Genomic DNA, 230,686 nt, shown 5'->3' on the forward strand with positions numbered 1-230,686 from the left:
TACATTTAAAACTTCAAGTTCGGTAGGAGGAGAAACGTTTAATGAATTTCGTTTTGAAGATAAAAAAGACAACGAACAAGTCTATATTCACGCAGGTAGGGATTTAGATACACACATTAACAATGATCGAGTTGTTGAGGTATTTAATAATGAGCATAAGTTTGTTCATAACAATCAACTCCAAGAGATAAAGAAAAACAAAAACACCACAGTAAATGAAAGTCAGTTTGAAACCGTTAAAGGTGATGTCCATTATGAAGTTAATAGCAGTCTACATTCTAAGATTGGTGGTAAGCAGATGATGAAAATAGGGTCCGAATTGCACTTAAATTCGGGGCAAAAAATCATTCTAGAAGCAGGGGCTGAAGTCACTTTAAAAGCAGGGGGAAGCGTAGTGAAAATTGATCCTGCAGGTGTTCATTTAATGGGTTCTAAGATAAATCTTAATTCTGGTGGAAGTGCGGGCCGGGGTAGTGGTAATGAAGGCGCTACGGCGATGTTACCTTTAAATAAAACGTTAGAAAAAGTAGGATTATTACCTATGAAGGCATCGATAAACTCGCTAATTAATGGACAAAAACTGCATTTTATTGCAATAAAGCCATGCAATAAGGAACTGAACGATGCATGAACACCGCTATCTAATTGTTAATCCTCTTGAAGATAAAAGTGTCATTGAACGTTTTTATCATTTTGGAGGAAGTGATGCGTATTCACTTTACTCAAACAGTGACTTTTCTGCTCTGAAAGATGTTGGCCCATGGTTATTGCCTAATCCAACAACTGAATTCTTAGCTTACTTTAATGAGAATCCGTCCGGTTTTCTTATCCAGTATAATGATGATATTGAAACTCAAATTGAGCATTGGAAGAGCCTTACCCTTGCGGGTCTTGATGGCGAGATTACGTTGTTTCGCTATTACGATAGGGTTGTTTTAGAACCAATGCTAAAGACATTCAGTACAGAAGAACTATCAACATTTCTTGGTAGTGCTATCTCTCTTATTCTTATCTCTGTAGGCAATAATGAACTGATTTATAAAAATGAGGATACGAGTGTACTTGTTCAGGCAGAGCCGTGGTGGAAAATAGAAGATCATCATTTCTCTTATTGCATTAAAAAGCACGCTTGGGCGCTTGAACGTCAAGCATGGCAGCGATTACCTGAATTAATGAAAAAAATCCATTATTCATATTCTGACTTTCAAACGAGCATTATTAAGTATTTGGAGTTAGGAAGAGCTTATGATCTTCAGAATGAAGAGTTAGAAGCCTACGCGATTAACCAACTCGCTCATGATACTGACTGGAAAGATACATTTGTTTTTGATGCGTGGTATTTAGATGACAAACAAATAGATCTTATACAACAAATTGAAAATAAAATAATGAAAGATGAAGTGAGAAAAGGAATTCGAGCATGAGTGATCGTTGTGTTCCTTGTGAAAAAGAAAACCATTGGATTGAACTTGATTTTCGAGATGAGAATAATAAGTCTTATAAAGGCATTGAAATTACGATTGAAGATGCAGTTGGTGGGGTCCAAACCGTTAGATTAAAAGCCGGTATTAATGTGATTGAAAACATTGCGAGTGGTTTGGTTAAAATAAGTATGGAAGCTCAAGCGTTGATTGATCTTGTCGAAAACCGCGCAATGCGAAATAAATCAGAAGTGTCTTCTGTGATTGATTCTTCTAGAGGTGAGCTTGGTGGCCGAGAAAAAGACACTGTTAAAGAATATAAGCATGTCACCTTAGGCGATTTATGGGGTAAAGGACCTGAGTATCAATTGCCTAAAGAGCATGACAAAGGGTACTTAGGTAATGTTTCTTTTTTTCATAATGAAAGTTACGTCATTGAGATTCAAGATTTCACAAAACAAGAAATACGTTTTGGGGTATTTTTTGATGGAACAGGAAACAACTCTTTTAATGCTGATTTTGGCGCTCAATGTGCCGATCAAGGTTTTGTACCTGATGAAAACGAAGATATTTGTGCAGATCTAAATGAATATTCAAAGAAAGCGCGAGGAAGTTACGATAATTCGATTACGAATATAGGTCGTTTATTTAATGAGTATAAATTTGAATCAGGTAAAAGCTATCGTATATATATGGAAGGTGTAGGAACCAACGCACAAGAAGAGGATGATCGTTTTCCTGATATGGGGTTAGGGATTGGTGATTTAGGTGTGATCGCTATATCTAATCTTGCTAGTGACAAATTAGTAAAACTATTTATAGAAAAAGATTTAGACAGTAATTTAATACATATAGTTTTTGATCTTTTTGGTTTTAGTCGTGGTGCAGCTACCGCGAGACATTTTGCCAATGAGATACATAAAAAAAATAATGGTTTAATACATGAAAAATTACAATTAAATGAATCTTCTAAGGTTAGTATTAATTTTATTGGTTTATTTGATACGGTTGCAGCGATTGGTTGTATGCGAGATTTACTAGATACGACGGATGAATACAATCATGGCGTTAATTTATATCTGCCTAAAAATATAGCTAATAAAGTGATACAAATTACGGCGCATCATGAATGTAGAGATAACTTTGCTTTAAATTCTGTGGCGCCAGAGCATCAAGAATTTGCTTTGTTAGGCGTACATTCTGATATTGGCGGGGGTTATAGAGATCTGAATGATGATGTATTGATCATGAAGCCTTATATCCAAACTTACAGTCGAAACGATCAATTTTCAGTGGCGCATTTTCGACAAATAGCAGAACAACGTATTGACGATGCAAAAAAAGAGTTTTTATCTTACGTATTATCCTCAAATAATTTCTCAGAAAATAATATAACTAAAATAGTAATGACAAGTAACCATTATAAATATAAAGCTATATTATCAATGAAGCGTGAAATTTCACCTAATCTACAATTATTAGCTTTTAAATTCATGCATAAAATAGGACTTGAATATAATGTTCCGTTTTCAGTTGATACGTTAGTATTGGATGGTAACTTACAGAAATTATATTATTACTATGAGTCAATCTCTAATCAGTCAACAGAGTTATCAGGGCTTTCAGTAATTAACAATATACCGACATCATTATCTTCTTCTATCTTAAAACAGTATGTTCATTGTTCCGATCATTGGGCATTAGATACAGGACTTTACACGATGAAGCCTAGAATAAATAATAACGGTGAGCGAGAACGTAAAGTGTGGCCACATAAAAAGCAAGAAGGATATCCATTTTGATTAAGATTATATTCAGTGTTTTTTGTTTATTTTTATCTGGTTGTGGAAACTCTCTATTTGAGAGCTCAAAGCAATTAGATGAATGGACAATATCGACCATGTCACCAAAATATTATACGGTGAGAGGGGATACATTACTAATTGTTGGAGAGAAGAAGGCGGGTGGATGGAAAGGTATGATTGGCAAGGCGACGATGGAATCGTTAGATCCTCTTAATTGGGAGGGATTAGATCGTTTTCATTCAGGCTATTCAATTAAAAGTACTGAATTACCCGGTTTATTTTATATTCGATGGCACTCTTTATCTAATAAAAAAACGTACAATAAAAGCGTTCGAGTATCAGAAGAAATACGAAAGAAAATGAGCGAATACCATGATATGAGGTGTGGATTCAATAATGGTCTATATCCATATAAAGATAATATATTATTAGGCTTAGCCCCTGATGGCATGATCTCTGTCTTTCTAAATGGCACGTGCTTTAAAAATGAACTGCAATTTAAAGTGCAAGCGGTCGAAGAGGAAGTATCCGATGATTTTATATATCCAGAATTAAGTGAAGAAGCACAAGCGTATGTTGATGAGCATGGCGTCCCCGTTGGTATTTGGTAGGTATCTAAAATGGTTAAAATAATCCTAAGTATTTTTTGTTTATTGATCTCGGGTTGTTCTGCTAAATCATTATTTCAATCTGAGCAGTTAGATGAATGGCGAATTTCAACTCTAGCGCCCAAGTATTATACTGTAAGAGTTGATATATTATTGATTGCTGGAGAAAATAAGAAAGGGGGATGGACTGGTATGGTTGGCAATACAACAATGGAATCATCTAATCCTTCTGGTTGGGATGGAGGAGAGCGTTTTAATTCAGGTTATGCAATTGAAAGTACTGAATTACCCGGTTTATTTTATATTCGATGGCACTCTTTATCTAATAAAAAAACTTACAAAAAAAATGTTAGAATATCTGAGGGTATTAGACATAAAATGAGGGAATATCACAATGTCCGTTGTGGGAAGAGTAATAAACTCCGTCCATATAAAAACAATATTTTATTAGGCTTAGCTCCAGATGGAGTGATTTCGGTATTTCTTAATGGTGGTTGTTTTGATAATGAACTGCAGTTTAAAGTACAAGCAATAGAATATAAAGTATCCGATGATTTTATATATCCAGAATTAAGCGAAGAAGCACAAGCGTATGTTGATGAGCATGGTGTCCCCGTTGGTATTTGGTAGATATCTAAAATGATTAAGATAATCCTAAGTATTTTTTGTTTACTGTTATCTGGCTGTGGAAGCTCTCTATTTGAGAAACAAAAGCAATTAGATGAATGGACAATATCAACAATGGCACCCAAATATTATTCAGCATATGTAGATAATTTACTTATTGTGGGAGAAAAGAAAGAAGGCGGTTGGACTGGAATGGTTACTACATCGACTAAGTTTTCTAAAAATCCTCTTAGTTGGGAGGGGTTAGAACGCTTTCATTCAGGCTATTCAATTAAAAGTACTGAATTACCCAGTTTGTTTTATATTCGATGGCACTCTTTATCTAATAAAAAAACGTACAATAAAAGCGTTCGAGTATCAGAAGAAATACGAAAGAAAATGAGCGAATACCATGATATGAGGTGTGGATTCAATAATGGTCTATATCCATATAAAGATAATATATTATTAGGCTTAGCTCCTGATGGAATGATTTCTGTCTTTCTAAATGGCACGTGCTTTAAAAATGAACTGCAATTTAAAGTGCAAGCGGTCGAAGAGGAAGTATCCGATGATTTTATATATCCAGAATTAAGCGAAGAAGCACAAGCGTATGTTGATGAGCATGGCGTCCCCGTTGGTATTTGGTAGGTATAAACATAGATCTTCACATATAAAAATCCCCAAGGAGCAGTACTCTTTGGGGATTTTTATTTTGAATATGGGATTAATGCATTACTTGCAATTCATCGACTTCCATATTGATGTGTTGTGGGTTTTTCTGTAGCCAACGTAAACGTAAGCTTAATAGGATAGCAGCGGTACTTAAACCACCAATAAAGCCAATCCAGAAACCGTAAACACCCATAGGCTCAACGATCCAATCCGTCATGCCTAGAATGTATCCCGCAGGTAAACCGACAATCCAATAAGAGATAAACGTACGCTTAAAGATTGCTGTCATGTCTTTATAGCCACGCAATGCACCAGCAGCAACAACTTGCACTGCATCAGTACATTGGTAAACCGCAGCCAATAACATTAAGCTTACCGCGAGATGTACTACTTCGACGTTGTCTGTGTATAAATAAGCAATAGATTCGCGAAAAAGTACGGTTAAAATAGCGGTACAAAATGCCATTAATAGACCAAAAGCCAAACCGCAATAGCTTGCAATTCGTGCTCCTTCAAGATCATTTTCACCTAATTTTTGACCTACGCGAATACTTACCGCAATCGCAATGCTCATTGGCACCATAAAGATCAATGAAGAGAAGTTAATCGCCACCTGATGGGCAGCAACAACGGTAGAGCCTAATGGGGAAACCAATAGAGCAACCGCTGCAAATAAGGTTACTTCAAAGAAAATAGACAAGGCAACAGGAAGCCCCAGTTTAAATAAGCGATAGATTTCTTTTAGTTGTGGTTTGTTCCAGTTTTCATATAAGTTTACGCGGCGTAGCTTTGGCGCCACAAACGTATAAATGATCATCGCAACAAACATCAGCCAGTAGACAATAGCGGTTGCAACACCACAACCAACACCACCTAGGGCAGGGGCACCAAGCTTGCCATATACAAACATCCAGTTTAGAGGGATGTTAGCGGCAAGACCAATAAAACCAATGACCATTGCTGGTATCGTTAATGACAAACCTTCGCAGAAACTGCGTAATGCTTGGAATAATAAAAACGCAGGTGCAGCCCACAATACGGCGTGTAGGTAACCTTTAGTTTTTTCATATAACTCAGGCTCAACATTCATTAATGCAATGATATGTCCGGCGTTGTAAAGGATAACCATAATAGGAATAGAGATCAGTAGGGCTAAATAAATGCCTTGATGGATCTCAAAAGGAATTTTTTTCGATTTTCCTGAACCATTCAGTTGAGCAACAACAGGCACAAGTGCCATTAGTAAACCAACACCAAATAATATAGCAGGCAGCCAAACACTGGCTGCAATCGCAACGGCTGCCATGTCGGTAGCACTTACGCCACCTGCCATTACTGTATCGACAAACCCCATGCCTGTTTGAGCAACACTCGCAATTAGAACAGGGGTAGATAGCTTGATTAAGCGAACGATTTCTTTTTGGTATCTGTGCACTGATTCACCGTGGATATTAATGTGTAAAGGTTATAGCGATGACTTTTAGAGCCGATCATGAGATCGAATAAAAAGAGATATAAGGGTCTGATTGAGTGCTTTAAACAGGAGTCTGTCAAAGGTAAGCAGAATCCGACAGTATATAGAGTAAGTACAACTTCACAAAATGAAATATTCAACGTATTGTGATATTTTTAAAAATAGAGAGAGTTAAATAATGCTCTTGAATTTTTAGTATCAAATTGATTGGAGAGACTGATGTTTACTGGGATTGTAGCAACGACGGCAAAGGTTATTGATATCATTAAAAAAGAGAACTTTCAGACTCATATTGTTGAAATTCTTGAACCTTACAATCATGAATTAGAAATAGGGGCTTCTGTTGCTCATAACGGGTGCTGTTTGACGGTGACTAAAATTGATGGCAACAAAGTCTGGTTTGATTTGATTGAAGAAACGTTACGTTTAACGAACCTTGGTTTCTTAAGTATTGGGCAACGAGTCAATATTGAGCGTGCCGCTCGGTTTGGTGATGAGATTGGTGGTCATTCAATGTCAGGTCATATTGTTGATATTATGATCGTAAGGGAAGTGATTAAAACCTCCGCGAACTGTAAAATTTGGTTTGATGTTCCCCCTACATGGCTCAAATATGTGTTACATAAAGGGTATGTTGGCGTCGATGGAATTAGTCTTACGATTGGTGACGTTGATGCAAAGGGATTTAACGTGAATCTTATCCCTGAAACTCTAGAGAGAACGAATTTAAGTGAGCGTATTGTGGGTGATAAAATTAATTTAGAAATTGATCCGCAAACCCAAGCTATTGTCGATACGATTGAGCGAGTATTAGCGAACCAAAATAATTAATTTGATCATAATGAATTAAAACAGCCCATCTTCATTACTGTCTATCGATAAGTTTATCGTACTGTTATGCGGGTTAACGGTCATTTTCATTTCAATAGCACGATGGCAAGATGGGCAATCATCATACACCTGCTGACTACGTTGATTTTGACCGATTACCATATCAATAGAGTGCTGACAATTTGGGCATTCTATATTTTTCGTAATGTAATTATTCAAAATAAACTCCTTCTAATTGTACTGCAATTACCGCCGAGGTTCTTGGCGCATCATATTGTTAGAAAAGTCTGCAACAATGTGACTAGTCAATAATAGAAAAAAGAGTTGGTTTTTGCAGTGAATTAAGTGGAAAGGTTGACTTAGGGCTTATTTTTTAAAGGCTTGATAAATAAGATATAAAAAATGAGGTGATAAAGATCACCTCAAACTGTTTTTAATATTTAGCTGCTCAATGGGTTAGGTTTAGTTTATCGATCAATTGTTGAGCATGGTTTAAATATTCACCACCGAACATATTACAGTGGTTGAGTACGTGATAAAGATTATAAAGGTTTTGACGAGTTTCAAACCCTTCCTCAATGTCACGGATAGACAGGTAACCTTCAAAAAAACTGTCTTGAAAACCACCAAATAGTGTTGCCATTGCAAGATCGCATTCAGGATCTCCCCAGTAGCAAGCTGGATCATAAACTATCGGACCTTTAACACTGAGTGACACATTACCATGCCAGAAATCGCCATGCAGTAATGAGGGTTTAGGATTATGATTGTGCAGGATTTTCTTTGAATTATTAACAAGGGTGTCGATATCTCCTAAAAACATCCCTTTTTCATGCAATAGTTGAAGTTGCCAACCAATGCGTTGCTCCGCAAAGAAACAGTCCCATCTTCGATGCCATGTATTTACTTGTAATACACTACCAAGATAGTTATCGCCGTCAAAACCGTATTCTAATTGGTCGCCCCACAAATGGTGGTGGGCAAGACTAATGCCTAAGTCATAAGAGGCCTTTTTATCCATGACTTTGGTTGGAAGATAATTTAGAACAAGAAAAGAGTGAGTTTTAGTTACTCCGATATGAATAGGTTTTGGAACAAAAATATGATCTGATTTATCGAGTTGAGTCAAACTTTCCACTTCAGTTTCAAAGATAGGAAGCTCAGCCCGATCATTTACTTTTACAAAATAACGTTCAGATCCATTACTGATCATATAGCAGTCATTTATCTCGCCACCATTAATGGTTTCACGATCTGAGATGGTAAAAGGGCGTTTTGTCACGTCAGAGATTTGTTGAGCGATTGCTTGCCACATAATTGCCTCTCTTGTGTCTAAAAATATCTTCATTAATCATAGTGTATTTTTGATAAATATCTGTGAAGTACAGCTAAAAGCGTTAAATATTTAATCTAAATAAGTTATTGAAGTAATTGAAAAGTCAAGGTTGAAAGGTAAGGGTTGAGCATTATTCTCGAATTTGATAAATTAACCATCAGTGCCCAATTTAATGGGTATATTATGACAATGAACACTTACTATTATAAAAAATGGGCAGATTATGGTTATTAATTCAGATGGGTACCATGCGCTAATTGAATACTTGACCGAGCATCTAGCAATTTTTGCTAATCAGCAAGGGGATACAGGCGAAGAAACAGTAGAAGATATTGTGACTGATCTTGTTGCTTCTAATCTTATGGCGGTATTCCAACAGAATCCAGAGTTAGATCCTGATGTTCGTTTTACGTTAATGCGTGAAGCCGATGCAGTTGTGGCGGATTTAGGTGAAGTACTTGCAAGTGCTTGGGTTCAAAAAGCAACGAACGAACAAGTTATGTTTTTAGATGATTATATTGGCTTAATTAAAAATCTTTTTGATAGTGCTTTTAAATAATTAGACAATAAATTAATGAAGCTAAGAGAATTAAGGTAAATGCTTATCTATTTTTTCTTAGCTTTTTTATGAAAATTACAACACTCGCCTTACTTGCCAATACGCTTTTTTCCAATATGGATTATCAAGACTTGAGATAATGACGCCTTTTGATGTTGAAGCATGCATGAATTCACGGTTTCCAATATACACACCTACATGTCTTACTTTTATTCCCGTTTTAAAGAAAATAAGATCGCCTTTCTTTGCATTTGCTAGCGCAATTTTCTGCCCCGTTGATATTTGATACTCAGTCGTTCTAGGTAAAGATAATTGATGTAATGTTTGAAGTGCGTCTTGAGTAAAAGCTGAACAATCCACGCCATTTTTACTTATTCCACCATATTTATAAGGGACGCCTTGCCATTCTCGAAAATAATCTTGATAGCCATCGGATTGCTTCAACTGTGGGTATTTAACTTCAATATCTTGTTTCGATAATTGTTGGGGTGGTGGTGTAGAGCTACAGCCTGCGATGCTACTTAATAGGATAAAGCCAAAAATTAAAGAGATATTGCGAGTCATGATAAAAATCCTAATGCGTTTTCTCTATTATTGCATAGAAATAACGTTGAAGACATCAAGTGATTGTGAATAAGATGTTGTAATGGTTAATTGGTATAACTGCTTTTTGTTCGTTTAATAGTCATAACACCTGCATTTGAAATATCTTGTGACATTTTACACTTTTAATACATTTTACAATCGAGTAACCTTTGTTTGAATTTTGGATGTACTTACTTTTAACCAAACACTTACATTTTAGTCGTTTTGATAGAAATGAGGTGATTAAATTAAATCAGTAAGATTAAAACAAGGAGTTACAGATGAGTTCGTCTGCATCGCAACAACAAAACCAACAACAGCCAAAAAGGCCGTTGTTCACTCGTTTTCTTGATTCTGTTGAGTATTTAGGAAACCTTTTACCACACCCAATCACTCTTTTTGCAATCTTTTGTGTGGCAATTCTCGTTCTTTCTGGCATCGCTGGTTATTTTGAAGTCTCAGTTATCGATCCTCGTCCTGAAGGGGCAAAAGGGCGTGCAGCTGACGGCATGATCCATGTCATCAGTTTATTTAATGCAGAAGGCTTACAACTTATTGTGACTAACTTAGTGAAAAACTTTGTTGGTTTCGCTCCGTTAGGTACCGTTCTTGTCGCAATGCTTGGTGTTGCAATCGCTGAGCATTCAGGCATGTTATCTGCTGCTATGCGTGGCATGGTCATGGGTGCCTCTAAGCGAATGGTTACCGTAACCGTCGTATTTGCCGGTATTATCTCAAATACAGCCTCTGAGCTTGGTTATGTAGTACTTATCCCACTTGCGGCGATGCTGTTCCATTCACTCGGCCGTCATCCGTTGGCTGGTCTTGCTGCTGCATTCGCTGGTGTTTCTGGTGGTTACTCTGCAAACCTTCTTATCGGTACCGTTGACCCACTGCTTTCTGGTATTACAGAAACTGCAGCGCAAATGATTGATCCAACGTACACCGTAGGTCCTGAAGCAAACTGGTACTTTATGTTTGTATCTACTTTCTTCATTGCAATCACGGGTGCGTTTGTAACTGAGAAAATTGTTGAACCGAAATTAGGTAAATACAATGATGAAGAAGCAGCAGAAGATCTATCAAATGATAAGATGGGTAAACTGACCGCCGTTGAAAAGAAAGGGCTTAAGTTTGCTGGTGTGGCTGTTCTGATTGTCAGTGCGTTACTTGCATGGACGATAGTTCCTGAAGATGGCGTATTACGTTCAGCAACAGGTACGGTTTCAGGGTCTCCATTCCTTAAAAGTATTGTGGCATTCATCTTTGTATTCTTTGCTGTTCCCGGTTTTGTTTACGGTAAAATCGTAGGCACAATGAAGAACGACAGGGATGTGATCAATGCAATGGCGACATCAATGTCTTCAATGGGCATGTATATTGTTCTTGTGTTCTTTGCTGCACAGTTTGTTGCTTTCTTTAAGTGGACTAACTTTGGTCAAGTCATTGCGGTTGGTGGTGCTAGTTTCTTACAAGACGTTGGCCTAACTGGACCTATGTTGTTCTTCGCGTTCATCTTAATGTGTGGTTTCATTAACTTGATGATTGGTTCGGCTTCTGCTCAGTGGGCTGTAACTGCACCTATCTTCGTACCAATGTTAATGCTAGTGGGTTACGCACCTGAAACAATTCAAGCGGCGTATCGTATCGGCGATTCAACAACGAATATCATTACACCAATGATGAGTTACTTTGGTTTAATCCTTGCGGTAGCAACGCGTTACATGAAGAATCTAGGTATTGGTACATTGATTGCGACCATGCTTCCATACTCAATCTGCTTTATGTTTGGTTGGAGTATTCTGTTCTACCTATGGGTATTCGTCTTTGGTTTACCAGTAGGTCCTGGCGCTGCAACGTTCTACACACCATAATAGGCAATAGAATAAAAGCTAGGTTCTAATAAATAGCGAAAAAACTAAAAAGGCGATCTTCGGATCGCCTTTTTTGATCGTTGCTTATTTATAAAGAGAAAGGATAATAGGATGATAATAAGTCCTTATAGTGTGAGCCTTATGCGTCTTGATAAATTTGTTTGTAAAAGTACGACGTTAACAAAAAACGAAGGGCTTGAATGCATTGCTGAGGGAAGAGTAAAAGTGAATGCTGAGGTTGTTACCGTTGAATCGACTCAAGTGCATGAGAACAACCATGTGACACTCAATGGTGATTTATTGACTGCTCGTCCTTTTCGCTACTTACTCATGAATAAACCTGCTAATACGATTTGTTCAAACATCGATGAAGTCTATCCCTCCTTATTCAACTATATTAAAGAAGGTAATAATTCGGAATTGCACATTGCTGGACGTTTAGATTCAGATACCACTGGCCTTGTGCTTATTACCGATGACGGTCGATGGTCATACAATATTATTACGCCATCAAAGAAATGCGAGAAAGTATATCGAGTTGGTTTACGTCATATAATTACCAGTGAGGCAATAACCAAGATCGAGTTAGGTGTGCAACTGCAAGGGGAATTAGAGTTAACAAGGCCTGCTAAATTGAAGATTATTACAGAGAGAGAAGTATTACTGACCATTACTGAAGGTAAGTTCCATCAGGTAAAACGTATGTTTTCTGCTGTTGGAAATAAAGTAATTTTATTGCATAGAGAGCAGATTGGAGAGATCAGTTTGGATGTAAATGAAGGTGAATGGCGTTATTTAACTGATTATGAAGTTAACTCATTTGAGCATTAAGTAAGGTGCCAGTGAAGGCACCTCATCAATAAACGTTATTTTTTTCTAAATGGTTGAGTCAACATTTTGTCTAACCGTTGCTCTTTTTCGCTTCTAAATAAAGCGATCCCTATTTTCATGTCTTCGTGCCCATCTCTTGGTCTTACTAAATACGTTTTTCCAATACGATCCCAAATAGATAAAAAGAACCCATAGTTGTTATTCATCTCGGTGACATGGATTGAGTGGTGAACTCTGTGTACATCAGGAGTAATAAGTAAGGTTCTGATGTAACGGTCTAACCATCGTGGAATATAGAGATTACTGTGATTAAACATCGCACTTACATTCAAAATTATTTCAAAGACAATGACGGCTTCAACTGGAATCCCTAAGATCCCGATGGCCGCAATTTTTATCAACATGGATAAAATAATTTCTACCGGATGAAATCGAGTTCCTGTCGTTAAATCAATGTCTTGGTCAGAATGGTGCATTCGATGTAAGCGCCATAATGAAGGAACACGATGAAAAGCACGGTGCTGCCAATAGATCATCCAATCTAACAATAAAATAGAAAGGAGAAAGGTCAAAAAATAAGGGGTTCCAAGGTAATTAAAGATTCCAAAATTTTCTTGTTGTGCGATATAAGCGGCATCAATGGCTAATAGCGGTAGGGCTAGGCGTAGAACAATACTATTAAATACGATTAAACCAAGGTTATTTACCCAGCGTAATGATTTTTTTTGAGTCAACTTTTTACGTGGCCATTTATACTCAACCAAAGCAAAAAGGATGAAAGCAGCGACAAAGCAGCCAAGGCGGATAGTGTCACTTTGTTCAATCCAACTATTTTCCATGAGGAATTCTCTTATAGAACTTGTTATTACCGACACTGTAAGTAAAATGCGCTTTTTTTTCCATATAAATAGCTTGGTTATTGTAAATGCGTATTCACTCAGTTCATCAATTACACAAAGAAAGACTAGCTCGCTCCACAAAACCCTTTAATGCGCGTGGTGGAAATGTGGATCGTTGTGAATTTTGCCAAGTACGTAAAGATTATTGTATTTGTGAATATCAGCCGCAAGCAACATCAAAGGCGGCCTTTTTATTAATCATGTTTGATACCGAAGTGCTGAAACCAAGTAATACGGGGAAATTGATTGCTGATGTTATTCCTGATACTCACGCTTATCTTTGGTCCCGCACTGAACCAAACCCTGAATTATTAGCACTATTGAAAGACGAATCTTATCAACCTTTTGTTATTTTTCCTGAAGAGTTAATCGAAAATAAGAGCTTAGTGAGAAATGATATTGTGGTTGAAGAGGGGAAAACTCCGTTATTTATTCTTCTTGATGGTAGTTGGCGTGAAGCTGGGCGTATGTATCGTAAAAGTGCGTATTTACATCATTTGCCTGTCTTGTCGTTTAACCGTGAGCACCTTTCTAATTACATAATGCGTAAAGCAACGAAAGATCATCAATTAGCGACAGCTGAAGTGGCCAGTTTGGTATTGGATTTATTGGGTGAAAAAGAGAATGCAAAGCACCTCGAGTGTTGGTTTGATTTATTTCGAGAGCATTATCTTTACAGTAAGCGTCCAGTGAAAGGTGCAGAAAGAGGAATGGGCTTAAAACGTTTGATGAAATTTCGTACAGAACTGAAAGTTAATAACTGAATCTAATGATAATTTGAGGTTCATCTCACACTAAATTAGGCTTAATTCTGCGTAGGTCACAGTCTGTATTTATAAAAATTAGGTAAGATAACACCATAAAAAATTAAAATAAATTTAGGACAAGGATACCTTATGTACTACGGTTTTGATGTGGGTGGAACAAAGATTGAATTTGGTGCGTTTAATGAAAAATTAGAACGTATCGCGACAGAACGAATTCCAACTCAAACTGAAGATTACTCACTTTTAGTTAATGATATCGCCAGCTTAATCGCAAAATATGATGCGGAATTTGGTGTTGAAGGTAAGGTAGGTTTAGGCATCCCAGGAATGGAAGATGCCGAAACGGGCGCTTTACTTACCAGTAATGTCCCTGCGGCAAAAGGTCAATTTTTACGAAAAGATCTGGAAGCAAAAATTGGTCGCTCAGTTAAAATTGATAATGATGCGAACTGTTTTTCGTTATCAGAAGCATGGGATGAAGAATTAAAAGATTCACCCTCAGTGCTTGGGTTAATTCTCGGGACTGGTTTTGGTGGTGGTTTAGTCTTTGATGGCAAAGTATTCTCAGGGTATAGCCACGTTGCGGGAGAGTTAGGCCATTCTCGTTTACCGATTGATGCATGGTTTCATTTAGGTGAGAAAGCACCGTTACTTGAATGTGGTTGTGGTAACAAAGGTTGTATTGATAATTACCTTTCTGGTCGTGGTTTTGAGTTACTTTATGCTCATTATTATGGCCAAGAAAAGAAAGCGATAGATATTATCAAAGCAAATGAAGCGGGTGATGCCGATGCGGTTGAACACGTTGATCGCTTTATGGAATTATTGGCGATTTGTTTTGCTAATCTATTTACTTGCTTTGACCCACATGTCGTTGCGCTAGGTGGCGGCTTATCAAACTTTGCACTGATTTATGATGAATTACCAAAGCGTTTACCAAAGCACTTGTTGTCGGTTGCGCGTGTACCTCGCATTATTAAAGCGAAACATGGCGATTCAGGTGGTGTTCGTGGCGCCGCGTTCTTGAATATCAAATAACGTAATGGTTAGATGATGAGATAGATAGTTACAGGTAATAAGAAAATGCACATAAAAAAAGAGCCTCATGTTAGTGATAACAGAGGCTCTTTTTTGTGTTTAGCTTAGCTATTTAAAATAGTGATTAAGCACAGCATTTTTTGTATTTTTTACCGCTACCACAAGGACATGCTTCATTGCGGTTAGGTGTTTTTTCAAAGCGAGTTGTTTTTGGCTTGTTTAGTACGCCTTCAAGCTCAAGAATATTCTCTTCTTTTTCAGCATTCACTTCGATGTTTGCGAATAAATCGTGCTCAGTAATCTGCGCTTCAATTTCAACTTTACGCTCTTCTGTTTGAACAACTAAAGTCAGTGGTGCTTCTTCAGTACCTAACTTAACGTCACGCTTAGTGTTAAAACCAGATTTAACGTGGTTTTGACGAGTCTCGATACGACCTTTGAAGAACATTTTAGACATCTTGGAGCCTTATAATTTTTGAACACAGTATTTTAGCCACTTTATACCATCAACAAGAAGATGGATAAAGTGATAACGAAATATAAAAATGAGTTTGGAAAGGTAACTGGAGGTTTATGCCTTTGAATTCTGTTTTTATTGGCTATTTTATGATGAGTAAATCAACCGTTACTTTTCGATAATATATCAGCGTGAAATAAGTGAACAATGGAAGTGTTTTCAGAAAAAACATGATTGCGCTAGGCTCAGATGAATGGGCGTTTAGGAGGTAATTTTGATGACGGTAGTTATCGGGTCTAGACATGAGCTGATTCGGAATATGTAATTGTGATGTATCAATGGCTTTAATTACTTCATAGAATAAAGATAATTCAAGTTTGGTATTAAGTGAAATAAAAAGAGAGTGTAATGTAAATAGGAGGTAATCATTGATTATAGTGAGTCGATTTATAGAAAACTAAATCTATTTGTGTGTGTTTGTAGTTATATATATAAAATATAAAGATTTAACTTAACGTGGTTTTATTTAATAATGATAAGTTGCTTTAATTGAACGTTAACCCTATGTTCTGAGTATTTTTTGTTGATGGTTTAGTTAATAAAGAATTGAGTGTTGGATAATAAGGTTAATTACCACTAAATTATAGATAAATACGGTTATTGATTAATCTATTAATTGGTATGTTATTCTATATTTTGTAAATTACTTGATATATAGTCTATGAGTTGCATTTATAAAATCTTAATTTAATCAAGAATTATTGGTCTGAGTTATATGATTCGTATTTGTTATAGCTGCCATTTCTGGCTTATTTTATTGGAAGTAATAAACATGATAAATTTTAACAAAGAGAAAGCACTGTATCAGCCTCATATTACCGTTATTGGAGCTGGTATATCTGGTCTTACTATTGCGCATCAATGTATTAAACAAGGTTATCGAGTTTCCGTTTATGAAAAAGCATCTTTTGCTGGAGGTAAGTGTATTGGGCATATTATTGATGGAAAAGTACATGAACTTACGCACAGACAAATATTTGCTAAAAATAAAAATTTATTATCTCTTCTTAAAGAGATCCCAACAAAAACGGGGACATGCTTAGATTACATACACTCTCAAAAAAAAGTACAATTTCATTGGGGAACAAAAAATAAAACGATGCAATTTCAGCGTAGTTATTTTTCAATTATTGAAAAGCTGGTTGATGATGCAAAATCTGCTTATTCTATGATTTATTCAAAAGTACCACTGATTGATATTTATTGGTTCAAGAAACAAGCGTTATTAACAAAAATAGATGATTCATATACTCACATACCTATTAGTGAATATTTTCAATACAAGGAAAGGCCAAAATTAGCTAATTTTTTACGACCGATGTTGACTGCGTGGATTGGTGCAACGGATGATACCTCTGCTATTTCAGTACTTGATTTATTGAGAAATAAAGAAGGGCAATTACATCCTGATTCTCCTGATGGTTATAGTTTGGGTTTTAGTCTCCCTATATCACAAAGTGTGATTGAACCATGGTATGAGTACCTTAAGGCATCAGGTGTCACATTCCATTTTAATAATGACGTTGCTCATATTATTGGTCATAAAGATATTGTTAATCAGGCGAGTATTTGGCTCATTAATGGCCAAGAGCTAAAAGCCGACTATTTTGTATTGGCGATACCTGCACATATTATTCAACAAAAGATTTCAAATCAAGGTAGTGAAAATTTAGATCTACACCGTGTGTTTAGCCATGGTTTTCAACTGCATTTTGATAAGCTACCTCAAGCTCTTAATGATAAAACGGTGGGCATTGTTCTTGATTCGCCTTGGGGTCTTAGTTATTGCATCACTTATCCAGAATGTGAAAATAATAAAAACCAACTAGTTTGTCTTTCTATTACGGCAACAAATATGGATACAGCCCATGGCTGTGTTTATGATAAACCATTATTTCTTTGTTCGAAAACAGAAACTTTAATTGAACTGTTGACTCAGTTAATGGGTAATACACAACTTCTTGATGGATCAGGATTTGTTTCATTTCATATCGGACCTGGGGCCAGAATAGTGTCTTTACTTGATGCTGAGCATTTAGATTATGCTGATTGGCATAAAGGTAATATGTTTTTTGATGAAAATGGGATGATGTCTTGTTGGGTTATTCAACATTCTCTTGCTCATCCAACGTATAAAAATAAAATGGCCATTCGTTCTGATGAATTTGATAATTTATTTTTCACCGGTGAATATATTGTCGATACAGAACAAACTTGGCGTGTACCAGCGACACTAGAGCGTACTATTGAAACTGCAATTCTATGTAATGAACGACTTACTGCATGCATAGAGAAGACGGAGTCGTAAGTGATGGATCAAACTTCTCGTAGACACTTACTTACCAGTGGATTATTTTTATCGTTGTGTTTTATTTATGCGAGGGGGTTTTATCAACTAGCTCTTTCTTCTATAACGATGGCCGTACTAATTACTTTAGTTTTACCGGTTTTGTTTTCACCACTTATTAAAAGGGTTGAAAACCACCAAGAAATAAAACGTATATTAATACTAGAGTCTGGCTTTAATTTTATTTGCATATTGGCACTGACTGACTTTATCTATAAGGGAGCGATAGATACATTGTTTGTCGTATTCTTTATCATTCAAGCGGGCGGTTTTATTGCCGTTCAAATTAAAAAGAAAGCCTTTCTTTCATTACCAAGCTCATTGTGTCTGTCTGTTGCTATTACTATTTGGATAATCAACGGTAATCAAACTGAGCTTCTAGGTGATGGTAAGTTGTTAATCTTTGGTTTAGCGGTACCTTGGCAACTTAAAGGCATTTATTTTGCTTGGCTTGCTCAGGTTCTTTTGAATGAATATCGCCATATACTTCCTAAGTTAACTATTTTGTTAGTGCATATTGCTTCATTATCTGTCGCTTTAATGGCTGAGGATTTCTTTCATGCTCGTATCGTAACTGCCAGTCATTTATTATTTTTGAGCTTATGCTTTGATTTAAAATCACGAAGTTGGGGAGGGGAAGATTTTGCTATCTCTCAACGAATCAATGTCATGATGTTAAACATTAATATCGCAAATTTATTTTCTAGGGTCTGCTCACTACTATGCTTAATTTTAGTTATTCATCTTATTCTTATTACTTTAAATTAAAGGATTTACTCTTAATTCTTATCTAAGAAAGTTTACTTTTCGAGCTATGAATGGCCGTTAAATGTGTGTAGGGGACTGATAATTAGTCGGAGGGTAAATAATCTATGGGGGACTCATTTTTGAAATTTATAGTCTTTACTTTTTTCATTTTAACAAATAGAATTAACTGTATATTCATACAGTATCGAGTAAAAAATTATGCGTATTGAAATGATAATAACAGCGGCTCAACTTCCAAAAGATGGATTGACGCTTATTCAACAAGAAATGGAACGCCGTGTGTGGGAATCTTATCCTAATGCACGTATTAGAATTAGAAAAGGGGCGAATAACCACCTTGAGATTTACGCACCAAAAGACGATAAAAAAGCAGCGAATATCATAGTTGAACAAATGTTTAATGAGGCAGAGGAATGGTTGTATGCCTAATATTTTCTTTAATCAAAAACGAAGTAATTCTGCGGCAATGCCATTGAGGTATGGTGGAGAAAATAAAAAGTGGTCCGAGTATGTCTATAAGGATGTTAGGGGATTGAAAAAAATCAGCCTAACTTTTGAGATACCATTGTCTATTTTGATTGCTCGAATTAAAAAAGGGAAGACGTTGCATGAGGCTGTGACTCATTGCAATGAGGAGTGAGCTAATGAGTCTGAAATAGGATTTATACTAGGTGTTTTTTAATTTTCATATTAAACCCTCCTTTGGTGACGGCATAACAATGCTTAAAATGTCATTCTATGAATTTCTTTTTTAGTGGTGAATAAACTTAAATACCACAGACTTTTATACATTTTATATAAAATTGAAGTAACGCCTTTATTATCACCACAAAATTAGGTGTAAGTAAAAACCGAATAGGACTATTCGGCATTAACAAAAATATGCTATCAGTTTGACGTTGTACTAATGATAATTTGCACTTAGCTGCGCTTTAAGTGCATCAATTAGATTCGCGAGAGCAGAGGTATAACCGTTACTTTCTGACCAATATTGACAGATTCGACTTCAGGCTGCACTTCAATTAAGCAATTGGCTTCACTCATAGAGCGTAAAATCCCCGAACCTTGTTTGCCAGTTGTCACTACTTCCATTTGACCATTTTGGTTAATAGAATAAACACCACGGCTGTATTCTGTACGACCTGTGCGAGATCGAATGAACTCTTTTGCAATGGCGGTATAGGTTTCTGGCTGCCAATTATCTTCACCTTGTAGTTTACGCAATGCAGGTTCCACAAACTGTAAGAACGCGACCATTACGGCAACAGGGTTACCCGGTAAACCAAAGAAAGGGGTATCACAAATGTGACCAAATGCAAGAGGTCGCCCCGGACGCATATTAATACGCCAGAAATTAATGTCACCCAGCTTATCTAAAATGGTTTTAATGTAGTCGGCATCTCCTACAGAGACACCGCCTGAGGATAAAATCATATCCGCTTGCTGCGATGCTTGAGAAAGCGTGGACTCCAAAGCGGCTTCATTATCTTCAATAATACCAAAATCAATCACTTCACAACCTAGTTTTTGTAATAGGGCTGTAAGTGTGAAACGGTTTGAATCATAAATAGAGTTCGCTTTTTGAGCTTCTCCTGGCGCTTGAACTTCATCACCAGTAGAGAAAATTGCGACTTTAGTTTTTGTAACAACAGAAACTGAGGCTATTCCAAGAGAGGCCAACATACCTACTTCTGGTGCGGTAATGCGAGTGCCTTTTGCGACACAAACTTGGTTGATAGCGAGATCTTCACCGGCAAGACGAACGTTTTGACCTTTGCGAATACCTGACTTTCCAGTATCAAAACGTACTTGATTTCCTTCTTGGGTTGCTTGTTCGCGCATGATCACCGCATTGCCATTTTGTGGAACGGGTGCGCCGGTCATTATTTTTGCCGCTTCACCATGTTGAAGAGGATGATTGTAACTGTGTCCTGCCATTATCTCGGCAACGACAGTATAGCTATTACGTTCTAAATCATCACCACAAATAACATAACCATCCATCGCTGAATTTTTATGTTGTGGTACGTTAATTGGTGACAGGATATCTTGTGCAATTAATGCATTAATTGATGATGTTAAACACACGTTTTCGTTTGATTTTAATGGTTTGATGGCCTTTAGAATCTTAGCTCTGCCTTGACTAACGGATAAAAACGCAGGTGATAATTCATCACAATTTGCTGATAAGTCACTTTGTTGTTTATGTTGATGTTGTTTCACATATTCAACAATGAATGCAGTAATAGCATCAGTATCATTGATGTTCATTTGAGGGAGTTCTGACTCTGCTTTAGAGTCTGCCGCGATCGCAATGATGTTGTTGTCTTCAGGAAAAATCCATGGCTTACCGACATCATCACGATGCAATTCAATCTTAGTGTATGGAAGTTGTTTAAAACCTTCGATTAAGATCAAATCAAGTTGGGTTTGATCTAGTTTATTTATGAGTTGCTGACAGCTTGTTTCTTCATCAGGTGTTTCAGTAATTAAGGCATGACGAAAGCGAGAACTGATCAGCATTTGGCTTGCACCTGCTTTACGCAATCGGTAGCTGTCTTTGCCTTCTTGGTCAATATCAAAATTATGATGAGCATGTTTGATGACTGCGACTTTTAGTCCCATTTCATTCAGTTTTGGTAATAACTTTTCTAATAAGGTGGTTTTACCTGTACCGCTATAAGCAGCAAAACCCAATAATGGGATAGACGCAGTCGTTAAGCTCATAATAAAGTTCCAAATTGTTCAAGTTCTTGAGGGCTATTCAAATTGATAAAGGCATTTGGGTAATCTGAGAAATCAGCAAAAACAGTATTACACTCTTTATAGAGTAGGATGATTTTTCGATCGCCACGAGCTAAAAAGGCATCAATTTTAGGAATAATTCGTTTGTGCATTAACGTGACGACAGGTTGCATGTATTCGCCATCGTGAGCGACGACAATGTCTGTGTCATCTTTTACGGCATTACATAATAATGAAACAAGATTATTGGGTAGATTAGGAGAATCGCAAGGAATAAAACCAACCCAATCAGAGGCCATATTGACTAATCCTGCGTGCATACCCGCAAGAGGGCCTGGATAATCGGTAAATTCATCCTTAAAGGTGACGGCGTAACGTGAGTAGTTGTCGATACTACGGTTTGCATTAATCGCGATGTGATCGGTTTGAGAACGAAGAGTCTCTAAAGCATGTTCAATTAATGGTTTATTTTGAAAGGTGACAAACCCTTTATCTTGACCACCCATACGGCGAGCTTGTCCACCGGCTAAAATTACCCAATTAGTTTGCTTTGGCTGGAGCATAATTATCCTTGCTAACAATCACTTTCAATGGGGTCGATTCTATCAGCTTTGCGTCTGAAATAGTCCATTGGCGATGACAAATTTCAGTTAACGCATTGGTTTGATGGCTTGTTACAACAATACTAGAACCTCGTTCGAGCAGATCTTTTGCCATAATGACTAATAATTTAATCGATTCTTGATCAACACTGGCACTTGGCTCATCCATTAATAAAATAGAGGGGGTAAGCACCCAAGCTCGTGCCATCGCAACCCGTTGCTTTTCACCACCAGACAATACTGAAATGTGTTCGTCCGCTAACGTTTCTAGCCCAACCATGCGTAACGCATTAATCACCATGTGACGTTTTTCTAGTCGATTCATGGTTGTGTATTTCATGCCATAAATCACATTGTCGTACACCGTCCCATCAAATAGAAAGGGATTTTGATGCAAATAAACGATTTGATTATTACCTGAGCGGCCAAATAGTCGTGCGGTCCAATGTGGTTGGTTAAGATTAAGTTTTCCCGTCGTCGCAGTTTGTAAACCGGATAAGATCTTAAGTAGAGTCGTTTTACCAACGCCATTGGCACCACGTAAATAGACCGAATCTTTAGGACCTAACGATAAATGAGGAATGTGAAAAAGCACACGGTCATTAAATCGCATTGATAGATTGTCGGCAGTAATTCTTATTGTCATGCTATGCCTACTAAGTACGTAAGTACCCTTTACCACGAGTGAAAGAAAGGAAAAAGTTCAAAACCAGAGCCAAAATCAATAACACCATACCAAGAGCAACCCCTTGAGCAAATGCCCCTTTTTGGCTTTCCATTGCGATTGCGGTTGGAATATTACGCGTCGCGTTGAAGATATTGCCACCGACCATCATAGAGCAGCCGACTTCGGTAATAATACGTGAGAAACCAGCAATTACAGCCGCAAGAATAGGGAATCGAGTCTCCCAAATTAAGCTGCCAAAGGCGCGAGGAAGAGAAGCGCCGAGAGTAAACGCGGTTTCCCATACACGTCGATCACTGTGTTGAAATGCACCGTGCATCATGGCAACCATGATAGGAAAACAAATAAACATTTGACCAATGATCATCGCTTCTTGGGTAAAGAGCAGTTGCCAATCCCCGAGAGGACCCGCACGAGAAAGCACCATGTACAATAATAGACCGATCACGACTGTTGGTACAGATTGTAAGGTATTAATAAGAGAAAGCAGTAGCCACCGTCCAGGAAACGACCCATAAGCAAGCGCAAACGCCAACAATAATGCGGGGAGTAATACAACCGCCATCGCAAACAATGAGACAGAGAAAGAAACACCGACAATGCTCCATAATGCTGTATCACCGCTAAACAATAATTGAATCGCTTCGTGTGAGGTGGCTAATATAGTCATGGATTATTTAGCGTCCGCAGTAAACAATTTCTGTCCACTTAGTTCAAAACTATTAATTAACGCTTGGCCTTTATCGCTGACTAACCAATCACTAAATGCTCGTGCACCTTTTGTGTTTAAGTTGTTGTAACGCTCAGGGTTAATCAAAATAACTTGGTATGGGTTAAATAGACGCTTATCGCCTTCAACCATGATTTCTAGATCAAGTTTGTTTTGGTAAGCCAACCACGTACCACGGTCTGTAAGTGTGTAAGCTTGTAATTCTGAAGTCATGTTTAATGTTGGGCCCATGCCTTGACCAACGGCTTTATAACCACCGAAGTTAGGTTCGATATTGGCTTGGTTCCAAAGAATAATTTCTTTTTTGTTGGTGCCTGAGTCATCACCGCGAGAAACAAACGTCGCATCAGCTTCGGCCATTTTTGCAAAAGCAGCGGTTACGTCTTTCATGCCATAGATATGCGCAGGATCGTTTTTAGGGCCCACTAAAACAAAATCGTTATACATTAATGATTTTGGTTCAATGCCATATCCTTTTTCAACAAAATCAGCTTCGGCTTTTGGTGCGTGGGTCATTACCAAATCAACGTCACCGTTTTCGCCCATTTTCAATGCTTTGCCTGTGCCAGCAGCCAGTACTTGAACTTCATAGCCTGAATCTTTCTTAAATACAGGCAAGATGTAATCTAATAACCCTGAATGGTAAGTACTTGTTGTTGTCGCAAGACGTATAACGTTTGCATCTTCTGCGTACACATTTGTTGCAGTAAAAGAACTCAGAGCTACAACGGCCATTGCTGAAAACGTGCTGATTTTATTGTTCATGTTATATCCATGTTATGAAGTTAAATATCACTGCAAATGCAATGAGTGAATAGACTTATTGGCAATAAAGCAATCCCTATGCCAACGTTAATATTGATGCTTATATAGATAACTTAATGATAATTAACAGGTTCGCACTTATTCTTGCATAAAAACCTTACAAAAAATGTGACTAGGACAAAATGTCTCAATAGAAAGGATACAAAATGCAAATTTAACGTTAGAATGAATAGGACATTTTGACCCACTTCTCGGGGAAATTTAGCCCACTTAGGAAATATTATGGTAGCAAAATCAGATTGGCATGCATTCTCCGTTCTTGTTGTTGATGATGAAATAGGTATGCAAACCATACTTAGAAAAGCATTAAGCAAACAATTTGGTCAGGTTCACACGGCAGGAACAATTGAAGAAGCAGAAGAGATCCGTCAATCTCACCATCTTGATCTGATTATTTTAGATATTAACCTACCGGGTCAAACTGGGCTTGAATGGCAAGAGAGCATTGCGAGTGATTCACGTCATTATGATGTTATTTTTATGACGGGTTATGCCGAGTTAGATACCGCGATTCAAGCGCTTCGTTTAGGGGCGTCTGATTTTATTTTAAAGCCTTTTAATTTAGAGAATATGCTACGAGCGGTGAAGCGTTGTATGGATCGCCGCTTAGTTGAACGTACAAACTTTGCGTTAAAACGTGAAGTTGAAAAACACAATCCAATCGACATTATCGGCAACGCGGATAAAACCCTACAGCTTAAACAGTTAATTGCCCAACTTGCGCCTTCTAACGCCGCCGTATTAATTGAAGGTGAATCAGGCACTGGTAAAGAACTGGTTGCTCGTGGTTTGCATCAATTGAGTCACCGTACAGGACCTTTTGTTCCGCTAAACTGCGGTGCCATTGCTCCCGATCTTTTAGAAAGTGAGTTGTTTGGACATACTTCAGGGGCGTTTACTGGAGCAAAAAAAGGACGAGAAGGGTTGTTTCGTGTGGCGAATGGAGGCACTTTATTTCTTGATGAAATAGGTGAAATGCCAATCGGAATGCAGTCTTCGTTATTACGAGCACTCGAACAGAAAGCCATTCGACCCGTTGGTTCAGAGAAAGAGATTCTTGTTGATGTAAGAATTGTAGCAGCAACAAATCGTAATTTAATCGAAGAAGTTGAGAAAGGGAATTTTAGAAAGGATCTTTTTTATCGTTTAAATGTGTTGACGGTATCTTTGCCTGCTTTACGAGAGCGTAAATCGGATCTTGCTTGTTTAACAGAGCATTTCTCACAAATGATAGCGAAAGAAATGGGAATGAAACCGATTCATTGGGCGCATGAAGATATCGCCGCTATGGCAAATTATGATTGGCCAGGCAATATTCGCGAGCTTAAAAATATGATTGAACGTTGTATTTTATTAGGTAAACCACCGGTAGAACATTGGTCAGGATTACAAGGTGATAAACCTTTACATCAAAATATGGCTTTAGCTAATCAATCTACGGTATCACAACCGAATAACATGGAACCGAACAGTCAAAATGAGTGTAAGTGCATGCCATTGTTAGATAACTATCCTGAACAATGGACATTAAAAGAAGTAGAAAAAACACACATTATTACGGTTGTAGATATGCATGAAGGGAATAAGTCAGCGGCGGCAAGGCAACTCGGGGTTGCTCGTAAAACGTTAGAGCGTAAGTTTAAAGAATGGAGTGAAGAGAGCGCATGATGTTATCGCCATCACTTTGGAAGCGTCGTATAAAAACCATGGTGCGCTATCGTTTATTGTGGCTTAACTCTGTGCCGTTATTTTTGACAATGCTTGCTCTTATTATCATTACGGCCTTTTGGTCAATTCATTACACATGGCAGAATGCCTTAAATGATATAGGCAGTAAACTCTCTGTTGCGAATAACAGTATTGAACTTTTGCAGAGAGAACAAAGTGCAGAGTTAGGTGGTTTTGTTGATTCTTATGCCTTTCAAATTAAATTGAAAAATGGACAAGATTATATACAGCGCTGGTCAAGTAATCAGGCAGCTAAATATCATGCTGACTTTATTTCATTACATCCTGCCAATTACGCAAAAAAGTTACCTGAGACATTAGCAAGGCAAATGTACCTTGGTCGATCTCGAACGTTTTTCCAAGTGATGGATGAGACCGCTTTAGTTGAAATTGATGAAGATCTGCCTAAGCGTGTCAGTATTAGAAACAAAGATAACAACATTATTGAAACGAGAGGGCTGATCAGTCGAACACTGATCCCTATTTTCAATGAGCATGGCAGCTTAGAGTGGATAATAGACAGTGGGATTATCCTGAATAACAGCACATCCTTGGTTGATAGAATTAGAGATCTTATTTATCCAGAAGGTAAGGGAGCCACAGAGCAAGTTGGTACGGTGACCTTATTTTTAGATGATTTGAGGATCAGTACGAATGTGTTTACGGATGATATATCAGGACAAGAACGCGCGATTGGTACTGAAGTCTCACCAGAGGTAAAACATCAAGTCATTGAAAACGGTGAACGTTGGGTCAATAGAGCGTACGTCTATAATGATTGGTATATTTCGGCATACAAACCCATCACTGATCTTAATGGGGATGTTGTTGGGATGCTGTATACCGGGTATCTAGAATGGCCATTATTAAAACAATACATCTATAACCTGTTGCAAGCGGGCATCACGATTCTTATAACACTCTTATTATCGACTATTTTTGTTCATCGTGGGGCGAGAGATCTTTTCCAACCAATTGAAAGAATTCACTATGTAGTAAAATCCGTTCAACTTGGAAAGAATGACCGAATAGGCGATCTTGGTCTTGATAATGGGCATGAATTGGCCAGTTTGGCGCAGCAATTTGATAATATGCTCGATCAATTGCAATTACGAAACAGCCAAATTCAGCGAGCATCAAAAGAGCTTGAATCAAAGGTTGAATCAAGAACCGCCAGTTTGCATGAAAAAACCATTGAGCTTGAGCAATACATCAAGCTATTAAAGCAAGCTCAAGATAAATTGATCATGAGTGAAAAACTGGCCTCATTAGGGGAGTTAACCGCGGGCATTGCCCATGAGATTAATAACCCAACGGCTGTGATATTAGGAAATGCAGAGCTGATCAAGTATGAGCTCGGTGATAATGCAAGCGTTATATCGGAAGAGTTAGATGCCATCATGGAACAAATTGATCGCATTCGTAATATTACTCGAAGTCTACTTCAATATAGCCGTCAGGGAGGGATTCAAGATGAGGTTACTTGGCAATACATTAATCCTATTATTGAAGAAAGCGTCACTTTAGTACGAACTGGTGCACATAAGCGGGATATCGACGTTGAATTTGATTTTGAACAACCCCCAAGAGTTGAAGTAAACCGACATCACTTATTGCAAGTATTAGTCAACTTACAGATGAACGGTATTCATGCAATGAACGCAAAAGGTAAACTCATTATCCGAAGCAGAACGTGGCAAGAAGAAGAGATAAACTTGGGGGCGATAATTGAAGTTGAAGATTTTGGTACTGGTATGAGCCATGAACAATTGGGACGAATTTTCGATCCTTTTTATACGACTAAGCGTGATGGCACTGGGCTTGGATTATCTGTTTCTCAAAGTTTATTAAGCCAAACGGGAGGGGAGATTAAAGTACGATCTCAACTTGGTGAAGGGACTGTATTTACGATTTATCTACCAACCAAATCAGAACATTATCCATATGATAATTTGATCGGTTAACCATACTATGTTTAAAAGAGAGAATAATGAAAAAACCAATCCAACAAAAAATAGGCAGTGTTGCACTCGTTGTTGAAAACTACGATGATGCGATTGAATTTTATACCCATAAATTAAATTTTGAATTAATTGAAGACACTGATCTAGGCGATGGAAAACGTTGGGTATTAATTAGCCCGCCTAATGGCAATGGAACGAATTTATTATTAGCGCAAGCGAGTAATGAAGAGCAACAGAAATCGGTCGGTAACCAAACAGGTGGTCGTGTATTCTTATTCTTACACACGAATGACTTTTGGCGTGATTACGAAGAGATGAAGAAAAAAGGCGTCGTATTTAATGAAGAACCACGTAAAGAAGTCTATGGTACCGTTGTTGTTTTTCAAGATCTTTATGGCACAAAATGGGATTTATTAGAGCTAAAATAATCGATATTATTTGTCTTTATGCTTGGTTTTGAAAAGACCGTGGCTTATTGATTCAGTGAAGAATCAGTAAGCCAATGTCTTTATTGTACTAATTAACAATAACAATGCTGTCATTTTGATCGGTATGTAGTTGAGCTTTTCTTTGTTCGATAAGTTGAGCGGCATAAGACGGTGTTACTGCATGAAGCTGACCTTTAATACGTAGGCTTGATGCTTCCCAAGCATGATCTTTATATATTCCAGTTTCAGTATATTGAACGATAACTTTCATTTCTTTCTCCTTGAGTTAACAATTACCAAACGTGTTACTAACAGTAATCCTTGCGATAAATATGTGCTACAGCTAAAAACGTAATATTAGGTTTATAAAATGAGATGATGGATTTCACTGATGTATCTGAAATTTAGATGGATACTAACTTTTTATAACTGTTTTTATGTATAGAATTGAGGTTATAGATTTTTTTGATTACTTCTGGATATACATAATGAGAACAAGATTTGACCGTATTCGCCATGCTATTTTATTCGAGATTATTGGCCTAATTATTATTGTTGGCGTACTCAGTCAGCTTGGTTTCAATATGGGGCATGTTGGAGTGATGGGCATAATTTTCTCCATAATAGCAACAGGTTGGAATTATGTTTACAACATTGGCTTTGATAATTACCTTGTAAAGAAAACGGGATCAGCAGTAAAAACGGCATGGGTACGAATCGTTCATAGCTTAGGTTTTGAGGGCGGACTTCTTTTCTTAACCATTCCGTTTATGGCGTGGTTTTTAAACCTAACAATATGGGATGCTTTTGTGCTCGATATTGGAATGGTGATTTTCTATCTATTTTATGCCTATATTTATAATTTTATTTATGACACTATTTTTCCCGTGAATGCGGAGAAGGTAATATCTAAATCGTAGTGAATTTGTTCTTTTCTATGTGATACCTCGTTTAAAAATAACGATTAATAGAACAATAAGGGAATTAGTATGAAACATTTTTGGTGGAAATTTATTATAACCATTTTACTCTTTGTTGGTTTATTCGGATTGGTTTTTTATAAAGTACAAAGTGGCATTGAGTGAATATGAGTCAATGACAAAATAGAACGGTTCAGATGAAGAAATGACAGCATTGTCTAACTTGCTGTTATTTCTTTATTTTTCTTTCTTAACTGAATATGAATAACTTGCTCATTATTTATTAAGAGATGGTTTTGTATTCTTACTCCAAGTTAATTCATAACGTTTGAATATTAAATGGAGAAAGATTATGAGCTCAGTAAGTATTATCATCATCACATTAAATGAAGAGAAAAAAATTGGTCGTTTATTGAGTGATCTCACTAAGCAAACGCACCAAAAATTCGAAGTTATTGTGGTTGATTCAAACAGTGACGACTCAACGTGTGAGACCGCCCTTACTTTTCAAGATGACCTTCCTAAATTAACGGTTCATAAAATGGACACGACCGGTGTCAGTCTTGGCCGTAATACGGGAGCGGCATTGGCTAAATATGAACGAATTTTATTTTTAGATGCTGATGTATGTTTATCGCCCGATTTTTTAAGTAAATCGTTATCTTTACTCGATGAAAAAAAGCTCGAGGTAGCAGGAATATACATGGGCTCAAAAGGGTTACCAACAGTACATAAGCTAGGTTATGGGCTGTTTAATGTTGGTTTATTTGTCACTCAATTTATTTTCCCGACAACTGTCGGTGCTTGTCTTTTTTCAACACAACGCGCTCATCGTGATCTTCAAGGGTTTGATGAAAAAATCACGTTATGCGAAGATTGTGATTACGTAAAACGTGCCAGTCAAACATGGCGATTTCGATTCTTACCAATGACCTTTCAATTTGACCCTCGTCGATTAGATCAAGAAGGCTTATTTAAGATTGGGTTTACGTATCTTAAAGCGAATGTTCGCCGCTTTTTCTTTGGTGAAATGCGTAATAACGAAATGGAATATAAGTTTGGTCATTATTCAGAACAAAAATAGTGTGAATCGATAAAGGTATTGTATGTCCGGTTCAGTCGCATTATTTATGGGTGCATTGTTAGATGCACTCATTGGGCCAAATATATTTGTTCCTGGTGAACCTTTTTTAATCGCAGCAGGTTACCAATTTCATCAAGGGATGATTGGTGGGGTAATCGCGGTGTTATTAGGTGGTTTGCTTGGAGACCAATTAAGTTATTTTATTGGAAAACGTTATGGTCGTAAGGCTCAACACTCACTGATTAAATGGAAACCTACAACTCGTCGTTTATTGGCTCGTTGTCGATTTCTTTTACAGACAAGAGGTAATGTTGTGTTGATGTTTGCTCGACTGTTAGGGCCAATTGCATGGTTTGTCCCTTTTGTCGCTGGTGTAAATCAGATTCAATGGCGTCGTTTTTCTCTCTTTTCAAGTATCGGATTATGTTTAGGGGTAGGGCAGTTTATTTTTTTGGGTTACGCCCTGTCTTATGGTTTAGATAAATTCCCATGGTTAATCGAAAGTAAGATTCTCATCATAGAATATCGTTATTCTATTACGGCTGTTTTTATTTTTGGTGTTTTTTTATTGATGACGAAAAAATTAAGATGGAAAAAATAGGGAGGTAATTTTCATTTCACAATCAGTAAAGATATTCTGGAAATAATGGCTAAAAATAAGCAAATTCTTTAACGAAGTGCTCAATAAATACGCTTTTTTTGACGTTAAGTTCGGTTTATTCATTGACGTAGATAGAATTTGTAGTTGGTTGAAATTTAATCGTTATGATGTTTTTTTGGAAAAAAATGTAAATTAATTGCACTTATTTTAAAGATGAGACCTGAAACTCATAACTACTTAATTTAAATACAAAAATATTTTTTACTGTGATTGATATCATAATTTTTATGCTGTTTTTGGGTCTTTTTTAAAAAGTTTGCACTGGTTTTCATGAATTCAAGCTGCTAGAGTCCGATCCCTCACGAATCAAGTGGGATACCCATGTCTAAAAATAGTAATGAAACTAGCGACAAACTTGTTCCAACACTTACAATAGGATTTATCCTTTTATTTCTTCTTGCTGCGCTTGTTGATCTATCAACATTTACTGCAACTATTCAAACCATGTTCATGTCGGCATCGACAATGTTTGGCTTGTGGTGGCAGTGGTTGATGATAATCACTTTTGTTTTAGCCCTTATCATAGCGATGAGCAGTTATGGCAAAATTAAGATGGGCGGTGAGGAAAAACCAACCTTCGGCACCTTTAAATGGGTCGCCATGATAATGTGTACTTTGCTTGCAGGCGGCGGTGTTTTCTGGTCAGCTGCAGAGCCAATCTTCCACTTCATTACACCTTCTCCAAGTTTCTCTGATGTCACTGGCGGCACTCTTGCTGCTGTTACTCCTGCGTTAAGCCAAAGCTTTTTACATTGGGGTTTCTTAGCATGGGCGGTATTAGGTACCTTAAGTACAATTATACTCATGTACGCACATTATAACTGTGGCATTAAACTACGACCTCGTGCGTTGTTATACCCGATTCTAGGTACTAAACTTGAAAATCATTGGTTAGGTTCGTTGATCGATGCTTGTTCAATTATTGCGGTTGCTGCAGGTACGATTGGTCCGATTGGATTCTTAGCTACTCAACTTAGTTACAGTATTACTGTGCTCACAGGCCTTGAAAGCTCTCTGATGAGCCAAATCGGTATTTTATCTGTGATTGTTGCTATTTATTCAATCTCTGCCTTCTCTGGCATGGACAAAGGTTTACAGTGGTTAAGCCGAATGAATGTAATTGGTGCTGTGACGTTATTGGTTGCGATTTTAGTTCTAGGACCAACAAGCTTTATCTTTACCGAGTTTGGTATTGCTTTTGGTAACTATATTCAACATCTTCCTGAAATGAGCTTGAGCACTGCGGATCCAGCATGGAATTCATGGTGGACATGGTTCTTCTGGGGTTGGTTTATTGGTTTTGCTCCAATGATGGCTATCTTTATTGCTCGTATCTCTAAAGGTCGCAGCATTCGAGAGCTTGTTATTACGGTGGCAATCATCGCTCCAATCGCGACGAATTTCTGGTTCTCTGCTTTAGGTGGTACCGGTATTTTCCTTGAGTTACAAACTCCGGGCAGTATTTCTATACCATTACAAGAAGCGGGATTACCGGCCGTATTATTAGCGTCATTAGAACAATTGCCATTAAGCTGGTTATTGATTCCCGCGTTCTTAGTACTGACGACAACGTTTGTTGCTACAACCGGTGATTCAATGGCATATTCTATTGCTATGGCAGTCGAGGGGACAGATGAACCATCTCGATCTCAGCGTTTGTTCTGGGCAATTATGATGGGTGTGGTTGCTGGAGTATTATTGATTGCGGGTGATGGTGGTTTGAATGCACTTCAATCATTCATCGTGATTACCGCGGTACCAGTATCAGTATTACTTGGCTTTACTTTTATTTCAGCGCCTATCGCTGTACTCAGAATGAAAGCAGCCGAGCAAGAAAAGAACCAATCTCAAGCCGTTGGCCAAAAAACAGCGACTGCGTAAGATTAAAATAAAATGAATAAAAGGCTTATCGCAGAATCTGCGGTAAGCCTTTTTTATTGTCTGTTGATTATTAGGTGTTTCTTTTTATGCCGATCATGAGCGTGGTTTTTATTTATATAATTACGCTATGATGAATTTAGGACTTGAGGATCTTAGAGCTAAGATCATATTTTTAATGTCGATCTTTAAAGGAGATAAACAATGCCAAATAAAGACGCTATTTTTCAACAGTTGTTTCTCAGAGAAACGCAGGGAGTCCCCATTGTGGATCGTGAGTCAGTGTCTTTAAATCATACCCATGAGCAAGATTATGAAAAATGGCTTGCAGAAAAGCGAGACTTTACGATTGAAGAGATCGACGAATCGCATTGGATCAAATCATGTACTGCTGGTTACATTACGGAAGTGATTTTTAAAGAGAGTGGAAGCTTAACTGAGTTCACTCTATTTGAAAGGTTGAAAACGGTAGGGCATTGGCAATTAAAGGAAGGCTTAGTGTATGTTTCGATCTTTAAAGGTGAGAATCAATACGATTTTGTGATTGTAGGGAACGCTAACGTACATATTCATTCCGCAATAGAATATAAAAATGACGAGATCCACTCTTATTTGAAGTTAGCACAAACAAGAGTGCCGTATGGATTATCGCAATCTCATTGATGAACTAAGCAGATGTTTTTTGAAAGATGAAAAAATGATGTATATCATAGTGATTCTTTATTGATCCTGTAACAATGACTATTACGTTTTATACCATGGATTTTGATGACGGCACTGATATCGGATAGACAGAAAAACAGTAGGGCAAAGCTATTATTATGCTTTGTTCTTTTAAGTGTATTTATCTGTTTTAGTCAACTTATTGGTGTAACGTCAAGCTGTCAAGAGCACCTTATTGAAGCACAAGCCAGAGTTCACCAACTGGACTCCACTATCGACAATGGCTCTCAAACCATTGCTGAAAAATGCGATTTAGTTGAGCATTTACTGTCATTTGATAACAGCATACACGATCTTATTTTGTGTGTGTGGTTGCTGCTTGGCATCACATTACTTGTTATTCCTCTTTTATATACCTCTCTCATATTTGTCGAACCAATAGAACGGCAAGTGCAAAAAATTCGACGGCGGCATCTTACATTTTGTGTTTTTCTGGAATAACCACTAAGTAAAAATGAATTAACTACTTTTATTTTACTTAGGAAATTACGATGAAAAAATTAGAAAAAGCGATCGAAGTGATTAAATATCTGCCATTTTATATGTTATTTGCGCCATTTTGGTTCTCGAATGGTGTGGTAGATAAGTTTTATGGAATTTTGTTTGGAACTAGTCATGGTGACAGTTGGGAAGGTTGGAAAGAATACATCGCAGGAACATGGGCAAAAAAACCATTAACTGACGCGTTATTTGTTCCAATGTTTGATTATCTATTTCCTGTGTTGGTTATTTTACAAATTGTTCCTGTGATTTTGTTGATCGCATCATTTCTAAAACTAGAAATATTGCCAAACAAACCTAAAACATTGCTAAAAGCAGGGTTGTTGTCTTCTTTGTTTGTGACTTCGTCTATGGCGGTATCGCAAACATTAGCAGGGGCTTCTGATGTTCAATATCTGTTTCAATTTTGGGCGGTTTCGTTATTGGCGTTTTGGTATGTAGAAACACAAGCTAAATCGATGGATTTAGTGATAGCGTAAGATAAAGCAAAGCCCTTCAGATATATTGAAGGGCTTTTTTATTCGTCGATTATGTACGAATCAGAGAGCGATTATACTTTCTTCCAAACTCCCCAATCACCAGAGGTTTCAGGGTTATTACCTTGAGTCCACCACTGAGCTTGATATATCACACCGTTAACCGTGACTTGATCGCCTGTGTTGTAAGTGCCAACGGCAGTCCATGTTGAATTAGGATCTGTTGGTTCCGTTGGTGGCATTGGGTTCACTGGTGTTGGATCTATTGGTGCTGGAGGGGTTGGCTCTGCAGGTGGTGTTACTGCTGCATTAACTGCTAACCAAACACCTGTCGTACTTGTTGCTGGGTTATCACCTTGATTCCACCATTGTGCTTGATAGGTCACGCCATCTACAACCACTTGATCACCAGTGTTATATACTGCGTTTGTATCCCACGTATTATTTGGATCACCTGGTGTGCCAGGGTCAGTAGGATCTGTTGGTAGCGTTTCGACTACACGGGTAACAGGCCAGTTCGCATGCGACTCATAGAAGTTAGTGACACATTTTTCGTAATCCCCTGGAACGAGTGCTGAATATGCGGTCTGGAAACCCACAAGCTCACACTCAAAAGATGCACCTTCTGGACGATCTGGATAGTATTTCCAATTGCCATCCCAGTTAGTATAAAGCACATCTGTTGCGCCATTAAGATTTAAACTGCCGTAAGGCGTTTGTTGCCAGCAGGTATTTGTTTCATCCGCTTCTACAGGGATTTGATAGTGCTTTGCTAATCCCTCCCAATAGCGAATACGGTTAACTGGTTGTCCTTTGTCTTTGTTTTGCTCGCCACATTCGATACCGCCATTAATGACATTAATCGTAGTACCAAAACCATAACCAATACCAGCGTCAGTCTCGCGTTGAGAAGGGCTCCAAGTACGGTCAATGACATGCAGCATGGCAGGTTTTGGTGCTTGAGGGGTAAGGAAGAACCAGATAGCAGAAGCCAAGTTTAACCATGAATCAGCAACAATTCCTGGATTATCCAATAACACGGTGGCGTCACCGTCGTACATTACTTCAGAAAATGCACCGTAGTTAAAGTGGTAAGACAGCTGTTTTGCGCCACGGCCAAAATACCCTTGTCCAGCAGCACAAGGCCAACGTTTGTTTTGCCAATCATTCTGACCACAGCCTGTTGTATACCCTTCTTGACCTTCTGACCAACCCATTTCACGAACATGCACTAATGCTTGCTGCCATTCTTCAAGAGCGAGTGGATTGTCCGATATATTGTCAACAGCGATGTGTCCGCCTGTTTCTTGAGAGAAATGCGCAAAAGCGGTAACAATGGATTTTTTACAAATGGCATCAGAGTCTCGTCCATCGGTATATTCTCCACAAAATGCGGGGAATTTACCAATTGCACGCAAGAAGCGAGTATAAGTGTATTCTGGTGCCGCCATTTGGGTTAAGAAAAACCACTCAGAAGCAGGAAATACACGCTCGACACGCTTTACGTTTTCAGGGTTTGTTGCAGAACCAACGTCGATGAGGTCGACAACTGTATTTGGTCTGGTTTCTAATGCTTTAGCCCAAACATCGTACATTGGATCCAGTGTTTTTGCATCTTCAGCGGCTTTGATTTCTGCTTTTGATACAACATAGCCTGTCGGATTCAGTGGGTCTGTTTGTGGTGTCATTGTAATACTGTTTGCCGCAAAACTGCAGGCGAGCAGTGTCGGTAAAAGGGCAAGTTTAAACATGATTAACGCTCCTTGCGATATTTAATAAAATGAAACTTGACTGGAATAACTATAGGCGTTTTTATTCTATTGAGTTATCACAACGACTGAATCAGTTTTAACTATGCGAGTGGGCTCAAAGAGTATAGATTATTGGTTAACGTGATTATTTTTAAATAATATGAAGTAGGAAAAGGAATTAATGACAAGCATCACAGAAGCAAGAAAAGAAGATATAAAACGAATTCATGAGATAGAAACAGAGGCTTTTGGCTCGCATGGATACCCTTCTTTTTTTATTCGACAAGCTTTTGATTGTTGGTCTAATGGATTACTTGTAGCAAGAAAGAATGACGACGTTGTTGGTTATCTGCTTCAAGTGCCTTCAAGCAGTACCGTCGGAGACGCTTGGGTGTTGTCTTTGGCGGTATCAAAACAAGCACAAGGGAGTGGTTTAGGTAAAAAGCTATTAGAAACGGCGATTAAAAATGCAAAAGGGTATCAACGATTATTATTAACCGTATGCCCTAAGAATCAATCCGCGTACGCTTTATATCAATCGTATGGCTTTTATTTATTGAATGAAGAACAAGATTATTTTGATGAGGGTGAGCATCGTTTTGTACTTGCTATGGATATATCACAATAATTTGGTGTCGTAACAATAAGATAATTAAGAAGAGATATTCATGGAAATCGATTATAAAGTAAATGAACCAATGAGTGCTGAGCAGTTTATTGAATTATTGAAGAAAACGACTCTTGGTGCTCGAAGACCAATTGACGATGTAGCAAGAATACAAGCGATGTTAGATAACTCTAATTTGATTGTCACCGCGTGGGGCGATGGCGAATTGATTGGCGTTGCTCGTTCTGTCACGGATTTTAATTTTTGTTGTTATCTTTCTGATTTAGCTGTTGATGAAAGTGTGCAATCAATGGGGGTTGGGAAATATCTCATTCTGGTGACGAAGGAAGAGGTCTCTCCTGAGTGCAAATTAATATTACTTTCAGCGCCACAAGCTGAGGGGTATTACCCAAAAATTGGTTTCGAAGCACACAATAGTGCGTGGGTCTTATCTGATGAAAGTCAATTGAAGCTTTATTAAGGATAATTATGACATCAATTAGTATTTTAGGTTGTGGTTGGTTAGGGTTGCCATTAGCAAAACAGTTAGTCGAGTGCGGCTTTAGTGTTAAAGGCTCTGTCAGAAGTGAAGAAAAAGCACATAGCTTAAACGAATTCTCTGTGACTCCGTTTATTTTGAATATTGATGATGCAACAACAGATCAACAATGGGATGAGTTTTTGGGATCAGAGATATTGATTATAGCGATACCGTCAAAAAATACAGACGGGTTTATGTCGTTAATCTCAGCATTGGAAAAATCATTCGTTAAGCGGGTAATCTTTGTTAGTTCCACATCGGTATATAAAGACACTAACGATGTGGTTACAGAATCCGAAGCGGCGCAAGACTCTTCTACTTTATATCAAATTGAAACGCTATTTACTCAATCTGTTTTTTTCGCTACAACTGTAGTTCGATTCAGTGGATTAGTGGGGTATTCTCGTAATCCAGGTCGATTCTTTCAAAAAAGTGGGCGTTCGGTGAGTAACCCAGATGCGGCAGTGAATATGATTCATCAAGATGATTGCATTGGTTTGATTGAGCAGATCATAAAACAAAACCAATGGGGTAAAACGTTTAATGCTTGTGCAGATACGCATCCGACAAAGCGTGAATTTTATACTGAAATGACGCAGCGCATTGGTGTAGACGCTCCAACATTTATTGAATCAGAAAACCAAGCCTTTAAACTTATTAGCAATCAGAAGATTAAAGAAGCGCTGGGGTATGAATTTATTTACCCTGATGTAATGCAAATTACTTATGACGAATAAAATCATTAATTAAGGACAATATAATGAACAATCCTTTAGTTACAACAGATTGGTTAGCTGCTCATATCAATGATGAAAACATTGTTATTGTTGATGCGTACATGGCCAATGTGGTCGGTAAAGTACCTTTGGCTTATGATGTATTTTCGTGTCTACCAAATGCCATAAAATTAGATGTAGAAGCGGATTTTTGCGATCCTACGTCTTCTCAAACTCATGCATTACCGACTGAAAGTCAATTTACACAAGCAGTGCAAGCTCTGGGTATTAATACGGACAGTACAGTTATTATTTATGATAACCAAGGTATTTATTCATCCCCAAGAGCGTGGTGGACATTTAAAGTGATGGGGTTTGATAATGTGTATGTCCTTGATGGAGGATTACCACAATGGATAGAAGAAGGTCGAGACATTGCGTTTGAATATTCAATAAATCAAACGACGGGTAATGCGGTTGCGAAACTGCATGATCAACTTGCGTGTGACTCAGCCAGTGTTCTCAATGTCATTAATACTAATGCAGCGATTGTTGATGCACGAGCAGAAATGCGATTTTTAGGCAAAGCGCCAGAGCCTCGTGAAGGCGTTCGTAGTGGGCACATTCCTAGCTCGGTAAACCTTCCGTTTGCTATCTTGTTAGATGGTTTTACTTATCAAGATAAAGAAGTATTGCGTACTATTTTTCAAGAACGAATTCCTACGTTAGAAACTCAATCTTTCTTTAGTTGTGGTTCTGGTATTACTGCGTGTATTTTAATGCTAGCAGCGGTTTCTATTGGTTATAACGATGTGGTGTTGTATGACGGTTCATGGGCTGATTGGGGAAGCAATCACGCGTTACCTATTGAGTAAAATACAGAGTAATTAGAAGGAATAGGAATGCAAGACGGTTTGAGAAATAAAATTATTGCTGTGTGTAATAAGAAAATAGAGCAGAAAGGGGATAATGTTGGATTGTCTTTTTATGCTTTTTTTGCCAATAAGAATGATGATCCCGAACTATTAATGGAAGCGGCAACGTGGTGGATATCAACGCATAAACTGGATCATTTTGAAAAAGCCATCAAAATTAAAACGATGGTTGAAAATAAAGAATAAAAGGAAAGATTTACGTATCATTGAACAGAGAGAATGAAATGAACATCGAAATACGTCAGGGCACAATAGATGATGTGATCATTGTGGATCGACAAATTCCAGAGTTCGATGCTCGGAATAATAAAGCAAAGATCATTCAACGATTGAATGGTCTTGAATCTCTTATTCTTATTGCCTTTGATAATCATGAGCCAGTGGCTTATAAAATGGGATATCAATTGTCGAGTGTCGAATTTTACAGTTGGTTAGGTGGTGTCATTCCTCGCTATCGGAAGATAGGGATTGCGACTCAACTTCGATGCACACAAGAATCATGGGTGAAAGCTCTGGGTTATCACAAAGTCAGTGTGAAATCGATGAACCGTTATCCGGCTATGCTGCAATTATTAATTTCGAGTGGATATCATATTTCGGGTTATGAGGATGAAGGTTCAACACAAAACAGTAAAATTAAATTTGAAAAGAGTATTACTAAATAACTATTCGCTTGTATTCTCAAAGAATCGCCATGTTATGGTCTACAATTGAAGTATATTTAAACTAAACAGTAGTTGGTGGTTTCTTTAAACAATCAGACAAGATAGGGCATTCAATGGATAGAATTACTTTTCAAAAAGTCACTGCTTGTGAGTATCCTTCTTTGTTCTCTATTTATAAGAAATACTTCTATTCTGCGATTGAAGATACTTTTGGTTGGGATGAGGTTTTCCAAACTCAGCACTTTGCTGATTCGTATCGAAAAGAATGGTTTGAATGGATCATGTTTAATGGAGAGAGACTTGGATTTATTTGTGTTAAACAAGAACAAACCAGTGTGCATTTTCATTTGTTACTTATTTTTGAAAAATATCAAAATAAAGGGGTAGGGTCTGCGGTGATGAAATATTACCAACGATACTACAGTGACAGGGTCACTAAAGTCAGCTTGTCTGCGTTTAAATGTAACCAAAAGGTGGTCGATTTTTATTCAGCACTTGGCTACCAGATCACGGGTGAGAATGAACACTTTTTCGATATGGAACGTTCGCTTTGTTTTAATGGGTATTTAGGAACGGACAGCTATATATAGTACTGGTTATTCTATTTCAGTGTAACGTATTATTCCCCTATACATAGGAGGTTTATTTGTTATTGTAGTAATAGATATACTAAGTAATACGTCATAGTTCTTTTTCTTTTTCATGAATAGGAGTGTTCTCTAATAGAGAATACACTTTTTTTACTTTTATATTCGATCCTTTTTGTTTCGATAACGTATCGCTCCAAATAGCTAAGGTAAGTAAAGAGATATGACCATGTGTTTTTAAAGCGTGTTTAAAGGCATCGATACTCACTTTTCTGTGATCCCATTTCATTGTCATTATTTATTCCTCTATACTTCTGATTATTAAATAATGTTAAGTGCAACTATCTAGTTATAATTATTGTGAATGAATATTTTATTCATCAAATATAATAATCTGTATCTTTATTTATGTCGTTAATATGTCGATTTAATTGGTGACCATTTTTACGTGATCACTTCATGGTAATGAATGAAAAATACGGTTAATGGTTCTATTTATCCTGGAAAACAGCTTACAGGGTTTAAGTAACATTGGTATATGACTATGTCTCCAGAGCCATTGTTTTGGTTGCCTGCAAATGCAGTGGATGTAAATAACATTGCAATTACGATAACTGTCTTTCTCATAGAGTTCCATTTTTTATGACTAGAGTTAATTTAAGTGTTAGATAAAATAGAGTGTAAAGTGTTCTATTAAATTAGTTATTAATTATATTAGGAACGCTGTTAATCTATGTCTTTTATTTAGGTTAATTAAATACTATTTTTTATTTATTTAATACCTGATATTATTTACAGCTAGTCTTTACTTAATGTTATCGCTAGGCTTATATTCAAGTTATTCTATTTTTGTAAGTGTTTTTAATGTTTTATAAAAAAGGCACTGTCAGTATTGGAATTTTAGCGAATAACGCACCTTTAGTTTTTTATGGTAAAGCGGAATGTAGGTTATTAACGTTGTTTTTACGAGAGTGGACATCACCAAATAAAATGGAGTCATCATTATTTTTCCATTTTGGGTAGGTCATCATTACTTTAGAAAATAGGGGGTCATTATAATGGTTTACTAACCACGCACGTAAATAAGGCAAAGGCGCCTGAGCGTACCATTTTTTATCTACTCGTGAAAATTGGCGAATAAATGGCAAAATAGAGTAATCAACTAAACTTGGTTTTTCTCCCATAATGTAAGCATGCTGAGATAAACGTTGTTCAATTTCCATTAGCCATCCGCAACACATATTACGGCACTTTGTTTCATTATCATCATGGTAACGAGACGCGGCTCGGTACTTCTGTAAGGCATCCACAAATTCAGTGTCACTGCGGTTTATTAACTCAAGCATCACAGGCAATAGAGCTTTATCGTGTGAATACAATAGATTATTAGGATCTGATTGGTTGAGAGCCCATACCATCACATCAATGCTTTCATCAATGACAGAGCCATTTTCTAGCAGTAATACTGGCACTGTCCCCTTAGGTGAAATAGACAGCATTTCTTCGGGTTTATTATTCATATCGACGTCACGAAGCAAGACAATTTGATGTGCATGTATTATCCCAAGGCGAGCACGCATAGCGTAAGGACATTGTCGTAATGAGTAAAGAATGGGTGATGTCATGATTAAATGCCTAAAATAGAAAGCCTTATGGGTATATTATCGAATAGAACGAAGATATTCACGAAGAAAAAGTCATGATCTAGATCAATAAAAGCCTAAGTGAGTGGTAATGAAAGCGTGGGGCGAGTAGAATGCCCCCTCAAAAAAATTATTACATAAAAACCGAAGCGAGCAATTTCATAATGAGTAGAAAACTTGAATTATTGGCACCTGGTGGTGATGTTGAAGCGATTAAAGCGGCCATCGTTGCAGGAGCAAATGCTGTTTACTGTGGTCTAGATATGTTCAACGCCCGTAACCGAGCATCCAATCTTTCATTTGATGAACTAAATGGCGTGTTACGACTTGCTCATGAATACGGTTGTGAAGTATTCCTGACATTAAACGTTGTTATTCTTGAACATGAAATTAAATCATTAGCGAAGCTACTTAATCAATTAGTGAACACAACTATTGATGGCATCATCGTTCAAGATTTGGGTGTGTTTAACTTAGTTAAAAAATACTTCCCAACATTAGATGTTCACGCTTCTACTCAGTTAACGACGCACAATGAAGGTCAAATTCACTTCCTTTCAAAAGTCGGTGCATCACGTGTGAACTTATCCCGTGAACTGAATATCGACGAAATCAAAGAAATGACAGCCGTTGCCCATGAACACGATATCCTAACGGAAGTGTTTGTGCATGGTTCGTTGTGTATTGCTTTCTCTGGCCAATGTTATTCAAGCTCAGTGAGTGTGGGTAACTCTGGTAACCGTGGTCGTTGTAGTCAAGCGTGTCGTGATGAATATGAAATTACCGCAGCGGGTAACAAATTCCCATTAAATCTAAAAGATAATTCAGCGTACTTCGATTTACCGGAACTTGTAGACGCGAAAGTGGATTCACTGAAAATTGAAGGTCGTATTAAAGGCGCTCACTATGTCTATACTGTGGTGGAAAACTGGCGTAAAAACATTAATACGTTTATTGAAACGGGTGAGCTATATGAAGATGACTCGAATCTACATAAAGTCTTCAACCGTGGTTTAACCAACAAATTCTTAAAAGGGAATTTGACCAAAGACATGTTTATCGATAATCCTCGTGATAACAGCGTAAATTACGCGGTTGATCAGAGTAACGCGATTGATGTTGTTCAAATCCAAGAAGTGAAACAAGAGCTTTACACTGATAAAAATGCAATCGGTGCCACTCTTGAAGAAAAAGTGAAGTCTCTAAGTATCGACAAAATTGCGATTACGATTGCGTTTAAAGCGGTATTAGGTGAGCCACTAACGGTGATCATTACACCAAGTAAAGACGATCAAGAAACGTTTGAAGTGAAATCTACATCACTACTGAGCGAAGCCGGTCAAAAATCGATCACTTCAAAAGAGCTAGAGAAGCGCTTTAAAGGCGTGATTACGCCAGATTACCTTCTTGAAGGTTACGATTTCTCAGAGCTTGGAGACAACTTAGCCGTTCCATTCAGAGAGCTTTCTGAGCTTAAAGAGAAAGTCGCTTTCTTATTGAATGGTTCTAAAGAAGTGATTAAACACACAGATGTTGCGGCATTAGTACAGCAGCCAAAAGTCGAAGAGAAACCGACATTGTCGATGCTGATTTCTGATGTTGCCGATTTGAACATATGTGATGTGACTGACGCAGACATTTACTTCAAATTACCAGAAAGCTTTAAAAAGCGTGATAAAACATACATTAATATCTTCTTAGAAAACCCTCGTTTAATCCCATGGTTCCCTGCGGTTCTGATTGGTAAAGATTACGACGAAGCCGTGAAAGTATTAGAAGAAGCAAAACCAACTCGTATCGTAACGAATAATACGGGTATAGCATATAAAGCGTTTGAAATGGGGATAGAGTGGATCGCAGGTCCATTACTAAACACAACAAACTCACATGCGCTAATTACGATGAAAGAAGCGTTGAATTGTGCTGGTGCCTTTATCTCAAATGAGATCAATAAAGGTCAAATTAAACACATTCGTCGTCCTGAAAACTTTAAGTTGGTATACAGCATTTATCATCCGATTTTGATGATGACAAGCCGTCAATGTTTCTTCCAACAAACCGTAGGTTGTAACAAACCATCGATTGAAGCAGGTTGTATGTTGAAGTGTGAAAAAGCCACCACGATTACAAACGTGAAAGGTATTTCATTTGCAGTCGATAAGCAAAAAGGCGGCTACCCAAGTATTTACAACCACGAGCAATTCTTAAACATGGATATCGTGACTGATTTATCGGATCTGTTTGATGAGTTCTTCATTGATTTAACGAACATTGGTGGTGGTTCTAAAGAACAAGCCAATAAAGTCGAATTAGTGAAACACTTTGAGAAGTTATTGAATGGCGATACGAGTGTGCAAGAAGAGTTGTTTACAATGGTTCCAATCAACACTAACGATCAATATCAACAAGGTTTGTAAGATTTACGCTTTGTAGATTGAAAGATAAAAATAAAAAGCCGCGAGCCTATCTCGCGGCTTTTTTTTGTCTATAATCAGGTAAAGCAAGTCATAAAAATAAGAGGGATTGGCTATGGCGGTATTACATCTACTTACGATAGACGATGCATCAGCATTGCTGGCGTTTGAATTGGCGAATAAAGAATGGTTTGAATCTTTTATTGAAGCGAGAGATGACGATTTTTTTGATGAAGAAGGTATAAAAGCACACATTGTTTGTTGTCTTTCTGAATACGCGAAAGGGAAAACATACCCAATGCTACTTAAAGATGATCTTGGTGTTATTTGTGGTCGAGCCAATCTTTACAATATTAATAAAGAAAAGGAATCGGCGTCTATTGGGTATCGAATTGGTGAAGATTTTGTTTCAAAAGGACTTGCAACCTACGCGACCAAAATATTGATTGATATTGCTAAAGACACATTGGGGTTATCATCACTGACAGCGACCGCATCGACTGACAATTTTGCATCGCAACAGGTATTAAAGAAAAATGGCTTTAAACAAGTTGGATTTAAGCCTGAATTTACCATTGTGGATGGTGAGATTATAGATTGTTATGAATATCGCTGTGTAATTAAGCAGTTGTCTGTAGCGATATAAAGTGAATATAGAAGTAGGCTGAGGCTTACTATATAATTCCTTTTTTTTGAAAGGAGTTCCTATAATGGAAATGATCATAGTCTCTTCTGAAAGACAAAAACGTTTAATCATGATATTTGCTCGTATGAAAGCAAAAATGTCAGATAAAGCACTCTTGAAAAATTTAGATGCATACGACATTAACTCAACGGCTTATGCTGCTTTTAAAAAAGCATCAGATCTTCATATTGAGCGTATTCATTTACCGTTTGGTGATGACAGAACAGGCTCACTAGATGGTGGCGATTTCCTATTCCGTTACCTTTCTAAAGGTTATATTTGCCTTGGTGATTTCGAAGGCCAACCAAAACCAGATTTAGCACCATGGGGTGTTCGTTCTGTTCGCCGTCAACCTAAGATCGGTTTCGGACTGTAATAGATTAAAACTATCAATTACATAATAGTTATAGCTGCATCATAATCCCCGTGAGCTAATCAGAATTAAATTGCAATGGGAGTATTCTATAAAATTCATACTTATGAGTTTTGTAGAGGGCTTCCATGAATCATTCCAATGCAAGTATCATTACACTCCCTTTGTTATTCTATCCCTCTCATTACATTCAAGTGTGTAACTATCCATATTTTAGAATCCCACCCATGAAACAAATTGTTCAACACTATATAATGCAGTTTAAATAAGTCGTTGATTGTTCTTATGTACCAAAACCCGTAATTATCAGCTCAATGACTTATCCAAATTGCTATAAAAGGAAGTTAAAGTGAAAAACAGATCGTTTTCGTCAATATTTACTCTCAGTGTGTTATCTCTTTCAATGTTGAGTGCCAACAGCTTGGCCAATGTCAGTGCTATTCCTGTGATTGGTGGCGTAGTTAACTCAGCAGAAATACTAAAAAATCAGATAAACGCTTCGGTCATTTATACAACGAAAACGGTGCGTGATGCCGCTATTTTTACCATTGCTGGCATCACATTAGACGCTTACATTTTATCGCTACCATTGGAGAGTGATGTTAAGAAAAGCATCATTGCAAAGCTTTCAAATCCCTCATACGCGATCCCTTTAGGGCATTTTCTTTATACCTTTGTGGATAAATACGGAGATATGGACAATGAGGATGCTTTTAAAGTCTATTTGAAAACACACTATGATGAAGAAACACTCACCGGATTTAGTCATTCTTTATTTACTTTAAATGAGGCAGACAAAGAAAAGGAACCAGAGTTGGCGGATAGCCATCATCAAGGATTAACTATTGATCGTAAATTCATTGCGAACATGGTGATCGTTTATGATGAATTGGTACAGATTGGTGAGTGGAAGGATCTTGACGTACTGCCTGAGCGTTATACGTACCTGTCTGATACCCCTGAAGATAAAAAGATCATAGATAAAATTCAACCCATCATTATTGCGAGTATGACAAAAGCCGTCACGAGTATGAACGAAGGGGAGATGCGTGCTACGTTAGAGCAAATTATAGAAGATGGTCAGCCAGAGCATAAAGGCTCTGTAAATAATAAAGCGGAAGCATTGACGATTACTCTGATTGATTTTGTTCGTCTTAATGTATTGAAATCGTACCGCCAGTTTATCTATCAAGAACAACGACAAGAAGTATTGAATGAGTGGTTACAAGCGCGTTTTAAAGATAATCCAGATACGCTCATCGCTTATTTAGACTCTCGTCAGCAGCGTCGATTGGCGGTTCAAGTCACGGTTGATGGACTGCAACAAGGGCTACTTGAAGGTCTTGTTTCTCCGCTGAAAAAGCCATTCATCAAACAGATCTATCAAGATCACCTTAACCATGAACGCTACAAACCTCAGAATGAAATCACCACGCAGCCAGAACATGAGCAACAACTGTCATTCTTAAAAAGACTGACCGAGAAAGAGTATAAAGACCCATCGTACTTGCCATTTTTTACTGAGCTGTATAAAAATTACGATAACAGCATTGTCGATGTGGGCATTTCATCAACACCGACTATCAGTGTTCGCAATTTACCGATAATAAAAACCGGCGCAAAAGTGTCAGGTAAAGGCGGGACTGGGATACCAAATTTTCACTTTGTCGATAGAAAAGAAGATCGTGCCTATTACTTCTTTGGCAACGATGCGTTGCAACTTGATCGCTTGATGGAAGCGAACAAGGTTCAAACCATGTTTGATCGCTTGGATTATTTGGTGACTTTAAACTGTAATGCGCAATATGATTGGAATGCACACACCACCTATGATGGCTTGGTAAATTTAGGGGTAGGTGAGAGCTTACGAGATTTTGGTGAAAAGCGTTGTCTGCGAGAGTTGACACAACGTGCAGAAATAGAGAAAACAGTGTCGACCATGAGAGCCGATCTTATTGAAGACATTCGTGTTTATGACGGTATCTTTGCCTTGGATATTTACAGCAAGTTAACTCAAAAATGGAAGATCCAACAAAACCTAGAATCCTTCTCGAAACTTGAACAAAAAGGGATGCCAGATTACACACTAATTTATAATCCATGGCCGGATCACTTTGCTCATTTCACTGGTCCGTTTAGTGATGAAATATTGATGCCGACCGGGGAGTTAAACCGATTAGATTATTGGTTAACGCAATTTACCAACACATATAAAGACGCTGGCGTATACGATAGAACCTTATGGGGAATGGCTGGAGATCACGGTTTATCTCCAGTGTATTATTCACTTAATCCAGAAAAACAGGTGTTCGATTCTCTTCAAGAAGAACTAGATTATCCGTTAGTGATTAAGAAGATCTCTTCGGATGAGGGTGAAGGGCCTAAAATTACCAACGCGTTGAATTATGAAAGCAATAAAGAAGTTGATGTGGTGGTTGCCTCTACCGCAGGCGGTAATTTTATGATGGATTTCTTTAATTCTGCTCAAGGTTGGAAAGTGCAACCAACGTACGTAGAGCTAACAACATGGACGCCAGTGAATGCGCCAAAAGGTAAGTCTATCAACGTGATTAATGAGGTTGCTTCACGTTTAGAAGAATCGTTAGATTATCTCGTTGTTAGAGAAACAAACTGCACGTTAGATGAATGTACAGTTCGAATTATCGGTTTTAAAGACGATGTTAGAGTTGATGAATTAATCACTAAAAAAGGGGACCGATTACTGTATCAACCTGTTATTGGATCATCCCAGTTACTTGAACTCGATGTTCTGAATCCTTATAAATCACAGCCAAATAAAGCTGAATTAGCATCATACCAAGAGTTATATCAACGATGTATGGTCTCTGCTGTTAATGACAATGTGAATTCATGGTGTACAGAGCAAGAGTGGAGATACCTGACTGCTTACACGGCGCGACCAGATTCCGTGAATCAATTGGCTAAATTGTATGAAGAAGACAGAGCAGGGACGATAAACTTGTTCCCTAAATTTGGTGTTGGTTTTAATACCAAAGTACCGGGCAGACATGCTGGCGAGCACTATTTAGAAAAAGATGCTTTTTTAGGATTCTGGGGAACCCCTGTAGGCCCTAATGTTACGTCATTAACGAGTGAGCCTAATGGGTCATTGGCGCCAACATTGTATGAATATCTTACTCAAGAAACCGTTATCGAGAATAACAACGGCTGGGGTTATCCTTCTTTACTCGATGATCTCGATATACAACTGAGTAAATAGACAGAAGCTCGATTCCTCGATTAACTAAAGGCTTTATATTGTTCTTCGGCCTCGAAGGTAAGTTTCGCGGCTTCAATGGTCATTAAGTTAATCGGTGTGTCGAGATAAGCGACAGAAAATTGCAATGGATTTGGTGTCCAATCGGCGTCAATTATCTTCAATGTTTTGTTATTGAGGGCATAGGCAATTACCTCTTTAGGTAGCATTGCAATGCCGACACCACTTTCTGCCAAACGAATGCTAGCAGATAATGAACTGGCGGAATAGAACCGTGTGGGTTGATTGTTATGCTTTGTAAAGTAACGCTCAACCTCTTGGTACGGGGTAGTATTTCGTGCATACGTAATGATCGGCCAGCGAGAAAAGTGAGTGACGGTTTGTAATGATGACCTTGGTATCGTCGGGCTCGCGACCCAATGCAGCGAATAATCACAAATGTATTGGCTAATCACATTGGGTTCGACGACTTCCCCTAATAAAATCGCAATATCAATATTACGAGCTAACAGCTCTTTTCTAAGGTTAATGGTCGCATCTACGATGAGCTCAACCTCTAAGTGGGGCAGACTCTGATGGATCAACGAAAGGTAATGAGGTAACCACGTATGAACGATGGTCTCTGATACCCCAACGCGCAATATCCCCGAAATAGCCTCTGAATTATTCGCCAATGCCTGAAATTGATCGGCATTAGTTAACAGTTTTTCAGCAAAGGGAAGTAACTCTCGCCCTTTTGCGGTTAACGATATCGAACCTGTATCACGAAAAAATAGGGGTACACCTAACGTCTCTTCAAGATTAGCAATGCGTGTTGAGATTGCAGGTTGTGTCGTGCATAAATGCTTTGCAGCCTTTCTAAAGCTGCCTAAATGAGCTATCCACACAAAGGTTTCAAGTTGTTTTAGATTGAGCATTATATGCCTCTCTTTAATTAATTCTGTTACTGGGTGATAAAAAATATTTATCAAGAATAGCAGAAAAATACGAATAGACATTATTAAAATAAGCAGTAATGTAACTCCTGATTAACGATAACGTTACAATCATCAAAGGGAGAACATGATGGATAAGGATTTATCACTCGATAATCTACGTAAAAAAATCAGAAGTAATGAGTTCACAAAAGCGACTTCAGGCTATGCTCCGGGTTATTTACAAGCCAATCTCGTTATTTTACCGGCTCTTTGGGCGACTGATTTCTTACTTTTTTGTCAGAAAAACCCTGTGGCATGCCCATTGATCGACGTCACTCAACCAGGAGAGAGATACCTTCCTTCCATTGGTACTGATATTGATTTGTCGAGGGACGTTCCCGAATATCATGTGTTCTATGAAGGTAATTTTGAAACCTCAGTACCAGATCTTACCGAACTGTGGCAAGACGATTTAGTGACGTTTGTTCTTGGTTGTTCTTTCTCGTTTGAAGAGGCTCTAATCCAATCTGGTTTGTCTATTCGAAATATTGATGATGGCAAAAATGTCTCGATGTATGACACAAACATTGCTTGCCAACCTGCAGGGAAGTTTGACGGAAACTTTGTGGTTTCTATGCGTCCATTTACACCAAAGGATGCAATACGTGCGATTCAAATAACGACTCGATTCCCTAAATCCCATGGCGCACCAGTGCATTTCGGTGATCCTAGCGCGATTGGAATTTCAGACATCGCTAAACCAAATTATGGAGAGGCGGTTCATATCAATTCAGATGAAATTCCAGTGTTTTGGGCATGTGGTGTCACACCGCAAAATGTGATCCGCCAAAGTCGTCCTCCTTTCTGTATTACCCATGCTCCAGGAAAAATGTTGATCACCGACCGCTTAAGTTCTGAGTTTGCCGTGCTCTAGTTATTCAGGGTTGCCATCACTGTGTTGTTACCAAACAACGAGCCAATAATTAAGGAAATGGAATGAAGATTAATTGTGATATGGGTGAAAGTTTTGGATTATGGGCGCTAGGTGAAGATGCCGCCATTATGCCAGCGTTAGACATGGCGAATATTGCGTGTGGTATGCATGCTTCGGATCCAAGCGTAATGATGAAAACCGTTGCGCTAGCAAAAGACAATGGCGTGATGGTTGGTGCTCATCCCGGCTACAACGATCTACAAGGCTTTGGCCGACGCGATATTGCAATGAACGCTACAGATTTAGCCGCGTTATTTATCTATCAATTGGGTGCATTGCAGGGGATATGTCAAAGTAAAAATACAAGATTAAGGTACGTGAAACCTCATGGTGCGTTATACAACGCGATGATGAAAGACGATGCGATTCTTGAAACCTTATTGGGTGCATTACAGCGTTACGATGTCACTTTACCTTTCGTGGTAATGGCGGTGCCTGACCACGCTCGCTATCAAACGTTGGCCGATAAATTTGGCATTACATTATGGTTTGAAGCGTTTGTTGACCGAGTTTATGACGAAGAAGGTCGACTCGTGCCACGCAGTGTACCTAATTCAAGTCATCATACCGATGAAGCGATTCAACACCAAGCCGATCAATTGATTGATCAAGGCTGTGTCACCACACTTTCCGGAAAAACAATCGCGATTCGCGCAGATACCTTATGTATTCATGGTGATGGTCCTTTTGCGGTATCGACAGCGACGTATTTACGTAAAAAGTTGCAGAGAAAGGCGGAGTAATCATGAAAATATCAGCCGTTAATGAGTCCACTGTTTTAGTTGTATTTTCCGATACGGTTAGTCCTGAAACTGCCGATATTATTGCTCAATCCGTTGCTATGATTAATCAAGAATCGGATTTGTTCGTGATTGATATGGTGCCATCGTACACGTCGATTTTAATTACTTATGATTTAACGCGCATAGAGTTACGCTCATTTATGTCTCGTTTACATCACTGTCTTCACCAAGATAACAACAGTGGGCAATTACCGTTGTCTTCTGTTGTGATTGAATTACCTGTGTATTATGGACCAGAAGTGTCCCTTGATGCCGAAGACATCAGTCGTCATACCGGTTTATCGTTTGATGAGGTCGTGTCTATTCATTCCTCTCAAGAGTACCGCGTGTATGCAATTGGTTTTGCTCCGGGCTTTGCTTATTTAGGCAATACTGACTCTCGCATTCATATTCCTCGTAAAAGTACGCCACGGTTGAGTGTACCTGCAGGCAGCTTGGCCATCGCTGAACAACAAACGGCGATTTACCCAAAATCTTCACCGGGAGGATGGCAGGTGATTGGGCGCACCCCCGTTAATTTGATTGATTTTAATCGAGACAACCTTACGGTGTTTGAGATGGGGGCAAAAGTGACTTTCAAACCAATTTCACGTGAAGAATATTTAACGATGGGAGGGGAGCTTCCAGAGGCATTGTTAGTGAAAAAGGGAAGCAAAGTATGACACTACGAATTCACAGTACAGGGCCATTGGCGCTACTTCAAGACAAAGGTCGATATGGTCATCAATCGGTAGGGGTGACTCCCGGCGGACCAATGGATGAGCATGCGTTTGATTGGGCTAATAAATTAGTAGATAACGATTTAAATGCGACTCAAATTGAAATCACGTTAGGCCAATTTAGCTGTACGTTTTATGCGGCTACTACAATCGCACTGACCGGTGCGGATATGGGAGCGAAGCTCAATGGTGATGCGATCAGCCCTTGGCAAAGTTACGCGATAAATTCAGGTGATAAACTTGAAATGAGCATCGCAAAGTCGGGGCTACGTGCTTATTTAGCGGTGAGTGGTGGGTTTAAAGTTGAAACGATTTTAGGCAGTTCCGCCACGGTAAGTCGTGATGGATTAGGTGGCTATGATGGTAAAGGCAGTGCATTAACCCCAAATCGTTTAATTCGTTATTCGGTTGATGTTTCGCAATTATCTACGTCTTTTTCTGAGCCGAGATTGCGTAAGCAAGTGCCGAGTCGATTTATTCCGACGTACGATCGCCATATTAATATTGGAGTGATCCCGAGCTATCAATATAACGATTTTTCGATTGCCGATCGTCAGCGATTTTTTTCGTCAATTTATACAGTTTCGACCAACATTGATCGTATGGGGTATCGCTTATCAGGAGAGCCTATTCATTGTGAGCGTAATAATTTAATTTCTGAAGGCATAGCACTTGGGTCAATCCAAATCCCGAGTGATGGCCAACCTATTGTGCTAATGCGTGATCGCCAAACCATCGGGGGATACCCAAAAATAGGGTGCGTAGTGCATGCGGATATTAATCGCTTAGCGCAATGCTTACCGGGTTCAACTGTTCAGTTTTATGAGAAAGAACTCTACAGCGCAGAAGCTGAATTGATGATACAACGTCAATTCTTTACGTCTTATTGCTCTTAAATGAAGTTGCTATTGCATAGATAGCGAAGATGAAAATATTACTACAATAATCTCGATTAACGAGAAAGACGCTGCAACAATAAGAGTGCAGCACTGTGACCACAAAAGGAAATCGTATGTCATCAGAAAAAATAGAACCTCAACCGTCCAGTGTGACGCAAAATGAAGGACCAACAACGCGTTCTGGCTTTAGCTGGTCATTGATCATGGGTGCCGCCTTTTTAATGGCAACCTCAGCGGTCGGGCCGGGTTTTTTAACTCAAACAACCGTCTTTACTCAAACGTTAGGCGCAAGCTTTGCGTTTGTTATCCTTATTTCCATCATCTTAGATATAGGCGCACAGCTTAATATCTGGCGAATCATCGTTGTTTCTAAAAAACGAGCGCAAGACATTGCGAACGATATTTTACCCGGCCTCGGTTATGCGATTGCGGGGATGGTTGCCATTGGTGGTTTGGCTTTTAACATCGGTAATATCGGTGGTGCAGGGATGGGGATGAACGTTTTATTTCCAGACATCACGCCCATCGTCGGAGCTGCCATTAGTGCAGTGATTGCCGTTGGGATATTCATGTTAAAAGATGCCGCTAAAGTGATGGACCGTTTTACCATCGTAATGGGGGCTGCGTTAATCGTCATGACATTGTACGTGTTATTTTCAACCTCACCACCAGTGGGGGAAGCGTTATATCGTGCAGTATGGCCTGAAAAACTCAATGTACTTGCGATCATTACGTTAGTGGGTGGCACGGTGGGTGGCTACATTACCTTTGCGGGTGCTCACCGTTTAATTGATGCGGGTGTTACGGGTCAAGAAGCATTACCACAAGTAAACCGAGGCTCAATTTCAGCCATCAGTTTAGCGTCAGTGGTTCGTATTATTTTATTTTTAGCGGCGTTAGGCGTTATTAGTACCGGTGTTACGTTGGACCCAACAAATCCACCTGCTTCTATGTTTCAACATGCTGCAGGTAATGTGGGTTATAAGATTTTTGGTTTAGTGCTTTGGGCGGCGGCGATCACATCTGTTATTGGAGCCGCTTATACATCGGTCTCATTCTTGAAGACATTGCACCCTGTTATTGAATTGCATTCTCGTCGATTCATTATCGGTTTTATCATTGTATCTACGTTTATCTTTTGCTTTATTGGTAAGCCTGTCATGTTATTGATTGTTGCGGGTGCGTTGAATGGTTTTATCTTACCTGTAACGCTAAGTATCATGCTCATTGCTGCAACAAAATCGTCGATTGTTGGTGACTATAAACACCCTGTTTGGATGTCAGTCTTCGGTTGGTTAATCACTGGCATGATGGCTCTTATGAGTATATATACCTTGTATGTGATGATATTTTAATCAATCAGACTAATTATTCTAAGAATAGCGTTATATTTTAGAATTATAATGCAGATAAATACTTTTCATCTGCCTAATTTTCAATATACTCAATAGCTGACCCCAATACGTTTACCGACGTGTTGGGGTCTACTTAGTTTTAACATACTGTAAAATTTACAAGTATCCGTCCTTCATGATGTAGGGCTGAGATAAAGCAAATAAGGATATATGATGATTGATTTTTGGCCTTTAATCGGGGTAGTAATTATTACTCTTGGGCTGGCTTTACGTTTAAATACGTTATTGGTTATTTTAACCGCAGGGATCGTGACTGGTTTAGTTGCTGATATTGACTTTATAGAGATTTTATCCATTTTAGGTGTTTCATTTACTCAAAATCGCTATATGTCTTTATTCATACTTGTACTCCCTATGATTGGTGTACTAGAACGCTTTGGTTTAAGAGAGCGAGCAGAAACGCTGATTGGCTCAATCAAGCAAGCGTCTGCTGGTCGAGTTATGTTTACGTACCTATTACTGCGTAAAGTAACGAATGCGTTAGGTTTGAATTTAGGTGGACACCCATCGATGATCCGTCCTTTAGTGGCACCAATGGCAGAAGCCGCTGCAGAGAAGAACAGAAAACCGCTAACGCATAAAGAAAGACAACACCTTCGTGCGCTTGCCGCAATGAGTGAAAACTTTGCTAACTTTTTCAGTCAATTAATCTTTATTGGTGCGGGTGGTTTACTGCTTATTAAAGGCGTACTTGAAGAGCACGGTTACAGTGTTGCGTTAAATGACATGTTTATGTGGGCGATTCCTACGGCATTAGCCTCGTGCGTTGTGTTCTATGTTCGAGCATGGATAGAAGATTCACGTTTAGCGAAAGCTGGCAAAGAAGAGTAGGGATTAATCATGTTAGAGTATATTTATCAAGCGACAGGCTTACTTCTGATTGCGTTTTCATTTCAAAGTTTTACCGATAAAAAGAACCCAAAGGCCATTGGCACAGGACTTTTTTGGTTAGCTTATGGTCTTTCTTTTTGTTTAGGTGCGGTATTACCTGATTGGGTTGTCGGTGCATTAGTCTTAGTGATGACCTTACTCGCTTCGGCGGGATTAATGGGCATTGGTTCTTACAACTCAAGTGATAATGAGTTCAGAGAAACGAGCGCGAAGTCATTACAAAACATGTTGTTTCTTCCGGCCTTAATTGTACCAGTGGGTACGATTTTATGGAGTCAGGTAACCGGAACAAGTGCATTGATTGGCTTAGGATTAAGCTCATTATTGTCACTTCTTGTCGCGAACTGGCTAACAAAATGTAAACCGGTACAAAGTATTCATGAAGGTCGTCGCCTGATTGATACGATTGGTTGGGCGGCTATTTTATCTCAATTTCTAGCCGCATTAGGTTATCTATTTGGTCAGGCAGGGGTCGGTGATACCGTTTCTCAAATAGTAAAAGAAATTGTCCCTCACGGCAGCGTATTAGCTTATGTCATTGCGTATACGTTTGGTATGGCTCTTTTCACTATTGTTATGGGTAATGCGTTTGCGGCTTTTGCTGTCATTACCGCAGGTATTGGTATTCCATTGCTGATTGTTGAAATGGGCGGTGATCCAATTGTGGTTGGTGTATTAGGTATGATCTCAGGCTATTGTGGCACCTTAATGACACCAATGGCGGCTAACTTTAACGTTGTACCTGCGGCATTATTGGAATTAGATAATAAAAACCAAGTGATCATTACCCAGTTCATTCCCGGTTTTATCATGCTACTTATTAACACCACCTTTATGTACTTTTTTGCCTTTTAGGGATTAACGATGAAAAAGATTCTAATTACAGGTTTCGAACCTTTTGGTAATGACAAAATTAATCCAGCGCTAGAAGCGGTAAGATTAATTGCAGGCCGTAAATTGAACGGTGGCGAGATCAGCATTTGCCAAGTGCCCGTTGTGCGTTATAAATCGATCGACGTGGTTAAACAAGCCATTGAAGATCAACAACCGTATGCGGTGATCACAGTAGGTCAAGCTTCGGGTCGAACGGCTATAACGCCAGAGCGAATTGCAATTAATGTGGATGATTTTCGCATCCCAGATAATGATGGCATTCAAGTGATTGATGAACCCGTAGTCGAAGGAGGCCCTGACGCTTACTTTACTACTCTGCCAGTAAAAGCGATGGTAAGTGCGATGCAAAGTGAGGGGATCCCTGCAATGGTATCGAATACTGCTGGGACATTTGTATGTAATCATTTGTTTTACGGGATCCAACATTACCTAAAAGACACCAATATTCGTCATGGTTTTGTACATATTCCACTATTGCCAGAGCAATCTGTTGATGGTTCTCAACCAACAATGAAGTTAGAGCAAATAGCAGAAGGCTTAGCCATTGCTGCTCAAGCGATTATTGATAATGATGAAGACATCCAGCAAGGTGCAGGAACGATTTGTTAATGTAATAACCACCGAATAATATTCGTATATAAGCCTAACAATCATCATTATTGTTAGGCTTTTTTATTTGCCTGTGTGGAGGATAAATAGATTAATTTTTGTTATTAAACGTGTTGTTTGTGTGTGGTGCAGTTTTGATAACAAATTTATTACTACTTAGGTGGTGGTTTGTGAAAAAGAACACATTTTTAAATGGTAAGACTGTTAGTATGATTCAGAATGTAAGCATTTGTTTCATTTATGAGTCTTGCAATTATGATAACAGTGTTGGTTCCACTGTTTACTCTTAATTGCCTCCATCTTATTTCAAATCACAACCATTAGAAGTAGAAAGATTATGCATCTAACTTTAAAAATGAAACTTGTTTTAACAAGTGTGGCACTTATCGTATTAACGATTATATCGCTAGGTACTTTTTCATACCAAACAATGAAAACACAAGCATGGGATGCAATTCGAAGTGAGAGCGGAAATACCGCAAAAGCGTACAGTTTAGGCATTGGAGATTGGTTCAAAGGTCGTCAAGATGCAATAACCGCCATGAAAGAAGCAATTGAACGCAATCCTAATCTAGATATGGTCGCTCACTTAAAGCAAACTTTTACCTCTGGTGGTTTTGGGTTGAGTTACTACGGTGACGCCGAGGGCGTAATGCAACGTCAAGATCCATCATTGAATAAAGCGGGCTACGATCCTCGTACACGTGGGTGGTATAAAGAAACCATCGCCGCCAATAAGGGGATTACAACAAAGCCGTATGTAAGTCATACCATGCAAGCGTTAGTGGTGACGTTAACAGAACCCGTTCGTGAGAATGGGAGAATCGTAGGCGTTACGGCCTCAAACTTAGCATTGGGTGCATTAATTGATGATGTGCTTGATATTTCGGTTCCGGGCGATGGTTACGCAATGCTTCTTGATGTGAGCAATCGAATTGTGGTTGCACACCCAAATGAAAAAATGGCGTTAAAACCAATTTCAGAACTGGGGCAAGGGTTTGATGCCAATAATCTGAATAGCGAAATTTCATCGGATGGTTTCTTCTTTACTGAACAACAAGGTAAAGAGAAAGCCGTAATGGTGACAGCCGTGCCTAATACTAATTGGGCGATAGCCCTAGTCATGGATCAAGAAACATTAGAAGCCCCATTACATGCTATGCTAATTAAATTATTGCTTATTGGTGGTTTAATTCTATTGTTTGTTTCATTGTTTACGGGATGGTTAGTGACGCGTCAATTACGTGAACTAGGTACAGTATCAGAAGCATTAGCAGACATCGCCAATGGTGAAGGGGATTTAACGGTTCGCATCAATGTGAAATCGGATGATGAAGTGGGTAAACTGGCTGAGAATTTTAACCAATTTGTGTCTCGTTTACATACCATGGCATCGAATTTACGAGAGATCACATTAGACCTGAATCGTTCGGCAGCCGACTCAGCCGATTCTGCGATCAAAAGAAGTGAAAATATTCGCCAACAGCAAGATGAAATCACGATGGTTGCCACTGCAGTGACAGAAATGGCGAGTGCAACACAAGAAATTGCAGGTAATGCAGAGAATACCGCAAAATCAGCATCGCAAGCGGTAGAGCTTACGCAAGAAGGTCATCAACAAGTGAACCAAAGCCAATCTTCAATTGGTAACTTAGCGAGTGAAGTGAATAGTGCAGTAAGTATTATTGAAGATCTCAACGGTCACGCTCAAAAAATCAGTTCAATTTTAGCGACAATCCGTTCTATCGCAGAACAAACTAACTTACTGGCGTTGAATGCTGCCATTGAAGCGGCGCGAGCAGGTGACCAAGGCCGAGGCTTTGCCGTGGTTGCTGATGAGGTGCGTGTATTGTCACAACGAACACATACGTCAACCGAAGAAATTCAATCAATGATTGAGACATTGCAATCGACCACACAAGAAGCGGTGTCTGTTATGTCCGATAGCCATCATCTTGCAGAAACCAGTGTGAAAGACGTTGATGAAGCCGGTGTGAGTATTGATAAGATCGCTTCTCAAATTAATGTTATTAGTGACATGGCAACGCAAATAGCGTCAGCAGCCGAAGAACAATCAAGTGTAACGGCTGAGATCAGTCGTAACACGGAAGGTGTACAAGAAGTTGCTAACCAAATGGCGAGTGAAGCGGCAACCGCAGCTAAGCAAGCTGAGGCGCTAAAATCGTTAGCAGATTCATTGGAAGAAGAAATAAAACGCTATAAATTATAATGCTTAAATATTGACATAAACCGCCTTTATTGGCGGTTTTTTGCTTTTATGGAGTTGTGATGTATGTCACAAAAATTAAAGTGTCTATATTTTTCAAAATATTCAAAAAACTTCATCGTTTCCTATTCCCAAAAGCCAAACTCTGTGTAAAATACGCCTCCTTATCGGCTAACATGCTATACGTAATCTATCCCAGTATATTGATAAGTAAACTCAATATGCGACTTAGGACATAAATGAAAAACTACTGGCTTTCTCTTTTGGTTTGCTTATCTACTGTTTCTTGTACCCCTATTTTTTCTGGCTCAAACACTTCCCTAAGACCTGGGACAACTGTCTGTGATCAATGGAGTAGTACAAACACCTCTGCCAGTTCAAAACCGACAAGCGAACAGCTTGCAAACCTAGCGTCTCAAGTACACAGTAAATGGGGTGACAAAGAGTTTTTAGAAGCCGGTAAACACCGTTATGTTAAGTATCTTGATGGTTACCGCACTCGCGCGCACATCGATTTTGATAAAGGTAAGATTTACGTTTCAACTGTCTCACAATATGAGCCAAAAGAGACACTCAAAAAAGCGATTGTTAGCACCATTCTTATGCCTGCCGATCCGTCACACGTTGATTTATTCAGTGATAAGTCGATTCCATTGCGTGGGCGTCCATTTTTGCTTGGTCAAATTAAAGACCAAGACAATAAAAATATTGAGTGGCCATGGCGTGCGGATCGTTATGCAACCTATTTAATTGATAATCATTTAAAATCAAAACCGATTAAAAGAGGGAACGCGTATTACGTTGAGATCTCAATGGTCAAAGACCACCTTGAGCAACGCGAGTTTCAATACGCTGATTTGATTAAGAAAGCGTCAAAAGAATACGATATTTCCATTGATTTGATTTACGCCATTATTAAAACAGAAAGCAGCTTCAATCCTTATGCTGTCAGTCACGCAGGTGCATATGGGTTAATGCAAGTGATCCCAAAAACGGCTGGGGCAGATGTCTTTAGTTTAGTGAAAAAGAAATCAGGTATTCCAACCAAAGAATACTTGTTTAACCCAGCGAATAATATTGATACTGGAACCGCATACTTTTATATATTGAAGAACCGTTACTTACGAGATATTAGTCATGCAACAAATAAGCATTACAGCATGATCTCGGCATACAATGGTGGCTCAGGTGGTGTGTTTTCAACGTTTGATCCAAATCGCACGAAAGCGATCAGCGAAATAAACCGTTTACAGCCAAATCAATTGTATTGGGCGTTAACGAATAAACACCCTAAAGCTGAAGCACGTCGATATTTAGAAAAAGTATTGGCATTTCAAAAAGAATTTAATGAGAAAGCATAGCGCTCAATCTTCGTTACTATTGATAATTAATTGGTGTGTATAAATTGAAACATTTATTCGTCGTTCTCATGTGTTTTTATTCTTCTATGTCATTAGCGGTTGAGCTGACAGAGAAAGAACGCCAATGGCTTAAAAACAATCAAGAGTTCACGTTCTTTAACGATGATTATGACTCAAGACTGTTTTTTATCGAAAATAATGTTCAAAAAGGACTTTATTTCGATTTGATTCAGGACATCAATAAAAAACTGAATACGAACTTTAAAATACAAGTCGAGAAGATTGACGATCTAATTAAAAAATTTAATAACGTTGAAACGGGGGCTTATTTCGATTTTGCGAAAACAAAAGACAGAAGTGAACATTATAATTTCGTCCCCACATTATATCGTGTAAACATAAAGGTTTATTATAAAGATGCAGCTAAGATCCCCGATCTTGTTAGTTTAAATAACAAAAAGGTGGGGTTAATTGAAGAGTGGTATTCAACCACCAATTTTGTCCATCAGTATGTCGATGATATTAATTATATTCCGGTTCGATTTTCCAGTTTGAATGAGGCGGTTGCCGCACTTAATGCCGGGGAAATTGATGCCTTTATAGCGGATACGCAAGTCAGTGGACATAAATCATTTTTAACGCATAAACTACCAAGGTTAGATCACTTATATACGTCATTTGCAACGACAAAAGATCATCCTGAAATACACAATATACTCATTAAATATTTCAATAATTTAAGCGCGCTAGAAGTACAAGCATTAGTAAAAAAAGCACGTGAAGATTATTTTATTTATGCGTTTAGGAATAATAAAAGCTTGCAAGGTATTAATGCGACGGTGGGTTATGGTTTTGATGAATTCCCTGCCAGTTACGTTGTTGGTGATCAGTATCAAGGTATTGCTCCTGTGCTTTTTGACAGCATAAAAACCATCTTCAAAGATACCGTGACGTTTTCTGATCCTAAGGCGGGGGTATGTCTCGAATACGATGTGTTGTTATCGACGTTTGTGAATGAGTGCATTACGGATAATTATTACCTGACGAAGTCTTACTATAGTTTTGAGTTGTCAGTATTTAACAAGTTAGAAGGCAGTTTTATTTCAACGATTTCTGATGTGAATTATTCACGATTAGGGATACTGAAAAACGCGCATTATTATGAATACGTCAAAAATAATACGTCGAATGTCACCATGGTATTTTTCGACACATTTGAAGAGATTATTGAAGCAATTGATGATGGAAGAATAGATTACGCCTTTGGCGATCAGCGTTTATTATTAAACCATACCATTAATGATGATATGTATGATCTAAAAACAGCAGGCACATTACCTGAAACCATTTCAGTGTATATCGCGGTAAAAAAAGAGAAAAAAGCGTTATACGATGCCATCAATCTTATCTCAATCAGCTCGGATAATGATCGGTTGATTAAGAACGTTTACATTAATGAAAACAAGAAATATAAACACAATGACTTCTGGTTATTGGTGGGGATCCTAATCGTCAGTTTGTTGATGATAGTGGTGCTAATTACTCGTATCTTTATGGCGAAAAGAGCGGAACTCAAGCTACTTACCATGAATGAATCTTTGATCGGTTCATTAGAAATGGCGTCGCTATACAGTGATGAAGAAACGAGTGAACATAACAAACGTATTAATATATATTCTGGACATTTATCAAATTTATTAGGAATGCCAAAGCCATTTGTTAAAGATATTCAGATGATTGCGTCACTGCACGACATTGGGAAAATCGGTATTCCTCATTACATTTTGAAAAAGCCGGGGAAACTTGATCCTGCTGAATTTGATGTGATGAAACAACATGTCAATATTGGTTATGACATTATCAAAAATACAGAGTTGAGCGAACTGACTAAAAACATAGTGCTTTACCATCATGAAAAATGGAACGGAAAAGGGTACTTAAACTTAGTGGGTGAGGCGATACCGATTGAAGCCAGAATTGTAAGTATTGTGGATGTGTATGATGCACTGAGACAAAAGCGGGTTTACAAAGAAGGGTTTAGTCATGAAGTCTCTATTCAGATCATTGAAGATGAACTCGGTGTCTCTTTTGATCCGACCATCGCGGCGTTATTCTTAAAACATCATGAAGATTTCAGATCTATTTTTGAAAATAACCAAACACACGTACCAAGAATACATCTCAAATAGAGTGTAAGTCATTAGTTTTTAGGGGCGAGTAAGAGATTGTTATTCTTACTCGCCCCTGCATTTTCTAGAATCTGGTTCTCAAATTCTAATCGTTAACAACCGCTTCACCCTTGACATCAAAGTTAATTTTTTCATGTCCAGCAAACACTTGGAAACGCTTACCTTTTGCGCGAGCGATAATCGTAATGCCAAATTTCTGCGCTAAATCTAAGCCCATTTGTGTCACACCTGAACGAGAAAGTAAAACTGGGATCCCCATTTGAGCGACTTTAATCACCATTTCAGACGTTAAACGACCCGTGGTGTAAAACAGTTTATTGTCACCCGTACCACGGTTTAACCATAACTCACCCGCAAGGGTATCAACCGCATTATGACGACCTACATCTTCCACAAAAGACGAGACTTGGTTATTTTCACAAATGGCACAGCCATGCACAGCACCAGCAGCTTTGTACGTGTCATTGTGATAAGTTAGGGCTTCTAGAGACGCGTAAATATCCGATTGATTGATGGTTACTTGAGGCACTTGGTAATTCTCAAGTTGCTTCATCACGTTGCCATACATGGTGCCTTGACCACAGCCAGAGGTGACGGTCTTTTTCTTTAAATTCTCTTTGACATGTTCCGTGGTTTCTTTGGTATTTACCGCGGCTGTTTTGGTTTCCCAGTCGATCAATACGGATTCTAAAAGCGACACATCAGAGATGAAATGTTGGTTTTTTAAATACCCTAATACCAATTCGGCAGGGCGAGCGCCTAACGTCATTAATGTCACAACTTCTTGCCAGTTCAGCATTAGGGTTAATGGCTGTTCGCACGCCACTTCTTTGCTAAGCTTCTCACCGTATTCATCATAAACATCCACAGTAAGAGTTTGTTTAGGTACAGCGCCAGTAGTTATTATTTTTGGTGATTGGCTCAAAGTAGGCTCCAATTAAATGAATTTAAGGTAATTTACGATATACACGCAAATTTTATACCATAGAGATAAATCAAAAAGAAAGCGCTGTTGGTATAAGGATTGCTTTATATCATGGATAGCGATAAAAAAGCCTCATAAAAAGAAGGGTAACTTGTGGAACTAAAGACAGAAAGCGTTTGGCCACTGCAATTTGAAGTGATTGAAGAAATAAAGCAAGTAGGCCGTTGGAGTGCCCCTTCTTGGCATATTGGTGATGTACACCTGTATGAAAAAGTGGCCGTCGCAACACAAAGTAACAGGATGTTATTTGAGCGTGAGTTAGAGATTTTTTTAGATGAAAGAACCGATTATCGTTTCAATCTAAGTTCTCAAAGTCCTAAGTTATTCTTCGCGTTTGAAAATGATAACGACGTACTTACGCCAGTAATGATCACTGCGTCACAAAGCATGATAGGGCAATACATGGATGGCGACTATGTTGTGTTGTCTATCGATATGCCATTACCGATGCAAGCGTGGCTAGAAGCGTTCATTGGCAAGCATGGTGAACTTATCGAAATTCGTAGAAAAAAACGTAAAGGTGCGGGGCGCGCAAGTGAGCAACTTCCTAAGTAGATGGTCATTAAGAAAGAGAAAAGTTCAACAAGGTGAACAGGTTAGCGATGAGAAATCGGCTGAGATTATTGCCGATACAAATCTTGTTGAGAATGATGATGCGATTGAGAACCGAGCAGAAAATGCGTCGTCTGAGTCTTTAATAGAAACGGCGGATAGCGCAGAAGAGCAAGTCTCTCTGCCGACAAAAGACGATCTTGTTAGTATTAATGGCACAAGTAATGTTAGCCAATTTATGGCAACGGGTGTGGATAAAGATTTGAAAAAAGCCGCGTTGCGTAAGATGTTTTTGAATCCAGAATTTGCGATGGAAGATGAGCCAAATTATTCAACACCAGCCAAATTAAACTCTGATGTTGCAGCAACATTACGAGGATGGATGGTCGAACCGGTTGAAGAGGAAGAAGAGGACATTGAGCCAGAGATCAGTGCCGAAACAGAGCAAGATAATGATCTTGAATCGAACACCACTAACGAGAATGATAATGAATATCAATGCGTTATAGGCGATAAAGAGCAAGACAGTGAGACAAAAAAGACCACTTAATTAATCGGGACATTTTGAACCAAAGTGAGACAAAATGTCCCGACACACTTTTCATCTTTTCTAAATACCTTCAAAAATACCTCTATTTCAGTTATTTATTAAATTATTAATTACCCATTAAGTTGGTACGGTTATTGCGATGTAACACCTAATGAATCCAGTCATAGAACTGAGTAGGCCCAACGGGCTCAAGAATAGGTGAAGCAATGTTAACTCAATTTTTAGCACAATCTGAAACAACAAATGCCAAAGCTCGTCAGTTTGCTATTGCGCAAACTGTGGAACTGAACAACTTGATCCCACCGACAGTAAGTTACGAAAGTCGTGGCAATCTTGTCATCATTGGTCCAACTCGAATTATTGTTGATGTGGCTGAGCAATTCACTGACTTAAACAGCATTACGTTGGTGTCTACAGAATCAGAAATACAAGCGCACGAGTCAGATCGCACGGTGTATTTTGCGAAAGACTTATCGGTAAAAGGCTTTTTAGGCGCGTTTGATATTGAATGTGTCGTGAATGGCGAAAAAGTAAATCTAGCGAAAGTCACCACCGGCGCAATGGCCTTTGACTTAGTGTTAGACATGAAGCTAGACAGCGTTATGTCTGAGCAAGTGCCGGTTCCTGGTTATTATCCAGTAGGGCGCGGCTACCCAACATTGGCACAAGTGCTAGATGAACTGCCTGGCTTAGTGGGTACGTTTGATAAACCAAAATATTTCCGTTTAAACCCTGATTTATGTGCCCACAGTTCTCGTGGTGTAAAAGGGTGTGAGCGTTGTGTTGATGCTTGTCCTGCTGGTGCATTAACCAGTGAAGGCACTGCAGAAACGGGTCATAACATTCAAATTAACCCATACCTTTGTCAAGGTGTTGGTACGTGTTCAACAGCATGCCCAACCGAAGCTATTAGCTACGCGTTACCAGAAGCTGAAAAAACACAAAATTTCGCGGCTCGCTTATTAGCTAATTACAAAAAAGAAGGCGGAGAGACACCTATCATCGCTTTCTGTAGTGATCGCCATGAAAACTTCAATGTAATGGCATTAAAAACAATGCCAGATCACATCATCCCCGTTGTGCTTGATGAAATTTTATCTGTCGGTATTGATACGTGGTTCTCAGCGTTAGTGAATGGTGCCGCTCAAGTGCTGTTTATCGCAAGCCGTAGAATGCCAGAAACGATCCAACGAGTGCTAACGCAAGAAGTTGAAATTGCACAAGCATTCTTAACGCAACTTGGTCTTGAACCAGAACGTGTGCAAGTGGTGTACATGGAAGCGTTAAATGAAATGGTCTTAATTGACACGCCATTATCCGTTATTGATGGGCAGTTAACGGGCAACAAACGTGAACGCTTGATGGGGGCATTGGATCATTTAGCCTTAAACGCCGCAGCGAATGATATTGAAGTCATCGATGTTCAAGCGATGCCATTCCACGCGCCTTATGGAACCATCGATTGTGTAACCAAAGATTGTACGTTATGCATGGGTTGTGTGGCGGTTTGTCCAACACGCGCATTGCATGGTGATCAAGACAGCCCAACCTTAAAATTCATTGAGCAAGATTGTGTTCAATGTGGTTTGTGTGTGAATGCGTGCCCAGAAAAAGCATTAAGCATGAAAGTGCAAATGAACTGGAACAAAGAAGAACGCCAAGAAACACAAATAATGCACAGAGAAGATGCCGCTTGTTGCCTAACATGTAATAAGCCATTCGCGCCAGCATCCATGATTGAAATGCTAAGAGTTAAGTTACAAGGTAACCCGCACTTTAGTGATGAAGCTTCAATCAACCGTCTATACATGTGTGAAGACTGTCGAGTAAAAGACATCTTTATCGACTTATCAGCAAATCCAGAAAAACAATTAAAGGTCTAATACCATGAATGAACAACACCAGATCCGACAAGAAATTTATGGCTTATTAGCGCATTTATTCCGTTCAGCACCAGAGCAAGCATTGGTTGATTGGTTAGTCACCATCGAAACGGAGCAGAGCGAAACCCACGGCATGAGTCAAGCGTGGAGCCAATTGGTTAAAGCGGCAGAGCAAGCCAGCCTTAACGACACGCTAGAAAAACTAGAAGACGAATACCAAAACCTATTTATTGGTGTTGGCCGCGGTGAAGTGATGCAGTTTGGATCATGGCACATTGCGGGTGCATTAATGGAAAAACCATTAGTTGCACTTCGCCAAGACCTAATGCAGTTGGGTTTTGAACGCGCAGAAGACGTAAAAGAACCAGAAGACCATATTTCAGCATTATGCGAAGTGATGGCGATGTTGATAGAAGCGGGTGAGGCAGAAGTACTGCAACAACGTTTCTTTAATCGTCATATTCAACCTTGGTATGTTTCACTGTGTGATCAAATCAATAATGCTCAAAACGCTGATTTTTATAAATCAGTGGCGTGTTTAGCGGAAGCGTTCTTCACGGTAGAACAAACCCGTTTTGCAAAGAACCCAAATGAGATTGAAGTGACTGCGATTTAATTCGCGGTGACAAGAACAGAATTAAAACCATAAAAACAGACGCCCATTCCAAGTGAATTGGAAGCAAAGGAGCATAGCATGAGCAATAAAAAAACGGACCTAAACCGCCGAAATCTACTGAAGGGTATTGCAACTGCTGCTGCCGCAGGAACAGTAGCCGCTGCGGTTTCAGGAACAGCAAACGCAACATCAGTCACTGCTGAGACAAAAGTTGAGAAAAAAAGCGATGGATATCGTGAAACTCAACACATTCGTGATTATTACGACAGCTTATAACGGAGCACATAATGAAACTGACTAAACGTTCCGATTCGGTACAAAAACAAGAGAACCAACTGGGCATTACTCGTCGTATGTTCATGCGTACCTCAACGATTGCCGCTGGTGCAGTAGCAAGCGCAAGCATGTTTGTTCCAAGCATGATGAGAAAAGCACAAGCACAGGAAGTGCCAGTTGATGCACCAACAGAAGTGAAACGTACGATTTGTTCACACTGTTCTGTTGGTTGTGGTATCTATGCTGAAGTTCAAAATGGCGTGTGGACAGGTCAAGAACCTGCATTCGATCACCCATTTAATGCAGGCGGTCACTGTGCAAAAGGCGCAGCACTGCGTGAGCATGGTCATGGCGAACGTCGTCTAAAATACCCAATGAAGCTTGAAAATGGCAAGTGGAAAAAACTGTCATGGGATGAAGCGATCGAAGAGATTGGCAACAAAGCACTTGAGATCCGTAAAGAATCAGGTCCAGACTCAGTTTACTGGTTAGGTTCTGCGAAGCACAACAACGAACAAGCGTATTTGTACCGTAAAATGGCCTCATTATGGGGAACAAATAACGTCGATCACCAAGCGCGTATTTGTCACTCAACCACAGTAGCCGGTGTTGCAAACACATGGGGTTACGGGGCGATGACGAACTCGTTCAATGACATGCATAATTGTAAATCTATGCTATTCATTGGTTCAAACCCTGCAGAAGCTCACCCAGTAGCAATGCAACATATTCTGATCGCAAAAGAGAAGAATGGTTGTAAGATCGTTGTTGCCGACCCACGTCGCACACGTACGGCAGCAAAAGCCGATCACTATGTTTCATTGCGTCCGGGTTCAGATGTTGCCTTTATTTGGGGCGTTTTGTACCACGTTTTTGCCAACAAATGGGAAGATCAAGAATTCATTAACCAACGTGTGTTTGGCATGGATGAGATCCGCACAGAAGTTGCAAAATGGAACCCTGCTGAAGTGGAACGTGTTACTGGCGTGACAGAAGCAGAAGTATACGAAACCGCAAAACTGCTTTCAGAAAACCGTCCAGGTTGTGTTGTTTGGTGTATGGGTGGTACTCAACATACAACAGGTAACAACAACACACGTGCTTACTGTATTCTAGAACTTGCTCTTGGTAACATGGGTAAATCAGGCGGCGGTGCAAACATCTTCCGTGGTCACGATAACGTACAAGGTGCAACGGATTTAGGTGTTCTTTCAGATACGCTTCCTGGCTACTACGGTGTTGGTGAAGGCGCATGGAAACACTGGTCAAAAGTGTGGGATCTCGATTACGCATGGGTTCAAAACCGATTCGACCAAGGTAAATACAACGGCAAAACGCCAATGAACAACTTTGGTATTCCTGTATCTCGTTGGGTTGATGGTGTTTTAGAAGACAAAGCAAACATCGAGCAAAACGATAATATCCGTGCAATGTTCTACTGGGGTCACGCAGTAAACTCACAAACACGTGGTACTGAGATCAGAAAAGCAATGAGCAAGTTGGATATGATGGTAATCGTCGATCCATACCCAACCGTTGCCGCAGTAATGAATGATCGTACTGATGGCGTTTACCTTCTTCCTGCGACAACGCAGTTTGAAACGCACGGTTCAGTAACGGCATCAAACCGTTCATTCCAATGGCGTGAGCAAGTAATCCAACCGTTGTTTGAATCAAAACCCGATCACGAGATCATGTACCTACTGACTAAAAAATTAGGTTACTCAGATCAACTGTTCAAACACATCAAAATTGATGAGAACAACCAACCTGTAATCGAAGACATCACTCGCGAATTTAACCGTGGTATGTGGACAATTGGTTACACAGGTCAAAGCCCTGAGCGTATTAAAGCGCACACACAAAACTGGCACACGTTCCACAAAACAACGCTAGAAGCAGAAGGCGGCCCAGTTAATGGTGAAACCTACGGTCTTCCTTGGCCTTGTTGGGGCACGCCAGAAATGAAGCACCCAGGTACGCACATTCTTTATGATACGTCGAAACCTGTAGCGCAAGGCGGCGGTAACTTCCGTACTCGTTTTGGTGTGGAATACGAAGGTCAAAGTCTACTTGCTGAAGACAGCTACCCAGTAGGCTGTGAGATTGAAGATGGTCACCCAGAATTCACTGACAAACTGCTTAAGCAACTTGGTTGGTGGGACGATCTGACTGCCGCTGAGAAAGTCGCAGCAGAAGGCAAAAACTGGAAAACTGACTTATCTGGCGGTATTCAACGTGTTGCCATTAAACACGGTTGTATGCCATTTGGTAATGCAAAAGCACGTGCGATTGTATGGACGTTCCCTGACCGTGTTCCACAACACCGTGAGCCGTTATACACACCACGTCGTGATTTGGTTGCTGATTACCCAACATGGGATGATCGCGCGGCTAACTTCCGTATACCAACATTGTACAAAACAATTCAAGACCAAGATAAGTCAAAAGAATACCCAATTATTCTTACGACAGGTCGTCTTGTTGAGTACGAAGGTGGTGGTGAAGAAACACGTTCAAACCCTTGGCTTGCCGAGCTTCAACAAGAAATGTTTGTTGAAGTAAACCCGAAAGACGCGAATGACATTGGCTTTAAAGACGGTGACATGGTGTGGGTTGAAGGCGCTGAAAGAGGTCGTATTCACGTTAAAGCTATGGTGACACGTCGTGTGAAACCGGGCCTAGCGTTCTTACCATTCCACTTCGGCGGTAAATTCGAAGGAGAAGACTTACGTGATAAGTACCCAGAAGGTACGGTTCCATACGTTAGTGGCGAAGCTGCAAATACAGCAACCACCTATGGGTATGATCCTGTGACTCAAATGCAGGAAACGAAAGTAACACTCTGTAATATCACCAAAGCGTAAGGGGTTATAAAATGGCTAGAATGAAATTCCTATGTGACACCAAACGTTGTATTGAATGTAACGGCTGTGTCACTGCATGTAAAAACGAAAATGATGATGCACTTGAATGGGGCATCCAACGTCGTCGCGTAGTAACACTAAACGACGGTGAACCGGGTGAAACATCAATCTCTGTCGCTTGTATGCATTGTACAGACGCGCCTTGTATGGCTGTTTGTCCTGCTGATTGTTTTGAGCACACAGAAGATGGCATCGTTCGTCATAACAAAGATCTTTGTATCGGTTGTGGTTACTGCCTATTTGCTTGCCCATTTGGTGCGCCGCAGTTCCCTAAACAGGGTGCGTTTGCTGAGCGTGGCAAAATGGACAAATGTACGTTCTGTGCTGGTGGCCCAGGGGTAGAACCAGGTTCACAAGAAGAACGTGATAAATACGGCGCAAACCGTATTGCTGAAGGCAAATTACCAATGTGTGCTTCATTATGTTCAACAAAAGCACTGCTTGCTGGTGATGCAGAGAAAGTCTCTGATATCTTCCGCCAACGTGTTGTAGAACGTGGTGCGAAAGACGCAGGTTGGACAAATGGTGAAGACTTATCGTTTGATGCGACTAAGAGCTAATCCAGTGGAGAGAGTGATGTTGACACAATTAAAACGTCTTTCTCTTTCGTTATTGCTGCCATTATTGGCAGCATTAACGCTTTCATTTTCTGTGCCTAGCATGGCAAATGAAGGCACAACGAATAAGAGTGCAGAGAAAGAAATGACCCAACTTGGTGGCGCTGATTTTTGGCGTCAAGTAAGAGCGGGCGAAGAAGGCTATACAACCTCACAGTCACCAGAGCATGGTGTACTTATCAGTACGGCTGGCGAAACATGGTATGTATTGAAAGAGAAGTGGATGTCACCATTAGGTGCATTAGCTATCTTTGGTAGTTTAGCGATGGTGGCACTGGCGTATTTTACGATTGGTCCCCTAAAGTTAAGCAAACCAAAAACAGGACGTCGAATTCAGCGTTGGAGCAAAATGGACCGTGCATTGCACTGGAGCATGGCGTTCACGTTTTTAACACTGGCGTTCAGTGGATTATGTTTGGTTTATGGTAAGCACTTTTTAAAACCAGTATTACCGACCGATATTTGGGGCATGATCATTTATGCCGCGAAGCAGTACCATAACTACATGGGTCCAATTTTTGGCATCCTATTAATGACTGTTTTAGTGAAATGGTGGAGAAAATCCATTGTAAACAAGACAGACATTCAATGGTTCATGAAAATGGGCGGCATGGTTGGTAAGCATAAAGGCTCGCATCCATCAGCAGGTTTCTCAAACGGTGGTGAAAAAGCGATCTTCTGGCTTCTTATCTGGTTTGGTGCTATAGCAGCGATCAGTGGTTTTGTATTAGATTTTCCAATTTTCGGTCAATTACGCCGTGATATGGAATTGTCTAACTTGATCCATATGTTTGCAGCACTGATCTTGATTTGTGGTTTCATCTTCCACATCTACATTGGTCTGTTTGGTATGGAAGCGGGACTAGAAGGCATGGTGACAGGCGATGTTGACGAAACATGGGCTAAAGAGCATCACGATTTATGGTATGAAGAAGTAAAAGACTTACCAGAGAATCAGCCAAAAGACAAAAACAGCTAATAACGAGTTAATAATCGTATAGCGAAAATTGGTAAAACTAAAAGCCGAGCAGGGTAACTTGCTCGGCTTTTTTGTATCTAGTGATTGGGTAAAAGAGAAAGCTCACCATTTATAGTTAATATTATCAATAGATTGGGTTTTAATGAAAATGAGAAGTTAAAGGCAAAACAAAAAGAAATTACATGAAATTTACCCAGCAAATGGTATGGTGTACGCATGATGAATGATCACCTCAAAGGATGGCTTATGTTTACAGTAGAAGTTGACAGTGAATTGAAATTGGCACTTATTGAGCCCTCTTTTGCGAAAAAGTACTTTGAGATCGTCTCGAAGGAAGAAGCCTATTTATCTCAATGGCTAGCTTGGCCGTCACACGCAAAGTCTGAGGATTTCTTTCTACGCTTTGTGCGTAAATCGTTACTTGATCATGCCGAAGGTAAAGGAATGGTTTGCGCCATGATGTACCAAGGTGAGTTGGTTGGTAATGTCAGCTTCAATACAATTAATCATAATTTAAAAATGGCTGAGATTGGCTATTGGCTTAGTGAGTCTTATCAGGGTAACGGCATTATTACTCGCGCAGTCTCTAAGTTAATCGAGATTGCATTCACAGATTTACAGCTTGAAAAAATTCAAATAGCAGCAGGCGAGTACAACCTACCAAGCCGTAAGGTTTGTGAACGTTTAGGCATGACATTAGAAGGCATTATTTCTAATCGTGAAAACCTGAATGGTCGCATTATCAACCACGCTGTTTATGGTTTATCGAAGCAGCCTGTGAGCTAACCGCATAAAGCGACACGTTGTCGTATAGCATGAATGAAACGATGAATGTCGAATTGTTATGATGTTGATTTATTTCAGTTTAAGAAAAAGGCTAGTAAGCCTTAATAGAATAAGTAGCGACAAATCTGGTAGGGAACTATGAGGCATTTTGTCGTAGAAAGAGCGTTAGCAATATTAGAAGTATGGGGTCATTAGGTGAAAGAAGTAAAATTGAACAGTAGAAATATTCGTGACGCTATTTCTCGCATAGAAAAAATGGATCTCAGTAAGATCTCAAAAGAAGACCTGAGGAAAGTTCTTGGTAGCTTAATGTCTGGCTATAAAGTACAAGCACCACAGTTTGAAGCTGGATTAGATATATTTAGAGCTCGCGTATGTGAGAAGCCAGATACTGTTGGAAAGTGTAGTTATCCGCCTAAACAATATGTAAAAGAACGTGGGCGTGCCAATGATGTGAACCAATCGATATTTTACGGTTCCAACTATCGTGGTGTGCCATTGTTTGAGTTGAGGTGTGAGCCTGGAGATAAAATTGCTCTTTCTCATTGGAGAACAACGCAGCCTTTAGTTTTAAATCATATTGGCTTTACTGAAGAGACTGAAGAAAAACTAGGCTCTAAGCGAAGTTTGCCAGAAATATATAATTTTGTTAAAAGGACAAATAATTTTAACGATTTAAATGAAATGGTACATGAGTATTTAGGCTTTATGTTTTCTAAACCTCTAGATGGTGAAGAAGACCAAGCTTATTACAAACTCACTTCTACAATTTCGGACATGATGATGCAATCAGAGCACATCAACGGCTTAATGTTTCCGACAAATCAAATGTTTGGAAATGCTGAAAACATTATTCTGAAACCTGAATATGTAGAACAATCTATGGATTTTATCAGTGTGGAATACATAGAGGTCATCTCTAGAGAAGGGGCTACATACGAAATAAACTCTCTTGACTCTGCGACTCGAGAAGATGCTGGTATTTTGCAGTGGTCTGGGCGTCCACTTCAATGGACGATTGAACAACCGGGTGCTCTGTACAGGTTTGAATATCAAGCAAGCGGAATTTGGATTGCGAAAGACTTAGAAGGTAATATTCTCAACCCCTCATAGATATTGCTAACAAAGCGTTTAAGACGGATTCACAACGCTTGGCGATTTCAGTTCCAGTCAGGTTAAGTGTTTAAGGTACAATGGTTTAGGTTTTGTGGTATGCGTTGCTCACCACTTAACGCGGCGTTAGTTTACAAAAGTAGAAAAGGGATTTTATTCCGAGAGCTTGTCCGGTTATTGTGATTTGCACCTGTTGGTTTGCTAATCTCACGAACTTTCCGGTGGCACTATATGTGAAGCATTCGCGGTTGCGTAGTCACTTACTGGCTCTAACTTTTTCGTGATAGTTCTTTGGTGTGGTTTCTTTGTCTTGGTGGCTAATCTGTGAATATTGGTTTTAGTCGCACTTGGTTGTCAGGTTAGTCGAACGAATCCTTTGCCAGTAAAAATACTTCGAACTGTGGTTTTTAGCGTATGTCGCTTCTTAGCCAAGTTCGTTTTGTTAGTTGGATTTGAGTTTCCTAGTTTTCAGTTTTACATCTGCGTCCAAAGCCAGTAGTTTTGTAACCAATTCAGCACCTTGGTGCTAAACTTTGGCTGCATCATGTAGGTAACCTAACAAGGCATTTAAGACAGATTCGCAACACTCGGCGTTTTCAATTCAAGTTGAGATTTGTGATTACGGTGTAATGGTTTAGTAAGGTGGTAGCGTTGCTCACGACTTAATGCGGCGTTAGCTTAATATATGAGGTCATATGGAAGAAGTTGTAAATTTTGTGGGTTTTTTCTCTGGTGTTTCAGAGTCTCAAACGGTAAATGGTGAAGTAGTTAATTGCAATCGATTTGATGGCTTTATTCTTACTGAAGATGGTTCTCTAGTGCGCAGTGTAGAATTACCATTACATTTAGGCAATTTCTATGAAGAGGGGCTGAGCTATCATTTAACATTAGCCATAGAATCACGTGAATTTAACCCAACAGAAATTAGCAGCAAACCAGTTTTATTTTCGTTATATGAGTCGCTATGGGACTTCTTTTTTGTCGTCAAAGTTTTGAGTGTATATACGGCATCTATGGCTCATGTAAATGTGTACTCAAAGAAAAAGTTGATTTTAATTCGTGAGATTAAAAAGCGTATTAAAACAAGCTCTAATCGACTTTCCTACGCTGATCTTAAATCTGTTTTTGGTGGTGTGAGTAATAACTTTGGTGTGGTTGCCCTTCCTGTCGCTCAGGCTGACAGTATCGTTGCTAAATCAAATTCAAATGTTTTTTTCGATATTGGTATTGGGAGTCCATACAATAAAGCTACTATTGATGGTGGGGTTACGACACCGCAGCAATTAGAATTTTTCGATTGCCAGATAGATTCTACATATATTCTAACTAACCAGATTTGGCATAAGTCTTTTGAAAGAGACTGTTTTACTTTTATTACTCACTTCGATACAGACCATTACTCGTATTTGCATGGAAAAGGCAAGACCAATATTCGTGACTTTAATAGAAAACTAAATTCATTAAAATCTAATAAATTTAATAGATTAAACATAATCGAAAGGTATAATGTTTTAGCTAATTATTATGTCAAGAGTAAGATATTATCTGAATATTTTATTTTTCCTCTTAACATAGAGGCGTTTAATCAAGAATGCAAAAATACAATCTCTGATAAATATCTAACTATAGCTAATCTTCAGTTTATTTTGGAAGTAATGGATGCTTGTAAAGGATTCTACATCGTCCCTCACTCAAGTAAAAATTGTGGCTATATTAAGTTGAAGCTAGCCAATGGAGGGAGACTTCAAGGACATGCTAACTGGATTGACAATGATTCAAACAATAGTGGAATTTCATACTCTCTAAACTTGCCGAAGAAAAACTATCTTTTTACGGGAGATAAATGCTTTAAGTATTTACCTAAAATTCAAATGTCAGCAAATTATAATGCTTTAATGGCATGCCACCATGGCGCTGAGGTCATTGACAGTGCCATTCCGAAATCAGCAAGTAGGAAGGCAATAGCATGTTTCTCATTTGGTTTTAATAAAAGGTTCAAGCACCCTAGAAATAGCGCAATTCAACAAGCGTCAGAGTACAAGATTCAAGGTACTTGCAAATATCTTTATTGGTACCAAAGAGGAGTTAAGCCGACTACTGTAAAGGCGTACAAAAAAATAAGTGTTTACGTAAAATTAAGCTAACAATGCATTTAAGAGTGATTCGCAATGCTTGGCAGTTTCGCTTCGCTCAAGTATAGCCAAGCGTCGCTCACACCTTAATGCGGCGTTAGTTTACAAGAGTAGAAAAGGGGTTTTATTTCGAGAGCTTGTCTGGTTATTGTGATTTGCACCTGTCGGTTTACTAATCTCACGACCTTTCCGGTGGCACTATATGGGAAGCGTGTGCGGTTGGGTAGTCACTTACTGGCTCTAACTTTTTCGTGATAGTTCTTTGGTGTGGTTCCTTTTTCTTGGTGGCTAATCCGTGAATATTGGTTTTAGTCGCACTTGGTTGTCAGGTTAGTCGAACGAATCCTTTGTCAGTCTGAGGGCTTCAATTTTGGTTGTTTAGCGTATGTCGCTTCTTAGCCAAGTTCGTTTTGTTAGTTGGGTTTGAGTTTCGTAGTTTTCAGTTTTACTTCTGCGTCCAAAGCCAGTAGTTTTGTAACCAATTCAGCACCTTGGTGCTAAACTTTGGCTTCATCATGTAGGTAAACTAACAAGGCATTTAAGACAGATTCGCAACACTCGGCGTTTTCACTTCAAGTTGAGTTTTGTGTTTACGGTGTAATGGTTTAGTAAGGTGGTAGTGTTGCTCACTACTTAATGCGGCGTTAGTTTTTCAGTGTGTATCACGGTAGTGGAAGTGTTCAAGGGAAATAATGATGACAAATGAAGTTATTGCAAAAATTAAGCAGTTAAGAAAAGAGAAACATGAGAAGTTTGATTCTCTGCCTATCACTTTCACTGATGAAGAAGTGATCTTAGCTAAAGAGCTTGCAAAAATTGAAAATGATTTTTACCAAGGGCAAGTTGGTCTTCAAGGACCTACGAATGAATATTCGTCATTAGTTGGGATATTTGGTGAACTAGCAGCATTAAATTACCTTGAGTGCTGTGACGATTATACCGACGTAAAGTGGCTTTCTGGCGATGAGCGAGCAACTATGCTCAAAGGTTTTGTAGTATATGCCGATAGTGACATTAGCTGTCTTCACAATGGGCAACAGTGCAAAATTGAGGTTAAGAGTGCTAGAGATGGTTATGAGAATGGTATGATTTTAACTGCTCATGCACGTAAGTACGCAAACAATAACGTCAATTTTGTATTTTTTATGCTTGTCATGGAACTAGGCGGACAGTGGAAAGCTAGGATTTACAACCTTGAAAGCCCTACCAAAATATTGAAAACCCCGGTTGAGAACAACAGTTTTGGCGCTCCTTGCCATGTGGTGCCAGAAAAAAACTAACAAACAATTTAAGAGTGATTCAGCACGCTTGGTATTTTTTGTTTGGATTTAGTTCAGTGTTTATGGTGTTCAAATTAGGTTCTGTGGTCGCGTGCTTCACACCTTAATTGGGCGTTATGCAGCAGGAGGATATTTTAACTATGGCGCAACTTATTGCCTTGATTTTATTACCACTGGTCATTTCTTTTGGCCTGACTTTTGTTTTTGCATCGAAGGGAAGCAATTTTGTAGAGCGTACCCGATTTATTTTGACTCTTCATCCTGAGCTAGGGCTAATGAAACAAGGATTACTTTGGTTGGTAATTCTAGCTCCGATTCTATATTTTCTTGGAACAGGTTTTTTAGCATGGCAAGACTATGGCGTGCTTTTGAATGCTGAAGGCTTTCAAACGTTCTTACAGATTTCAGTATTGCCCTTGGCTTTACTTTCATTAGCTATTCCTTTATCCGTTCTTATTAGCCGACTACACTCAACTGAGCAATCTGCCAAGCAGATTGAAATTGTGTCGCACAAAAATAATCTAGATACTTATCGCTCACATCGGCAGGAATTGTTCTCGTACTTTGAGCAAATAGGCAAGACAGAATATCTTTCATGTATTGAAGTAAACTTTAAGGTTCATCCACGTCTGCATACAAACTTCTTCTTAGGCTCTCCAACGGAAGGGCTGCCATCCCCAAATGTAGACGCATTTAAGGATATTGAGTCTGAATTATCTACCGCTCAGTGGGGTATTGATGCAACCTTGAGAGACGTAAACAAGCAAATGACGCTTTCTTTTTACCTTAATGCTTGTAGTGCAATATTTAGGCTGTCTGAGAAACTTGGTATCCCGGAAATTTACATTGAATTAGCTGACAAGGGCGTCCTCGTACCAGAAAAAATTGAAAAACAACCTGAATTGGAATCAATCTTAACTGTCGGCACAACTACGGATGAATTGGTGGCGGCATATCGCATTGCAAGATCTTTTTATCTAAATCTGTGTGATTTTGCTTGTATCACGCCTAGTCTAGATACTCCTGAAGGCAGAAAGTATATCGATACTGGTGGTCGTTACTCCAAAGTGAATGACTATTTGTCCGTCGAGCGTTTACATGAAACTGTGATAAAAAGTGCTTTAGAAAAGTCGGGAAAAGCTGCATAACAAAGCGTTTAAGACAGATTCGCAACGCTTGGCGTTTTCGGTTTGCTTTGGGTTTTGTGTTTACGGCACAATGGTTTAAGTTAGGTGGTTAGCGTCGCTCACTACTTAACGCGGCGTTAGTTTACAAGAGTAGAACAGGGATTTTATTCCAAGAGCTTGTCTGGTTATTGTGCTTTGCACCTGTTGGTTTGTTAATCTCACGAACTTTCCGGTGGCACTATATGGGAAGCGTTCGCGGTTGGGTAGTTACTTACTGGCTAATCCGTGAATATTGGTTTTAGTCGTACTTGGTTGTCAGGTTTATCGAACGAATCCTTTGTCAGTTTGAGAGCTTCAATTTTGGTTGTTTAGCGCATGTGGCTTCTTAGCCAAGTTCGTTTTGTTAGTTGGGTTTGAGTTTCGTAGTTTTCAGTTTTACATCTGTGTCGAAAGCCAGTAGTTTTGTAACCAATTCAGCACTTTGGTGCTAAACTTTGGCTGCATCATGTAGGTAAACTAACAAGGCATTTAAGACAGATTCGCAACACTCGGCGTTTTCAATTCAAGTCGATTTTTGTGTTTACGGTGTAATGGTTTAGTAAGGTGGTAGTGTTGCTCACTACTTAATGCGGCGTTAGTTTACAAGAGTAGAACAGGGATTTTATTCCAAGAGCTTGTCTGGTTATTGTACTTTTCACCTATTGGTTTACTAATCTCACGCACTTTCCGGTGGCACTATATGTGAAGTGTTTGCGGTTGCGTAGTCACTTACGGGCTCTAACTTTTTCGTGATAGTTCTTTGGCGCGGCTTCTTTTTCTTGGTGGCTATATTGCTCATAAAATGGTTTGTCGCACTTGGTTGTCAGGTTAGTCGAACGAATCCTTTGTCAGTTTGAGAGCTTTAAATTTTGGTTGTTTAGCGTATGTTGCTTCTTAGCCAAGTTCATTTTGTAAGTTGGGTTCGAGTTTCATAGTTTTCAGTTTTACATCTACGTCCAAAGTCAGTAGTTTTATAACTAATTCAGCATCTTGGCGCTAAACTTTGGCTTCATCATGTAGGTAAACTAACAAGGCATTTAAGACAGATTCGCAACACTCGGCGTTTTCACTTCAAGTTGAGTTTTGTGTTTACGGCGTAATGCTTTAGTAAAGTGGTAGTGTTGCTCACTACTTAATGCGGCGTTAAGTGTCCGATATGCCCTAGCCATATTTATTGCAATAAAACGTCTTCTCAGTTACAGTTTTCTTTTCTCTTGGTTTTTTAAATGCTTGAAATATATACTGATTTTTGCGTAAATACATTGTTTTTTCTTTATTCGGATGTTGAGGCTGATGGTGGTCAGTCCAATCGACTTTCTGAAGATATTCAGTTGAAAGCAAGCGTAGCAGGTTTTGATTTTTGCTCATATGAGGTGAATGATAAAAATGACCTTACACATAAATTGGCTATCATCCATAAATTATGTGAGAAATATGACGTAAAACCTATTATTCACTTTAATTTTCATGGTGATCAGAATAAGGGGATATGTTTAAAGTCTGAAGAGTTTATGTCCTGGGAAGAACTTTCTATAAACCTAAAGATTATAAACAGAACTCTTGAAAACAACCTTGCCGTATTTTTACTACATGTCATGCCTCTACGGTTTTTAGTGAAAAAACCGTAGAAATTGATGATATTACGCCATTTAGCTATATGGTGGCTCCTGTTGGAAAAACTCTTTTTGAAGAAATATCAAGTGTGATGGAGCCTTTTTATAATAAGTTACTTTCTAATTTATGTTTAGAAGAAGCGTGCAGCCATTTGAATAGTAATTACTTTTTCTATCACTCTGAAAGAATTTTTGCCGAAATAATGGTGAACTACATTAAAGAAAACTGTGTTGGTCCTTCGAAGAAAGAGAACATAAGAAGATATGTTGAAAATGTATTCACAGGGCCATATGAGCGAAGTGAGGAGAACAAGAAAATTGTGAAAGATGAGGCAAATAAAACATTCACGCCAGATCAAGATTATTTTAAAAAGTATCAAGAACTATTTTTGGCTGGTAAAGGTTGCTCATTTAGTATTATAGACATCTGGGACGAGGTTAGGTCTTCCACTTAACAAACGACTATGGTGTCAATAACTAAGTTTTAGCGTGGTTTTTATCCCACATGACAGCACCTCGTATCATTGAATTATTTTTCTAACACAGGCAATAATAGCGAGTTTTTTGGGCTTCCCTTCAAGGCTGAGGCTTTTTATTACTAATACTTCCAAGCTCTGGGAGATTAGTTATTGGTGTGTTCAAGCTTCTATTATGATGAAATGTGGATAGGATCTTGGTTGAGAATGGGCGAGGGAGAAGTCCTACAGTCTCGTTAACTGCTTCTTGGTTTAAATTAATTCACCGATACTGGCTCTAATGTCTGCAATTGTAATAAATAGTTTGTTATCAGCGTCTTTGAATGCGGTAAAACCGTATTTTTCATAGAAATACTCAGCGCCATCTTTTGCATCAACAATGACAACAGGGAAGGCGACTGTTTCACTTGTCATTAATAGCTTTCTAAGTGCATCAATCAAAAGCCATTCACCGAAACCTTGACCTTTGTATCTATGGTCAACGGCTAAGCGAGCAATCAAACCACCAGAAGTTACACTGTGATGTTTCTTTTGTAATTTAGGAGGTAAATCCTGAATATCAATGGGTATCATTGTTAATGTGTAATAACCAATAATGTGCTCAGGACATTGTTTATCTTCAAGAACAAAGGTACGAGTATTGTCTTTCTTAGCTTGTTGGCTTGCCATAACTTTCAAGTAATTATTGAGTGCGGTAATGCCACAATCAAAACGGTTTCGGTCATGTTTAGCTTTTTCTAATTGGACAGTATTCATTATTGAGTTTTATCCATATAACGTGAAGCGGCTTTTTGTAACTTGCTATTTGGTTTGGCTGGTTGGTCTAACGCAGTCATTAAACTCATAGCATCTTGCTGGCTTAGTTGTAGGGCTCGTTCACGTTCCATAATAGTTTTTGCTTTTTCTACAGCCGCACTAAGCACAAATGAATTAATGCTAGACATACCGGCAATGGCCGCAGCTTGAGACAGTAGTTCTTGTGTATCAATATCTACACGTGCTGTAATACGGGGTAATGCAGTAGCCATAATAATCTCCATTCAGTGTCAAAGTGGCACAAGTGAATTGTAGTTTAATTATTATACGCTGACAAGTGCTGTGTCATTTTGGCACACGGTTAATAATCTAGTGTGTTCAATCTTCTATTATGATGAAATGTGGATAGGATCTTGGTTGAGAATGGGTGAGGGAGGAATCCTACAACCTCGTTAGTTTACTTAATCCAATTATGGAGGATTAAATTAAGTGTTATATCCAAAGGCTTTAATTGGTGGTGACAAAATCGGTTTTTTCTCACCGTCATCACCTGCAACGGTGTTTGCAGAAATTCGATTTGAACGAGCCAAAGCTTACCTAAAATCAAAAGGTTTTGAACTTGTTGCTGGCTCTTTAACTGGAAAAACAGATTCTTATCGTTCAGGGTCGATTCAAGAGCGTGCGAATGAGTTAAATGAACTTATTCGTGACCCAAGTGTTCGTTGTATTATGTCTACGATTGGTGGAAATAATAGCAATGCACTATTGCCATATATTGATTATGAAGCCCTACGTAATGACCCTAAAATAATTATAGGCTACTCAGATGTGACCGCATTACTAATGGGGATTTATGCCCAGACAGGGTTAATTACATTTTATGGCCCTGCTTTAGTTGCTTCCTTTGGAGAGTTTCCACCGCTAGTTGATGATACGTTTGATTCATTCATCGAGATACTGTCGTCAACTTCGAGTATGTATTCTTATGTTATGCCAAAAGAATGGACAGATGTTCGTATTAACTGGGATACGCAAGACACAAGCAAGCCTACCTACTCAAATGAATGGGAGTTTATCGGTAGGGGGATTGTTCAAGGTCGCATTGTAGGTGGTAACTTAAATACAATAGCTGGTATATGGGGAAGCCCGTATATGCCAACGATCCAGCAAGGTGATATTTTATTTATTGAAGATTCATTAAAAGGTATTGAAACGGTAGAGTGCTCTTTTTCTCATTTACTTGCTTGCGGTGTTTTTGACAAAGTAGGGGCTATTATATTGGGTAAGCATGAGCTATTTGATGACAAGGGGACAGACCGAACACCACTTGATGTACTTCTTGAGGTGTTGAATGGCAAGGACATCCCAATCTTTTATGGTTTCGATAGCTGCCATACTCATCCTATGCTCGTTACGCCATTAGGCATTCAAGGGAGAATCGACTTTGATAATGATAGGTTTACCCTTGAAGAGAGGTGGGCATCAGCAAACTAACAAGCGTTTAAGACAGATTCGTAACACTCGGTATTTTAGTTATCTTCTTAACATCCTTTTTAAATTGCGTTGAGTATTCTAGGTTATACATTTGTCACTTTGCCTTCAGTGAGATCAGAAAACATCTCATCTATAGAGCTGGCTTCTTCGGCGTTCTAGGGTTCTTTGAATTTACCGTATTAAATGGTAGATTTAGGCTTAATCTACATGGTAGCAAACGTGTTATGAAGGCGTTGTTCGGTTGCAGAAAAAATAGGAGTTTAAATGCTAGAAATCAAAACAGTAGGGCTTTTCTTTGTAACCGCTATTGCAGAAATATTGGGCTGCTACTTGCCTTACCTTTGGTTAAAAGAAGATAAATCTATCTGGTTATTAGTGCCTGCAGCTTTCTGTCTTGCTCTATTTGTATGGTTATTGTCTTTACATCCGACAGCTGCTGGTAGGGTTTATGCCGCTTACGGTGGTGTCTATATTTTTGTCGCAATTTTATGGTTGTGGGTCGTAGATGGCATTCGTCCTAGCTTATGGGATATTGTAGGTGCTTCAGTCGCGATACTAGGAATGGCAATCATAATGTTCGCCCCAAGAACCACATAACAATAATTCAAGAGGGTAATTATGATCCCATTAAATACATCAATTGTGTCAGGCGTGGCATTATCTAAAATTGATGGCGAAGAAAAAATTCTACTCATGAAAAGAGTAAAAGGTGGCTTTTGGTGTCATGTCGCAGGCTCAATTGAAGAAGAGGAAACCGGCATTGATGCCATCGTTCGTGAGTTCAAGGAAGAGACTCAAATTGAAGTGTCAAACCTATTCAATGCTCAGTTTCTAGAACAATTTTATGAAGCTAGCGTTAATGTCATTCAGCTTATCCCTGTTTTCGTTGTAATGTGCCCACCAGAGCAAGAGGTGGTTCTAAATGAAGAGCATACAGAATATAAGTGGTGTAGTTTAGAAGAAGCACTAGAGTTGGCCCCATTTCCAAATCAACACGCAGTGTTTAAGCATGTATGGTCGTATTTTGTAGAAAAGCCAGTCAATGCGCTTTATCGAGTAGATGTCGGCTAGCAAACAATTTAAGAGCGATTTTCAGTGGATGGTATTTTTCATTCCGTATGGCTCTTTCTCATTAAAAATGGAGTTCTTTATATGGAAGTGGTAAAAGTAAAACTTGGTGAGCTAGGAGTTGTTAGCCCGCTGTTTGATGCATATCGTGTGTTTTATGGACAAAAGAGTAACTCAGAATTAGCTTTTGATTTCTTATCTCAAAGAGTTAAAAATGAAGAGTCAGTCATATTTTTAGCATTAAATGAGAGTGGTGAAGGCATGGGTTTTACTCAACTTTATCACGGCTTCTCATCAGTATCAGCGGCTAGAGTATGGGTATTAAATGATTTGTATGTTGCACCTGAGTTTAGGAATAATGGCGTAGCAAAACAGTTAATGAATGCAGCAAAAGAGTTGGCTTTAGTGGATAACGTGAAAGGGTTATCGTTAGAGACAGCAGAAGATAATATAAACGCTCAGAAGCTTTATGAATCTCTAGGCTATGTTAGAGAATTAGGAACGTATCATTACTTCTTGAAGCTATAGGCATCAATGTAAGCATTGACTTTGATAATCAAATCTTTAAATTAAAAAATTCTTGGTTATCAGCAGTATAACTAAATGCAGCAATATTTTCATGACCTTTGCATGATACGCCCACTTAAAAGAACTCAATAATAAACCGTGGATAATTACGGCCTTAATCCGTTGGGGTATCGCCTTGTTTGAATACATACCTTACGATAAGTGAAGTATTAATTTAGCATATTCTTACGAGAACCCGTCTGGATATGCTATATCTTCGTTTTTGGTCGATAAGTACACTGCGGCTTCAATTTTTGTATGGAATAAAACAGTGTATAAAATACTCCCATTGCTTGTAACCGTATGTTCATTTTCAACATTTGCAGAAGAAACAAATACGCCATATCAAGATGTATATGTTGCGGCAGGTTATTCCTCACATGAAATATCAGATAAAACTGGTGATGCGTTTGATGGGTATTTTGGCGCTAGAAACATCTATGCGAACTCTTTTTTCGTTGGTGGCGAAGTTGAAGGGAAAATAATTAAAAATTCATCGCTTAAAGATTCAACTGGCTTTAAAGAGAAGTATGCATTTTCAGCAAATATTCCTTTAGGGAAGAGATTTGAGTTGTCTGATGCTATCGATCTTGATGCCTATGGGTTAATCGGCTATTCAATGTTAAAGACAGAACCATCAATGGATGACTCCTCGTACGGCTTCAAATACGGTGCAGGGGTGGATCTTAATATGACGGATTGGTTTATTGGTGTTCGTTACACTACTGTCGATTTACATTCTGATGTGGATCAAAAAGACATTTCATTACTCGTTGGCTATAAACTTCATTCACTGTTTAATTAATACAATTATTGAGTTGTGCTGAAAATGCAGTAGTGGCATCAAGAAAGCTCGTTATTTGTTTACCGAGCTTTTCTCGTTTTAATGCAATAAATTAAAATCAATTTTTACAATAATAAATGCATTGTATTGGTGTCTGTTTTCGTTCTAGCTGGGGGCTTCATTATGTGGAAATTATGGTTTTGGATTGAGTTGTTTTTTGTCGTATTTTCAATGGTATATTCAATTAAAAATGGCGACGACTTCAGTGCCTTACCCTCTTTTATGATTGGGGTACTGGCTGCTTCCTATGGTTATGCATATCAAAAAGCGATTTGGGAGCGTGGGGTATGGAAAGTACTATTTATTTTTCAGGTATGTATGACATTTCCTTTGTTGATGCTTACTTTTTACAGCATGAGTTTTGTTGATACTCATTTTATATCAAATTGGTTAATTGCTATTGGTTTTATGATGTTTTTAGTTTTGCTTATTCTTCCAACCTATAAATATGGATATTGTTCCAATGAGTTATGGAGAAATGCACAAATCAAAGAGGATGAAAATCAAGGTAGATGAATCGTTACCTGATGATTTATTATTACCAATGATCCGAATTGAATAATAATGCTGTTCGGATTTTTTGTATAAAGCATAAAATTATTTACTATACTTGGCATTCTCAGTTTGCCGAGTATTTCTCGTTTTAAATCGTCAATCTTAGGTATAGTAGTAAGTCTGTTATGTAGGGTTAAACATAAGGATAATTAATTTATGACTAACATTAATGACATCACCGTATTTTTTGGTTGGTGCTCCGTAATAAATATGGGGTTTTTAGTTTTTGCTGTGTTATTTCTTACTTTATTTAACGATTTTATTATTAACGTCCACAGTAAAATACTTGGCATCTCTTCATCAGAACTTCCTTCATTGTATTTTAAATATTTGGCTAACTATAAAATTGGAATTCTAATCTTTAATCTAGTGCCATACATCGCTTTAAAATTAATGGTTTAAAACGAAATTTAACCATAAATACATCAACATAATTTACAACCCTCGGTCGTGTTAACTTACCGAGTACTTCTGTTTTTTTAGTGTCAATGTTAGGCATGTTTGAATAGGTGTAAGTGCGTAATATACAGGTCAGTTGTCATTGGAGAAATAGTATTGAAAAAGTTTGTATGGCTTATTGCCTTTCTCATTGTAGGGTGCAGTGATGTTATGGATAATTATTATCCGACCTACCAAGATGCGTTGGAAAATAAGCTTTTCACTCGGGGTTGGCTACCCAAGATTTTGCCTGAATCAACGAGAAAAATTGAGGTAAGTAATGATCTTGACCTTAATACATCGGTTGGTCGCTTTGTTATCGATAAACAAGATCGCGATGCTTTTATATCGCAGCTTACTCTTGTGGACATCAAAAAAAATCGCTTTGAATATTATTCCGGCCAAAGTGTTTGGGCATTTAATATGGAAGACAATGGCGTTGTTCGTTATACGTTGTCAGTTAATAGATAATGTTCTCGCTAACATTACGTACATTCAGAATATAAGGACAGATTGATGAGTACTCCAAAAGTGGCGGTTATTACCGGTGGTGGTCGAGGCATTGGTGCAGCAACCTCACTACTTTTTTCAAGAGAAGGCTATGCGGTGTGTATCAACTATAAATCGAACGCAGTCGCCGCGAATAAATTAGCTAAAACAATAATCGCAGAAGGCGGGAAGTGCATTACGGTTCAAGCGGATGTGTCTTGCGAAGAAGAGGTCACTCGACTATTTTCTACGGTTGATAGTGAATTAGGTACGCTATCTGTTCTTGTTAATAATGCCGGTATTTTGAAAACGCAATCACGCTTAGAAGACATGACAGCTGATCGGATCAACGCCATACTTACAAATAATGTCACGAGCTATTTTTTATGTTGTAGAGAAGCGGTCAAGCGTATGTCTACTCGACATGGTGGTTTAGGGGGTGTGATTGTTAATGTGTCTTCTGGTGCCGCACGGTCGGGCTCTCCCAATGAGTATATCGATTATGCCGCGTCAAAAGGTGCGATTGATACTTTAACGAAAGGGTTGTCTTTGGAAGTTGCAGCAGAAGGCATTCGAGTTAATTGTGTTCGCCCGGGGTTAATTCATACCGATATGCATGCCGATGGCGGAGAGCCAGAGCGAATAGCAAGGTTGAAGAGTGTGATTCCGCTACAAAGAGGGGGGGAACCAGAAGAAGTTGCCGAAGCCATTTATTGGTTAGCCTCAGAGAAATCGTCATTTTCTACAGGGAATTACTTAGATTTAGCTGGCGGCTTGTAAAATACCCACATCAATCACTGCTATTTATTACGCTCGGTACCTTAGGGGCGAGCGTTTTTGTTTTAAAGATATTGATGATCGTTTTATATCATATCGACAAATTCATTGATTCGATTATTTTGAATTGTCCTCTAAACTTAGTAGAAGATACGATGATGATTTAAAGAGGCGCTATGGAGTTTTTACACGAAGAAACAATACTTTGCCCTTACTGTAATGAATCCATTGTGATTCTGGTTGATCAAGAAGATCTTGATCAAGAGTATATTGATGATTGCAGCGTTTGTTGTCGACCGATTCGAATTCAAGTGACCACTAACGACAATGACGAATTAGTGGTAACGGTATGCGATGAGAATGAAGCGTAAGTTAATTGAATAACAATCAGTTAACGGTGATTATTTTCATTGTCTATTCTATCTGATGTTCTCTACCAAATTGAAATAATTACTTTTCTAAATCAATGGTTTTACAACGTATAGAGAGTGTCGACATACTGGCACTTGGCGACAAGTTGCGTATAAAATCGATGGCTTTAGTTAAATCTTGAGTTTCGATTTTTAGGTTGTTCATAATACGGCCATCGTTGGTCATGTCAGTATCGACAACGCTTGGGCATAAACAACATACCTTTATATTAAAGGGAAGAAGTTCGTGATAAAGCGATTGGCTATAACTCACAATAGCGGCTTTTGTGGCAGAATACGCGGCGATCTTTGGTACGGGTTCTAAACCTGCGGTTGATCCAATATTATAAATCTCACCATAGCCTTGTTGTTTCATTTTTTCGATAACCAAATTACAGGCCGTAATCGTAGAAAGTATATTTACGTTTATTAATTCAGAAAGCTGCTTTAGCGTTAAGTTCGTGTGTCCTGCCATGAGAACACCTGCGCTGTTTACCATTACATCGATAGAGCTATGCTCAGCAATGATTGAAGAGATGGCAGATTCAACGTCTGCGGGGTTATTAAAATCGACGCTGATGGTTTCGATACAACTCGACGGGTAGTGGGCTTCTAACTCTAATTTTGTGGCATTGAGGTTGTCTTTATTTAATGAGACTAAAATAAGTGAATAACCTTGCTGAGCAAAGTAGTGAGAAATCGCTTTTCCTATACCTCGACTTGCTCCCGTAATTAGTGCAAATTTAGACATAACCATCTCCTTGTTGAATGCGTTTTTTGCACCATATCATTTTCTTCTATTTTATAAAAGAGACAATATCTCTCTGGTATTTATTGGTTTTCTCTTTACTTTTAGCACAAACATAACAAATGAATTAACTCGATATTATATATTTAGCCTTTCAGGTTTGAAGTACCATTGGTTTCGATTGTAAGCGTGCTATACGATTACGTCGAACAATATCCAGTAAGCAAGTGAGGCTAGTGAAATGAAAAAGAACTATCTTAATAGAATTTACCGTGGAAAAGTGGAACATCGTTATGGCTTTGATACCGCAATAAATAAATCTCCAATTGAGAAGAGCTTATATCTTTTTCTTGAAGGATTAGACGGTGATCAATGCGCAGATTCTCACCACCACGGTGGAGTAGAGCGTGCCTTGCATCAATATCCTTTAGAGCATTATGTTTACTGGAAAGAAAAATATGGGGGTGATATTCATTGGGGGGCTCCTGGAATGGGTGAGAACTTGAGCTCAGAAGGAATGACTGAAGAGACGGTTTGCTTGGGAGATCGCTACCAATGGGGCGACGCCATTATAGAAGTTAGCCAACCTCGTTCTCCGTGTTTTAAATTGAATAAACGTTGGGAAGTCGAGAATTTCTCTGTTGATATGCAAGAGATAAGTCGTTGTGGTTGGTTATATCGTGTCATTCAACCGGGAATGGTTAGCGCAGATGAACCTTTGGAATTGATTGAACGAGTTCCTAATGCAATGACATTACGTGAAGTCTGTGACGTATTTTTTGGTGATCCGCTTAACAATGAGGGTCTGCTTAAGTTAAAACAACAAAGCAAGCTGTCAGACAGTTGGATGATGAAAGTAATAGCGCGCATTGAGACAAATGAAGTAGAGAATTGGAACTTCAGGTTACTCGGTCATGCTGGTGTTAAAACGACAAAATAACAACACTTAAATACGTATCGAATAGAAACACATTAACTGAATGTGTTTCGTTCGGTATGTTTGACATTTATTCCAAGCAATTTAATTGGTTGGTTATTACTTTGGGTAGTATCTTTAGCCTATATCTCACTTTTTTATTTATCCATCGCTCCGTCTTTGCGTAATTTTCAGCAGAAATTAATATCGGTGACGGTGAAATCATACTTCCCCTGATTCTTTATTGTTTGAAGTGATAATATTTCGGTTTTATTGCCTATTAAAGGGTTATGGAATATATACGTTGTTGGGGAAGGTAGTGGTATGGAAGGTCAAGTTGTTCGTTGGATTGATAATAAAGGGTTTGGTTTTATTCGGGGGAATGATCCCGATAATGATAATGAAGTATTTGCTCATATTTCACAGTTTAAAAAAGGATACCGCAGGCCAAGGGTAGGTGATGAAGTTGTCTTTTTAATTGGTTATGAGGATGGTAAAAAAGTAGCCAACACCATTTCGTTGATAAACGTTAAACCCTTGAAGGTCACTAATGCGACAGCAGTAAGGCTAAGCAAAGTGATTACCTTATTTTTTATCTTCACTCTATTTTTTCTTTATCTCTTTTTTATTACTTGGGAAGTCACTCCATTTTATTCACCGCCTTCTTATGATGAATCGGAAGCGCCAATAAGAGTACGTCAAAACACGGGTTTTAGGTGTGAAGGAAAAACCCGTTGTACTCAAATGAATTCATGCGATGAAGCGAAGTTCTATCTTCGTTATTGTCCAAACGTTAAGATTGATGGAGATGATGATGGAACGCCTTGTGAGCGACAGTTTTGTGGGGCGTGGTAGAGTTACATACTGTTAATTTAAATATCCTCCTCAACTTCCAGTGAATTAGGTATGGCGTTATAATAAAGGTGGATTGAACAAAAGTTAGGTATGTATGAACAATAACCGAGAAATAATCGCGAGTTTGCGTGAGCGCATTCCAACGTTTGAATGTACGCCAGGATGTCACGATTGCTGTGGGCCTGTGACGACGTCTTCGGAAGAAATGTCGCGTTTGCCAGTGAAAAGTGATGCAGAGCATGAGGCGGCATTAAATGAATTTGATTGCGTTCATTTGGGGCCTAAGGGGTGTACTGTATACGAAGAAAGACCGTTAATATGCCGGCTTTTTGGTACAACACCAAACATGCCGTGTCCAAATAGCTGCCGACCTAAAGAGATGATTGACTCGAAAACCGAACGTCAGATCCATCATTACATCGCAAATACACGACAAGTGTTGGTGTAAAAGACGTCGTTGTTAACGTATGTTCTCGTCATAATCAGTAATACTCTAGAATCAATATTATTTATTACACTCGGTCGTCTTTGATTACCGAGTGTTTTTCGTTTTATCTGATTGGTTTTTAATAAATCTAGTTCACTTTTACTGAATGCTTAGGCAATTTAACTGAATTTTACAATATGATGGGTCTAACCTAGACGCTTGTTTTTAAACATTTTATATTAGTAAGTTAAACTATAATAAAGTGACAATAAGGATCATTAAAAATGAAGATGTCGACGTTAACATTGGGCTTTCTTAGTCTTGGTTTTTTGAATACGTTTAGCTATGCGAGTCAGCCAGTATTAATAAGTGATGTTGACTTTAATGATCCTCAGTTTTCTCTTTGTGTTGAGAAACAGAACCAACCAGTATTAGAGAAAATCAAAGCATTAAATTGTAATCGTATGGGGATTCATTCCGTCGATGAAATTCAATTCATGCCTGCTTTGAAAGTGATTTTATTGTCGAATAATCAAATTGAAACGATTGATACGTCTGCTGTTGTTAATTTAGAACGATTGGTCATTGAGGGTAATCAACTATCGTCGCTTGATCTCTCTTCAAATCAACATCTTAATTTCATTAATGTGCGTAATAATCAATTGAAAACGTTAGATCTCAGTCAACAATCGCAGTTAATTAAAATAAAAGCGGATTACAATCAACTGAGTGAGATTGATTTTGGTTCGAGTGAGGCGTTAGTTGCTGTTGAGGTGAATAATAATCAATTAACTCGTATTGATGTATCTCAATTAACGAAATTAAAAGAAGTGATTGCGTTTAATAATCCGCTGACTGACATAATATTGCCAAGTACGAATGAGCTTGAATTACTGTCTGTTGAAGGAACCCCTTACGCTAAAAATCAAACTGGTACGTTAGTCGGGAAAGGGATATCAAATATAGAATCACCACGAGTGAGTATTATTGAGGGAGGTCTGATTTCTAAAAATGATGATAAATATGACATGTTTGCCTCTCAGTTAGTGACTCCGTCGGTTGGGCAATATATTGGTATCCGTTACGCCGTAGAACCGCCAATACAAGATAATGATAAAGCAGCAGATCCACACTCAAAAATGCGAGTGAAATTCCCTATCACAGTGCGTATGACACACCCTGAAATTATCGATCCTAAAACGGGTAAACGTTCTACGGTGTCTAGTTGGACGGATACTATGTTTAAGCATAATAATAATTTGGCGATGTGGTATTTCGGTGATAAATCGGAGTTGGTGTCAGGCCGTTGGACGCTAGAAATTTTGTATGCTGGTTCTGTTCTTGCGAAACGCTCATTTGAAGTCGCGAATCTTGATGAGCTTGCGGCTGAGAAAAAACGAGAGTTGGAATCGCGTAAAGAGCTACTAAAGGTAGTCCTTACCATGAATAAAACGCTGTGTGGAGGAACGAAATTTCGTCGTTGTATGGAATTTTCCTCGACCGACCACTGTGAAGTAAATATCGAGCCTTATAAAAAACGTTGTATGTCTATTGCTTTTGATAAAGCGAAAAAACAGGCTGAAAAAGGAACATCTAAAGATATAATTAGAATGGTATTTAGTCATTATACTGCCTGTGTAGGATCCAGTTATATACAAGAATCAAAGCTAGATGCGAAAAAAGTAGGCTTATGTTTTCGCCAATGATTCGATATAAATAATAGTAAAGAAATGCTTTAAAATTCAAAGCGGAGTAGAGTGATCTACTCCGCTTTTTTTATTAAACTTTACCTTTACGAGGTTTTTTGTTGTTTAATTTGACCATAAGTCACCGCTAAGACTATGATTTTTTGTGTATTAGTATTGAGAGTTTAAATTGCAATTACTGTTTGTTTTGTAATAATGTTTTACGTTTATACTGGCTTGTTACGTCTCAGAATGTAGCTAGAATCAATGGCATACCAGCGAGGTATACCCACCGTGGTTTTAATTGATATAACGATGTGTTGTGTTGAAGGTGGACATTAAACAAATATAACGAGAATTATTTAATGACGACATTAACTGAGAAACCAGGCATTACTCTTATTAAATCAGGTAGCCTTAAATTAAACGACCTTAGCCAATTATTAAATGTATCGGGCTTAAAAAGCGATATGGCTGAAGTTGCAGTCACGAATAATACTAACTCACTAACGATGGGTCATTTCACAATGTCTCCAGGGGTTGAATTTGAATATGTTTATGACTCTGTAGAATATAAAGTGATCACGAAAGGGAAGATTGTTGTTCGTGACATCGAAGGGAATAAATACGTTGCTGAAGTTGGTGATGTAATTTTATTCTCGCCTGATGTAACGGTTATTTTTGATGCAGAAAGTGACGGTGAAGCTATTTATACAGCGCACCGTGCAGCCGCCGCTGATTTCGTTCCTGCTAAATAATAAAGAGACGAATTCAATCGTAAAGCCTGTATTTATGCAGGCTTTTTTTATTTACATCAAATTAGAATAATGAGATTTGAGCGGAATGATGTTCGTTGATTTCCAGTGGCGATCTCACATGCTGATAGTAGTCGACCCAAACGGTGTTACTTCTAGGGAATTCTCTCTTTAAAGACTTCTTAGCCTGTTTTTTTGTACTTTCAGTGTTACCGATAAACGAGGCGTTCTTAAATCCGTTTTCTAGTATTTGATAGTGTGTCGCATCGATACAGTAAATGATAAATCCACGATCTTTTTTGTAGGTGTTAAATTGAACGGCTTCTTGTGGTCGCAATTCTCGGAGTTGTTTGTCTATGAGTGGAATGATTTGAGAGATATGAACCATGGTGTGGAATCCGATAGAGTAGATAAAATGTGTGATTAATCGATTATTATTTGTTGTGGCTTATTTTTCTTTTCTATTGCTTATTTCGGCTATGTATTTTTTCGTAAATAAAAAATTTATTATCTAGAATCGAATTTTTTATCATTCGAGAACCTGTGATTATTAACATAACTTAGCACTCTGTTTTTCTTCAATACCCAAAGAGTATATTACTTATTTTTTAATTGGTAATTTAAAGTGTAGATTATCAATCATATTAATCTGAATATAAATTAATGAAACGATAGTGTAGGGTATTTTTTCTGTAAATATAACAATAAGCTCTAGGTAGGGTTTGTATTGTTAATATTATGAGCGGATAATAAACATAATGGTTACATGATCCATTTTAACGGTGACTCAACGTACTTTTATGCTTCTAACTAAGTAAGGTTGCGACAAAAAATCGCAACCTTAGTTATTTTATCTATTCGTATGTGACGTATACTTCCGTTAAGTTATCGGGTTGAGATGCGGTCATTGAGAAATAAACATAGCTTGCTTTTTCAACGTGCATTTCAATGAATTCATTATTTCCGAAATGAGTAGAAGACGCTTCATTTTGTTTCTTTGTTGGCCAATAATCTTTGGCGGCATAGAGATTAATATCGCCTTTATTTTCATTCGTTGTCGATGATTTATTGTTCACCCAAATACGAACGGTTTGATCGTCTTCTGGTACATACAGCACTAAATAACGTTGTTCATGAATGACAATCTCAGTGGCTATGCTTTTATTAAGTACCACAGGTTTTAAATCATCTGATGGTATGGCTGGCGTTGTTGTTGATGCTTCATTTTCAATATTAACGGTTAACTCAACATGTTCAAACGCTTCTCTTGCTGCAACACTAAAATAGTAACGACCTACGTTAAGAGGGGCGTTGGCATTGTTTGGTGTGAATCGAATCGTTTCCTCACTGCCTCTTTGGAAGTTGCTGATATCGTAATCGTAATAGTGAGCGATTTTATTGAAACTGGCATACACATCGGCATCACCATCACCCGAAATAGAAACGGATACCGCTGCTGCCTCTGACGTTACATCAAAATAGAACAATTGTTCGTTATAGATTTCTGACGATAAGGCGATGGTAGTATTGGCATTTAATGCCGTGATGTTGTCTGACGGTTGAGTGGGCTTATCTGGGTGTTCAATATTGCCTTTATCAGGGGATTCTTCATTGGCAACGGTGTCTAACCACGAATTAAACGCGTTATCATATTGCTTACCGATGTTTTTTACGGCTTTCGCCCATGCTTTGTAATCGCCTTCACGAGAGAGTGCCAGTAATGTATCAACCTCTTCTGGGTGATTGTCGATTAAGAATCGCACTGCTAAATAACCCCAACGGTAAATACGATCGGTATCGTGACTGTAGGTTGTTGCTAGAATGTCAGTCAAACGGTAGGTTTTGTTTTGTCCTATTTTAATCGCATCGCTATAACCGTTTTTATAAGACATGTATTCAGCAAAGCCTTCTAACCACCAAATTACATAGCCTTCACGTAAATTATCATTGAAGTTACCGTGTAGATTAAAGCGTCCATCAAGATAATGGACGTATTCATGCTCAAGATTTAAGACGGCAAATCCGTCATTATTATCTTGGCGGTAAGCGATAAAACGTGCTTTGTTGTCGACTTGACTTGGTCTTCCTTCCAGATACTGACCTCCATTGTTTGTTGTGTTTCCAAACAAGAAAGAGGAGTAAGTCGTGTAATCAGAATTACTGTCAAATACGACGATTTCAACGGTGTCGTTCAAATCATCATTTACTGGGCGGTAACCACTTTTCGTGACGATATGAAAATCTATTTCTTTTTCAGTCAACATCTCACAGCTCGTTTGCGCTTGTGACTGTGTCATGTTTTGAGCTCGAATGGTTGCTGGGCCATCGCAGTGGTAATCTAAAGTGATGACTCGTTGCTCTAGATCTTGTTTGGCGTTTTCAAGACCAAGCTCTTTTGCTTTGTCGGGGGCGAAGTAGCTCAACATTTCAACAATGCCGACCCACATTTTGTCGCTTTTTCCACCGAGAGGATAACGGGTTAAGAGATCTTGAAGAATAATTAAGACTTGTTTACGTGTACTCGCGTGCGGGCTAGCAAGTAAACGACCCATTTCACGAGCGGCATTGGTGACTAAGAAACTCGATTGAGTCTCTAGCGCCCATTCTTTGTTTAAAATAAATTGATGTAACTTTATGAGATAATCAGGACGGGCTTGAAGATGATCGTAATACGTTTGTATGCCTGAATGTCCACTCATGGCTTGAAATAGAACATTTAGGGTACGTTGATTTTCCCAATTGTCGGCGTTATCGACAGAAAGGGTATCCAACAAGGTAACTAAAGAATCCATGATAGAAGGCAATTGTCGAATGCTGTCGATCATATAGATCATGCTATACATGGCATTTGCTTGCTTTTGTCCTGTTGCCATGGCTTGTGGGTGGGCAATAAAAGATTGAATGCTCTCCGTAAGTTGAGCATCGAGTTGATCAGAGTAATCATTCAGTTCGGCTTTAAATCCGTAGCGAATATAATAGGCAGCGCGCACGTATTCGGATAGGTTTTCAATTTGGTTTGCTTGTGAATCTTCACCCGTATATTCAGTGATGCGTAGATTCAGACGATGCACCACTCTTTGTAATTGGGGTTCGCTGTATAACGATTCAAATAATGGGCGAGGAGCACTAAACCAAGATTTTCGACATTCATAATTGGCGTTTTCGATATTATCGAGAAACTGAGCTGATAATGAAATTTCGTGTGCCGAACAGGATTTAGGTTCGATTAATTCAGTTGCAAAGGTGGATGGAGCGATTAAGCTTCCAGATATAGCAAGTGCAAGCGGAGTAATTCGGTACCAACTGCTGATATAATTGTTAATTATCATAGTATCTCTAGTTATTATATTTATTTATGGGTTGGTGTTTTTATCAGCATTATATTCTTTATACCAATGTGATCGTTGTAAATAAGAGGTCGGTTCAAAAATAACACATATATATATTGTCTATTTAAGTTGTAATTAGACTAATTTATGAATGTATTTTGTTATTATCTTTGCAGTGTGAGATATTTTTATTTAATATTTTATTGTGATTTATAGTATCAACATTAAATATAGGGACAAAGTATGGGCGTAATAGTGAGAGGCGTTAGAAAAGAAGATTCTCAAGGCATCATTAATGTATTAAACCCTATTATCGAGGGCGGTCTTTTTTCTATTTTAGATACTCCATTTTCGGTTGAGGAAGAGGAGCAGTTTATTGAAGCGTTTCCAGAGAGAGGAGTTTTTAATGTCGCTCTTGATGTAGATGGAGCATGTGTTGTAGGTTTTCAAAATGTAGAACCTTTTGCGACCTACACTTGTGCTTTTGATCATGTTGGAATTATTGGTACCTTTGTCGATGAACAATACCGAAGACAAGGCATTGCAACGGCATTGTTTGACGCTACATTTACCGTTGCGAAATCGAAAGGGTATGAGAAGTTATTTGCGTACGTTAGAGGTGATAATGAAAATGCCTTGGCTACGTATTTAAAGCAAGGGTTTGAGATCGTCGGTACCGCAAAGAATCATGCTAAATTCGCGGGAAATACATTGATGAAATACTCATCGAAAAATTTCTATGGTAGATCGTCGTTACCATTCAATGTCTGTGCCATCAAAGCTACGAAATCTTCCTGAATCACTTGGTGTTGAGTGATGGATTAATGTTAACAGTGATTCTGAGGTGAATTCAGGCGATTGCAGTTGGTTTTTTGGTAAATTTTTCTGAAATGGTTTTGATAATTCGGTATCCGTGGTTCCTGGGTGAAATAACATCACGCAACAGTGTGGCAATTTAAGTCTCCACTCGATACTGATTGTTTTTATTGCCATATTTAACGCGGCTTTCGACATGCGATAACTTAGCCATCCACCAATGTTATTGTCTTTTATGCTACCGATTCTTGCCGAGAGAACGACATAGAAAGTATTATTTGTTGATGCTTTTAGGGCGGCTTCAAAATGCTTAGCTAACATGAGGCTAGGTAATGTATTTAAGCTCATGTTCTTATCAAATAAATCGTGACTAAACTGCGCTATCGATTTTTCAGGTTTATGTTGTTCAGAATGAAGAAATCCTACGGCATTAATGAGAATATCTACATCGTGAACCGTTTTGGAAAGCTGTTTTATCTCGTTTTCGTTAGTAACATCTAATTTAATCCAGTGCACATTTGAATGAGAAAACCCGATGTGGTGGTGATAGGTGGCTAAAATTGAGGCATTTGGGTAGTGTTTAATAGCGCTTTTCACAATGGAAAGTCCAATGCCTCCAGAAGCGCCAATAATCAATATATTCATTAAAGAGTCTCACTAAGTTATGTCTAGGGTACAGAGACGATGATTGACTGTAAAAGTCACATAATAAAATAAGTAAATCGTATGCTGATATTATCTCTACGTAATTTATGTCGCCTTTGGATCATCGTGAATGAGAATTAAGGGGAATAAACCGACGAATATCGTCTTTCATTATCAATATCAAGGAAGAGGAACGGCATTAATGAATCACATTTTGTCTGTCGGCAAACAGAGAGGGATCTCGCGCTTTTATTCAGAAGTGAGCATCACAGCGAAATCTTTTTATGAACATTTTGGATTTACTATTGTTAAGCAACAAACAGTTGATGTTCGAGGACAAAAGCTTGTAAATTATGTAATGGAAAAATGCAGTTAATATAGTGTATCTATGAAGGATGTAGAAATGAAAACAATTGGAATGTTAGGTGGAATGAGCTGGGAATCGACAGCCAGTTATTATAAGGCGATTAATGAAGGCGTAAAATTGGCGCTTGGTGGCCTTCATTCGGCAAAAATCTGCTTATATAGCGTCAACTTTGATGAAATTGAAAAATTACAGCATCAAGGTAAGTGGGATGAAACCGCGGTGATTTTATCTAACGCTGCAAAATCGGTTGAAGCCGGTGGGGCTGATTTCTTACTTATTTGTACTAATACGATGCATAAAGTCGCCGATGAAATTCAGGCGAATTTGTCTATTCCCATCGTTCATATTGCAGATGCCACAGCGTCTAAACTGGTTGCTGATGGAGTCACTAAAGTTGGTCTGCTTGGCACACGTTTTACGATGGAACAAGATTTCTATAAAAGCCGCTTGATCAATCAATTTGGTATTGATGTGATTGTGCCAACGGCAGATGACCAAACCATTGTCCATAATGTTATTTATGACGAATTGTGTCGTGGTGTCATTAAAGCTGAATCACGAGTTCAGTACGTAAATATTGTAAATGCATTATTTGCTCAAGGGGCAGAAGCCGTCATTCTCGGGTGTACTGAAATTGCGTTGTTGATTAAACAAGAAGATACGCACGTTCCTCTGTATGATACGACAGAGATTCACGCCGCTCATGCGGTGGCACTTGCAATTGCTAATGATGTTTAACGTTATTTAATAATTGCGGTTCAACAGACAGATTAAAATGGGTATTAAATGAGAAAACAGAGTTTTGGATTAATGCTAATTGCCTTGCTTGCTGGGTGTAGCTCTCATTTAAGCCCATTAGATTCGCCTATTTCTGCTTCAGATATTAAGGCACAGACGTTCACCTATACTGAACTGAGCGATAAACAGAAGGTATTATGGGAAAAGGCTCGACGTCATATCATATCAACTTACGGAAAAAGTCAGCCAATCTTACGGGTTGAAAATGAATCGAATGGAACGCTACTTGGCAAAGGGCTTGTTCAATGGAAAAAATCATCTTCGTCAGACAGTACACATTGTTATTCTGAATACGATATTCGATTTATGACCAGAGATCATAAAGCACGCTTGCAGTTAACATTACTGCCTGGTGTTCCCGCCAAATCTGAGTGTGATGATTGGGGTTTACCTTCTCAATATGGCTATGAGCAAATTCTTGATAAGTTCACAGTGATGTCTGATGATTTGGGCTCTGTTTTACGTCGAACTCAGTAGTGGTGGCGAGTTTCCGCTTACTGCTTAGATCTCAAGAATAACTGACTCACTATTTATTTTTCCATCATCGCTTTTTTGGGCCTCTTTCTTATCCTAAACTAAAAACAATGGATAGAATTAGAGAAGGGGTTCTCGATGGTCATCAAAAATAACATCACTCATGCAAGTGTCATTGGTTTTTCTCTCTTTTTTCTTACGACGTTTCCCGTCTCTTCTGATCCCAACGCTTCCTCATTGCCTGATGAACCTTCTCTGCCTTACTTCCAAGAATGGCCAAAAATAAAGAGTGCAATCCCAAAGCGAGATTATATTGAAGAAAGAGTCGCGGATATTGTGTCTCAAATGACCTTGGGTGAGAAAGTTGGGCAAATGATCATGCCTGAATATCGTCAAATTACTCCCAAAGAAGCGAAGCAATATAAAATTGGCTCAGTGCTTAATGGTGGCGGTGGTTGGCCGAATGAAAATAAGCACGCATCAGCATTAGAATGGGCTCTACAATCGGATAAATATTGGGTCGCGTTAGATGATGCCTACGCGGGTCGTGGTTTTCGTATCCCCTTTTTGTGGGCAACAGATGCGGTACATGGAAACAACAATGTTTATGGTGCGACTTTATTCCCTCACAATATTGGATTAGGCGCTGCGAATAACCCTGATCTGCTTTTTGAAATAGGACGAATTACAGCAAAAGAAGTCGCGGCGACAGGTCTTGATTTGACGTTTGCACCAACGGTAACGACACCTCGTGATTATCGCTGGGGAAGAGTGTACGAAGGGTATGCTGAGATTCCAGACATTACTTATCAATACGCAAGCGCCATCGTGCAAGGTTTGCAAGGTACTGAAAAAGAGCTTCGATCTGAGCAACGCGTATTATCTACGGTGAAGCATTGGATTGGTGATGGAGGCACGTTTAATGGGGTTGATCGTGGTGTTACTTTCTATAGCGAGAATGACTTACGTAATATTCATGCTATGGGGTATTACTCGGCTCTTGAAGCCGGTGCTCAAGTGGTTATGACGTCATTTAACTCTTGGCAGAAGAATGACGCAAAAGGCAAGTCGACAGATTCAATGAAAACAGAGAGTAATCGATTTGGAAAACTTCACGGCAGTCGTTATTTAGTAACGGATGTTTTAAAAGAAAAAATGGGGTTTGATGGCATCGTTGTTACCGATTGGAATGGTCACGGTGAGGTGGCCGGTTGTACTAATCAAAGTTGTCCAAAGGCGGTGAACGCAGGCAATGATTTGTTTATGGTGACAGATAATAAAGATTGGAAAGCGTTTTACCAAAATGTCATTAAACAAGTCCAAGATGGACAAATACCAATGGCTCGAATTGACGATGCGGTAACTCGTATTTTACGCGTTAAGATGCGTGCGGGCTTGTGGGAAAAACCAAAGCCGTCTTACCGTCTTCTTGCGGGTGAGCAGCAGATCCTTGGGGCGCTTGAGCATAGAAAAGTGGCTCGACAAGCGGTCAGTGAATCTCTGGTTCTATTAAAAAATGAGAATAAAACACTGCCTTTTGAACCCAAAAATCACAGTTACTTAGTGGTAGGAAGCGCCGCGAATGACATTCAAAAACAGAGTGGTGGTTGGACATTAACATGGCAAGGTAATGAGAATAAGCCGCAAGATTTTGTTCATGCGACGACGGTTTTAGAGGCGTTTAAGCAGGTAGTTGGTGATAAACATGTGTATACCGATCCTAACGAAGCATCAATGGATACCATTGCGGTGGTGGTGATGGGTGAAGATCCATACGCTGAAATGTATGGCGATATTAAAGCGCATCAAACATTAGCTTATTCAGAATTGAAACCCAGTTATGCAAAAGATTTGCAGTTAATACAAGCGTTGAAAAAGAAAGGGTTTACAGTGGTGACCATCTTATTCTCTGGTCGTCCGTTGTATGTAAACCCAGAGTTGGCTCTTTCTGATGCTTTTGTAGCAGCGTGGTTACCCGGTACTGAAGGACAAGGGATCACTGATGTGTTGTTTGCTCAAGAGGGATCTGATTTTACCGGTAAGCTTTCTTATTCTTGGCCAAACAGTAAATGTATGACGACCATTAATAAGAGCAGTCAGAATATTCCTAATTATCGAGCGCCTGACTTTGAGCAAACAGGGAAATATTTTACGCCCTTATTTCCTTATGGGTATGGGTTAAATTACACCACGGAACAGAAAGGCTCAGCAGCACCATCGTTGTTTATGGATAAACGTCAGTGGGGATGTGGAGAAACAAAAGCGAAAGAGCGACCAGCGACGAACCTTGAAATATTCAACCGTGAAGCGACAACGACGTTTGTGCCAAAAATGAGTGGAAAAGTGACGAAGTGGAAAGGCACCTTTATTTCTCGAGCGAAGAAGATGGAGATGGGAACCGCATCGATATTACCTCTTAATTATAAGCATCAACAAGATGCGTTAAAAATTGATTTTGGTCAGCAACTTCCGATGCAATTTTATATTCAAACGCCAGATAAAAAAGGGATCGACATGCGTCATTATTTGGCAGCAAACTCAACATTAGAGTTTGATATTGCGGTGAGAAGTGAGATCCCGAATACCTTAAAATTGGCTTCCCATTGTGTTTATCCTTGTGGTGCGATGGCTCCTATACAAAAGGAACTAAAAGCGATTGTAGAAGCTTCTGATTCTGAGTGGGTGACAGTGAAAGTTCCTTTACAATGTTTTGCTGATAACGGGGTGAATTTCTCTAGTGTTAATACGCCATTTCTTTTATATGCGGATGAACCGTTCCAGTTTGATATTGGTGAGATCCGATATGTCCCTAGAGATAAAAAGGCGACGGAGGGCGTGTTGAGTTGCGATATTTTCAAGTCGATTTAACGTGGATTCATGTTTTGGTTAACAATGACATCAATAAGAGTGATTACTTTCTTTAGTTTCAGTGCTTTAGGTGGTAAATTGAAACTCTCGCTAGCATCATTAGCGTGTTATGTTGACGATGTATTGGAATTATTCAAGCTCAGTAAGCACAAGGATTAAGTTATGAATGTGGATAAAGCAAAAAAGCGTATAGCAAAACAAGTTAAAAAAGGCTTCAAAGGATATCCTCAGCTTTCTCTGTCCTATTTTGGGAAAACATCAGACTTGGCAACCGAAGTGGTTGTGACGTTTATTTTAGAAGAAGGTGCTGAGCCTCAAGAGCAAAAGTTTGCCAGTGAAAATGATGTTCGAGAAGATGAAACCATTCAATCGGTGTTAGTTAAAATTATCGATCGTGCTGATGCAAATAGCGTGATGGAAGTGGAAGGTGTAGCCATTCTTTAGTTTGGCTTTACATTAAACAGCCCAATGACACGACTGCTTATAAGTAGGGTGTCATTGGGGTTTTACCCATAATAAGGTTAAGACAACGCATTAAAACCAACGCATTCAATCCCTTCTGTTTTAAGCCAGTGTGATAATTCTGGCGACGTCAGTAAATCTCTTTCTATTACACGCATAGCCATGTAACTGGTTAACTCAGTAAGATCAGAATTGTCTTCTGTACTTGGGTGACACATCAGTTCTAAAATGCCATCAGAAAGCGTGTCTTTATAGCTTAAAACTAGTGTTTTTAGTTGCTCAAGAGAGACGCCTGAATCAAAAAACTGAGCATCAAACGCATCAGGAGTTCGCACTGTTAGCCCATCTTGCCCATGAATGATGTTATCTATTCGGCGAACAGGGAGGTTAATCTCATTAGCAAAACGGATAAATGCTTTTTTTAGTGGTGGATAGACACCAGCGAAATGATGACTATCAATGTGGTTAATATTAAAGCCCAACTCAATAGCGGCATTGTACTGTGCGTGAAGCTCAATATAGACTTCTTCTTCACATACATTCTTAGTCATTAGGGTTTTTCTATCCAGAAAATAACCATGTTCGTCAACTAAGCTTGATACCATCAAAGGATCTGACAGTGGCTGTCCTGCGGTGACGGTAAAATGCAAACCAATCTCAGGGACTAAACCTTGTTTATACAGTTGTGCTGCGTGCTCAACGCCTTTTTGGTTCATCATTATGGTGGTTGAGGTAACGATACCTGATTTAAAGCATTCAACGATGCCATTATTCACACTTTCTGATAAGCCAAAATCATCGGCGTTCATGATCAATTTCATGGTTTTTCATCCTAATATCATTATTTTTTGGACTATTAAGTCTATTAATAAGCCATTTAATAGACACTGACAAGTGAGTATAATGCGGTGATGGATTACTGAGGTTAATGCGTGATAGAGACCACGTTTTTTGATTGATTACACAAGCATGATGAACAAGGAGTCAGCGTGATAATTAGAACCATTTTAGACAAAGACATGGAAACGATACTTGAGCTAAATGAGCAGTTTGTAAAGGTATTAAGCCCAATGGATAAAAGTAAATTAGTTCGATTAATTGAAATGTCGGCGATATCCGTTGTGATTGAAGAAGATGACCGCATTGCTGGCTTTTTATTGGCATTTACTCAAGGAGTGAAATACGAAAGCATTAACTATGAATGGTTTAATGAGAATTACGATTCATTTTTGTATATCGATAGAATCGTAGTTTCTGATCAGTTTCAAGGGAAAGGAGTGGCATCAACACTCTATAAACTGGCTCTAAATTGGGCAACAGAGCGAGCATTATCGCGTGTTGTTGCTGAAATCGATGTGATGCCACCGAACAAACCTTCGTTACTCTTCCACCAAAAAATGGGCTTTAAAGAGATTGAGTTATTAACGCATAATGAGAACAAAAAGGTGTCTTTGCAAGAATTAACGATAAGTTAGTTTTTTAACGAAACAGAGATAAACCTCGGATTTTACTTCCGAGGTTATTAATGATGAACTTATGAGCATGAACCACAACAAACATCTGGTTCTCCGTGTTTTTTCACTTCTTTTTCTTTAGCGTCAAAAGCTGTTTTTTCATTGGAGTTTGGTTGTTGTACTAATTTCTCTTCTGTTGCTTTTGTTTCGCTTTTTTTGAATATCTTTGTAAATGAAAGTGCCATTTGGATTCCTCGTTAACTTATTAAGGTGTATTTTAAATGCATCTTAATGTGCATGGTATAAATAGTCAATACTGGTCACATTCGTTGTTATTTAAATGAGTATAATCAAGCGCTAATTATTCCCGTGATTTACTTTTAATTTTGGACATGAAATGACAGAAAAAGAAAAAATGCTTGCCGGTCTTCCTTATGATGCTTGGGATGAAACGTTATTAAAAAACCGAATGAATGCGAAAGCGGTTTGTCACCAATTTAACTTAGCGGATCCAACCAAGTTAGATGAAAGAATGGCCATATTAAAAGGACTTTTGTGTATAAAAGACCAAGCACATATGGAACCTAATTTCTTTTGTGATTATGGTTATAACATTGACATTGGTAGCAATTTTTATTCTAACCATAACCTCACTATTGTTGATGTATGTAAGGTGACGATTGGTAATAACGTGTTGTTTGGCCCACACGTTATGATCTCAACAGGAACCCATCCATTAGATCCTATTGAACGTCAAAAAACAGAATATGGGTCGAGTATCTCTATTGGTAACGATGTTTGGATTGGTGGCAACGTGTCTATTTTACCGGGTGTTAAGGTTGGTAATAATTGTGTGATAGGTGCGGGCAGTGTGGTGAATCGTGATATTCCTGATAACAGTGTTGCCGTTGGTAACCCATGTAGGGTGATTAAATCGGTTAAATAGAAAATAAGGTGGAATCAAAGGGATGTTATTTCAAGCAATTGACTTAAATGTGTTGAATCGCGCTATAATTTTTATCACGTAACTATAATTAACATCATTCATTTTACAGGATAACTTTTATGAAAAAGAAAACATCGCGCCTATTTTTTATTTCTGCAATGAGTTGCAGTGGACTACTTTTTGGCCTTTCTACAGCACAAGCGGCGGCGACATTAGATTGCAGTACTCAAGTTGGCTGTGCACAGAAAAGTTGTGAGATTGAAAAGCAAATTAGCATTGCTGAAGAGAATGGCAATGACCACAAAGTGGCTGGATTGAATATCGCGCTTACAGAAGTCACAACCTATTGTACTAACGACGATATTAAAGGCGATTTGAGAGAAGAGATTGAAGAGCTGAATGAAGAGATCGCCGAAAATCATTCTGATCTGATTGAAGCGAAGCAAGATCAAAAAGAAGATAAAATTAAGAAGTACCAACAAAAAATAGCAGAAAAAGAGCAAAAGATAGACGATCTTAAAAAAGAGTTACTGAGAATAAAATAGACAGTATTACTAAGGGGTAAACAGTCAATGGATTTGAACATATATCAAGTGGACTCTTTCACAACGGAAGCATTTAAAGGAAACCCTGCGGGTGTTTGCATTAGTGAAAGCGGGCTAACAGAAGCATTAATGTTGTCTATTGCTGAAGAAATGGCGGTATCGGAAACTGCTTTTCTATCGCTTTCCAATATGAGATTAAGGTGGTTTACCCCTCAAGTTGAAGTGGCTTTGTGTGGTCACGGTACTTTGGCTGTTGCACATGTATTAAAAGAAATCGGCTTAGTTAATGTAGGTGAGAGCGTTGTTTTTAATACATTGTCAGGTGCGTTATCTGCGAAACTTCAAGATTCAACCATTGAATTAGATTTCCCATCAACCACCATTTCGTTTGATACGGTAAAGAATGAAGCGTTATTGGCGTGTTTAGGGATTAATGAAAAAGAAGTTATCTCACTCGGCCAGTTTGATTCCAAAGAGTTCATAGAAATAGAAAGTGAAGAGGCACTATTGGCATTGTCTCCTAATTTTGATGGGTTGAAACAACTTACCGGTCGTGGTGTGTTGGTTACAGCGAAGTCGTTATCGGATGAATTGGATTTTGTTTCTCGTTATTTTGCACCTTGGGTAGGGGTTAATGAAGATCCGGTAACTGGATCTGCGCATTGTGCATTAACGGTCTATTGGGCTGAAAAGCTAAATAAGGCCACATTTATGGGGTATCAGGCCTCTTCTCGTGGTGGTTACGTTGGTAGTGAACTTCTTTCTAATGGACGAATAAAATTGATTGGTTCTGCGGTAACAACGATAAAAGGTCAAATGTTCGTATAATACATTGAGAGTCTATAATGTATTGATTCATATGAGAGAGTATAAAAATGATTGTGTGTGAAAGTGAAAGAGTGACTGTTCGTCAATTTACGTTGGATGATGCGGAATTTGTTATTGAATTACTTAATGACGATTCCTTTATTCGTTATATTGCAGATAAGAAAGTACGCACAATAGTCGATGCTGAGAATTATCTTAAATCTGGTCCACTGGCAAGTTATGAAAAAATAGGGTTTGGATTAAGTTTGGTTATGCTGACAGAATCAAAAACACCGATTGGCATGTGTGGTTTACTTAAACGAGATGAGCTTGAGTTCCCTGATTTAGGTTATGCGTTTTTACCTCAATATTGTGGTAAAGGTTATGCACTAGAAGCGGTGAAAGCGGTATTAAAAGAAGGCATGAAACGTCATTCTTTATCTCGTGTTTTGGCTGTTACCTTACCTCATAATCAACATTCTAATCGATTGTTGCAACAAGCCGGTTTTACACAAACGGGGATGGTTGAGTTGTATGATTGTCAGAATAATTTGTATGACTTGACGTCATAGAGAAAAAAGATGTTGTCCTCTATGAAGAAACTCATATCGATAAGCGCTACTTTATCTTAATCAAGTAACGCTTATCTGAATATTATATTGGTTTTTGTGCGATAAGAAGCCCAACTCGTTGTTCATTAATGCATAAACATATCTTTTTAAGCGTAGATAAATTACCAAAATCATAGCAATGCTTTGATTTGATGTGATTAAAGCCGGCGGTGTTAAGTAAGTAAGTCACGCCAATATTGTTCTGAATGAAAACAAACCCCAACGCCTGCGGTATTGGCTCCCATTTTTGATGTAATGGCCGCTAGTGAGGTTGATGCTGTTAACTGATGAATGATGTTACTTGGTAGTTCTTTCATCGGCCACCCGTCATAAAAATTTTCAAAGATTAAAATTACGCCTCCAGGCTCAAGAAGTTCATAAGCATCTTTTAGACCAGAGAGTTGCAATGCACAACTTTCTTTATACCCGCTACTAACAAAATGATGTAAGACCCAATTAAATTGAATTACTTGCATTTTTGGGATGTCAGAAACATTTTGAAAAGGGGCATGGATTAAATTCTTCCTTTGATTCGATGTGTTTTTTTCTAATAAAGAATACTCGGAATCAAGCACCGTTACATGTGCATTAGGATAGCAACTTAGAAATTTGTCTGCGTATTTACCATTTCCTCCACCAACATCCATAAGAGTAAAGGGTTTGTTTATGATGCTATAAGACTCAAGCGCTTGTTGAACTAGCGTGAACATTTTCGCGTCTACATATTCGGTATCGAATGCTTTTGTTTGCTCTGTAGATAATAGTTTTATCGTTGCTGTCATAGTAATCACCTCAATTAGATATGAGCAAAAACTAGACCATAATTCACATAATAAATAATCATTACTTATCAATAGCTTAAGATTTAACTTGGAAACTTCTTTATTTGATAAGCATGAGTTTGCATATTGAGAATCAATTTGAAGGCCTTCCCTTTGGATAAATGATTTTCATAATGGTATAACGATAATCTGAATTATTTTAGGCACAGCAAGTCTATTGTTGGTGTTATTTTCAAAGAATCATGCATATAAATAGGTAGTTATGGACAGCTTTTTTAGTAGTGAGATTATTCTTTCTAATTCGACTTTCTTTTTCTTTATGACTCTGTTATTGACAGGGTTTCTTCATATACCGCTGTGGTGCGGTAAAAATTTATCAAAAATACAATGGAAGAAAGTCGATTACCTTTGGCCTTTAGTCGCAGGAATTGGTTTGATAGGGACGGTATCAGAGGTGAGATCAAGAGTCGCTAGTGATTGGGCAGAGACTGAACATACCCGTGCTGTTTTAAGTCTTGAATCTATTAATGACTACACAGTCAATCAACTAAAGAGCTTTCTTTGTGCGAGTGAACCGAGGGTCGATAGAGGTGTTGAATCACAACAATCTTGTTCATGGTTTTTAGATTCAGCAAATTACTTACAGTCGGTAAACTTTAACGAACTTCCTAATCTTACGTTTGATAGTTTACCTGAAATTACGTTTCGCTCAGAGCTGATAGAGTCAGATGTCATGTGGTTGCAGGGGATGTTTGATAATTACCAGAGTCAGAAGTACGCGTATGAAAGTACAGTGCTCGAGACGAAGAAGCACCCACTAGAGGAACTCTTTTGGTATTTAAGCCCTTACTTAATTTGTATTGCGATTTCTGTACGTGTTACAAAAGTATCAGCAGAATTAAAAATGGAGAGACAAGAAGGATGAGGTCGAAAGCTTCCGATTGGGGGCGAGTATCAATCAATATTGAACGCTATTATAAGATTATTCACTAGCGATTAGCGGGGTACCTGGTCTGTCCAGATGCTATCAAGCTCACATTGTGACTAAGGAATAATGGCTTTCCCTTATTTAAGGGGTATTTTTATTAATGTAAATAAGACGATTAATAAAATACTAAGGACATGTGATGCTCAATGAAAATTTATCTGGCTTAGAATTAATGCAAGCAATGGTGACGGGGGATTTTCCTCATCCATCGATGGCTGACGTAGTTCCGATGAAAATCATCTCAGCAGAATATGGCAAAGTAGTCTTTGAAGCGATGGCGGATGATCGGCACTTGAATCCATTGGGTGGGGTTCATGGTGGCTTCTTTGCCACCGTAATGGATTTGGTTACTGGGTGTTCGGTGCATACAACGCTCGAACCTAATATTGGTTATGGAACGATTGATCTTCATGTGAAAATGTTAAAAGCGATACCGAGAAATACGCTATTGATTGCGGAAAGTCGGGTGATACAGTCAGGTTATTCATTGGGAATATCAGAAGGCAGCTTGAAAGATAAGTTGGGTAATTTATATGCGCATGCAACCGCGACTTGTATGATTTATCGAGGAAAATGACGGTATTTAATGATAGCCTATTGTTAGTATCAATGATTTTTATTGTTTTAAAGAAGGAATGATATGACGTATCCAATTGTAGGCTCTTGTCAATGTGGGCAAGTAACTTATAAATTATGTGCAGCACCAAAAATGGTGATTGCTTGTCATTGTAAGGAATGCCAAAAATTATCGACAGCGCCATTCAGTGTCACCGCTATTATCGCAACTGAGGCGATTCAATTTGATGGTGAGTTAACTGAGTGGAGCCGATTAGCTGATAGTGGAAATCAAAATAGCGCGAAGTTTTGTTCAACGTGTGGAAATCGAGTCTATCAATATAATCCTGATGATTTAACAACCATAAAGCTGAAATTAAAACCTGTTGATGTGAAAGATGATCGTATTTTTGAGCCGAGTATGCATATTTGGGTTTCTGAAAAATTGAGTTGGGTCCAAATTCCTAAGGGAATGGTGACGTTTGATAAACAACGTTAATGATAAAGATTAGGAGCTCATGTGTTATTTAAGTTGATTTTTTTGTTTGCCGCATTAACGCTACATGGTGTAAAGAGATCCCCTTATCCGCCGACATTTCTCTATAGTATTCCTCTGATATTAATGGGGTTAATGTCGGGTGCGTCTTTTATTATGAGTTTGATTGGTGGCGCGATAACCCTTTGCGTTTCATTTGTGTATTTTTCATTACTTACTCATTTTTCAAGTGGTACACAGCATTACACGATTATTATACTTGGTGGTGGTTTATTGATTTTCTTTGTTTAAGCACGAGCACAACGATAAATTAAGAATGGTATTGGATTTTACAAGGATGAAAGAGTGACTGTAACGGAAGAGATAGAGAATACTTTACTGACCTTTATTAAGGCTGAAATGGCGCAAGATCTCGCTCATGATATTAATCATGTTATGCGAGTAGTGAATACAGCAAAAATACTTTGTGAAGAAGAAAAAGCGATAAAAGAAGTGGTGATCCCTGCCGCGTATTTACATGATTGTTTTTCGTTTGAGAAGAATCATCCAAACCGCGCACAAAGCTCATTGTTTGCCGCAGATAAAGCCATTGTGTTTTTGAACCGTCTAAATTACCCCACTGAGTATTTAGAAGGTATTCATCACGCGATTATTGCTCACAGTTTTAGTGCGAATATTGAAACACAGACAGTAGAAGCTCAGATAATTCAAGATGCTGATCGATTGGATGCATTAGGGGCCATTGGTATTGCAAGGTGTATTCAAGTGAGTGCTAAGTTAGGTCGCCCTTTGTATTCTTTTGATGACCCATTTTGTCATGAGAGAACACCAACCGATGGGCTTTATACTATCGATCATTTTTATACGAAGCTATTGACGTTATCAGGCTCGATGAAAACTAAGTCGGCAGTCAGAGAAGCGGATAAACGTACTTTAGTGATGCGCGCATTTTTAATGCAACTAGAATCAGAAATTTAATCGATAAAGATAGGCAAGTAAAACAGTGGAAGAGTGAGCTAAAAACAGTATATCTCTATACCATTTTTAGCTTGATCACATTATGCGTTTTTTAGCATATCAAGAGCAACCGCTTCTGCGATTTTAATCCCATCGATACCAGCAGATAAAATACCACCCGCATAACCTGCACCTTCACCACCTGGGTATAGACCTTTGGTGTTCATGCTTTGGAAATCAGCACCACGCTTGATTTGAACGGGAGATGAAGTTCGAGTTTCAACCCCGGTCAGCATTGCATCTTTACTGTCAAAACCACGAATTTTCTTAGCAAATGCAGGTAATGCTTCGCGAATCGCTTCAATCGCGAAATCAGGAAGTGCATCGCTTAGATCCGTCATTTTTACATTTGGCTTATAAGATGGTTCCACGTTTTCAAACGGTTTGCCTTTACCAGAAACTAAGAAGTCGCCAACCATTTGTGCTGGAGCATCGTAATTACTGCCACCCATAACATACGCATTGCGCTCTAACTGACGTTGTAGAGCAATACCTTGCAGTGGATCATTATTGAAATCTTCAGGAGAGATGCCCACAACGATTGCGCTGTTTGCATTACGCTCACTACGTGAATATTGGCTCATGCCATTCGTTACAACAGCATGTTCTTCTGAAGTCGCTGCAACAACAACCCCACCTGGGCACATACAGAAACTGTATACTGAGCGGCCATTTTTACAGTGATGAACCAATTTATAATCGGCAGCCCCTAATAATGGGTGTCCTGTATTTTTACCAAAGCGAGCTTGGTCGATCATTTCTTGTTTGTGCTCAATACGGAAACCAATCGAGAATGATTGTGCTTCCATATAAACGCCTTTATCAGACAGCATTTGGAACGTATCACGCGCACTGTGGCCGATTGCCGCAACAACGTGCTTACTGTTAATGATTTCGCCGCCGTTTAGTGTAACGCCAGTGACTTGTTCATTTTCAATATTGATTTCATCTACGCGAGTTTCGAAACGAATTTCACCACCGAGTTCAATGATTTTATTACGCATTTGAGAAACCATGGTCACCAACTTATAGGTACCAATATGAGGTTTACTTACGTAGATGATTTCAGCGGGTGCACCAGCGGCAACAAATTCGGTTTTTACTTTAAGGCCTAAGAAGCCTGGATCTTTCACTTGGCTGTATAGCTTGCCATCAGAGAATGTGCCTGCGCCGCCTTCACCAAATTGAACATTTGATTCTGTGTTTAATTCACTGGTACGCCAAAAACGGAAGGTATCTTTTGCGCGTTCGTGTACTGATTTACCACGCTCTAACACAATCGGTCTAAATCCCATTTGAGCAAGGATTAACGCCACAAATAAACCACAAGGGCCCATGCCGATAACAATAGGACGCTCAGTTAAATTAGCAGGAGCAGTCGCTACGTATTTGTATTCAGTGTCAGGTGAAACACGAATATTATGGTCGTCTTCAAAATTACTTAATAACTGCGCTTCATCAACATCTTGTAGCGTGATATCTAGGGTATAGATTAAGAAAATTTGATTTTTTTTACGTGCGTCATAGCCACGTTTAAATACATGGATATCAACCAGCTGTTCTTCAGTAATAGACAGTGTGCTTAAAACATAATTCTGCAGTGCATCTTCACTGTGATCCAGCGGTAATTTAACTTGGTTGATACGTATCATAATTCACCTGATAGTTGGCATGAAAATAAGCGCGTAGTCTACGTGATCTCTCTCTAAAATGTAATCAATATTGCAGAGTAAAAACGCCAAAAAGACGCATTTTATACCACACCATGCCAATGATGTTTTTTTGCTAATTTTTTCAATACGTTAATTTCGTTTTCAGAACCGAGTTTTAACCATTCAACAAGGTCATCAATCACGGCAGAATGAGTGCGCTGGTGCCCATAGTAAGTCCATGCACTGTGTTGGACTTTTGCGTTTTCTGGGCAATAAAAGAATCCTATTTCTAGCTCTTGAAGGATCAACAGTAGGTCAGTTACGGTTACCCCTTGTCCTGATAAGCAGGCGCTTAGTGCTAAATCTAATGAAAGAAAGCTGGTGTTTCTGACTTGTTGGTTCGGGGGGATTGTTACATCGGCTAACCACATTTTCCAATCATGGTGATCCAGTGTGGGATGCAACCTTGGCATGGTTAATATTGAGTCTACATTCGTACTTTCGGTTGCGATACTTGCGGCACAAACAGGAGCCATGAACTCTTCTCGTAGAAGAAACATATTGGCTTTGGTGTCGTAATGATCTTTTAAACGAGTATGAAAGATCAGTAAATCATAATCTGGCTTATCTAAACATTCATCTTCTTCTAAAGAAGGGATAATCACGATTTCATGATCAGGATAACGTTCATTGAGCTCTCTGACTTTAGGTATCAGCACGCGAGTAGCAAAACTTAATGTGGCTTTAATGACAATGCGTTTTTGTTTTGGCTCTTGCCAAGAGGATAGAACCGACTCAATTGCAGAGTAATTGTCTCGCAGCGCGTGATAAAGCTCGAGCCCTTGTAATGTTAGCTCTATGGAACGGTGCTTTCGAATAATAAGCGATGTGTTGAGATCATCCTCAAGTTGCTTCACTTGACGGCTGACGGCACTTTGGGTGACGTGAAGTTCATCCGCGGCTAGGGTGAAACTCATCAAGCGTGCCACGGATTCAAAGGCTTTTAGGCCATGATGTGAATAAGGTAAATTAGGGTAAGGCGTCATAATCTCTTCGCATGATTTTTTAGAATGCCAGTGTGCCGGATATATTAATTGAACACTAGCCTTTTAACCCTTAAGTTTGCCATTAATCACAGTGCCTATTTCTTAATTAGAATAAGAGGTTTGGCTTAGTTAATTTAGCGATAAAGAATCAACCTTATTTATGAAAAAGATCTTAGCTTTAGCATTCCCTCTTATCATCTCTCAATTGGTTTCGATGGCATTGGTGCTTACCGATGTGTGGATGATGTCGCGTTTAAGTGTTTCTGCCTTAGCGGGAGGTGGATTAGGTGCTTCTATTTATTTTTTCATTTTTATTATCGCAAGCAGTACTGTGGGCTGCGTTGCGAACTTAATTGCCATCGCTTATGGCCAACGTTTGGCAAGACCTGAATACGGAAACCAACAAATTCGCTTTGCGGTAAAAGGGGCGGTTTTATTGTCTGCGGTGCTCAGCGTTATCTTAATGTTCAGTTTTTCATACGCTCCCGTGATACTAAAAGCGGCAAATCAACCTGAAGATATGATCACGCTCGCGATGGAATACGTGCATGCGTTGAAATGGGTGATGTTTCCGTCGTTAATTTTACTCGTGTTGCGCGGCTTAACCAGTGCGTTGGGAAACGTAAGATCCATCATGGTGATGTCTGTTATTACCGTTATCCTAAATGTCCCTATTAGTTATGTTTTAACGTTTCAATTGGGAATGGGATTAACCGGTTTAGGTTTGGGTACCGCTGTAGCTGCTTTTGTTGTGATGATTGGTTATGGTATGTGGGTCTTTAAGAATCATGAATATCAAGAGTTTGCACCATGGCGTAATCGAGAGGAATATTCACTTAAATTGATGGCACCTTTATTGGTGATGGGATTACCTATTGCATTAGCCGCATTACTTGAGCATGGGTTAATTTATGGCGGTACACTGATGGCGGGCACTATCAGTATTGCGTCTTTAGCTTTGCACCAAATCTTACTGCAATGTTTAAGCTTTACATGGAATTTTAATTTTGGATTCTCGCAAGCCGCGGCCATATTAGTCGGGCGTGATTTTGGCTCAGAAAATTACGCAGGCATAAAACAAACGTCATTGCATAGTTTTTTACTTGTGACGGTACTCAGTGTCTTCCTCTCCACGGTATTTATTCTTTGGCCTGAGGTTATTGCTGATTTATTCCTGCTTGATGATGGCACGAATAACATGTCAGCGTTGTTGTCTTCTGTTATCTGGGTAGTGGCGTTGTGTTTTATTGTGGATGCATGGCAATTATTAGCGATTAACTTATTGCGAGGAATGAAGATAGTCTCAATGCCTACGGTGATGACAGCGATTGGTTATTGGGTATTTGGTTTGCCTGCGGCGTGGTTTTTGATGCCATTGTTCGGGCTTGCCGGAATTTGGGCAGGTATTGGCGTTGGATTAGGCGTTACTGGTGTGTTGTTACTGATTCATTTAACGGTCGCTATCCGTCGTTACGGAAATGTGAGTGTTTCATCTATTCATACTGCAAATGCTTCTGGTAAGATTTGATTGCCTTCATTTTTAAGGTAGATTCGAGTTCCTTTTATAAGACAGTGTTACGGATATCTAAAATGAGCAAAGATGCAGCGACAATTGCTGGACAAGCAGTGTATACAAAAAAAGTACTTTCCATCTATGATCTTTGGGTATTAGGCTTTTCAAATCGTTACTTATGGAAGTGTTCAACAGCATTGATTGGACAAAAATTTACTGAATTAGCATCGAAGAACCATTTAGATGTAGGGGTAGGTACAGGGTATTACTTAAAGAATCATCTCTCTAATGTTGAAAGAAGAGTGGCGCTGATCGATCTTAATGAGAACAGCCTTGAATCAACAGCGAATGCCATTCAACATTTTAGCCCTGAAGTGTATCGTCGAAATGTATTAGAGCCGTTGGATCTAAAATGTGAGAAGTTTGATTCTATTAGTATTAATTATCTGCTGCATTGTTTACCGGGTGATTTATCACAAAAAGGCGTGGTATTTTCAAACCTGAATGAACTGCTGAATACTAATGGCGTATTGTTCGGTAGTACAATTTTAGGACAAGGCGTTACTAAAAATGTATTTGCGAGTAAATTAATGAATTTCTATAACCAGAAAGGCATTTTTACTAATGAGAACGATGACGTTCAGAGCTTAGAAACAGCATTAAAAGCGCATTTTTCTGATGTGAAGATTGAAGTGGTTGGTTCTGTCGCTCTGTTTTCTGGTCGTAAAAAATAAAAAACATCCCTGCTTCAAGCATTCAGCATTAACTGTGCTGAATGTTTTTCTTTAAGCCTTTCGATTCCCCTTATGCTTACATGCGTTTAAATCCATCCAACACCACGTGAAATAGAGCCTCGCGAGTTTGTCTAAGCAAGGTTGAATTATTTACCCTTGCAGTCTCTTACCTTTCATATTTTTAAATCGCTTCACAAATTCAATACTAAAATTATGATAATTTTATCTGTGCGTTAACTGTTTTAAATCAAGAGGATGTCATGGGGACAGTAATAGGATTAGTACTGCTTGCATTTATTGCTTATAAGGTAAAAAAGCAAACGGGTTTGCATTTGCATAAGTGGATAGAAAAGAAATATCAAGAGCATGAAGACTCAAAAAAGTGAAGGTGGTGTTACCTTCATCGCTATGGATGGTATTGTTTAGGGAAACGACGAATGTCTTTTGAAGAGAAGTTAATAGCGGCACATAGTGAACTTGAGCTGAAAGGGGTTTGGTCCTCAAACTTTAATCCTCCGATTGTCAGATTACTCCGAAAAGCGGGCTTACGAGTTCGACCTCCTTATTATCAAGATTTTTTTACTAATTTACTGTTTACCTCGCTTTTATTTAGTCTTGGTTACGGGCTGATTAGTTGGTTTTTAACGGGGCAGTATGTAAACAAAACCAGCCAACAGTCAGTCATTGAAGCCATCGCAGGCGGATTGATTTTTGGCGTTATAATATCCGTATTTTATCTTATCCGTCGTAAGCAATTAAAGCTAACGGATTGGAATACATTGAGTTAATGCTATTACGTCGCAAGTTTGATGACATTGTTGTGTTTATAAAAGGAATTTATAATGATTCACACGATTAAAGAAACGGTATTTACCTATCCTCAACGATTGCAGGATGATTGGGCAAAAGGAAAGAAGGAATGGTTACCTTTGGACTTATTTGTACCTACTGAAACTGACGAGCACTCACATCCATATTTTGGTGAATATTTTGCGTTGTCCGAATATCGGAAGCAAGGTTGGTTAGGTACGGCATTTTATGCGTTAGGTAATTGGGAACCGAATAACCCAATGTATACGGAAGGCAGAGTATTAATTGCACAGTATATTGATCCGAATAAGCTTTCTCTGTTTAAAGGGCTTCGAACAGGGCTCACATCGGGAGAACCTGATTTGTTCTTATATAAACCGGATAGCTCTCTGTTATTTGTGGTGGTTAAAAAAGAGAACGAATATCTATCAGATGCAGAACTCATTTGTCTATCAAACATTAAATCAGTTTTAGAGTGCGATGTGGAAATTGCCTATTTAGCTGAAGAGAAGAATAACTACAAACCCAAAAGCTATGATATTAAGGTTGTTCAATTTCCTAATCCTTTGGGCGTTTAATGATCGTCAGTCACGCAATGCATAAGGTACAGTATGAATAAGGCATTCGATATTATTGGTGCACCATTTAATCGCGTTGGTTTTGTTACAACCGATGAAAGTACCGTTGACGGACTACGAAAGACAGATGAGAAAACATGGAATGGCTTAACCGAGTGGATAGACGTAAGAAATCAGCGTTGGTCATGTGATATTAAAGACTTAGGGGATGTGCCTTTAAGCCTTAAAGTTGAAGAGTATCTGTCTCATAATAAGAAAGAATTAGCACTACTCGAATACAGTACGGATTTAAAAAATAAGGTATTAGACTCGTATCGAAACAAGAGGATCCCTATTATTATTGGTGGGGATCACTCTGTATCTGTTGGCACTGTTCAAGCGACGCTTGAGTATTATCAAAAAGAAAGAAAAGAGAAGGTTGCCGTTGTATGGATAGACGCGCACGCTGATTGTAATGGCAGCTTGCAAAGTAACTTACACGGTAAACCGTTGGCATTATTAATGGATAAGTATGGCTACAATGGTTGGTTTGTAGAGCCTGAGTTGGTGTTGTCTCCGGACGATATTTATTATGTCGCCGTTCGAGACTTGATGCCTAATGAAGCAGAGTTGATTGATGAACTCGATATCAGTAATTATGATATGGAAGCGATTGATAACTTAGGATTTAACACGGTTTTAGACCAACTTATGACGGAACTAAACGGTAAATATGACCGTTTTTTTGTGTCGTTTGACTATGATTGTTTAGATGGCGCCTTATTTAGAGCGTGTGCAACGCCAAATGTCGGGGGCTTGTCAGCTCGCGAGGGATTAACTTTAGTTAAGAACTTAGCGTCTAATGCTAAGTTTGTCGGTATCGATTTTCTTGAATACATGCCAGAGCTTGATGAGAGTGGGGTTTCTAAAGAATTGATGATCAAACTTATCGATGCGGTATGGGGATTTCGTTCATAGTGTTAGGTATTTTTTAAATGTGTGGTTTTGTATAGGTAATAGAGTCAATGATAGTTAAACGTATAATAGTCAGCTTTTTATTTGTTCTTAGTTTATTTTCATCTTTTACATGGGCCAGTAACTCGGATGTAAAACGTGCTTTTGATTCACAGCGAAGTGATGTTCAAGTCGAAGGGGTCGGTGAGGTGGTTCGAGTATTGCCTGATGATAATAAAGACTCAAGGCATCAAAAGTTCATTCTGCGATTAGATAATAATTTAACGATCCTTATTGCTCATAATATAGATTTAGCGCCAAGGATTCCAAATCTAAGAAAAGGTGACAGTGTGACCTTTTATGGCGAGTATGAATATTCAAGAAAAGGAGGTGTTGTTCATTGGACTCATCTTGATCCAAGAAATCGTCATACTCATGGATGGTTAAAGCACAATGGGCGTACCTACGAATAGATAAGATGAGCCTCTTTTTGTTGGTTAAAAAGAGGCTTGGTTTTTTATTGTGTTGTTGTGCAAACGTCTATGATTTCCCAAGGGGAGTTTTCAGTTATTCCTGGTATTTCTAATTGTGTCCACCACTGAGCTTGCCAGATTTTTCCTTGATAGTTCACCGTATCGCCTTTTTGATATACCTCGTGTGTTTTCCATTCTGCAGTTGGGCACAGCGTTAAAGGCTGTGGGTCTCGCATCCAATCGATGATTTGTTTATGGTTAACAAATCTCACTTCTGGTTTTGTTAAGGCGTATGTTATGAATCGCGTTAATACATTTTGTCGGCTTTCAACGGTCGTTTCGGGCATACCGTAATGTTCTTGGCCATTTAAATAACCATAAAATGAAGAATGTAATCCAAGAACTAATGGCGCTCTGTTGCCTTCTAAGCGTAAATCGAGATTGTAACTGTAGATAGCAACAACGTCATTTTCATTTAATCCGGCTGCACCCCAATTTGGTGTCGTGTACAGGTTCCAATCAAAATTATCTCCCTTACCTGATATTGGGTCAAAATAACTGATACGGCTTGCGATTTTGTCTCTGAGTGAGTAGTCCAATCCATATTCTTCTAGTCGGTTATCTGGCGGAACAATTAACGTATGAAGGGGGATTTCCCATAAACCAGGGTAATTGGCTATTGCGGGCTTCCACCACCCATTAACGGCTTGATTATGTGATGGACTGCCATTATCAAGAGTAAACGGCCAATAGTTATTCAATCCGTTTTGTTCTGAAGTTATTCCTGCTGGGAAGCTAACATCATAAGTAATATCGTTTTTTATTATGGCTTGAAGCGTATTGTCATTATAGGTCATGAAAGGGGCTCTAAATCCTGAAATATTACTCACTCCAATGCCACCGTCATCTGAACTCTGCGTTAATAAAGTATTGCAGAGTTTAACCTCTTGCTGCCATTGTTCTACAGTCATCCAAGCTTGGAGAGGGTTATAATTCACTTTATCGTCGGGATGAGTGTCGGTGTGGTTTCCTATATCATGTTTCGCGATAACGAGTTGACGCCATAACGATTTTACGTCTTCATTTTCTCTTGCTGGCTCACAATGCATAAAGAAAGAAGCGGATAAGGGTTGCCCTGCGTATTGATCGTATCCTTTAGGGTTGTGGTGGCTTTCTAGTTGTTTTATTACCCATGTTAATCCATCAACTTCCACGTTATCGTCAAAACCTAAGCTCACAAACATAGGCACATGAATGACATTTATGGGGGGAGAAGAAGAGGGCGAGACGTTATCTATCTTTTGTGGTGTTGCTTCTGTTTGTAATGACGAGAGCACTAATGTACTGCTCAATGTGAGTGTAAATAGAGTTGATTTAGTCACTTTACCATTCCTTTTAAAATGAAAAATGAGTGTAGTAAAGTGGTATTAAAAAACAAAAAATAGGTCAGAGTTTTACTCGTACATCCGTCGTTCTGCGAGTGTATTCACGGTAGGATGTAAATAAAGGAAATACTGATTATTCGCTTAATTATGTTGGTGGAGATGAGCTTCCCATTATAAAATGCAGCTTATTTTCACTGTAGGTTTAAATTACATGAATAAAATAGATCGTATTGGCATGATTGGTGCTGTCGTTGGGTTTGCTAGTCTGGTTTATATTTTAGCTAATGGCTCGTCATTAAACATGATTCATTGGCCGATAGAGGCGTTATCTGGCTTGGCATTCAGTTTTGCATGGGGCTTTGGTGTACCGGTTTTAGTGGCGTATGTTTTTGCTGTTATCATTTTTATTGCCGTTATGTTTATTGGATCGTCATTAGGCAGAATAGTGGCCAAAAAGATCCTTAATGTTCAGTAAATGAGTATTAGATTCTAGGTATTTGCAAATATGGTACGTTTGAGTACTAGATAATTTGATATAACTAAACCAAACTCAATGTGTGCATTTATGAAAAAGGGATTTTCAATGCGGTCGAGTAAAGTTCATTGGTTATTAGCTTTTGTAAGTATATGCAACGTTTCTTATGCGTTCTCTGCCTCTGAATTACGGTTAAATCGTTACGCCTATGATGCGATACAACAAGGGTTTAATCAGAAGAACATCTCTATTTATGATAAGAAACGCGCCAGTATTGATAGCTATTCATTAGCCGCTTATACCGATTATCGTGCTTTCTTGTTTGATCTCCCCAATAAAACCCCTGAGCAAGTGAATCAATTCTCGCAAGACTATGCGGATTACCCTTTTTCGGTGTCTATACGTGCGGATTATCTTAATGCAATGATCGCGTCTAAGAACTGGGAAGCTTTGCTACGTTATCAAACCACGCCACCTAGAGATCAAGATTATCAATGTTACTATTACACCGCATTTTATCATCAAGGAAAACAAGAGGTTGCTTTTGAAGGCGCGAGATCTTTGTGGCTTAATGGCGAAAGTGTTTCGAATGCATGCAATGATCTTTTTAGTTATTGGGAAAAAGCAGGGTTAAGAACGGATGATGTAATTAAGCGACGGGCTTTACTGTCGATAGAAGAGAGAAACCCAAGATTAATTACTTATCTAATTAAATTGGTATCGAATAAACAAAGCCGTGTGGATTTAAATGAAATGTATGGCTTATATCAAACACCAACAAAGATAACGACAGTATTTGATAAGAAAGTTGAGACGCCTTTTAATCGTGAATACGCACAAGTGATGCTAAGACATTTAGCAAGGAAAGATACCGATAAAGCTTATTTAGCTTTCCGATTTATTAATGACCATTATTCATATACGAAAGACGAACTCCAAACTACCTCTGAATTTCTTGCCGTTAGGCTTTTTCAGACGACGGATAGTGAAACCATCGAATGGCGAGATGATGTGTTTAAGCGTTCAAATCGTGATGAGGTACTTGAACAACGAATTCGTTTATCGATACGTAAAACGCAATGGGAGAATATTAACTTTTGGATTTTGCGTTTGTCGGATAAAGCGCAATCAACATATCGTTGGCAGTACTGGATGGCTCGAAGTGAAATCGCATTAGAGAAAGTCAATGAGGGTGAAGAGCGATTAAAACGAATCTTGGGATATCGGCATATATACAGCTTTGCAGCGGCCATTGCGTTAAATCGAGAGATAACGTATCCAATTGCGAGTGTTGATACTAAGTTCGAAAAAATAGCACAATACCATCCTGATCTTGAAAGGGTTAAGGAGTTGCTTGCCTTAGGTAAAGGTGCTGCCGCTAAAAGTCAGTGGCGATATTTAATTGCAAGAGCCAGTTATGAGGATAGAGCTCGACTTGCCACTTATGCGAGAAATGAAGGATGGGATGAATTTTCACTTGAAAGTACATTTAGAGGAGGGCTATGGGATCACATTGAATTGCGTTTCCCTGTTCGTTATTACTCATTGTTTACGCGTTATGGGGGGAAGTACAAGGTAAATCCAATTACGTTAATGTCACTGACAAGGCAAGAGAGCGGGTTTAACCCTAATGCTCACTCTCCCGTTGGTGCGTTAGGACTAATGCAAGTATTACCAAGTACCGCTAGTTATATGGCGACGCTTTATACGTTACCTTACAAAAATCGTTCTGACTTATTTATAGCAGAAAAAAACATCGCTATTGGCAGTCGCTATTTAAGTCGTTTAATAAGGCACTATAACAATAATCGTATTTTAGCGTTTGCTGCTTATAATGCGGGACCAACAATGGTGGCTGAATGGCGAAGGCTCGCAAGTGAAGAGCTCGATACGATAGGGTTTATAGAATCGATTTCCTTTAAAGAAACTCGGACGTATGTGAAAAACATTTTAATGTTTGAAGAGTATTACCGTCGTATTCTTAATGTGGATGGTGTTTTTCTTCTTACTCCATTAGAGCGTACTGCGAATTATTAATGAGATATCGTCTCTGCTTTTATTGAGAAGCTTGATGATTTTTGTATATGTCATCAATTAATCGAGCTTGCTCAGAATCACTTATCCCATCTTTTGTTAATAGTAACTGTTGTTCTTTTAAAATATTGATAAGCGTTGTCGGTGTGAATACTTCATTACCGACAATTTTTACATGTCCGATTTCCACTGTAATTGGAATTACCTCAGAGAAGGCGTCAACCGCTGTATTTGATTGCTCTTCCAAACTAAATACATAATCATCTTCTAGGCAGCGTTGGTTTTCACTCATGCGGCGGCACTGGTTACGTTCATCGGTTTTAATAATTAAGTGTTGTGATACCGATGGCGATAATTCACCAGGTGTTGTCATAAAATCAACATTTGGGGGGATTTGTTGGTATTTCTCACCGGTAACGGCGTAGCAGATAAGATCGACAATACCGAGTGATAATATTCGTAATGAAGTAATCCCACAGTGTGATGAGGCATTAATGCCATTAAAGGGCGAAGATACTGTGGTTAATTTAATCTGTTCTGAATGGATGATTTGTTTGTCTTCTCTGTCTAACGTTAATGCTCTTCGTGCAACAAGGCCACCTTGGCTATGTCCAATAACATGTAACGGTTGATTAGGGTTGTATTTAGATAATTGATTAAGAGCGTATACGAGCTCTCCTGAGGATGTTTCGAGGCTATCTCTGTCATCGTATTCAAAGCAAATCGCTTGTTGATCATTCAAATCGTAGACTTCTGATAACGCTCTAAATTTTCCAGCGGAAGAAAAGCAACCATGAACAATAACCGTTAATGGGGTATTTGGATCAATATTAAGGGTGTTATCTTTCGTATTCGAGCAATGTTTCAGCCCTGGTATTTGCAATGATTGTTTGACGTTAGGAGTCGTTTTTACTGTGGTGGCTTGTTCAGTAGAAGCACAGCCAGAAAGCAGAAAGAGCAAGCTAACACTGACGAGAACAGGCGTCATTATACTTAATTTATTCATAGACATACCTATTTTCATGATTCCATTCATTAGGTTTTATCTTATACTACTGACTCTAGAATATGGTATTTAATTGCTCTACTTAATAGGTAATGTGACCTACCTCCGAATTTACCTTGTTTTCTTTTTCTTGAAACGGCTAAATTCTATTGCGTGATTTCTGTGAGGGTTTTATGAATAAAGTAATCGATAAACTGGCTTGGATTTACATTAAAGACGGTAAATTTTTAACGGTTCGTTCAAAAGGTAAAGTGCTGTTTTATCTTCCTGGTGGAAAGCGAGAACTTGGCGAGAGTGATGAGCAGGCTTTAGTAAGAGAAATCAAAGAAGAATTATCTGTCGATCTTTGTCTTAATACGATTCACTATGCGAATACGTTTGTTGCCCAAGCTGACGGAAAAGAAAGTGGCGTATCAGTTCAACTCACTTGTTATTTTGCTGAATTTACGGGCGAACTTGCCGCGGATGCTGAAATTGAAGAGTTAAAATTTGTCGATCAAACGGATTTAAGTGTGTGTTCATTAGCAACAGTGGTTACGATGGACTGGCTTATAGAAGAAAATAGACTCACTGTATAATACAAGGAAGACACAAGATGGTAGTTTGGCCTGCAATAGTAAAGTTCGATGGGGATCCTGAGTTGGATTACCTTTCAGATATAATGGAATGGGAACGTGAATCTGAATTGCATTATTTAGGGTATCAAGAGAATGATGTTCTTATCGATTCAATCGGGGCTATATTTACGCTTAATGATCCTAAAGATAATGCCGCGAAGATTATCCCTACAAATAAAATCAGTACTCTTGAAGAGGTCACTGAATTAGTTAAAGCACATGCATCAAGTTTAGGTTCATGTTGCGTCGCTAAAATTGGCTTTGATTCTATTTTAGGTGCTATCCACACGGTAAAGTCGTCATCTTAAAGCGGTTTATTTTTTAATGTATTTTTTGGGAACATAAACCCAATAGGCTTGTCCTATATAGGAATTAGCCCAAAAAGAAGCATTAAAATGAAAGAATTAAAAACCTTAGCTATCCAGTTGTTAGAATGGAATAAAGAAAACTTAAAGGCATCAACCACTCTTTTTGAATCCGATCTTGCCACTTGTTTTGCCGATGAGTTTGTAGTTAAAGCCAATGGTCTTGAATACAAAGCAAATCACCATTCATATTTAGAGTTTTTAAATGGGTTTAAAGCAAACATTGAGTCTATTTGCTATAAAGTACAAGAGTACCTTTGTGATGCAGATAAAGTGGTTACGGTGATGTCGGCTAAAGTGCGTCGAATAGATGGGAGCATTGAGGCGTTTGAAGCGATGCTACTGCTTAAATTTGATGAGAATGATTTAATTACTTTGTGGCAAGAAGTGTACGCAAAGAAAATTTAATCGCGACAATGTATGCGTTCGTGTCCTTTTTCTTGATAATTACGTCATTATATATTTGATGCCATCGTCATTTTTAGTCTGTTTTTTAACCTAATTTTTTAGAATTAGTGATCGTGATTGCAGTTATTTTTGATGATGTATTTAGACTTAGTAGTCGTGTTTTTTACATACTCAAGGATTGAATATGGATAACTTGTCAATTGCATTACATCAAGTAAATAGGGCAATAAAATTATATTTAAATGAGCGAGATTACTTAAGCACCATAACGCTAGGCGCTGCAGCTGAAGCTATTCTTGTTAAACTGCTTGTAGAGCAGCATCAAAAAATTGCTTGTGAAGAAGTTATATTTAAATGTAAAAGCGAGATTAGTGAATTGTCTCTATTAGATAAAGCCGGTGTCGTCAATTACTACAGTAAAAGAAGTACCAAAAGATACTATTACTCGATACTAGACAGCAATGAAAGCAGTGTAGATTGGGAGGCAAAGGCAACCGAGTTATTAGGTCATTGCTGTGACAATATACTAAAGCTGAACATTTCTCCTAGTACGGACGTTGTTCAATTTATTAAACAGAAAGACGTTCAACTTACTCGTTAGTCTACTAATTACGTATTTATGGTTAAATACAATAAGCTCCAAATGAGAGTTTGGAGCTTATTATTATTTACTTTTGAGCTTGGTAATCAAATTCAGGGATCGTAATTTCAACACGGCGATTCTGTTGACGACCAAAAACACATCACGATATGACGATGCTTAATTTAAGAAGGAAGTCTATATACCCTGAAATAAAATAAAGAGAGCGCTTTATAGTTAATTATTTATGTAGTGCTAAATCACACGAGGTTCGATGAAACTTTCTTTTTCAATGCCGCAGCCCTACCTTTGTTTTTTATGCTATATGGCGCTTATTTGGTGCCTTTAAATGCCCATTTATGTCGATTTTAAGTTGTTGTTTTTTAAGGCTTTATATTTATTGGTCTTTACTTCAGATACTGGTAGTCTTCTTTCATACGAATTGGAGAAGTAAAGCATGGCTAAATATAATGAAATATTTGATAACGTGGATTTTTCGAAACAAGATTTAAGAGAATCCTATTTTGAAGGGTGTAAGTTTTATCGATGTGATTTCAATCGAACCAATCTGAGAGACTCCCGATTTGTTGATTGTGTTTTTATCGAACAGGGGGCAATTGAAGGTTGTCATTTTGATTACAGTGACTTAAGGGACGCATCATTTAAACGCTGTCGCTTAACCATGTCTAATTTTAAAGGCGCAAATTGCTTTGGTGTCGAATTTAGAGAGTGTGATTTAAAAGGAGCTAATTTTGTTCAAGCCAGTTTTGTTAATCAAATAAGTCATCAAATGTATTTCTGCTCTGCTTATATTACGGGGTGTAATTTGTCTTATGCGAATTTTGAACGCCTATGTATCGAGAAATGTGACTTGTTTGAGAACAAATGGAACGGAGCTAATTTACAAGGGGCATCTTTTAAGGGATCGGACCTTTCTCGTGGCGCATTCTCTGAAGACTCGTGGGGTCAATTTAGAATGCAAGACGCAAACTTATGTCATTGTGAATTGGATGGTTTAGATCCCCGTAGAATTGATTTAACCGGTGTTAAGATCTGTGCATGGCAACAAGAGCAATTATTAGAGCCATTAGGATTAGTGGTACTGCCTGACTAAAAGGACTATTTGATGGATAATCTGTTTAACAATATACCGAGTGATTTAACGAATGAAGTGTTTACGGATCTCGTCAGTACTCATGCTGTCCGTATTGAAAGAATAGTATCTTCTGGACAGAGCTCACCTGTCTCTGGTTGGTATGACCAAGATGAAAATGAATGGATATTGGTATTAGAGGGGTCGGGCACCATTTTGTTTGATGATGGTATAGAGAAAACGTTATGCAAAGGAGATTATTTAACGATCCCTGCGCATCAAAAGCATAAAGTGAGCAAAACGGATCCCGATAATTTAACGATTTGGTTGGCTGTTTTTTATTGAATTAGAGGATGTTAGGTATATAAAAAGTAACCTGTTATCAAAATGGTGTGTACTTACATTATTAATTTTAATCGTATATTCTGACAGTATCTAAATTCAATAACGGAAAATAGTAACATGAATAATGTCCTGACTATCGTAGCAAAAATTGACGCTCATAATGATAAGGTAGAGTTCGTAAAAGCGGAGCTACTAAAGCTGATTGAACCGACGCTTAAAGAAGCGGGTTGTATTCAATATGATTTGCACCAAGATAATGAAGATCCAAGTGTGTTTGTATTCTATGAGCAGTGGGAAAGCCGCGAGTTGCTACAAGATCACTTAAATAGCCCTCATTTAATTGGTTATGTAAAAGCAACAGAAGGCATGGTGTCTTCATTCGTGCTGAATGAGATGACAAAGCTTTAATATCTCGTTATTTATATGTAGTAGATAAAAAAAGACACCGCGAATAGGGTGTCTTTTTTATGATTTACATAGAGGTGAGATTAGAAAGACAAGAAGATGCCTGCAACTGTGGCACTCATTAAGTTTGCTAATGTTGCTGCAAAAATAGCTTTCATGCCTAACCGTGCAATATCTGGGCGACGGCTTGGAACAATACCGCCTAATCCTCCCATTAACATCGCAATAGACGTTAAGTTCGCAAAACCACATAGAGCGAACGTTACGATAGCTTGCGAATGTTCACTTAATTGATCTTTGACTGTCATTAAATCCGCAAAGGCAACAAATTCATTAATGGCAATCTTTTTACCGATTAAACTTGCAGCCACCATGGATTCAGACCAAGGAACACCAATTAACCAAGCAACAGGGGCAAACAAATAGCCAAAGATAAGATCTAAGCTTAAATGGTCAAATCCAACCAGCATCCCAATCTTATGTAATCCACCGTTCAATAGAGCGATAAGGCTAATAATAGCCAATAGACTAGCACCAACCGCAAATACGATTTGTAATCCATTTAACGCGCCCTGAGAGGCGGCATCAATGATATTTACTGGTGCATCATCAGGGGTTTCTTCTTCGTACTGCGTAGACTCATCAATCTCTTCAGTTTGAGGAACAATTAATTTTGCCATCATTAAACCAGCGGGTGCTGACATAAAGCTCGCTGCAATTAAATAGCGCAACTCAACGCCTAAACCTGCGTAACCAACCATTGTGCCACCAGCGACAGAGGCGAGACCACCGACCATTACAGCAAATAATTCAGAACGCGACATTTTTGCAAGGAAAGGGCGTACAACTAAAGGCGCTTCAACAGAGCCAACAAAGATATTTGCGGTAGCTGACATTGATTCTGTACGTGTGGTTCCAAGAAAGCGATGTAACCCGCCACCGATGGTTTTAATTATCCATCCCATGATACCAAGGTAGTACAACACAGAAATTAACGCAGAGAAAAAAACAATCGTTGGTAAAACGTTAACCGCAAAAATAAAACCTAATTTATATTGTGCTAAGTCACCAAATAAGAATTCAGTTCCAACGCGGCCATAAGCAATGATATCTGAAACCGCAGTAGATATGCCGTTTAAAATGGTGCGACCGATAGGAACATAAAGAATGAAACCGGCAAACAAGATTTGAATAAAGAAAGCACCTAAGACTGTGCGCCACTTAATCGCTTGTCGATTTTCAGAAAAAAGAAATGCAACCGTAAAAAGGCTAATAATGCCTAAAATACTGACCAGAAAGTCCACAGCCAAACTCCAATAATAACTAGTGTAATGATTGCGAAGGTATTCTAGTCAAAAATAAAAGTGTGACAAGGATCAAGTTGTTATTGATCGTACATAAGAATAACAAAAAGAAGGCTAATTGATTGTCTATTCATCAAAAAGGTAATAATTGAGAGTTTTATCACATATATAAGAGTCAGTTGTTACTATATGGGATAATAAGGCTGAATATTATCCCTAATAATTGCATGTTTCGTCGTTTATATATTATCAATTTTCTCTGAATTAATATGCTGATGAACAAATTCCATAAAAACATGGACTTTTTTAGGTAAGAATTTACGACGAGGGTAAACGGCATATAACGGCATCGACTGATTTAATTCCCAATCGGGTAAGAGTTGGATCAGCTTACCGGTACGCAATTCATCAGACAGTAAATACGTTGCAACGTAACCAATTCCACTTCCTGCAATTGTTGCATTCCGAATCGCATCAGCTGAATCAATGCGATAATTCCCTGAGACTTTAATTTGTAGATTATCGTTATCTTTATGAAACCCCCATACATTGTCTTTACGTTCTCGACTCACATAAGTTAAACAATTATGCTTTTTTAAATCATAAGGATGATAAGGGATCCCTTGTATCGAAAGATAAGAAGGGCTAGCAACTAAAACAAAATGACAATCAATTAAGTGACGAGCAACAAATCCTTCAGGAGGAGAGTCCATGACTCCTATCCATAAGTCTAATTGCTCTGCGATGACATCAATTTTATGATCAAACAAGGTAATTTCAACATTCAATAAAGGGTAGCGCAGATGAAGCTCTGACAGATAAGGCAAAATATGATTGGTTGCGAATGACTGAGCAATACCGACTCGTAGTTTTCCTTGTAGATTGTCTACATTAGAAAGCAGTTCATTTTCTGCTTCATTGATTTCATCGGCAATATTCGCGCAATGGACGGCAAAAGATTGACCCGCTTCGGTAAGAGAAAAAGAACGAGTGGTTCGTTGCACTAATTGAACTCCTAAGCGTTCTTCAAGCAACTGGATCTGTTTACTTACCTGAGTTCTAGATATTTCGAGAAGTTGAGCAGCTTTAGTAAAGCTTTGTTGTTGATGTAGTGCGTTGAACACAATCATTTGTTTGGCTTGCTTTAACATGAGCGTCTCGATTAATGGTAATTGACCAACGTTTGACTAATTGTAAGTGTTCAATGCAATTGAATAAAGTGAGTTATGATTTTGTTTTTAGATGCCCTTACAAGTGATAGTGATATTTTTGTGTTATGTTATATTTAACTGATTGATCTTGTTGATAGTCTGTAGAAATAATACGTGTTTTAGAATAAATAAAGGATGATGACATGCTTTTTCCATATAAGAATATTGTGATTTTAACTGGCGCTGGTATTTCCGCTGAATCTGGGATTCAAACATTTCGCGCCAGTGATGGCTTATGGGAAAATCACCGAATTGAAGATGTAGCGACACCGGAAGGTTTTTTCAAGGATCCTGATTTGGTTCAAGATTTCTATAATAAACGTCGAGCGTTATTAAAGAGTGATGCTATTCAACCAAATGCGGCACATAAAGCATTAGCTCAATTAGAAAAAGAACTCGATGGGACCGTTACTATTGTGACTCAAAATATTGATGACTTACACGAGCGTGGTGGAAGTAAAAATGTGATTCATATGCATGGTGAACTCAATAAGATTCGCTGTGAAGAATCGAATCAAGTGATTGCTTGTACTGATGATATACAGACTGGTGATTTGTGTCATTGTTGTCAGATCCCTGCACAGTTACGTCCTCATGTTGTTTGGTTTGGTGAAATGCCTCTTGAAATGGGAAGAATTCACGATCTATTAAGTCAGGCAGATTTGTTTATTTCTATTGGTACATCAGGTTCTGTTTACCCTGCTGCTGGCTTTGTGCATGAAGCCACATTACATGGTGCACATACCATTGAAATTAATCTTGAAGCAAGTGCTGTTGAAGATGAGTTTGAAGAAAAGCGTTATGGGAAAGCGGGGGTGTTAGTGCCTGAACTTGTTTCTGAATTATTAGAAGTATAACGTTTACTTTGTCGGTTATTTTCTCTTATTAAATAAAAAAGCCAATGAATATAATCATTGGCTTTTTGTTTTAATGATACATGAACTATTACATATCAACTTTTAGGCGTTGGAAATACTCATCGTAAAGTGCGCTTGCTTTACCGACTTCATCTTGCCATTCACCTGAGTCCATCACTTCTTGTGGTGGAAAGATGTTTGGATCGTTTGCAAACGATTTAGGAAGAAGAGGATATGCTGATTTAACTGGCGTAGGGTAACCAATCTCTAAAGCAATTTTAGCTGCGTTCTCTGGACGAAGTAAGAAATCCATCATTTGGTGTGCCGCGTCGATGTTTTTAGCTCCTGATGGGATAGCTAAGCTGTCCATCCAGAAAATCGTGCCTTTATCTGGCCATACGATCTGAATGTTTGCGCCTTCTTCACGAGCCATATAAGCTGAGCCATTCCAAAGCATACCTACGCTTGTTTCACCAGCAAGGTATGGATTTGCTGGGAAATCAGAGTTAAAGACTAATACATTTGGCATTAGTTTTTTAAGCTCTTCATAAGCCGCTTTAATTTCATCGGGGTTTGTTGTATTTCCTGAATAACCAAGTTTAGTTAATGCGATATGGAACACTTCACGAGAGTCATCCATCATCATTAACTGACCTTCCCATTTCTCATCCCAGAAATCATTCCAAGAATGAAGATCTGCAGGGTTCATCATATCAGCGTTGACGCCAATACCCGTCGCTCCCCAAATGTATGGGATAGAATAGTTATTGTTTGGATCAAATGGTTTATTTAAGTAATTTGGGTCTAAATCTTTAAAATGCGGCAGTTTTGTTTTATCAATTTTTTGTAGCATGCCTTCTTTGCGCATTTTAGACACAAAGTAAGTAGAAGGAACGACTAGATCATATCCAGAACCCTGAGTTTTTAATTTAGCGTACATGCTTTCATTAGACTCATAAGTTGAATAATAGACTTTAATACCAGTTTCTTTTGTAAAGTCTTCTAAAATTTCGTTAGGAATGTATTCTGACCAGTTATAAAAATAGAGCTCTTTATCTGCAGCTTGTGCATTACCAGCGATTAAGGCTGCAGCGCACAGTCCTGTAGAGACGAGAGTTGTCCACTTTTTCATTTCCTTCTCCTAATAAGATGGGGAGTGTTACTAATAGCTAAGCAGTATAGCAATTTTTGCGATGAACATCATGGCTTTATAAGAAATGGAAATGTATTTACAAAAAAGAAAGGATATTTGAATGGTAAAAATAAAAATAGCAGCGATAAACGCTGCTATTGAGTTGGTCAGTAAAGGGTTAGGCTACTGTCCGGCTTTCAGTTTTAAAAAATACTCTTCGTATTTTACCGTCATGTTACCCACTGCTGATTGCCACTCGACGCGATCTAGATCTGCTTGAGATGGAAATAGAGGGGCAACATCTTTGAATTTGTCATTAGAAACTTGAACAGCTGTTAGGTAACCAGTATCCGTGGATATTCTGGCAGCAATGTCTGGACGAAGTAAGAAGTTTATCATTTTATGAGATGCTTCTACATTTTTTGCACCAGCAGGGATTGCAAAATTGTCTACCCAACCAATACCGCCTTCTTTAGGGAAGATCAGTTTAATTGGTAATCCTTCAGCTTGTGCTGCGGCGGCAGAACCATTCCAAAGCATACCAAGGCCAACTTCTCCTGCTAAATAGGGAGCGGCTGGGTTATCTGAATTAAAGACTAATACATTTGGCATTAGTTTTTGCAACTCAGCGTAGGCTTCATCAATTTCTTTAGGATTGGTAGAGTTACCTGAGTAACCTAACTTACGTAATGCAATATGGAATACTTCACGAGTATCATCCATTAACATTAATTGGCCTTCAAATTCTGGGTTCCATAAATCAGCCCAGCTATTAAAGTCAGCGGGATCATACATGTCAGTATTGACCGCTAAACCTGTAATGGCGACTACGTGTGGGATTGAGTATTCGTTTTGAGGGTCAAAAGGTTTATTTAAATAGTTAGTATCTAAACCATCAAAATTTGATATTTTTGATTTATCAATAGGTTGAAGCATTTTTTCATCACGCATCTTTGCGACAAAGTACGTTGATGGAACCACTAAATCATAACCTTTGTTATGCGCTTTCATTTTTGCATATAAGGTTTCGTTAGACTCGTAGGTAGAATAGATCACCTTAATTCCAGTCTCTTTAGTAAATTCTTCGATAATATTACTGTTGATGTATGGTCCCCAGTTCATGAATACCAATTCATCATTTTCTTTTGCGTGTGCAACATTCATTGTCATTGCTAAAGCGCAGGCGGTTCCAGTAAAAAACGCAGCCATTTTGTTCATTGATTGACTCTCCATTAAGAGTGATAAAAAAGAAGACATGTCGAACAAAAGGCATGTCTTCCAGATTTCATTGTTTATACGAAACAATGTATTTGAATTTATTAAACGTTACTTTATTTTCTCTCTTGCTAGCAGTTGTGATAGCACAACTAAAGCAAGTGATACGATTAACATGACGGTTGCTAGGGCATTTACTTCAGGTGAAATACCTACTTTTACCATTGAATAGATTTTCAGTGGTAAGATCTCATAGGTTGGTCCTGTTACAAACGAACTGATAATCACGTCATCCAGTGACAATGTGAAGCTTAATAGCCAGCCAGCAGCCACTGCAGGTTTAGCTAACGGTAAAATAATTTGTTTTAAGATAACCCATTCGCTAGCGCCTAGATCTCGTGCCGCTTCTAACATTTTCACATCAAACCCTTTCAAACGGCTGTATACCGTAACTACCACGAAGGGAAGACAGAAAGTAATGTGAGAAATTAATAGTGTAAAAAATCCAAGTTCAAATCCAATCACCAAGAAGATAGCCAAGAGTGAAATAGCCATCACAATATCTGGTGACATCATGACGATGAACAGTAAACCGTTAACAAATTTTTTGCCTTTAAACTGGTAACGAAATAAGGCTACGGCAGTTAAGCTACCAATAATGGTTGCAGCGGTGCCTGAAATTACGGCAATCGTAATTGAATGCCAAGCAGCTTGCATTAAGCTGTCATTGTTGACTAACGCTTCATACCATTTGGTGGTAAATCCACCCCATTTCATGCCAAATTTACTTGCGTTAAATGAGTTTACGATCAAAACGATGATTGGTAGGTATAGGAATATATACACCAAACTCATAAAGCTGATTTTTATTGCGCGTCCCATCAGTCTAGATCCGCCTTTTTATTTAATAACTTGCCAGCTCGATAATAGGCATACAGCATTAATGCCATTGCCAAGGTGAGGGCAATACTGGTCGCTGCACCAAATGGCCAATCTCGAGCGTTTAATACTTGGCTTTTAATAACATTACCGATTAATAGGTTTTTCGCGCCGCCTAATAAATCAGAAATGTAGAACATACCAAGAGCGGGGAGTAGAACTAATAAGCAACCACCAATGATCCCTGGCATGGTTAATGGCAGAACTATTTTTAACAGTGTTTGCAGCTTATTTGCGCCAAGATCTTTTGCTGCTTCTAAATAGGTATTATCTAGCTTTTCAATTGCAGAGTACAAAGGCAAAATCATAAATGGTAATAGGATATAGACTAAACCTATCATTACCGCTGTTTCTGAATACATAATGCGTAATGGTTTATCAATGATATCCATCGCAAGTAACCCTTTGTTCAAAATACCTTGAGTTCCTAACACAATTTTAAGTCCGTAAGTACGGATCAGTGAGTTAGTCCAAAAAGGAACAATGATTAAAAACAGCATAAATGGACGCCATTTTTCTGGCATTTTTGCAACAATGTAAGCAAATGGGTAACCCACAACTAAACACAGTAGTGTTGCAACAATGGCCATATAAAATGAATGCCACAGTACTTTTGCGTACAAAGGATCAAAAAGACGAAGGTAGTTATCTAGTGTAAACGTCATTTCGATTAAATTTGCTTCATCACGAGTAAGGAAACTTGTGCCTATGATCATTACATTAGGAATGAACACGAACAACAGTAACCACGTTACAATAACGGTGATGATGATATTTTGGAGATTAAACTTCTTGTTCATCTGCGAGCACCACTTCCCAACTTTCAACCCAAGTAATTGCTACTTTTTGACCTAAAGAGTGATCAACATCTGGATCATCTTCATTAAAGAATTCACTGATCATGACACGCATGCCTGAATCTAATTCAAGAACAGAGTCCAATGTCATCCCTTTGTAAGTACGTTCACGAACGTAACCGGTGATGCCTTTGGTGTCTGATTCTTTAATTTCTTCCAGTCGCAAATCTTCAGGGCGCAGTAGCACTTTTACTTTATCGCCTGGGTTGACATCCAGATCACAATAAACGACTGCTGACGTGTCTTCGATTTCGGCTCTGATTCGCTTGTCATCTAGGCGTTCTAGCACCGTAGCGGCGAACACATTGATTTCACCGATGAAGCGAGCAACGAATAAGTTCTTAGGTTCTTCGTAAATTTCACGAGGAGTACCGTCCTGTTCGATAACACCGTCACGCATAACAATGATGCGATCTGACATAGAAAGGGCTTCTTCTTGATCGTGAGTTACAAAAATAAAAGTAATACCCAACTGACGTTGTAGTTGTTTTAGCTCAATCTGCATTTGCTTACGCAATTTGTAATCAAGGGCAGATAAAGATTCATCTAACAATAGAACTTTTGGCTTATTTACAACAGCACGTGCAATCGCGATACGTTGTTGTTGACCACCTGATAACTGGTGCGGTTTACGATTTGCCATTTGTGCTAGACGCACCATTTGTAATGCTTCCATTACGCGTGATTCGATGTCTTTGTTTGGCACATTTTGCATACGTAAACCAAACGCAACGTTGTCAAATACCGTCATGTGTGGGAATAGGGCGTAGCTTTGGAATACAGTATTCACATGCCTCTGTTCTGCGGGGATAGACGTTACATCTTTCGAATCCAGTAAAATTGTTCCTGCATCTGCGGTTTCAAAACCTGCAATCATGCGTAACACTGTGGTTTTACCACAACCTGATGGGCCTAGAATCGTTAAAAATTCACCGTGATTTACGTCTAAATCAAATTTAGATATAACTTCTTTTCCATCAAAGCTTTTTGAAATGCCCGTTAATTTAATAACCGCATTTTTTTCGGATTGTAGTGTAACGTTCAATGTCTTTTTATCTCCGCCTTGGGTAGTGATACCGCTCTTAGTGTGGTGAATGTATGATGTGATTTCGGGCGCATAATAGACCCCAAGTAACGATATGCAAAGTGTTTTTTATTTCATTAGTCATATTTTTTTAAAAGACTCTGATTATCATAACTATTCTGTATATATTTCGTGCTTTATTATAGACAAAGATCAGCAACTTGGTTGGTTTTGTTACAATTGTTTTTGATGATATTCCGCTATTATCAAATAAATCGTTAATTTCTTTTTTATGACTACTGCACTCAGATGGTGAAAGCCGTATAATCGCGCCATGTTTTATTGTGGTGTGCAAAAATGAATGAACAACCGAAAGAAAAAACGTTTGTCCTTGGTGGTAGCATCGAAAAAGCCTTATCAGGCGAAGTTGAATTAAGCCCTGTTAGTGTTATCCAAGAAGCTTGGAAAAATACGATTAAACATTTTTTTACTTTTTCTCCAGCAATTCTTTTGCTGACGTTTTCTTACATGGCAATTTTCTTTTTAGCTTTGCAAATTCAGTTAGGTGATCCTGCTGTTTTGTTTAAGGCTATTTTAGGAGAAGTCGAATTAACATCTAAAATATCTTATGCCGCTTTTGTTGCAGGTTTAAGTGCTCAAGTTATTGTTTCTCCATTAACCGCTGGCGCCAGTTTGATGGGGATGAGTCATGCCGCGGGAATAAAGTGTCCTACGCAATATATATTTAAAGGTATTGCTTCTGCTGGAATGGTTGCACTTGTCACTATTTTATCTGAAGTATTCCAAGGAATGGTTAATCTTTACCTTCCGTTAGTGGCTTTGTACCTATCGATGGCATTTGGCTTTGCTATTTTACTTGTCTGTGAAAAGAAAGTGATGCCACTAAAAGCGTTGCTGCTTTCTTTTAGAGCAACAAATAAGAAACTCGGCTCAATGCTGCTTATTCATGTTGTTATTATGCTGGCTCTTGTTTTTGGTATTGCGTTGTATGGTGTTGGTTTAATTGTTGTGATGCCGTTTATCTTCAATATTAAAGGCATTCTTTATCGTAATATGTTTGGTATTACGTTAAAAGTGATGGTTAAAAAAGACGATGAGGGCAACGGCCCAGATCATCAAGTTCAAAATAATATTTTTAACGCGTGAGTTTCTAATGATTAAAAAAATTCTAATTTCGGCGATTACACTATTAACGGTTGTTGCCTGTACACCCAAAGAAGATGTGCCTGATTTTAAGGGATTCAAGGATGTGAAAGAAAAAAAAGCAGCCTTCTTTAATTTTATGTATCCCGCGGTAATGAATGAAAATATACGTGTTGCTGAAGAGCGTGTATTTTTAGAGCGAATTTCGGATAAAGTCGCTAAATCAGAATCGTTAACGTCGGCGGAAACGACGAGAGTTGGAGAGTTGGCTGAATCTTATAAAAGTGCTCTTTCTGATGAAGGAATTACTTCTGAATGGCTTTCTTCTCTATTGGTTAAGGTTGATTTGATCCCTGCGCCGTTAGTATTAAGCCAAGGTGCTAATGAATCAGCATGGGGAACCTCCCGTTTTGCTCGTGAAGCAAGCAATTACTTTGGTCAATGGTGTTACAGTAAAGGCTGTGGCTTAGTACCGAATCAACGTAATGAAGGTGCTGCACATGAAGTCGCTAAATTCGATTCATCTCAGGCTGCAGTACATGCTTATTTTATGAATGTAAATCGCAATAACGCGTATAAAGAATTACGTGTTATTCGTCTTGAATTGCATAAGTCAACCGAACCGCTCACTGATGAGCAACAAGCGACAGTATTAGCAAAAGGATTAATTCGTTATTCTGAGCGCGGTGAAGCGTATGTCGAAGAAATCCAAACGATGATTCGCCATAATAGTCAATATTGGAGATAAAATGAAAAAATGGATTGGTGTGACAACGACGTTATTGTCGCTGTTGTGTTTTACTCTGCCAGCTCAGGCTGAACAATATCGATTTACTTACAGTAAATTGTATTATCAGTTGAAAGTGAATCAAAAAGAAGGCCACGAAGATGTACGTATGGCTTTATTCTTTAATGATTCTCAAACAGGTAAAGCATGCCAGATCACAAAAGCATGGATGGCAAAAGAAGAGCATTATGAAGAATTCACTATTCCTGTAAATCAAGAATTACCTCTTCCGCTCGACACCAATCTTAAATCGGCGAATCCTTTGGTTTATATTCAAACTGAAGAAGGGAAGCAATGCGATATTTCAATGGAAGTATTAGCAAACAAAACGTTTGAAAAAAAGGTGAGCTCAAAAGAATTGTCTTTATTAACCATTCAAATGGATGCGATGCTTTCTGATATTGGTGGCATGTTTTCTAAATACTTTATGCCAAAGGTTGAAGGTGTTAGTTTTGTTTTTAATGACAAAGTAACGTTACCAATTAAGGCGTCGGACGGAACATCTATTGCGACTAAAGATGGGAAAGCAACAATAGAGTTAAGTGCTTTTTCTGATGATGTTACGTTCAGTTTGCCTGCGGTGCCTCTGAAAGTGATTCCTTGGCTTGTTAAGTAGTTTATTTAAATAAAAATGGCGCTACTTATTTAAAAGTAGCGCCATTTTTTTATTTTTGTATCAAAGGTTTAACGTTATTGTACGTTCACAACATCTAATTTTAATGATGGGTCGAACTCTGTAACTGCATCATCAATATCAACGGGCTGTACTGGCATTTCTTCTTTATCAAAACCAATGTCACCACCATTGATCACGCCTGAATCTCGATTAATACTCTTAAAGTCAAAAGTATTAAAATCAGCAAGGTGACTTGGTACAACGTTTTGCATTGCTGTAAACATTGATTCAATACGTCCTGGGAACTGTGTATCCCATGTATTTAGCATTTGCTTAATGTTTTGGCGTTGCATGTTAGGTTGAGAGCCACAAAGATTACATGGAATAATAGGGTAGTCAGCTAGATCAGCATATTTAATGATGTCTTTTTCACGACAATAAGCCAGTGGGCGAATCACGACGTGTTCGCCATTATCTGACACTAGTTTTGGCGGCATGCCTTTCAGTTTTCCGCCGTAGAACATGTTTAAGAACATCGTTTCTAATATGTCATCACGGTGGTGACCAAGTGCAATTTTCGTTGCCCCCAGTTCTTTTGCTGTACGATACAAAATACCACGACGTAAGCGTGAGCATAAAGAACAAGTCGTTTTACCTTCAATCAATTTATCTTGAACAATTGAGTAGGTATCTTCTTCAACAACTCGGTATTCAACCCCTAATGTATCTAAGTACTCAGGTAAAATATGAGTAGGGAAACCAGGTTGTTTTTGGTCTAGGTTTACAGCGATTAGATCAAATGAGATTGGCGCACTTTTCTTTAAGCCGATAAGAATATCAAGCATGGTAAAGCTGTCTTTACCACCAGATAGACAAACCATAATACGGTCGCCATCTTCAATCATGTTGTAATCGGCAATAGCTTTACCTGTATTACGACGGATTTTTTTCTGAAGCTTAGTGAAATTTTGTTGCTGCGCTTTGGTTAATTCGCTCATTACTTACTCTAATCGACTCATGGAACGGATAAGGCGGGTATTATACCCAAAGAAAACGAATAAGCGAGGTTTGGAGGGAATTAGTTTATTGGTTTACTGCGTATAAAATAAAGAAAAGGGCGATATATATCGCCCTAGTTATGCTTATTTTTAAGGTTAGTTATTTGGGTCAAGAGGGCTAATATAACCTTCTGGTTTCAGTGCCAAAATATCACTATTTAGTAACGCAAGTGTGTTCTCTGCGGTGTTACCAATAAAAATAGCGGACAAACCTGTTCGCCCTGTGGTTCCTAAAATAACAAGTTCAGCATGCAGCTCATCTTCGACTTCGGATATGACATCTTCAGTTGGCCCTTCATAAACATGGGTTTGCTCTTCTGGGATGCCGTATTTTTGTCTTAGTGCTTTCATTTCAGTTAGGTGATAACCACGTATCGCATCTTTGTAATGAACACTATCAAATTCAGGTAATTCAACATGAATTGATGGTGGTGTTGATGGATAGGCGTTAACTAAATGAGGCGTAGCATTTAAGACTTCAGCGAAATATTGTGCTTCTTCAACCATTTTATCATTAAGTTTTATATGTGTTGGATTTTCAGAACCGACATGTACTGACGCTAGAATATTGCCATTTTCAGGCCATGAGCGCTCTTTAACTAGTAGAACTGGAATTGGCGATTTTCGCAATAAATGCCAATCAGTCGGAGTAAAGAAAACGGTCTCTAACTTAGCGTGTTCTCTGGTCGCTTTTATTAATATATCGTATTTGTCGTCAAATATTTCATTAATGATGGCTTCATAGGGCCGATTATGCCAAAGGACTTTTACTTTTATTGTTATATGCTCTGCGAGTGTGTATGACGACACTAGAGAGTTAAGAAACGTCACTTTTTGAGATACGACACCATTACGCATGGCCGTGCGCTCTTCTGGAGAGAGCATGGATGTCATTTCATAAGAGAAATCATAGATAGTACAAAAAAGGGTAATATCTGTCGATTTCGTACTTCTATTTGCTAAATCTAATGCGCGTTCAAGAGCGGGTTGTTTCTCTTGATCAATGATCGCTGCAACGAGTATTTTACGATAGCGGTTCATAATAACCTCCTTGGTAAAAACCAAATTCATAAATAGAATTGTTAATTTAATTTTAGCAGGTAGGGAGAGTATTGGGGGGAATTAGATATAAAAAAGTGAGGTACTTCAAAGAGAAGTGCCTCACTATGAGATGTGTTTCAAAATAACAGAGGCTATTTTATTGCTTTAACTGAACCTGCAAGTTCGGCTAATGCATCATGATCATTGATGGTTATATACTTGCCTTTTACCGTTAACATTTCTGTTTTTTGAAAGCGGCCAAGTAGGCGACTGATTGTTTCTACGGTTAGACCAAGGTAGTTACCAATATCACCACGAGTCATAGTAAGACGGAATTCGCGAGGTGAAAAACCACGTTGGTGGAAACGAGTCGATAAGTTAAACAAGAAAGCCGCTAAGCGCTCTTCTGCGTTCTTTTTAGAAAGCAGAAGGATCATTTCTTGGTCACCTTTAATTTCATTACTCATTAAACGCATAATTTGTTGACGGAGCTTAGGCATTTTACCTGAAAGGTCATCTAAAATTTCATAAGGTATTTCACATACCATTGATGTTTCAAGCGCTTGAGCAAAGCTTGGGTGTTCTGCATCAGTAATCGCATCAAAACCAACCAAATCACCCGCTAAATGAAAAGCGGTAATTTGCTCATCACCTTGTTCAGTAATGGTGTAGCTCTTGATTGTACCTGAACGAATTGCATACAGTGATTTTAGTTCATCACCCGCTTTAAACAGTTCTTGGCCTTTTTGAATCGGCTTTTTGCGCTCGATGATTTCATCTAGCTGATCTAATTCCGATTCATTTAATGTGAACGGTATACATAATTGACTGATACTGCAATCTTGACAGTGAATAGCACACCCACCTGATTGAATTCGTTTGTTTGCTGAGTTATCTGACATCATCTCATTCAATGCTCTTATAATTGATATAAGTCAATTTTAGCATCAACCAGTCCTAAAGTGGTAGCATAAATACAAAACAATGCAAAAAAAATATAATTAGCGGAGTTGATCTAGCGCAACATATATCGTTTGAAGTCCATAAGCTAAAAGCAATAAACCCCCTACGTTTCGGGTTAGTTTATGATTTAGCCATGTTTTTAGGGTTTGAGCACCAATACCAACAAGAAACATGGCAGGTAAGGTACCTAAACCAAATGCCATCATAACCAATGCGCCATTGAGAGCACTTCCTGAAACCGCGGCCCAAGTGAGTGTTGAATAGACTAATCCACAAGGTAACCACCCCCATAAAAATCCAAATGGAATAGCATGGAAAGGGGATTTTAAAGGTAATAATGGTTTTGTTAAAGGGGAGATAAATTGCCATAATTGTTTCCCTATTACTTCAATGTAAACAATGCCTTTCCACCAATTAGCGATGTATAGCGCTAACAGACACATCATTATGCCAGCAAACACCCGTAAGTAAACTAGCGCACTATAACTTGAGCTTGTTTGTGCAATAGATACAAATATCCCGCCAACAATAAACCCGAAAATACCATAAGAACTTATTCTTCCAAGGTTATATAATAAGATAAAGCACCATCTAGGGTATTTATTACCATCTGAACCCATTGATATTACAGCCGATATTCCTCCGCACATACCAATGCAGTGTCCTGCGCCCATTAAACCAATAATAAACGCACCAATAAAATCACTGTTCATGGTCATCTTTCTTTATTTGAATATCTTCATCAAAGAGGATTTGAGATCCTTGACGGTCAAGATCTTCAAATTGATCACTTTTTACCGCCCAAATGAATATAGCAACAGCAACACAGACAAGCAGTATTGCGATAGGAATTAATAAATACAAACTAGCCATTTTTCAATAACCTTAAAGAGTTGGAAACAACGATAATAGAGCTTGCTGACATACCGACAACGGCAATATAAGGTGCAACAAGGCCCATAACGGCTAATGGCAAAATTATGGCATTATAACCTAATGCCCATGCTAAGTTTTCGCGAATAATCTTACGTGTTTTAATCGCTAATGTTCGTGCTTCGATTAAGCGAGTGAGGTTATCACCGATCAATATCATATCGGCGGATGCTTTTGCGACATCAGTGCCTGAACCCATAGCAATGGAAAGGTGGGCACCTGCGAGTGTAGGGGCATCATTTATACCATCGCCAACCATTAGAGAGACTTCATTTTTTGGTAGTGAGGTTAGATAATCTAATTTCCCTTTTGGTGATACACCAGAGATAACGGTATCAATATTTAATTCTTTAGCCACTTTCGCAACAGCCGAGCTATTATCACCTGTTAACATGGTAATTTTAATGTTTAAAGTATGAAGAGATTGAATGAATTCATAACTTTCTTTTCGAATCGGATCATTTAAAGAAAAAGCCGCAATAGGGCAATTATTTTTAGATAACCATACTTGGTAATTTTGCTTATTTTCTAATGTGGCTTTTGGACAAGTAAATTGGTGATGACCGATCTTCCATTCATCACTGCCTGAATAACCAATAAGACCAGAGCCTATGATATTTTCTACGCGGTCGAAATGACTTTTATTTGGATCTCTAAATTCAGAGAAAGCACGAGCAATAGGGTGATTTGCAAAAGACTCAAGCTCTGCGGCTAACGTTTTACTTTCTTTTTCTGTGACGTCGGTAAAGCAATGTATATGAGTTAATTGAACGTTCCCTTCGGTCAAGGTCCCTGTCTTATCAATCACTAAGCGATTTACTTTACAGAGGGTTTCTAATACGTGCCCTCGACGTAACATTAATCCAAGCTGCGCAAGACGAGAAGTAGAACAAGTGATTGCTGTTGGTGTTGCTAAAGAAAGTGCACACGGACAGGTTGCGACTAAAACTGACAACATGATCCAAAATGCATCATCAGGTTTTGTTTCATGCCAATAGAACCAAGTAAATGCAGAAATAATCAGAATACCCGCAACAAAATATCTAGCGATTAAATCTGCAATTTCTGCGACTTTTGGCTTCGACATTTGAGCTTCATCTTGTAATTTTACGATGGTAGAAATTAATGAATCTGCTTTGGTTTTGGTTACTCGAACCGTTAAATTGCCATCACCATTGATCGTGCCAGAAAAAACAGGGTCTGATTCATTCTTAGCTACAGGCATGGATTCACCAGTAAACATTGATTCATCAATTGCACTACATCCTGAGATTACTACGCCATCAGCGGGTAAATGCTCACCTGGAGGAACAATAACAATATCATCAATATCTAATGTTCTGGCAGGAACTCTTTTTCCTGATTGTAGGGTTGCCATGACTGGGACTAATTTTAATAGATTCCCTGTAATTGCAGCTGCTTTGCGTCGTGCCCGCATTTCAAGAAATCGACCAAGCAACAAGAAAAAAGTAAACATAGCGACAGATTCAAAAAATACTTCACCTTTTTCTGTTACCGTCGCGACAACACTGGCAAAGTAGGCAAATAACATCGCAATAGAAACCGGAACGTCCATCCCAAGTGTTCGGGCTTTAAGGCTACGCCATGCATTCATATAGAAAGGCAATGCAGAATAAAGCATAACTGGTGTTGCAAAAACTAAACTAACGTATCGTAAATAGTTTCTAAATTCAGGGTCTAAGTCCCCAAAAACCTCGAGATACAGCGCGACAGCGAGCATCATCACCTGCATGGTAGCTAATCCTGCAATACCTAAACGATACAGGTATTGTTTCATTGAGCGATGGTATTCTTCTTCTTGTTTATCGGCTTCAAATGGCGCCGCTTTATAACCCAATTGGTGGATTAACGTTAATAGTGTGCTTAATTCTGTTTCTTTCGGATCCCAACTTAATAATGCTCGATGAGTTGACGTATTAACGGTTATTTGATGAATTCCTTTTGCTTTCGCTAATTGTTTTTCAATCAACCAAGCACAAGCGGCGCAAGACACGCCATCAAGTGACAGTGTCACTTCTTTGTTGTTTTCAGTTGTTCTTACGAATTCTTTTTGAATTTCTTTGTGATCATAATGCTCAAGTGCTTTTAATTGATCTGGGACTAAATTGGCTTTATCTGCCGGTGCAGTACGATATTGATAATAAGAAGATAGGCCATTATCGATGATTGTTTGCGCTACTGATTCACAGCCTGGGCAACACATATCTCGCTTTTGACCTAATATATCAACTTGAAAAGAAGAGCCTGTAGGGACAGGCTCATTGCAATGGTAACAATCCTTTGACATATGGTTTTATTTACCTAAAGGAAAAAAGTCTACGGTAGGGAAATTGATGCGACCTTGGATCATCCACGAACTATCATGTGGTAATAGTTCAATAAACCATGGACCCGTTAATGGTTCATCTAATTGAATGCGATAAATGCTTTTTGCATCAGATGTGAGTATTTTTGAGAAATCTCGATCTGGTAATGTTCTATGAGTAAAAATAGCTTTAATAGCAGGGTTATGTTCCAATTTTCCTTTATCTAATTGAATTTCAATTGTATCACCAAGATCGCGTACTTTTGCGAAAATCGAGAGGTTTTGAGCGACTTTTATCTTAGAAAGATCAACGTTAATTGCTTTGCCTTTTTTATAATAATCTTCAGCAACTAAATCGACATCATTGTGAACAAAAAGGACGAAAGTAGTGATACAAGCAACGACAACGGTGCCTGGAAGAATGATGAGAAACCAAGGCCAAAACTGCTTATACCAAGGTTGAGGTTGAGTCATATAATGATTCCTATTAAAGCGTGTATTAAAAAATAAAAAGCCCCTGAATATATACATTCAGGGGCTGTCTTTTTATTTATTGTTGCTTAGGCTCCAGACGTATGCGGCAAGAAGTTGTACTTTCTCTTCACCTAATACATCTTTCCATGCTGGCATTACGCCTTGACGACCATTTGTTACTGTTTCTGTTACAGCAGCGCGTGAGTCACCAAACAGCCAATCATGGTCAGTTAGATCTGGAGCACCCAAAGCAGGGTTACCTTTACCATCTGTACCATGACATGCAGCACAAACGATAAATCGTTGTTTACCTGCAGCCGCTTCTTTTACATTCACTTTACGACCAGATAGGCTAAGTGTGTAGCTGACTACTTCTTTAACACCATCTTTACCTAAAGCATCACCCCAAGCAGGCATGTTACCAACACGACCATTCATAATCGTCGTTTTGATTGCTTGTGGTTCTCCACCATATAACCATGCAGTATCGGTTAAGTTAGGGAAACCACTCATGCCTCTTGCATCTGAACCATGACATTGAGAACAGTTCTGTAGGAACAAACGTTGACCTACTTTTCTGGCTTCATCATCATGAGCAATTTCTTCTATTGCTCGGAACTCTGAAGTTCCTGGCTTATAGGCAAGTTTTGAGAATGTTTCACCAAAATTAGTATTGGCTTCATCAAGTTCACGAGCAAATTGATCCAGCGTTTTGTCTTTATGAGCTCGAGCAATAGATACTCTTGACTCTTCAACATTACGAACCGTTTGGTCTGAGCTTGTCCAGCCTAATACGCCTTTAAAATTACCTAATCCTGGGTAAAGAATTAAATAGACCACTGCAAAAGCGATGGTGGCCCAAAACATGTAAGCCCACCATTTTGGTAACGGGTTGTTTAGCTCACGGATACCATCGTATTCGTGACCCATGTCGTCACCTTCTTTAATTCCTGTTGTATTTTTCAAACAGAAACGAAGAAGTAAACCACAACCAATTAACGTACCAATGGTAATTACACTTATCCAGAGGCTCCAAAAAGTACTCATTCTTTATCAACTCCTGTCTTATTTTGGCTTGAAGTATCTTCTTGCTCATCAGCAAAAACCAAATTTGCCGCTTCTTCAAAGCGAGTCGTTTGACGTTTACTGTATGCCCAGAAAATAATACCCATCATGCTGAAAAACAGAATGACAGTCCAAATTGCATGAATAGTTCCAGCGTCCATGTGGACCTCCTTACTTCATTGCGTGACCAAGAGATTGAAGATAAGCAATAAGCGCATCCATCTCTGTCTTGCCTTTGACTGCGTCAGATGCATTTTTTACATCTTCTTCAGTGTATGGCACACCAAAATTATTACGGAAAATAGCAATTTTCTTCGATGTTAATTCACCATCAAGCACGTTTTCGGCTAACCAAGGGAAGCCCGGCATGTTTGATTCTGGAACTACATCACGAGGGTTCATTAAATGAACTCGATGCCATTCATCAGAATAACGCTCACCGACACGAGCTAGATCGGGGCCTGTACGTTTTGAACCCCATAAGAATGGATGCTCCCAAACGCTTTCACCCGCAACAGAATAATGACCGTAACGTTCCGTTTCTGCACGGAATGGTCGGATCATCTGGCTGTGACATACGTTACAACCTTCACGAATATAAATATCACGACCTTCCATTTCTAGTGGCGTGTATACACGTAAGTTATCAACAGGCTCAGTGGTTTGCTTTTGGAAAATCAGTGGGGTGATTTCAACTAATGCACCAAAACTGATAGCAACAACAACCAAAACGGCTAGAAGGCCAACATTTTTTTCTATGATTTCATGACGATTAGAACTCATAATCTGGTCTCCTTATTGTGCCGGTTGAGGAATTGCTTTTAGGCTATTCTTCGGTGAAGAAATGGTCTTATATGCATTATATGCAAGTAGGAACATACCTGAAAGGAAGATTAAACCACCAACAAAACGAACGAAATAGAATGGGTAAGAGGCTTCTAATGATTCAACAAAGCTATACGTTAATGTGCCATCAGCATTAACTGCACGCCACATTAGACCTTGCATAACACCTGAAATCCACATTGCCACGATATAAAGAACAGTACCAATTGTCGCTAACCAAAAATGAACATTGATGAGTGATACAGAGTACATGCGCTCTTGACCAAATAGTTTAGGAATTAAGTGGTACAGTGAACCAATCGTTACCATAGCAACCCAACCTAACGCACCAGAATGAACATGACCGATAGTCCAGTCAGTATAATGAGAGAGTGCGTTAACTGATTTAATCGCCATCATCGGACCTTCAAAGGTAGACATACCATAGAACGATAAAGAAACGACTAAGAATCGAAGGATAGGGTCATAACGTAGCTTATGCCAAGCACCAGATAACGTCATTATACCATTGATCATTCCGCCCCAAGACGGTGCGAATAGAACCAATGACATCACCATACCTAAAGACTGAGTCCAGTCAGGTAGAGCGGTATAATGTAAGTGGTGAGGACCAGCCCAGATATAAAGTGATATTAATGCCCAGAAGTGAACAATAGATAAACGGTAAGAATAAACTGGACGTTCTGCTTGTTTTGGTACGAAATAGTACATCATTCCTAGGAAGCCAGCAGTCAATAGGAAACCTACTGCATTATGGCCATACCACCATTGAACCATCGCATCTACCGCACCAGAATAAATCGAATATGATTTAGTCAGTGATACTGGAACAGCAAGGCTATTCACAATATGAAGAACGGCAACGGTTAAAATGAAGGCCCCAAAGAACCAGTTTGCAACGTAAATATGAGAAGTATTACGTTTAAACAGAGTTCCAAAGAATACAATGGCATAAGCCACCCAAACTAGAGTGATAGCGATATCGATCGGCCACTCTAATTCTGCATATTCTTTTCCTGATGTCATTCCTAGAGGCAACGAAATTGCTGCTGCTAAGATAATTGCTTGCCATCCCCAGAAGGTGAACGCAACTAATGGACCACCAAACAAACGTGTTTGACAAGTACGCTGAACAACATAATAAGATGTTGCAAATAGGGCACTTGTACCGAATGCGAAAATCACTGCATTAGTATGCAGAGGACGCAAACGGCTATACGTAAGCCATGGTGTGTCAAAATTCAGTTGCGGCCAGACTAATTGAGCGGCAATTAATACACCTACACCCATGCCAACAATACCCCATAGAATGGTAACTAAGGTGAATTGACGAACAACGGTATAGTTGTAGTTTTGTTCATGCTGCTGTAATTGGCTCATAATTGCATGCTTCCACTTTTTTATTATAACTACACTTTACTTTCCTTAACGCGAACAAAGTTCGCAACACCATCCAAAATTCAACTTCTTAATAATTGGATTTGTGACCCTTTTATTTTGAAATATTCTTTTTTAATGCAAAAATAGTGTTTTCGGGGTCAATGATACTTCACTTCAAAAATGAATCATAGTTGATGCCCGTAGTAAGTTTACGGTTAAGCAACATTTTTTCTTTTTTTTTGAACTAGATAACACAGGTTTTTATACTAATGGCGATAGAAAAGTTAACAGGCCCACGTTTATTTCAACTTATATTCTTATTAGTTGTGTTAATTTCAGCATTTACATGGAGAACAATTACCTATGAAGAAAACAATCCGATTAAATCAACTATAAAAACAACCGCTTTATGCGATATATCAAAGCAAGCTTGTTCATTTAATGTGGACGGAAAACAGGTTAGTATTGATGTCGAAAAAAGACCAATTATGCAACATGCTGCGCTGAGATTGTTAACGGATGGTTTAGATTCAAACTGGATCGCAGAAGCGACGAGTGTAGGTATGCAAATGGGATCTCTAAAGTTTACAATACCAACCAAGCTTGAGCAGCAAATGTCATACTCAACTTTTGTGCCTCAATGCACACACAATAAAATGACATGGCAAGTAAATTTCTCAAATGGCGAACAAGTCATAAGTGTGATATTTATTTCAGAAAGATAAAATATATCAATAGGTTATAATTTAAATGCCTATTTAATAGGCATTCACAGGTAATTATCTTTGAATGGCATAATTAAGTAATGAAAATTGGACAATTTATGCAGATAATTACCAGTGTTTCTCAATTAAATGACTCAACAGAAGCAATAAAAGAGTGCGTTAGTCAACTCAATATATCGATCATACCACCAAGTATCATTCTTTGTTATTTCACAGAGAATTATAATAGTAAGAAGATTCTTGATTATTTAAAAGAGCAATTCCCTAACAGTAAAATACATGGGTGTACTTCATGTAAAGGAGTAATGACGGATGATGGTTTCTCTTCTCATTCATCTCTTGGATTATGGGTATTAACTGATGTAAAAGGAAGTTATGGTACTGGAATTCTGGAATTGCCAAGTGAATCACATGATATTAGTCAGTTAACTAAGCAGGTTTTAAATCAAGCAATTGCTGATAGCACGAGATATGGTGAGTTGCCATCATTAATATTATTACATGCAACACCAGGGTATGAAGAAAAAATAATTGAAACAATTGATGCATTTTTTGGTACACCAGTACCATTAATTGGCGGTTCTGCTGCGGATGATTATGCAAAGGGAAATTGGTCTATTTTTACTCAGCAGGGTGCAACAAACCAAGGTATTTCAATTTCTGTATTTTACCCAACGTGTAAAGTTTCTTATTCATTTCATTCGGGTTATGCCAACTCTGGGATATCAGGAATCGCGACAAAAACCAATGGCCGAACAATATATGAAATTGATAATAAACCGGTTATTGATGTTTATAAAGAATGGACAGAAATACCAATGCAAATTGGGGATACTAAGAATCTGTTAGAACGAGTGACCCAATACCCGTTGGGAAGAGTAGCAGGAACGATGTATTCTGTACCTTATTTTAAATTAGCTCATCCCGTGAAATTTACTCATGATGGAGGGATGGAGTGCTTCGCTAAAATAAATGAAGGGGAAGAATTATTCCTAATGATAGGTGATACAGAGCAAATTATTTCTCGACCTAAAAGAGTGATCGATTCCGCCATCTGCATGAAAAACGATAAATTTGAACCTGTTGGAGGGATAAATATTTTTTGCGCTGGCTCAATGATGCATATTAATATGTACATGTCAGATGTTTGCCAGTCACTAAATGATGCTATGCACAATACCTCTTATATTTGTCCATTTACTTTTGGCGAACAAGGTCGATTTACTGGTGGTGAAAATGCCCACGGTAATTTGATGGTTTCAGCTGTTTTATTCCATTATTAGGTGCATAAATAAAGTGAAGGACTACACGGAAAAAGAACAGCTTCAGGAAGCATTATTAGAATTAAAACGGAGTAAAGAAAGAGAGGCGCATTTATACAAAGAAAATGAAGCTATTTTAAGTGGGTTATCTGCTATCTCTGATGCTCAAACCAAACAGGATATTTTTAATGAATTACTTGATGTCGTTAAAAAATTTGTTCCCTTCGACAACGCCATCGTTTTATCTTCTTCTTCTGAAATTGAACAATTTACAGTTTTAGCCTCGACTAATGAGCGCTTTAATTTATTAGCATGGGCATATAACGATTTATTTTATCGTGCTTGTCATAATGAAAGTATCGTCCTTTTTAGTCCTTGTGATAATCCACACTTTTCATTTATCCCAAAACATATCCAATCTGATTTTGAATCTATATCTTTAACTGGTATTAAATCCCATTCTGGTTATGCCATTATTATGCTAATGAGTTCTACGTTTGGTATGTATTCATCTTCGACTAAAGAAAAAATGCAGCGATTTATTCCTTTAGTTGAGCGTGCGATTATAGATATTGATTACAAAGACAGATTGCATTCATTAGTTAATATTAAAACCAAAGAATTGCATTTAAGTAATGATCGTTTTAAGGATTTTGCAGAATCTGCGGGGGATTGGTTCTGGGAGACTGATTTAGATTTTAATTTTACTTATATTTCAGACTCTACCATTAAAACCATTGTTATCACAGATCGTAATTTATTAACTCTAATCAATGATAACCCAACAACATCTCAAATTTTATCTTCAAAATCAATGATTAAGTCATTTGATGAACTCGAATGGTGGCCATCTATATTTAAACAACAGGTTTGCATGAGCATTAGTGGTACTCCTTATTTTGATGACGTTGGACAACCTATTGGTTACAGAGGAACAGCTAAAGATATATCAATAAGAAAAAAACGGCTTCAACAAATACAAAAAGCGAAACAAGAAGCTGAAACTGCCAACAAAGCTAAATCTCAATTTTTAGCTATGATGAGCCATGAAATAAGAACACCATTGAATGCAATCCTTGGTATGGTTGATGTGTTTAACGAAAGTCTTTTATCGAAAGAACAATACGAATGGCTTGATCAGATGGAGGTTTCAGCACAACTTCTGCTGGCTATTATTAGTGACGTTCTTGATATATCTAGGATAGAAGCTGGGACTTTTGTTTTAGATGAACAACCAATAGATTTATTAGAAACTATTATTAATTCAACGAATTACTTCAAGGAAAAGAGTAAAGATAAAGGAATAAATTTAACTGTTACGGTGTCACATAGTGTGCCTAACTACGTAATAGCAGATGCAGCAAGAATCATGCAGATCATATTTAACTTAGTTGGTAACGCTGTTAAATTCACCAAAAAAGGATCTATATGGATAAATATTACACAAACAGAGTATAATTCAACCAAGATAGCCATCACGGATACAGGAATTGGTATATCTAAAGATGTATTAAATAACTTGTTCCAGCCATTCGTACAAGCAGACAGCTCAATTACTCGTCAATTCGGTGGTTCTGGACTTGGTTTATCTATAATAAAACGACTTACTGAACTAATGAATGGTGTTATTTCGGTTAAAAGTGTCATTAATGAAGGCAGTACTTTTACCGTAACATTACCATTTAAAGAAACGAAAGAATGTCCAAAACGTATTACTTTAAATAATAATGACGTGACTGATAAATCAACTCGAACACTCAATATTCTTATTGCTGAAGACAGCAAAGCAAATCAAGCGGTCATTCAATTACTTCTTGAAGGTCAAGGACATCAGATAACGTTAGTCGATAATGGATGCATGGCAGTTGAAGCGATAGAAAACAAACATCAGAATTTCGACCTAATTTTAATGGATGTATCTATGCCAATAAAAGATGGCATCAGTGCGACAAAAGAAATTAGAGCGAAAGGTTATAATTTACCAATCTTAGCATTAACAGCACATGCTATGAATGAAGAAAAGAAAACATGTATAGATGCTGGTATGAATGATTTCATTTCGAAACCAGTACGAGCACAAGAATTAAAATTGATCTTAGATTCATTAAAGCTTGGCTAATCATCACTAGATAAATACGAAGTATTATTTAATGATGATTAGCTATTTTATGGTAAATACGATTATCGTTAAATAGCTTCGTTATGAACATTGGGATGGTATAGGGTAGAGAAAACAGGTAGATGATGATCCATTACATTAACCCCAAACCATATTTAACATAAGATATATAATACGCACTGTTATTGTGATTAAAATAAATGCCTATTTCATTATGTATTCTTAAATTAGCATCTATTATTAGTTTATAACCTTATCGGCTATAGAATTCGATGGTCTTAAGTTACACTACGCGCATCCAGTTAACTGTTACATTGTCACGATTATATATGAAATCTATTAAGGCATTTATCCCTATGAAAAATTTAAAGTTATTATTTTCTTTCTTGTTTGTGCTCTCTTTATCTGGCTGCACTAGTTATTCGATTACAGAACAAGAAATGACAGATTATCTAACTGATGAAATTAATGTCGATAAGTCTGTAGGTATTCCAGGCTTATTATACGCACAAGTGAATGTTGATAATGTCGATGTTAAGATTGGACGTATTGATAAGGATCGAATCAGTGTTTATGCAAATACGACGGCTGACATTCAAATGATGAGCGAACCAAACCAAACTCTCGACTTGGTTTTAGAGTTCAGTGCGATTCCTGAATACCGTAAAGAATCAGGTGAGATTTATTTAAAATCATTACGATTGGAAAAGTTTGAGGATAAAACTAATCAATTATCTCCGGAGTTAAGTTCACTCTTAAAACCGGCGATTTCAATTATTGGCTATGGATTATCAAATCAACCAGCCTATAAGCTTAATGCTAATAAACTTAAAGAATCACTTATCAAATCAGCAGAGCCTAATTTGGTTATAAAAAATAACCAGCTCGTGATCGAGCTTTTTGATTGATATAAATGATTAAGTTATAGTGCCTTAGAGCTATTGTGGATTTACATCTTATTTTAATAATTCATGTAAATCCGCTTTTAATGATGACACTGTTTGGCTTGCTTTTTCTGTTCTAGAAGCCTCACTTAGCAAATACTCAATAGTATCAGAGAGTGTTGAATCAAGGTCTTGAGCTCTAAGAGACAACTTTTCCCATACTCTATAATCTAAATCTATAGACTTCTTACGTGTATGTTCTTGTTCAGCGTTAAAGTGACGCTTTCTTTTTGCTCTAATCGCTTGTTTTAACTTATTTTGTAAATCCGGATTCATGTGTTTTTGAATCCATTCCAGAACATGAACCGGTTCATGTTCTAATTTTAAAAAGACATTAACCATCTGTTGTTCTTCACTTGAATCGATATAACAAGTAATAGATTCCCCCATACGATGTTTATTAAATAAATACATCCATTTCCAACCAGCTTCCAAGTTTTCAAGTTGTTGATATTTCATAGACAAGTACTCAATGTTAGGGGGATTATTTGGGTGACAGTGTAACTCGACTTTGTCTATTCTTCAATAAAATCACTCTATAATTAGACCTTCATCTAATTGATAATGTAAGTACTGAAAAATCAGACGTATGCAATTATGTAATGTATAATCAGTTTTATTTTTTATATATAAGTAAGCATGCAGTTAGACACGCCATTTTTACTCGAGCCTCAGTACGATAACATTCTTGATACATTGAATTTATCCCATGTCAGTGACGCACAATCACCCTATTCTCTTCAGCCTAGGTTAACCCAAGCTTTAGCGGATTTTTCTCGTATAAATGGTGTTAACATTCTGCAAATCAATGCGTTAGATAATCACGTTTATCGTGAATATGTAGCGAGTTGGCTAATATTGAATGCTGAAAATCGCGTATTAAATTCAGAAGCACCTCCTGTCATTATAGTTGAAAGCGCTTCTGACTCAGAGCTCTTTGGTGTTTACCATAATAAAAGTGATGTGTTAGAAACGGGCTTATTACAAAAAGCCGACGGCGGTTTTTTGGTAATGTCCCCAAGTGTTTTACTTGCAAATCCTCACTTATGGCCACGCCTAAAAAGTTTGCTGCAAGGCCATTCCGTTGCTATCCCCGCGAGTGATTCAAAATCACCGATGACTAACATCCATTATTTAACAGCGAATGTTAAACTAATTATTGTTAGTGACCGTGCACTTTTAGGGGAAATTGAGCTATTAGAACCCGATCTACTCGCTGGTATGTCGATGTTTTCTGAATATGAGTTGGATACACAGTTATCTAGTGACACTGTCACTGATTATGTGCTGCTAATTCAATCACTTTCAAATAAGCATAATCATTTACCACTAGCAAACGGCTCTGCGTTGCTTCCCCTACTCAAACTAGGTGCTCGTGAATGTGAAGATCAGACTCGGCTTAATTTGTGTTTATTATGGTTAAATTCTATTTTAGCGCATGCTTCTTTAGCTTCTGAATCAAAAACACATATTAGCGCTGATGATTTTACACAATCATTTGAAGCAAAATATTACGTAGAATCTTATTTACCATCCCGAGCTTTAGACGATATTTTAGAACAAAATATTCATATTGAAACTCAAGGTCAAAAAATTGGGCAGATTAACGGCTTGACTGTCGTATCAGTACCTGGTCATCCAATTTCTTATGGTGAGCCATCGCGAATCTCTTGTGTTGTTCACCCTGGTGATGGCGAGTTATCGGATGTTGAACGAAAGGTAGAGTTAGGTGGTGATTTACATGCGAAAGGCATGTTAATTATGCAAGCTTATATACTAAGCCAATTAGATACACATGAACCATTGCCTTTTACCGCTTCAATGGTTTTCGAACAATCTTATTGTGAAGTCGATGGGGATAGCGCAAGTCTTGCTGAATTATGTGCATTACTTAGTGCCCTTGCTATTACGCCGATTAATCAAAGTTTGGCGATAACAGGATCGGTTGATCAATTCGGTATGGTGCAACCCATTGGCGGTGTAAATGAAAAAATTGAAGCCTTCTTTCAGCTGTGTGATAAACGCGGGTTAACTGGAGAGCAAGGTGTTATTATCCCACAAACAAATGGAATTAATCTTGTACTTTCAGATGATGTAATTCGAGCTGTTGAGCAAAAACAGTTTACAATTCATCCTATTAGTCATGTTGAGCAAGCTGTTGAATTATTAACGGGCTTACCATTACAATCTGAAGAACATGAATCGATGTTCTCTTTAATTGCCCAACACATTGAAGATGTTGAGCATAATCCGAGTCAATGTTCTGCTCTATTTTGTCGTATTAAGAACTGGTTTAACCAGAGCTGATCAGACTTGATAAGCGTACAAGTGTTCGCTAGAATATCTACAACTTATTTAGGAGTAATACTTTAATGCAAAACAAACCTAGTTCATATGATCGCGAAGATTTACTAGCATCAAGCCGTGGCGAACTATTTGGTCCAAATGGCCCACAATTACCAGCTCCAAACATGTTGATGATGGATCGTATTCCACTAATGTCTGAAACTGAAGGTTTATTTGGTAAAGGCAAAGTTATCGCTGAACTAGATATTACTCCAGACTTATGGTTCTTTGATTGTCACTTCCCTGGTGATCCAGTAATGCCTGGTTGTCTTGGTTTAGATGCGATGTGGCAACTTGTTGGCTTCTTCCTTGGTTGGGTTGGTGGTCAAGGTAAAGGTCGAGCTCTTGGTGTTGGTGAAGTTAAATTCACAGGACAAGTACTCCCTACTGCTAAAAAAGTAACGTATGAAATCGACTTTAAACGTGTTATCAATCGTAAATTGGTAATGGGTTTAGCTGATGGCCGCGTTCTTGTTGATGGCAAAGAAATCTATGTTGCAAAAGATTTAAAAGTTGGCCTTTTCCAAGATACGTCTGCATTCTAATTAAATCGTTATTGATTGCATTACTTAAAGCTAGCACTATGCTAGCTTTATTTTTGGTACACACAATTAAGTTATAGTGCGTTAGTGTGACTGATTTAATACCTTAAATATAACTAAAGCCTCAAATAGAGGCTTTAGTCTTAAATTCTACCGTGTTATTTAAACAAACCGGACTGTTTGTCATCTCTAGCGTCTCGCCAGCCGCCAAGCCAGCATGAGCGAGCATCCATTGTTTGATATGGGCAGTTTTCTGATGAGCGGCCATTAATACCCGCTTTATACCCTTGTGATTGTGCTCGCTCTAAACGATCACGCTTTTGTCTCTTCATAGTTCAGTCCTCATAGATGTAAGTCTGTATACTTCAAAAATGTACTACTTTACTACTCATACCCTATTATTTTCCATTAGGGTTCATCACGAACATTTCATGATGACACTTTAAGAATCGGACAACTTTTCACTTTATTCAAGTATAAAAAAACCCGAAGTCTAAGATTGTGACTTCGGGCTAATTATCATTAATGGATGTTATTTACTACGTTTACGCATGAAACCAAACAAACCAAGTAATGTCAGAGCCCCAAAGCCTAATGAACCGCCTTGACGTTCTGTTGTATTATTCTCATAACCACGAGTTTCAATGTTTCGGTTCGAAGGATCCGAGATCGGAACCAATTTAACAGCTACAATTTTTTCAGTACCATTCCCGTCACCACAATATGCATCATGAGCCGTTGAATCATACTCTTGAACTGTAGATCCATTTTCATCATAACATTTAGTCGCAGTCGCCGAGATAACGCCAGCATCATTAATATCCGTCGCATCATAAATACGATATTGGTTATTATTTCCAGAGTATGTACCACCGTTCGTTAAATTATCGATGATCCATGCTTTATTTTGGAAAATATCAGCACGCGCAGATTCTGTTGGTTTGTATGGATAAATAAACGCGCGCTGGCGGCGTTGTTTACCATCATATTCACGGAATGTATCAACATCGATACGACCAACAATCTCATTGAAATTATTGATGCCACCCATCTCCCCACCAACACCATTAAAGAAGATATCGCCATCTGATGAATCCAAGAAGTGAGCCGTTGGCGAAGTCACCGAAGTAACGAATAAACGATTTCCCGCCGCCCCATTTTGGGGGTAACTACCAGAACGCTTAGCTTGACCGACAACCACTAAATTGTCATTAATGTTCGTAGCAACAGAATTAGTGTTTACGTTATCACCACTAATTTCAACCTGAGCACCACTAATTTGTGTTGATTTAATACTAGTTAAATTGCGACTTCCATCAAGAACAGCACTAAAAATAGTTGCATTCATGTGTTGGTCATCATAGTTATTGTAACCTACACCATAAAATTCAGTACCATCAACATGGAGATCACGCATACTGCCTTGAGCATAATAATCGCCATCTTTCTCGCGGTTATCATCCCAATCAATAGCAGTTAAAGTCGTTCCATTCCATACAGCAGCTTTTGAAGAGTAATAATACCTATCAGTATCAATGCCTGTTTTCGAAGTGACACTTCCGACCGTAAATTCGTTATCAGAACTCCATTGATGTGCTTGCGGCCATTTTTTTCCAGCAATATCTACTAACGTATTACCAGAAATAGGAAGGTTACGCGAAGACGCAGTGCTATAGTTACCAATAGAGCTAACGGCACCACTAACAGTGATTAATGAATTAATTACTGTATTAATCGATCCTGAAGGAGCTTCTGCTGCAGTTTCAATAAATGCTAAAGAGTTTTTATCATTACTGCCATAAATCTCGTTAGACCAACCAGTCCACTGATTATTAGCCCAGTATTCACAGGTAGAGTAGCCTAGTTGGTAAAAACAATAGTCTTCAAAGCCATCATAATCATCTTCGATATAGCCAAAGGAATTATCCATCGCAAAAGGAACTTCTTCAGTATATGAAACCCCTTCAGCACGGTCACGAGTTTCACCGGCTAATTTATACGCTGAACCTGTACCACAATCACTGCCAAAACACCCTAATGGATTAGCTGCGTTTAACGTAGGATCAGATGGCTCAATCGCAGTACCATAGTACTCAGAACCTGAAACACTTGGGGTTACTTCCACCACTTTATAAAGCGCCGCTTGCGCAGGAAGCGCAGCGGACACCAAAACAGCTAATGTGGTTAATTGTAATTTATTACTCATTTAACTTCCTATTGTAGAGCTTCAAGTTCTTCCCAACGCTCGAATGCCACTTCCAACTCTTGCTCTGTTTGAGCTAAACGTTCTAAAACAGCTTCTGTTGTTTTAGGATCTTGTTGGAAGAAAGTTGCATCGTTCACTTTCTCTTGAAGTTCTGTAATTTCGTTTTCTAATCTTTCTAATGTTTCAGGCAGCAATTCAAGCTCACGCTGTAACTTATAAGACAGTTTCTTTGGTTTCGCTTGCTCGACTACCGGGCTTTTAGCAGCAACAGATTCAGTTTTCACTTTTACTGTTGGTGCCATTGCATCACGGCTTATTTGTACATTAGCACGTTGTCGTTGAGCATCGTGATAGCCACCGACGAATTCTTCGATCTGGCCCTCACCTTCAAAGATCCAACTGGTCATTACTGTATTATCTACGAACTGACGATCGTGACTTACTAATAATAATGTACCTTCATAGTTGGCAAGTAATTCTTCTAAAAGTTCCAATGTTTCGATATCTAAATCATTGGTTGGTTCATCAAGAATCAATAAATTGTTTGGACGAAGGAATAAACGCGCAAGTAATAAACGGTTTTTCTCACCACCAGACAATGCTTTCACTGGTTGACGAGCACGTTTTGGAGAGAATAAGAAATCTTGCAAGTAGCTCAAAGCATGACGCTCACGGCCATTCACTGTCACTTCTTGCTTACCGTCAGCCAAGTTATCGATAACCGTTTTTTCAGGGTCTAACGCTTCACGATATTGGTCAAAATACGCCACTTCAAGTTTTGTACCGCAATACAATTTACCTGCATCTGGCTGTAATTGGTCAAGCATCAGTTTAAGCAAGGTACTCTTACCACAACCATTCGCACCAATTAAGGCAATGCGATCACCACGCATAACATTGAAGCTGAAGTTCTTAACAATGTTTTTACCATCAATTGAGTAATGAAGGTTCTCGGCTTCAAATACAATTTTACCTGAACGATTTCCACCATCCACTTGAATATTCGCTTTACCCACCACTTCACGGCGATCTGAACGCTCACGACGTAATTGTTTTAAGGCACGAACACGTCCTTCATTTCGAGTACGACGCGCTTTAACGCCTTCACGAATCCAAGCTTCTTCCTGAGCAAGTACTTTATCAAATTGTGCATTTTGATCAGCTTCTACGCGTAACGCTTCTTCTTTAGCCAGTAAGTACTCTTCATAATTACCAGGATAAGAAGATAAGTTGCCACGGTCTAAATCAACAATACGTGTTGCCATTGATTGAATAAATGCACGGTCATGCGAAATAAAAATGATTGAACCTTTAAAGTCTTTTAAGAAACTTTCAAGCCAAACAATCGTTGTAACATCCAAATGGTTCGTTGGTTCATCAAGAAGCAATACATCTGGGTCAGATACCAATGCACGAGCCAGTGCGGCTTTACGTTGCCAACCACCCGATAAATCGGTTAATAACATTGCACCATCAAGTTTTAGAGATTCTAAAACAGATTGAATACGTGTATCAAAATGCCATGCATTAAGGTTATCAATTTGCTCTTGTGCTCTCGCTAATTTATTAATGTTTGATTCGCTTGGATCAGTCGCTAATAAATCTAAGATATGATGATATTCTTTTAAGTATTTACCGGCTTCTGCTAGGCCTTCAGATACATAATCAAAAACACTGCCCGTTTCATTACGCGGTGGATCTTGCTCTAAACGAGAAACCACCACATCTTGATTAATTTGTAATTTGCCATCATCCATAAGGATATCACCAGCAATTACTTTCATTAGCGTTGATTTACCCGCACCATTACGGCCAACCAAACATACGCGTTCATTTTCTTGTAGAGCAAAATCTGATTTGTCTAATAACGGATGATCACCAAACGCTAATTGACCATTATTAATTGTAAGTAATGCCATTGTCTTCTAACCAATTCTTTAGTTGTGATATATCGAAGGGCCAATTAAGCTCGGATAAGCCATTAGCCACAACAGGTATTGTGACACCGTAACGAGAAAATAATACATTATCAAATGCAATGTCTACGGTATCCACTTGTTCCATATTTACACCCACCTCAACGAGCAAATCAAATGCTTGCTCGCATAGGTGGCAGCCTTCCGTGCTGTAGAGAGTTATCATTATCTCTAGTCTTCCTTGTGAGTAATAATCCAGCAGTTATGAATATGCTTATTACGAGCAAAATCTAACGGCAATGTTTGTTTTGAAATATTCTTAGCTTGAAGACCCGCTTTATCTAGCGCTTCTTCATCCATTTTAAAGTTACGTTTATTGTTAGAAAATACAACAGTACCGTCTTGACGTAACATACGTTTTAGGTTCTCAAGCAACATGATGTGGTCACGTTGAACATCAAACGTTTGGTCCATACGCTTAGAGTTAGAGAATGTTGGTGGGTCAATAAAGATTAAATCAAACTCACCTTCTGCTTGTTGTAGCCATTGTAGACAATCGGCTTGTAGGAATTGATGTTGCGTTCCTGTTTGATCATTGGTGTTCATGTTCTTCTGAGCCCACTCTAGGTAGGTACGAGACATATCAATGGTCATTGTCGATTTAGCACCACCACAAGCAGCATGAACAGTCGCTGAGCCGGTATAAGCAAATAGGTTTAGGAAATCTTTTCCTGCGGCCATATCACCAATCATTTTACGAGTTAATTTATGATCCAAGAATAACCCCGTATCTAGGTAATCTTGTAAATTAACAATCAATTTTACGCCGTACTCTTCAACATCAAAGTAACGAGATTTTTCTGCTAACTTTTGATATTGGTTTTTGCCTGACTGCTTTTGACGTACTTTCAAAATAACGTTATTGGTTTCAACACCAGTCACTAACACTGTTGCGCGGATCATGTCAGTTAAACGACGGCGTGCTTTATCTTCTGAAATTTCTTTTGGTGCCGCATATTCTTGAATGATGATGTAATCTTTGTATACATCAATTGCCGCATTGTAATCTGGTAAATCGGCATCATAAAGACGATAACAATCTAACTTCTCTTTACGTGCCCATTTGCCAAGTTTAGACAAATTCTTTTTAAGACGGTTCATAAACTCAGGAGCAACTTCAATGTTTGCCGCTTCTTTACGTTCAGCCGATTCGCTAATTGAATAGTTTTTCTGAACACAAGGTAACGCACCATTGTTCAGTTTGAATTGCTTGTCTGCACGCATACGAATACACGCAAGCAAATCATCATTACTTGAATAGATTGATGCAGTACAGCCACCAAATTGTTCTTTTAGTTGGCGACCAAATTCACTGTATAGTGCAATCAGTGCAGGTTCAGTACTTAAACGTTCACCATAAGGAGGGTTACAAATTACAACCCCATTCTCAAAGCCCTCTGGACGTTCAATCTTAGTAGCATCACCAACATCAAATGTAATTAAATCTTCAACACCAGCACGACGAGCATTATCACGAGCCGTTTGAATTACACGATAATCACGATCAAAACCGTAAAAATGCGTATCGACTTTCTTAACGCCACGGCGACTCTTAACTCGAGCTTCTGAACGAATTTCAGTCCACACTTCTGGATCAAAATCAGACAACGCTTCAAAACACCATTTTTCACGTTTCACACCAGGTGCCATTTCACACGCCATAAGTGCAGCTTCAATCAGTAACGTACCTGAACCACACATTGGATCCAATAGCGGTTTGCTTTCATCCCATGTACTGCGAAGTACAAGTGCTGCTGCTAATGTTTCACGAAGTGGTGCACGACCTGCTTCAGTACGGTAACCACGCTGATGTAAGCCTGAACCGATTAAATCAAAACCAAGAATCCCTTTCTCGCCAGATAAACGCATATGTACACGTAAATCAGGTTCCGCTTTATCAATATTCGGACGTTCTAAATCAGCCTTTGTAAAACGGTCAACAATTGCATCTTTTACTTTCAATGCACCGTATTGGCTATTTCGAATCTCACGGTTCGTACCGTTAAAATCCACCACTAACGTTTTATCTGCTGTGAAATAATTAGGCCAATTAATTGCAGAAGCGCCTAGATACAAATCCATATCATCACGAACATCAAACTCAGACAGAATTTGAATGAAACGTGAAGCAATACGGCTCCACAAACAACAACGATAAACAACCTCGATTGGGGCTTCAAACGTAACCCCTGCATAAACTAATTTTGGGTCAGTAACACCAAGTGCAACTAGTTCGTCTGCAAGTAAGTTTTCAAGGCCTTTAGAAGTGATGGCTAAGTATTTTTTCATGGGATTCTTTTGGTTATTAAATTGCCTCGCATTATACATGAATCCTAAGGAAATAGGATAAATAGATCACAGATAAACCATCCGCAAACTCTTCAAATAAAGACTATAAAAACAATAAGTTAATCCTACTGATGATGGATTAAAAAAACCACTGTTTCCCAACGGACACACTTAAGCATGAGCAGATACTCGAAAAATCTGGCCTACTCCAGAAGGTTATTTGTTGTGAAAGTTAATTACAGAACACAAGAAATAGGGAAGATAAGTGGTTTAAGTGGACGTTACTATAGTATTCTATCAATAATGATTTGTTGTTTTTTTTATGCTTCTTAGCAGTAGATCTCAGTTTTAAGAGTGCATTCCTCCCTATTTTTCTGATTCTTTTTCAACCAAAAAACGTAAAATAGTGAGAGGTGTGTCTATAACTGAAAATTAGATTAAAACGAACACGCTCTAATTACATTAATTCTGAGACGAATTTTGTAAAAAGAGTCAATATAAGAAGGATGAAATAGTGGAATTAGAAGTATTAAAGGGAGCTTTATCTGGGGATAAAATAACGGAGAGTAACTACCCTACTAGGGCGTAATATGAAGAGTTAACGACTTGCATTTTGGCCATGCGATCATTCATGACTTTAATCGGTTCACAAAAGGCCATGTACTTGGTTGGATTTAATGCAAATGCATCCATATCGACCAACATACACATACTTGCACACTCATAATTTTCTACAATAATGAAATGCCCTTCTCCTAAATCATTTTTCAGAGAAACGATTTCACCTTCTTCTGGGTAATACCCTGCCCCTTGGGTTTCAAAGAACCAACTCTTAGGTAGCATGGGCTTATGGAAGCGTCTGGCGGCAACACAATTGAGTGCTAGCTCAACTTTGCGAGGTTCAGAAAGAGGAAGATAAGAAATGTGTTCAACAAACATCTGATAAGCGGATGCATCATCCACAGAAAATTTACAATCATCAAATGCACTATTGATTAAGACTTTGGGAGATAAATTCACACAAAAAACCATATCCATGCCTAAATCAAGCATAAGAGATTGTGCTTTATTATCGTAATACCAACTCCATGTATCACTGGGTTTAAGCATGTTAGTTCTCTCTTGAAAATATGGGAGTGTTTCCCTACGCCAGCCAATCATCAATGAGTGCTATTTTATGAGTAAAAATAAATCCGTTTTTAAATCATAAAATACGTTGATGCAATTAACTGTTAATTTTACAAGAGGTTAGGAATAAAAAAAGGGGAAATCTTCATCTCCCCTTTAGTGTTAATCATATGTAAGCAACTTTCGAAGCCCTATATTTTAGATATTATTTACAATATCACGGATCAGATTAGGACCTTTATAGATAAAACCTGAATATACCTGTACAAGATCGGCACCCGCAACCATCTTCTCTTTTGCTGCAACATAAGAGTCAACACCACCAACACCAATAATAGGTAAACTGTCACCTAATAATTCTTTTAATTGACGAACGACTTCAGTACTGCGAGTTTGTATAGGACGACCACTTAGTCCCCCCATCTCCTCTGCGTGCTTCATTCCTTCAACCATAGAACGATCTAATGTCGTGTTTGTTGCAATGACACCATCAATCTTATATTTCATTAAAGAATCGGCAATCTGAGATAATTCATTATCATCAAGGTCTGGGGCAATTTTTAATGCGATTGGAACATACTTACCGTATTTTTCAGCTAACTCTTTCTGCTTCTCTTTCAGTTGAGAAAGAAGATCATCAAGTGCTTCACCATATTGAAGCGTTCGAAGTCCTGGAGTATTTGGTGATGAGATATTAATCGCAATATAACCTGCGTATTGATATACCTTCTCCATACAGATTAAGTAATCTTCAGTGCCCTTCTCGATTGGCGTATCTTTATTTTTACCAATATTAATGCCAATCACGCCATCGTATTTTGCTTTCTTTACGTTCTCGACGAGATTATCAACACCTAGGTTATTAAAACCCATGCGATTGATTATACCCTCAGCTTCAATAAGACGGAAAAGACGTGGTTTATCATTGCCCGCTTGAGGACGAGGAGTTACTGTACCCACTTCAATGAATCCAAAACCCATTGCGCCAAATGCTTCAATGCACTCACCGTTTTTATCAAGACCGGCCGCAAGACCGATAGGGTTTTTAAATTGAATGCCCATTACCTCTACAGGTTTAGACGCTAATTTTTGACGATAGAAGATATCAAGAGGTGTGCCATTAAAGCGCTTGAAGTTTTGAATTGCTAAGTCATGTGCTTTTTCAGCATCAAGTTTGAAAATGCCAGCTCTGGCGATGCGATATAACATTGTAACTCCAAAAATAAGTCCCGTGTAAACGGGGAGTCATTATTCACTGATTTAATTAACAATTCAAACTTAATCGCACTTAATTTGTCATTATTTATTGCAAACGTAAAGCCAATAAATCGGTATATAAATAAGTAATCACTTAATTTGATTAAATAGATAGATATATAGGAAAAATTACGGGGTAATAAAAAGCGAAAGTGAATATATACTCACTTTCGCTTAAGTTATGCAAACGTTTGTCTACTGATTATTTAGAGCAATAACCCGGCTAAGAAGCGTTAGACGTACAGCTTAAATTCAATAACATTAACTCTCGTAATGCTACAGAGAATTTAGCAAATTCATGAACTGAACCTACTTTAAATTCATTTAAAATACTGTCCCAACGATCAACTGAAGTACTGTTTTTCTCATACCATTCTTCAATCGCCTGCTCTACTGATTTTCCATCGGTATATTCAGCTAAAACTAACCCAGCCAATTGACGTTGTTGCCAATCTAAATCTTCGCGGAATGACGCTCTTGCAAGGGCTTGCCAATGATTATCAACACCTTGATTATTAATTTGTTTTAAGAACCAATGCAAAGATAATTTATCACCTAATACATAATACAAACGAGCCGCTACAGAAACGGATTGTTTTGCCGCTTCTGCCGATGCAGAAATATCCATTGCTGAGTATAAACTGCTTAAGCGTGCTAATAAATTACCTAGCTCACACGGTACACCCATTTCAAGGTAATGATTGGCTTGTTCAATATGTTCAATAACTTCATCTTTAACTAAATAATTATCTAAGTTGACTTTAATATCATCAACCGCAGGTTTGTACTTAGCTATCAACTCTTGAATTGACATGTTTTGTGAACCATTACGCAGTAACCAACGAGCCACTCGACGAATCGTTCGACGCATAACAAAGAAAGCATCGTATTGTGCCACTGTCGTTGCTGTATTATCTAACTCACGAATTTGTTTGAATAAGTCTCCAAACTCAAAAATAGCGCGGGTTGCAGAATACGCATTAACAATATCAGTGACCGCGTAACCTGTTTCTTCTTGCATTCGAGTAATGAAGTTACACCCCATTTCATTAACCATTTGATTTGCTAAGCAAGTTGCAATGATTTCTGAACGCAGAGGGTGATTGTCCATTTCCGCTCTATAGTTACGTTGTAACTCAGTAGGGAAATAGGTTTTAAGCAAATCAGCATGATAAGGATTATTTGCAATCTCATCACAAGCAAGTTGCTCTTTTAATACCATCTTTCCATAAGCGACCAAAACAGAGAGTTCAGGACGAGTAAGTCCCTGCCCTAATTTCTCTCTTTCTATTAGAGTTTCATCATCTGGGATAAACTCTAATCCACGATCCAATTGACCTTTCTTCTCTAAGTGATGAATAAATCGGATCTGCTCTTTAACTAACGCGGTACCTTGCTGCTCTGTTACTGAGATCGATTCAGATTGGCAATAAGCATCATCAAGAACAATGTCACCAACTTCATCTTCCATTTTTTCAAGTAAGACATTACGTTGCTTATAAGTAAGATCCCCATTCGCAACAAGACCATTCAGCAAGATCTTAATGTTAACTTCGTTATCAGAACAATCAACGCCACCTACATTATCAACAAAATCGGTATTAACACGGCCACCTTTTAGGCCATATTCAATACGACCCAATTGTGTCATTCCTAAGTTACCGCCTTCACCAATCACTTTCGCATTTAGCTCTGCACCATTGATTCTTAACGCATCATTAGCACGGTCACCCACATCGACACTGGTTTCTTTTGTTGCTTTAACATAAGTACCAATACCACCATTCCATAAGAGATCCACATTCATTTTTAAGATCATTTGAATGAGATCGTTTGGTGCTAGAGACTGCTTACGTGTACCTAACATTTTCTGAATTTCAGGAGAGAGATCTATCGACTTTGCACGGCGAGAGAAAAGTCCACCACCTTGAGAAATAAGATCTTTATTGTAATCTTCCCAACTTGAACGTGGCAGTTCAAATAATCGATTACGTTCAGGCCAAGTCATTTCAGCATTCGGGTTTGGATCAATGAAGATATGCATGTGGTTAAATGCGGCTTGTAAACGAATATGTTTAGATAACAACATCCCATTACCAAACACATCCCCCGCCATATCACCGACACCTGCGACAGTAAAATCCGTGGTTTGACAATCAATTCCCATTTCTCGGAAATGACGTTTCACTGATTCCCACGCCCCTTTAGCCGTGATACCCATCGCTTTATGGTCATAACCATTAGAACCACCAGAGGCAAAAGCATCACCCAACCAGAAGTTGTATTCTTCAGAAACTGAGTTTGCTAGATCAGAGAACGTTGCTGTTCCCTTATCAGCAGCAACAACCAAATATGGATCATCATCATCATGGCGAACGACATTTTTCGGAGGAATCACTTCCCCTTCAATGATGTTGTCAGACACATCTAATAATGCGCGAATAAATTGTTTATAACAGCGTTGACCTTCAGCAAAGATATCATCACGAGTCGTGAAATTATGCTGCTTCTTACAAACAAAGCCACCTTTGGCCCCAACAGGAACAATGACCGTATTTTTAACTTGTTGTGCTTTAACCAAACCTAAGACTTCTGTTCGGAAATCTTCTTGGCGATCTGACCAACGTAAACCACCACGAGCGACTTTACCACCACGTAAATGGACACCTTCAATATCAGGCGCATAAACAAAGATCTCAAATGCAGGTACAGGCGCTGGAATTTCAGGAATATTTGATGGTTTTAGTTTTAGAGATAGCCATGGTTTTGATTGGTTGTTCTCACAGACTTGATAATAGTTAGTACGAACAGTAGCAACTATCATGTCTACGTAGCGTCGGATAATACGATCATCATCCAAACTTTCTACTTTATCTAAACTCGCAAAAATCGCATCTAATTGTTTTTGTTGTTTTTTCTCACTCCAACCCATTGTTGGATTAAAACGAAGATCAAACAATGCAACAATTGATACCGCTAAATGAGTATGAGTTGATAATGTGTCTTCAATGTATTGTTGACTGAATGGGAAACCAACTTGACGCATATAACGAGCGTAAGAACGTAAAATAGTCACTTCACGGCCAGATAAACCAGCACCAAGTACTAATCGGTTAAAACCATCACTCTCTAATTCACCACTCCAAATTTTCGCAAATGCGTCTTGGAAACGATCACGAGCCTGACGAAGATCGACTTCGGCAGAACCGTTATGAATCATAGAAAAATCTAAAATCCAATCTACAGAGCCATCACTTTTCTTAACGGTATAAGGTGATTCACCAATCACTCTTAACCCTAAGTTTTCAAGCATAGGCATTACATCGGATAAGTGAATAGGTTCATCACGATGGAACAGTTTAAGTTTAACGTTCGCTGAACCTTTCTTTTCTTCTTGAGGACGATAAAACAACATCCCCAACTTATTTTCATCGCTTAAATTTTCTAAACGTTCAATATCCGCAACCGCAGAACCAGGTAACGTCGCTTCTTTGTATGAACGAGGAAAAGCACGTTGATACTGTTTCGCAATCGCCGTTCCTTTACTTTCGCCAAGGTTTGCTACAATCACATCGCATAAACGATCATCCCACGTTGATGCTGCTTCCATTAGGTTATTCTCAATATCTTTCACATTAATATCGCCGTTATTGTTATCTACACGAACAATGTAATGAGTTCTTGCTAATGCACTTTCCGAAAAGAACGTTGTAAATTCAACTTCTTGATCAGAACCAAAGTAACTCTTTAAGATACGTTGAGTTTGACGGCGTAATTCTGTGTTATAGCGCTCTTTTGTTACATACACCATGCATGAGAAGAAACGACCAAACGGGTCACGACGAACAAATAGACGCAACAAATCACGATCTTGCATCTTAACTACGCCGGTTCCTACTTCAAGCATCTCTTCTTCCGTTGCTTGAAAAAGTTCATCACGAGGATAAGTCTCAAGGATATTGTTTAATGCTTTGTAAGAATGAGAGCCTTTGATGTAATGGCTTGCTTCAAGAATACGTTCGACTTTATTACTAAGTAGAGGAATATTAGAAACACTTTGGTTGTATGCCGTTGAAGTATATAAGCCGGTGAAACGATGCTCACCAATCACTTTGCCTTCTTTGTTCAACCGTTTAATACCAATGTAATCAGTATAAGCGGGACGGTGAATTCGAGACTTAGTATTTGATTTAGTTAAGATGAGTAAATCTGATTTTTTAGCCGCGGCTCGAGCAGACGATGGCATATCCGATAGTTTTGTCGCATGAATACGAGAATCTAAAGAAAATAGTCCTAAGCCAGTCTCTGCTGTTGGTGTTAGTTCGTAATCCCCTTCGATAGCAACTAAATCAAAATTCTTATACCCCATTAAGGTAAAGTTATGATCCTGTAACCACGCTAGAAATTGAATGGATTCATTAACCTGATCTTTTCCAATCGGGGAATGATTAGACTCAAGCTCAACAATAACCTCAGTCAACTTTTCAGACATTGGCTTCCACTCATTCACTACACGGCGAATATCTTCTAATACTAAAAATAACTCCGTCTGAAGTGTTTTTATTTCTGCGGGATCACTAAGATGATCTACCTCAAAATGAAAGAGAGTTTGCTGCATTGTAGAATCATTACTGCAGATCGAAATAATCTCACCATTTTCACGAGTAAAACAGTGTGGACCATGCAGCATAAAGTGACTTGTCATATCAAGACGGGTAAGGGCCATCTTAACTGAGTCAACTAAAAATGGGTTATCTGGTGTGACAATCTCAACGACGGTGTGTGTTGACTGCCAGCCATCTTGACTTAATGTTGGATTAAAAATACGAACCGAAATATCAGATAGATTTACATCCGACAAATGGTTCCAAAGGCTAAGAGTTGCCCCATACATATCTGATTCATTACGTTGTAGTAAATCATCATCATCAATATTGGCAAATAAACGCTGAGCAAGTTGCGTTATTAGTGATTGTTGAGGCATTTCAAGCTTTTCAGCAATTAAAGCGTACACTTTCTCGAGTAGTACGGGAACGATAGGATCACGCGTCGTCATAAAGCGAATGCTCCGTTTCTTATGATTAGAATTATGTATAATAAGTGTAGCAGTTGATACTGCTTATGCGCCTCATATTGTAAGGATAATATGACGGAAACGTTATGACTTTTTTACGTGCTAGAGGGTTTATAGTTAGAAGTGTGATTAAGGTAGAGGTTTATCCTACTTGTTCAAGATTTACAAACCGATTATTTTGGTCCACAGTTAAACGAAAGCGCCCTTTCACTCCTAATTGAGTTAAAAATGCGCGAAAACGCGACGCTGGTAACTGTAACTTTAAACCTTGTTCAGTCATGACTAAAACCGTACTCGCCGTGCCAGAGTAATGACTTAAAAAGGCTTGGTAGCTAACGTTAACTCTAAAATAATAAAACGTATTCATGATCGACGATGTTATCTACTTTGAATTATCAAAAACAAAGTATAAAGAAAAAACAAAAAATGGTCAGCATAAAATACTGACCATTTATCACTTTTATTGAAGTAAGATCTTATTTTACGCTAACGCTTTCATTACCTTCTCAAACAGATCTTTTGCTAAGTTATCAAGATCAGCCAAGCGCTGCAATTGCGCTTTCATCAACGTTTGACGATCACTATCATACTTCTTAAATTTCAATAATGGATCAATCAAACGTGAAGCTACTTGTGGATTACTCACGTTCAGATCAAGTAAAATATCGCCTAAGAATGCATAGCCTTCACCTGATTTAGCATGGAAATTAACAACGTTATTCGCAGCAAAAGAACCAATTAAACTACGAATACGATTCGGGTTTTTCAGACTAAATGCGGAATGATCCATCGTTGCTTTAATTGCTTTCAAGACATCAACACTTGGGTTTGATCCTTGTAGAATAAACCACTTATCCATAACCAAACCATCATGCGACCACTTATCACTAAAGTCATTCATTAAGCTTTGACGAATAGAAAGTTGTGCCGAGTTAGCCGATACCATTGCGGCCATCGTATCAGTCATGTTATCTGCCGACTCATATTGTGCTTTAACTAACGCTTCACCCTGCTCTGTTTTTGCAAGATAGCTTAATGCACAATTGCGTAAAGCACGTTTCCCAATAGCATCATGTGCAACCGAATAACTAACTTGCTTTAAACTATGATAAGTGGCTGAAAATTCATCTTTCAATTCTGTAGCTAATGTTTGTTTAATAAAACTAAGTGCTTTATCAATGGCATCTACATCAACAATATCAAACCAGCCGGTGATTTCATTGTGATTTGGCAAGACGAACATTTCTGCTATAAATGCATGATCTAATTCTGTATTTAATAATACGCCGCGGAAAGCATCAACTACAGCTTCTGGCAGAACAAGTGCCTCATTATTTTGAACAGAAGTAATGTTCGCACGAATGTAGTTTGCAAGTAACATCTGTCCAGCATCCCAACGAGCAAAATCGTTCTTCGCATGAACCATTAAGAAAATTAGTTCTTCATCACTATAAGCGTAATTTAACTTAACGGGTGCAGAAAACTCACGAAGTAACGAAACTACTGGTTTTTCAGATACTTGTTGGAAGGTAAACGTTTGTTCGTCTTCAGTCACATTCAGTATATGACTGACTTCATCATTGTTACAGCGTAACTCAATTACTGAACCATCTTGTGCATACAACTCAATATCTAACGGAATATGTAACGCAAATTTTTCAGTCTGGTCTTCTGTTACTGGCGTATGTTGTTTCACTGTTAACGCATATTCTTGTTTTGTTTCATCGTATTCAGAAGCAACAGACAAAACAGGTGTACCTGATTGACGGTACCAAAGACGGAATTGTGTTAAATCAATTCCTGATGCATTTTCCATCGCTAATACAAAATCTTCGCAGGTTGCAGCCGTACCATCATGACGTTCAAAATAAAGCTTCATTCCTTTTTGGAAATTCAATTCACCTAATAAGGTGTGCATCATACGAATCACTTCACTGCCCTTTTCGTACACCGTTAACGTATAGAAATTATTCATTTCTATCACTTTTTCTGGACGAATTGGGTGAGCCATCGGACTTGCATCTTCAGAGAACTGAGGGCCGCGCATGATACGAACGTTATTAATTCGGTTTACTGATCGAGAACCAAGATCAGAAGAAAATTCTTGATCTCGGAAAACCGTTAAGCCTTCTTTTAAACTCAATTGAAACCAATCTCGGCAAGTAACACGGTTACCTGTCCAGTTATGAAAATATTCATGACCAATTACCGCTTCAATTCCAAGGTAATCGGTATCGGTTGCTGTTTCTTGTTTTGCTAATACAAACTTCGAGTTAAAAACATTTAACCCTTTGTTTTCCATCGCACCCATGTTGAAAAAATCAACGGCTACGATCATATAAATATCGAGATCATACTCAAGATCAAAACGATCTTCGTCCCACTTCATTGAATTAATTAATGATGCCATCGCATGAGGTGTTCGATCTAAATTACCTTGATCAACATAAATTTCTAGAGCAACGTCACGACCCGATTTAGTCTGGTAAGTATCTGTTAATACATCAAAATTACCGGCAACTAACGCAAATAAATACGCTGGTTTTGGAAATGGATCTTGCCAATGCACAAAGTGTTTACCACTATCAAGATCACCATGATTAATTCGATTACCATTACTTAATAAATGTGGGTATGCTTTTTTATCCGCAATAACTTTTGTAGTAAAACGAGCCAAAACATCAGGACGATCTAAATAATAAGTAATACGGCGGAAGCCTTCGGCTTCACATTGAGTACAGAAACCATCGCCTGATTTGTACAAACCTTCAAGTGCTGTATTTTCTTGAGGATTTACTTCAGTGGTGATTTTAAGGTTAAATTCACCACTGACATTATGAATCGTTAATTGAAAATCAGTTAAGGTATAATCCGAATACTCAACACCATTAACTGCTAATGATGTAAGTACCATGCCCTCGCCTTCAAGAAGAAGATCCGTTGATTTTTTTAATTGCTTAACTTGAGACGTTGCTGAAATATGTGTTTTAGTATCATCAAGGTCAAATACTAAATCGATGTCTGAAATTGTGAATTCTGGAGATTGATAGTCGTTGCGAAACTTAGCCTGTAGTTGCTGGCTCATAATATATCCTTATGATTTCTATCACTAATAAATAAAAAGCGAGTGATAGTTACTAATTAACTCAGCTATTTTCTCACAAGATATGGCCAGGTTGTAAATTAAAAGTGGCCTCAGCTCATATTTCTATCCTTATAGGCTCATTATTCTCTTTGCAATAATGCGTACATTCCAAACTGTTCATTTTTCAATTCTAATACATCGTCTTTAATTGTAAATGTTGACTCTTGCTCCCCTTCCTCATAAAGCAAAACTAAATCATCATCTTCAAAATAATAATAACCAACCTGCTGATTTTTTTTACCTGTCGTAGAAACAACATCTAATGAAAAAATAAAATCTGAACGTAACTTCAAATTTAATGCTTTAACATTACTTGCCATAATATCTTCACCAGAAACTAATTTTGAACTCCAAGAACCAATAAAGTTTTCAGGAACAACTTTGAAAAATTCAACACCATTTAAGTAAAGACGGTTATGGCTAACTTGATAATGATAAACTTGTGGTTCTTCTTCATCGCCTTCAAAGCGAATACGTTCTTGAGACAAAGAAAACTCGCCTCTCCACACATCTGCTGAATTTGATTCCATTTCAATCATCTCTATAAAAAAATCATGATTCGAACTCAACGAAATATGAAGAACATCATAATCACTCTCTGCATCTTTTGGTTTAAAGAAATACCAATCACCAAGAAGAAAAGGATTTTCAAAATAGGTAATATTATTATTTTTTAGCTCCACCGTTGCACTTGATGTGAAGGGACTAATAAAAAACAACAGAATTAACAATATTATCGGCTTCATAACTTTCTCCCATTAAATCTACTTTTTATCTTTTATTATTCTCTCTATTAATCCTAGATGAAAAAATGGGTATCTGCTTGAATCTTACGTATAAAAAAACAGAAGCCATAAATAACTTCTGTTTTTAAATAACGATAATGAAAGCGTTCACTTCAAGAATAGCAATATTCTTAAGTATTAACGTTCCATTGTTGCCAAATCAATGGTAATTGATACTGCTTCGTCTAAATAAGCATCTGGTACTTCGTAATCTTTTGGTATGTCATCAATAGATTTAAACGCTTCTTTTTCAAGATGTTTTTGTCTTTGATTTACACGCTCTAAACGACGAACATCAGCATCATCACTTTCTTTCTCACGCACTTTCTTATTTAGTGAAATCGAAGTAATGGCTTTTTCTGCTTTATAACGAGCAATATCTTCTTGAATGAAACCAAACTCTTCATCTGATTTAATTCGTTCAACATGCTTTTGTGCCAATGGAGCAATCGTGTTCGCAATCTGATTTGTTTGCTTATACTCGGCTGCTTTAATGCTATCCCAAGGAAGTGCATTATCCTCAACACTTTCGCCAGTATCTTTAGCATCAATCGCGGTTGGGAATGCAATATCAGGAACAACGCCTAGATTTTGCGTACTACCACCATTGATTCGATAGAATTTTTGAATTGTGTATTGAACATGACCTAGCGGCTTATCAAATAAATCATAAATATGATTCAATGAACGATGCTGTTGTACTGTTCCTTTACCAAATGAATTTTCACCTAAAATTACAGCACGGCCATAATCTTGCATTGCTGCAGCAAAAATTTCAGAAGCAGAAGCACTATAGCGATTTACTAATACAGTCATCGGACCGGTATAAGCAATTTCACCATCAGTATCAGCATTTACATTAACACGTCCATAACTATCACGAACTTGAACTACAGGACCTGATGTAATAAATAAGCCAGATAATGCAGTTGCTTCCGTTAATGCACCACCACCATTGTTACGTAAATCGACAACAATACCGGTAATGTTTTTTTCTTTTAATTCAGCAATTTGTTTTTTAGTGTCTTCAGCTAAGCCAACATAGAAACTTGGTACTTCTAATACACCAATTTTCTTGCCGTCTTGCTCAATCACCTCAGACTTAACTGCTCTATCTTCTAAACGAATCTTATCTCGAACAATTGTGACAACGTGACTTTTTGAATCTTTACCTTCTGGCAAGATATCAAGATACACTTTTGTTCCTTTAGGGCCTTTTATTAATTGAACAACGTCATCTAAACGCCAACCAATCACATCAACAGATTTTTCACCTTCTTGAGCAACACCAATAATTCGGTCACCTTCTGAAAGTTGTTTACTGTTTTGTGCAGGACCACCAGCCACGAGAGATCGAATAACAGTATAGTCATCGGTCGCTTGCAATACTGCACCAATACCTTCTAATGAAAGATTCATTTCAGATTGGAATTGTTCAGCATTTCGTGGGGATAAATAGCTAGTATGAGGATCAACTTCACGAGCAAATGCATTAATGTAAAGTTGGAACGCATCTTCGTTGTGACTTTGAGTCAAACGCTTTAACGCATTATTATAACGCTTGCCCAACATCTTTTGGATTTCAGGCCAATCTTTTCCTGTCATAGACAAGTTAAGCGCATCATATTTAACACGTTTACGCCAAAGTTCATTTAACTCAGCGTCATCTTTTGGCCATGCCGCGTCAGAGCGATCTAACTCAAAAGATTCATCAACAGTATAATCAAACTCTTTATCTAATAAAGACAATGCATAAACGTAACGCTCAAAACGACGTTTGAGTGATAAGTTATAAATATCAAAGGCGGCCTGAGTATCACCCACTTTTAATTGATCATCAAATTTGGTTGATAATGGAGCGAAAGAGGTAAGATCCGCTTGAGTAAACACGTTTCGATTATAATCGAGCATGTCTAAATATCGCTCATAAATGGCAACTGAGAAGTCATCATTCAATGAGAAATGCTTATAATGAGAACGTGTAAAACGAGAAGTAACGCGCTTACTTGCTGTCGCGTGCTGAGTTTCAGCCGCTAATACAGGTAAGTCCGTTTCTGAATACTTGGCTTCAAGAACCTTAGCTTCAAGTGCGTGTGCAGACGCTGCTAGCATTACGCCAGCAGCAATCAGCGAGACTCTAAATCGACAATTCATGCGTCGGGAGTACTCCTTTATGAACGAAGGTTCTCCGCTTTAACAACCATTTGTAGGCCGTTTGATAAGCGAATTCGAACATCATCCTTGTTAATTTCTACGATTGTCGCTGGCATGTTGCCTTTACCCATGTTCACACTTACGTTATTACCTACGGTAATTTCGTCAGAGTTTAGAGCACGAGTTTCAACTGGCTTCTCTTGCTTTTTCGCAACAGCAGCAGGTTGAGGACGACGCTTTGGTGGAGTAGTAGCACGAGCTGGTTTTTTAGCTTTCGCTTCTTCTCTTGCTTTTTTCGCTTGCTCTTTACGACGAGCAGCTACTTTAGCTTTGCTCTCTTCAAGAGATGCTTTAGCGTGTTCAACGTGCTCTTCTTCTAGTTCACCACAAGGGTTACCATCTAAATCAACACGAGATGCGCCCGGCTTAACACCGTGTAGGTAACGCCAAGAAGATGTGTACTGACGTAAGCCAGCACGTAGCTGAGTTTTACTTACTTTAGAATCATCGCTTAAACGCTCAGCTAGATCTTGGAAGATACCAATTTTAAGAGGTTTAGCTTCGCCTTCTAAAATAAAGCATTTCGGGAAACGCTCAGCAATGTATGCAATAACTTCTTTGCTGTTCGCTAGTTTTTCAGAGTTTTCCATGTAGTTTCCTGATAGATACGGTTTAGTCCGTATATAGGTTTATTTCTAGTAAAGATATTGCGCTATTATAGATACTTAAGCGTGAAAAACCACTACTGAAGGAAAATTAAAGTCTCTTTTCTGCTTCTTTCATGAAATCAACCAGTCCTTTTTCGTCAATTTCACTAAATCGACCAATATTTGGGCTATCTATATCTAGGACACCAGCCAACTTTCCATTTCTATAAAATGGAATTACAATTTCTGAATTACTTTCCGCGTCACATGCGATATGTCCATCAAATTCATGAACATCTTCAATACGTTGAACTGTTTCAGTCAAAAATGCAGTTCCGCATACGCCCTTACCTATCGTAATCCTAATACAAGCGGGTTTCCCTTGGAACGGTCCTAATACTAATTCATCGTCTTTAAGTAGATAAAAGCCAACCCAATTAATGTCATCAAGCTCCATATTCAGTAATGCGCTTATATTTGCAAGATTAGCAATAAAATCAGGTTCATCTTCAATAAGGCCGATTGCTTGTTGCGTTAGTCGTTGATAATTTTTTAAATTCATCTCTACTTCTTTCCTTTGTTAGATCTATTCTAAGTATTAACTATACCAATCACTTGCGACTCTAATTATACTGAGTACAATGCCTCCGAAAATACAATAATAGGAATCATTCTCATTGTGAATAACATTACTTCTCCTACAATTAACTGGAATTGGCTACTAAGGCAAGCTCGAAGCTATAAAAAGCGCCTATTTAGTGCTAATTTAATCGCCATCGTCGCGACACTCATTAGCGTACCGATTCCATTGTTCATGCCATTAATGGTCGATGAAGTCCTACTTCACAAACCGGCTACTGGTGTTGAATTACTAAACACCCTGCTTCCTTCTGCATGGCAAAGCCCTGTCGGCTATATTCTCTTAGTTCTTGTTCTTGTGATCTTAATGCGGATCATCAGCCAAATATTAAATATTATTCAAGGCCGTCAATTCAGTCTTGTTTCTAAAACGATTACTTATCAGATCCGCTTACAACTGCTTGATAAACTCAGTCGCATTAGCATGAAAGAATACGAGTCTCGTGGAAGCGGTGGAATCAATTCACATATCATTACAGACATCGATACCATCGATAAGTTCTTAGGCCCGACACTAAGTCGCTTTATTGTTTCTTTTTTAACGGTACTAGGCACTGCTGGTGTTCTACTTTGGATCAACTGGCAACTTGGTTTATTCATTCTTCTTGTTAACCCTATCGTGATCTATTTTTCTCGAAAATTAGGCAATCGAGTAAAAGACTTAAAAAAGAAAGAAAACCAAGCCTATGAAAAATTTCAAACTCGATTAATTGAAACCTTAGATGGGATTTATCAACTTCGAGCATCTAACCGTGAACGTACCTTTTTAAAGCAGCTACAAGTACAAGCAGATGATATAAGAAACAGTGCCGATCAATTTACCTGGCAATCAGAAGCTGCTGGTCGTCTTTCTTTTCTGCTTTTCTTATTAGGCTTTGAACTTTTCCGCGCTGCTGCAATGATAATGGTATTAATGAGCGACTTAAGTATTGGTCAAATGTTCGCTATTTTTAGTTACTTATGGGTAATGTTGTCACCAATTCAAGAATTATTAAGTATTCAATTTTCTTGGTATGGCGCTTCTGCCGCACTAAAACGAATAAATACGTTGCTGCATATTGATGAAGAACCTAAAGTTAATAGTACTGTTAACCCATTTGATTCTCATGTAACCGCCAGTATTTCTATTTCTGATCTAAACTTTAGTTATAACGAAGAAGTGCATGTCTTAAAAGATTTGTCATTAACTATCCATCCAGGAGAGAAAGTGGCTCTGGTTGGTGCAAGTGGTGGTGGTAAATCGACACTGATCCAACTGTTACTGGGATTATATCAACCCAATAGTGGTCAAATATTATTTAATGGTCATGACACTCGAGACGTTGGATTTGAAAAGATTCGTAACCAAATCTCGGTTGTATTACAGCAACCTATACTATTTAATGACACACTAAGGCATAATCTGACATTAGGCAGTGAATATTCTGATGATTTATTATGGAATGCGCTTGATGTAGCTCAACTGCAAGATGTCGTCATTCAACTAACGGATGGGTTAGAGACGCAAATTGGTCGCCAAGGTGTAAAGTTATCTGGTGGACAACGTCAACGATTGGCTATTGCGAGGATGGTGTTAACCGATCCTAAATTTGTTATTTTAGATGAAGCAACCTCTGCACTGGATACGGCAACAGAAGCGGCATTACATAAGGCATTAAGTGATTTCTTGGTAGGACGCACAACACTCATTGTTGCTCATCGACTAAGTGCCGTAAAACAAGCCGATACGATTTATGTTTTAGATGATGGAAAAGTAACTCAATCAGGAACTCATCATGAACTCGTTACACAACAAGGACTCTATCAGACACTTTATGGATCAATACAAAGTTAATCTCTTGGATAACCATCGTGGAAGACGCTAAGTTTCGTCGCTGTCACGGTTGTGACCTTGTTGTAGAAGTAGCGAAGGTAGACAAAAAGCAAAATGCTCACTGCCCTCGCTGCAATACGCAGCTTTATCGTGGTAATCGTATTTCACTAAACAGTGATTTGGCGATTGCCATTGCTGCGTTGTTACTATTTATACCTTCGCATTTTTTCCCACTCGTCACCATTAAACTATTTGGTGTCATGATCCCAGCTACATTGCCATCAGGTTCAATCACTCTGATGTCTGAAGGGTTTCCAATGCTTGGGTTATTGATTCTATTTTGCAGCTCTATTGCGCCTCTGCTTGTGTGTTCTTCCGTTGTCGCAGCACACCTTGCCCTTAGAAAAAAATGGTTTAATTTATTTCGTATAAGCGTTACTACAGTACAACACTTAAAAAATTGGATGATGTTAGATGTCCTTCTCGTCAGTTTAGCGATTGCTTGTTTTAAAATACAAGACCATGCCGATATTTTTGTCGGTTCTGGATTATACGGATTAATCCTTTTGCAGTTTGTCACTTCTTTATTGCTCACTCATGTAAGTGCGCGACGCTACTGGCGAGCATGGCAAAGAAAAAATCAAACGAAGATTGAAGCTCCAATTACGGACCCTCTCAATTCGATACATTGTGAGCACTGCCATTTTACCCAACAAGATGGAACTCATTGTGTTCGATGTAAACGTGCGATTCACAAAAGAAAACCAAAATCCATACAAAAAACATGGGCTTATTTAATTGCTGCTAGTATTTTCATTATTCCTGCGAATATTATTTCCATTTCAATTTTATTAACAAATGGGAAACGCCTTGAAGACACTATTTTTTCTGGGGTTGCAGGGCTTATTCAATCAGACATGTACGGTATTGCCATCATAATCTTTGTTGCCAGTATCATCGTACCTGTAGCGAAAATTCTGGGGTTAGGTTACTTACTCCTTTGCATTCAATTTAAACGTACTATTTTTCATCGCCAGCGTATGTCTATCTATGTCGCGGTAAAATTGATAGGGAAATGGTCAGTCATGGATTTATTCGTAATTTCAATTATGATGACCTTGATTGACCGTGGACAAATTTTAGATTTTACACCCGGAATGGGTGCAGTAGCCTTTGGCTTAGTTGTAGTTTTTACTATGCTAGCCGTAGAAAGTTTTGATTCTCGTCTAATTTGGGATAATTATGAACGCGCCAAAAAACGTTGATTCTTCAATCGAACAAGTAAATATCAAAACCGAACGCGGTATATCCCCGCTTTGGATCTTGCCCTTACTTGCCCTTTGCTTAGGCGGCTGGCTTGTATATTCTGCTTTTGTCGAGGCAGGGCAACGTATTCAAATTTATTTTGATGATGCTCAAGGCTTAACCGCGGGTAGAACAACGATTCGCTACCAAGGCTTAGAAGTCGGTATGGTCAAAAACATCACCTTATCGAAAGACTTATCGAATATCTATGTAGATGCTGACATTTATCCTGAAGCGTCCGAGCTATTAAAAGACAACACTCAGTTTTGGTTAGTAAAACCACAAGCTTCGTTAACTGGGATTTCAGGGCTAGACGCTCTTGTTTCTGGTAACTACATTGCAATTTTACCGGGTTCAGGCGAAGCAAAAACACAATTTAATGCATTGGCTAACTCCCCTGTCATTCAACCAAATTCGACGGGATTAAACATTACATTGAGATCCAGTGATCTTGGTTCGATCTCGGTTGGTTCAAAAATCTATTATAAAAAAATTCCGATTGGTGAAGTGTATAACTTCAAATTAGATGAAAAGACCGACAAGATAAAAATCAAAGCCTTAATTGATGAAGAATATGCTCATTTAATTACGTCTAAAAGTCGCTTTTGGAATGCCAGTGGCATTGGTGCCAGTATTGGATTTGATGGCGTTGATGTGCAATTTGAAAGTTTATCGGCCTTAATTGGTGGGGCTATTGCTGTGGATTCACCCGATGATGGTAAAGCGATTGATAATGGTGAAGAATTCCGTCTTTACTCAAATATCAAAACCGCTGGCCGTGGTATTTCCATTAAAATAACACTACCGGACAATAATCAAATTAGTCCTAATGGCTCATCGATTATGTACCGAGGATTAGAAATCGGTCAGATCAACAGCTTAAAATTATCAGACGATAAAAAAGATATCATTGCATCAGCAACCGTTGAACCCGCGTTTGCTGATTACTTAAATGATGGCTCTCGCTTCGTACTAGAAGAAGCGAAGGTCGGCCTTTCTGGTGTCGAAAATATCGGTAATTTAGTCCGTGGTAACTTCTTAACACTGGTTCCTGGTGAAGGAGATAAATCACGAACGTTCTCGGCTATTCGTAAACCAGAGTTAATAAAACAAGACGCTAAAGCAATAACGTTCTCTTTATACGCAGATCGCTCATTTGGTTTAACTGCCGATACTAAAATCTTATATAAAGGCATTAAAGTAGGTTCGATCACTCATGTCGCTTTAGTTGGTGACCGAGTCAAATTTGAAGCAATGATTTTTGAACAATACAAACGCCTTATTAAATCACATAACAAATTCTTTGTTTCTGGTAGTGTCTCTGCCGAGTTAACCGATTCAGGACTAAGTATTGATGTTCCTCCCGCTCAAGAATTGATCTCAGGCTCGATAAGTTTCACGAGTGAAGGTAAAGGGTACAAGCAAAAGAATTACACGTTATTTAAAAACAGTTCATTAGCCGAACTCGCTCAATTTAAAACAGAAAAAAGTACAGAGCTCACTTTATTCAGTGCAGAACTTCCTCCTATTACCAAGAACAGCCCTATTCTTTATCGTAACCTTGTTGTTGGTAAAGTGACGGATTTCAGCCTTGGTAACGATGGCGTAAACATTAAAGTAAATATTGAAAAGCAATATGCTCACCTTATTCACAGTGACACTGTATTTTGGAATTACTCTGGCGTTAATGTTGAGGCCAGCTTAAGTGGTGTAAATATTCAAGCGGCCCCTCTACTATCCATGATCCGTGGTGGTATTGGTTTTGATAACATTCAAGGCGTAGAAAATAAATTAGGTCAAAAGTGGAAGCTCTACTCAACTCTTTCTGAAGCACAAGCATTCGGAAAGATCATTGCTTTCACTGCGAAAGACAGTTCATCAATATCAAAAGGAACACTGATTAAATATCAGGGCGTTACTGTTGGTGAGATAAGTAAGGTAACACCAAACTTCAAACAAAGTAATGTGTATATACAGGCTCGGATCTTTCCAGAATACGTAAATCAAATTGCCATTCCAGGCAGTCATTTTTGGGTAGTAAAACCAACAATTAGCCTGACTAAAACAGAAAATCTAGACACACTGCTTGGCAGTTATATTCAAGTCACACCAGGAAAAGGAAAAGGAAAAGTACAAACTCAATTTTCTTTAACTGACCAACCACAAGCCGCTGCACTTATAAATTACACCTTAGAGTCATCCACTCGCGGGTCAGTTAAAGTAGGCACCCCACTTTTATTTAGAGAAATTGAAGTCGGTGAAGTCGTTGATGTTAGGTTAGGTGATCTATCTGACCGTATTATTATCACTATTGGTGTTCAACCAAACTATGCTTATTTAATTCGAGAAAACAGTGTTTTCTGGAATGTGTCTGGTGTAAATATGTCGATTGGTATCAGCGGTGCAAAAGTTCGAGCCGGTACTGTTGATAGCATCTTACGTGGCGGGATTGCTTTCTCTACCCCAGATGATGAATCTTTAGCTCCACAGGCAAAAGAAAACAAATCATACTTACTGTATAAAACATCAGAAGACGATTGGCCGTTGTGGAACGCAGCAATACCAAACCCAAATAAATAAGACAAATAACCACACGTCTTAATGTATAAAAAAGCAGCTATTACTTTATAGCTGCTTTTTTATTATCAATTCTTTCAATAATTAAGTCTTTCAATTAATTCCATTTAGACAATAAGCTCAATAGGTATTACACTCCCTCCCATAGTCATCATCCAATGAGATCTCTTCGTGCACGATAATATTTTTCTACCCGATGCTTTTTTAGCACAAGTTCAAGAAACTATGCCTTCTCACCTTTCTATGGACGAATTTGTTGCCGCTTGTAAACGCCCTTTACGTCGCAGCATTCGTGTGAATACACTAAAAAACAGTGTTGAAGAATTCAAAAAAAGAGCCGAAGAAAAACAATGGCAATTGGACCCAGTGCCTTGGTGTGATACCGGATTTTGGATCACAAGACAAGAAAGCGATACTGTAAAGTTAGGCAGTACCGCTGAGCACATGGCTGGTCTATTTTACATTCAAGAAGCCAGTTCAATGATGCCCGTCACTGCATTATTAAAAGACAATGACAATATTGAAATGGCATTAGACATGGCATCTGCTCCGGGGTCAAAAACAACCCAACTTGCCGCGGGAATGAAAAACAAAGGCGCTTTAGTTGCGAATGAATATTCGTCAAGTCGTGTAAAAATATTGTGTTCAAACGTCCAGCGTTGTGGTGTGAGTAACGTAGCTCTTACCCATTTTGATGGTCGTGTATTTGGTGGTTGGTTACCTGAAACATTTGATTCAATTCTACTGGATGCGCCTTGTTCTGGTGAAGGGACAATCCGTAAAGATCCTGACGCTATGCATAACTGGAGCCCAGAATCGGTTATTGAAATTGGCGATACTCAACGTGATCTAATAGAAAGTGCGTTCCACGCTCTTAAGCCCGGTGGTGTTATGGTGTATTCAACTTGCACCCTAAACCATGAAGAAAACCAAAACATTTGTCATCATTTAGTGACCGAGTTCGGTGACGCCGTCACGTTTGAGCCATTAGGTGATCTTTTTGAGAATGCAGAAAAAGCATTAACAAAAGAAGGCTTTCTACATATCTACCCTCAAATCTTTGACAGTGAAGGCTTCTTCGTTGCAAAGATTCGTAAAAACTCGGCAACGATTGCGCCAGAAGTTAAAAAACGATTAGGTAAGTTCCCTTTTGCTTTAGCAAATCAAAAAGAAATAAAAGCAATTGAAGATGAACTACATAACACGCTGCAATTATCTATTCCTGAAACCAATGAACTTTGGATCCGAGATAAAGAAGTATGGGCGTTTCCAAAAAGAATGAGCTCATTAATCGGTGAAATGCGTTATCACCGTATTGGATTCAAACTCGCAGAAACTCACAAGAAAGGCTATCGCTGGCAGCATGAAGCAATTATGGCTATTGCAAAAGCAGATAATCCAACAAGTTCTGAATTAACCATAGAACAAGCTCGTGAATGGTATATGGGTCGTGATGTTCGTCCTGATAATGTAGGTAAAGGCGAAACCATTGTCACCTTTAACGGTGCCGTGATTGGATTAGGTAAATGGGTTGGTAACCGCATAAAGAATGGGCTTCCTCGTGAACTGGTTAGAGACGGTAACTTATTTTAATCAACGCTAATTAAAAAGTAGTAGGAAACGGATATGCCTTCACAATATAGAATCAAACGGATTGTTGAGATTGGAGACACCCTACACCGATGTGGGTGTGCTCCCTATAAAGTAGAACGTTATACCACTTTTTATGCAAATAAATATGGCATAGAGTGCATGATCCAAGCAACACCTACCTCTATAAACTATCAGTTTCCTGATGATGATAATGCGGTCATCATGAAGCGACACAAGCCAGCAGGCATTGATTTAGGCTTGCTGGCAAATACCATTATCCGCTTACAACAACCATTAAATGAAAGCTCTCCTCCTGCTGAAAGCATCTTCTTTCCTACATGGATGGTTGCATTAGCAAACATTTGTATTCCCCCTGCTTTTTTGATGCTCGTAGGCTCGACCTATGAAGCATTATGGGTCAGCTTTCTGCTTGGTTTTATTGTTTGGGGTTGTCAAACGATCTGCACTAAACGTCGCAGTATCGCTGTTGAATTTTTTAGTGCTTTAGTCATAACTCTCATCGTTACTTTTATCGCAAGTTTAGGTTTTCCGATCCCCATATTAGGGTTATGCATTGCTGCAATAGTTCTCTTTGTTCCCGGTTTATCTATCGCGAATGCCTTAGAATGCTTAGCATTTAACGACTTAGTCTCTGGCACCAGTTTACTTGGCCAATGCTTTCTTACCTTAATCAAACTTTTTATCGGTATTATCATTGGCTTTCACATTGGTGACGCTTTATGGACTATCCCTGAATCCGTAAAATATCAAAACGAATTTCCTCTATGGTTACAGATCGCAGGTTTACCTTTAATTTCTTTTTGCCTTGGCGTCATGTTTAAAGCTAGATTCCAAGATATGATCTACAGCTTACCTGTCGCCGTTTTAGGTATGTGGGGGCCTTTCTATTTAGGCTTTGATGGAGGATGGGTGGTCGGTACTTGGGTAACAACCGTATTGATCACACTTTATGGCACATGGATAGCTAAACGCTTAAATCTGACGGGTATTATCTTTATTATTCAAGGTATTATTATTCTTGTTCCAGGAAGTCGGGTCTTAGTAAGTGCAAGTCAAAGTGTGTTTCAAGAATCAATACTTCCGATTCCGAGTATTGGGTTATCCGCCCTCTTTATGTTCTCAGCCATTGTTGCAGGGCAAATCACCGCTTACTCTATTTACTCACCTAAAATAGACCAAGATTAAATTTTATTGATTTGTAAAAATAGAAAAAGGCCAGTAACTCATCGAATTACTGGCCTTCATTTTATTTATATAATAGTAAAAATTAAGCGCGACTCATGAACTTATGTTCAGCCGTGTTAATTTTAACTTTTTCACCGTTAGCAATATACTCAGGAACTTGTACTGTTAAGCCTGTCGTCATTGTTGCAGGTTTAGTACGAGCACTTGCAGAAGCGCCTTTAATTGAAGGTGCTGTATCTACGATTTCTAAATCTACAGCAGAAGGCAATTCAATCGCAACGGGTACGCCATCAACGATAAGAATTTGAAGACCTTGTGTATCTTCAGAGATGAAAAGCAACTCTTCTTCAATCGCTTCTTTGTTGAAAGTGTATGGCGTGTAGTCTTCAGAATCCATGAATACGTACTCATTACCATCAACATAAGAGAAAGTCGCACTACGACGGCTGAAATCAGCTAAAGTGATAATCTCATCAGTTTTAAAACTTTCATCTGCTTTTGAACCCGTTGCAACATCGTACATACGCATACGGAATAACGTTGCACCAGCACGGCCACTAGGTGTTAGCTTAGTGATTTCTTTAACAAAATAAACTTTACCGTTGTGTTCAATTGCTGAACCTTTCTTAATATCACTTGCCTTTGGCATGATAAAACATCCATAAAAAATTGGTGTACGAAAAATACCATGAACTTTTTATAACTCCAATAATTATGTGATAGAAAATGATGCTTTATCGACTATTTATTGATCGGTTGATTCAATCATCACCTCATTTCGGCCTGCACGCCAAGAACGTAGCATCATAATGGCGGTATATAGAACAACAATTGCCACTAGCCAAGCAAGCATATCAACATCAAGAGACTTCACGATAAAAGCAGCAATCAATACCCCAATCGGCCCTGTAATGGCCACAACCAATGAGGCCCTAGAATTCACGGCTTTTTGTTTAATAAAGCCACCGGCAGAGAAAAAACATAAGAAAGCACATGAACACATCATAATAGGAAAAGCCGCCAGTGGGTTCATCCCTAATAAATAAATCATCGTCATACAAGGCGCGTACAACCCAATACCAACCGTCATCAAGGCACCAAAAATAAAATTACCAATAACAGCAATAACTAATTTTTCACCCGAGAGACCGAGCGCATCCCCCCCCAATGGGAATAATTCAAAACGACCAGCAAACATCAACATCGCAACAATAAATAACGCACCCGCCATAATTAAACGAATCAATTGACGATCAAAATTGGATACCAAGCGAGCCCCTACCGTTGCCCCGACACAAGCCGCAATAATTAGGCTCAATAACGTGGTTAAATCAACATTAACTGCAGTTAAGAAAATCAATGCTTGAAATACCGTCGCCATCGTCGCTTGAGCGTTTAATGTCCCGGGTAATACTCGGTCATCAACCAAATTAAATTGTTTATAGCCCGCCGTTTTTATTGCAAAACTGCCTACACCTAACGTGTCGCAAAAGTTAGCAAAACCACCAATCAGACCAATCGCCCATACGTTCGTTTTTTTCTCTGATTCTTTTTTTCTGAGCCATAATGAAATCAACATATAAAGAAAAATTAACCCACCAATAATAAGGCTAATTTGTAACAGCAAAAGAATAGTCATGATAATTTACACAGCAACAGGAAAGCCGCAAATCATAATCCAGTTTACGGGTAAAAACCAGAGAGACGCCTTATAACAAAAGGGACGAGAGATAATGCCACTAACAACTAATCTATATTATTAACACTTAATGATATTATTATAACTAACCTAAATGTATTTAATGAAATAAAGAGAATGCAGACAATAAAATATGTTTTTTTATGGTTACTGACTGAATGGTTTGATGTGTTACTTTAACAAAAGGTGATAGATTTGTTATCTAACTTAATCAATAAAAATATCTTATGAAAAAGAAACTATTATGCCTTTCAGTATTGCTTGCTGCTTCATGTTCAGCACAAGCAGATAGATTAGATGAGATTCAAGAATCTGGCGTCATTCGTATCGGCACAACGGGCGACTACAAACCCTTCTCTTCCTTTGATGGAAAAAACTATACAGGGTATGACATTGACGTTGCTAAACACATCGCAGCCCAATTAGGTGTAAAGCTTGAATTAGTTAAAACGTCTTGGAAAAACCTTATTCCAGATCTAAATGCAGATAAATATGACATTGCAATGGGTGGAATAACACGAAAAATACAACGCCAATTACACGCAGAACAAACTCAAGGTTATATGACGTTTGGGAAGTGCTTTCTTGTTGCTAAAGGAAAAGCCGACGCATTCAATACCATCGATAAAGTGAACATGAAAGAAGTGCGTGTTGGCATCAATATTGGTGGTACCAATGAAATATTTGCAGACGCTCATCTACAAAATGCGACCTTTACACGTTATGAGAATAATCTTGATGTCCCACAAGCAGTCGCCACTGGTAAAGTTGATGTCATGGTAACCGAAACACCTGAAGCATTATTTTATCAAGCAACCGATAAACGATTGGAAGCCGCGCGTTGTGAGACCCCATTTACTAAAAGCCAATTCGGCTATCTTGTCCCTAAAGGAGAGCAAGAACTCTTAAATACGGTTAATTTCATTATGGATGAAATGAAATTAAAAAATATTGATGAACAGTTTATGAAAAACAACTCATTAAGATAACGTCACGCTATAAATATTTGCCTTAATTCTCTTAAGGTACATATTTATTATGATTAGCAGATTTACTGGAGGTGAGTGTTTTACCTCCTTTTGACCTCAATTCAATTTCCATCCATAGAAAATCGCTTTCTATTATCAGAAACGTACAATGAATATTGCATAACGTAACTAATTTATTATCACAAAGATCAAAAAATGACTGCATAGAACGACATATCAACGTTTGGTTACTCATAACACCTCTTTATAAGAAATTTAAATATAATAGATAATTCAAATCACTTTGTGCTGTCACTTCGGAAATAGGAAAACCTGTTATTTAATAAAAACAACATAGCAAAGCTCATGATGTTCTTATCTTCGTAATGCCTCCTTAAAACTAAGGCAGTAAAAGTACCCTCCGGAAAATTAGCTATAATCTTCAGAGTTTATAAGCACCAAAAAAGCGTGATTCTATTTTACAAATGTAAGGGAATGTTAATTAAATAGAATGGACTAATAGATAGGATGATTTGAGGAGAGTATAAAAATAGAGTAGAATTTTATTAAATGAAAGACGCAAATATAAGTAACTGTTATCTAAGTATAAATTTAACTATAAACCGTTCCTTACTTCTGTAAAATAAAAGGAGGTATTAACAACGAGAGAATTAAAATAACGAATGTTAAATATAACGACAATAATGAAAACTAATCATTAAGGTTCATTTACGTGATCAAACTCACCACTTTGAAAATTCATCGAAAAATATCTAATCAATCCCTTTTGTGCGACTTCTGTCTCATCTTCTGACAGTCCAATGTACTTTAAACTTATCCTCTCTGATTGATGTCCAATCGTCGTCATTAACATACTAATGTCCTTACCTGTAGAAAAATACAAATGCCGCGCAAAACTCTTTCTTAAACTGTGGCACCCTACTTTCACATTTACGCCTATTTCTTTTAATACTAACGTTAATTTAGAAAAAACATGCCAGCACGCTTGTCTTGTCAGTCGTCCCTCCTTGTTTTTGGCCCTATTACTTAATAACGTGCGGCGATTAAAAATATCGTCACAATGTAAATATTGATACTTATTCTCGCGTTTTTTTAAAATAGTGACCGTTTCTTTACTCAAATAAACCCGTCTTATCACAGGAGAGACTGAATCTTGAGCTTGTTTAATTCGGGCATCGATCATCGGTTGCCATGTTAACGGCGCTAAATTATTAACGTATTGATATGGCGTAATATACAATGCCGTCATTTTTTTAGGCTTACCTTGATAATGTAAAAACAATTCATCTTTAATTTTCTTTAACACTTTGTGTTTCGCTTTCGTTTTTCGAGCTAATGTGCCTTTACTCTCAATAATCTCACAACGTCCCATTGAATAATTAATATCACTGTATTTCATTGATAATATATCGCTTATCCTTAACCCTGTTTCTAGCCCTATTTTCCATATAAGAGTAAAGGTAGGATCATGGTTCATCTTTAAGTACTCTTCTGCGTAACGAAGATGTTTCCTACTTTTAATTGGTTCTACGTAAGCCATTGTTTTCTCCTTGATACCATTACACCCGTTGATCATTAGAACGAGCATAATAATTATAGTCTATCAAATTACTACACACGTAATTATTGCATTTATCAATAACATTAAACACCTTTAACAATATGAAATTTAAGTATTTTAGACATAAAAAAGCCCACAATACTGCGGGCTATATTAATAATAAAATAAGGATTACATTGACTAATCCATTAAGCTTTTCGATTTAATTGCTTTTTTAGATAACTCTTTTGCAAATACGGCAATATCATTTTCAAACTGTTCAATACTGTCTCGAATATCATCCAATTTCACAGTCAACATTTCTCTGTTTTCCATAATTATCTTGCCATTAACAATCGTGGTATCAACATTACTCGGGTTTGCTTGATAAACCAGCGTAGCATACGGATCATAACTTGGCATCATGTTCGCTGATTGTGTTTCTACAATCACAATATCCGCTTTTTTCCCAACTTCTAACGAACCAATCTCATCTTCCATATGAAGTGCTTTTGCTCCGCCAAGTGTTGCCATTTCGATGACTTGTTCAGGGATCATGATTGTTCTATCAGAGTGTTTCAAACGCTGCATATTTGCGGCGTAGCTTAATGTTCGCCATAAATCGACTTGATTTGAGCTCATAGGTCCATCAGTACCTAAGCCGATTCTCATGTCAGCTCGATACATGTCCCAGGCTGGGGCAATCCCTGTAGCTCCTTTGGCATTCGCCATTGGATTGTAAGAGACACCAACGTCGGATTTTTTCAACAATGCTTGATCACGTTGAGATAGGTGAATACCGTGAGCAATAACAACACGTTCATCAAGTACCCCTATTTCATCTAAATATTCAACGGGGGATGTTGCTTTTGTCGTGTCTTTGATTCTTTGTTCTTCGTTTGGAAACTCAGCAACGTGAATTAACACGGGCACATCGTATTTCTCTGATAATCCATTAATCTCTTGAAGCTTATCTTTACTTACGGTGTAAACAGCATGAGGCGCATACGCCGGCGTAATTAGAGGATCATTTTTATATTCATTAATAAATGATTCCGCGTATTCTATTCCCCCATAAGGTTGCTTAGCATCTACCACCGGAAATTTAATCACCGTTTCACCAAGAACGGCTCTTAAGCCTACCTCTTTGGTGGCTTTTGCCATTTCATCCATGTGGTAATACATATCAGCGTAAGTTGTTACTCCACTTTGAGCTAAATCAATCGCCCCTAATTTAGTTGCGCTATAAATTAGTTCTCTGCTTAATTTCTCAGATTCTAATGGGAAAAAATACGCAAATAATCGATTTGAAATACCCTCCTCTCCTAAACCTCGAAAAGCGATCATCGGTAAATGGTTATGGCTATTTATCATACCTGGCATAACGATACCATCTTCTGCATCAATCACTTTAGGTGCTTGGTATTGTTCTAATAATTCAGCGCTACCAACGGCAATGATCTTATTGTTTTTAACCACAACAACACCATTATCGATAACTTGCATTGAAGAATTAATCGTTAATATTTGTCCATTATTAATAATCAAATCAGCGTTATAATCTTGTTTTTCAATAGTCGTTCCACAACCGCCCAATAATATTGCACTAATACTCAATACCAAGCTTTTAAGCTTCATTCCTAAACCTTAATAATTTTTCCCCATAATGAATATAAAGATAAATATCTGGGGGAAATATTTATCTTTATTTGTAATATACATTACAATCTACATGCTAAATAAGTCATTAGATATAGTAAAAAATAGCGTTATGAATAGTTTAATTACCTATCTGATGACTCAATCTAAATACCGTTAATTTAAACGATGCTCTTATTTATCATTAAAGTTGTAACCAAAAAAAAGAACGTAAGCGTTTATAGCTATACGTTCTTCTCTTTTGCACTTAGCTATATAAAGCAAGCTTATAACTCAAACATTTTATCAAATTCTCTTTGTGCTAAAATGTCTTCGATCTTTATACGAGGATCTTGCTTAGCCGCAGTATCCGTATTGGCTTGCTTCGTTTTCTTCCCTGTTTTAACTTCGCGCGTTGCTTTTGTTTTACTTGTCATGTAACTCTCCATTTGAGAGTGCATCTTAACAGTTTAAGAGCAACAATGTATCATGGCAGCGTCAATTTTATACTAAAAACGCTTAATTAGATAATAATAATGATCTTGATCCAATTATTATTATCCCTCTTGTGTACGGTTTTTTTGTAGTTTTCCCATTAAGAACTTAATTACTATAGGAAATAAACCAAGCAAAGCCAATGAACCTAAAATTTGAGGAGAAATTAAACCTGACAGCGAGTTTATCTCTGATAATTGAGTCCCTGCATTCAAATAAACCATGGTTCCGGGTAACATACCTATTTGGCTAAAGAGGTAAAATCGTCCTGCGCTTAGCTTTGTTAGGCCCATAAGTAGATTAATTAAAAAGAACGGAAAGATAGGAATTAACCGTAAAGTTAGTAAGTAAAAAGCACCGTCTTTTTCTACGCCTTGATTAATTGGTATAAGCTTATCTTTAAATTTATTATCTACCCATTCTCTCAGTAAATAACGGCTGCTTAAAAAAGCAATTGTTGCGCCTATCGAACTTGAAAACGACACAAGCAATAAACTCCACCAGAAGCCAAATAATGCAGCTCCTAATAATGTAACAACCGCCGCACCAGGAATAGATAAAGCAGTAATAACTATGTACGCAATAAAGTACATGCCGCTGTATAAAAACAAGTTTTCTTTCACATCATTTTGCAGATTGAGATGAAATTCTTTCACTTGATCTAATGTTAAAAGATCACCAAATTTAAAATAAACAAAGGCGAAAGAGGCAAGAAGAACAAGTAATAAGAGTCTTTTTTTATTCATAATGAGTACCTCTCTTTAATTAGTCATTGTCATCGATTTTTCAAGATTATCAAATCCACCAATGTATTTACCATCCAACCAAATTTGTGGCACAGTAACGGGGGTTTTCTCTCCAATGATCGCTTTCACTTCAGGGATCATTCGATAAAGAGCTGCGCTGTCTTTAACCACGTCATGATAAGTGTATTCAATACCCGCTTCATCTAAAGCGGCTTTTGCCTTGATACAAAAAGGACAGGTTGCTTTACCAAAAACGACATTACCTTTTATCTCATCACGTTGAGCGACTTTCGCTATCACGGCTTGAACAAGTACCCCACGATTCAATGCCTCACCTTGGCTAATGACCTTATCTTCAACAATAATGATCGGAGCATGCCATGCTTTAAGCTTTAATGGTTCCCACCAATGTGATAACCAATCTTTAACTTCTAATTCAATCGGAATACCGGCAAGCTCGGTATTAAAAGTATCTTGAAGAATATCTTTCGTTAATGTGCATTCACCACAAGGAACGTTAACCTTGAAAGGTCCCCAACTTCCTGCCCAGCGATATAATGTAATTTTTATTGGCTTCATCGATACTACCCCTATCAGCGTTTGTCATTCTCAAACGCCTTAAATTAAACTGAACCGTTTAGTTTAATTTAGTCTAAATTTGGATTAAGTCAACTATTTTAAATTAACCGTGCTGAAAATCAGTTTGAACATAAATAGGAATTGAGGGCATTAATCAACGCTATTGGAAGCCAATGCTATAAATAATTGGAGACTTCAATCAGGTTACCATCAAGATCTCTAAAATAAACAGAGATGATATTGCCTATTGCCCCTGTTCGCTGTACTGGCCCTTCAAAAACAGTAACACCTTGTTGTTCTATGTGCGTTTTTACATCAATGATAGGGGTGTCCGTAATGAAACATAAATCAGCACTTCCACTCTGCACATGCTGTGCTTTTGGTTCAAATTCGTTACCTGACTGGTGTAAATTTATTTTCTGATGACCAAAAGACAGAGCGACTCTGTCTTTTGCAAAATACACCGCTTCCATGTCTAATATTTTAGAATAAAACTCAACGGTTGCTGTAATGTCTTTAACCGTTAACACCAAATGGTCTAAATGACTGATCTTCATTCTACCCGCCCTTATTATGATGTAAGGTAACTTACTTAAAATCGATAATATCTAAAAACATTTCATGAGCAAGTTCAATTAATGAAGCATCTTTAGTGAGTTGTAACGACGCTAACAACCCGTTATATACCATCCCTGCCTTTCTCGCTTTTAGTTCTGCATCTTCAATATTATGACGCTTAAGAAGCTCAATGAGTAACTCTTGAGTTCTCTGCTTATATTTAGCACTCACTTCCGTTATCGTTTTATCTTCATGGCTATACTCACTATAAGCTAATTGAAAATAGCAGCCATTAAATGATGGGATATCAATACAACCAGAGAGTCCCTTAAAGCGCAAAGATATTTTTTGGTCTAAGGTAAGTTCTGGATTCTCAAAAAGCACCTTCACATTCGAAAGTGATTGCTCGCTAAACAATTCCAACGCTTTAGCGATTAAATTCTCTTTTGATTGAAAATATTTATAAATAGTCGCCTTGGATAAACCAGTCGCAGCCGTTATTTTATCCATACTTGTACCGTGAAAACCATGTAACGCGCACAGCTCTATCGTTTTTTGAAGTGCGTTAACTCTCTTTTCTTCTTTCATGACATCATTCTCCTTCTTTAGTTCAATAATAGCAAAATAAACGGTTTAGTTCAAAAACCAGTTGACTTAGCTAAAATAAACGATAAATTAAACTAAACCGTTTAGTTTAATTAAAGGAAATAACAAATGAACAGTAAAACAATAGAAAGGACAAACACAACCACCTCATTAGGCTATAAACTCGGGGTCTTTGGTGTGGTTCTTACCCTTTTGTGGATTGGGATATTTAAATTCACACCAACAGAAGCTGCCGCTATCGAACCACTTGTTGCTAATCACCCTTTGATCGGTTGGATATATAATTTTCTATCAGTACAAATGGTCTCAAATATAATTGGCTTGACTGAAATAATCATTGCAATAGGACTTATCGCTGGATTTTTTAACCCTAAAATTGGTTATCTATCAGGTCTCTTAGCCCTATTCACTTTTATTACAACACTCAGTTTCATGATCACTACACCAAACACATGGAAGGTTGTAGATGGTGTCTTAATTACTAATTTCTTTTTACTTAAAGATATTGTATTTGTTGCTGTTGCTTTACTGGTGATAGAACGTAATAAATAGCAGTATGAGGTTAATCTAATATAACGGATTAACCTCAACTTTAATTTCTGTTTTTACTCCCACTTCGTTTTTATCATTTCTCCCTAGCGCATAAAGTTGGTTTACTTTCACACAAACAGTTACTGGTATGTTAATTATACGTAACAATATAATCTGTAATCTTACTAAGAGCTCACTCCGCTTAATTACATTCATCAATTGGATGCTTTTTATAATTGGCATTCGCATTAATTATAAAATATGATAATAAAAAGGCATGAATTTAATAATAGCCTTCGTATAGCATGTCGAGAGAACCGCTGTTTATTTTCATTAAGAATAAACAGTAATTATATTTATATAAATACAAATAAGAATTCACATCATGAAGTACTTTTTAGTTTTTTTACTTACTTTATCTTTATTCGGCTGCGGTGGGGAAAAAAGTAATCCAGAACATAATCCAAATACCACTCAAACAGATAAAACAGATAAAACAGATAATCTCATCAAGCCAGAGAAAACCGTCAAACTTGATGGCATAAGTTTGAAATCAATGCTTTATACACAACAACCAGTAAACGACTATGCTAGTCTCGATTCTTTAAAGGTTGTTTTTTCAACCGATAGTATTACGGATCATTCTGAAACTATATCTTGTCAGTGGCGTGTTGGTGAAACAGAGGTTTCAAATAATTGCGAATATGACTTAAAAGAAAACGAACACCTTTTGCCTATTACGGTATCAGCACAACTTAATTATAAAGAACAAGTGACTAAACCATTCGTAAAAACATTTTACAAAGCTTTTCCTCTTCAACAAGTAGATAATAAGTACAGTAAAGTCACCTTATTTAATGATGGCCATGTTCTTGAATGGAATCATATTCTTGATGGTAGCTTTGCTTATCAAGCTGAGAATCATTTTCAAAAAATACCCTCTTCTGATAATAATGAATTTACCTCTATTTATGCTAATTCCAGTGCATTTTCTGGTGTTAAAACGAATGGTGATTTTTATTTATGGGGACCAAAGAATATACAGAGTGAAGTATTAATTAACGCAATCAATCTTGAAAGCGTTAAAAAAGTTAATTCTGCGAATACCTATTTCTCAATATTAACCAATATTGGTAATGTTTATGTCATTAGTAGTACTAATCACATGAACAAAAAGCTGGATATTGATAATGTCATTGATATTTTAACCAGCGAAAGCAGCACAGTGCTCCAAACAGAAGAAGGCAAAGCTTGTTTACTTGAAGACACCGGAAAAATATCATGTACAGATATACAAGGAGATATCACTCACCTTGTCGAATTAAAATATGATTATAAAGGTAACTATGCCCTTCTAACGGATCAAGGTTACCTGTATCAATGGGGTAAATTATCAAAAACACAAGGTGAGTTAGTTAGCCAAAACGTAACTAACATCATCGCAAATGATAGTGCTTTTGCCTTTCTAAAATCAGATGGAACCGTTAATGCATGGGGAAGCAGAACCAAAGGGGGGGCATTTATTTATGACTATTATAGTTTTGAGCAAGTTTACTTTAAAGCAAGTAAGAAATGTGTCCCTGAATTACTTGATGATTATGCTCCATATGGTGATGATCCAGACTATGAGTTTGATCCTGATTATGAACCAGCCTATGATCCTATCTGTGGTAAAGGCTACAAACAGATTTCTATTCCTGCCGCTTATGCGCCAGAAAAAAAACACTCCGAGCATAAATTAGAGGCTAAGCTAACGAATGTAAAAAAAATCGTCGGAGCTTCTGGATCTTTTGCTGCACTCACATTTGATGGTGACGTTATCACATGGGGTACTATTTTTAGTGGCGGTAATATCTATTCTGAACAAGTAAAGCAAGTCGACAAATTAATCAATATTATCGATATAACAACTAACACAAATGGTTATACCGCAATACGTAAAGATGGACATATCATCTCATGGCAAGGTATATGGGATATCAATGCAGAAGTTACGTTTGGCGAATACATTAAATATTATTATTATGATGAAAACAGACCAAACCACATTAAGTTTTCTGATGCAAATTTCCTTGTATCAAAAGAGGATATATCCGCATTTAACGCGAACAGTGGCGCTTACTTGCTTACCAGAGTCTTTCTACGAGAACCATCACCCCACTTCCTCCTTGATACATGGGGATTCCAACAGTCTGGTGGTGGTTTAAGAAGTAAAAAATTACCAGGTAAGGTTGAAAAAGTATTTTCTCGTGATGCCGGTTTTACTATTTATACCGATCAAGGCAATATTTATGACATCAATTCCGATTACGATATAACTAAAATTAAACAAATAAATCACGTTAATTAATGGTAATAAAGCCAGTAAGATCACGACTCTTACTGGCTTTATTTATTGTTACAAACCTGAATGACCCTTCTTCTATTCTTCTATTCTTCTATTTAAACGTCATAAAGAAACGATTGGTATAACCGTCCTAGCTCAATTCTATTTCTTTTGAATTGCTATCGTTGGAGGCATAATGTCTTCTTTTCTAAATTCTTGCATTACACGTAAAGTAATATCGGTTTCGAATAATTTTTCTAATTTAATATCAACAACATAAGCTTTACATGTAAGTTGGATCACCAGATAATTTTCTGTAATCGTTTGTTTAACTAAAACAACGACTGGTTTTGGTAAATGAATATACCGACTTGAAGATGCAGCCTCTTGTATAATATCCCGTGCCTTATTAATATCCTGATCCATTCCAATATAAAAAGGGATCACAACCTGCATATCAATCCCACCATAATTTCCACTCACGGTTACGTCATTTAAAAATTTATTATTCGGTATCGTTACAATGTCATCATTAAGTGTTTGCATTCGTACTGACCGTAGACCTATCGCAATAATGTCTCCATAATGCCCCTCAAAAGTGACGCGGTCACCTACTTGGAATGGACGATCTATCATAACCGTTAACCCTGCAATGAACGATGCGGTTAAATCTTTTAATGCAAAACCTACGGATACTGCAATCGTTCCTCCAATGAGTGCAAGTACGCGATCATCAACTCTAAAACTCAACATAAAGATAGCAACCGCCGTCGACATATAAATAAAGAATTGAAAGAAAGATTGCAGTTTTTGCATTAACATTCGGCGTTGTGCAAATTGGCTACTTACTCCATCAACAATCGACTGAATAAATCGAAGAAATAACCAAGCCCCAATAATGATAAACAAAGAAAAAGCGACACCACTCCAACGAATTAAACTCGCAAATTGTTGTAGATTATCGATAGATTGAAGGTCTTCGGCGAAGACGGTTTGCCCTAAAAAAAGGGAGAATAAAAGTGCATATAAACGAATCATGTTATTTTACCAATAAATGCTGACGATGAAGTATGTTAGTAATATGTCGATACCAATGATCTGATATCCGCGCCTTGTTCTCGTTCCATTCAATATAACCACGGCTTTGGAAGTAACGTAATGTGCTAATTACTTCAGCAATACTCAGTAAACTACAATCACAAAGATCCGCAGGTGAAGCCACTTCCAATTGCACAATTGAACGCAAAACCGCCAACATAGGTTTAGGCATGGCTTCTAAATCATCTGATTGAGGCGATGTAAATAAACGAACCAAAACAATGTCAGTCTCTTTGTCCTTAAATAACGATAATCGAAAAAAACGTAACGCTACCGTAGGATTACCATCGGAATAGTCCCACAAAATACGATAAAACCCATTTTTAGCTCGTTCTTCATCCGTCAAATTATCTTCATCCCATTGTTTTGGTAGAACTAACCCATCAAATGAAACCCCCTCAATATCATTATCCTTAACAATCCGGGAATCCAGTAATTGCCCTATCTGTCTTTCCGTCCATTTCGGCATAAACGTCACAAGATCAAACAATAAGCGCTCGCCACGAGCACGATCGATAAAGCGCCAGCTTGATTTATCTATAGATAATACGACACGATGGCTTTTTCTTGCTCGTCTTAACAGATTGGTTAATTTCATTAAATCAGCCAAACCATTTACTTTTGGTTTGACTAATCGCTGTGCGTTATCAAAGGCAATAAGGTAGCAGTCATCACTGTTTCTTAGGTGTTGTAAAATATCTCTTTCCGTTGATTCTTCGCTTAAACCCACTAATTTTGCAAGTTCAGGCAGTAGCGCAGAATATCCATCATAAGGACAATTTATATACAATGGTTTGGCATTTTTTGTTTTACTTAATATCCGGTTAAGCACCGTTGTCGTTCCAACGCCCCGCTCTCCAGACAATACACACACTGCCGGACTGTCGGTTAATAAATAACGAGAAAGAGACACTATCTCATCCAGAGCGTACTCTTCTAACAACTCTGATTCTTTAGACCCCGGAATAATATAATCAAAAGCTAACGCGCTTTTAATTCGAACTAAATTAGATTGCTCTTTAGCTACTTCCGTTTGTTTTGCCACCTCTATTCTAAATAGATAAGCTAAAACATGACTAAACGCTGCGTTCTGTGACAAAACAGAAAACACTTGATGCTGAATACTTCGTCCAATTAACCACATAGAACCGCAAGCCGTTGCAACGATAGACATAAAAGAGGTGTTTTTGTTTCTAAGTGCCCACTGAATAGATAATGGATACGTCTCTAATTGCTCGATACGATTGAAAATCGTACTGTTCCATTGTTTTAATGTCATGATCGTCAGAAAAATAAAGAACAAATAAACAACAGAGTTAATCCAAGCGTAGATAGTACCTTGTCCTAATGTTCTTGCCGATATCTGTAAAATCACACCAGCAACAATAAATCCCCAAATATATCGACGAATAGTAGAAAGACGAAGTGCAATCGCCTCTTTTTTATTATGCTTACTGTTTCGATAAGCGAATTCTAAAATAAAGCTCACGGCGATAGATCCACCGAGTATCCACCACGTAAATATTTCCAAAAATATCAAATGTTGTAAACTTGGCAATGTTGAAATGATGCGTAATGTCGCTGTAATTAACAACAGATAAGCAATCGCTTTATGTGCACGACTGCAATACCAAATAGCACGTATCCATAAGCTTGGATTTCTCGTACTTTTTAACTTAGATATTTTAAAATCATGAATTAAGCGGTCACTATTTCTCATCCACCAATTAAAAATAAAGACGATACCTACGACTTTTAGTATCACACTAATCACCGGAACTGGAGATATCTCAAGATCATTTAATAGCTTACTAAAACTACGAATTTGATAATGAATGTAGTATCTAATGTTGAGTTCAGTAATCGTTAGTTCAGAATAAAATTGAGTTACCCCATTAGGCCCAAAGCCCGTTAATTGATCTTCTGTTTTACGATCCGCCAACTGCAATAGTGACTCTTTACTAACATTAAAAGAAGCCAGAGTTCGATGATTAACATCGACAGAAAACCAGTTAATATCTGTTTTATCAGCCAAATAGGTCGTTAAAGAGTCCTCTAATACCTTTAATTGTTTGTTTTGTTCAAACAAGGTTTGAGCCAATAATGCTTTAACTTGTGAATACTCATTTTTAGAAAAGAAATGCTGTTCGGGAAGATGTTTTATTTCTTCTCCAATATCTGAGGCTGACTTAGAAATAGAAACAGGAGTATAAGTATTTACGCCCCAGTTCGTAGCATGACTAAGGGCAGATAAAAATAGAGAACACATTAAAACAATGAAGCAAATAATTTTATTCATAGTATAACTAATTAATATGGAGATACTGCTCAGTATATATTTCTTATCTAGAATACTATAATAAAAAAACATCATGACTCATCATTACAAACTTATACAAAATTACAATTAACAATTACATAATGTAATTAAACAGATAATTATTTCAAATGATACCAAGCGCCTATATCTTAATCATAAAACAATGCATTATTTCAAAAAATTTAAATTTAATAAAAATAAAGGCATTAAAGGATGCATATAAAATTATAATCTCAAACATTCGTCTTCTTACCTTACCTTTTAACTAAAATTAGCAGCCATCGATTATTTTCCTATCCATTCAACCCTATGTCTCTTATTTACAATCTTAGAAAAATCATCCTCCCCTAATCTAACGCCTTCAATTACATATAATCCCTCCATCAAAAAAATACGCTAACCTTATTCAAAAATAATTACACAATAAGTAATAGACAAGGTAATTAGTTTAGACTACATTATTATGAACTAAACGGTTTAGTTCATAATTTAAATAAGAGAACCACATTATGTACAATAAAATAAAATCATTAACATATAGCCTTTTACTTATGCTTTCTTATAGTGCTACCGCAGCAGATGGGGATTTCACGGGCAACATTAAATTCATGGCGAAAGACTCTAATTCTATTCAAATCCAACGATTTGATGCACCAAACACGGCTAAAAACTACAACTCTGGAATTAAGGTGATAACAGAAATAAAACACCTAACGTTTGTAGAGAAACTTGAATCAGCACGAGATAAGTAACCACCAAACAATAGGTTAATCGCGTGATATTCATATCACACACTCAATGTATTCGTACATCATGTAAAGGATAATATTATGAAAAAAAATATTTTAACCCTGTTAATCTCAGCATCTATTTTTGTTGGTTTACCCGCTCAAGCACATTACGCAACGAAACTTGAACATGCGAAAGTTCAGGGTACCTCGTATGAATCAAAGGATGATGCTTATAAATATGGCCTTACTAAGATACAAGAGCTTCAGACGCTGTCTTCATATCAATTAAATAAAAAACTAAGTAATAATATATTTGATAAGGCCGATTCTAGTTCATTAAAGCTAACTAACTCTTATGTAACCGTAAAAGAATTTACTAACGCTGAAGGTGATTTACTTTATAAACCCACGGTAAATATTAGTTATACATTTAAATACAGGAATAATTAGGATGATAAATAGATTACCGTTAGCCCTTGGCGCTGGTTACCTTGGTTCTATTGCAAATATACTCGTCATTTCGTTAATCAACATTACCACTAATGATGATTTTAGCCTTGATAAAAACTTTGTTTACAAACAGGTTTTTTGGGGAGGTTTGTGGGCTATTCTTTATTGCCTTCCTGTTTTGAAAAACCAATGGATAGTAAAAGGGATCGTGGTTTCTGCATTAGCTAGTTTTTGCACCTTTTTCATATTCCAAAGTATCCCGTTGAATGCTTTGAATATTCTTCGAGCATTTATTGTTAATATTATATTTTGGGGTGGCATTTCATCTTTTATTTACCACAAAGCCATTATGTCACAAGACAACAACAAAACACCGTCATCTAAAAAATCATAGTTTTTATTAATACAGTAACTCAATGATATAAAGCACCAATATTTTTGGTGCTTTAATTTTTCAAATACTAGATTACTGTTATCTCTATTTTTAACATAAAGACTGTAGCAATATTAAAACGTCAGTGAATCCCCTTGCTCTGGAAAGATAAAATTCACGCCAAGATCGTTCGCATCGGCTAATTGCTTCTGAATAATAACTTTTGGATCTTCACTGTTTTTTAAGCTGTACTTAATGTGGCTTATCACGACATCTAGCCCTGTTAACGAGCCTTTGCCATTCATGTTTTCTAACACCGTCAGTTCTTTGATTAACCAATTTGGTGTTAAATGCCCGAATAAGGACTTGTCAGGCGTTTCATTGGTAAAAGAAACTTCAATAATAATACCTTTCAATTTCCCTTGTTCTACAAAAGGAGCCAATGTTGTCCACACGGTTTTTAATGCTGAGCTTTTTTCAACGTCATCGGGGCCAGTATCACCAAAATAGGCAAATACATCCCCTTTTTGATCTTTTAAAATAAATGCCGTCGATTCTCCACCAGAATGAGAAAGTGGTAATGCCATTACGCTCATTGTTGTATCTGAAACCGCATTCCATGTCGTTGGTACCAGATCGACGTAATTGTATTTGTTAATCTTAAAACCACTGCCTTTATTGCCAAAGTTTGGCCATGCAGACCAATTAAAGTAGTTATTCATCAGATCACGATTGGTCGCTTCTAATCCATAAATAGGTTTTTTACTGTCATCAGGAGAAGATATAATTAACCCCGCAACATGGTCTAAATGCCCATGACTGATCAAGTATCCCTTAATCTTATCATTTAAAAGGTAACCTACTTTGCTGTAAGGCGAATCATCAGGTAAATCAATATCTTTAAACGCGCCTTTTTGCTCTGCTACAATCAATCCATTCACTACAGAGCCGGCATCAAGCATAACAAAATTAGAATCTTGATCGCTCTTAATTAAAAAAGCCGTTAAATTGCCATCTTGAATCCCTCCTTTACTGCCTAGAGTAACGGTATCAAAGCTGCTTGACTGAACCGTAAAAGACAGCACAGACAAACACGTAAAGAACACGGCTAATTTACTTTTAAACATATCCAACCTTATTTATTTGGCACACCCTTGTGCATAAGCCAAATAATACAATGAGATACGTAAATATTGTATTAAATATTTGTGCCAAAAATAAAACAACAGAAATAAATCACTCAAGAACCTCCCATCGTCTTACTCGCCATTTTGTTTATTAACAATATTATTAATTGTTAATAGGTTTGATAGCCCTAACATCTTTCTTGAATAAATCACGCTACACTCTGTCCAATGTTAATCACCCTATATTGTAATCATGGCAACCATTAATGACGTAGCAAAACTAGCAGGTGTATCAACTGCTACTGTATCTCGTGTCATCAACAACTCGGCTTATGTTGAGCCTGTCACTCTTGAACGAGTACAAACCGCTGTCCGAGAACTGAACTATCAACGAGACGCAAGTGCATTAGCAAGAAAAACAAATAATACCCTCGGTTTATTAACGGGTAATCTCGCCGATCCTTTTTTTGCTCTTATCGCTAAACATGTAGAGGAGGTAGCACGTAAAAACAAGTGCCAGCTAGTCGTGGTTAGTGGCGGTCATGATGCTCAAAGAGAAAAGGAAGGCCTCGATTTCTTGATCAGTCAAGGATGTGAGGCTATGGTAATTCACGCCAAAATGTTAGATGACGCCACCCTACTTAGATACAGTGCCCAATTGCCTTCCATGGTATTGCTTAATCGCACCATTCCGCAAATATCAAACCGCTCTGTCTATATTGATAATAGAGCCGGTGCTAAAAAATCCGTCATTCATTTAATTGAACAAGGTCACCGTAAGATCGCCTGTGTCACCAGTGATCTCCCTATTGAAGACAGAACAGAGCGACTTAACGGTTATCGTGATGCGATGAAAGAAGCCAATATCATCATCGAGCCTAACTGGATAATAAATCAGAACTTTAGTGAACAAGGCGGGGAGCTTGCGGGCGAACAATTACTATCTCAATGCCCAGAAGTATCAGCCGTTGTCACCTTTAACGATGTGATGGCCGCAGGGTTAATGGCAAACCTGCATGAAAACAATATCAACGTCCCTAACGATATTTCTATTGTCGGGTTTGACGATGTATTACTTGCTCGATACCTCTATCCGCGCTTAACCACCATGCACAATCCAATAGATGAAATGTCGAGCTATGCTGCTGATTTAGCATTAAAAATCAAAAACACAGGATACATCCCCCCATCAAATCATCGCTTTCATGCGACCTTGGTTGAGCGACAAACAGTCATACCTTATTCAGATAAACAAGCAGTAAAAGTGTGATGAACCTCTTAGGTAATAATCCCATGTAAGCGCTTACATGGGTGTGTTACTTATCTCTCATATTCTAATTAATAGAACTCTTACTATGGCCTCATAAAAACAAAACAACCCTACATCTGTTTACGAGGAATACACAATGACACATTCAAAGCCTCTACCATCATTTGCTTTAGCCTTAGCCCCTATCGCTGTAATGTTTGGTCTGCTTGCAATAGGATATGGCCTACTCGGTCTACAAATTGAAGCCTTATTACTTACCTCTGCCACCTTTACTGGTTTCATCGCTTATAAAATGGGATACAACTGGGATGAAATAATGAATTCCATTGTAGAGAAACTAGCGAAAGCGATGCCTGTTATTTTAATTCTCGTTTCTGTTGGTGGTCTAATCGCAAGTTGGATGATCAGTGGCACCATTCCCTACATGGTCTATTGGGGCCTTAAAGTCATTAGCCCTCAATACATTTTAATCGCCGCTTTCTTTGTTACCAGTGTGGTTTCTGTATGTACTGGTACATCATGGGGATCAGCAGGAACCGTTGGTGTTGCGCTAATGGGCGTTGCCGCAGGTCTTGATGTATCAATGGCAGCAGCGGCTGGTGCCGTCGTTTCTGGTGCGTATTTTGGCGATAAAATATCCCCACTTTCTGATTCAACTAACTTTGCACCTATCGTTTCTGGCACTACGTTATACGAACACATCCAACATATGCTCTACACGACCTTACCGGGATTTGTTATTGCTTCTGTTGTCTTCTTCTTCGCTGGTCAATATGGTGATGTCGCGAATGTAAGCGAGCCTCAAAAAGTACTCGATATCCTTGCGGGATTAGAAAGCCTATATAACCTTAATATTCTATTAATTGTGCCACCAGTCATGATCTTATGGGGGGCATTTAGTAAAAAACCAGTACTTCCATTGATGCTTGCCGCTTCAGCTTTAGCGATTGTTATTGGCATTTTCTTACAAGGATTTAGTTTACAGCAAGCACTACAAGCGTTTGTGAATGGTTTTAATATCGATATGCTAAGTGCCAATGGTCACGCGACTGACGGTTTAGTTCCTGACATTGCAAAGCTGCTTAATCGTGGTGGTCTATTCTCGATGATGAGTACTATCCTTCTGGTTTTTTGTGCCTTCGCCTTTGCAGGTATCCTAAGCTTAACGGGTTCTTTAAATGTGGTTCTAGGTCGATTCTTACACCTTATTACAGCACAGGTCAATTAATTTTATCGACCGTTATTGCAACGATTACTGTGGTATTCACAACTTCTGATGGCAAACTAGCCCTATTAATCCCGGGTGAATTATTCCAAGACGCTTACCGTAAAATGGGACTAGATACCAAAAATCTCTCTCGAACTATTGAAGATGCCGGCACGATTATCGAACCATTGGTTCCTTGGACAGCGGCAGGCATTTACATGGCAAGCACATTAGGCGTAGCAACGCTTGATTACCTACCATGGGCAATTCAATGTTACACCGGCGTGATCTTCGCCATCATCTATGGGTTTACAGGCTTTGGTATTGCAAAAGCACCCGTAACTCAAGACAACGATTCATTATCTCCTGTTGAAGTAAAATAAGGCTATCCCATGACAACTTCTTTTGACTGCATTCATAACCGTTGTAATACCGGCTCATTAAAATGGGACTTCATGAAAGAAAAACTCGGATTAGACGGCACAGACCGATTACCAATGTGGGTGTCTGATTACGACTTTCAAGCACCACCACTGGTATTAGAAGCACTTCATAACCGCATTGACCATGGTATTTTTGGTTATGCAGAACGTAATGATGATTACTACCAAGCGATCATCACTTGGTATCAAGAGCAACATCACATTCAAATTGAAAAAGAGTGGATAACCACAGTACACGGCGTATTACCAGGACTTTCAATGGCAATTCAATTGCTAACTGAAACCAATGATAAAGTGGTCATGCAAACACCGGGCTATGGCTCGTTTCGTAAAATCGTTGAATTTAATGACCGCGTATTGGTTGAGAACCCATTACTTGAACAGCAAGGAACTTACTCACTCGATCTTACTCACTTAGAATCTTGTTTTAAGCAAGGCGCTAAAGTGATGATCTTCTGTAACCCTCACAACCCTGTTGGTAAAGCATGGTCAAAAGAAGAGATAACCGCTGTAGCAGAGCTATGTCATCAATACGATGTATGGCTGCTAAGTGATGAGATCTGGGGCGATTTAGCGATGGGAGATAACACTTACCATTCAGCGTTATCATTACCAGAAGAGTTACAACAAAAACTGATTGTAGCAACGGCGGCGAGTAAAACATTTGGCTTGTCTTCTGTACGTATTTCGAATTTCATGATCCCTAATCAAGAATTAAAAGCACGCTTAGTTCGCCGTTTAGATGCTCATGGTATGGATGTTTATAATAGCTTGGCTATGTGTGCTGCCACTGCTGCTTACCAAACGTCTGCCCCGTGGTTAAACGAGCTAAAAACTTATCTACAAGAGAACATTACTACCCTAGCAACTTTTATTGAAAGCGAGCTACCAGAGCTAAGCTTTACACCTCCAGAAGCTGGATATTTAGCGTGGGTAGATTGCCGCTCTCTTGGATTAACGGACAAAGAGCTAGAATTGAAATTAGTCGAGGCTGGCATTGTTCCAAGCATGGGGATTGCGTTTGGCAATGAAGGCTCTGGGTTTATTCGTTTAAACCTAGGTTGCCCTCATGAAGTGCTCGTTCAAGCGATGCAGCGAATTCGGTTTGCTCTAAGCTAGGTAGACTAATAAACAATTTTCTACCAGTACTCATTATGCTATGTACAAAGCTTATGATTCTTTAGGCTAAAGAGATAAAAAAAACAGTCACTAACAAGCCGCTCCTTCGTATAATAAAAAAGAACATGTTGATAATTATCAACATGTTCTTTTTTTAATAAGTTCAAAGAACGTTACATTGTCACTGATTATGTAAATCAATGAACTCTTAAAAATATGACTATTTAATATTAATTACATCACCAATAAGAAGACGCTTAGGATTTTTGATTTGAGGATTTAATTGAAGTAAATCGTCTAATGCAATCCCTTGGTCTTTCGCGATGCTATATAACGTATCATCTTGCTTAAGTGTGTAATACATAACGGCTTCATCAGCTTGCTGTTGAGCTTGTGCATTTAGCTCATCTTGTTTCACACTTAACTGACGAACAGTTTGAGATATTTCCTTTCCTTCACTTTGTTGCTTTTGTAATTCACTTTCTAATGTACTTACTTTTGATTCTAAGGCGCTAATCTGGTCGGTCTGATTTTTTTGCTGAGCAATAAGTTCATCATTTGATGCACAGCCCGTAAGAACTAATGCAGACATTAGCGACGCTGCTAGAATGATATTTTTTTTATGTTTCATACTTTTCTCACCACTTCATCTATTTAATAAAAGAACTACGAGTATTGTCATAAAAATAAGGCCATGCCACAAGTAAAAGTTCGTTTTATCACTCAATTCTGGTTGTTTAGTATCATTTAAAGATAGGTTTTAATGACAACATCATTAATTTTAGTAGTAGAAAACCATTTCGATGTCCCGTTTTTGCGATTAAAAATGATGCGAGAAGATTCAGAACGATAAGTCCAATTCATTCAATCTAGTTTTCTAACTTTTAACTGGTTATATATTGAAAATGAAATCTTGAATATTTTTTTATCTGTGATCATATCGTATTTTTAAAGACCATTTAGTATACACACGGATAATTTCAGATAACACTAAACACGACTATTGTCCAATACACACACTTAAAAGCAGTACGTTTCTCTCGACATCAACAAATAGGTAATCACCATGATAAAAATGCTCGTTTGCGACTTCGATGGGACGATTAATGGCGGATCATCACTAGGTGTAGACCAATTTTCAGCGTATCTAGATACACAATCCGAACTGCATTTTATTATTGCTACAGGGAGAACCCTGCCCTCGATTAAAGAAGGATTAACTACACATAACTATCCAAAACCTCGGTGTATTATTAGTGATATTGGCACGCGTATTAATTATGACTATGATTTAATTGCAGATGAACACTGGCAACACCAATTACAAGAAAAATGGAATAAATCTGCCGTACAAACTGCTTTGCAAGACATCAACTTTTTAGGAGAGTGTAATCCATCACATCAAGGCGATTATAAGATCACTTTTGAGGGACAGCTTAACCACAAGCAATATTCAGCAATTGTAACGGCACTTGCACAACAATCGATTGATGTCGATATCACCTATTCCCATGACTGGTTTCTTGACATCACCCCAAAGGGGATAAACAAAGCCAGTGCCATTCACTACATCATGCAAAAATACAATCTGTCTGCAGAAGAAATTTGTGTCGCAGGAGATTCAGCCAATGACACCAGCATGCTGACTATGCCAGGTATTAACGCCATTTTAGTCGCAAATCATTATAACGAAGTTGCTCATTTGTCTGCGCTCAATCACGTGTATACAAGCAATGCCTCCCATGCGGAAGGCGTATTAGAAGGGTTAATATACTGGCAAAATATTGCGGTGCAGAATAAGACAAGTTCAGGAACCACAATTTAGAGTGATGTCCTAACCTAGTTAGCACAACGCCAATCATGAGTGATGATTGGCGTTGGTTGGTTTAAAGCGCTTTGTCTATGATGCCGTCAGTGAGGTGTAGTTGAGTGGTTTGAGACTCTTTTAAGCGAGCTTTGAGTTGGTTGCAAACAGCCATAAGTTCTTTAACTTTAGCAACTATACGATGCTGTTGAGCTACAGGAGGCAACAACAATGGCATTTTATTCAAAATACCATGATTTAAATTTGTCATCGTTGTTCCGATTGAATTTCCACCTAGATATTCTCGAACATAGCCCGTTTTGAACATCAAAAGTATATATTCTCTTAATAAAATTTGATTAAACCTCAATGCAAAACTACCAGTACCACACAACCAACCATTCTCTCGTTTACTTACAAGAGCACAACGCCCCATTTCGCCTCGTCTCGCCATTACAATATCACTTTCAAACAATCTATATGATCTTAACTCGCTTGCTTTAGCCTCATTAACCGTAATTAACTGATCTTCTACAATTTTTGAATCAATCATATGCGATGGGTTAATTAGCGGAACTCCACCTTCAACATAATCTCGTTTGTGAATCATTGAACCAAATGGACCTGTTGCTATCTCATTTGATATAGACGAAAACCTACACCACTCCCACCCATTCGGCAATTCAAACGGTTTCTCATCCTCAGTGATCTCTGGCAGTACTTTTTGCTTCTTAATTTTCTTATCTTTGATTAACTGTGCTTTCTCTTCTGCAATTCGCTCTAACAACTTCACCGCAGGTTCATCATTTGGATCTTGTGGTACTAATTTACCCATTACTGCCAATTGCAGAATAGTTTGTTTTAGCGTATCAATACTTTTTTCTGTGGTAAATAAGGCATCAAAATGCTCACTGATACGCTGCCAGTTTTGCATTAACTCTTCAGTATCTGCACTTGATGTTAATGTGTTTAATAGCACTTCAACTAAGGTTTGATGTGCTTCAATACTGGTTTCTGTTTGCTGCTCAAGTTGATCGCAGAGTGACATGAGTTCATCGACTTTGGCAACGATGCAAACCTGCTCTTTCATAGTTGGAATTGCCACTAATGTCTGCTTGATTGAACTTAAAGACAATTTAGGTTGAGCCATTTGATTTACGGCTTCATTAAACTGAAATTGAACAAACTTTGATTGAAGCATAATAGTCAAATATTCTTTTGAAATACCTCGGAATACAAGTTTTGCTGCATTCTCAGTAAGGCTGACTCCATCAAGATGCAACGGAATTGTTCCCACAGCACCAATAGTACCAGCAATAGTCACATATACGTCTTCCTTATTTATGACATATCGTGAAATCTGCTCAAATACTTCTTCAGATATATAGCGTAGTTCAGATTCATCAACAGATTGATTCTTCATATCTGTAACACGAAGATATATAAACCCCGTATGCTCATCTGAAAGTTTACAACCCTTCGGCACTCGCTTTCCTCCCAAAACATTTGCAACCTGACCGATATGAACAACTTGCCAATTCGGTGGAAATATGTCTAGTGAGACCGCTGAATATACTTCCTTATCTGCTCTGATTTTCCTTGTCTTAACTAATGATGCTTTTTCCTCAATTGAGTTCTTCAGCTCTTGTATAGAACTATCAATAAATTCAAGTTCAGAAGTTAACTTACCACGCACCGCTAACTCTAAAATCAGCTCACGCAGTTTCTTAATGCCATACAGCTCTATCTTCTTACTTGAACCACGACCAGAGGCTGATTTGGTTTTTACCGTTGACGTCCATACATCAATATTGTCAGTAATTAAACATTCAACAGACATTACTTACCCTCGCCTGTTGTGTTTGATGCCAATGCTGCGCCTAAAATGCCTTTAAGCTGATTGCGAAGCTGTGAGATCTCTTGTTGCTGCTGTTGGTAAGTTGCCAATAGTTCTTCTGGATCATGACTTACTACTTCACCTTGATATGGGTTTTTAATATCTAGGTTAAAGTTGCGCTCAATGATGGTATCAATTGATACTTTCCACGCTTGGTTGTTTTCAACACGACTTGCAAACCCATCCGCTTCGTTGCCCCACCAATCTAGCTCGGTTTGGAACTCTTCAAACTTCATTGGTTTAGTTTTACTGTAGTTTTTCACGCCTGCTGGGTACGGATGCTCGTAGAACCACACATCCTTAGTTGGTGTGCCTTTAGTGAAAAACAGAATATTGGTTTTAATGCCTGTGTATGGGTTAAATACCCCATTAGGTAAACGCACAATGGTATGAAGATTACACTCTTCGGTTAGCATTTTTTTGATTTTGGTTTTTACGCCTTCACCAAATAATGTGCCATCAGGCAGAACTACCGCAGCTCGACCACCTTGTTTGCCATTTACAGGCGCAGCAAGCACTTCAATAATAAGTTGTAAGAACAGATCCGCCGTTTCACGAGTTTGCATTTCAGATGGGAAGTTCTTTTCTATTCCATCTTCTTCTGTACCACCGAACGGCGGGTTAGTGACGATAACGTCAATCTCGTCATCCCAACTTGAAAGCGGTTTGTTTAGGGTATTACCGTGTTTAATTTGCACTGGTACTTCAATGCCATGCAGCATCATGTTGGTGGTACACAGTAAGTGCGGCAGTTGTTTTTTCTCTACCCCATGAATTTGCTTTTGCAGCGTTTCGTGATCGGTTGAGGTGTTTACGTAGTTCTCTTTTACATGATCAAACGAGCACGCTAAGAAACCACCAGTACCACAAGCTGGGTCCATAATAGATTCACCCAATTTAGGGTCAGCTACTTTTACAATAAACTTAGTAATAGCACGAGGTGTATAAAACTCGCCCGAGTTACCTGCGCTTTGTAGATCTTTTAGGATTTGCTCGTAGATATCACCAAAAAGATGGCGCTCGTTTGAGTCTGTAATGCTGATTTCACCACATAACCACGAGGGTTAAGTCCAATAGGTGCAGTTAGGTTTTTAAGTTGCGGGAAAAGTTTATCGTTAACAAATTCAAGCAGTTCATCACCCGTGATGCCTTCGGCATTTTGCGCCCAATTACGCCATAAAAAAGCTTCTGGGATCGGCTCACGGTAGTCATCCATTTCTAGCTCTAACTCTTCTTCTTGTGCATCAAACACTTTTAAGAAAAGTAACCATGACATTTGACCAAGGCGCTGTGCATCGCCATCGATACCTGCATCTTTACGCATAATGTCTTGAATGGATTTAATAACTGAACTGATTGACATGGTGTTCTACTTATATACAACTGAAAGTGCGGCGATTATAGCAGAAATAATTTCAAATTCATGATGTAAACCAATTTATGCAAGTAAAAATCATGCTTTAATCAAAACGATAGTTCTACAAAAAAACCTTATAAATAAACTAATTAGGTAGTTGGCTTAAGAATGAAAATTGAATGTCCTCATTGTCAAACAGACAATAAAATTGAGTTTGCAGAAAACATAGTCTGCAAAGAATGTGAAAAAAGTTTTAAAGGCTTTAAGTTCAGTAAAAGAAAACTGATTTCTTCAGGTGCAGTTCTTGCAGTAGGCTTAATTGGTGGTTACAAAGTTAATACTGCTTTAGATGAGGTTAGATATCCATTAGAAACGGAATATGCCATTGTAGATAGCTGCATTAATGGTTCTAAAAATATGGTATCAACCAGTTGGTATGAAAGTAAAAGAGAGTTATGTTTATGTACTCTTGGAAAAACAACAGAAGACATTTCTTACTCTACTTACCAATCAGACCAAAATGCTTTTGTTTCTGCATTCAAGCAAAACACCAAAGGCTGCAGCTAAATACGGCGACCGAATGGCCGCCATATAAGTACTCTTATTTTTTAGGCGGATTACCTCGCCCTTTACCAGAAGGATTACCTGTTTTACTTGGGTAATTTGGATTTTGGTTTGTCATGGTAATCTCCTTATTTATTTTGTTGTTTGTTGTTTTCAGCTGCACGTTGTGCACGCGCGGCAAATGAATCTTTCGATACTTGTCCTGAGTTTTGTTTTGCTTCATGCCCTTGAATACGAGCAGCGGCTTCTGGTGTCATTTGTGCTTTTTGCTTAGTCATGATTTTTTCCTTTTAATTTAAAATAAGATGTCTTCGCTAAGACCAGATAATATTAACTACTAGGTATGGGACAAATGGGGACAATGAAAAAACAAAAACAAATTCAACAAGCTTTAGATGCATTAGGATGGAGTCACGCCACTTTTGCAGACATTGTATTTGAAGAATTGTATGCTGATGAATTAGGTTGCTCAAATAACACGGATAAAGACGCAATAAGAAAGCTTGCGGCAAGTATCAAAAAACAGCTCCAACGAGAATCAACAGCCGATGAACTATTGAATAAATATCTAAGAATTCTTTCTGAACATCCTGATTATCAAGCGTTAAACTTAGGTACTATTTTAATGAAGTATGTGGATCACTCATGCTTAAATACAGATTTAACGACACAACTAGCTAATTTATCGAAGGAATTAGACTTACAAATTTAAAATAAAGAAGCCGCTAAATTAGCGGCTTCTTTTCATTATCATTCATAAATCCATTTATGCAGACTGATAAATTGCCGCTTCTAATTCAGAGACCGCTTCTAAATACTGAGATTTCCCCCCGAATCCTTTCTTGATTATTTCAAGAGGCCTTCCCATCTCATCAAATGGTTTTACTTTCAGCACTTGAATATCCTCAATTTCTTGTACGCCTTCATCTGCATATTTAACTAACAAATTGCCTAAGACTTGTTGTGCAGTCTCTGAGTATTTAGTGAAGTAATTGCGCTTCTTTACATTCTCAACACGTTCTTTACGTGTCAGTGGCGGTTGGTCGTAAACTACATGACAAATGAGATCAAACGGGTCCATCTCTTTGCCTATTTCATCTTCTAGCGCAGACCATATAATGCCCGCTAATTCTAGCTCTTTAATCACCGCATCTTTACGGTCGGCCTCATTCCAACGTTTTACAAACGCATCTAATGAACTAAATTGCTTATGCATGGTTTTACGAGTGTAATCTTTGAATGATTCTGTCACTAATTTGCCATCAGTATCATAATACTGAACACGCTCAGCAATTTTATTTACACTCACACCTGATACGTGGTATTTCACCATTTTGGGTGTTTCGTCTTCCCACTCACCATCGCCTTTTGGCTCATAAATACCTGTAGGATCATTTATTTCACCCGTTTGTTCTTCTGATTCAGAACTAGTGCCCTCACCTGATTCTTCGATAGTATTTTCAGTTTCTTCTAAATCAATCGTCTCATCTTCAATGATTTCAGGCGTGGTTTTAATGATTTTTTCTGGGGTTCCATCAAAACGCTCATCTGCAAATAACTCAGTCGCTTTTTTAAAATCAAGAATGGTAAACCAAAGCTTTCCATAGCGTTCATCAATACGAGTACCACGGCCAATAATTTGTTTAAACTTGGTCATAGATTTAATGTTTTGATCAAGCACGACCAATTTACAGGTTTTAGCGTCAACCCCTGTCGTCATTAACTCTGATGTTGTCGCAATTACTGGATACGCTTTTTTAGGATTAATAAAGTTATCTAACTGCCCTTTCCCTAACTCATCATCCCCTGTGATCTTCATTACGTATTTGTCGTTCTTCGCCATTTGTTCTGGGTTAAGGTTGGCAATTGCTCTACGCATACGCTCAGCATGGTCAATATCGTTACAAAATACGATGGTTTTCGCCATTGGATCTGTACGCTTTAAATAATCTGTAATGGTTTTAGCGACAAGCTCAGTGCGCTCATCAATCACCATTGTGCGATCAAAGTCTTTTTGGTTATAAATACGGTCTTGGATTAACTCACCATTATTGTCAGTTTGATCTTTGGTTGGTCGCCAACCCTGTAAATCAACATCAAGATCCACTCTTATCACTTTGTATGGGGCAAGAAATCCATCTTCTATCCCTTCTTTTAAAGAATAGGTATAAACAGGCTCATCAAAGTAATCGGTATTCGACACTTCATCCGTTTCTTTCGGTGTCGCGGTTAAACCTACTTGGGTTGCCGATTCAAAATATTCTAAGATTTCACGCCATGCACTGTTTTCTGCTGCACTACCACGGTGACATTCGTCAATGATGATTAAATCAAAGAAGTTAGGATCGACTTGTTTATAAGCTTTTTGACTTTCTTCTGGCCCTGCTAATGCTTGATAAAGCGCCAAATGAATTTCAAAAGAGGGGTCAACCGCTCGACCTGTAATCTTAGTCATCGCCGTATCAAAAGGTTGAAAATCATTAAGGCGAGTTTGGTCTACTAATATGTTTCGGTCTGCCAAGAAAAGAATGCGTTTTTTCGCTTTTGCTTTCCATAAACGCCAAATAATTTGAAAGGCGGTATAGGTTTTACCCGTACCTGTCGCCATCACCAATAGCGCACGATTTTTGCCAGCAGAAATAGCTTCTACTGTTTTATTAATCGCTTGTAATTGATAGTAACGAGGGGATTTTCCACTGCCATCATCATAATAATCTTGCGTAATAATTGGCAATTGAGCTTCGGTATACCCTTTCCAGATACAGAATTTTATCCATAACTCATCTGGACTTGGGAAATCTTCTAATCGAATTTGGCTTTCTAACTGATTTTCTTCAGAAGTGCCAAGTTTGGTTTTATCATGAAAAATATAACCGTCACCATTTGATGAGAAAATAAACGGTATATCCAATAAACGAGCGTAATCTAACCCTTGCTGGATACCTTTACCCACTTCGTGTTTATTTGCTTTTGCCTCTACGACGGCTAACGGCATGCTTGGTTTATGATAAAGCACGATATCTGCTTTTTTCACAGTTTGACGCATACCAACTTGACCACGAACGATAACTTTACCATCTCGTAGCGCAACTTCTTGACGTATCTGACTCATGTCATCCCACCCAGCACTTTTGATGGATGGCATAATGAATTTTGTAATAATGTCTGTTTCGGTTAGATTTTTTTTATTTATTGAACCCGATGACATGGTTTCCCTCAACCTAGCTATAAACTGAACGACGTGGCGATTTTATCATAGTAATTATTTTTAAAATGCCGAAAGCCCGGTGTTTTTTCCTAGATTATCGCCCAATTAGTTTCATTGTTGACGTACAAGTAGCGAATAAAACATTGGTTTCATTCGCTAACTGATTCATTTCCTTATCTGTTATCAAGATTTAAAACGTTGCATCTCTGCATACTCACGTAAATGCTTAAATGGATAAGGCGTTATGGTTGGTAAACGGTGCCTTAAGTGATAAACGTCAAACAAGTTTTCTACCTCTTCTGGTAGCACATCAAACGAATGTTTTATCACGTATAAGTGGCTAAAGTTTTCGATTTTGCTCTGTGGGCTGCCTTTGCCACCTGCAAAGTACATTCCCTGCTCTCGGTTATAGAAAAAACCTAATGAAGCATTAAAATATCCCTCTTTTTGCCCTCTCATTGACGTTTTTAAAAAGAACCCTTGATCACGCAGCCAATCGTAAAATTGTTTTTCATCATTACTTTTGTACGAAATCGTCGAAAAATAATCAAACGGTAAAGGGGCAGTATCGTCCCACTCCGACAGTATTGCTCTGAGTTTATTGACTACTTTACTATCTGGGTTTTCTTCAATGAACTGAGTCAATAATGCGATAGGAACATCTTGTGAACGCCCTGCTTTCAACTCTCGCAACCGCTCTGCAATAGCTTCAAACTCCGGCAGCATTTGAATATCAGTATCAATAAAAATGGCATAGTCACCAGATTCAGGCCAATAGATAACAGGGGAACGTTGATAGCCTTGAAAAACTTGCCATTTATCATCACCTAAATCAAGCTCAAGATCTTCAAGCTCCTCTTGAGTTGCTTTTGTATATTGCCATTCATCACCCACTAACTTAGATGCATAAACCGGCCAAGCTCCATCTCTGATATCTGAAGACTCATCTTGAGGTCGTTTAGGCATATAATATACGCCCCCTTCTGGCCCACTTGGATACTCAATCAAATGTTTTCTTGTATGAACTTCTAGCTTAATAAGTAATTCTTTTAACAGTACTTCCACCACATGGCGGTTTGGCTGGCCTTTACGATCCCACAATCGCTCTGGGTAACACGATTGGAAAACCGTATCTTGGTATTTTTTGCGATAAACTTGATATGGGTCTTCTTCGGCAGACTGATAGGATTCTTTATTACCAACAATTAAGATATTCAATGCACCACGAATTGGAGCTTCTGCAACTTCAGCGTTTATGCCTAGGTGATCGATACCATGAAGCAAGGTCAATGCAGCATCGGTGTCTTGGTTTTCTGTTAAGTCACAGATCACAAAACGATGTTCTTTCAACGCATCAAATAGTCCTACATAGTGATTTTTGACAACGGTATCGGAAACAAATCTGTGCTTTTCTCCGGGAATTCGCTGTAAGTTCAGAGATACTGAATCGCCATAAGCTTGCTTAAGATCTTGCATAAACTGCTCAAGAATACCGACCTTAGATAGCTGAAAACCACTATAATATTCTTTAGTAATATCAATAGCCTGAATTCGATTTTTCGCATTAGAGTAAAGAGGCTTCTTAATGTAATCGCCCTTTATGGATTTGCTAACCAACATCCCCACATCGTCAAGTTGATAACGAGTAGCAAACTTTGCCTTTTTTTGTATATCTCCGCTCTCTAACGTAAACCAAGACAAAGGAGAAAACGTTTTAGTGCTCATTGACAACATTTGTTGATAACCAAGTGCTCCACATGGCGCTAAGTCGATTTCCATGGCCGTTAATTCATAGCCAGAGTGTCCTTTCGGTAACTTTTTACTTTTAACTAGATAATACAAGCCTTCACTTTCAAAACGTTTTATATCTGGCGTAGTGCCACTCAATACTTTGGGGATCGCTTTGATCAATAAACGAGCCAGTTTCCAGATTGGTAGCTCTGCAGCGCTAACTGGTTTAATTGCCAAAGATGTGTCTTTGAGCTCTAATTTTGCTTCCTTTGGTAACAATACCCAATAACAGGCTTCTTTCTTAGTACCTTTCACTAAGCAATAAACACTTCCTGATTTATAGATTTCAGATGCCAATGTCACCAAACGCTTAGATCGTTCTGAATTGTCGTCAATACCTTTATAACTGACACAATAAATCGCGAAACTTTGATCAACCCACTCGTTATTAATTGATATTTTTTCAATTAGGGTAGATAAAGGACCAATTGACGTACTTTCTAGCTGTTGTGTAACCATTTTATCAACTCCTGTATTGATGTTAGGTTTGTTTCTGCATTACTACCGTCAATTAATGCCGGAATTTCAATGATCTTGGCTAACTGTGGCGACGTTTCGATAAAGTATGAATTCAAATACCTAATTGGTTTTGACACATCCCCTAACGCATTAACATAAATAAACTTCGACGGTCCAAACTCTTCTTCTACTAGAGCAATTTTCGAACTGTAGTCTTCAATGCTTTCACTACCTTCATGCTTCCAGTACTTGCTGTCTAGCCAGATCGGTTGTTCAATTCCAGCAAACATGACTCTATTGTCAAATCGCTCATAAATAGAATTTGGAACGTCTTCAAAAGTAAAATCGAATGCTGTTAACACGGCTTCTACCGCTTGCTCGCCCAACGCTCCCTTATAAATGTTGGTAAACATAACAGGAGTCATCACGTAATTTTCTTCCTTCCAAGAACAAGCAAAATCTCTTAACTCAAACCACGGCTTTACGTACTGGTTTTGAACTAATTTTGCCAAATTACAGGACTCCTCTGAAACCATATAGCCAGCAGGAACCCTATCAAAAAACTCGAAAGCATTCGGATCACCATCTAAATTACCTTGGTAACGGTAATACCCTTTGGTCATCGACTGTAAGTACAATCGATTGAATTTCTCTGGCTGAAAGCCCACCGTCGGATAACGAAGTAACTGAGTTCTAATGTCTTGCCACTCTTGAATATCACTGTCGGATGCGGGTTGGTTATGTAAACGGTTTACTAGTGCTTTGATTGACTGTATGCCATCTTTATTGTTTCTTTGGGCAAGGTTGAACAAACGGCGAACAGCTCGATCCTCAACGATAGCTTTGTTCGCTGATTGTGCTTTATCAACCAAAGCAACATATTCATGTGAAAACAAACTTGAGTCTCTGCTCTCTTCGGCCAGAATTTCTTTCAAACCAGAATCAGCAAACAAGAGTATTTGATTTCGTTTCAAAGACGTTCTCCCAGCTCTACCAACCGCTTGCTCAACATATTTCCTTACAGCACTTTGGTAGTCACTTGTTTGGTAATATTGCTGTAAAGAGCGCTCTCTACTCATGCCCATAAGTTGCTGGCGACACCAGCTTTCAGCGCTTTTCGGTGACAACTCTCCATTCTCTTGCAAAGATAAAATTTGGTGGAATTGACAAAGTTGGTTAGCTGTATGTGAGTAATCGTCTGACAACAATAACTGAGTTGGTTTTTCAAGATAAATACTGTCTATATCACTACGTTGCTGCTTGCCATAAGTGACATTTGCAACGGATACTAAACTTTCGCCTTCCAACGCTAAATTGACTGCATAATCAGGGTTTTTACCTGCTCCCATTGAAGCATATGTACTGAATACTACAACTTTTCCTGCAACCGTATTTAGATGATTGGAAATTTCATCATACCCAATATGTCTCATCCAATCAGCATTCACACCAAAAAATGTTTTGGTTTGGACATTAAATTCTTTTGCCCATTTATCACAGCAGAACTGGGTAAAGTCATTAATATCCTGCCGTGTTGTATCTAAAGTGCGATTTAACAACGACAACATATAACGATTATCAGGTGCTGATATAAACGCTTTAATACTGGCTAAGAGCTTAGACAACCAACTACGAACAAATGCCTGCTCTGATTCCGCAATACCAAGATAATGATTTAGAATAAAGTGACTTGAACGAGCTTCAGGTTTATATTCTTCCAATAAAGCATCAAGAAACGCATCGCGACTATTGAGATATTTAACCGTTAAAACCACGCCGTTATCTTTATAGTTGCGTCTATTATGGTAATAATCATTTACTCGCTGTTTTTGCTCTCTCGACAAAGATAAAAGCTTTTTACCCAAACGCTCATTCAAGTATTTAAAATCAAAGTTATGTATTACGGTTTCTGCTCTTGCTGTTGCACTAATACCGAGAATAACAGCACCAGCATCGACCATATCCGCTAAAACACCTGATGGTGAAATGTTTAGGAATGACGCTTTACAATTTACGGTATCGCGAGTCCCCTGGTTATGAGCGACTTCTACAAGTTTTAGTCCAGTATGATGATAGCTCTTGCTAGAGCTTAACTTGTTCGCTTTACCACCTGCAGATTTCCGTAGCCCCCTAGTATCGAATGACTCATAAACTGCAGACTCAAATTCCTGTAAATTAAAATGAGTAAGCAGGGATTGAACCGCTTCTTGAAACGTTCCCTCTAAACTTCTGTTTTCACGTGTTTCAATTTCTAAGCCTCGTACGTTCTCCCAGTACTGAAAGACAGCTTTGCGCATAGTGCCAAGGAACCACTGATATATAACATCCGCTTCATTAACAAAGCGGGTTAAAAGGCCATTTTTTTCAATAAGAGTACCTTCTACTTTCTCATCACTGAATATGAGATTTTTCTGTCTCAATAAATCTGATTTTAACGACAGCTTGTGAGTTGCACTACTTACATGCGTGAAACTTCTATCTGAAAACAACCGAACAGGTCGCTCGTTCAAGTTAGGCCCTTCCGTATTAAATGCGAACGCTAGATTCCACTTGGTACCAAATTCTTCAAGCCGCTCACGGAGTGGTTCAAACAATTCTTCAATTTTGTTGTAGCGAGGCGAGCTCTCAAGTTGATGCTCCCTAAAGTTTGCTCTCAGGGTTCTTATCGCCCAAATTAAGTCTTGCGCTTGCTGCTTACACAATTCGGAAAGAATGACTTGATTCTGTTTGTCGATTTCATCAATTATCAGCAAGGCACCACTTAAGTCACGTAAAGGGCTATAACGCGCACGAGTATTATGGAAACCTTTTAAAAATTTGCTAGTCGTTAAAAAAATAACATGAGCGCTTCCATTACGAATTTTCTCTCCGGGTAACAGTGCTTCTACAGAGGCCAGTAACGAGCCTTTCAGCAAGACTCTATCGGCCCCTTTTTGTTTCTTTTGTAGACGAGCAATTAAATTGCGATAAAAGTAACCGGCCTGCCTGTTCAAAGAAGCTTTAATTTCCGGCTTGCTCGCATGGTGCCTTAGGCCAGATATGGCACTCCACTCTGCTTTAACATCACGCTCAATGTTCAAGTTAAATCCGGTTAACACTTCATTCAATACCGCATCAGAACATTGCAATAGCTGCTCTGACTGGTTGGGTAAATGAACTATTTGTGATTTTAAATAATCTTTCTGCTCTGCGCTAAAACGTGGCTCTCCATTAATTGTTTGCTTCTCAATCAATTCCAATAAATCGGCTTTTGCATTTACTACATTTTCTACGGAATCTGTAATGTAATAGAGTAAGCGTTTGGATTTATTACTGCTTTGTGCATCCTTCAACTCATTTTGTACTTCATCTAACATCTGCTGGAGTAAAAAATTTAATGCCGTGTATGTCTTACCTATTCCTGTCTGAAATGGTAATGGGAGTAAAGCCCCCGATTTAGACCCATTGATTTCAATGTGATTTTCAAGAGATTCGGTGATCAACTGATCAAGCGGCGAAAGATCGGGAATAAGCTTAAAATTAAAACTAGCAAATGCTTTTATCGATATGTTCATACAATTCTACCCCAACAGCTATTGATGTTTAATTAACCAGATAATAATATGACGTTATCAGCGACAGGTAAATACTGACTGCATATACATGTAACATAACTAGACAGGAATCAAACTATGAGTAAATGGCCAATTCGGTGGGATCTTCTTTTTCGATACCGAATGATTGAGATTATTGCATTATGGGAAGGAAGGCTGACCACTAATCACCTAATCCAAAGCTTTGGCATTGGTCGCCAACAAGCATCAAAAGATATAAACAGTTATTTAGCAAATATCGCACCAGATAACCTAATCTACGACAAACATTTAAAAGGCTATAAGCCCAGTGAGAGCTTTACTCCTAAGCTTACAATAGGTCATGCAGACGAGTACTTACATGTTTTATCTCGCACTGAAGACATGACGGTAACTTTTGATGAGCTTGATATGGGCTTTGAAAATACAACAATGGTCCGTCCCGTAACACGCAATATCTCACCTGACATTTTACGTCCACTAGTTCAAGCTATTCGAGAGAAAAAACGTGTCGATATAAGCTACACATCTTTGAAAGATGGCGAGGAAGCTGAACGGATTATTTCTCCACATACGCTCGTTTGTACACCTTTGCGTTGGCATGTTCGTGCTTATTGTGAACATTCCAAAGGCTACAGGGATTTTGTACTTAGTCGTATTCGAGGTATTCCTGATATCAACGATAAAATAGTAATGGGAAAAGATGAAGATAAAGCTTGGAACACTCCGCTTTGTATCGAATTAATGCCAGACCCTAGATTAACTGAAGCTCAAGCAGCGATCATTGCTAATGATTATGGTATGGAAAATGGAAATCTGCACATAGCAACTAACGCAGCTTTAGTACGCTATGTTTTAGACGCATATAATATTGATATCAATGTATTGGACTCGAACCCCAAAGGACAGCAGATTATCTTAGGGAACCTTGAGGAATTGAGACCATATTTAACCTTTTAAACCGGCGATAAAGACCGAAAACACTTAATTATCAACACGATAATATTACAATCTATTAAATATAAAAAAACCGCTCAAGTGAGCGGTTTCTGATAGTTAAACTCAAACCTCACTATCGTTTAAAGTACAAATTTTTCCAGTAACTTCAAATCTGATGGTTCAATATCGTCAAAAAAAACTTTGTTATTAAAATTATTTTCTAAAACATCAAGATCTTCACTAGATAGATCCCGCGCAAGGACACCCAAAACGATAAGCTTCGAATTTATGAAAACAATTTTTTTACGATTTTCGCGATCATTGATCACTTGTAATTTGAATAATTTGTCATTCAAATTTTTAACATTTAAGTTAGCACATTCATCAAACATATATTTCGTTGATGTTTTCTCTTCTGTAACAATTTTAAGCTCGCAAACAGGCTCTCCATGATCATTGTTATTATCTAAGGAAAGTAAAACAGACGCATACTTCCCTATACTAATTTGTTGCTCTAATGGATTCGCATTAACTGAATAGTGAAAAAAGACAGCGAGCAATAATAGTATTTTTAAATATTTCATTTATTCGTTTTCATCTCCGTATTTTTAACTATTTTTGCTTAATACAGATATACTCATGAAATTGAGTAAATAGATGATTTACCCACAATACCTAACTCTAAACACTTTTATTCATAACACATTGATCTAGCATTTGACTAAACGTTTTCTCATCAATCTCTTTTTTGTCATTATGAATAAGTGAATACCCTTTATTTGACACATAATTAAAATTAAATACGTCGGACTTACTTTCTGAATACTTATAAACTAATTGAGTATTTTCTCTGCTTAACTGATTGATTCCACAAATATACCTCTTATCTGAATTAACCCTTAAGCCTGTTATTTCAAAATAAATGTGTTCATTAACCTGCGCTAAATGCTGATTATATGTATAAACCATAGATAAACTATTACGTCCATTTTGTTCCGTAACAATCAGATCTTCTATACCATCAAAATTCACATCTAATAAAGTGTATTTGTAATCAAGAAAATCAGGCTCAACCTCTGACTCTAATTGCTGAGTTTTACCATCAGAAAAAGAAAGTAAGATCATTCCTTGTTCAAACTTTACATTATCAATATTCGTCTCATAAGAAAAAGCCGAGCACGATACCAAGAGTGCTGTGAGTAAAGAACTTATGGATAATTTTTTCATATTCCTAAAACCTTTTTTGCATTCTTTAATTTATTAATTCGGTCTTGCATATGATTCGGTTCACGCTTTCTATCAGGATAAACAGGATTTGATTGTACAGCCCAACCGTTAATATACACAGAAACCCAAAATACATCATCACGATCTGCTGATTGATTTAATTTAGGTTTAATATACCCCCAGTAATACCCAGACACTAAACAAGCCAACTCTATATTCTCTGATACTTGACTAGCTAATGCCGTACTGCTTGTAATATCTAATGATTTATAGTCATCTAATTGAGTTAAATAAGACTGACATTTTGTATAATTATCTCGTCCGGTCAGTTGTAATAACCCTCTCCCCTTAAATCGTACACCATCCCCTTTTTGTATATTACCAAGATCTGCACGATTTTCATAAATTTCACCACTTCCAATCTCTTCCATATACCTCAAGCTTCCGGTTTCATGAGCAATTTGAGATAAAAAATGAACAATCCTTAAAGGTGTATTTATACTAAACATTCTTAATGTTGTATTAATAGGAGCAAGAAAAAGATTTACGCGTTCATCTTCTAATCCTCCCATTATTGACTTAAGTTGTTCGAATGTAACCAACTGTACATTATGAGAATAAACCCACAGCCCAACAACCGCTTCATCTAACGCTAGCAGGGTATTCTTTCCTACAATTCCATCAGCGCTGCCGATTTTGTAATCTGCATGAATTTTATTTGTTGATGTATAGGTACTTTGAAAGGTTTTTATCACGCTTTCGGTTCCAGATCCAAACTTACCATCTGCTCCTGCGCTTCCCAAGTCAAAGTTGAGTTTTAATAGTGCTTTTTGAATTGCTTTAACACTTTCGCTCTCTGTTTTTATTTTAACTAACTCACCCTTACCGTTGGCAAGTAACTCTAAGTCATTAGAGGCGGATAACTCGGTTGATCTTAATGTTTTCTTCCCTACATTCACAATGGGTGTATTGGCTGGAATATTTTTATCACTTAATGCTGCCACCACAAAGGCGTTTAATAGTCTTTTACTCATAGAACTAAAGCTGTTCACAAAGCTTGATACTTGTCCTATATGCGTTAACACAATGGGCGGTAAGGTTATTCTTTGCGCTTTATCTTGAGCTTGTTGAGGGGCATTTATACATAATTCATCACCCACTTTTAACGCTGATGGATTATCTTCAAACATCGAGTTTAAAGTAAGTAGCTCTTTGGGTGCCATGCAATGTTGCTTGGCTATTTCATCCCACGTTTCTCTATTACCATCTCCATTTAAGACAACGATATGCGCGGGAGTGTGGGTTGATTCATCTTTATTCGATTCAATAATAAGCGTATCGCCTATTTGTATTTGCCCTTCTTTTCCTTTGTATTGAGGGTTTAATTCAACAAGGTTTTCAAGCGTTATTCCTTGCTGATGAGCTATTTTTGATAATGAATCATTAGGTTGAATTACATAGGTTACTTCGTCGCCCTCTGTTTTTTCACGAGCTAATGCATTTTCATTTGTTGATTTAACAATGGTTTCTACATCTAATAGACAGGCGTTTTCGTCTAACCAAGTTGCGTTTAGCTCTGCAAACTCTTGTCGCGTCATTTTCTGTGGTAAATACAACAAATGCTGCCTTGTCACTGACGCGTTATTTACCTTCCAAGGAAGAAGGATGAAATTGTATTGATGATCAGATAAAAGCGATGAACTTAATTGCTCTGCACTTGATTGAGTGGCGAAAAAAGTAGATGCGTCGTTACCTACAATTTGATATTCATGTGTTAATTTATCATCAATAAAATGGTAATAAAATCCGATAGTTGGCCAACCAAGCTGTTCTCCCACTTGAACAGCGGTTTTAATAGGAACAAAAGATTCGGTATGCGTCCCCGAGCCTTTTTTAACTGGATTAACGTCTTGGAATGCAAGTGCACTACCACTTGATTGAAAAAACTCTCGATAAAGCGCTTTAGGCTCATTAACCATGACTGAAGCCGTTAATAAGGTAAATCCAGTTTGAGATGCGGATTTTTGCCACGCACTGATTACTGGTTCATCGTTCGTTTTCCCAAGAGAAAAGGCACCTATCTGATAAGTCACAATATCTTCTTGCGCACACGCTATTTCAATATTGTATTCATAGGCTGCAACGGGTGTGCTTTTTTCTGCTACAGGTTCATTATGAGGCAGCTCTTGTTGAGTCTTTTGCTCTGGCGTAAGAAAGCCATCTTCAACAGGTTTATAATAAGCTTGTACATATTTTGGTTGCGGCTTTGCTTCTAGTTTATCAAGATCTACAAAGTCTCCTGCTTTTTCATCCCACGCTTTCATCTTAATCTCATCATTTCAAAAAACTTTTAAAATAATAACGTAGAATTCAAGTGCATTTTTACTGAATGCATAGGTGAATTAACCAAAGAAAAGTTAGTATGATTTTTATCTCACAGCAGACGTCATGTTGATTTAAACTTAACAAGGAATTACAGGCACAAAAAAGCTCACACTAGGTGGGCTCTTTCGTATAATGTGGTGCCGCTACTGGACTCGATTATACAACCCATCCATTTGATTAAAAACAAATTATTTAAAGTAGACTTTAAAAGTGTTACTTCTGGTGTTACTTCTGGTGTTACTTAGATAAGATTGTAGTTAATATTAGAAACATTAGTAACATTAGTAACGCTACACTGTAACTAATTCTAAGATTATAATAGAAATTTATATCAGATCTTCATGATAATCAGCTTTCGGATATCACTTTTTCAATTAACTTTGAAATCCCTTTCTGTACTTCAAGCATATTTTTTGCTGTCATATAAGCTGGTGTTGTTCCTACTTTATTTATATCATCCCAAATAATATCTTGAGCCATACAATTTACATGTTTACCTCCTTGTGATTCTATAAAATCGGCGACTTTAGTATCATTACCAATTGTACATTTAACCCCCTTTCCATAAATTGCAGGTAGCATTACAGGAGAGATACACATGAACCCAGTTGGTTTTGTAGCCTTCTTAAATGATTTACAGGCTTTTAATACATGAGGATTAATTTCAAACATTGCTGAGTCTAAAGCAAAATTGGAAAGATTTTTGGCCGCCCCAAAACCACCAGGGACAATAAGTGCATCGAAATCATTCGCATCAAGTGTAGCAACATCTGAGATTTCTCCTCGAGATAAACGTGAAGATTCTTCCATAACATGTCGAGAGTCTATATGCTCAGTACCCGTTGAATGCTCCAATGCATGATGTTGATAAATATTCGGCGCAAAACAGACCCACTCAGCACCATTATGCTCTATGGCCAACAACGATAGTACTACCTCATGAATCTCCGACCCATCAAACACTCCACAACCAGATAAAATTACCGCAATTTTTTTCATTTCCATTTCCAATTAAGTATAAATATAACAATTATTTTAACTATACCCCTACACAATAGTGAACATTAAGTATCAAGTATTGAGTTAATTTCGTTATTTTGATACTTAATGACACAATAAAATATTAATAGTAAATCTAACTCGATCAAGCATTCATTATCAACTTGCAAACATAAACTAAACGGTTTAGTTTATGTTTAATGTAAATCCATTTTTAATAAATGAGATTATAATTTTACTCATATAAAAAATAAGGATATTTAATGAAAGGATTAACGAGTGGGATCCACCATGTTGGTTTGTCAGTATCAAAGCTAGAAGAAAGTGCACAATTTTTTACTGAACTATTAGGATGGCAAGAAGTAAAAAGAGATATGAATTACCCTGCAATATTTATCAGCGATGGTTCTATTATGCTGACACTCTGGTCAGTAAAGTCTGATAGTTCAATCAAGTTTGATAGAAAAAATAATGTTGGACTCCATCATTTAGCACTATCAGTCGAAAGTGAAGATATACTCATTACAATTTATAAACGATTATTAAATGCGGGGACATTAATTGAATTCTCACCTGAACCTCTTCAAATAGGTCCTAGTACACATATGATGTGTTATGACCCAAGTGGAATTCGAATTGAATTTATCTGGACATGTCATCAGTCATAACAACACATGTTAATCAGTTACCCATTATTTATATTGGTTTAATAAAAGAATATGAATCAAAAAATATTATTTATTTTTTCTATTATATACACATCATTCACTTCAACCCAAGCTCAAGCTCAATACAATAATTTTGGTTTTCTTGGATTTAGTAGTGTGCACGGACAATCGGTTTTTTCTGCTCCTAATGATCAAAATTTAAGCGTTGAACCAAGTCTATTTTACAATAGTAAAAACGGTTTTATTGATGGCAGCTTAGCTAATATCGCCTTACTTCCCTACCTTGGTTTAACTGGCCAATGGCGATTTTCAGAACATTCAGATGTCATGCCATTAGGTATAAATAACCGTAATGAAAATGGCGAGTTAGGGCTCTCTATTGGTACAGTTGGTGCCCGCTTAACCTATTTACATGATGTGACTAATATACATAGAGGTTACGAAATACAGCTTCATTTAGGCCGTACATTCGATATACCAATTGAAAATTTCACTTTAACACCATACTTAGAAATTGATTATCGAGATAAAAATTTATCTCGACATCTCTACTCTATAACTTACCAAGAAGCACTAAATTCAACTTTAACTGAATTTAGCGCCAACAGCACCTGGGTATATCAAACCGGTATTATTGGTATCTACTCGTTCACACCAGACTGGCTAGGCTTAACGAAATTGGAACTAGAGCACCATGATTCTGATAGCCCCTTAATTCAACGTGATTTAGGTTGGTCATTTAGCTTAGGTATTGTCTATAAATTTACTGATTAACTATCGTTAAATCATAGAACACTAAATCTATTTCTTTTAATTATATGAGTTAAGGTTAAAAACCTTGACTAAACCTAAATAAGATATAAATTAAACTAAACAGTTTAGTTTATATCTGGAATTTTAAGCAAAAAATTCTGAAAAAAACCAATAAGGACATTC

At 38.1% G+C, this 230,686-nt stretch carries 221 protein-coding genes and 5 pseudogenes (1 of these 226 only partly in view); 141 read left to right on the forward strand and 85 right to left on the reverse strand.

The annotated features are described in order from the left end of the window. The 6 genes in view from tssI to A6E04_RS04950 are tightly spaced (at most 9 nt apart) and all read left to right on the forward strand, a layout consistent with a single transcriptional unit that may run on beyond the window. A protein-coding gene (tssI, locus tag A6E04_RS04925; protein WP_065610265.1) for a type VI secretion system tip protein TssI/VgrG crosses the window boundary here: on the forward strand, positions 1 to 631 show its 3' end. It extends 1,424 nt beyond the left edge of the window; the window shows 631 of its 2,055 coding nt (coding positions 1,425-2,055); its start codon lies beyond the left edge, outside the window; its stop codon occupies positions 629 to 631. Then, positions 624 to 1,424 (forward strand): DUF4123 domain-containing protein, encoded by an 801-nt coding sequence (locus A6E04_RS04930; RefSeq protein ID WP_065610268.1) that lies wholly within the window; start codon positions 624 to 626, stop codon positions 1,422 to 1,424. Before tssI ends, A6E04_RS04930 begins: the two co-directional genes overlap by 8 nt. Then, on the forward strand, positions 1,421 to 3,223 hold the full coding sequence (locus A6E04_RS04935; RefSeq protein WP_065610270.1) for a phospholipase effector Tle1 domain-containing protein: 1,803 nt from the start codon (positions 1,421 to 1,423) through the stop codon (positions 3,221 to 3,223). Before A6E04_RS04930 ends, A6E04_RS04935 begins: the two co-directional genes overlap by 4 nt. Then, the gene (locus tag A6E04_RS04940; RefSeq protein ID WP_065610272.1) at positions 3,220 to 3,837 is read left to right on the forward strand and encodes a DUF2931 family protein; all 618 of its coding nucleotides are present in this window, start codon (positions 3,220 to 3,222) and stop codon (positions 3,835 to 3,837) included. Before A6E04_RS04935 ends, A6E04_RS04940 begins: the two co-directional genes overlap by 4 nt. 9 nt (positions 3,838 to 3,846) lie before the next feature. Then, positions 3,847 to 4,464: a DUF2931 family protein gene (locus tag A6E04_RS04945; protein WP_065610274.1), complete on the forward strand. Its 618-nt coding sequence runs from the start codon at positions 3,847 to 3,849 to the stop codon at positions 4,462 to 4,464. 9 nt (positions 4,465 to 4,473) lie between these two features. Then, complete coding sequence (locus tag A6E04_RS04950; protein WP_065610275.1) at positions 4,474 to 5,091, forward strand: DUF2931 family protein; 618 nt, start codon at positions 4,474 to 4,476, stop codon at positions 5,089 to 5,091. Between the two features lie 76 nt (positions 5,092 to 5,167). Here A6E04_RS04950 and A6E04_RS04955 read toward each other — a convergent pair whose 3' ends face one another. Then, entirely contained in the window at positions 5,168 to 6,550 is a 1,383-nt protein-coding gene (locus tag A6E04_RS04955) for an MATE family efflux transporter (protein WP_065610277.1), read from the reverse strand. Between the two features lie 258 nt (positions 6,551 to 6,808). Between A6E04_RS04955 and A6E04_RS04960 the strand changes: the two genes are divergently transcribed. Then, positions 6,809 to 7,420, forward strand: coding sequence for a riboflavin synthase (locus A6E04_RS04960; RefSeq protein WP_017022747.1), 612 nt, complete (start codon positions 6,809 to 6,811; stop codon positions 7,418 to 7,420). 15 nt (positions 7,421 to 7,435) lie between these two features. Here A6E04_RS04960 and A6E04_RS04965 read toward each other — a convergent pair whose 3' ends face one another. Together A6E04_RS04965 and A6E04_RS04970 are read right to left on the reverse strand one after the other, a co-directional pair. Further along, positions 7,436 to 7,639: a zinc ribbon domain-containing protein gene (locus tag A6E04_RS04965; protein WP_012550077.1), complete on the reverse strand. Its 204-nt coding sequence runs from the start codon at positions 7,637 to 7,639 to the stop codon at positions 7,436 to 7,438. A 229-nt stretch (positions 7,640 to 7,868) separates the two neighbouring features. Further along, complete coding sequence (locus tag A6E04_RS04970; RefSeq protein WP_017022746.1) at positions 7,869 to 8,735, reverse strand: fructosamine kinase family protein; 867 nt, start codon at positions 8,733 to 8,735, stop codon at positions 7,869 to 7,871. A gap of 244 nt (positions 8,736 to 8,979) precedes the next feature. Between A6E04_RS04970 and A6E04_RS04975 the strand changes: the two genes are divergently transcribed. After that, on the forward strand, positions 8,980 to 9,315 hold the full coding sequence (locus tag A6E04_RS04975) for a DUF3802 family protein (RefSeq protein WP_012550079.1): 336 nt from the start codon (positions 8,980 to 8,982) through the stop codon (positions 9,313 to 9,315). A 75-nt stretch (positions 9,316 to 9,390) separates the two neighbouring features. Here A6E04_RS04975 and A6E04_RS04980 read toward each other — a convergent pair whose 3' ends face one another. After that, on the reverse strand, positions 9,391 to 9,879 hold the full coding sequence (locus A6E04_RS04980; protein WP_065610280.1) for a C40 family peptidase: 489 nt from the start codon (positions 9,877 to 9,879) through the stop codon (positions 9,391 to 9,393). Between the two features lie 302 nt (positions 9,880 to 10,181). On the opposite strand from A6E04_RS04980, the gene A6E04_RS04985 reads away from it, so the two are divergent. Together A6E04_RS04985 and A6E04_RS04990 are read left to right on the forward strand one after the other, a co-directional pair. Next, positions 10,182 to 11,774, forward strand: coding sequence for an AbgT family transporter (locus tag A6E04_RS04985; RefSeq protein ID WP_017022744.1), 1,593 nt, complete (start codon positions 10,182 to 10,184; stop codon positions 11,772 to 11,774). 111 nt (positions 11,775 to 11,885) lie between these two features. Then, positions 11,886 to 12,605 carry a pseudouridine synthase gene (locus A6E04_RS04990; protein WP_244886247.1) on the forward strand — a complete coding sequence of 240 codons (720 nt, stop codon included), beginning with the start codon at positions 11,886 to 11,888 and terminating at the stop codon, positions 12,603 to 12,605. Between the two features lie 35 nt (positions 12,606 to 12,640). On the opposite strand, the gene A6E04_RS04995 is transcribed toward A6E04_RS04990, so the two are convergent. Continuing rightward, positions 12,641 to 13,444, reverse strand: a complete 804-nt coding sequence (locus A6E04_RS04995) for a sterol desaturase family protein (RefSeq protein ID WP_065610282.1) — start codon at positions 13,442 to 13,444, stop codon at positions 12,641 to 12,643. A gap of 86 nt (positions 13,445 to 13,530) precedes the next feature. On the opposite strand from A6E04_RS04995, the gene A6E04_RS05000 reads away from it, so the two are divergent. Together A6E04_RS05000 and nagK are read left to right on the forward strand one after the other, a co-directional pair. Continuing rightward, a complete protein-coding gene (locus A6E04_RS05000; protein ID WP_026469706.1) occupies positions 13,531 to 14,268 on the forward strand; it encodes a tRNA-uridine aminocarboxypropyltransferase in 738 nt (245 codons plus the stop codon). Positions 14,269 to 14,400: 132 nt separating this feature from the next. Then, entirely contained in the window at positions 14,401 to 15,309 is a 909-nt protein-coding gene (gene nagK / locus A6E04_RS05005) for an N-acetylglucosamine kinase (protein ID WP_065610284.1), read from the forward strand. Between the two features lie 124 nt (positions 15,310 to 15,433). Here the strand turns inward: nagK and A6E04_RS05010 are convergent, their stop codons facing one another. Continuing rightward, positions 15,434 to 15,766, reverse strand: a complete 333-nt coding sequence (locus A6E04_RS05010; RefSeq protein WP_017022739.1) for a PBPRA1643 family SWIM/SEC-C metal-binding motif protein — start codon at positions 15,764 to 15,766, stop codon at positions 15,434 to 15,436. Positions 15,767 to 16,598: 832 nt separating this feature from the next. Here A6E04_RS05010 and A6E04_RS05015 point away from each other — a divergent pair. The 3 genes from A6E04_RS05015 (at position 16,599) to A6E04_RS05025 (ending at position 19,370) form a co-directional block, all read left to right on the forward strand. Next, a complete protein-coding gene (locus A6E04_RS05015; RefSeq protein WP_244886248.1) occupies positions 16,599 to 18,134 on the forward strand; it encodes an FAD-dependent oxidoreductase in 1,536 nt (511 codons plus the stop codon). A 3-nt stretch (positions 18,135 to 18,137) separates the two neighbouring features. Further along, complete coding sequence (locus tag A6E04_RS05020; protein ID WP_065610962.1) at positions 18,138 to 18,941, forward strand: hypothetical protein; 804 nt, start codon at positions 18,138 to 18,140, stop codon at positions 18,939 to 18,941. Between the two features lie 198 nt (positions 18,942 to 19,139). Further along, on the forward strand, positions 19,140 to 19,370 hold the full coding sequence (locus tag A6E04_RS05025; protein ID WP_023603339.1) for a DinI-like family protein: 231 nt from the start codon (positions 19,140 to 19,142) through the stop codon (positions 19,368 to 19,370). A gap of 516 nt (positions 19,371 to 19,886) precedes the next feature. On the opposite strand, the gene A6E04_RS05035 is transcribed toward A6E04_RS05025, so the two are convergent. The 5 genes from A6E04_RS05035 to A6E04_RS05055 are packed head-to-tail and all read right to left on the reverse strand — an operon-like array spanning position 19,887 to position 24,468. Next, the gene (locus A6E04_RS05035) at positions 19,887 to 21,668 is read right to left on the reverse strand and encodes a bifunctional molybdopterin-guanine dinucleotide biosynthesis adaptor protein MobB/molybdopterin molybdotransferase MoeA (RefSeq protein WP_065610289.1); all 1,782 of its coding nucleotides are present in this window, start codon (positions 21,666 to 21,668) and stop codon (positions 19,887 to 19,889) included. Next, positions 21,665 to 22,249: a molybdenum cofactor guanylyltransferase MobA gene (gene mobA / locus A6E04_RS05040; protein WP_065610291.1), complete on the reverse strand. Its 585-nt coding sequence runs from the start codon at positions 22,247 to 22,249 to the stop codon at positions 21,665 to 21,667. The genes A6E04_RS05035 and mobA overlap by 4 nt, the downstream gene beginning before the upstream one ends. Next, the gene (locus A6E04_RS05045) at positions 22,227 to 22,934 is read right to left on the reverse strand and encodes an energy-coupling factor ABC transporter ATP-binding protein (protein ID WP_017022732.1); all 708 of its coding nucleotides are present in this window, start codon (positions 22,932 to 22,934) and stop codon (positions 22,227 to 22,229) included. Before A6E04_RS05045 ends, mobA begins: the two co-directional genes overlap by 23 nt. Before the next feature lie 10 nt (positions 22,935 to 22,944). Continuing rightward, on the reverse strand, positions 22,945 to 23,643 hold the full coding sequence (locus A6E04_RS05050) for an ABC transporter permease (RefSeq protein WP_017022731.1): 699 nt from the start codon (positions 23,641 to 23,643) through the stop codon (positions 22,945 to 22,947). Positions 23,644 to 23,646: 3 nt separating this feature from the next. Continuing rightward, positions 23,647 to 24,468 carry an ABC transporter substrate-binding protein gene (locus A6E04_RS05055; RefSeq protein WP_012550093.1) on the reverse strand — a complete coding sequence of 274 codons (822 nt, stop codon included), beginning with the start codon at positions 24,466 to 24,468 and terminating at the stop codon, positions 23,647 to 23,649. Between the two features lie 282 nt (positions 24,469 to 24,750). Between A6E04_RS05055 and A6E04_RS05060 the strand changes: the two genes are divergently transcribed. Genes A6E04_RS05060 through A6E04_RS05070 form a run of 3 tightly spaced genes read left to right on the forward strand, consistent with a single transcriptional unit; the run spans position 24,751 to position 28,648 of the window. Beyond that, positions 24,751 to 26,196 carry a sigma-54-dependent transcriptional regulator gene (locus tag A6E04_RS05060; RefSeq protein ID WP_065610293.1) on the forward strand — a complete coding sequence of 482 codons (1,446 nt, stop codon included), beginning with the start codon at positions 24,751 to 24,753 and terminating at the stop codon, positions 26,194 to 26,196. Beyond that, positions 26,193 to 28,220, forward strand: coding sequence for a sensor histidine kinase (locus tag A6E04_RS05065; RefSeq protein WP_017022729.1), 2,028 nt, complete (start codon positions 26,193 to 26,195; stop codon positions 28,218 to 28,220). Before A6E04_RS05060 ends, A6E04_RS05065 begins: the two co-directional genes overlap by 4 nt. Before the next feature lie 26 nt (positions 28,221 to 28,246). Next, positions 28,247 to 28,648: a VOC family protein gene (locus A6E04_RS05070; protein ID WP_065610295.1), complete on the forward strand. Its 402-nt coding sequence runs from the start codon at positions 28,247 to 28,249 to the stop codon at positions 28,646 to 28,648. A gap of 88 nt (positions 28,649 to 28,736) precedes the next feature. On the opposite strand, the gene A6E04_RS05075 is transcribed toward A6E04_RS05070, so the two are convergent. Further along, complete coding sequence (locus A6E04_RS05075; protein ID WP_012550096.1) at positions 28,737 to 28,919, reverse strand: hypothetical protein; 183 nt, start codon at positions 28,917 to 28,919, stop codon at positions 28,737 to 28,739. A gap of 217 nt (positions 28,920 to 29,136) precedes the next feature. Here A6E04_RS05075 and A6E04_RS05080 point away from each other — a divergent pair, with 217 nt between their 5' ends. From A6E04_RS05080 to A6E04_RS05110, 7 genes are all read left to right on the forward strand, one after another. After that, positions 29,137 to 29,568 carry a PACE efflux transporter gene (locus A6E04_RS05080; RefSeq protein WP_065610964.1) on the forward strand — a complete coding sequence of 144 codons (432 nt, stop codon included), beginning with the start codon at positions 29,137 to 29,139 and terminating at the stop codon, positions 29,566 to 29,568. 352 nt (positions 29,569 to 29,920) lie between these two features. Beyond that, positions 29,921 to 30,652 (forward strand): glycosyltransferase family 2 protein, encoded by a 732-nt coding sequence (locus A6E04_RS05085; RefSeq protein ID WP_065610297.1) that lies wholly within the window; start codon positions 29,921 to 29,923, stop codon positions 30,650 to 30,652. Between the two features lie 22 nt (positions 30,653 to 30,674). Further along, entirely contained in the window at positions 30,675 to 31,253 is a 579-nt protein-coding gene (locus tag A6E04_RS05090) for a DedA family protein (RefSeq protein WP_065610299.1), read from the forward strand. 381 nt (positions 31,254 to 31,634) lie between these two features. Beyond that, positions 31,635 to 33,194, forward strand: coding sequence for a BCCT family transporter (locus A6E04_RS05095; RefSeq protein WP_017022723.1), 1,560 nt, complete (start codon positions 31,635 to 31,637; stop codon positions 33,192 to 33,194). Positions 33,195 to 33,395: 201 nt separating this feature from the next. Beyond that, on the forward strand, positions 33,396 to 33,854 hold the full coding sequence (locus A6E04_RS05100) for a hypothetical protein (RefSeq protein WP_065610301.1): 459 nt from the start codon (positions 33,396 to 33,398) through the stop codon (positions 33,852 to 33,854). A gap of 105 nt (positions 33,855 to 33,959) precedes the next feature. After that, positions 33,960 to 34,355, forward strand: a complete 396-nt coding sequence (locus A6E04_RS05105; protein WP_017022721.1) for a hypothetical protein — start codon at positions 33,960 to 33,962, stop codon at positions 34,353 to 34,355. Between the two features lie 50 nt (positions 34,356 to 34,405). Next, on the forward strand, positions 34,406 to 34,894 hold the full coding sequence (locus tag A6E04_RS05110; RefSeq protein ID WP_017022720.1) for a hypothetical protein: 489 nt from the start codon (positions 34,406 to 34,408) through the stop codon (positions 34,892 to 34,894). A gap of 71 nt (positions 34,895 to 34,965) precedes the next feature. Here A6E04_RS05110 and A6E04_RS05115 read toward each other — a convergent pair whose 3' ends face one another. Continuing rightward, on the reverse strand, positions 34,966 to 36,642 hold the full coding sequence (locus tag A6E04_RS05115; protein ID WP_023603329.1) for a chitinase: 1,677 nt from the start codon (positions 36,640 to 36,642) through the stop codon (positions 34,966 to 34,968). A 181-nt stretch (positions 36,643 to 36,823) separates the two neighbouring features. Between A6E04_RS05115 and A6E04_RS05120 the strand changes: the two genes are divergently transcribed. The 7 genes from A6E04_RS05120 (at position 36,824) to A6E04_RS05150 (ending at position 40,696) form a co-directional block, all read left to right on the forward strand. After that, positions 36,824 to 37,270, forward strand: coding sequence for a GNAT family N-acetyltransferase (locus A6E04_RS05120; protein ID WP_065610303.1), 447 nt, complete (start codon positions 36,824 to 36,826; stop codon positions 37,268 to 37,270). A 40-nt stretch (positions 37,271 to 37,310) separates the two neighbouring features. Beyond that, positions 37,311 to 37,730, forward strand: a complete 420-nt coding sequence (locus tag A6E04_RS05125) for a GNAT family N-acetyltransferase (RefSeq protein WP_012550105.1) — start codon at positions 37,311 to 37,313, stop codon at positions 37,728 to 37,730. Between the two features lie 8 nt (positions 37,731 to 37,738). Continuing rightward, positions 37,739 to 38,527, forward strand: coding sequence for an SDR family oxidoreductase (locus A6E04_RS05130; protein WP_065610304.1), 789 nt, complete (start codon positions 37,739 to 37,741; stop codon positions 38,525 to 38,527). Between the two features lie 23 nt (positions 38,528 to 38,550). Continuing rightward, entirely contained in the window at positions 38,551 to 39,381 is an 831-nt protein-coding gene (locus A6E04_RS05135) for a sulfurtransferase (protein WP_065610306.1), read from the forward strand. A 27-nt stretch (positions 39,382 to 39,408) separates the two neighbouring features. Further along, positions 39,409 to 39,627: a DUF6500 family protein gene (locus A6E04_RS05140; RefSeq protein WP_017022716.1), complete on the forward strand. Its 219-nt coding sequence runs from the start codon at positions 39,409 to 39,411 to the stop codon at positions 39,625 to 39,627. 38 nt (positions 39,628 to 39,665) lie between these two features. Then, entirely contained in the window at positions 39,666 to 40,106 is a 441-nt protein-coding gene (locus A6E04_RS05145) for a GNAT family N-acetyltransferase (protein ID WP_065610308.1), read from the forward strand. 113 nt (positions 40,107 to 40,219) lie between these two features. Then, the gene (locus A6E04_RS05150) at positions 40,220 to 40,696 is read left to right on the forward strand and encodes a GNAT family N-acetyltransferase (RefSeq protein ID WP_065610310.1); all 477 of its coding nucleotides are present in this window, start codon (positions 40,220 to 40,222) and stop codon (positions 40,694 to 40,696) included. 91 nt (positions 40,697 to 40,787) lie between these two features. On the opposite strand, the gene A6E04_RS05155 is transcribed toward A6E04_RS05150, so the two are convergent. Further along, complete coding sequence (locus A6E04_RS05155; protein WP_065610312.1) at positions 40,788 to 40,988, reverse strand: hypothetical protein; 201 nt, start codon at positions 40,986 to 40,988, stop codon at positions 40,788 to 40,790. Between the two features lie 631 nt (positions 40,989 to 41,619). Beyond that, positions 41,620 to 42,318, reverse strand: a complete 699-nt coding sequence (locus A6E04_RS05160) for a glutathione S-transferase (protein ID WP_065610313.1) — start codon at positions 42,316 to 42,318, stop codon at positions 41,620 to 41,622. A gap of 182 nt (positions 42,319 to 42,500) precedes the next feature. Here A6E04_RS05160 and A6E04_RS05165 point away from each other — a divergent pair, with 182 nt between their 5' ends. The 4 genes from A6E04_RS05165 (at position 42,501) to A6E04_RS05180 (ending at position 49,049) form a co-directional block, all read left to right on the forward strand. Next, positions 42,501 to 44,753, forward strand: a complete 2,253-nt coding sequence (locus A6E04_RS05165) for a peptidase U32 family protein (RefSeq protein WP_026025543.1) — start codon at positions 42,501 to 42,503, stop codon at positions 44,751 to 44,753. Positions 44,754 to 44,865: 112 nt separating this feature from the next. Next, positions 44,866 to 45,396, forward strand: a complete 531-nt coding sequence (locus tag A6E04_RS05170; RefSeq protein ID WP_017022710.1) for a GNAT family N-acetyltransferase — start codon at positions 44,866 to 44,868, stop codon at positions 45,394 to 45,396. A 64-nt stretch (positions 45,397 to 45,460) separates the two neighbouring features. Then, positions 45,461 to 45,811, forward strand: a complete 351-nt coding sequence (locus tag A6E04_RS05175; protein ID WP_012550113.1) for a hypothetical protein — start codon at positions 45,461 to 45,463, stop codon at positions 45,809 to 45,811. Between the two features lie 346 nt (positions 45,812 to 46,157). Then, on the forward strand, positions 46,158 to 49,049 hold the full coding sequence (locus A6E04_RS05180) for an alkaline phosphatase family protein (protein ID WP_065610315.1): 2,892 nt from the start codon (positions 46,158 to 46,160) through the stop codon (positions 49,047 to 49,049). A gap of 20 nt (positions 49,050 to 49,069) precedes the next feature. Here the strand turns inward: A6E04_RS05180 and A6E04_RS05185 are convergent, their stop codons facing one another. Then, positions 49,070 to 49,963, reverse strand: coding sequence for a LysR family transcriptional regulator (locus A6E04_RS05185; protein WP_017022708.1), 894 nt, complete (start codon positions 49,961 to 49,963; stop codon positions 49,070 to 49,072). Between the two features lie 148 nt (positions 49,964 to 50,111). On the opposite strand from A6E04_RS05185, the gene A6E04_RS05190 reads away from it, so the two are divergent. The 11 genes from A6E04_RS05190 to A6E04_RS05240 all read left to right on the forward strand — a co-directional run bounded on the left by A6E04_RS05190 (position 50,112) and on the right by A6E04_RS05240 (position 62,964). Beyond that, a complete protein-coding gene (locus tag A6E04_RS05190; RefSeq protein ID WP_065610317.1) occupies positions 50,112 to 50,897 on the forward strand; it encodes a putative hydro-lyase in 786 nt (261 codons plus the stop codon). A gap of 62 nt (positions 50,898 to 50,959) precedes the next feature. Next, on the forward strand, positions 50,960 to 51,700 hold the full coding sequence (locus A6E04_RS05195; RefSeq protein ID WP_065610319.1) for a 5-oxoprolinase subunit PxpA: 741 nt from the start codon (positions 50,960 to 50,962) through the stop codon (positions 51,698 to 51,700). Between the two features lie 2 nt (positions 51,701 to 51,702). After that, positions 51,703 to 52,422, forward strand: a complete 720-nt coding sequence (pxpB, locus tag A6E04_RS05200) for a 5-oxoprolinase subunit PxpB (RefSeq protein WP_065610322.1) — start codon at positions 51,703 to 51,705, stop codon at positions 52,420 to 52,422. Next, positions 52,419 to 53,375 carry a 5-oxoprolinase subunit C family protein gene (locus A6E04_RS05205; RefSeq protein WP_017022704.1) on the forward strand — a complete coding sequence of 319 codons (957 nt, stop codon included), beginning with the start codon at positions 52,419 to 52,421 and terminating at the stop codon, positions 53,373 to 53,375. Before pxpB ends, A6E04_RS05205 begins: the two co-directional genes overlap by 4 nt. 116 nt (positions 53,376 to 53,491) lie before the next feature. Further along, on the forward strand, positions 53,492 to 54,733 hold the full coding sequence (locus A6E04_RS05210; RefSeq protein ID WP_017022703.1) for an NRAMP family divalent metal transporter: 1,242 nt from the start codon (positions 53,492 to 53,494) through the stop codon (positions 54,731 to 54,733). Between the two features lie 213 nt (positions 54,734 to 54,946). Then, entirely contained in the window at positions 54,947 to 55,624 is a 678-nt protein-coding gene (locus A6E04_RS05215; RefSeq protein ID WP_065610324.1) for a DUF969 domain-containing protein, read from the forward strand. Positions 55,625 to 55,633: 9 nt separating this feature from the next. Then, on the forward strand, positions 55,634 to 56,539 hold the full coding sequence (locus A6E04_RS05220) for a DUF979 domain-containing protein (protein ID WP_017022701.1): 906 nt from the start codon (positions 55,634 to 55,636) through the stop codon (positions 56,537 to 56,539). A gap of 9 nt (positions 56,540 to 56,548) precedes the next feature. After that, a complete protein-coding gene (pcp, locus tag A6E04_RS05225) occupies positions 56,549 to 57,187 on the forward strand; it encodes a pyroglutamyl-peptidase I (RefSeq protein ID WP_017022700.1) in 639 nt (212 codons plus the stop codon). A 337-nt stretch (positions 57,188 to 57,524) separates the two neighbouring features. After that, entirely contained in the window at positions 57,525 to 59,417 is a 1,893-nt protein-coding gene (locus A6E04_RS05230) for a methyl-accepting chemotaxis protein (protein WP_065610326.1), read from the forward strand. A gap of 236 nt (positions 59,418 to 59,653) precedes the next feature. Further along, entirely contained in the window at positions 59,654 to 60,775 is a 1,122-nt protein-coding gene (gene mltC, locus A6E04_RS05235) for a membrane-bound lytic murein transglycosylase MltC (RefSeq protein WP_065610328.1), read from the forward strand. A 35-nt stretch (positions 60,776 to 60,810) separates the two neighbouring features. Further along, positions 60,811 to 62,964 (forward strand): HD domain-containing phosphohydrolase, encoded by a 2,154-nt coding sequence (locus A6E04_RS05240; RefSeq protein WP_244886249.1) that lies wholly within the window; start codon positions 60,811 to 60,813, stop codon positions 62,962 to 62,964. Between the two features lie 85 nt (positions 62,965 to 63,049). On the opposite strand, the gene A6E04_RS05245 is transcribed toward A6E04_RS05240, so the two are convergent. Beyond that, positions 63,050 to 63,889: a formate dehydrogenase accessory sulfurtransferase FdhD gene (locus A6E04_RS05245; RefSeq protein ID WP_023603311.1), complete on the reverse strand. Its 840-nt coding sequence runs from the start codon at positions 63,887 to 63,889 to the stop codon at positions 63,050 to 63,052. Positions 63,890 to 64,042: 153 nt separating this feature from the next. Here A6E04_RS05245 and A6E04_RS05250 point away from each other — a divergent pair, with 153 nt between their 5' ends. The 15 genes from A6E04_RS05250 (at position 64,043) to A6E04_RS05320 (ending at position 80,894) form a co-directional block, all read left to right on the forward strand. Next, entirely contained in the window at positions 64,043 to 64,504 is a 462-nt protein-coding gene (locus A6E04_RS05250; RefSeq protein WP_065610331.1) for a DUF3305 domain-containing protein, read from the forward strand. Then, complete coding sequence (locus A6E04_RS05255; protein WP_065610333.1) at positions 64,485 to 65,051, forward strand: DUF3306 domain-containing protein; 567 nt, start codon at positions 64,485 to 64,487, stop codon at positions 65,049 to 65,051. Before A6E04_RS05250 ends, A6E04_RS05255 begins: the two co-directional genes overlap by 20 nt. A 206-nt stretch (positions 65,052 to 65,257) precedes the next feature. Next, on the forward strand, positions 65,258 to 66,934 hold the full coding sequence (locus A6E04_RS05260) for a 4Fe-4S dicluster domain-containing protein (protein WP_065610335.1): 1,677 nt from the start codon (positions 65,258 to 65,260) through the stop codon (positions 66,932 to 66,934). Between the two features lie 4 nt (positions 66,935 to 66,938). After that, positions 66,939 to 67,550, forward strand: a complete 612-nt coding sequence (locus A6E04_RS05265; protein WP_012550125.1) for a TorD/DmsD family molecular chaperone — start codon at positions 66,939 to 66,941, stop codon at positions 67,548 to 67,550. Positions 67,551 to 67,628: 78 nt separating this feature from the next. Next, the gene (locus A6E04_RS05270; RefSeq protein WP_012550126.1) at positions 67,629 to 67,826 is read left to right on the forward strand and encodes a twin-arginine translocation signal domain-containing protein; all 198 of its coding nucleotides are present in this window, start codon (positions 67,629 to 67,631) and stop codon (positions 67,824 to 67,826) included. Positions 67,827 to 67,837: 11 nt separating this feature from the next. Next, positions 67,838 to 70,693 carry a formate dehydrogenase subunit alpha gene (locus tag A6E04_RS05275; RefSeq protein WP_065610337.1) on the forward strand — a complete coding sequence of 952 codons (2,856 nt, stop codon included), beginning with the start codon at positions 67,838 to 67,840 and terminating at the stop codon, positions 70,691 to 70,693. 11 nt (positions 70,694 to 70,704) lie between these two features. Beyond that, complete coding sequence (gene fdh3B, locus A6E04_RS05280) at positions 70,705 to 71,313, forward strand: formate dehydrogenase FDH3 subunit beta (RefSeq protein WP_012550128.1); 609 nt, start codon at positions 70,705 to 70,707, stop codon at positions 71,311 to 71,313. Between the two features lie 16 nt (positions 71,314 to 71,329). Then, positions 71,330 to 72,349: a formate dehydrogenase subunit gamma gene (locus A6E04_RS05285; RefSeq protein WP_012550129.1), complete on the forward strand. Its 1,020-nt coding sequence runs from the start codon at positions 71,330 to 71,332 to the stop codon at positions 72,347 to 72,349. Between the two features lie 246 nt (positions 72,350 to 72,595). Next, positions 72,596 to 73,135, forward strand: coding sequence for a GNAT family N-acetyltransferase (locus A6E04_RS05290; protein WP_065610966.1), 540 nt, complete (start codon positions 72,596 to 72,598; stop codon positions 73,133 to 73,135). Positions 73,136 to 73,330: 195 nt separating this feature from the next. Further along, the gene (locus A6E04_RS05295) at positions 73,331 to 74,248 is read left to right on the forward strand and encodes a hypothetical protein (RefSeq protein WP_065610339.1); all 918 of its coding nucleotides are present in this window, start codon (positions 73,331 to 73,333) and stop codon (positions 74,246 to 74,248) included. Positions 74,249 to 74,943: 695 nt separating this feature from the next. Beyond that, the gene (locus A6E04_RS05300) at positions 74,944 to 76,392 is read left to right on the forward strand and encodes a hypothetical protein (protein WP_065610341.1); all 1,449 of its coding nucleotides are present in this window, start codon (positions 74,944 to 74,946) and stop codon (positions 76,390 to 76,392) included. A gap of 680 nt (positions 76,393 to 77,072) precedes the next feature. Continuing rightward, the gene (locus A6E04_RS05305; protein WP_139078758.1) at positions 77,073 to 77,660 is read left to right on the forward strand and encodes a hypothetical protein; all 588 of its coding nucleotides are present in this window, start codon (positions 77,073 to 77,075) and stop codon (positions 77,658 to 77,660) included. A gap of 140 nt (positions 77,661 to 77,800) precedes the next feature. Next, positions 77,801 to 78,808, forward strand: coding sequence for a hypothetical protein (locus A6E04_RS05310; protein WP_065610345.1), 1,008 nt, complete (start codon positions 77,801 to 77,803; stop codon positions 78,806 to 78,808). Between the two features lie 1,244 nt (positions 78,809 to 80,052). Then, positions 80,053 to 80,454, forward strand: a complete 402-nt coding sequence (locus tag A6E04_RS05315; protein WP_065610347.1) for a hypothetical protein — start codon at positions 80,053 to 80,055, stop codon at positions 80,452 to 80,454. Positions 80,455 to 80,483: 29 nt separating this feature from the next. Then, positions 80,484 to 80,894 (forward strand): hypothetical protein, encoded by a 411-nt coding sequence (locus A6E04_RS05320; RefSeq protein ID WP_065610349.1) that lies wholly within the window; start codon positions 80,484 to 80,486, stop codon positions 80,892 to 80,894. 273 nt (positions 80,895 to 81,167) lie between these two features. Here A6E04_RS05320 and A6E04_RS05325 read toward each other — a convergent pair whose 3' ends face one another. Next, on the reverse strand, positions 81,168 to 81,674 hold the full coding sequence (locus tag A6E04_RS05325; RefSeq protein ID WP_026025492.1) for a GNAT family N-acetyltransferase: 507 nt from the start codon (positions 81,672 to 81,674) through the stop codon (positions 81,168 to 81,170). Further along, positions 81,671 to 81,943 carry a type II toxin-antitoxin system TacA family antitoxin gene (locus A6E04_RS05330; RefSeq protein WP_065610351.1) on the reverse strand — a complete coding sequence of 91 codons (273 nt, stop codon included), beginning with the start codon at positions 81,941 to 81,943 and terminating at the stop codon, positions 81,671 to 81,673. The genes A6E04_RS05325 and A6E04_RS05330 overlap by 4 nt, the downstream gene beginning before the upstream one ends. Positions 81,944 to 82,160: 217 nt before the next feature. Here A6E04_RS05330 and A6E04_RS05335 point away from each other — a divergent pair, with 217 nt between their 5' ends. The 11 genes and pseudogenes from A6E04_RS05335 to A6E04_RS05380 all read left to right on the forward strand — a co-directional run bounded on the left by A6E04_RS05335 (position 82,161) and on the right by A6E04_RS05380 (position 88,274). Beyond that, positions 82,161 to 83,165: a S66 family peptidase gene (locus A6E04_RS05335; RefSeq protein ID WP_065610353.1), complete on the forward strand. Its 1,005-nt coding sequence runs from the start codon at positions 82,161 to 82,163 to the stop codon at positions 83,163 to 83,165. Positions 83,166 to 83,429: 264 nt separating this feature from the next. Beyond that, a complete protein-coding gene (locus A6E04_RS05340; protein WP_065610355.1) occupies positions 83,430 to 83,762 on the forward strand; it encodes a YnfA family protein in 333 nt (110 codons plus the stop codon). A 21-nt stretch (positions 83,763 to 83,783) separates the two neighbouring features. Further along, positions 83,784 to 84,236 carry an NUDIX hydrolase gene (locus A6E04_RS05345; RefSeq protein ID WP_023603293.1) on the forward strand — a complete coding sequence of 151 codons (453 nt, stop codon included), beginning with the start codon at positions 83,784 to 83,786 and terminating at the stop codon, positions 84,234 to 84,236. A gap of 81 nt (positions 84,237 to 84,317) precedes the next feature. Beyond that, on the forward strand, positions 84,318 to 84,761 hold the full coding sequence (locus A6E04_RS05350; protein WP_065610357.1) for a GNAT family N-acetyltransferase: 444 nt from the start codon (positions 84,318 to 84,320) through the stop codon (positions 84,759 to 84,761). Between the two features lie 91 nt (positions 84,762 to 84,852). After that, a pseudogene (locus A6E04_RS21115) lies at positions 84,853 to 84,951 on the forward strand (DMT family protein); the annotation flags it as partial. Positions 84,952 to 85,071: 120 nt separating this feature from the next. Continuing rightward, positions 85,072 to 85,605 carry an outer membrane beta-barrel protein gene (locus A6E04_RS05355; RefSeq protein WP_241802896.1) on the forward strand — a complete coding sequence of 178 codons (534 nt, stop codon included), beginning with the start codon at positions 85,072 to 85,074 and terminating at the stop codon, positions 85,603 to 85,605. Positions 85,606 to 85,767: 162 nt separating this feature from the next. Further along, positions 85,768 to 86,160: a hypothetical protein gene (locus A6E04_RS05360; RefSeq protein WP_017022277.1), complete on the forward strand. Its 393-nt coding sequence runs from the start codon at positions 85,768 to 85,770 to the stop codon at positions 86,158 to 86,160. A gap of 195 nt (positions 86,161 to 86,355) precedes the next feature. After that, entirely contained in the window at positions 86,356 to 86,601 is a 246-nt protein-coding gene (locus A6E04_RS21605) for a DUF6868 family protein (protein ID WP_023603290.1), read from the forward strand. 153 nt (positions 86,602 to 86,754) lie between these two features. Beyond that, complete coding sequence (locus A6E04_RS05370; protein ID WP_023603289.1) at positions 86,755 to 87,108, forward strand: YbbD-related protein; 354 nt, start codon at positions 86,755 to 86,757, stop codon at positions 87,106 to 87,108. 45 nt (positions 87,109 to 87,153) lie between these two features. Beyond that, a complete protein-coding gene (locus A6E04_RS05375) occupies positions 87,154 to 87,906 on the forward strand; it encodes an SDR family oxidoreductase (protein ID WP_012550142.1) in 753 nt (250 codons plus the stop codon). Between the two features lie 173 nt (positions 87,907 to 88,079). Then, positions 88,080 to 88,274, forward strand: a complete 195-nt coding sequence (locus A6E04_RS05380) for a CPXCG motif-containing cysteine-rich protein (RefSeq protein ID WP_065610360.1) — start codon at positions 88,080 to 88,082, stop codon at positions 88,272 to 88,274. A 79-nt stretch (positions 88,275 to 88,353) separates the two neighbouring features. Here the strand turns inward: A6E04_RS05380 and A6E04_RS05385 are convergent, their stop codons facing one another. Then, on the reverse strand, positions 88,354 to 89,064 hold the full coding sequence (locus A6E04_RS05385) for an SDR family NAD(P)-dependent oxidoreductase (protein WP_175365413.1): 711 nt from the start codon (positions 89,062 to 89,064) through the stop codon (positions 88,354 to 88,356). A 238-nt stretch (positions 89,065 to 89,302) separates the two neighbouring features. Between A6E04_RS05385 and A6E04_RS05390 the strand changes: the two genes are divergently transcribed. The 5 genes from A6E04_RS05390 to A6E04_RS05405 all read left to right on the forward strand — a co-directional run bounded on the left by A6E04_RS05390 (position 89,303) and on the right by A6E04_RS05405 (position 93,702). Further along, on the forward strand, positions 89,303 to 90,001 hold the full coding sequence (locus tag A6E04_RS05390; RefSeq protein WP_065610364.1) for an MOSC domain-containing protein: 699 nt from the start codon (positions 89,303 to 89,305) through the stop codon (positions 89,999 to 90,001). A 300-nt stretch (positions 90,002 to 90,301) separates the two neighbouring features. Continuing rightward, entirely contained in the window at positions 90,302 to 90,832 is a 531-nt protein-coding gene (locus tag A6E04_RS05395; protein ID WP_012550146.1) for a cold shock domain-containing protein, read from the forward strand. Between the two features lie 94 nt (positions 90,833 to 90,926). Further along, positions 90,927 to 91,280, forward strand: a complete 354-nt coding sequence (locus tag A6E04_RS20910; RefSeq protein ID WP_012550147.1) for a YkgJ family cysteine cluster protein — start codon at positions 90,927 to 90,929, stop codon at positions 91,278 to 91,280. Positions 91,281 to 91,543: 263 nt separating this feature from the next. Continuing rightward, on the forward strand, positions 91,544 to 92,965 hold the full coding sequence (locus tag A6E04_RS05400; RefSeq protein ID WP_065610366.1) for a DUF3859 domain-containing protein: 1,422 nt from the start codon (positions 91,544 to 91,546) through the stop codon (positions 92,963 to 92,965). 344 nt (positions 92,966 to 93,309) lie between these two features. Next, the gene (locus A6E04_RS05405; RefSeq protein WP_065610368.1) at positions 93,310 to 93,702 is read left to right on the forward strand and encodes a cupin domain-containing protein; all 393 of its coding nucleotides are present in this window, start codon (positions 93,310 to 93,312) and stop codon (positions 93,700 to 93,702) included. Positions 93,703 to 94,553: 851 nt separating this feature from the next. Here A6E04_RS05405 and A6E04_RS05415 read toward each other — a convergent pair. Continuing rightward, positions 94,554 to 97,028 carry a M9 family metallopeptidase gene (locus tag A6E04_RS05415; RefSeq protein ID WP_065610372.1) on the reverse strand — a complete coding sequence of 825 codons (2,475 nt, stop codon included), beginning with the start codon at positions 97,026 to 97,028 and terminating at the stop codon, positions 94,554 to 94,556. A 243-nt stretch (positions 97,029 to 97,271) separates the two neighbouring features. On the opposite strand from A6E04_RS05415, the pseudogene A6E04_RS05420 reads away from it, so the two are divergent. Further along, positions 97,272 to 97,774 (forward strand): annotated as a pseudogene (locus A6E04_RS05420) (GNAT family N-acetyltransferase). A 7-nt stretch (positions 97,775 to 97,781) separates the two neighbouring features. Here A6E04_RS05420 and A6E04_RS05425 read toward each other — a convergent pair. Further along, positions 97,782 to 98,489, reverse strand: coding sequence for an SDR family NAD(P)-dependent oxidoreductase (locus A6E04_RS05425; RefSeq protein WP_065610374.1), 708 nt, complete (start codon positions 98,487 to 98,489; stop codon positions 97,782 to 97,784). A gap of 169 nt (positions 98,490 to 98,658) precedes the next feature. On the opposite strand from A6E04_RS05425, the pseudogene A6E04_RS05430 reads away from it, so the two are divergent. The 6 genes and pseudogenes from A6E04_RS05430 to A6E04_RS05450 form a co-directional block, all read left to right on the forward strand. Beyond that, positions 98,659 to 98,865 (forward strand): annotated as a pseudogene (locus A6E04_RS05430) (GNAT family N-acetyltransferase); the annotation flags it as partial. 27 nt (positions 98,866 to 98,892) lie between these two features. Further along, complete coding sequence (locus tag A6E04_RS05435) at positions 98,893 to 99,594, forward strand: aspartate/glutamate racemase family protein (protein WP_017022296.1); 702 nt, start codon at positions 98,893 to 98,895, stop codon at positions 99,592 to 99,594. 48 nt (positions 99,595 to 99,642) lie between these two features. Next, positions 99,643 to 100,131 carry a hypothetical protein gene (locus A6E04_RS05440; protein ID WP_065610376.1) on the forward strand — a complete coding sequence of 163 codons (489 nt, stop codon included), beginning with the start codon at positions 99,643 to 99,645 and terminating at the stop codon, positions 100,129 to 100,131. Positions 100,132 to 100,266: 135 nt separating this feature from the next. Continuing rightward, the gene (locus A6E04_RS05445; protein WP_065610379.1) at positions 100,267 to 102,996 is read left to right on the forward strand and encodes a glycoside hydrolase family 3 protein; all 2,730 of its coding nucleotides are present in this window, start codon (positions 100,267 to 100,269) and stop codon (positions 102,994 to 102,996) included. 9 nt (positions 102,997 to 103,005) lie between these two features. Next, entirely contained in the window at positions 103,006 to 103,155 is a 150-nt protein-coding gene (locus A6E04_RS21265; RefSeq protein ID WP_012550155.1) for a hypothetical protein, read from the forward strand. 3 nt (positions 103,156 to 103,158) lie between these two features. Next, positions 103,159 to 103,440, forward strand: a complete 282-nt coding sequence (locus A6E04_RS05450; protein WP_017022299.1) for a hypothetical protein — start codon at positions 103,159 to 103,161, stop codon at positions 103,438 to 103,440. 77 nt (positions 103,441 to 103,517) lie between these two features. Here the strand turns inward: A6E04_RS05450 and A6E04_RS05455 are convergent, their stop codons facing one another. Then, entirely contained in the window at positions 103,518 to 104,279 is a 762-nt protein-coding gene (locus A6E04_RS05455) for a carbohydrate deacetylase (RefSeq protein ID WP_065610380.1), read from the reverse strand. A gap of 168 nt (positions 104,280 to 104,447) precedes the next feature. Here A6E04_RS05455 and A6E04_RS05460 point away from each other — a divergent pair, with 168 nt between their 5' ends. Further along, positions 104,448 to 104,933 (forward strand): GNAT family N-acetyltransferase, encoded by a 486-nt coding sequence (locus A6E04_RS05460; RefSeq protein WP_244886250.1) that lies wholly within the window; start codon positions 104,448 to 104,450, stop codon positions 104,931 to 104,933. A 59-nt stretch (positions 104,934 to 104,992) separates the two neighbouring features. Here A6E04_RS05460 and A6E04_RS05465 read toward each other — a convergent pair whose 3' ends face one another. After that, entirely contained in the window at positions 104,993 to 105,157 is a 165-nt protein-coding gene (locus tag A6E04_RS05465; protein WP_065610382.1) for a CCGSCS motif protein, read from the reverse strand. Positions 105,158 to 105,309: 152 nt separating this feature from the next. On the opposite strand from A6E04_RS05465, the gene A6E04_RS05470 reads away from it, so the two are divergent. From A6E04_RS05470 to A6E04_RS05485, 4 genes are all read left to right on the forward strand, one after another. Further along, positions 105,310 to 105,858 (forward strand): sugar O-acetyltransferase, encoded by a 549-nt coding sequence (locus tag A6E04_RS05470; protein WP_023603272.1) that lies wholly within the window; start codon positions 105,310 to 105,312, stop codon positions 105,856 to 105,858. Positions 105,859 to 105,977: 119 nt separating this feature from the next. After that, a complete protein-coding gene (locus A6E04_RS05475; protein ID WP_017022303.1) occupies positions 105,978 to 106,403 on the forward strand; it encodes a DUF1090 domain-containing protein in 426 nt (141 codons plus the stop codon). A 27-nt stretch (positions 106,404 to 106,430) separates the two neighbouring features. Continuing rightward, positions 106,431 to 107,231: a PhzF family phenazine biosynthesis protein gene (locus A6E04_RS05480; RefSeq protein WP_065610384.1), complete on the forward strand. Its 801-nt coding sequence runs from the start codon at positions 106,431 to 106,433 to the stop codon at positions 107,229 to 107,231. A 47-nt stretch (positions 107,232 to 107,278) separates the two neighbouring features. Then, positions 107,279 to 107,782 (forward strand): GNAT family N-acetyltransferase, encoded by a 504-nt coding sequence (locus tag A6E04_RS05485; protein WP_065610386.1) that lies wholly within the window; start codon positions 107,279 to 107,281, stop codon positions 107,780 to 107,782. Between the two features lie 212 nt (positions 107,783 to 107,994). On the opposite strand, the gene A6E04_RS05490 is transcribed toward A6E04_RS05485, so the two are convergent. Next, on the reverse strand, positions 107,995 to 108,603 hold the full coding sequence (locus A6E04_RS05490) for a methyltransferase (RefSeq protein WP_244886251.1): 609 nt from the start codon (positions 108,601 to 108,603) through the stop codon (positions 107,995 to 107,997). 262 nt (positions 108,604 to 108,865) lie between these two features. Between A6E04_RS05490 and A6E04_RS05495 the strand changes: the two genes are divergently transcribed. The 5 genes from A6E04_RS05495 to A6E04_RS05515 all read left to right on the forward strand — a co-directional run bounded on the left by A6E04_RS05495 (position 108,866) and on the right by A6E04_RS05515 (position 111,620). Next, complete coding sequence (locus tag A6E04_RS05495; RefSeq protein ID WP_065610388.1) at positions 108,866 to 109,528, forward strand: hypothetical protein; 663 nt, start codon at positions 108,866 to 108,868, stop codon at positions 109,526 to 109,528. A gap of 202 nt (positions 109,529 to 109,730) precedes the next feature. Then, positions 109,731 to 110,168, forward strand: coding sequence for a PaaI family thioesterase (locus tag A6E04_RS05500; protein WP_012550166.1), 438 nt, complete (start codon positions 109,731 to 109,733; stop codon positions 110,166 to 110,168). 63 nt (positions 110,169 to 110,231) lie between these two features. Further along, positions 110,232 to 110,645, forward strand: coding sequence for a GFA family protein (locus A6E04_RS05505; RefSeq protein WP_012550167.1), 414 nt, complete (start codon positions 110,232 to 110,234; stop codon positions 110,643 to 110,645). A 21-nt stretch (positions 110,646 to 110,666) separates the two neighbouring features. After that, the gene (locus A6E04_RS05510; protein ID WP_065600595.1) at positions 110,667 to 110,933 is read left to right on the forward strand and encodes a hypothetical protein; all 267 of its coding nucleotides are present in this window, start codon (positions 110,667 to 110,669) and stop codon (positions 110,931 to 110,933) included. A gap of 54 nt (positions 110,934 to 110,987) precedes the next feature. Then, positions 110,988 to 111,620, forward strand: a complete 633-nt coding sequence (locus A6E04_RS05515; RefSeq protein WP_017022311.1) for an HD domain-containing protein — start codon at positions 110,988 to 110,990, stop codon at positions 111,618 to 111,620. Positions 111,621 to 111,700: 80 nt separating this feature from the next. Here A6E04_RS05515 and A6E04_RS05520 read toward each other — a convergent pair whose 3' ends face one another. Together A6E04_RS05520 and A6E04_RS05525 are read right to left on the reverse strand one after the other, a co-directional pair. Continuing rightward, entirely contained in the window at positions 111,701 to 113,311 is a 1,611-nt protein-coding gene (locus A6E04_RS05520) for an NAD(P)/FAD-dependent oxidoreductase (RefSeq protein WP_065610389.1), read from the reverse strand. A gap of 101 nt (positions 113,312 to 113,412) precedes the next feature. After that, complete coding sequence (locus A6E04_RS05525; protein ID WP_065610392.1) at positions 113,413 to 114,357, reverse strand: LysR family transcriptional regulator; 945 nt, start codon at positions 114,355 to 114,357, stop codon at positions 113,413 to 113,415. 160 nt (positions 114,358 to 114,517) lie between these two features. On the opposite strand from A6E04_RS05525, the gene A6E04_RS05530 reads away from it, so the two are divergent. From A6E04_RS05530 to A6E04_RS05555, 7 genes are all read left to right on the forward strand, one after another. Beyond that, a complete protein-coding gene (locus A6E04_RS05530) occupies positions 114,518 to 115,885 on the forward strand; it encodes an MATE family efflux transporter (protein ID WP_065610394.1) in 1,368 nt (455 codons plus the stop codon). 62 nt (positions 115,886 to 115,947) lie between these two features. Further along, positions 115,948 to 116,604: a class I SAM-dependent methyltransferase gene (locus A6E04_RS05535; protein ID WP_065610395.1), complete on the forward strand. Its 657-nt coding sequence runs from the start codon at positions 115,948 to 115,950 to the stop codon at positions 116,602 to 116,604. A 260-nt stretch (positions 116,605 to 116,864) separates the two neighbouring features. Beyond that, the gene (locus A6E04_RS21550) at positions 116,865 to 116,990 is read left to right on the forward strand and encodes a hypothetical protein (RefSeq protein ID WP_012550174.1); all 126 of its coding nucleotides are present in this window, start codon (positions 116,865 to 116,867) and stop codon (positions 116,988 to 116,990) included. Positions 116,991 to 117,041: 51 nt separating this feature from the next. Further along, complete coding sequence (locus A6E04_RS05540) at positions 117,042 to 117,392, forward strand: DUF6404 family protein (protein WP_023603263.1); 351 nt, start codon at positions 117,042 to 117,044, stop codon at positions 117,390 to 117,392. 54 nt (positions 117,393 to 117,446) lie between these two features. After that, positions 117,447 to 117,992 carry a VRR-NUC domain-containing protein gene (locus A6E04_RS05545; protein ID WP_017022315.1) on the forward strand — a complete coding sequence of 182 codons (546 nt, stop codon included), beginning with the start codon at positions 117,447 to 117,449 and terminating at the stop codon, positions 117,990 to 117,992. 33 nt (positions 117,993 to 118,025) lie between these two features. Then, positions 118,026 to 118,949, forward strand: a complete 924-nt coding sequence (locus A6E04_RS05550) for an arginase family protein (protein ID WP_065610397.1) — start codon at positions 118,026 to 118,028, stop codon at positions 118,947 to 118,949. Between the two features lie 47 nt (positions 118,950 to 118,996). Continuing rightward, positions 118,997 to 119,398 (forward strand): DUF3465 domain-containing protein, encoded by a 402-nt coding sequence (locus tag A6E04_RS05555; RefSeq protein WP_065610399.1) that lies wholly within the window; start codon positions 118,997 to 118,999, stop codon positions 119,396 to 119,398. Positions 119,399 to 119,442: 44 nt separating this feature from the next. Here A6E04_RS05555 and A6E04_RS05560 read toward each other — a convergent pair whose 3' ends face one another. Next, positions 119,443 to 120,780 carry a carbohydrate-binding protein gene (locus tag A6E04_RS05560; protein WP_083198912.1) on the reverse strand — a complete coding sequence of 446 codons (1,338 nt, stop codon included), beginning with the start codon at positions 120,778 to 120,780 and terminating at the stop codon, positions 119,443 to 119,445. Positions 120,781 to 120,994: 214 nt separating this feature from the next. Here A6E04_RS05560 and A6E04_RS05565 point away from each other — a divergent pair, with 214 nt between their 5' ends. Together A6E04_RS05565 and A6E04_RS05570 are read left to right on the forward strand one after the other, a co-directional pair. Next, positions 120,995 to 121,258 (forward strand): hypothetical protein, encoded by a 264-nt coding sequence (locus A6E04_RS05565; RefSeq protein ID WP_023603258.1) that lies wholly within the window; start codon positions 120,995 to 120,997, stop codon positions 121,256 to 121,258. A 90-nt stretch (positions 121,259 to 121,348) separates the two neighbouring features. Further along, positions 121,349 to 123,295 carry a lytic murein transglycosylase gene (locus A6E04_RS05570; protein WP_065610403.1) on the forward strand — a complete coding sequence of 649 codons (1,947 nt, stop codon included), beginning with the start codon at positions 121,349 to 121,351 and terminating at the stop codon, positions 123,293 to 123,295. Between the two features lie 19 nt (positions 123,296 to 123,314). On the opposite strand, the gene A6E04_RS05575 is transcribed toward A6E04_RS05570, so the two are convergent. Continuing rightward, positions 123,315 to 124,298, reverse strand: a complete 984-nt coding sequence (locus tag A6E04_RS05575; RefSeq protein WP_026025503.1) for an esterase/lipase family protein — start codon at positions 124,296 to 124,298, stop codon at positions 123,315 to 123,317. A gap of 173 nt (positions 124,299 to 124,471) precedes the next feature. Between A6E04_RS05575 and A6E04_RS05580 the strand changes: the two genes are divergently transcribed. The 7 genes from A6E04_RS05580 to A6E04_RS05610 all read left to right on the forward strand — a co-directional run bounded on the left by A6E04_RS05580 (position 124,472) and on the right by A6E04_RS05610 (position 128,114). Continuing rightward, positions 124,472 to 124,876 (forward strand): NUDIX hydrolase, encoded by a 405-nt coding sequence (locus A6E04_RS05580; RefSeq protein ID WP_065610406.1) that lies wholly within the window; start codon positions 124,472 to 124,474, stop codon positions 124,874 to 124,876. 17 nt (positions 124,877 to 124,893) lie between these two features. Then, entirely contained in the window at positions 124,894 to 125,223 is a 330-nt protein-coding gene (locus A6E04_RS05585; protein WP_065610408.1) for a DUF4144 family protein, read from the forward strand. 87 nt (positions 125,224 to 125,310) lie between these two features. Beyond that, the gene (locus A6E04_RS05590) at positions 125,311 to 125,688 is read left to right on the forward strand and encodes a nuclear transport factor 2-like protein (RefSeq protein ID WP_017022322.1); all 378 of its coding nucleotides are present in this window, start codon (positions 125,311 to 125,313) and stop codon (positions 125,686 to 125,688) included. A gap of 184 nt (positions 125,689 to 125,872) precedes the next feature. Beyond that, on the forward strand, positions 125,873 to 126,289 hold the full coding sequence (locus A6E04_RS05595; protein WP_065610410.1) for a hypothetical protein: 417 nt from the start codon (positions 125,873 to 125,875) through the stop codon (positions 126,287 to 126,289). Positions 126,290 to 126,725: 436 nt separating this feature from the next. Further along, positions 126,726 to 127,382 carry a QnrAS family quinolone resistance pentapeptide repeat protein gene (locus A6E04_RS05600; protein ID WP_012550237.1) on the forward strand — a complete coding sequence of 219 codons (657 nt, stop codon included), beginning with the start codon at positions 126,726 to 126,728 and terminating at the stop codon, positions 127,380 to 127,382. A 12-nt stretch (positions 127,383 to 127,394) separates the two neighbouring features. Further along, a complete protein-coding gene (locus A6E04_RS05605; protein WP_012550236.1) occupies positions 127,395 to 127,706 on the forward strand; it encodes a cupin domain-containing protein in 312 nt (103 codons plus the stop codon). 117 nt (positions 127,707 to 127,823) lie between these two features. Then, complete coding sequence (locus A6E04_RS05610; protein WP_017022324.1) at positions 127,824 to 128,114, forward strand: putative quinol monooxygenase; 291 nt, start codon at positions 127,824 to 127,826, stop codon at positions 128,112 to 128,114. 80 nt (positions 128,115 to 128,194) lie between these two features. On the opposite strand, the gene A6E04_RS05615 is transcribed toward A6E04_RS05610, so the two are convergent. Both A6E04_RS05615 and A6E04_RS05620 read right to left on the reverse strand, forming a co-directional pair. Further along, the gene (locus tag A6E04_RS05615) at positions 128,195 to 129,415 is read right to left on the reverse strand and encodes a NupC/NupG family nucleoside CNT transporter (RefSeq protein WP_017022325.1); all 1,221 of its coding nucleotides are present in this window, start codon (positions 129,413 to 129,415) and stop codon (positions 128,195 to 128,197) included. A gap of 239 nt (positions 129,416 to 129,654) precedes the next feature. After that, positions 129,655 to 130,566 (reverse strand): LysR family transcriptional regulator, encoded by a 912-nt coding sequence (locus A6E04_RS05620; RefSeq protein WP_065610412.1) that lies wholly within the window; start codon positions 130,564 to 130,566, stop codon positions 129,655 to 129,657. 203 nt (positions 130,567 to 130,769) lie between these two features. Between A6E04_RS05620 and cobB the strand changes: the two genes are divergently transcribed. Then, positions 130,770 to 131,483, forward strand: a complete 714-nt coding sequence (cobB, locus tag A6E04_RS05625; protein WP_065610414.1) for a Sir2 family NAD+-dependent deacetylase — start codon at positions 130,770 to 130,772, stop codon at positions 131,481 to 131,483. 88 nt (positions 131,484 to 131,571) lie between these two features. On the opposite strand, the gene A6E04_RS05630 is transcribed toward cobB, so the two are convergent. The 5 genes from A6E04_RS05630 to potA form a co-directional block, all read right to left on the reverse strand. Then, on the reverse strand, positions 131,572 to 132,615 hold the full coding sequence (locus tag A6E04_RS05630) for an extracellular solute-binding protein (protein WP_012550231.1): 1,044 nt from the start codon (positions 132,613 to 132,615) through the stop codon (positions 131,572 to 131,574). 183 nt (positions 132,616 to 132,798) lie between these two features. Next, complete coding sequence (locus A6E04_RS05635) at positions 132,799 to 133,833, reverse strand: extracellular solute-binding protein (protein WP_023603248.1); 1,035 nt, start codon at positions 133,831 to 133,833, stop codon at positions 132,799 to 132,801. Between the two features lie 108 nt (positions 133,834 to 133,941). Continuing rightward, positions 133,942 to 134,712, reverse strand: a complete 771-nt coding sequence (potC, locus tag A6E04_RS05640) for a spermidine/putrescine ABC transporter permease PotC (RefSeq protein WP_065610416.1) — start codon at positions 134,710 to 134,712, stop codon at positions 133,942 to 133,944. Beyond that, positions 134,712 to 135,569, reverse strand: a complete 858-nt coding sequence (gene potB / locus A6E04_RS05645; protein ID WP_012550228.1) for a spermidine/putrescine ABC transporter permease PotB — start codon at positions 135,567 to 135,569, stop codon at positions 134,712 to 134,714. The genes potC and potB overlap by 1 nt, the downstream gene beginning before the upstream one ends. After that, positions 135,553 to 136,671 (reverse strand): spermidine/putrescine ABC transporter ATP-binding protein PotA, encoded by a 1,119-nt coding sequence (potA, locus tag A6E04_RS05650; RefSeq protein WP_012550227.1) that lies wholly within the window; start codon positions 136,669 to 136,671, stop codon positions 135,553 to 135,555. Before potA ends, potB begins: the two co-directional genes overlap by 17 nt. A gap of 336 nt (positions 136,672 to 137,007) precedes the next feature. Between potA and A6E04_RS05655 the strand changes: the two genes are divergently transcribed. Genes A6E04_RS05655 through A6E04_RS05665 form a run of 3 tightly spaced genes read left to right on the forward strand, consistent with a single transcriptional unit; the run spans position 137,008 to position 139,217 of the window. Beyond that, positions 137,008 to 137,817: a DUF2189 domain-containing protein gene (locus A6E04_RS05655; protein ID WP_012550226.1), complete on the forward strand. Its 810-nt coding sequence runs from the start codon at positions 137,008 to 137,010 to the stop codon at positions 137,815 to 137,817. Positions 137,818 to 137,824: 7 nt separating this feature from the next. Then, positions 137,825 to 138,562, forward strand: coding sequence for a glucosaminidase domain-containing protein (locus A6E04_RS05660; protein WP_017022330.1), 738 nt, complete (start codon positions 137,825 to 137,827; stop codon positions 138,560 to 138,562). A gap of 1 nt (position 138,563) precedes the next feature. Next, a complete protein-coding gene (locus A6E04_RS05665) occupies positions 138,564 to 139,217 on the forward strand; it encodes a DUF2987 domain-containing protein (RefSeq protein ID WP_065610419.1) in 654 nt (217 codons plus the stop codon). Between the two features lie 74 nt (positions 139,218 to 139,291). On the opposite strand, the gene ttcA is transcribed toward A6E04_RS05665, so the two are convergent. The 11 genes from ttcA to ccoN form a co-directional block, all read right to left on the reverse strand. Beyond that, a complete protein-coding gene (gene ttcA / locus A6E04_RS05670) occupies positions 139,292 to 140,215 on the reverse strand; it encodes a tRNA 2-thiocytidine(32) synthetase TtcA (RefSeq protein WP_017022331.1) in 924 nt (307 codons plus the stop codon). Positions 140,216 to 140,371: 156 nt separating this feature from the next. After that, positions 140,372 to 141,316 carry a universal stress protein UspE gene (gene uspE / locus A6E04_RS05675; RefSeq protein WP_065610421.1) on the reverse strand — a complete coding sequence of 315 codons (945 nt, stop codon included), beginning with the start codon at positions 141,314 to 141,316 and terminating at the stop codon, positions 140,372 to 140,374. 152 nt (positions 141,317 to 141,468) lie between these two features. Beyond that, complete coding sequence (locus A6E04_RS05680) at positions 141,469 to 142,221, reverse strand: fumarate/nitrate reduction transcriptional regulator Fnr (RefSeq protein ID WP_012550221.1); 753 nt, start codon at positions 142,219 to 142,221, stop codon at positions 141,469 to 141,471. 96 nt (positions 142,222 to 142,317) lie between these two features. Beyond that, positions 142,318 to 142,992, reverse strand: coding sequence for a sulfite exporter TauE/SafE family protein (locus A6E04_RS05685; RefSeq protein ID WP_065610423.1), 675 nt, complete (start codon positions 142,990 to 142,992; stop codon positions 142,318 to 142,320). Then, entirely contained in the window at positions 142,982 to 143,152 is a 171-nt protein-coding gene (gene ccoS, locus A6E04_RS05690; RefSeq protein ID WP_017022333.1) for a cbb3-type cytochrome oxidase assembly protein CcoS, read from the reverse strand. The genes A6E04_RS05685 and ccoS overlap by 11 nt, the downstream gene beginning before the upstream one ends. After that, complete coding sequence (locus A6E04_RS05695) at positions 143,145 to 145,520, reverse strand: heavy metal translocating P-type ATPase (RefSeq protein ID WP_065610425.1); 2,376 nt, start codon at positions 145,518 to 145,520, stop codon at positions 143,145 to 143,147. Before A6E04_RS05695 ends, ccoS begins: the two co-directional genes overlap by 8 nt. A 6-nt stretch (positions 145,521 to 145,526) precedes the next feature. Further along, the gene (locus A6E04_RS05700; protein WP_012550217.1) at positions 145,527 to 146,012 is read right to left on the reverse strand and encodes a FixH family protein; all 486 of its coding nucleotides are present in this window, start codon (positions 146,010 to 146,012) and stop codon (positions 145,527 to 145,529) included. A gap of 72 nt (positions 146,013 to 146,084) precedes the next feature. After that, a complete protein-coding gene (gene ccoP / locus A6E04_RS05705) occupies positions 146,085 to 147,059 on the reverse strand; it encodes a cytochrome-c oxidase, cbb3-type subunit III (protein ID WP_012550216.1) in 975 nt (324 codons plus the stop codon). Further along, entirely contained in the window at positions 147,056 to 147,238 is a 183-nt protein-coding gene (locus A6E04_RS05710) for a cbb3-type cytochrome oxidase subunit 3 (protein ID WP_012550215.1), read from the reverse strand. The genes ccoP and A6E04_RS05710 overlap by 4 nt, the downstream gene beginning before the upstream one ends. Positions 147,239 to 147,248: 10 nt before the next feature. Beyond that, positions 147,249 to 147,860, reverse strand: a complete 612-nt coding sequence (ccoO, locus tag A6E04_RS05715) for a cytochrome-c oxidase, cbb3-type subunit II (protein ID WP_017022335.1) — start codon at positions 147,858 to 147,860, stop codon at positions 147,249 to 147,251. Between the two features lie 12 nt (positions 147,861 to 147,872). After that, positions 147,873 to 149,303: a cytochrome-c oxidase, cbb3-type subunit I gene (gene ccoN, locus A6E04_RS05720; protein WP_017022336.1), complete on the reverse strand. Its 1,431-nt coding sequence runs from the start codon at positions 149,301 to 149,303 to the stop codon at positions 147,873 to 147,875. Positions 149,304 to 149,572: 269 nt separating this feature from the next. Between ccoN and A6E04_RS05725 the strand changes: the two genes are divergently transcribed. From A6E04_RS05725 to A6E04_RS05740, 4 genes are all read left to right on the forward strand, one after another. Beyond that, entirely contained in the window at positions 149,573 to 150,028 is a 456-nt protein-coding gene (locus tag A6E04_RS05725) for a hypothetical protein (protein ID WP_065610427.1), read from the forward strand. Positions 150,029 to 150,108: 80 nt separating this feature from the next. Beyond that, the gene (locus A6E04_RS05730) at positions 150,109 to 151,311 is read left to right on the forward strand and encodes an FIST signal transduction protein (protein WP_244886252.1); all 1,203 of its coding nucleotides are present in this window, start codon (positions 150,109 to 150,111) and stop codon (positions 151,309 to 151,311) included. A 13-nt stretch (positions 151,312 to 151,324) separates the two neighbouring features. After that, complete coding sequence (locus A6E04_RS05735) at positions 151,325 to 153,409, forward strand: ATP-binding protein (protein WP_065610429.1); 2,085 nt, start codon at positions 151,325 to 151,327, stop codon at positions 153,407 to 153,409. 356 nt (positions 153,410 to 153,765) lie between these two features. Beyond that, entirely contained in the window at positions 153,766 to 154,317 is a 552-nt protein-coding gene (locus A6E04_RS05740; protein ID WP_023603239.1) for a YceB family lipoprotein, read from the forward strand. Between the two features lie 48 nt (positions 154,318 to 154,365). Here A6E04_RS05740 and matP read toward each other — a convergent pair whose 3' ends face one another. After that, positions 154,366 to 154,812 carry a macrodomain Ter protein MatP gene (gene matP / locus A6E04_RS05745; RefSeq protein ID WP_023603238.1) on the reverse strand — a complete coding sequence of 149 codons (447 nt, stop codon included), beginning with the start codon at positions 154,810 to 154,812 and terminating at the stop codon, positions 154,366 to 154,368. A 180-nt stretch (positions 154,813 to 154,992) separates the two neighbouring features. On the opposite strand from matP, the gene A6E04_RS05750 reads away from it, so the two are divergent. Further along, positions 154,993 to 156,660, forward strand: a complete 1,668-nt coding sequence (locus tag A6E04_RS05750) for a S16 family serine protease (RefSeq protein WP_065610431.1) — start codon at positions 154,993 to 154,995, stop codon at positions 156,658 to 156,660. 65 nt (positions 156,661 to 156,725) lie between these two features. After that, on the forward strand, positions 156,726 to 157,244 hold the full coding sequence (gene fabA, locus A6E04_RS05755) for a bifunctional 3-hydroxydecanoyl-ACP dehydratase/trans-2-decenoyl-ACP isomerase (RefSeq protein WP_012550206.1): 519 nt from the start codon (positions 156,726 to 156,728) through the stop codon (positions 157,242 to 157,244). A gap of 155 nt (positions 157,245 to 157,399) precedes the next feature. Here fabA and rmf read toward each other — a convergent pair whose 3' ends face one another. The 14 genes from rmf to A6E04_RS05825 form a co-directional block, all read right to left on the reverse strand. Continuing rightward, entirely contained in the window at positions 157,400 to 157,573 is a 174-nt protein-coding gene (rmf, locus tag A6E04_RS05760; RefSeq protein WP_012550205.1) for a ribosome modulation factor, read from the reverse strand. Between the two features lie 200 nt (positions 157,574 to 157,773). Further along, complete coding sequence (locus A6E04_RS05765) at positions 157,774 to 159,447, reverse strand: DUF3466 family protein (protein WP_065610433.1); 1,674 nt, start codon at positions 159,445 to 159,447, stop codon at positions 157,774 to 157,776. Positions 159,448 to 159,455: 8 nt separating this feature from the next. Further along, on the reverse strand, positions 159,456 to 161,366 hold the full coding sequence (locus A6E04_RS05770) for an ABC transporter ATP-binding protein (protein ID WP_012550203.1): 1,911 nt from the start codon (positions 161,364 to 161,366) through the stop codon (positions 159,456 to 159,458). Then, complete coding sequence (locus A6E04_RS05775; protein ID WP_012550202.1) at positions 161,347 to 161,589, reverse strand: glutaredoxin family protein; 243 nt, start codon at positions 161,587 to 161,589, stop codon at positions 161,347 to 161,349. The genes A6E04_RS05770 and A6E04_RS05775 overlap by 20 nt, the downstream gene beginning before the upstream one ends. Before the next feature lie 5 nt (positions 161,590 to 161,594). Continuing rightward, positions 161,595 to 163,712: a bifunctional 23S rRNA (guanine(2069)-N(7))-methyltransferase RlmK/23S rRNA (guanine(2445)-N(2))-methyltransferase RlmL gene (gene rlmKL / locus A6E04_RS05780; protein ID WP_023603234.1), complete on the reverse strand. Its 2,118-nt coding sequence runs from the start codon at positions 163,710 to 163,712 to the stop codon at positions 161,595 to 161,597. A 570-nt stretch (positions 163,713 to 164,282) separates the two neighbouring features. Further along, on the reverse strand, positions 164,283 to 164,822 hold the full coding sequence (locus A6E04_RS05785; protein WP_044583251.1) for a cell division protein ZapC: 540 nt from the start codon (positions 164,820 to 164,822) through the stop codon (positions 164,283 to 164,285). A gap of 216 nt (positions 164,823 to 165,038) precedes the next feature. After that, the gene (gene pyrD / locus A6E04_RS05790; RefSeq protein ID WP_017023225.1) at positions 165,039 to 166,049 is read right to left on the reverse strand and encodes a quinone-dependent dihydroorotate dehydrogenase; all 1,011 of its coding nucleotides are present in this window, start codon (positions 166,047 to 166,049) and stop codon (positions 165,039 to 165,041) included. 271 nt (positions 166,050 to 166,320) lie between these two features. Next, positions 166,321 to 171,153, reverse strand: coding sequence for an NAD-glutamate dehydrogenase (locus A6E04_RS05795; protein WP_065610435.1), 4,833 nt, complete (start codon positions 171,151 to 171,153; stop codon positions 166,321 to 166,323). Between the two features lie 160 nt (positions 171,154 to 171,313). After that, a complete protein-coding gene (locus A6E04_RS05800) occupies positions 171,314 to 171,538 on the reverse strand; it encodes a DUF2835 domain-containing protein (RefSeq protein ID WP_017023227.1) in 225 nt (74 codons plus the stop codon). A 114-nt stretch (positions 171,539 to 171,652) separates the two neighbouring features. After that, positions 171,653 to 174,256, reverse strand: a complete 2,604-nt coding sequence (gene pepN, locus A6E04_RS05805; RefSeq protein ID WP_023603232.1) for an aminopeptidase N — start codon at positions 174,254 to 174,256, stop codon at positions 171,653 to 171,655. A 140-nt stretch (positions 174,257 to 174,396) separates the two neighbouring features. After that, positions 174,397 to 175,062, reverse strand: coding sequence for a hypothetical protein (locus A6E04_RS05810; RefSeq protein ID WP_023603231.1), 666 nt, complete (start codon positions 175,060 to 175,062; stop codon positions 174,397 to 174,399). A gap of 177 nt (positions 175,063 to 175,239) precedes the next feature. After that, a complete protein-coding gene (prc, locus tag A6E04_RS05815) occupies positions 175,240 to 177,255 on the reverse strand; it encodes a carboxy terminal-processing peptidase (RefSeq protein ID WP_065610437.1) in 2,016 nt (671 codons plus the stop codon). 17 nt (positions 177,256 to 177,272) lie between these two features. Then, the gene (gene proQ, locus A6E04_RS05820) at positions 177,273 to 177,905 is read right to left on the reverse strand and encodes an RNA chaperone ProQ (RefSeq protein ID WP_012550195.1); all 633 of its coding nucleotides are present in this window, start codon (positions 177,903 to 177,905) and stop codon (positions 177,273 to 177,275) included. A gap of 106 nt (positions 177,906 to 178,011) precedes the next feature. Next, the gene (locus A6E04_RS05825; protein WP_017023230.1) at positions 178,012 to 178,464 is read right to left on the reverse strand and encodes a GAF domain-containing protein; all 453 of its coding nucleotides are present in this window, start codon (positions 178,462 to 178,464) and stop codon (positions 178,012 to 178,014) included. Between the two features lie 117 nt (positions 178,465 to 178,581). Here A6E04_RS05825 and A6E04_RS05830 point away from each other — a divergent pair, with 117 nt between their 5' ends. From A6E04_RS05830 to A6E04_RS05850, 5 genes are all read left to right on the forward strand, one after another. Continuing rightward, the gene (locus A6E04_RS05830) at positions 178,582 to 180,375 is read left to right on the forward strand and encodes an ABC transporter ATP-binding protein (RefSeq protein ID WP_422614046.1); all 1,794 of its coding nucleotides are present in this window, start codon (positions 178,582 to 178,584) and stop codon (positions 180,373 to 180,375) included. A 17-nt stretch (positions 180,376 to 180,392) separates the two neighbouring features. After that, a complete protein-coding gene (locus A6E04_RS05835) occupies positions 180,393 to 181,619 on the forward strand; it encodes a paraquat-inducible protein A (protein WP_017023232.1) in 1,227 nt (408 codons plus the stop codon). Further along, on the forward strand, positions 181,597 to 184,239 hold the full coding sequence (locus A6E04_RS05840; RefSeq protein WP_023603228.1) for an MlaD family protein: 2,643 nt from the start codon (positions 181,597 to 181,599) through the stop codon (positions 184,237 to 184,239). Before A6E04_RS05835 ends, A6E04_RS05840 begins: the two co-directional genes overlap by 23 nt. A 168-nt stretch (positions 184,240 to 184,407) precedes the next feature. Then, the gene (rsmF, locus tag A6E04_RS05845; protein WP_065610441.1) at positions 184,408 to 185,829 is read left to right on the forward strand and encodes a 16S rRNA (cytosine(1407)-C(5))-methyltransferase RsmF; all 1,422 of its coding nucleotides are present in this window, start codon (positions 184,408 to 184,410) and stop codon (positions 185,827 to 185,829) included. Positions 185,830 to 185,862: 33 nt separating this feature from the next. Then, positions 185,863 to 187,035, forward strand: a complete 1,173-nt coding sequence (locus A6E04_RS05850) for a threonine/serine exporter family protein (protein ID WP_017020739.1) — start codon at positions 185,863 to 185,865, stop codon at positions 187,033 to 187,035. An 82-nt stretch (positions 187,036 to 187,117) separates the two neighbouring features. On the opposite strand, the gene efpL is transcribed toward A6E04_RS05850, so the two are convergent. Together efpL and A6E04_RS05860 are read right to left on the reverse strand one after the other, a co-directional pair. Further along, positions 187,118 to 187,684: an elongation factor P-like protein EfpL gene (gene efpL, locus A6E04_RS05855; RefSeq protein WP_023603226.1), complete on the reverse strand. Its 567-nt coding sequence runs from the start codon at positions 187,682 to 187,684 to the stop codon at positions 187,118 to 187,120. A 96-nt stretch (positions 187,685 to 187,780) separates the two neighbouring features. Then, a complete protein-coding gene (locus tag A6E04_RS05860) occupies positions 187,781 to 188,674 on the reverse strand; it encodes a sulfite exporter TauE/SafE family protein (RefSeq protein ID WP_017020741.1) in 894 nt (297 codons plus the stop codon). 287 nt (positions 188,675 to 188,961) lie between these two features. Here A6E04_RS05860 and A6E04_RS05865 point away from each other — a divergent pair, with 287 nt between their 5' ends. Then, positions 188,962 to 189,723 carry a transporter substrate-binding domain-containing protein gene (locus tag A6E04_RS05865; RefSeq protein WP_023603225.1) on the forward strand — a complete coding sequence of 254 codons (762 nt, stop codon included), beginning with the start codon at positions 188,962 to 188,964 and terminating at the stop codon, positions 189,721 to 189,723. Between the two features lie 697 nt (positions 189,724 to 190,420). Here A6E04_RS05865 and A6E04_RS05870 read toward each other — a convergent pair. From A6E04_RS05870 to A6E04_RS05895, 7 genes are all read right to left on the reverse strand, one after another. Next, positions 190,421 to 191,263: a tyrosine-type recombinase/integrase gene (locus tag A6E04_RS05870; protein WP_065610443.1), complete on the reverse strand. Its 843-nt coding sequence runs from the start codon at positions 191,261 to 191,263 to the stop codon at positions 190,421 to 190,423. A gap of 201 nt (positions 191,264 to 191,464) precedes the next feature. After that, positions 191,465 to 192,901 (reverse strand): amidohydrolase, encoded by a 1,437-nt coding sequence (locus A6E04_RS05875; protein WP_065610445.1) that lies wholly within the window; start codon positions 192,899 to 192,901, stop codon positions 191,465 to 191,467. Between the two features lie 287 nt (positions 192,902 to 193,188). After that, positions 193,189 to 193,338 carry a hypothetical protein gene (locus tag A6E04_RS21270; RefSeq protein ID WP_017020745.1) on the reverse strand — a complete coding sequence of 50 codons (150 nt, stop codon included), beginning with the start codon at positions 193,336 to 193,338 and terminating at the stop codon, positions 193,189 to 193,191. 120 nt (positions 193,339 to 193,458) lie between these two features. Further along, complete coding sequence (locus A6E04_RS05880) at positions 193,459 to 194,142, reverse strand: TVP38/TMEM64 family protein (protein WP_017020746.1); 684 nt, start codon at positions 194,140 to 194,142, stop codon at positions 193,459 to 193,461. A 15-nt stretch (positions 194,143 to 194,157) separates the two neighbouring features. Next, on the reverse strand, positions 194,158 to 194,721 hold the full coding sequence (locus A6E04_RS05885) for a glutaredoxin family protein (protein WP_017020747.1): 564 nt from the start codon (positions 194,719 to 194,721) through the stop codon (positions 194,158 to 194,160). A gap of 176 nt (positions 194,722 to 194,897) precedes the next feature. Then, positions 194,898 to 195,278, reverse strand: coding sequence for a VOC family protein (locus A6E04_RS05890; protein WP_017020748.1), 381 nt, complete (start codon positions 195,276 to 195,278; stop codon positions 194,898 to 194,900). A gap of 31 nt (positions 195,279 to 195,309) precedes the next feature. After that, complete coding sequence (locus A6E04_RS05895) at positions 195,310 to 195,867, reverse strand: TetR family transcriptional regulator (protein ID WP_023603221.1); 558 nt, start codon at positions 195,865 to 195,867, stop codon at positions 195,310 to 195,312. Between the two features lie 126 nt (positions 195,868 to 195,993). Between A6E04_RS05895 and A6E04_RS05900 the strand changes: the two genes are divergently transcribed. Both A6E04_RS05900 and A6E04_RS05910 read left to right on the forward strand, forming a co-directional pair. Beyond that, entirely contained in the window at positions 195,994 to 196,437 is a 444-nt protein-coding gene (locus tag A6E04_RS05900) for a DUF417 family protein (RefSeq protein WP_017020750.1), read from the forward strand. Between the two features lie 364 nt (positions 196,438 to 196,801). Continuing rightward, complete coding sequence (locus tag A6E04_RS05910; RefSeq protein ID WP_065610449.1) at positions 196,802 to 198,766, forward strand: RCC1 domain-containing protein; 1,965 nt, start codon at positions 196,802 to 196,804, stop codon at positions 198,764 to 198,766. Between the two features lie 138 nt (positions 198,767 to 198,904). On the opposite strand, the gene A6E04_RS05915 is transcribed toward A6E04_RS05910, so the two are convergent. Together A6E04_RS05915 and A6E04_RS05920 are read right to left on the reverse strand one after the other, a co-directional pair. Next, complete coding sequence (locus tag A6E04_RS05915) at positions 198,905 to 199,780, reverse strand: mechanosensitive ion channel family protein (RefSeq protein WP_012550177.1); 876 nt, start codon at positions 199,778 to 199,780, stop codon at positions 198,905 to 198,907. A 1-nt stretch (position 199,781) separates the two neighbouring features. Further along, positions 199,782 to 202,139, reverse strand: a complete 2,358-nt coding sequence (locus A6E04_RS05920; protein WP_065610451.1) for an ATP-binding protein — start codon at positions 202,137 to 202,139, stop codon at positions 199,782 to 199,784. A 530-nt stretch (positions 202,140 to 202,669) separates the two neighbouring features. Between A6E04_RS05920 and A6E04_RS05925 the strand changes: the two genes are divergently transcribed. The 3 genes from A6E04_RS05925 to A6E04_RS05935 all read left to right on the forward strand — a co-directional run bounded on the left by A6E04_RS05925 (position 202,670) and on the right by A6E04_RS05935 (position 203,735). Next, positions 202,670 to 202,912, forward strand: a complete 243-nt coding sequence (locus tag A6E04_RS05925) for a hypothetical protein (RefSeq protein ID WP_017020755.1) — start codon at positions 202,670 to 202,672, stop codon at positions 202,910 to 202,912. A gap of 78 nt (positions 202,913 to 202,990) precedes the next feature. Then, positions 202,991 to 203,341: a DUF3316 domain-containing protein gene (locus A6E04_RS05930; protein WP_017020756.1), complete on the forward strand. Its 351-nt coding sequence runs from the start codon at positions 202,991 to 202,993 to the stop codon at positions 203,339 to 203,341. A gap of 1 nt (position 203,342) precedes the next feature. Continuing rightward, on the forward strand, positions 203,343 to 203,735 hold the full coding sequence (locus A6E04_RS05935; protein WP_017020757.1) for a hypothetical protein: 393 nt from the start codon (positions 203,343 to 203,345) through the stop codon (positions 203,733 to 203,735). A gap of 113 nt (positions 203,736 to 203,848) precedes the next feature. Here A6E04_RS05935 and A6E04_RS05940 read toward each other — a convergent pair whose 3' ends face one another. Further along, positions 203,849 to 204,841: an MBL fold metallo-hydrolase gene (locus A6E04_RS05940; RefSeq protein WP_017020758.1), complete on the reverse strand. Its 993-nt coding sequence runs from the start codon at positions 204,839 to 204,841 to the stop codon at positions 203,849 to 203,851. A 253-nt stretch (positions 204,842 to 205,094) separates the two neighbouring features. On the opposite strand from A6E04_RS05940, the gene A6E04_RS05945 reads away from it, so the two are divergent. The 3 genes and pseudogenes from A6E04_RS05945 to A6E04_RS05955 all read left to right on the forward strand — a co-directional run bounded on the left by A6E04_RS05945 (position 205,095) and on the right by A6E04_RS05955 (position 208,880). Continuing rightward, the gene (locus A6E04_RS05945) at positions 205,095 to 206,111 is read left to right on the forward strand and encodes a LacI family DNA-binding transcriptional regulator (protein ID WP_065610452.1); all 1,017 of its coding nucleotides are present in this window, start codon (positions 205,095 to 205,097) and stop codon (positions 206,109 to 206,111) included. Positions 206,112 to 206,247: 136 nt separating this feature from the next. Continuing rightward, positions 206,248 to 207,701: pseudogene (nhaC, locus tag A6E04_RS05950) on the forward strand (Na+/H+ antiporter NhaC). A 9-nt stretch (positions 207,702 to 207,710) separates the two neighbouring features. Beyond that, positions 207,711 to 208,880 (forward strand): MalY/PatB family protein, encoded by a 1,170-nt coding sequence (locus A6E04_RS05955; protein WP_065610454.1) that lies wholly within the window; start codon positions 207,711 to 207,713, stop codon positions 208,878 to 208,880. A gap of 220 nt (positions 208,881 to 209,100) precedes the next feature. On the opposite strand, the gene A6E04_RS05960 is transcribed toward A6E04_RS05955, so the two are convergent. Continuing rightward, entirely contained in the window at positions 209,101 to 209,511 is a 411-nt protein-coding gene (locus A6E04_RS05960; RefSeq protein WP_017020762.1) for a LysM peptidoglycan-binding domain-containing protein, read from the reverse strand. A 435-nt stretch (positions 209,512 to 209,946) separates the two neighbouring features. On the opposite strand from A6E04_RS05960, the gene A6E04_RS05965 reads away from it, so the two are divergent. Continuing rightward, complete coding sequence (locus tag A6E04_RS05965) at positions 209,947 to 210,705, forward strand: HAD-IIB family hydrolase (RefSeq protein WP_065610456.1); 759 nt, start codon at positions 209,947 to 209,949, stop codon at positions 210,703 to 210,705. A gap of 61 nt (positions 210,706 to 210,766) precedes the next feature. On the opposite strand, the gene A6E04_RS05970 is transcribed toward A6E04_RS05965, so the two are convergent. Both A6E04_RS05970 and A6E04_RS05975 read right to left on the reverse strand, forming a co-directional pair. Then, positions 210,767 to 212,524: a restriction endonuclease subunit S gene (locus tag A6E04_RS05970; protein WP_065610458.1), complete on the reverse strand. Its 1,758-nt coding sequence runs from the start codon at positions 212,522 to 212,524 to the stop codon at positions 210,767 to 210,769. Next, positions 212,524 to 213,944: pseudogene (locus tag A6E04_RS05975) on the reverse strand (N-6 DNA methylase). The gene A6E04_RS05970 and the pseudogene A6E04_RS05975 overlap by 1 nt, the downstream one beginning before the upstream one ends. A 162-nt stretch (positions 213,945 to 214,106) precedes the next feature. On the opposite strand from A6E04_RS05975, the gene A6E04_RS05980 reads away from it, so the two are divergent. Beyond that, on the forward strand, positions 214,107 to 214,505 hold the full coding sequence (locus A6E04_RS05980) for a hypothetical protein (protein WP_065610460.1): 399 nt from the start codon (positions 214,107 to 214,109) through the stop codon (positions 214,503 to 214,505). A gap of 125 nt (positions 214,506 to 214,630) precedes the next feature. On the opposite strand, the gene A6E04_RS21275 is transcribed toward A6E04_RS05980, so the two are convergent. Then, on the reverse strand, positions 214,631 to 214,780 hold the full coding sequence (locus A6E04_RS21275) for a hypothetical protein (RefSeq protein WP_175365414.1): 150 nt from the start codon (positions 214,778 to 214,780) through the stop codon (positions 214,631 to 214,633). Positions 214,781 to 214,863: 83 nt separating this feature from the next. Here A6E04_RS21275 and A6E04_RS05985 point away from each other — a divergent pair, with 83 nt between their 5' ends. Continuing rightward, entirely contained in the window at positions 214,864 to 215,214 is a 351-nt protein-coding gene (locus tag A6E04_RS05985) for an elongation factor Ts (protein ID WP_244886253.1), read from the forward strand. A gap of 54 nt (positions 215,215 to 215,268) precedes the next feature. On the opposite strand, the gene hsdR is transcribed toward A6E04_RS05985, so the two are convergent. From hsdR to A6E04_RS06000, 3 genes are all read right to left on the reverse strand, one after another. After that, the gene (gene hsdR, locus A6E04_RS05990) at positions 215,269 to 217,710 is read right to left on the reverse strand and encodes an EcoAI/FtnUII family type I restriction enzme subunit R (protein ID WP_065610464.1); all 2,442 of its coding nucleotides are present in this window, start codon (positions 217,708 to 217,710) and stop codon (positions 215,269 to 215,271) included. Between the two features lie 183 nt (positions 217,711 to 217,893). Continuing rightward, positions 217,894 to 219,960 (reverse strand): hypothetical protein, encoded by a 2,067-nt coding sequence (locus A6E04_RS05995; RefSeq protein WP_065610466.1) that lies wholly within the window; start codon positions 219,958 to 219,960, stop codon positions 217,894 to 217,896. Beyond that, positions 219,942 to 223,514 carry a hypothetical protein gene (locus A6E04_RS06000; protein ID WP_065610468.1) on the reverse strand — a complete coding sequence of 1,191 codons (3,573 nt, stop codon included), beginning with the start codon at positions 223,512 to 223,514 and terminating at the stop codon, positions 219,942 to 219,944. Before A6E04_RS06000 ends, A6E04_RS05995 begins: the two co-directional genes overlap by 19 nt. A gap of 117 nt (positions 223,515 to 223,631) precedes the next feature. Between A6E04_RS06000 and A6E04_RS06005 the strand changes: the two genes are divergently transcribed. Beyond that, complete coding sequence (locus A6E04_RS06005) at positions 223,632 to 224,492, forward strand: helix-turn-helix transcriptional regulator (RefSeq protein WP_065610470.1); 861 nt, start codon at positions 223,632 to 223,634, stop codon at positions 224,490 to 224,492. Between the two features lie 119 nt (positions 224,493 to 224,611). Here A6E04_RS06005 and A6E04_RS06010 read toward each other — a convergent pair whose 3' ends face one another. From A6E04_RS06010 to elbB, 4 genes are all read right to left on the reverse strand, one after another. Continuing rightward, positions 224,612 to 225,055: a hypothetical protein gene (locus A6E04_RS06010; protein ID WP_065610472.1), complete on the reverse strand. Its 444-nt coding sequence runs from the start codon at positions 225,053 to 225,055 to the stop codon at positions 224,612 to 224,614. A 97-nt stretch (positions 225,056 to 225,152) separates the two neighbouring features. Further along, positions 225,153 to 225,698, reverse strand: a complete 546-nt coding sequence (locus A6E04_RS06015; protein WP_065610474.1) for a hypothetical protein — start codon at positions 225,696 to 225,698, stop codon at positions 225,153 to 225,155. After that, complete coding sequence (locus A6E04_RS06020; protein ID WP_065610476.1) at positions 225,695 to 228,022, reverse strand: LysM peptidoglycan-binding domain-containing protein; 2,328 nt, start codon at positions 228,020 to 228,022, stop codon at positions 225,695 to 225,697. The genes A6E04_RS06015 and A6E04_RS06020 overlap by 4 nt, the downstream gene beginning before the upstream one ends. A 409-nt stretch (positions 228,023 to 228,431) precedes the next feature. Next, entirely contained in the window at positions 228,432 to 229,082 is a 651-nt protein-coding gene (elbB, locus tag A6E04_RS06025) for an isoprenoid biosynthesis glyoxalase ElbB (RefSeq protein WP_023603195.1), read from the reverse strand. 263 nt (positions 229,083 to 229,345) lie between these two features. On the opposite strand from elbB, the gene A6E04_RS06030 reads away from it, so the two are divergent. Together A6E04_RS06030 and A6E04_RS06035 are read left to right on the forward strand one after the other, a co-directional pair. Continuing rightward, entirely contained in the window at positions 229,346 to 229,750 is a 405-nt protein-coding gene (locus A6E04_RS06030) for a VOC family protein (protein WP_023603194.1), read from the forward strand. Between the two features lie 51 nt (positions 229,751 to 229,801). After that, positions 229,802 to 230,524, forward strand: coding sequence for a MipA/OmpV family protein (locus tag A6E04_RS06035; RefSeq protein ID WP_065610478.1), 723 nt, complete (start codon positions 229,802 to 229,804; stop codon positions 230,522 to 230,524). Positions 230,525 to 230,686: the final 162 nt, after the last annotated feature.

Source organism: Aliivibrio logei (assembly GCF_001691055.1).
Taxonomy (GTDB): Bacteria; Pseudomonadota; Gammaproteobacteria; order Enterobacterales; family Vibrionaceae; genus Aliivibrio; species Aliivibrio salmonicida.

Coding starts and splice junctions, on each gene's coding strand:
- A6E04_RS04995 (WP_065610282.1), bottom strand. CDS start 13,444: ATGGAAAATAGTTGGATTGAACAAAGTGACACTATCCGCCTTGGCTGC.
- A6E04_RS05655 (WP_012550226.1), top strand. CDS start 137,008: ATGAATGAACAACCGAAAGAAAAAACGTTTGTCCTTGGTGGTAGCATC.
- A6E04_RS05695 (WP_065610425.1), bottom strand. CDS start 145,520: ATGTCAAAGGATTGTTACCATTGCAATGAGCCTGTCCCTACAGGCTCT.
- A6E04_RS05385 (WP_175365413.1), bottom strand. CDS start 89,064: ATGTCTAAATTTGCACTAATTACGGGAGCAAGTCGAGGTATAGGAAAA.
- A6E04_RS05965 (WP_065610456.1), top strand. CDS start 209,947: ATGATAAAAATGCTCGTTTGCGACTTCGATGGGACGATTAATGGCGGA.
- A6E04_RS04950 (WP_065610275.1), top strand. CDS start 4,474: ATGATTAAGATAATCCTAAGTATTTTTTGTTTACTGTTATCTGGCTGT.
- A6E04_RS05190 (WP_065610317.1), top strand. CDS start 50,112: ATGGATAAGGATTTATCACTCGATAATCTACGTAAAAAAATCAGAAGT.
- A6E04_RS05380 (WP_065610360.1), top strand. CDS start 88,080: ATGGAGTTTTTACACGAAGAAACAATACTTTGCCCTTACTGTAATGAA.
- A6E04_RS05465 (WP_065610382.1), bottom strand. CDS start 105,157: ATGGCACTTTCATTTACAAAGATATTCAAAAAAAGCGAAACAAAAGCA.
- A6E04_RS05210 (WP_017022703.1), top strand. CDS start 53,492: ATGTCATCAGAAAAAATAGAACCTCAACCGTCCAGTGTGACGCAAAAT.
- uspE (WP_065610421.1), bottom strand. CDS start 141,316: ATGAACCGCTATCGTAAAATACTCGTTGCAGCGATCATTGATCAAGAG.
- A6E04_RS05875 (WP_065610445.1), bottom strand. CDS start 192,901: ATGAAGCTTAAAAGCTTGGTATTGAGTATTAGTGCAATATTATTGGGC.
- A6E04_RS05710 (WP_012550215.1), bottom strand. CDS start 147,238: ATGGACGCTGGAACTATTCATGCAATTTGGACTGTCATTCTGTTTTTC.
- proQ (WP_012550195.1), bottom strand. CDS start 177,905: ATGGAAAACTCTGAAAAACTAGCGAACAGCAAAGAAGTTATTGCATAC.
- A6E04_RS05205 (WP_017022704.1), top strand. CDS start 52,419: ATGACACTACGAATTCACAGTACAGGGCCATTGGCGCTACTTCAAGAC.
- A6E04_RS05340 (WP_065610355.1), top strand. CDS start 83,430: ATGCTAGAAATCAAAACAGTAGGGCTTTTCTTTGTAACCGCTATTGCA.
- A6E04_RS05155 (WP_065610312.1), bottom strand. CDS start 40,988: ATGACAATGAAATGGGATCACAGAAAAGTGAGTATCGATGCCTTTAAA.
- A6E04_RS05125 (WP_012550105.1), top strand. CDS start 37,311: ATGGAAATCGATTATAAAGTAAATGAACCAATGAGTGCTGAGCAGTTT.
- matP (WP_023603238.1), bottom strand. CDS start 154,812: ATGAAATATCAACAACTTGAAAACTTGGAAGCTGGTTGGAAATGGATG.
- fdh3B (WP_012550128.1), top strand. CDS start 70,705: ATGGCTAGAATGAAATTCCTATGTGACACCAAACGTTGTATTGAATGT.
- A6E04_RS05045 (WP_017022732.1), bottom strand. CDS start 22,934: ATGACAATAAGAATTACTGCCGACAATCTATCAATGCGATTTAATGAC.
- A6E04_RS05530 (WP_065610394.1), top strand. CDS start 114,518: ATGAAAAAGATCTTAGCTTTAGCATTCCCTCTTATCATCTCTCAATTG.
- A6E04_RS06035 (WP_065610478.1), top strand. CDS start 229,802: ATGAATCAAAAAATATTATTTATTTTTTCTATTATATACACATCATTC.
- A6E04_RS05935 (WP_017020757.1), top strand. CDS start 203,343: ATGATAAATAGATTACCGTTAGCCCTTGGCGCTGGTTACCTTGGTTCT.
- A6E04_RS05085 (WP_065610297.1), top strand. CDS start 29,921: ATGAGCTCAGTAAGTATTATCATCATCACATTAAATGAAGAGAAAAAA.
- A6E04_RS05185 (WP_017022708.1), bottom strand. CDS start 49,963: ATGCTCAATCTAAAACAACTTGAAACCTTTGTGTGGATAGCTCATTTA.
- A6E04_RS05490 (WP_244886251.1), bottom strand. CDS start 108,603: ATGACAGCAACGATAAAACTATTATCTACAGAGCAAACAAAAGCATTC.
- A6E04_RS06015 (WP_065610474.1), bottom strand. CDS start 225,698: ATGAAAAAATTATCCATAAGTTCTTTACTCACAGCACTCTTGGTATCG.
- A6E04_RS05520 (WP_065610389.1), bottom strand. CDS start 113,311: ATGATACGTATCAACCAAGTTAAATTACCGCTGGATCACAGTGAAGAT.
- A6E04_RS05150 (WP_065610310.1), top strand. CDS start 40,220: ATGGATAGAATTACTTTTCAAAAAGTCACTGCTTGTGAGTATCCTTCT.
- A6E04_RS05230 (WP_065610326.1), top strand. CDS start 57,525: ATGCATCTAACTTTAAAAATGAAACTTGTTTTAACAAGTGTGGCACTT.
- A6E04_RS21270 (WP_017020745.1), bottom strand. CDS start 193,338: ATGACAAGTAAAACAAAAGCAACGCGCGAAGTTAAAACAGGGAAGAAA.
- A6E04_RS05290 (WP_065610966.1), top strand. CDS start 72,596: ATGTTTACAGTAGAAGTTGACAGTGAATTGAAATTGGCACTTATTGAG.
- A6E04_RS05660 (WP_017022330.1), top strand. CDS start 137,825: ATGATTAAAAAAATTCTAATTTCGGCGATTACACTATTAACGGTTGTT.
- A6E04_RS05940 (WP_017020758.1), bottom strand. CDS start 204,841: ATGTTTAAAAGTAAATTAGCCGTGTTCTTTACGTGTTTGTCTGTGCTG.
- hsdR (WP_065610464.1), bottom strand. CDS start 217,710: ATGTCATCGGGTTCAATAAATAAAAAAAATCTAACCGAAACAGACATT.
- A6E04_RS21275 (WP_175365414.1), bottom strand. CDS start 214,780: ATGACTAAGCAAAAAGCACAAATGACACCAGAAGCCGCTGCTCGTATT.
- A6E04_RS04975 (WP_012550079.1), top strand. CDS start 8,980: ATGGTTATTAATTCAGATGGGTACCATGCGCTAATTGAATACTTGACC.
- A6E04_RS05960 (WP_017020762.1), bottom strand. CDS start 209,511: ATGAAACATAAAAAAAATATCATTCTAGCAGCGTCGCTAATGTCTGCA.
- A6E04_RS05570 (WP_065610403.1), top strand. CDS start 121,349: ATGAAAAAGGGATTTTCAATGCGGTCGAGTAAAGTTCATTGGTTATTA.
- A6E04_RS06005 (WP_065610470.1), top strand. CDS start 223,632: ATGAGTAAATGGCCAATTCGGTGGGATCTTCTTTTTCGATACCGAATG.
- A6E04_RS05450 (WP_017022299.1), top strand. CDS start 103,159: ATGAATGTGGATAAAGCAAAAAAGCGTATAGCAAAACAAGTTAAAAAA.
- A6E04_RS05920 (WP_065610451.1), bottom strand. CDS start 202,139: ATGAATAAAATTATTTGCTTCATTGTTTTAATGTGTTCTCTATTTTTA.
- A6E04_RS04980 (WP_065610280.1), bottom strand. CDS start 9,879: ATGACTCGCAATATCTCTTTAATTTTTGGCTTTATCCTATTAAGTAGC.
- A6E04_RS05310 (WP_065610345.1), top strand. CDS start 77,801: ATGGCGCAACTTATTGCCTTGATTTTATTACCACTGGTCATTTCTTTT.
- A6E04_RS05315 (WP_065610347.1), top strand. CDS start 80,053: ATGCTTGAAATATATACTGATTTTTGCGTAAATACATTGTTTTTTCTT.
- A6E04_RS05020 (WP_065610962.1), top strand. CDS start 18,138: ATGGATCAAACTTCTCGTAGACACTTACTTACCAGTGGATTATTTTTA.
- A6E04_RS05480 (WP_065610384.1), top strand. CDS start 106,431: ATGGATTTGAACATATATCAAGTGGACTCTTTCACAACGGAAGCATTT.
- A6E04_RS05775 (WP_012550202.1), bottom strand. CDS start 161,589: ATGATAACTCTCTACAGCACGGAAGGCTGCCACCTATGCGAGCAAGCA.
- A6E04_RS21265 (WP_012550155.1), top strand. CDS start 103,006: ATGTTTTGGTTAACAATGACATCAATAAGAGTGATTACTTTCTTTAGT.
- A6E04_RS05800 (WP_017023227.1), bottom strand. CDS start 171,538: ATGAATACGTTTTATTATTTTAGAGTTAACGTTAGCTACCAAGCCTTT.
- A6E04_RS05540 (WP_023603263.1), top strand. CDS start 117,042: ATGTCTTTTGAAGAGAAGTTAATAGCGGCACATAGTGAACTTGAGCTG.
- A6E04_RS05220 (WP_017022701.1), top strand. CDS start 55,634: ATGTTAGAGTATATTTATCAAGCGACAGGCTTACTTCTGATTGCGTTT.
- A6E04_RS05080 (WP_065610964.1), top strand. CDS start 29,137: ATGAGAACAAGATTTGACCGTATTCGCCATGCTATTTTATTCGAGATT.
- A6E04_RS05580 (WP_065610406.1), top strand. CDS start 124,472: ATGAATAAAGTAATCGATAAACTGGCTTGGATTTACATTAAAGACGGT.
- pyrD (WP_017023225.1), bottom strand. CDS start 166,049: ATGTTATATCGCATCGCCAGAGCTGGCATTTTCAAACTTGATGCTGAA.
- A6E04_RS05945 (WP_065610452.1), top strand. CDS start 205,095: ATGGCAACCATTAATGACGTAGCAAAACTAGCAGGTGTATCAACTGCT.
- A6E04_RS05070 (WP_065610295.1), top strand. CDS start 28,247: ATGAAAAAACCAATCCAACAAAAAATAGGCAGTGTTGCACTCGTTGTT.
- A6E04_RS05160 (WP_065610313.1), bottom strand. CDS start 42,318: ATGACATCACCCATTCTTTACTCATTACGACAATGTCCTTACGCTATG.
- A6E04_RS05680 (WP_012550221.1), bottom strand. CDS start 142,221: ATGATGTCAGATAACTCAGCAAACAAACGAATTCAATCAGGTGGGTGT.
- A6E04_RS05415 (WP_065610372.1), bottom strand. CDS start 97,028: ATGATAATTAACAATTATATCAGCAGTTGGTACCGAATTACTCCGCTT.
- A6E04_RS05930 (WP_017020756.1), top strand. CDS start 202,991: ATGAAAAAAAATATTTTAACCCTGTTAATCTCAGCATCTATTTTTGTT.
- A6E04_RS05585 (WP_065610408.1), top strand. CDS start 124,894: ATGGTAGTTTGGCCTGCAATAGTAAAGTTCGATGGGGATCCTGAGTTG.
- A6E04_RS21605 (WP_023603290.1), top strand. CDS start 86,356: ATGACTAACATTAATGACATCACCGTATTTTTTGGTTGGTGCTCCGTA.
- potC (WP_065610416.1), bottom strand. CDS start 134,712: ATGGGACGCGCAATAAAAATCAGCTTTATGAGTTTGGTGTATATATTC.
- A6E04_RS05475 (WP_017022303.1), top strand. CDS start 105,978: ATGAAAAAGAAAACATCGCGCCTATTTTTTATTTCTGCAATGAGTTGC.
- A6E04_RS05110 (WP_017022720.1), top strand. CDS start 34,406: ATGAAAAAATTAGAAAAAGCGATCGAAGTGATTAAATATCTGCCATTT.
- A6E04_RS05350 (WP_065610357.1), top strand. CDS start 84,318: ATGGAAGTGGTAAAAGTAAAACTTGGTGAGCTAGGAGTTGTTAGCCCG.
- A6E04_RS04985 (WP_017022744.1), top strand. CDS start 10,182: ATGAGTTCGTCTGCATCGCAACAACAAAACCAACAACAGCCAAAAAGG.
- A6E04_RS05375 (WP_012550142.1), top strand. CDS start 87,154: ATGAGTACTCCAAAAGTGGCGGTTATTACCGGTGGTGGTCGAGGCATT.
- A6E04_RS05785 (WP_044583251.1), bottom strand. CDS start 164,822: ATGCTTAAACCCAGTGATACATGGAGTTGGTATTACGATAATAAAGCA.
- A6E04_RS05995 (WP_065610466.1), bottom strand. CDS start 219,960: ATGGTTACACAACAGCTAGAAAGTACGTCAATTGGTCCTTTATCTACC.
- A6E04_RS06030 (WP_023603194.1), top strand. CDS start 229,346: ATGAAAGGATTAACGAGTGGGATCCACCATGTTGGTTTGTCAGTATCA.
- ccoS (WP_017022333.1), bottom strand. CDS start 143,152: ATGGCTAGTTTGTATTTATTAATTCCTATCGCAATACTGCTTGTCTGT.
- A6E04_RS05195 (WP_065610319.1), top strand. CDS start 50,960: ATGAAGATTAATTGTGATATGGGTGAAAGTTTTGGATTATGGGCGCTA.
- A6E04_RS05270 (WP_012550126.1), top strand. CDS start 67,629: ATGAGCAATAAAAAAACGGACCTAAACCGCCGAAATCTACTGAAGGGT.
- efpL (WP_023603226.1), bottom strand. CDS start 187,684: ATGCCAAAGGCAAGTGATATTAAGAAAGGTTCAGCAATTGAACACAAC.
- fabA (WP_012550206.1), top strand. CDS start 156,726: ATGCAAAACAAACCTAGTTCATATGATCGCGAAGATTTACTAGCATCA.
- A6E04_RS05770 (WP_012550203.1), bottom strand. CDS start 161,366: ATGGCATTACTTACAATTAATAATGGTCAATTAGCGTTTGGTGATCAT.
- A6E04_RS05915 (WP_012550177.1), bottom strand. CDS start 199,780: ATGATTCGTTTATATGCACTTTTATTCTCCCTTTTTTTAGGGCAAACC.
- ccoN (WP_017022336.1), bottom strand. CDS start 149,303: ATGAGCCAATTACAGCAGCATGAACAAAACTACAACTATACCGTTGTT.
- A6E04_RS05130 (WP_065610304.1), top strand. CDS start 37,739: ATGACATCAATTAGTATTTTAGGTTGTGGTTGGTTAGGGTTGCCATTA.
- A6E04_RS05900 (WP_017020750.1), top strand. CDS start 195,994: ATGAACAGTAAAACAATAGAAAGGACAAACACAACCACCTCATTAGGC.
- A6E04_RS05175 (WP_012550113.1), top strand. CDS start 45,461: ATGGAAATGATCATAGTCTCTTCTGAAAGACAAAAACGTTTAATCATG.
- rlmKL (WP_023603234.1), bottom strand. CDS start 163,712: ATGAAAAAATACTTAGCCATCACTTCTAAAGGCCTTGAAAACTTACTT.
- A6E04_RS05605 (WP_012550236.1), top strand. CDS start 127,395: ATGGATAATCTGTTTAACAATATACCGAGTGATTTAACGAATGAAGTG.
- A6E04_RS05725 (WP_065610427.1), top strand. CDS start 149,573: ATGGCGATAGAAAAGTTAACAGGCCCACGTTTATTTCAACTTATATTC.
- A6E04_RS05345 (WP_023603293.1), top strand. CDS start 83,784: ATGATCCCATTAAATACATCAATTGTGTCAGGCGTGGCATTATCTAAA.
- A6E04_RS04935 (WP_065610270.1), top strand. CDS start 1,421: ATGAGTGATCGTTGTGTTCCTTGTGAAAAAGAAAACCATTGGATTGAA.
- A6E04_RS06010 (WP_065610472.1), bottom strand. CDS start 225,055: ATGAAATATTTAAAAATACTATTATTGCTCGCTGTCTTTTTTCACTAT.
- A6E04_RS05635 (WP_023603248.1), bottom strand. CDS start 133,833: ATGAACAAAATGGCTGCGTTTTTTACTGGAACCGCCTGCGCTTTAGCA.
- A6E04_RS05925 (WP_017020755.1), top strand. CDS start 202,670: ATGTACAATAAAATAAAATCATTAACATATAGCCTTTTACTTATGCTT.
- A6E04_RS05265 (WP_012550125.1), top strand. CDS start 66,939: ATGAATGAACAACACCAGATCCGACAAGAAATTTATGGCTTATTAGCG.
- A6E04_RS05320 (WP_065610349.1), top strand. CDS start 80,484: ATGGTGGCTCCTGTTGGAAAAACTCTTTTTGAAGAAATATCAAGTGTG.
- A6E04_RS05700 (WP_012550217.1), bottom strand. CDS start 146,012: ATGACTCAACCTCAACCTTGGTATAAGCAGTTTTGGCCTTGGTTTCTC.
- A6E04_RS05035 (WP_065610289.1), bottom strand. CDS start 21,668: ATGAGCTTAACGACTGCGTCTATCCCATTATTGGGTTTTGCTGCTTAT.
- nagK (WP_065610284.1), top strand. CDS start 14,401: ATGTACTACGGTTTTGATGTGGGTGGAACAAAGATTGAATTTGGTGCG.
- A6E04_RS05495 (WP_065610388.1), top strand. CDS start 108,866: ATGGACAGCTTTTTTAGTAGTGAGATTATTCTTTCTAATTCGACTTTC.
- ttcA (WP_017022331.1), bottom strand. CDS start 140,215: ATGAGCGAATTAACCAAAGCGCAGCAACAAAATTTCACTAAGCTTCAG.
- A6E04_RS05445 (WP_065610379.1), top strand. CDS start 100,267: ATGGTCATCAAAAATAACATCACTCATGCAAGTGTCATTGGTTTTTCT.
- A6E04_RS05825 (WP_017023230.1), bottom strand. CDS start 178,464: ATGAATTTAAAAAATTATCAACGACTAACGCAACAAGCAATCGGCCTT.
- A6E04_RS05145 (WP_065610308.1), top strand. CDS start 39,666: ATGAACATCGAAATACGTCAGGGCACAATAGATGATGTGATCATTGTG.
- A6E04_RS05170 (WP_017022710.1), top strand. CDS start 44,866: ATGGCGGTATTACATCTACTTACGATAGACGATGCATCAGCATTGCTG.
- A6E04_RS05555 (WP_065610399.1), top strand. CDS start 118,997: ATGATAGTTAAACGTATAATAGTCAGCTTTTTATTTGTTCTTAGTTTA.
- A6E04_RS05795 (WP_065610435.1), bottom strand. CDS start 171,153: ATGACGACGCGTGATCCTATCGTTCCCGTACTACTCGAGAAAGTGTAC.
- mobA (WP_065610291.1), bottom strand. CDS start 22,249: ATGCTCCAGCCAAAGCAAACTAATTGGGTAATTTTAGCCGGTGGACAA.
- A6E04_RS05885 (WP_017020747.1), bottom strand. CDS start 194,721: ATGAAGCCAATAAAAATTACATTATATCGCTGGGCAGGAAGTTGGGGA.
- A6E04_RS05590 (WP_017022322.1), top strand. CDS start 125,311: ATGAAAGAATTAAAAACCTTAGCTATCCAGTTGTTAGAATGGAATAAA.
- A6E04_RS05505 (WP_012550167.1), top strand. CDS start 110,232: ATGACGTATCCAATTGTAGGCTCTTGTCAATGTGGGCAAGTAACTTAT.
- A6E04_RS05840 (WP_023603228.1), top strand. CDS start 181,597: ATGAACGCGCCAAAAAACGTTGATTCTTCAATCGAACAAGTAAATATC.
- A6E04_RS05120 (WP_065610303.1), top strand. CDS start 36,824: ATGACAAGCATCACAGAAGCAAGAAAAGAAGATATAAAACGAATTCAT.
- A6E04_RS05545 (WP_017022315.1), top strand. CDS start 117,447: ATGATTCACACGATTAAAGAAACGGTATTTACCTATCCTCAACGATTG.
- A6E04_RS05860 (WP_017020741.1), bottom strand. CDS start 188,674: ATGACTATTCTTTTGCTGTTACAAATTAGCCTTATTATTGGTGGGTTA.
- A6E04_RS05535 (WP_065610395.1), top strand. CDS start 115,948: ATGAGCAAAGATGCAGCGACAATTGCTGGACAAGCAGTGTATACAAAA.
- A6E04_RS05810 (WP_023603231.1), bottom strand. CDS start 175,062: ATGAAGCCGATAATATTGTTAATTCTGTTGTTTTTTATTAGTCCCTTC.
- A6E04_RS05010 (WP_017022739.1), bottom strand. CDS start 15,766: ATGTCTAAAATGTTCTTCAAAGGTCGTATCGAGACTCGTCAAAACCAC.
- A6E04_RS05595 (WP_065610410.1), top strand. CDS start 125,873: ATGGATAACTTGTCAATTGCATTACATCAAGTAAATAGGGCAATAAAA.
- A6E04_RS05575 (WP_026025503.1), bottom strand. CDS start 124,298: ATGAATAAATTAAGTATAATGACGCCTGTTCTCGTCAGTGTTAGCTTG.
- A6E04_RS05500 (WP_012550166.1), top strand. CDS start 109,731: ATGCTCAATGAAAATTTATCTGGCTTAGAATTAATGCAAGCAATGGTG.
- A6E04_RS05730 (WP_244886252.1), top strand. CDS start 150,109: ATGAAAATTGGACAATTTATGCAGATAATTACCAGTGTTTCTCAATTA.
- A6E04_RS05550 (WP_065610397.1), top strand. CDS start 118,026: ATGAATAAGGCATTCGATATTATTGGTGCACCATTTAATCGCGTTGGT.
- A6E04_RS20910 (WP_012550147.1), top strand. CDS start 90,927: ATGAACAATAACCGAGAAATAATCGCGAGTTTGCGTGAGCGCATTCCA.
- A6E04_RS05850 (WP_017020739.1), top strand. CDS start 185,863: ATGCCTTCACAATATAGAATCAAACGGATTGTTGAGATTGGAGACACC.
- A6E04_RS05000 (WP_026469706.1), top strand. CDS start 13,531: ATGCGTATTCACTCAGTTCATCAATTACACAAAGAAAGACTAGCTCGC.
- A6E04_RS05015 (WP_244886248.1), top strand. CDS start 16,599: ATGATAAATTTTAACAAAGAGAAAGCACTGTATCAGCCTCATATTACC.
- A6E04_RS05260 (WP_065610335.1), top strand. CDS start 65,258: ATGTTAACTCAATTTTTAGCACAATCTGAAACAACAAATGCCAAAGCT.
- A6E04_RS05600 (WP_012550237.1), top strand. CDS start 126,726: ATGGCTAAATATAATGAAATATTTGATAACGTGGATTTTTCGAAACAA.
- A6E04_RS04930 (WP_065610268.1), top strand. CDS start 624: ATGCATGAACACCGCTATCTAATTGTTAATCCTCTTGAAGATAAAAGT.
- A6E04_RS05425 (WP_065610374.1), bottom strand. CDS start 98,489: ATGAATATATTGATTATTGGCGCTTCTGGAGGCATTGGACTTTCCATT.
- A6E04_RS05075 (WP_012550096.1), bottom strand. CDS start 28,919: ATGAAAGTTATCGTTCAATATACTGAAACTGGAATATATAAAGATCAT.
- A6E04_RS21550 (WP_012550174.1), top strand. CDS start 116,865: ATGGGGACAGTAATAGGATTAGTACTGCTTGCATTTATTGCTTATAAG.
- A6E04_RS06000 (WP_065610468.1), bottom strand. CDS start 223,514: ATGAACATATCGATAAAAGCATTTGCTAGTTTTAATTTTAAGCTTATT.
- A6E04_RS05165 (WP_026025543.1), top strand. CDS start 42,501: ATGAGTAGAAAACTTGAATTATTGGCACCTGGTGGTGATGTTGAAGCG.
- A6E04_RS05115 (WP_023603329.1), bottom strand. CDS start 36,642: ATGTTTAAACTTGCCCTTTTACCGACACTGCTCGCCTGCAGTTTTGCG.
- A6E04_RS05895 (WP_023603221.1), bottom strand. CDS start 195,867: ATGAAAGAAGAAAAGAGAGTTAACGCACTTCAAAAAACGATAGAGCTG.
- A6E04_RS05750 (WP_065610431.1), top strand. CDS start 154,993: ATGCAGTTAGACACGCCATTTTTACTCGAGCCTCAGTACGATAACATT.
- A6E04_RS05870 (WP_065610443.1), bottom strand. CDS start 191,263: ATGGCTTACGTAGAACCAATTAAAAGTAGGAAACATCTTCGTTACGCA.
- A6E04_RS05435 (WP_017022296.1), top strand. CDS start 98,893: ATGAAAACAATTGGAATGTTAGGTGGAATGAGCTGGGAATCGACAGCC.
- A6E04_RS06020 (WP_065610476.1), bottom strand. CDS start 228,022: ATGAAAGCGTGGGATGAAAAAGCAGGAGACTTTGTAGATCTTGATAAA.
- A6E04_RS05065 (WP_017022729.1), top strand. CDS start 26,193: ATGATGTTATCGCCATCACTTTGGAAGCGTCGTATAAAAACCATGGTG.
- A6E04_RS05390 (WP_065610364.1), top strand. CDS start 89,303: ATGAAAAAGAACTATCTTAATAGAATTTACCGTGGAAAAGTGGAACAT.
- A6E04_RS05565 (WP_023603258.1), top strand. CDS start 120,995: ATGAATAAAATAGATCGTATTGGCATGATTGGTGCTGTCGTTGGGTTT.
- A6E04_RS05955 (WP_065610454.1), top strand. CDS start 207,711: ATGACAACTTCTTTTGACTGCATTCATAACCGTTGTAATACCGGCTCA.
- prc (WP_065610437.1), bottom strand. CDS start 177,255: ATGAATTGTCGATTTAGAGTCTCGCTGATTGCTGCTGGCGTAATGCTA.
- A6E04_RS05630 (WP_012550231.1), bottom strand. CDS start 132,615: ATGAAAAAGTGGACAACTCTCGTCTCTACAGGACTGTGCGCTGCAGCC.
- potB (WP_012550228.1), bottom strand. CDS start 135,569: ATGAACAAGAAGTTTAATCTCCAAAATATCATCATCACCGTTATTGTA.
- A6E04_RS05215 (WP_065610324.1), top strand. CDS start 54,947: ATGATTGATTTTTGGCCTTTAATCGGGGTAGTAATTATTACTCTTGGG.
- A6E04_RS05405 (WP_065610368.1), top strand. CDS start 93,310: ATGACGACATTAACTGAGAAACCAGGCATTACTCTTATTAAATCAGGT.
- A6E04_RS05055 (WP_012550093.1), bottom strand. CDS start 24,468: ATGAACAATAAAATCAGCACGTTTTCAGCAATGGCCGTTGTAGCTCTG.
- A6E04_RS05525 (WP_065610392.1), bottom strand. CDS start 114,357: ATGACGCCTTACCCTAATTTACCTTATTCACATCATGGCCTAAAAGCC.
- A6E04_RS05105 (WP_017022721.1), top strand. CDS start 33,960: ATGACGGCACTGATATCGGATAGACAGAAAAACAGTAGGGCAAAGCTA.
- pcp (WP_017022700.1), top strand. CDS start 56,549: ATGAAAAAGATTCTAATTACAGGTTTCGAACCTTTTGGTAATGACAAA.
- pepN (WP_023603232.1), bottom strand. CDS start 174,256: ATGAGCCAGCAACTACAGGCTAAGTTTCGCAACGACTATCAATCTCCA.
- A6E04_RS04990 (WP_244886247.1), top strand. CDS start 11,886: ATGATAATAAGTCCTTATAGTGTGAGCCTTATGCGTCTTGATAAATTT.
- A6E04_RS05060 (WP_065610293.1), top strand. CDS start 24,751: ATGGTAGCAAAATCAGATTGGCATGCATTCTCCGTTCTTGTTGTTGAT.
- A6E04_RS05285 (WP_012550129.1), top strand. CDS start 71,330: ATGTTGACACAATTAAAACGTCTTTCTCTTTCGTTATTGCTGCCATTA.
- A6E04_RS04960 (WP_017022747.1), top strand. CDS start 6,809: ATGTTTACTGGGATTGTAGCAACGACGGCAAAGGTTATTGATATCATT.
- A6E04_RS05095 (WP_017022723.1), top strand. CDS start 31,635: ATGTCTAAAAATAGTAATGAAACTAGCGACAAACTTGTTCCAACACTT.
- A6E04_RS04970 (WP_017022746.1), bottom strand. CDS start 8,735: ATGTGGCAAGCAATCGCTCAACAAATCTCTGACGTGACAAAACGCCCT.
- A6E04_RS05140 (WP_017022716.1), top strand. CDS start 39,409: ATGCAAGACGGTTTGAGAAATAAAATTATTGCTGTGTGTAATAAGAAA.
- A6E04_RS05025 (WP_023603339.1), top strand. CDS start 19,140: ATGCGTATTGAAATGATAATAACAGCGGCTCAACTTCCAAAAGATGGA.
- cobB (WP_065610414.1), top strand. CDS start 130,770: ATGCTTTTTCCATATAAGAATATTGTGATTTTAACTGGCGCTGGTATT.
- A6E04_RS05910 (WP_065610449.1), top strand. CDS start 196,802: ATGAAGTACTTTTTAGTTTTTTTACTTACTTTATCTTTATTCGGCTGC.
- A6E04_RS05360 (WP_017022277.1), top strand. CDS start 85,768: ATGTGGAAATTATGGTTTTGGATTGAGTTGTTTTTTGTCGTATTTTCA.
- A6E04_RS05665 (WP_065610419.1), top strand. CDS start 138,564: ATGAAAAAATGGATTGGTGTGACAACGACGTTATTGTCGCTGTTGTGT.
- A6E04_RS05470 (WP_023603272.1), top strand. CDS start 105,310: ATGACAGAAAAAGAAAAAATGCTTGCCGGTCTTCCTTATGATGCTTGG.
- A6E04_RS05395 (WP_012550146.1), top strand. CDS start 90,302: ATGGAAGGTCAAGTTGTTCGTTGGATTGATAATAAAGGGTTTGGTTTT.
- mltC (WP_065610328.1), top strand. CDS start 59,654: ATGAAAAACTACTGGCTTTCTCTTTTGGTTTGCTTATCTACTGTTTCT.
- A6E04_RS05970 (WP_065610458.1), bottom strand. CDS start 212,524: ATGTCTGTTGAATGTTTAATTACTGACAATATTGATGTATGGACGTCA.
- A6E04_RS05880 (WP_017020746.1), bottom strand. CDS start 194,142: ATGAATAAAAAAAGACTCTTATTACTTGTTCTTCTTGCCTCTTTCGCC.
- A6E04_RS05100 (WP_065610301.1), top strand. CDS start 33,396: ATGCCAAATAAAGACGCTATTTTTCAACAGTTGTTTCTCAGAGAAACG.
- A6E04_RS05620 (WP_065610412.1), bottom strand. CDS start 130,566: ATGTTAAAGCAAGCCAAACAAATGATTGTGTTCAACGCACTACATCAA.
- pxpB (WP_065610322.1), top strand. CDS start 51,703: ATGAAAATATCAGCCGTTAATGAGTCCACTGTTTTAGTTGTATTTTCC.
- ccoP (WP_012550216.1), bottom strand. CDS start 147,059: ATGAGTACTTTTTGGAGCCTCTGGATAAGTGTAATTACCATTGGTACG.
- A6E04_RS05685 (WP_065610423.1), bottom strand. CDS start 142,992: ATGAACAGTGATTTTATTGGTGCGTTTATTATTGGTTTAATGGGCGCA.
- A6E04_RS05610 (WP_017022324.1), top strand. CDS start 127,824: ATGAATAATGTCCTGACTATCGTAGCAAAAATTGACGCTCATAATGAT.
- A6E04_RS05050 (WP_017022731.1), bottom strand. CDS start 23,643: ATGACTATATTAGCCACCTCACACGAAGCGATTCAATTATTGTTTAGC.
- A6E04_RS05455 (WP_065610380.1), bottom strand. CDS start 104,279: ATGAAATTGATCATGAACGCCGATGATTTTGGCTTATCAGAAAGTGTG.
- A6E04_RS05865 (WP_023603225.1), top strand. CDS start 188,962: ATGAAAAAGAAACTATTATGCCTTTCAGTATTGCTTGCTGCTTCATGT.
- rmf (WP_012550205.1), bottom strand. CDS start 157,573: ATGAAGAGACAAAAGCGTGATCGTTTAGAGCGAGCACAATCACAAGGG.
- A6E04_RS05400 (WP_065610366.1), top strand. CDS start 91,544: ATGAAGATGTCGACGTTAACATTGGGCTTTCTTAGTCTTGGTTTTTTG.
- A6E04_RS05275 (WP_065610337.1), top strand. CDS start 67,838: ATGAAACTGACTAAACGTTCCGATTCGGTACAAAAACAAGAGAACCAA.
- A6E04_RS05740 (WP_023603239.1), top strand. CDS start 153,766: ATGAAAAATTTAAAGTTATTATTTTCTTTCTTGTTTGTGCTCTCTTTA.
- A6E04_RS05980 (WP_065610460.1), top strand. CDS start 214,107: ATGAAAATTGAATGTCCTCATTGTCAAACAGACAATAAAATTGAGTTT.
- A6E04_RS05135 (WP_065610306.1), top strand. CDS start 38,551: ATGAACAATCCTTTAGTTACAACAGATTGGTTAGCTGCTCATATCAAT.
- A6E04_RS05300 (WP_065610341.1), top strand. CDS start 74,944: ATGGAAGAAGTTGTAAATTTTGTGGGTTTTTTCTCTGGTGTTTCAGAG.
- A6E04_RS05485 (WP_065610386.1), top strand. CDS start 107,279: ATGATTGTGTGTGAAAGTGAAAGAGTGACTGTTCGTCAATTTACGTTG.
- A6E04_RS05305 (WP_139078758.1), top strand. CDS start 77,073: ATGATGACAAATGAAGTTATTGCAAAAATTAAGCAGTTAAGAAAAGAG.
- A6E04_RS05440 (WP_065610376.1), top strand. CDS start 99,643: ATGAGAAAACAGAGTTTTGGATTAATGCTAATTGCCTTGCTTGCTGGG.
- A6E04_RS05765 (WP_065610433.1), bottom strand. CDS start 159,447: ATGAGTAATAAATTACAATTAACCACATTAGCTGTTTTGGTGTCCGCT.
- A6E04_RS05985 (WP_244886253.1), top strand. CDS start 214,864: ATGAAAAAACAAAAACAAATTCAACAAGCTTTAGATGCATTAGGATGG.
- A6E04_RS05090 (WP_065610299.1), top strand. CDS start 30,675: ATGTCCGGTTCAGTCGCATTATTTATGGGTGCATTGTTAGATGCACTC.
- A6E04_RS05330 (WP_065610351.1), bottom strand. CDS start 81,943: ATGGCTACTGCATTACCCCGTATTACAGCACGTGTAGATATTGATACA.
- ccoO (WP_017022335.1), bottom strand. CDS start 147,860: ATGAGTTCTAATCGTCATGAAATCATAGAAAAAAATGTTGGCCTTCTA.
- elbB (WP_023603195.1), bottom strand. CDS start 229,082: ATGAAAAAAATTGCGGTAATTTTATCTGGTTGTGGAGTGTTTGATGGG.
- A6E04_RS04945 (WP_065610274.1), top strand. CDS start 3,847: ATGGTTAAAATAATCCTAAGTATTTTTTGTTTATTGATCTCGGGTTGT.
- A6E04_RS05890 (WP_017020748.1), bottom strand. CDS start 195,278: ATGAAGATCAGTCATTTAGACCATTTGGTGTTAACGGTTAAAGACATT.